This is a genomic window from Streptomyces sp. IMTB 2501 (genome assembly GCF_001953885.1).
Lineage (GTDB): Bacteria > Actinomycetota > Actinomycetes > Streptomycetales > Streptomycetaceae > Streptomyces.
The window spans coordinates 166,053-394,664 of the sequence record NZ_MQUS01000002.1 but is presented as its reverse complement, the minus strand read 5'-3'; the positions used below and the strand labels follow the sequence as shown (position 1 = coordinate 394,664).

The 228,612-nt window shown below is 71.3% G+C and carries 191 protein-coding genes and 8 pseudogenes (1 of these 199 cut by a window edge); 74 read left to right on the top strand and 125 right to left on the bottom strand.

The annotated features are described in order from the left end of the window. From AV521_RS05970 to AV521_RS05935, 8 genes are all read right to left on the bottom strand, one after another. Positions 1–785, bottom strand: the 5' portion of a protein-coding gene (locus tag AV521_RS05970) for an aldo/keto reductase (RefSeq protein WP_076084440.1). 121 nt of this gene lie to the left of the window's left edge; 785 of the gene's 906 nt are visible here — the first part of the coding sequence; the start codon lies at positions 783–785; its stop codon lies beyond the left edge, outside the window. A 110-nt stretch (positions 786–895) separates the two neighbouring features. After that, entirely contained in the window at positions 896–2,173 is a 1,278-nt protein-coding gene (locus tag AV521_RS05965; RefSeq protein WP_076084438.1) for a hypothetical protein, read from the bottom strand. Continuing rightward, a complete protein-coding gene (locus AV521_RS05960) occupies positions 2,170–7,251 on the bottom strand; it encodes a hypothetical protein (RefSeq protein ID WP_076084436.1) in 5,082 nt (1,693 codons plus the stop codon). The genes AV521_RS05965 and AV521_RS05960 overlap by 4 nt, the downstream gene beginning before the upstream one ends. Continuing rightward, the gene (locus tag AV521_RS05955) at positions 7,248–9,323 is read right to left on the bottom strand and encodes a CHAT domain-containing protein (RefSeq protein ID WP_076084434.1); all 2,076 of its coding nucleotides are present in this window, start codon (positions 9,321–9,323) and stop codon (positions 7,248–7,250) included. The genes AV521_RS05960 and AV521_RS05955 overlap by 4 nt, the downstream gene beginning before the upstream one ends. Before the next feature lie 16 nt (positions 9,324–9,339). After that, positions 9,340–10,158 carry a hypothetical protein gene (locus AV521_RS05950; protein WP_076084432.1) on the bottom strand — a complete coding sequence of 273 codons (819 nt, stop codon included), beginning with the start codon at positions 10,156–10,158 and terminating at the stop codon, positions 9,340–9,342. Between the two features lie 126 nt (positions 10,159–10,284). Next, positions 10,285–11,607 carry an aldehyde dehydrogenase family protein gene (locus AV521_RS05945; protein ID WP_076084430.1) on the bottom strand — a complete coding sequence of 441 codons (1,323 nt, stop codon included), beginning with the start codon at positions 11,605–11,607 and terminating at the stop codon, positions 10,285–10,287. 176 nt (positions 11,608–11,783) lie between these two features. Then, positions 11,784–13,016 (bottom strand): RNA polymerase sigma factor, encoded by a 1,233-nt coding sequence (locus AV521_RS05940; RefSeq protein ID WP_076084428.1) that lies wholly within the window; start codon positions 13,014–13,016, stop codon positions 11,784–11,786. Between the two features lie 3 nt (positions 13,017–13,019). Further along, positions 13,020–13,370, bottom strand: coding sequence for a YciI family protein (locus AV521_RS05935; RefSeq protein WP_076084425.1), 351 nt, complete (start codon positions 13,368–13,370; stop codon positions 13,020–13,022). A gap of 112 nt (positions 13,371–13,482) precedes the next feature. Between AV521_RS05935 and AV521_RS05930 the strand changes: the two genes are divergently transcribed. Further along, positions 13,483–14,523, top strand: a complete 1,041-nt coding sequence (locus AV521_RS05930) for an acyl-CoA dehydrogenase family protein (RefSeq protein WP_076084421.1) — start codon at positions 13,483–13,485, stop codon at positions 14,521–14,523. A 70-nt stretch (positions 14,524–14,593) separates the two neighbouring features. On the opposite strand, the gene AV521_RS05925 is transcribed toward AV521_RS05930, so the two are convergent. The 5 genes and pseudogenes from AV521_RS05925 to AV521_RS52580 all read right to left on the bottom strand — a co-directional run bounded on the left by AV521_RS05925 (position 14,594) and on the right by AV521_RS52580 (position 18,173). Beyond that, positions 14,594–15,130, bottom strand: a complete 537-nt coding sequence (locus AV521_RS05925; protein WP_076084418.1) for an HXXEE domain-containing protein — start codon at positions 15,128–15,130, stop codon at positions 14,594–14,596. Positions 15,131–15,158: 28 nt separating this feature from the next. Then, positions 15,159–16,301 (bottom strand): LLM class flavin-dependent oxidoreductase, encoded by a 1,143-nt coding sequence (locus AV521_RS05920; RefSeq protein WP_076084415.1) that lies wholly within the window; start codon positions 16,299–16,301, stop codon positions 15,159–15,161. 28 nt (positions 16,302–16,329) lie between these two features. Then, a pseudogene (locus AV521_RS05915) lies at positions 16,330–17,511 on the bottom strand (SfnB family sulfur acquisition oxidoreductase); the annotation flags it as partial. A gap of 5 nt (positions 17,512–17,516) precedes the next feature. After that, positions 17,517–17,858, bottom strand: a pseudogene (locus AV521_RS05910) (NAD(P)H-dependent oxidoreductase); the annotation flags it as partial. A gap of 237 nt (positions 17,859–18,095) precedes the next feature. Then, a complete protein-coding gene (locus AV521_RS52580; protein ID WP_356777075.1) occupies positions 18,096–18,173 on the bottom strand; it encodes a putative leader peptide in 78 nt (25 codons plus the stop codon). A gap of 143 nt (positions 18,174–18,316) precedes the next feature. Here AV521_RS52580 and AV521_RS05905 point away from each other — a divergent pair. Continuing rightward, a pseudogene (locus AV521_RS05905) lies at positions 18,317–19,244 on the top strand (LysR family transcriptional regulator). Positions 19,245–19,275: 31 nt separating this feature from the next. Here the strand turns inward: AV521_RS05905 and AV521_RS49105 are convergent. After that, the gene (locus tag AV521_RS49105; protein WP_179022862.1) at positions 19,276–19,452 is read right to left on the bottom strand and encodes a hypothetical protein; all 177 of its coding nucleotides are present in this window, start codon (positions 19,450–19,452) and stop codon (positions 19,276–19,278) included. A 234-nt stretch (positions 19,453–19,686) separates the two neighbouring features. Between AV521_RS49105 and AV521_RS05900 the strand changes: the two genes are divergently transcribed. Beyond that, positions 19,687–20,124: an SPW repeat protein gene (locus AV521_RS05900; RefSeq protein WP_076084412.1), complete on the top strand. Its 438-nt coding sequence runs from the start codon at positions 19,687–19,689 to the stop codon at positions 20,122–20,124. Positions 20,125–20,214: 90 nt separating this feature from the next. On the opposite strand, the gene AV521_RS05895 is transcribed toward AV521_RS05900, so the two are convergent. Then, a complete protein-coding gene (locus AV521_RS05895; RefSeq protein ID WP_076084409.1) occupies positions 20,215–20,982 on the bottom strand; it encodes a metalloregulator ArsR/SmtB family transcription factor in 768 nt (255 codons plus the stop codon). Between the two features lie 239 nt (positions 20,983–21,221). Between AV521_RS05895 and AV521_RS05890 the strand changes: the two genes are divergently transcribed. After that, a complete protein-coding gene (locus tag AV521_RS05890; RefSeq protein WP_076084406.1) occupies positions 21,222–22,004 on the top strand; it encodes a hypothetical protein in 783 nt (260 codons plus the stop codon). 11 nt (positions 22,005–22,015) lie between these two features. Here the strand turns inward: AV521_RS05890 and AV521_RS05885 are convergent, their stop codons facing one another. Then, the gene (locus AV521_RS05885; RefSeq protein WP_076084403.1) at positions 22,016–22,528 is read right to left on the bottom strand and encodes a GNAT family N-acetyltransferase; all 513 of its coding nucleotides are present in this window, start codon (positions 22,526–22,528) and stop codon (positions 22,016–22,018) included. 93 nt (positions 22,529–22,621) lie between these two features. Continuing rightward, positions 22,622–24,055, bottom strand: a complete 1,434-nt coding sequence (locus AV521_RS05880) for an APC family permease (protein ID WP_076084400.1) — start codon at positions 24,053–24,055, stop codon at positions 22,622–22,624. A 68-nt stretch (positions 24,056–24,123) separates the two neighbouring features. On the opposite strand from AV521_RS05880, the gene AV521_RS05875 reads away from it, so the two are divergent. Beyond that, entirely contained in the window at positions 24,124–25,308 is a 1,185-nt protein-coding gene (locus AV521_RS05875) for an ROK family transcriptional regulator (RefSeq protein WP_076084746.1), read from the top strand. Positions 25,309–25,415: 107 nt separating this feature from the next. Next, positions 25,416–28,130 carry an exo-beta-D-glucosaminidase gene (locus AV521_RS05870; protein ID WP_076084397.1) on the top strand — a complete coding sequence of 905 codons (2,715 nt, stop codon included), beginning with the start codon at positions 25,416–25,418 and terminating at the stop codon, positions 28,128–28,130. A 43-nt stretch (positions 28,131–28,173) separates the two neighbouring features. On the opposite strand, the gene AV521_RS05865 is transcribed toward AV521_RS05870, so the two are convergent. The 3 genes from AV521_RS05865 to AV521_RS05855 all read right to left on the bottom strand — a co-directional run bounded on the left by AV521_RS05865 (position 28,174) and on the right by AV521_RS05855 (position 31,020). Continuing rightward, the gene (locus AV521_RS05865; protein WP_076084394.1) at positions 28,174–29,625 is read right to left on the bottom strand and encodes an immune inhibitor A domain-containing protein; all 1,452 of its coding nucleotides are present in this window, start codon (positions 29,623–29,625) and stop codon (positions 28,174–28,176) included. A 205-nt stretch (positions 29,626–29,830) separates the two neighbouring features. Continuing rightward, the gene (locus tag AV521_RS05860; RefSeq protein ID WP_076084391.1) at positions 29,831–30,607 is read right to left on the bottom strand and encodes a GNAT family N-acetyltransferase; all 777 of its coding nucleotides are present in this window, start codon (positions 30,605–30,607) and stop codon (positions 29,831–29,833) included. A gap of 41 nt (positions 30,608–30,648) precedes the next feature. Further along, complete coding sequence (locus AV521_RS05855; RefSeq protein ID WP_076084387.1) at positions 30,649–31,020, bottom strand: MerR family transcriptional regulator; 372 nt, start codon at positions 31,018–31,020, stop codon at positions 30,649–30,651. Positions 31,021–31,080: 60 nt separating this feature from the next. Between AV521_RS05855 and AV521_RS05850 the strand changes: the two genes are divergently transcribed. After that, positions 31,081–32,325, top strand: a complete 1,245-nt coding sequence (locus AV521_RS05850) for an MFS transporter (protein WP_076084385.1) — start codon at positions 31,081–31,083, stop codon at positions 32,323–32,325. 155 nt (positions 32,326–32,480) lie between these two features. On the opposite strand, the gene AV521_RS05845 is transcribed toward AV521_RS05850, so the two are convergent. The 3 genes from AV521_RS05845 to AV521_RS52230 all read right to left on the bottom strand — a co-directional run bounded on the left by AV521_RS05845 (position 32,481) and on the right by AV521_RS52230 (position 34,621). Continuing rightward, positions 32,481–33,335: a GNAT family N-acetyltransferase gene (locus tag AV521_RS05845; RefSeq protein WP_076084381.1), complete on the bottom strand. Its 855-nt coding sequence runs from the start codon at positions 33,333–33,335 to the stop codon at positions 32,481–32,483. After that, positions 33,332–33,790: a hypothetical protein gene (locus tag AV521_RS05840; RefSeq protein ID WP_256725446.1), complete on the bottom strand. Its 459-nt coding sequence runs from the start codon at positions 33,788–33,790 to the stop codon at positions 33,332–33,334. Before AV521_RS05840 ends, AV521_RS05845 begins: the two co-directional genes overlap by 4 nt. A 180-nt stretch (positions 33,791–33,970) precedes the next feature. Further along, on the bottom strand, positions 33,971–34,621 hold the full coding sequence (locus AV521_RS52230) for a chaplin (protein ID WP_179022860.1): 651 nt from the start codon (positions 34,619–34,621) through the stop codon (positions 33,971–33,973). A 284-nt stretch (positions 34,622–34,905) separates the two neighbouring features. Between AV521_RS52230 and AV521_RS05830 the strand changes: the two genes are divergently transcribed. Beyond that, complete coding sequence (locus AV521_RS05830) at positions 34,906–36,510, top strand: alpha/beta hydrolase (protein ID WP_076084372.1); 1,605 nt, start codon at positions 34,906–34,908, stop codon at positions 36,508–36,510. Positions 36,511–36,639: 129 nt separating this feature from the next. After that, positions 36,640–37,164 (top strand): DUF4232 domain-containing protein, encoded by a 525-nt coding sequence (locus tag AV521_RS05825; protein WP_076084369.1) that lies wholly within the window; start codon positions 36,640–36,642, stop codon positions 37,162–37,164. Here AV521_RS05825 and asnB (AV521_RS05820) read toward each other — a convergent pair. Beyond that, on the bottom strand, positions 37,157–38,998 hold the full coding sequence (gene asnB / locus AV521_RS05820; RefSeq protein ID WP_076084366.1) for an asparagine synthase (glutamine-hydrolyzing): 1,842 nt from the start codon (positions 38,996–38,998) through the stop codon (positions 37,157–37,159). The genes AV521_RS05825 and asnB (AV521_RS05820) overlap by 8 nt on opposite strands. Before the next feature lie 280 nt (positions 38,999–39,278). After that, positions 39,279–40,058, bottom strand: a complete 780-nt coding sequence (locus tag AV521_RS05815) for an alpha/beta fold hydrolase (protein ID WP_076084363.1) — start codon at positions 40,056–40,058, stop codon at positions 39,279–39,281. 157 nt (positions 40,059–40,215) lie between these two features. Between AV521_RS05815 and AV521_RS05810 the strand changes: the two genes are divergently transcribed. Together AV521_RS05810 and AV521_RS05805 are read left to right on the top strand one after the other, a co-directional pair. Continuing rightward, a complete protein-coding gene (locus AV521_RS05810) occupies positions 40,216–41,310 on the top strand; it encodes a chemotaxis protein (RefSeq protein ID WP_076084360.1) in 1,095 nt (364 codons plus the stop codon). 82 nt (positions 41,311–41,392) lie between these two features. Further along, positions 41,393–42,418: a Gfo/Idh/MocA family protein gene (locus tag AV521_RS05805; protein WP_076084357.1), complete on the top strand. Its 1,026-nt coding sequence runs from the start codon at positions 41,393–41,395 to the stop codon at positions 42,416–42,418. Here the strand turns inward: AV521_RS05805 and AV521_RS05800 are convergent. Beyond that, positions 42,408–44,432, bottom strand: a complete 2,025-nt coding sequence (locus tag AV521_RS05800; RefSeq protein ID WP_076084354.1) for a phosphocholine-specific phospholipase C — start codon at positions 44,430–44,432, stop codon at positions 42,408–42,410. The two genes, AV521_RS05805 and AV521_RS05800, sit on opposite strands and share 11 nt — an antisense overlap. A 130-nt stretch (positions 44,433–44,562) precedes the next feature. Further along, on the bottom strand, positions 44,563–44,979 hold the full coding sequence (locus AV521_RS05795; RefSeq protein WP_076084351.1) for an SsgA family sporulation/cell division regulator: 417 nt from the start codon (positions 44,977–44,979) through the stop codon (positions 44,563–44,565). Between the two features lie 345 nt (positions 44,980–45,324). Here AV521_RS05795 and AV521_RS05790 point away from each other — a divergent pair, with 345 nt between their 5' ends. Further along, positions 45,325–46,764 (top strand): PP2C family protein-serine/threonine phosphatase, encoded by a 1,440-nt coding sequence (locus AV521_RS05790; RefSeq protein WP_076084348.1) that lies wholly within the window; start codon positions 45,325–45,327, stop codon positions 46,762–46,764. A 99-nt stretch (positions 46,765–46,863) separates the two neighbouring features. Here AV521_RS05790 and AV521_RS05785 read toward each other — a convergent pair whose 3' ends face one another. After that, positions 46,864–48,357 (bottom strand): hypothetical protein, encoded by a 1,494-nt coding sequence (locus AV521_RS05785; protein ID WP_076084345.1) that lies wholly within the window; start codon positions 48,355–48,357, stop codon positions 46,864–46,866. A 326-nt stretch (positions 48,358–48,683) separates the two neighbouring features. Here AV521_RS05785 and AV521_RS05780 point away from each other — a divergent pair, with 326 nt between their 5' ends. Together AV521_RS05780 and AV521_RS05775 are read left to right on the top strand one after the other, a co-directional pair. Continuing rightward, positions 48,684–49,829 carry an aminoglycoside phosphotransferase family protein gene (locus AV521_RS05780; RefSeq protein ID WP_076084342.1) on the top strand — a complete coding sequence of 382 codons (1,146 nt, stop codon included), beginning with the start codon at positions 48,684–48,686 and terminating at the stop codon, positions 49,827–49,829. Between the two features lie 330 nt (positions 49,830–50,159). Next, positions 50,160–52,130 (top strand): N-acetylmuramoyl-L-alanine amidase, encoded by a 1,971-nt coding sequence (locus AV521_RS05775; protein WP_076084339.1) that lies wholly within the window; start codon positions 50,160–50,162, stop codon positions 52,128–52,130. A gap of 16 nt (positions 52,131–52,146) precedes the next feature. Here the strand turns inward: AV521_RS05775 and AV521_RS05770 are convergent, their stop codons facing one another. From AV521_RS05770 to AV521_RS05730, 9 genes are all read right to left on the bottom strand, one after another. Beyond that, positions 52,147–52,644, bottom strand: a complete 498-nt coding sequence (locus AV521_RS05770) for a hypothetical protein (protein ID WP_076084337.1) — start codon at positions 52,642–52,644, stop codon at positions 52,147–52,149. Positions 52,645–52,713: 69 nt separating this feature from the next. Continuing rightward, positions 52,714–54,129, bottom strand: coding sequence for a 3-hydroxybutyrate oligomer hydrolase family protein (locus AV521_RS05765; RefSeq protein WP_076084335.1), 1,416 nt, complete (start codon positions 54,127–54,129; stop codon positions 52,714–52,716). Between the two features lie 138 nt (positions 54,130–54,267). Next, positions 54,268–55,533, bottom strand: a complete 1,266-nt coding sequence (locus AV521_RS05760) for a PHB depolymerase family esterase (RefSeq protein WP_076084333.1) — start codon at positions 55,531–55,533, stop codon at positions 54,268–54,270. A gap of 200 nt (positions 55,534–55,733) precedes the next feature. Further along, positions 55,734–56,636, bottom strand: coding sequence for a universal stress protein (locus AV521_RS05755; protein WP_076084331.1), 903 nt, complete (start codon positions 56,634–56,636; stop codon positions 55,734–55,736). A gap of 161 nt (positions 56,637–56,797) precedes the next feature. After that, positions 56,798–57,040 carry a DUF397 domain-containing protein gene (locus AV521_RS05750; RefSeq protein ID WP_076084329.1) on the bottom strand — a complete coding sequence of 81 codons (243 nt, stop codon included), beginning with the start codon at positions 57,038–57,040 and terminating at the stop codon, positions 56,798–56,800. An 82-nt stretch (positions 57,041–57,122) separates the two neighbouring features. Further along, positions 57,123–58,289, bottom strand: a complete 1,167-nt coding sequence (locus AV521_RS05745; protein WP_076084327.1) for a thiolase domain-containing protein — start codon at positions 58,287–58,289, stop codon at positions 57,123–57,125. Continuing rightward, positions 58,286–59,356: a thiolase domain-containing protein gene (locus AV521_RS05740; protein WP_076084325.1), complete on the bottom strand. Its 1,071-nt coding sequence runs from the start codon at positions 59,354–59,356 to the stop codon at positions 58,286–58,288. The genes AV521_RS05745 and AV521_RS05740 overlap by 4 nt, the downstream gene beginning before the upstream one ends. Continuing rightward, positions 59,353–60,294, bottom strand: coding sequence for a Zn-ribbon domain-containing OB-fold protein (locus AV521_RS05735; protein ID WP_076084323.1), 942 nt, complete (start codon positions 60,292–60,294; stop codon positions 59,353–59,355). Before AV521_RS05735 ends, AV521_RS05740 begins: the two co-directional genes overlap by 4 nt. A gap of 21 nt (positions 60,295–60,315) precedes the next feature. Next, a complete protein-coding gene (locus AV521_RS05730) occupies positions 60,316–61,116 on the bottom strand; it encodes a crotonase/enoyl-CoA hydratase family protein (RefSeq protein ID WP_076084321.1) in 801 nt (266 codons plus the stop codon). Between the two features lie 189 nt (positions 61,117–61,305). Here AV521_RS05730 and AV521_RS05725 point away from each other — a divergent pair, with 189 nt between their 5' ends. Both AV521_RS05725 and AV521_RS05720 read left to right on the top strand, forming a co-directional pair. Then, on the top strand, positions 61,306–62,922 hold the full coding sequence (locus tag AV521_RS05725; RefSeq protein WP_076084318.1) for an acyl-CoA synthetase: 1,617 nt from the start codon (positions 61,306–61,308) through the stop codon (positions 62,920–62,922). Positions 62,923–63,335: 413 nt separating this feature from the next. Further along, positions 63,336–64,934, top strand: a complete 1,599-nt coding sequence (locus AV521_RS05720) for a sulfatase (protein ID WP_076084315.1) — start codon at positions 63,336–63,338, stop codon at positions 64,932–64,934. Positions 64,935–64,968: 34 nt separating this feature from the next. Here AV521_RS05720 and AV521_RS05715 read toward each other — a convergent pair whose 3' ends face one another. Together AV521_RS05715 and AV521_RS05710 are read right to left on the bottom strand one after the other, a co-directional pair. After that, on the bottom strand, positions 64,969–65,673 hold the full coding sequence (locus tag AV521_RS05715) for an alpha/beta fold hydrolase (RefSeq protein WP_076084312.1): 705 nt from the start codon (positions 65,671–65,673) through the stop codon (positions 64,969–64,971). A gap of 38 nt (positions 65,674–65,711) precedes the next feature. Further along, positions 65,712–66,578 (bottom strand): alpha/beta fold hydrolase, encoded by an 867-nt coding sequence (locus AV521_RS05710; RefSeq protein ID WP_179022858.1) that lies wholly within the window; start codon positions 66,576–66,578, stop codon positions 65,712–65,714. A 207-nt stretch (positions 66,579–66,785) separates the two neighbouring features. On the opposite strand from AV521_RS05710, the gene paaK reads away from it, so the two are divergent. The 3 genes from paaK to AV521_RS05695 all read left to right on the top strand — a co-directional run bounded on the left by paaK (position 66,786) and on the right by AV521_RS05695 (position 69,706). After that, on the top strand, positions 66,786–68,090 hold the full coding sequence (paaK, locus tag AV521_RS05705; protein WP_076084309.1) for a phenylacetate--CoA ligase PaaK: 1,305 nt from the start codon (positions 66,786–66,788) through the stop codon (positions 68,088–68,090). A 294-nt stretch (positions 68,091–68,384) separates the two neighbouring features. Next, positions 68,385–68,717 carry a helix-turn-helix transcriptional regulator gene (locus AV521_RS05700; protein WP_076084306.1) on the top strand — a complete coding sequence of 111 codons (333 nt, stop codon included), beginning with the start codon at positions 68,385–68,387 and terminating at the stop codon, positions 68,715–68,717. A gap of 104 nt (positions 68,718–68,821) precedes the next feature. Beyond that, the gene (locus tag AV521_RS05695; RefSeq protein ID WP_076084303.1) at positions 68,822–69,706 is read left to right on the top strand and encodes a TIGR03620 family F420-dependent LLM class oxidoreductase; all 885 of its coding nucleotides are present in this window, start codon (positions 68,822–68,824) and stop codon (positions 69,704–69,706) included. On the opposite strand, the gene AV521_RS05690 is transcribed toward AV521_RS05695, so the two are convergent. Then, positions 69,703–71,199, bottom strand: coding sequence for an acyl-CoA synthetase (locus AV521_RS05690; protein ID WP_076084300.1), 1,497 nt, complete (start codon positions 71,197–71,199; stop codon positions 69,703–69,705). The genes AV521_RS05695 and AV521_RS05690 overlap by 4 nt on opposite strands. Positions 71,200–71,452: 253 nt before the next feature. Here AV521_RS05690 and AV521_RS05685 point away from each other — a divergent pair, with 253 nt between their 5' ends. The 3 genes from AV521_RS05685 (at position 71,453) to AV521_RS05675 (ending at position 77,034) form a co-directional block, all read left to right on the top strand. Beyond that, positions 71,453–72,946: a cytochrome P450 gene (locus AV521_RS05685; protein WP_305965143.1), complete on the top strand. Its 1,494-nt coding sequence runs from the start codon at positions 71,453–71,455 to the stop codon at positions 72,944–72,946. Between the two features lie 73 nt (positions 72,947–73,019). Next, on the top strand, positions 73,020–73,937 hold the full coding sequence (locus AV521_RS05680) for a (-)-alpha-amorphene synthase (protein WP_305965142.1): 918 nt from the start codon (positions 73,020–73,022) through the stop codon (positions 73,935–73,937). Positions 73,938–74,124: 187 nt separating this feature from the next. After that, positions 74,125–77,034, top strand: coding sequence for an AAA family ATPase (locus AV521_RS05675; protein WP_076084291.1), 2,910 nt, complete (start codon positions 74,125–74,127; stop codon positions 77,032–77,034). 32 nt (positions 77,035–77,066) lie between these two features. On the opposite strand, the gene AV521_RS05670 is transcribed toward AV521_RS05675, so the two are convergent. The 6 genes from AV521_RS05670 to AV521_RS05645 form a co-directional block, all read right to left on the bottom strand. Beyond that, positions 77,067–78,617 carry an acyl-CoA synthetase gene (locus AV521_RS05670; protein WP_076084288.1) on the bottom strand — a complete coding sequence of 517 codons (1,551 nt, stop codon included), beginning with the start codon at positions 78,615–78,617 and terminating at the stop codon, positions 77,067–77,069. Beyond that, positions 78,614–79,726: a nitronate monooxygenase gene (locus tag AV521_RS05665; RefSeq protein WP_076084285.1), complete on the bottom strand. Its 1,113-nt coding sequence runs from the start codon at positions 79,724–79,726 to the stop codon at positions 78,614–78,616. Before AV521_RS05665 ends, AV521_RS05670 begins: the two co-directional genes overlap by 4 nt. Before the next feature lie 78 nt (positions 79,727–79,804). After that, on the bottom strand, positions 79,805–81,370 hold the full coding sequence (locus AV521_RS05660) for an NAD(P)/FAD-dependent oxidoreductase (RefSeq protein ID WP_076084282.1): 1,566 nt from the start codon (positions 81,368–81,370) through the stop codon (positions 79,805–79,807). 130 nt (positions 81,371–81,500) lie between these two features. Then, positions 81,501–83,699: a serine/threonine-protein kinase gene (locus tag AV521_RS05655; protein WP_076084279.1), complete on the bottom strand. Its 2,199-nt coding sequence runs from the start codon at positions 83,697–83,699 to the stop codon at positions 81,501–81,503. A 100-nt stretch (positions 83,700–83,799) separates the two neighbouring features. Next, a complete protein-coding gene (locus tag AV521_RS05650) occupies positions 83,800–84,642 on the bottom strand; it encodes an oxygenase MpaB family protein (protein WP_076084276.1) in 843 nt (280 codons plus the stop codon). 9 nt (positions 84,643–84,651) lie between these two features. Then, the gene (locus AV521_RS05645) at positions 84,652–85,830 is read right to left on the bottom strand and encodes an acyl-CoA dehydrogenase family protein (protein ID WP_076084273.1); all 1,179 of its coding nucleotides are present in this window, start codon (positions 85,828–85,830) and stop codon (positions 84,652–84,654) included. Between the two features lie 163 nt (positions 85,831–85,993). Here AV521_RS05645 and AV521_RS05640 point away from each other — a divergent pair, with 163 nt between their 5' ends. Then, the gene (locus AV521_RS05640; RefSeq protein WP_076084270.1) at positions 85,994–86,359 is read left to right on the top strand and encodes a DUF6479 family protein; all 366 of its coding nucleotides are present in this window, start codon (positions 85,994–85,996) and stop codon (positions 86,357–86,359) included. A gap of 63 nt (positions 86,360–86,422) precedes the next feature. Here the strand turns inward: AV521_RS05640 and AV521_RS05635 are convergent, their stop codons facing one another. From AV521_RS05635 to AV521_RS52575, 5 genes and pseudogenes are all read right to left on the bottom strand, one after another. After that, positions 86,423–86,878, bottom strand: a complete 456-nt coding sequence (locus AV521_RS05635; protein ID WP_076084267.1) for an RpiB/LacA/LacB family sugar-phosphate isomerase — start codon at positions 86,876–86,878, stop codon at positions 86,423–86,425. Between the two features lie 153 nt (positions 86,879–87,031). Further along, positions 87,032–88,279: an ANTAR domain-containing protein gene (locus tag AV521_RS05630; RefSeq protein ID WP_076084264.1), complete on the bottom strand. Its 1,248-nt coding sequence runs from the start codon at positions 88,277–88,279 to the stop codon at positions 87,032–87,034. A gap of 124 nt (positions 88,280–88,403) precedes the next feature. Beyond that, the gene (locus tag AV521_RS05625) at positions 88,404–88,874 is read right to left on the bottom strand and encodes an STAS domain-containing protein (RefSeq protein WP_256725444.1); all 471 of its coding nucleotides are present in this window, start codon (positions 88,872–88,874) and stop codon (positions 88,404–88,406) included. Positions 88,875–89,396: 522 nt separating this feature from the next. Further along, positions 89,397–89,592 (bottom strand): annotated as a pseudogene (locus AV521_RS05620) (LLM class flavin-dependent oxidoreductase); the annotation flags it as partial. Between the two features lie 12 nt (positions 89,593–89,604). Further along, positions 89,605–89,730 carry a hypothetical protein gene (locus tag AV521_RS52575; protein ID WP_371917001.1) on the bottom strand — a complete coding sequence of 42 codons (126 nt, stop codon included), beginning with the start codon at positions 89,728–89,730 and terminating at the stop codon, positions 89,605–89,607. 110 nt (positions 89,731–89,840) lie between these two features. On the opposite strand from AV521_RS52575, the gene AV521_RS05615 reads away from it, so the two are divergent. Then, a complete protein-coding gene (locus tag AV521_RS05615) occupies positions 89,841–90,815 on the top strand; it encodes a hypothetical protein (RefSeq protein ID WP_076084261.1) in 975 nt (324 codons plus the stop codon). A gap of 292 nt (positions 90,816–91,107) precedes the next feature. Here AV521_RS05615 and AV521_RS05610 read toward each other — a convergent pair whose 3' ends face one another. Both AV521_RS05610 and AV521_RS05605 read right to left on the bottom strand, forming a co-directional pair. Then, the gene (locus tag AV521_RS05610; RefSeq protein ID WP_076084258.1) at positions 91,108–91,383 is read right to left on the bottom strand and encodes a uracil-DNA glycosylase family protein; all 276 of its coding nucleotides are present in this window, start codon (positions 91,381–91,383) and stop codon (positions 91,108–91,110) included. A gap of 252 nt (positions 91,384–91,635) precedes the next feature. After that, positions 91,636–92,181 (bottom strand): type 1 glutamine amidotransferase domain-containing protein, encoded by a 546-nt coding sequence (locus tag AV521_RS05605; protein ID WP_076084255.1) that lies wholly within the window; start codon positions 92,179–92,181, stop codon positions 91,636–91,638. A 148-nt stretch (positions 92,182–92,329) separates the two neighbouring features. On the opposite strand from AV521_RS05605, the gene AV521_RS05600 reads away from it, so the two are divergent. The 3 genes from AV521_RS05600 to AV521_RS05590 all read left to right on the top strand — a co-directional run bounded on the left by AV521_RS05600 (position 92,330) and on the right by AV521_RS05590 (position 96,781). Then, positions 92,330–94,348, top strand: coding sequence for a CHAT domain-containing protein (locus tag AV521_RS05600; RefSeq protein WP_076084252.1), 2,019 nt, complete (start codon positions 92,330–92,332; stop codon positions 94,346–94,348). Positions 94,349–94,477: 129 nt separating this feature from the next. Beyond that, positions 94,478–96,016, top strand: a complete 1,539-nt coding sequence (locus tag AV521_RS05595) for a protease pro-enzyme activation domain-containing protein (protein WP_076084248.1) — start codon at positions 94,478–94,480, stop codon at positions 96,014–96,016. Between the two features lie 150 nt (positions 96,017–96,166). Then, positions 96,167–96,781: a DUF998 domain-containing protein gene (locus AV521_RS05590; protein WP_076084245.1), complete on the top strand. Its 615-nt coding sequence runs from the start codon at positions 96,167–96,169 to the stop codon at positions 96,779–96,781. Between the two features lie 862 nt (positions 96,782–97,643). Here AV521_RS05590 and sbnA read toward each other — a convergent pair. From sbnA to AV521_RS05565, 5 genes are read right to left on the bottom strand one after another with little or no spacing between them, the layout of a single operon-like run. Then, positions 97,644–98,648 carry a 2,3-diaminopropionate biosynthesis protein SbnA gene (gene sbnA, locus AV521_RS05585; RefSeq protein ID WP_076084242.1) on the bottom strand — a complete coding sequence of 335 codons (1,005 nt, stop codon included), beginning with the start codon at positions 98,646–98,648 and terminating at the stop codon, positions 97,644–97,646. 36 nt (positions 98,649–98,684) lie between these two features. After that, positions 98,685–99,755: a 2,3-diaminopropionate biosynthesis protein SbnB gene (sbnB, locus tag AV521_RS05580; protein ID WP_076084239.1), complete on the bottom strand. Its 1,071-nt coding sequence runs from the start codon at positions 99,753–99,755 to the stop codon at positions 98,685–98,687. After that, entirely contained in the window at positions 99,752–100,756 is a 1,005-nt protein-coding gene (locus AV521_RS05575) for a TauD/TfdA family dioxygenase (RefSeq protein ID WP_076084236.1), read from the bottom strand. The genes sbnB and AV521_RS05575 overlap by 4 nt, the downstream gene beginning before the upstream one ends. Before the next feature lie 41 nt (positions 100,757–100,797). Next, positions 100,798–104,049: an amino acid adenylation domain-containing protein gene (locus AV521_RS05570; protein WP_076084232.1), complete on the bottom strand. Its 3,252-nt coding sequence runs from the start codon at positions 104,047–104,049 to the stop codon at positions 100,798–100,800. 13 nt (positions 104,050–104,062) lie between these two features. Beyond that, entirely contained in the window at positions 104,063–106,642 is a 2,580-nt protein-coding gene (locus tag AV521_RS05565; RefSeq protein WP_076084229.1) for a Pls/PosA family non-ribosomal peptide synthetase, read from the bottom strand. A gap of 432 nt (positions 106,643–107,074) precedes the next feature. Between AV521_RS05565 and AV521_RS49100 the strand changes: the two genes are divergently transcribed. The 4 genes from AV521_RS49100 to AV521_RS05545 all read left to right on the top strand — a co-directional run bounded on the left by AV521_RS49100 (position 107,075) and on the right by AV521_RS05545 (position 109,816). Continuing rightward, positions 107,075–107,254, top strand: a complete 180-nt coding sequence (locus AV521_RS49100; RefSeq protein ID WP_076084225.1) for a hypothetical protein — start codon at positions 107,075–107,077, stop codon at positions 107,252–107,254. A 493-nt stretch (positions 107,255–107,747) separates the two neighbouring features. Then, positions 107,748–108,740 (top strand): dihydroxyacetone kinase subunit DhaK, encoded by a 993-nt coding sequence (gene dhaK, locus AV521_RS05555; protein ID WP_076084222.1) that lies wholly within the window; start codon positions 107,748–107,750, stop codon positions 108,738–108,740. A gap of 63 nt (positions 108,741–108,803) precedes the next feature. Next, positions 108,804–109,403, top strand: coding sequence for a dihydroxyacetone kinase subunit DhaL (gene dhaL / locus AV521_RS05550; protein WP_076084219.1), 600 nt, complete (start codon positions 108,804–108,806; stop codon positions 109,401–109,403). A 2-nt stretch (positions 109,404–109,405) separates the two neighbouring features. Further along, positions 109,406–109,816 (top strand): PTS-dependent dihydroxyacetone kinase phosphotransferase subunit DhaM, encoded by a 411-nt coding sequence (locus tag AV521_RS05545; protein ID WP_076084216.1) that lies wholly within the window; start codon positions 109,406–109,408, stop codon positions 109,814–109,816. Positions 109,817–109,838: 22 nt separating this feature from the next. Here the strand turns inward: AV521_RS05545 and AV521_RS05540 are convergent, their stop codons facing one another. Then, positions 109,839–110,540 (bottom strand): glycoside hydrolase family 75 protein, encoded by a 702-nt coding sequence (locus AV521_RS05540; RefSeq protein ID WP_076084740.1) that lies wholly within the window; start codon positions 110,538–110,540, stop codon positions 109,839–109,841. Between the two features lie 513 nt (positions 110,541–111,053). Between AV521_RS05540 and AV521_RS05535 the strand changes: the two genes are divergently transcribed. Next, complete coding sequence (locus AV521_RS05535; protein WP_076084214.1) at positions 111,054–112,025, top strand: fibronectin type III domain-containing protein; 972 nt, start codon at positions 111,054–111,056, stop codon at positions 112,023–112,025. Between the two features lie 181 nt (positions 112,026–112,206). Continuing rightward, positions 112,207–112,773, top strand: a complete 567-nt coding sequence (locus tag AV521_RS05530) for a hypothetical protein (RefSeq protein WP_076084738.1) — start codon at positions 112,207–112,209, stop codon at positions 112,771–112,773. Positions 112,774–112,816: 43 nt separating this feature from the next. On the opposite strand, the gene AV521_RS05525 is transcribed toward AV521_RS05530, so the two are convergent. Both AV521_RS05525 and AV521_RS05520 read right to left on the bottom strand, forming a co-directional pair. After that, the gene (locus AV521_RS05525) at positions 112,817–113,362 is read right to left on the bottom strand and encodes a PadR family transcriptional regulator (RefSeq protein WP_076084212.1); all 546 of its coding nucleotides are present in this window, start codon (positions 113,360–113,362) and stop codon (positions 112,817–112,819) included. Positions 113,363–113,384: 22 nt separating this feature from the next. Continuing rightward, positions 113,385–115,400, bottom strand: a complete 2,016-nt coding sequence (locus tag AV521_RS05520; protein WP_076084210.1) for an NADPH-dependent 2,4-dienoyl-CoA reductase — start codon at positions 115,398–115,400, stop codon at positions 113,385–113,387. Between the two features lie 159 nt (positions 115,401–115,559). On the opposite strand from AV521_RS05520, the gene AV521_RS05515 reads away from it, so the two are divergent. Next, on the top strand, positions 115,560–115,973 hold the full coding sequence (locus AV521_RS05515; protein WP_076084208.1) for a tautomerase family protein: 414 nt from the start codon (positions 115,560–115,562) through the stop codon (positions 115,971–115,973). A 12-nt stretch (positions 115,974–115,985) separates the two neighbouring features. On the opposite strand, the gene AV521_RS05510 is transcribed toward AV521_RS05515, so the two are convergent. Next, the gene (locus tag AV521_RS05510; protein WP_076084206.1) at positions 115,986–116,357 is read right to left on the bottom strand and encodes a hypothetical protein; all 372 of its coding nucleotides are present in this window, start codon (positions 116,355–116,357) and stop codon (positions 115,986–115,988) included. A gap of 95 nt (positions 116,358–116,452) precedes the next feature. Beyond that, the gene (locus AV521_RS05505) at positions 116,453–117,334 is read right to left on the bottom strand and encodes a hypothetical protein (RefSeq protein ID WP_076084204.1); all 882 of its coding nucleotides are present in this window, start codon (positions 117,332–117,334) and stop codon (positions 116,453–116,455) included. 326 nt (positions 117,335–117,660) lie between these two features. On the opposite strand from AV521_RS05505, the gene AV521_RS05500 reads away from it, so the two are divergent. Continuing rightward, on the top strand, positions 117,661–119,742 hold the full coding sequence (locus AV521_RS05500; protein WP_107480818.1) for a SpoIIE family protein phosphatase: 2,082 nt from the start codon (positions 117,661–117,663) through the stop codon (positions 119,740–119,742). Here the strand turns inward: AV521_RS05500 and AV521_RS05495 are convergent, their stop codons facing one another. Next, the gene (locus tag AV521_RS05495; protein ID WP_076084202.1) at positions 119,743–120,525 is read right to left on the bottom strand and encodes a putative protein N(5)-glutamine methyltransferase; all 783 of its coding nucleotides are present in this window, start codon (positions 120,523–120,525) and stop codon (positions 119,743–119,745) included. It abuts the gene before it with no gap. A 707-nt stretch (positions 120,526–121,232) separates the two neighbouring features. Here AV521_RS05495 and AV521_RS05490 point away from each other — a divergent pair. Then, positions 121,233–121,514 (top strand): annotated as a pseudogene (locus AV521_RS05490) (VWA-like domain-containing protein); the annotation flags it as partial. A 166-nt stretch (positions 121,515–121,680) separates the two neighbouring features. Here the strand turns inward: AV521_RS05490 and AV521_RS05485 are convergent. Further along, positions 121,681–122,778: a hypothetical protein gene (locus tag AV521_RS05485; protein WP_076084200.1), complete on the bottom strand. Its 1,098-nt coding sequence runs from the start codon at positions 122,776–122,778 to the stop codon at positions 121,681–121,683. Positions 122,779–122,861: 83 nt separating this feature from the next. Here AV521_RS05485 and AV521_RS05480 point away from each other — a divergent pair, with 83 nt between their 5' ends. Continuing rightward, positions 122,862–123,302: a MarR family winged helix-turn-helix transcriptional regulator gene (locus AV521_RS05480; RefSeq protein ID WP_076084197.1), complete on the top strand. Its 441-nt coding sequence runs from the start codon at positions 122,862–122,864 to the stop codon at positions 123,300–123,302. Positions 123,303–123,374: 72 nt separating this feature from the next. Here the strand turns inward: AV521_RS05480 and AV521_RS05475 are convergent, their stop codons facing one another. Together AV521_RS05475 and AV521_RS05470 are read right to left on the bottom strand one after the other, a co-directional pair. Further along, positions 123,375–124,136: a GNAT family N-acetyltransferase gene (locus tag AV521_RS05475; protein WP_076084194.1), complete on the bottom strand. Its 762-nt coding sequence runs from the start codon at positions 124,134–124,136 to the stop codon at positions 123,375–123,377. Further along, positions 124,133–125,056 carry an NADP-dependent oxidoreductase gene (locus tag AV521_RS05470; RefSeq protein WP_076084191.1) on the bottom strand — a complete coding sequence of 308 codons (924 nt, stop codon included), beginning with the start codon at positions 125,054–125,056 and terminating at the stop codon, positions 124,133–124,135. Before AV521_RS05470 ends, AV521_RS05475 begins: the two co-directional genes overlap by 4 nt. Positions 125,057–125,247: 191 nt before the next feature. Here AV521_RS05470 and AV521_RS05465 point away from each other — a divergent pair, with 191 nt between their 5' ends. The 5 genes from AV521_RS05465 to AV521_RS05445 all read left to right on the top strand — a co-directional run bounded on the left by AV521_RS05465 (position 125,248) and on the right by AV521_RS05445 (position 129,400). Further along, positions 125,248–125,853, top strand: a complete 606-nt coding sequence (locus AV521_RS05465; protein ID WP_076084188.1) for a sulfite oxidase-like oxidoreductase — start codon at positions 125,248–125,250, stop codon at positions 125,851–125,853. After that, positions 125,846–126,595 (top strand): ferredoxin reductase, encoded by a 750-nt coding sequence (locus AV521_RS05460; protein ID WP_076084185.1) that lies wholly within the window; start codon positions 125,846–125,848, stop codon positions 126,593–126,595. Before AV521_RS05465 ends, AV521_RS05460 begins: the two co-directional genes overlap by 8 nt. Positions 126,596–126,811: 216 nt before the next feature. Continuing rightward, positions 126,812–127,396 (top strand): DUF3592 domain-containing protein, encoded by a 585-nt coding sequence (locus tag AV521_RS05455; RefSeq protein WP_076084182.1) that lies wholly within the window; start codon positions 126,812–126,814, stop codon positions 127,394–127,396. A 102-nt stretch (positions 127,397–127,498) separates the two neighbouring features. After that, entirely contained in the window at positions 127,499–128,467 is a 969-nt protein-coding gene (locus tag AV521_RS05450; RefSeq protein ID WP_076084179.1) for an acetylxylan esterase, read from the top strand. 192 nt (positions 128,468–128,659) lie between these two features. Further along, entirely contained in the window at positions 128,660–129,400 is a 741-nt protein-coding gene (locus AV521_RS05445; protein WP_076084175.1) for a GntR family transcriptional regulator, read from the top strand. On the opposite strand, the gene AV521_RS05440 is transcribed toward AV521_RS05445, so the two are convergent. Further along, entirely contained in the window at positions 129,370–130,122 is a 753-nt protein-coding gene (locus tag AV521_RS05440) for a class I SAM-dependent methyltransferase (protein ID WP_076084172.1), read from the bottom strand. The two genes, AV521_RS05445 and AV521_RS05440, sit on opposite strands and share 31 nt — an antisense overlap. Positions 130,123–130,126: 4 nt before the next feature. Continuing rightward, positions 130,127–130,690: a PadR family transcriptional regulator gene (locus AV521_RS05435; protein WP_076084169.1), complete on the bottom strand. Its 564-nt coding sequence runs from the start codon at positions 130,688–130,690 to the stop codon at positions 130,127–130,129. Between the two features lie 72 nt (positions 130,691–130,762). Between AV521_RS05435 and AV521_RS05430 the strand changes: the two genes are divergently transcribed. Beyond that, a complete protein-coding gene (locus AV521_RS05430) occupies positions 130,763–131,161 on the top strand; it encodes a nuclear transport factor 2 family protein (RefSeq protein WP_076084166.1) in 399 nt (132 codons plus the stop codon). A gap of 22 nt (positions 131,162–131,183) precedes the next feature. Here the strand turns inward: AV521_RS05430 and AV521_RS05425 are convergent, their stop codons facing one another. Both AV521_RS05425 and AV521_RS05420 read right to left on the bottom strand, forming a co-directional pair. Then, the gene (locus AV521_RS05425; protein ID WP_256725443.1) at positions 131,184–132,422 is read right to left on the bottom strand and encodes a hypothetical protein; all 1,239 of its coding nucleotides are present in this window, start codon (positions 132,420–132,422) and stop codon (positions 131,184–131,186) included. Between the two features lie 91 nt (positions 132,423–132,513). Beyond that, positions 132,514–132,965, bottom strand: a pseudogene (locus tag AV521_RS05420) (cytochrome P450); the annotation flags it as partial. A 326-nt stretch (positions 132,966–133,291) separates the two neighbouring features. On the opposite strand from AV521_RS05420, the gene rho reads away from it, so the two are divergent. Together rho and AV521_RS05410 are read left to right on the top strand one after the other, a co-directional pair. Continuing rightward, positions 133,292–134,440 (top strand): transcription termination factor Rho, encoded by a 1,149-nt coding sequence (gene rho / locus AV521_RS05415; RefSeq protein ID WP_076084162.1) that lies wholly within the window; start codon positions 133,292–133,294, stop codon positions 134,438–134,440. Positions 134,441–134,541: 101 nt separating this feature from the next. Next, a complete protein-coding gene (locus AV521_RS05410) occupies positions 134,542–135,717 on the top strand; it encodes a D-alanyl-D-alanine carboxypeptidase family protein (RefSeq protein ID WP_076084159.1) in 1,176 nt (391 codons plus the stop codon). Here AV521_RS05410 and AV521_RS05405 read toward each other — a convergent pair. The 15 genes and pseudogenes from AV521_RS05405 to AV521_RS05335 form a co-directional block, all read right to left on the bottom strand. Further along, a complete protein-coding gene (locus tag AV521_RS05405) occupies positions 135,609–136,826 on the bottom strand; it encodes a glycosyltransferase 87 family protein (protein ID WP_256725442.1) in 1,218 nt (405 codons plus the stop codon). The genes AV521_RS05410 and AV521_RS05405 overlap by 109 nt on opposite strands. Continuing rightward, positions 136,823–138,226: a polyprenol phosphomannose-dependent alpha 1,6 mannosyltransferase MptB gene (mptB, locus tag AV521_RS05400; protein ID WP_076084156.1), complete on the bottom strand. Its 1,404-nt coding sequence runs from the start codon at positions 138,224–138,226 to the stop codon at positions 136,823–136,825. The genes AV521_RS05405 and mptB overlap by 4 nt, the downstream gene beginning before the upstream one ends. Positions 138,227–138,382: 156 nt before the next feature. Next, a complete protein-coding gene (locus AV521_RS05395; RefSeq protein ID WP_076084731.1) occupies positions 138,383–139,312 on the bottom strand; it encodes a glutaminase in 930 nt (309 codons plus the stop codon). A gap of 59 nt (positions 139,313–139,371) precedes the next feature. Next, positions 139,372–140,784: an aspartate ammonia-lyase gene (gene aspA / locus AV521_RS05390; RefSeq protein ID WP_076084153.1), complete on the bottom strand. Its 1,413-nt coding sequence runs from the start codon at positions 140,782–140,784 to the stop codon at positions 139,372–139,374. Positions 140,785–140,844: 60 nt separating this feature from the next. After that, on the bottom strand, positions 140,845–141,861 hold the full coding sequence (locus AV521_RS05385) for an asparaginase (RefSeq protein ID WP_076084150.1): 1,017 nt from the start codon (positions 141,859–141,861) through the stop codon (positions 140,845–140,847). A gap of 40 nt (positions 141,862–141,901) precedes the next feature. Next, entirely contained in the window at positions 141,902–143,341 is a 1,440-nt protein-coding gene (locus AV521_RS05380; RefSeq protein ID WP_076084147.1) for an amino acid permease, read from the bottom strand. Continuing rightward, positions 143,338–144,018: a FadR/GntR family transcriptional regulator gene (locus AV521_RS05375; RefSeq protein WP_076084144.1), complete on the bottom strand. Its 681-nt coding sequence runs from the start codon at positions 144,016–144,018 to the stop codon at positions 143,338–143,340. The genes AV521_RS05380 and AV521_RS05375 overlap by 4 nt, the downstream gene beginning before the upstream one ends. 171 nt (positions 144,019–144,189) lie before the next feature. Continuing rightward, entirely contained in the window at positions 144,190–145,026 is an 837-nt protein-coding gene (locus tag AV521_RS05370) for an undecaprenyl-diphosphate phosphatase (RefSeq protein ID WP_076084141.1), read from the bottom strand. 85 nt (positions 145,027–145,111) lie between these two features. After that, positions 145,112–145,486 (bottom strand): fluoride efflux transporter CrcB, encoded by a 375-nt coding sequence (gene crcB / locus AV521_RS05365; protein WP_076084138.1) that lies wholly within the window; start codon positions 145,484–145,486, stop codon positions 145,112–145,114. Next, positions 145,483–145,863 carry a DUF190 domain-containing protein gene (locus AV521_RS05360; protein WP_076084135.1) on the bottom strand — a complete coding sequence of 127 codons (381 nt, stop codon included), beginning with the start codon at positions 145,861–145,863 and terminating at the stop codon, positions 145,483–145,485. Before AV521_RS05360 ends, crcB begins: the two co-directional genes overlap by 4 nt. Beyond that, positions 145,860–146,321: a CrcB family protein gene (locus AV521_RS05355; protein ID WP_076084132.1), complete on the bottom strand. Its 462-nt coding sequence runs from the start codon at positions 146,319–146,321 to the stop codon at positions 145,860–145,862. The genes AV521_RS05360 and AV521_RS05355 overlap by 4 nt, the downstream gene beginning before the upstream one ends. Before the next feature lie 89 nt (positions 146,322–146,410). Next, positions 146,411–147,382, bottom strand: coding sequence for an SMP-30/gluconolactonase/LRE family protein (locus AV521_RS05350; protein ID WP_076084129.1), 972 nt, complete (start codon positions 147,380–147,382; stop codon positions 146,411–146,413). Between the two features lie 123 nt (positions 147,383–147,505). Then, positions 147,506–147,793, bottom strand: a complete 288-nt coding sequence (locus AV521_RS05345; protein WP_076084126.1) for an ArsR family transcriptional regulator — start codon at positions 147,791–147,793, stop codon at positions 147,506–147,508. Positions 147,794–147,982: 189 nt separating this feature from the next. Further along, positions 147,983–149,546, bottom strand: a pseudogene (locus AV521_RS05340) (glycosyl hydrolase 53 family protein). Between the two features lie 109 nt (positions 149,547–149,655). After that, positions 149,656–151,680, bottom strand: coding sequence for a beta-galactosidase (locus tag AV521_RS05335; protein ID WP_079249138.1), 2,025 nt, complete (start codon positions 151,678–151,680; stop codon positions 149,656–149,658). Between AV521_RS05335 and AV521_RS05330 the strand changes: the two genes are divergently transcribed. From AV521_RS05330 to AV521_RS05310, 4 genes are all read left to right on the top strand, one after another. Beyond that, a complete protein-coding gene (locus tag AV521_RS05330) occupies positions 151,591–152,406 on the top strand; it encodes a carbohydrate ABC transporter permease (protein WP_076084727.1) in 816 nt (271 codons plus the stop codon). The genes AV521_RS05335 and AV521_RS05330 overlap by 90 nt on opposite strands. Further along, positions 152,403–153,434, top strand: a complete 1,032-nt coding sequence (locus AV521_RS05325) for a LacI family DNA-binding transcriptional regulator (protein ID WP_076084120.1) — start codon at positions 152,403–152,405, stop codon at positions 153,432–153,434. The genes AV521_RS05330 and AV521_RS05325 overlap by 4 nt, the downstream gene beginning before the upstream one ends. A 494-nt stretch (positions 153,435–153,928) precedes the next feature. Further along, positions 153,929–154,279 carry a VOC family protein gene (locus tag AV521_RS05315; RefSeq protein WP_076084117.1) on the top strand — a complete coding sequence of 117 codons (351 nt, stop codon included), beginning with the start codon at positions 153,929–153,931 and terminating at the stop codon, positions 154,277–154,279. A gap of 94 nt (positions 154,280–154,373) precedes the next feature. Then, entirely contained in the window at positions 154,374–154,772 is a 399-nt protein-coding gene (locus tag AV521_RS05310) for a MarR family winged helix-turn-helix transcriptional regulator (protein ID WP_076084114.1), read from the top strand. Positions 154,773–154,807: 35 nt separating this feature from the next. Here the strand turns inward: AV521_RS05310 and pqqB are convergent, their stop codons facing one another. The 9 genes from pqqB to AV521_RS05265 form a co-directional block, all read right to left on the bottom strand. Next, positions 154,808–155,704: a pyrroloquinoline quinone biosynthesis protein PqqB gene (pqqB, locus tag AV521_RS05305; protein ID WP_256725441.1), complete on the bottom strand. Its 897-nt coding sequence runs from the start codon at positions 155,702–155,704 to the stop codon at positions 154,808–154,810. An 84-nt stretch (positions 155,705–155,788) separates the two neighbouring features. Further along, entirely contained in the window at positions 155,789–156,901 is a 1,113-nt protein-coding gene (locus AV521_RS05300; RefSeq protein WP_076084111.1) for a hypothetical protein, read from the bottom strand. Between the two features lie 120 nt (positions 156,902–157,021). Further along, the gene (locus AV521_RS05295; protein WP_076084108.1) at positions 157,022–157,420 is read right to left on the bottom strand and encodes an SseB family protein; all 399 of its coding nucleotides are present in this window, start codon (positions 157,418–157,420) and stop codon (positions 157,022–157,024) included. Positions 157,421–157,669: 249 nt separating this feature from the next. Beyond that, entirely contained in the window at positions 157,670–158,101 is a 432-nt protein-coding gene (locus AV521_RS05290) for a hypothetical protein (protein WP_076084105.1), read from the bottom strand. Between the two features lie 193 nt (positions 158,102–158,294). Next, a complete protein-coding gene (locus AV521_RS05285) occupies positions 158,295–159,002 on the bottom strand; it encodes a GntR family transcriptional regulator (RefSeq protein WP_076084102.1) in 708 nt (235 codons plus the stop codon). Continuing rightward, positions 158,999–159,550, bottom strand: coding sequence for a cysteine hydrolase family protein (locus AV521_RS05280; protein WP_076084099.1), 552 nt, complete (start codon positions 159,548–159,550; stop codon positions 158,999–159,001). The genes AV521_RS05285 and AV521_RS05280 overlap by 4 nt, the downstream gene beginning before the upstream one ends. Beyond that, entirely contained in the window at positions 159,547–161,061 is a 1,515-nt protein-coding gene (locus AV521_RS05275) for a cytosine permease (protein ID WP_076084096.1), read from the bottom strand. Before AV521_RS05275 ends, AV521_RS05280 begins: the two co-directional genes overlap by 4 nt. 53 nt (positions 161,062–161,114) lie before the next feature. Next, the gene (locus AV521_RS05270; protein WP_076084093.1) at positions 161,115–162,818 is read right to left on the bottom strand and encodes a cytosine permease; all 1,704 of its coding nucleotides are present in this window, start codon (positions 162,816–162,818) and stop codon (positions 161,115–161,117) included. 265 nt (positions 162,819–163,083) lie between these two features. Further along, a complete protein-coding gene (locus AV521_RS05265; protein ID WP_076084091.1) occupies positions 163,084–164,241 on the bottom strand; it encodes an MFS transporter in 1,158 nt (385 codons plus the stop codon). A gap of 54 nt (positions 164,242–164,295) precedes the next feature. On the opposite strand from AV521_RS05265, the gene AV521_RS05260 reads away from it, so the two are divergent. Both AV521_RS05260 and AV521_RS05255 read left to right on the top strand, forming a co-directional pair. Further along, positions 164,296–165,057, top strand: coding sequence for a helix-turn-helix transcriptional regulator (locus AV521_RS05260; protein ID WP_076084089.1), 762 nt, complete (start codon positions 164,296–164,298; stop codon positions 165,055–165,057). A 296-nt stretch (positions 165,058–165,353) separates the two neighbouring features. Then, entirely contained in the window at positions 165,354–166,427 is a 1,074-nt protein-coding gene (locus AV521_RS05255; protein ID WP_076084087.1) for an NAD(+)/NADH kinase, read from the top strand. Positions 166,428–166,487: 60 nt separating this feature from the next. Here the strand turns inward: AV521_RS05255 and AV521_RS05250 are convergent, their stop codons facing one another. Then, positions 166,488–167,480: a hypothetical protein gene (locus tag AV521_RS05250; RefSeq protein WP_256725440.1), complete on the bottom strand. Its 993-nt coding sequence runs from the start codon at positions 167,478–167,480 to the stop codon at positions 166,488–166,490. Between the two features lie 132 nt (positions 167,481–167,612). Further along, complete coding sequence (msrA, locus tag AV521_RS05245) at positions 167,613–168,134, bottom strand: peptide-methionine (S)-S-oxide reductase MsrA (RefSeq protein ID WP_076084085.1); 522 nt, start codon at positions 168,132–168,134, stop codon at positions 167,613–167,615. A 359-nt stretch (positions 168,135–168,493) separates the two neighbouring features. Here msrA and AV521_RS05240 point away from each other — a divergent pair, with 359 nt between their 5' ends. Then, positions 168,494–170,200: a carbohydrate binding domain-containing protein gene (locus tag AV521_RS05240; protein ID WP_076084083.1), complete on the top strand. Its 1,707-nt coding sequence runs from the start codon at positions 168,494–168,496 to the stop codon at positions 170,198–170,200. A 198-nt stretch (positions 170,201–170,398) separates the two neighbouring features. On the opposite strand, the gene AV521_RS05235 is transcribed toward AV521_RS05240, so the two are convergent. The 4 genes and pseudogenes from AV521_RS05235 to AV521_RS05220 form a co-directional block, all read right to left on the bottom strand. Then, positions 170,399–171,199, bottom strand: coding sequence for a GNAT family N-acetyltransferase (locus AV521_RS05235; RefSeq protein WP_076084081.1), 801 nt, complete (start codon positions 171,197–171,199; stop codon positions 170,399–170,401). 863 nt (positions 171,200–172,062) lie between these two features. Next, positions 172,063–173,079 carry a hydroxyacid dehydrogenase gene (locus AV521_RS05230; RefSeq protein WP_076084079.1) on the bottom strand — a complete coding sequence of 339 codons (1,017 nt, stop codon included), beginning with the start codon at positions 173,077–173,079 and terminating at the stop codon, positions 172,063–172,065. A gap of 218 nt (positions 173,080–173,297) precedes the next feature. Beyond that, positions 173,298–174,007, bottom strand: a pseudogene (locus AV521_RS05225) (gfo/Idh/MocA family oxidoreductase); the annotation flags it as partial. Between the two features lie 155 nt (positions 174,008–174,162). Then, the gene (locus AV521_RS05220; protein WP_076084077.1) at positions 174,163–175,722 is read right to left on the bottom strand and encodes a long-chain fatty acid--CoA ligase; all 1,560 of its coding nucleotides are present in this window, start codon (positions 175,720–175,722) and stop codon (positions 174,163–174,165) included. Positions 175,723–175,860: 138 nt separating this feature from the next. Between AV521_RS05220 and hemA the strand changes: the two genes are divergently transcribed. The 4 genes from hemA to AV521_RS05200 all read left to right on the top strand — a co-directional run bounded on the left by hemA (position 175,861) and on the right by AV521_RS05200 (position 178,675). Then, a complete protein-coding gene (hemA, locus tag AV521_RS05215; protein ID WP_076084074.1) occupies positions 175,861–177,057 on the top strand; it encodes a 5-aminolevulinate synthase in 1,197 nt (398 codons plus the stop codon). A 52-nt stretch (positions 177,058–177,109) separates the two neighbouring features. After that, positions 177,110–177,496, top strand: a complete 387-nt coding sequence (locus tag AV521_RS52225) for a hypothetical protein (RefSeq protein WP_179022850.1) — start codon at positions 177,110–177,112, stop codon at positions 177,494–177,496. 309 nt (positions 177,497–177,805) lie between these two features. Then, complete coding sequence (locus tag AV521_RS05205; RefSeq protein ID WP_076084071.1) at positions 177,806–178,018, top strand: hypothetical protein; 213 nt, start codon at positions 177,806–177,808, stop codon at positions 178,016–178,018. 363 nt (positions 178,019–178,381) lie between these two features. Then, complete coding sequence (locus AV521_RS05200) at positions 178,382–178,675, top strand: hypothetical protein (protein ID WP_143658573.1); 294 nt, start codon at positions 178,382–178,384, stop codon at positions 178,673–178,675. Between the two features lie 441 nt (positions 178,676–179,116). Here the strand turns inward: AV521_RS05200 and AV521_RS05195 are convergent, their stop codons facing one another. Together AV521_RS05195 and AV521_RS05190 are read right to left on the bottom strand one after the other, a co-directional pair. Further along, positions 179,117–180,979 carry an ABC transporter ATP-binding protein gene (locus AV521_RS05195; protein WP_076084065.1) on the bottom strand — a complete coding sequence of 621 codons (1,863 nt, stop codon included), beginning with the start codon at positions 180,977–180,979 and terminating at the stop codon, positions 179,117–179,119. Between the two features lie 10 nt (positions 180,980–180,989). Further along, a complete protein-coding gene (locus tag AV521_RS05190; RefSeq protein ID WP_076084062.1) occupies positions 180,990–182,738 on the bottom strand; it encodes an ABC transporter ATP-binding protein in 1,749 nt (582 codons plus the stop codon). 256 nt (positions 182,739–182,994) lie between these two features. Between AV521_RS05190 and AV521_RS05185 the strand changes: the two genes are divergently transcribed. The 7 genes from AV521_RS05185 to AV521_RS05155 are packed head-to-tail and all read left to right on the top strand — an operon-like array spanning position 182,995 to position 193,169. After that, positions 182,995–184,050 carry an NAD-dependent epimerase/dehydratase family protein gene (locus tag AV521_RS05185; protein WP_079249136.1) on the top strand — a complete coding sequence of 352 codons (1,056 nt, stop codon included), beginning with the start codon at positions 182,995–182,997 and terminating at the stop codon, positions 184,048–184,050. A 16-nt stretch (positions 184,051–184,066) separates the two neighbouring features. Then, positions 184,067–186,061: an asparagine synthase (glutamine-hydrolyzing) gene (gene asnB, locus AV521_RS05180; protein WP_256725439.1), complete on the top strand. Its 1,995-nt coding sequence runs from the start codon at positions 184,067–184,069 to the stop codon at positions 186,059–186,061. Continuing rightward, positions 186,051–187,259, top strand: coding sequence for a Moenomycin biosynthesis protein MoeGT1 (locus AV521_RS05175; protein WP_076084051.1), 1,209 nt, complete (start codon positions 186,051–186,053; stop codon positions 187,257–187,259). The genes asnB (AV521_RS05180) and AV521_RS05175 overlap by 11 nt, the downstream gene beginning before the upstream one ends. Continuing rightward, positions 187,256–188,776, top strand: coding sequence for an asparagine synthetase B family protein (locus AV521_RS05170; RefSeq protein ID WP_076084048.1), 1,521 nt, complete (start codon positions 187,256–187,258; stop codon positions 188,774–188,776). The genes AV521_RS05175 and AV521_RS05170 overlap by 4 nt, the downstream gene beginning before the upstream one ends. A gap of 46 nt (positions 188,777–188,822) precedes the next feature. Next, a complete protein-coding gene (locus AV521_RS05165; RefSeq protein WP_076084045.1) occupies positions 188,823–190,331 on the top strand; it encodes a B12-binding domain-containing radical SAM protein in 1,509 nt (502 codons plus the stop codon). Then, entirely contained in the window at positions 190,321–191,568 is a 1,248-nt protein-coding gene (locus AV521_RS05160; RefSeq protein ID WP_076084041.1) for a hypothetical protein, read from the top strand. The genes AV521_RS05165 and AV521_RS05160 overlap by 11 nt, the downstream gene beginning before the upstream one ends. A gap of 8 nt (positions 191,569–191,576) precedes the next feature. Next, on the top strand, positions 191,577–193,169 hold the full coding sequence (locus AV521_RS05155; RefSeq protein WP_076084038.1) for a carbamoyltransferase C-terminal domain-containing protein: 1,593 nt from the start codon (positions 191,577–191,579) through the stop codon (positions 193,167–193,169). A gap of 36 nt (positions 193,170–193,205) precedes the next feature. On the opposite strand, the gene AV521_RS05150 is transcribed toward AV521_RS05155, so the two are convergent. The 5 genes from AV521_RS05150 to AV521_RS05130 all read right to left on the bottom strand — a co-directional run bounded on the left by AV521_RS05150 (position 193,206) and on the right by AV521_RS05130 (position 197,524). After that, positions 193,206–194,024, bottom strand: a complete 819-nt coding sequence (locus tag AV521_RS05150) for a Moenomycin biosynthesis protein MoeN5 (protein ID WP_256725438.1) — start codon at positions 194,022–194,024, stop codon at positions 193,206–193,208. Further along, on the bottom strand, positions 194,021–194,839 hold the full coding sequence (locus AV521_RS05145; protein WP_079249135.1) for a geranylgeranylglyceryl/heptaprenylglyceryl phosphate synthase: 819 nt from the start codon (positions 194,837–194,839) through the stop codon (positions 194,021–194,023). Before AV521_RS05145 ends, AV521_RS05150 begins: the two co-directional genes overlap by 4 nt. A gap of 86 nt (positions 194,840–194,925) precedes the next feature. Further along, complete coding sequence (locus AV521_RS05140; protein WP_076084035.1) at positions 194,926–195,969, bottom strand: hypothetical protein; 1,044 nt, start codon at positions 195,967–195,969, stop codon at positions 194,926–194,928. Positions 195,970–196,175: 206 nt separating this feature from the next. Then, positions 196,176–196,856, bottom strand: a complete 681-nt coding sequence (locus AV521_RS05135) for a hypothetical protein (protein WP_076084032.1) — start codon at positions 196,854–196,856, stop codon at positions 196,176–196,178. Further along, positions 196,853–197,524 carry an ABC transporter ATP-binding protein gene (locus AV521_RS05130; protein ID WP_076084029.1) on the bottom strand — a complete coding sequence of 224 codons (672 nt, stop codon included), beginning with the start codon at positions 197,522–197,524 and terminating at the stop codon, positions 196,853–196,855. Before AV521_RS05130 ends, AV521_RS05135 begins: the two co-directional genes overlap by 4 nt. A gap of 475 nt (positions 197,525–197,999) precedes the next feature. Here AV521_RS05130 and AV521_RS05125 point away from each other — a divergent pair, with 475 nt between their 5' ends. The 5 genes from AV521_RS05125 to AV521_RS05105 all read left to right on the top strand — a co-directional run bounded on the left by AV521_RS05125 (position 198,000) and on the right by AV521_RS05105 (position 204,332). Next, positions 198,000–199,157: a hypothetical protein gene (locus AV521_RS05125; RefSeq protein WP_076084026.1), complete on the top strand. Its 1,158-nt coding sequence runs from the start codon at positions 198,000–198,002 to the stop codon at positions 199,155–199,157. Between the two features lie 96 nt (positions 199,158–199,253). Then, positions 199,254–200,072 (top strand): glycosyltransferase family 2 protein, encoded by an 819-nt coding sequence (locus AV521_RS05120; RefSeq protein WP_371917000.1) that lies wholly within the window; start codon positions 199,254–199,256, stop codon positions 200,070–200,072. A gap of 809 nt (positions 200,073–200,881) precedes the next feature. Next, positions 200,882–202,351 carry a glycosyltransferase family 2 protein gene (locus AV521_RS46405; RefSeq protein WP_079249134.1) on the top strand — a complete coding sequence of 490 codons (1,470 nt, stop codon included), beginning with the start codon at positions 200,882–200,884 and terminating at the stop codon, positions 202,349–202,351. A 90-nt stretch (positions 202,352–202,441) separates the two neighbouring features. Beyond that, the gene (locus AV521_RS05110) at positions 202,442–203,899 is read left to right on the top strand and encodes an MFS transporter (protein ID WP_076084020.1); all 1,458 of its coding nucleotides are present in this window, start codon (positions 202,442–202,444) and stop codon (positions 203,897–203,899) included. Positions 203,900–204,038: 139 nt separating this feature from the next. After that, positions 204,039–204,332, top strand: coding sequence for a hypothetical protein (locus AV521_RS05105; RefSeq protein WP_256725437.1), 294 nt, complete (start codon positions 204,039–204,041; stop codon positions 204,330–204,332). Positions 204,333–204,425: 93 nt separating this feature from the next. Here the strand turns inward: AV521_RS05105 and AV521_RS05100 are convergent, their stop codons facing one another. Continuing rightward, positions 204,426–205,007 carry a rhodanese-like domain-containing protein gene (locus tag AV521_RS05100; RefSeq protein ID WP_076084017.1) on the bottom strand — a complete coding sequence of 194 codons (582 nt, stop codon included), beginning with the start codon at positions 205,005–205,007 and terminating at the stop codon, positions 204,426–204,428. Positions 205,008–205,088: 81 nt separating this feature from the next. Between AV521_RS05100 and AV521_RS05095 the strand changes: the two genes are divergently transcribed. Beyond that, positions 205,089–205,376 carry a metal-sensitive transcriptional regulator gene (locus AV521_RS05095; RefSeq protein ID WP_076084014.1) on the top strand — a complete coding sequence of 96 codons (288 nt, stop codon included), beginning with the start codon at positions 205,089–205,091 and terminating at the stop codon, positions 205,374–205,376. A 21-nt stretch (positions 205,377–205,397) separates the two neighbouring features. Here the strand turns inward: AV521_RS05095 and AV521_RS05090 are convergent, their stop codons facing one another. From AV521_RS05090 to AV521_RS05080, 3 genes are all read right to left on the bottom strand, one after another. Beyond that, on the bottom strand, positions 205,398–206,144 hold the full coding sequence (locus AV521_RS05090) for a sulfite exporter TauE/SafE family protein (RefSeq protein WP_076084011.1): 747 nt from the start codon (positions 206,142–206,144) through the stop codon (positions 205,398–205,400). Next, a complete protein-coding gene (locus AV521_RS05085; RefSeq protein ID WP_076084008.1) occupies positions 206,141–206,512 on the bottom strand; it encodes a rhodanese-like domain-containing protein in 372 nt (123 codons plus the stop codon). Before AV521_RS05085 ends, AV521_RS05090 begins: the two co-directional genes overlap by 4 nt. A 64-nt stretch (positions 206,513–206,576) precedes the next feature. After that, positions 206,577–207,941, bottom strand: coding sequence for an MBL fold metallo-hydrolase (locus AV521_RS05080; protein WP_076084005.1), 1,365 nt, complete (start codon positions 207,939–207,941; stop codon positions 206,577–206,579). A 211-nt stretch (positions 207,942–208,152) separates the two neighbouring features. Between AV521_RS05080 and AV521_RS05075 the strand changes: the two genes are divergently transcribed. Further along, positions 208,153–208,659: a MarR family winged helix-turn-helix transcriptional regulator gene (locus AV521_RS05075; protein WP_076084002.1), complete on the top strand. Its 507-nt coding sequence runs from the start codon at positions 208,153–208,155 to the stop codon at positions 208,657–208,659. Between the two features lie 12 nt (positions 208,660–208,671). On the opposite strand, the gene AV521_RS05070 is transcribed toward AV521_RS05075, so the two are convergent. Beyond that, positions 208,672–209,484, bottom strand: a complete 813-nt coding sequence (locus tag AV521_RS05070; protein ID WP_076083999.1) for a TetR/AcrR family transcriptional regulator — start codon at positions 209,482–209,484, stop codon at positions 208,672–208,674. A 303-nt stretch (positions 209,485–209,787) separates the two neighbouring features. Here AV521_RS05070 and AV521_RS05065 point away from each other — a divergent pair, with 303 nt between their 5' ends. Beyond that, entirely contained in the window at positions 209,788–211,503 is a 1,716-nt protein-coding gene (locus AV521_RS05065; protein ID WP_076083996.1) for an MFS transporter, read from the top strand. A 155-nt stretch (positions 211,504–211,658) separates the two neighbouring features. Here AV521_RS05065 and AV521_RS05060 read toward each other — a convergent pair whose 3' ends face one another. Both AV521_RS05060 and AV521_RS05055 read right to left on the bottom strand, forming a co-directional pair. Continuing rightward, a complete protein-coding gene (locus AV521_RS05060; RefSeq protein WP_076083992.1) occupies positions 211,659–212,702 on the bottom strand; it encodes a 2-hydroxyacid dehydrogenase in 1,044 nt (347 codons plus the stop codon). A gap of 25 nt (positions 212,703–212,727) precedes the next feature. Further along, on the bottom strand, positions 212,728–213,078 hold the full coding sequence (locus AV521_RS05055; protein ID WP_079249133.1) for a histidine phosphatase family protein: 351 nt from the start codon (positions 213,076–213,078) through the stop codon (positions 212,728–212,730). Between AV521_RS05055 and AV521_RS05050 the strand changes: the two genes are divergently transcribed. Together AV521_RS05050 and AV521_RS05045 are read left to right on the top strand one after the other, a co-directional pair. Further along, positions 213,056–213,250: a hypothetical protein gene (locus AV521_RS05050; protein ID WP_076083989.1), complete on the top strand. Its 195-nt coding sequence runs from the start codon at positions 213,056–213,058 to the stop codon at positions 213,248–213,250. The genes AV521_RS05055 and AV521_RS05050 overlap by 23 nt on opposite strands. Positions 213,251–213,356: 106 nt before the next feature. Next, positions 213,357–213,683 carry a hypothetical protein gene (locus AV521_RS05045; RefSeq protein WP_076083986.1) on the top strand — a complete coding sequence of 109 codons (327 nt, stop codon included), beginning with the start codon at positions 213,357–213,359 and terminating at the stop codon, positions 213,681–213,683. Positions 213,684–213,702: 19 nt separating this feature from the next. Here AV521_RS05045 and AV521_RS05040 read toward each other — a convergent pair whose 3' ends face one another. From AV521_RS05040 to AV521_RS05020, 6 genes are all read right to left on the bottom strand, one after another. After that, entirely contained in the window at positions 213,703–215,298 is a 1,596-nt protein-coding gene (locus AV521_RS05040; RefSeq protein ID WP_076083983.1) for a class I adenylate-forming enzyme family protein, read from the bottom strand. A 348-nt stretch (positions 215,299–215,646) separates the two neighbouring features. Beyond that, positions 215,647–216,450, bottom strand: coding sequence for an IclR family transcriptional regulator C-terminal domain-containing protein (locus tag AV521_RS05035; RefSeq protein WP_076083980.1), 804 nt, complete (start codon positions 216,448–216,450; stop codon positions 215,647–215,649). Between the two features lie 91 nt (positions 216,451–216,541). Continuing rightward, positions 216,542–217,477: a zinc-binding dehydrogenase gene (locus AV521_RS05030; RefSeq protein ID WP_218639337.1), complete on the bottom strand. Its 936-nt coding sequence runs from the start codon at positions 217,475–217,477 to the stop codon at positions 216,542–216,544. A 437-nt stretch (positions 217,478–217,914) separates the two neighbouring features. Beyond that, entirely contained in the window at positions 217,915–218,055 is a 141-nt protein-coding gene (locus AV521_RS49090; protein ID WP_179022848.1) for a hypothetical protein, read from the bottom strand. Positions 218,056–218,150: 95 nt separating this feature from the next. Further along, on the bottom strand, positions 218,151–219,770 hold the full coding sequence (locus tag AV521_RS05025; protein WP_076083974.1) for a hypothetical protein: 1,620 nt from the start codon (positions 219,768–219,770) through the stop codon (positions 218,151–218,153). A 5-nt stretch (positions 219,771–219,775) separates the two neighbouring features. Then, positions 219,776–221,944, bottom strand: a complete 2,169-nt coding sequence (locus tag AV521_RS05020; protein ID WP_076083971.1) for a hypothetical protein — start codon at positions 221,942–221,944, stop codon at positions 219,776–219,778. 276 nt (positions 221,945–222,220) lie between these two features. On the opposite strand from AV521_RS05020, the gene AV521_RS05015 reads away from it, so the two are divergent. Continuing rightward, entirely contained in the window at positions 222,221–222,952 is a 732-nt protein-coding gene (locus tag AV521_RS05015; RefSeq protein ID WP_076083967.1) for a hypothetical protein, read from the top strand. A 473-nt stretch (positions 222,953–223,425) separates the two neighbouring features. On the opposite strand, the gene AV521_RS05010 is transcribed toward AV521_RS05015, so the two are convergent. The 4 genes from AV521_RS05010 to AV521_RS04995 form a co-directional block, all read right to left on the bottom strand. After that, positions 223,426–224,781 (bottom strand): cysteine desulfurase, encoded by a 1,356-nt coding sequence (locus AV521_RS05010; RefSeq protein ID WP_076083965.1) that lies wholly within the window; start codon positions 224,779–224,781, stop codon positions 223,426–223,428. Beyond that, on the bottom strand, positions 224,768–226,147 hold the full coding sequence (locus tag AV521_RS05005; RefSeq protein ID WP_076083963.1) for a family 2B encapsulin nanocompartment shell protein: 1,380 nt from the start codon (positions 226,145–226,147) through the stop codon (positions 224,768–224,770). The genes AV521_RS05010 and AV521_RS05005 overlap by 14 nt, the downstream gene beginning before the upstream one ends. Before the next feature lie 383 nt (positions 226,148–226,530). Continuing rightward, positions 226,531–227,070, bottom strand: a complete 540-nt coding sequence (locus AV521_RS05000) for a GNAT family N-acetyltransferase (protein ID WP_076083961.1) — start codon at positions 227,068–227,070, stop codon at positions 226,531–226,533. Positions 227,071–227,197: 127 nt separating this feature from the next. Beyond that, positions 227,198–228,355: a hypothetical protein gene (locus tag AV521_RS04995; protein ID WP_079249132.1), complete on the bottom strand. Its 1,158-nt coding sequence runs from the start codon at positions 228,353–228,355 to the stop codon at positions 227,198–227,200. Positions 228,356–228,612: the final 257 nt, after the last annotated feature.

Sequence of the window (228,612 nt, the reverse complement as noted above, 5' to 3'; positions counted from 1 at the left end):
ACGTGCGGGCCCTGGTGCAGAGTCCAGGCGATACGGATCTGCGCGGGGCTCACGCCGTGGGCGCGGGCGATGTCGCGCACGGTGTCGTCGTGGGTATCGGTCGCCGCATGGGCCCCGGCCTCTCCGGCGACGGCGAAGAACGGCACGAAGGCGATGCCGTGTCCGCCGCAGAGGCGCAGCACCTCGTCGGCCACGGGATCGGGGCGGTCCAGCGCGTACCGGTTCTCCACGGACACCACGGGGGCGATCTCCAGCGCCTCGGCGAGGTGGCGCGGTTCGACGTCGGAGACCCCCAGGTGCCGGATCAGTCCGGCCTCACGCAGTTCGGCGAGCGCCCCGAAGTGTTCGGCGACGGAGTCCTGCCCCATCCGGCGCAGATAGACGACGTCGAGGTGGTCACGGCCGAGCTGGCGCAGGTTCTCCTCGACGTGACCGCGCAGCTGGTCGGGCCGGGCCGCGGTGCCCCACTCCCCGTAGTAGTCGCGGAACGGGCCCACCTTGGTGGCGATGACCAGGCCGTCGGGATACGGGGCGAGGGCGGTGTTGATCAGTTCGTTGGCGGAGCGGGTGGCGGAGAAGTAGAAGGCGGCGGTGTCGATGTGGTTCACGCCGAGTTCCACGACCCGGCGCAGCACGGCGATCGAGCGTGCGCGGTCGCTGGGTGTACCGAGGTGGAAGGCGGCGCTGCCCGTCAGCCGCATGGCTCCGAAGCCGATGCGGTGGACGGGCAGGTCGCCGAGTTTCCAGGTGCCGGAGGCATCCGCGGTGATCGTTTCAGCGGTCATCGGCGGAGTCTCGCACAAGCCCTGGAGCGCGTGCCGGTGAATCCGGTAAATCCGGTGAATATCGCATGAGTTCGGGGCCCACCGGCGGGTGCCCCGCAGCCGGTGGTGGGTCAGTGTGCGGCGCGCAACAGGTCGAACAGGTCGTGGCCGGCGGCACTGTCGCGGGCGGCGCGTTGCGGGCCGGTCGCCGTGGCGGCACGCGGGCCCCGGGGTACGAGGGCGAGCACTTCGAGCAGGGCGCGCTCTCCCACGTTCTGACGGTCGTACCGGGCGGGGTCGGCGACGAAGGCGAGGGTCGCCGCGGCCAGCACGCCTGGCACGTCGCTCCGTTTGGAACGGAGCCCGGCGGCGAGCCGCGCGCTCGCCCCGGGGAGTTCGGCCGGGCGCCGCAGACCCACCAGGGACCTCAGGCGGGCTCCGCCGAGTTCTTCGAAACCCTCGCCGATCAGTGCCTGCACCACGGCGTGCGCCTCCGCGTCGGCACAGCCGGGCAGGGCGGCCGGGCCGGCGTCGAGCGCGGCCCGGCACACCCGCACCCGGACGGCCCGCGGCGGATAGTGGGCGCCACCGTCCGAGGCCGCGGGGTGGGCGGCGAGGGCGTCGTCCAGGGCCAGGACATACGCCTCGCCGCACGCCAGAGTCGCGCACAGGTCCGCGAACACCTCACCCATCCAGCCCTGCCACTGTGCCAGCCGCCCGGCGGGCAGTCCCGCCCGCTGTCGCAGCCGGGTACCGAGCACGGCGGTGAGACCGAAGTCGTCCTCGATGTGGTGACCCGTCTCATGGGCGACGGCGAGCACCGAGGGCAGATGATGGCTCGCCGGCCAGGGGATTCCGATCACCGGGAACGGCAGGTGTGCTGCCGCCCGGCGTCCGGCGAGGGTGCGCTGTGCCCCCGAGGGCAGCAGTTCCTCGAAGGCGCTGCCCCGAGCGGCGGCGAACGGCACCGGGTGGCGGTCGAGGAAGGTGAGCGGCGGTTCCCTGAGCGCCAGGTGGGCGGCGGCCGACCGGCGCACCGGGTCGTAGACGGCCCAGGCCAGTTCGTCGGCCACCGACAGGAAGCGCCGTTGGTGCGGAATGTGCCGGACCAGCAGCTTGGTGCGGAAGAAGTCCCACAGGTGATGGAGGTCGAGAACCAGCTCGGGAGCCCTTTCCCGCCGCTCGGCGGCGGGAAGTCCGGTCAGCCGCTCCAGGGCCCCCGAGACGACCCGTACGGCGCTCTCGATCTGCGACTGGTGCTTCTCCAGGGCGCCCCCGTCCGCGCCTGCCCGCGACCAGTCGGCCAGCTCCGCATGCAGTCCGGCGACCAGATGCCGTGCCTCGGCGTCGCGGCGCGCCCGGTGTCCGGCGTCGGCGGCCAGGGCGTGGTCCGTCGCGGCGCCGCTCATGCGCTCGTCGTCTCCCGTCCGTGGTCGGGCTCCGACAGGTACAGCGCGGCCGGGCTGGCGAACAGCGAGACGCAGTGGCGCTCCAGTTCGTCCTCCCCCCAGCCGGCGAGGCCCGAGAAGGGGTCGCGGCCGCACAGTTCCTCGTACAGCCGCAGCAGTGGAGTCTCCGCTCGGACGGCCTGGGCCACCAGGTTCGTCTGGGCGTTCCGGCCGGCCGCCAGCAGGCCCACGCCGAGCACGGCGGGAGCGTGTCCGGAGGAGAACAGCGACGCGGCGAAGAGATTGCGCAGGGCCAGTTGCAGGGGGATGTCCGCCGGCGAGGCCGGCCGGGGCGGATCGAGCACGACGAGCGGCTGGGTGCCCGGCTCGAACTGCCGCAGCCATTCGACCAGTCTGCCCGGATCGAGGTCGGCTCCCGTGGCCGTCCGGCTGAGCCGTTCCCTGGGGCTCAGCTCGCCGAAGGACAGGTCGAAACAGGGGGTGGCACCGCCGCGCAGGCGCAGAGGCGCCGTCACATGGAGGACCGCCGGCGGTTCCTTGAGCCTGGGCAGGCTGCCGGGCGAACGGACGTCGCGGGCGAGGACGTCGCGGGTGGTGTAGGCGTGCAGCACGGAGCGCGCGTAGGCGTACCCGGACGTCGCGAAGGAGCTGTTGTCGGCGGGTGGGTCGCAGGCGACGACCACCGCCCTCGGGCCGGTGCCTTCCCGGACCCGCCGGCGGGCGGCCTGGACGAGTTGCAGGGCCGCCCAGGCCCCCTCCACGGACAGGACGCCCAGCGGCGAGACCCCGGCGGCGACGCCGAGGGCCATCTGTGTGAAGGCACCCCAGACGCCGTCGGTCACCACCTTGGTGTCCGAGCGGCTGTTGAGTGCCGACTGCACGGCCCTGACATCCGCGATCTCCGCTGCCTGGGGCAGCGTGCGGTACAGGGCCGTGCGCTTGTACGGGAAGAGGAGTTCCCAGGGGAAGGCGAGCAGCCAGGGCTCGTCGGCCCGCACCTGCAGGGCGCGTACGGGCTCGGTGCCCGGCGTCGTGTGGTGCAGCAGGGCGACATGGGCGGCCACGGCTTCCTGCCAGTTGACGGCCAGGGACTGGGCCATGGGCATCAGGGCCAGGGCCCCCGGCCGCCCGGGATCCACGCGGTACACGTCGTCGTGGGCCGACGAGAGGACGACGGACGAGGACACAGGCCGCGGTCCCGGCTCCCGTGCCGGGTAACCGAGCGCCTCGGCCATCACGGCCGCGCCCTGTTCGAGCAGCTTGTCCTCGTTCACCGAGGCGGTGGACCGCAGGATCCGGCACGCCCAGAACGACGGCCGTTGCACCTGGCTGAGCGGCTCGGCGGCGGCGCGCAGCAGGGTTCGCCTGGCCTCCGTGTCCGGCTCGGTCGTGGCGACGAGCCAGTGGGCGGTCGCACGGAGCAGGGGTGGCGCGTCGTCGGCCCGGTGGTACAGCGACCAGCCGGGCTCGCGCTCCGGTGCGCCGCCGCAGCGGATCTGGGCCTGGGCCCACATCCACTTCGGCAACGGGTCGCCGCCGGCCGTGTCGTCCAGCGCCGAGCAGGCCCGGGCCACCAGCAGTGCCGCCGCCTCCGGCCGCCCGCAGACCCGCTCGAACTCCGCGAACAGGGCCAGCCGCACCTGGTGGTCCAGGTCGTCGGCCTCTTGCTCGATCAGCGCGGCAAAGGCCGGCCGGAGCAGGTCGAGTTCGGGCACCGGGTGCTCCGGGGTGGGGCACAGGCTCAGCCCGGCCAGCACGGTCAGCCGGTGTCCCGGTGACCGCACCTCCGCGAGCGCCTCGGCCAGTTCGGCGGCGCGGGAGGGATCGGCGAGCACCGCCGCGACGCCGCCGTCGAGCAGGTCCTTGCGGGAACGCAGCGGTACGTCGAGCACGTCGGCGTCCGGTGTCTCGTGGCCCAGGCCGGCGAGCACGTTCCAGAGCAGGGCCGCCTCGACGGCGTGCTCCCCGCCGGTGTCCACGGTCCGCAGCCGCTGCAGGGCGTGCGCCGCCCGGCGCAGGTCGCCCACGTCACGGGCGAGGAACCGGGCCTGCTCCAGCAGGCAGCGAGGGTGGCCGTCCGGGTAGCCGAGGTCGCTCCAGAGCGCGGCGGCCCGGGCGAAGGAGCGCTCGGCGCTGTCCACGGCCAGCAGCCGGCCCTGGAGCATCCCGCGTTGCAGGGCGATCTCGGCCAGACACCCGTATCGGGTGGAGTCGTCGATGCCCTGGGCGACGCTCTCGGCCCGGTCCAGCGCCTCGAAGGCGGGCCGGGACCTGCCCAGCAGCTGGTGGGCGCGCGCCGTGTGCAGGCATGCGTCGACCCCCTCCGCGGGTGTCAGCGCATCGAGATCGATACTCTCCAGCCGGTGCAGCGCCGAGGCCGGTGCGACACCCCGGAGTTCCGCGCCGACCAGGGCCAGCAGCGCCCGGTTCCACAGTGCCTCGGGCGACCCGGTGGTCTCCCCGCGCTCCCTGACCAGCTCCAGCAGCAGGGCGACCGCCTCGTCGGCCCGGCCGTGTTCCTCCAGGACCCGGGCCAGCACCGTGGAGGCATCGGTCAGCCGCCCGATGTCCTCCGTGTGCCGTGCCGTCGACACCCAGGTCCGGTAGGTGTCCATGGCCCCGGGGGCGTTCAGCTGGAGCCGGGCGACCGTCAGGAGCAGTTCCAGTGACCGTCGCGCCGTACCGCCGATCGAGGTCTCGGGCACGGAGGGAATGAGCCGTGCCGCCTCGTCGAGGTCTCCTCTGCCGATCAGGAGCAGCGCCCGCAACCAGACGTCGGCACCGGCCAGTTCGATCGGCTCGTCGGACTCCCGGACCAGCCGGTCGACGACCGCCAGATGACGCTCCACCTCGCTCCAGGCCGGGTCCGAGGGACTGGCGAAGGCGCGCAGGGCGGTGCCGTGGCTGCTCAACACCCCCATGGCGACGCCCAGATGGGCATGGACGACCGCCGCCAGGTCGATCAGGGGCCGCCCGTCCGACCGCAGCCGGGGCTGCCCGCCCTCCAGGTACTCCTCGCCCAGCACCTCCTCACAGAGTTCCCGGACGAGTTCCAGGTCCTGCCGCTCGCTCGCCGCCAGGATCTGGTCGCGCCACCACCGCACCGCCCCGGGGTCCCCCGCCTGGAAACGGTGATAGGTGGCCTCCCGCAGACAGGCGCCGTACTGCTCGGAGTCGGCCTCGGCCAGGGCGTCGAAGTGGGCGGCGAACGCCCGGTGCAGTTCGGCGAAGACCGGATGGTCGGAGACCAGTAGCCGCATGGGCGCCAGGACGTTCGTGTGGAAGACCACCGTGTCGTCGTCGCCGGAGTGCCTGGAGACCCAGGAGGACTTGGCCGCGTAGGCGAGGAGCCGCTGCCAGGCCCGCTCCAGCTCCAGGTCCGTCGGCTCGGCAGCGACGAAGGGGAAGACGTCGTCCCGGCCCCGCAGATGGTGGTCGTCCCGGCGCGGGTCGTCCACGTCGGACCGGTCGGTGATGCCCTTGGCCAGCCAGGACCGCATCACCGTGAACACGTCCTTCTTGTGCAGGCGCCGGGGGATCACGCCGTACCGCAGCAGCCAGCGCACGGCTCGGTCGTCGATGCGCTGCACCACCCGCTCGATGAGGTAGCGCACGAGCGGCCCGTCGCAACCGGCCAGTTCCTCGGGGGTGATGTCCGGGTCCTGCTCGACGACGTCGGCCAGCAGGGCGAGGTGGAAGGGCAGTCCCCGGGCCTTGTCCGTGGCGACGCCCACCAGGCCCGGGTCGGTGATGCCGCGCACCCGGGTCAGATACGCCCGGGACCGCGCCTTGGTGAAGGGCCGCACCAGGATGTGCTCGACCTTGTCCCCGGGGAACGCGCTGAGGGCCTTGGGGATGCTCGCCTGCAGGTTGTAGCGGCCGGCCAGGATCAGCCTGAGTCCCGGGCAGCACTCCAGCAGGGACGCGAGCATGCCCAGCATGCGTTCCGCTTCGGGGTGGCCGTGCAGCAGCAGCTCCTCGGTGGTGTCGACGACCAGGAGGGCCGGTTTGCCGGCCAGCGCCGGATTGAGGCGGCCGGCGAAGGCCGCGAGGAGTTCGGCCTCGACAGCCGCGGTGTCCAGGTGGTCGGCGGCGCCTGCCACGTCGTGCGCCGGCGCGGAGGGCCGGCGGTCCAGGAGGATCCGGTAGACGTCGTACCCGGAGAGCGACTCGAAGACCCCGCCGGGCAGCCGGCGGCCGAACTGTTCGGCGATCTCCAGGAGCAGCAGCCAGGGGTGGCGGCCCACCGTGTGCGGATTGACGACGTCGAAGTCGATGCGGGCGCAGGGAACATCGCGGGGGGCCGGCACGCAGTACCTGGCCACGAGCCAGCGCAGCAGCATCGTCTTGCCGCGGCCTCCGGGGGCGTACACATGCCACACCCTGCGCCGTCCGCAGAGCAGTTCCTCGGCGTCGTAGGTCAGTCGCTGGGGCTGGAGGAACTGGGCGGAGCGGGCGTAGTCGGCGGCCCAGTGGTCACGTGCCCGCACGTAACCGGCGCGGTCGATGCCCAGATCGGTGATGCCGGGCACGGCGTGGGGCAGCCGGTCGGCGTCTCCGAGCACCTCCACGAGGTCCTGGCAGGCGGCGAAGTCACGGCGTTCGTCGGCTTCCGCGAACCGCTCCTCGAACAGGGCCAGGGCAGCCTCGGGGTCCGGCAGCAGGAGGTGCCGTACGGCTTCGGCGTGGTCGCCGGACGCCTGGTGGTGGGCGGCGATGCGCCGTTCCAGGTCCAGCAGTTCGGGCGAGAGCGGATCGTCCTCGGCACCGGGCCGGATCCAGTCCAGGAAGTAGGCGGCGCGGTCGTCGTCCGGCAGGCCGTACGTGCCCGGTGCACCACCCACGGGGTGCACGGCGCCCTCGTGGATCAGTTCGTCCAGCGCGGGCGGCCGGCCGGGCCCGTGTCCGGTGGCGGCAGGCCTCAGGACGGCCCGGTACAGGGTGGGGTCGAAGGTGCGGGCGACGGCGCAGACCCGCAGCACGGCGGCCCACTGCGGCGGGCGCAGGGAGCGGGTGATGGCTTCCAGGCTCTCGCCGGCGGCGAGCCGCCGGGTGATGTCCGCGAGGGCGTCCGTCATCGGATGGCTCCCTGTGCTCCGGCCGCACGCCACTCGGGGATCAGCCGCGTGAGGGTTTCGAAGGTGTCGACCCCGAAGTGCGAGCCCATGACGGCGCGGCAGGACTCCAGCAGGGCCACGGTCGGCTCGTCCGCGGGAACGCCCAGCCGCCGTGCGTAGGCCCGGGCCAGCCGCAGGAACTGTTCGCTGCGGAAGTCGCCGACGCTGACGCGGCCCAGCATGTGCGAGTCGGCCTCGGGCAGCACCTCGTTCAGCCAGGCGTCCCGGGCGACCAGGATGAGGCGCAGCGGGGCGGCGCGGCCGTAGGCGATCGGTTCGACGAGCCCGCGGTACAGGACGTCGACGAACGCGCCGCGCATGATGGTGTCGGCGTGGTCGAGCGCGACGACCATGGGCCGTCCGGCGGCCGCGGTCTGCAGCGCGTCGAGGAACGCCGCCATGATGCGGTCCTTCCGCTTGTCGTTCGGATCACCCTTGTCGTCGTCGAACGGCTGCCACCGGTCCTCCTCGGGTTCCGGTTCGTCGGGCAGGACGCCCGATCCGGCACAGCGGTTGAGTACGGCGTTGAAGGTGCCGAAGGCGGTCTCGGGAAGCCGGCACAACTGGCGGGGTGAGGTGGCCTCCTGGCGTATCAGCCGAAGCGCCGACAGCCAGTCCTTGTGCCGGGTGGGCCGCCCGGCCGCCTGGTGGTCCAGGGGTGGTTCGAGTGGTTGTCTCAGGTCGACCGAGACGATGTGGTGCCCGCGCAGGAACCAGGTGACCAGGCACCAGTTGGTGAGCCAGGTCTTGCCGGTGCGTTCGCCGTCGGTCTGGGACTTCCCGCCGATGACCAGCACCGGCCGGTCGGTTCCGCGCGGGGCGAGCGCCGGGTCGTCCAGCGCCCACCAGGCGCGGCGGCGCTCCTCGGGGCGTCCCACGAAGCGGCCCAGTTCGACGTACTGCTTGCGGGTGCCGAGGTCCTCGGCACAGGTGCCCGGCGGGACCCGGCGTTCGATGGGCACGACCTGGTCCGGAGCGGTGCGGGTGAGGAGCACCGGCAGGGCCCAGGAACCCTGTCCGGGCGCGCGCTTGGCGAGGGCGGCGCGTGCGGCGGCCACCGCCTCGTCCACGCCGGGAACGCGGCACAGTTCGGTGTAGAACATCTCGGAGAACACGACCGCGGCGTCGGACTCGATGTCGTCCTGCATCGACACGACGGCTCTGGTGCCGGCGTCCAGGAAGGCCTGGGCCATGCCGCCGATCCAGTCGGCGGGGTCCGCCTTGCCCAGGTGGCAGGCGTTGAGCACCACCAGCGGGGGCTTCCATGCGGTCAGGTCGGCGACGTCGCCCGGTTCGAGCTCCCACTCGCCCGTGCCCTCGCGGGCCTGCGTGGTGAAGGCGATGACGGGGCTGCCGGTCCCGGGGCGGGGCATGCCGTGGCCGATCATGTGCAGCACGTGGGGGCGTAACTCGTCGACGCGGTGGGACAGTTCGGCCGCGTCGCCGGGGTTGTCGAGCACTTCCAGATGGGCGCGGCCCGGGACCGCTTCCAGGGCGCCGGAGATGGCGGCGATCTCGTGTTCGGCGAGCAGCCGGTCGTCCTGGGCCCCGTGACACACGACGACGAGCACCCGCAGTGGCCCGAGTTCGCACGGTTCCGTGGGGGCCTCGGCGTCTTCGGCGTCCTCAGCGCCGCGCCTCCATCTCAGTTCCGGCCGGCGCCACAGCCACCGACCGCGGTGCCGCAACAGCTCCCAGGGCAGGCAGCGCAGTGCGAGCGACTCGATGTCCAGCCGGACGCGCAGCGGCGGGCGTCCGCCGCAGCCGGTGCGCAACTCGGCCCATGCCCTGGCGAGTTCACCGCCGAGCAGGGCGGTGTACAGCCGCTCGCCGACCTGTTCGCGATCGTGCTCGCCGACTCCGCGGTCGAAGACCGTCAGGAGGTCCTCGGTGCGCCCCAGGTCGCCCAGTGCGGCGGATGCCACCGGACGCCCGTCCACCGCGAGTTGTACGATGGCGGGCTCCGCGCCGTCGGCCTCGCCGACCAGCCGCAGCACCGCTTCCACCGGCGTCTTCACCGTGCCGTGTGCCATGGTGCCCCCGCGGACGTCAGCGCGCGGCTTCGCCGGGCAGCGGTTGTTCGTCCGGCGGCACCTGCTCCAGTACGGCCGCCGGATCGTCCTGGGCCTCCTCCAGCAGCACCGGCGGGACGGGTACGTCCGCGGCGCCCCGGCCAGGCCGGCGGGGGCCGTAGTCCTTCTTCACCCTGCCGAACCAGCCCTTGCGGAGCCGGACCACCCGGTAGAAGGGGGTGACGTCGGTGGCGAGCCACTCCAGGCCGATGTGCCGGCGCCAGGCGACGGCCGTCGCCGCCGAGAGGTCCGCGAGCGCGGGCTGTGCGGACAACGCGCCCGCCTGAAAGCGCAGTTCGGCCTCGCTCGCGCCGTCCGCAGCGGTGAGCACGAGGCCCGAGCGGGCCCCGACGACGTCGGTGACGGCGAGCAGGTTCTCGTCCCAGTCGGCCCAGCCGCGGCGCACGAGGGCCGCGGTGAGTGCCCGGGTGTCCTCCACTCCGGTCTCGGTCAGACCGCGGTAGACGACGAGTGCGCAGTCGCCCCTCTCGAAGCCGACCCGGGCGCCGACGTCGCCGGTCGCGAGGGAGGTGAAGCCGTCGGCGGCGGTGCCGGCCGCCTTGAACGTGACGGAGGCGGAGCCCTGGGTGTCATAGGTGTAGTCGTTGTGCGGGGTGCCGGGACGCGAGGCGAAGGGAACGGCCCGGCCCGCGAGGGAGCCGGCCGTGCGCAGCTGGCCGTCGGCGCTCTCCAGGACCTGCCCCGGCTCGACCCGCCGGGAGAGGGGCCAGGACACCCACCAGGTCCGCCACACATCACGCACGGCATGCCGGTACAGCTCGTAGGAGTCCTTCATTCCGCCCCCCGTGGAACCCGCCCCTGTGTTGCCCCGGCAGCGTACTGCGCCACGCGCCGACAAGTGACCCTTCGTGTCAACTCCGTTACGCGGTAACGTTTCCGCTGCCGGGCGGGCCGACCGGACTCAGCCGAGCGGCTTCTCCAGCACCGCCTTGCGGTGGCTGAACGTCTCGATGGAGTAGCGGCCGTGGTAGCTGCCCATGCCACTCTCGCCCACACCGCCGAACGGCAGGTCGGAGACGGTGAGATGGGCGAGGGGCAGGCCGTAGCCGAGGCCGCCGGAGGAGGTCTCGGCGGCGATGCGCGCACGGGTCGCGTCGGACTCGGTGAAGACGTACAGCGCGAGCGGCTTGTCGCGGTCGTTGATGAAGCCGATCGCCTCGTCCAGGCCGGGCACGGTGACGACGGGCAGGATCGGGCCGAAGATCTCCTCCTGCATGACGGGCGACTTCGGATCAACGTCCACGAGGACGGTCGGCGCGATGTACTTGGCCGTACGGTCGCTGTCGCCGCCCACCGCCACCCGGCCGGAGCCGAGCAGGGCGCAGAGCCGGTCGAAGTGCCGCTCGTTGACGATCCGGCCGTACTCCGGCGCCTTGGCCGGGTCGGCGCCGAAGAGTGCCTGGACCGCGCGGACCAGTGCGGGTTCCAGGGCGGCGGCGGTCTCCGGGTCGGTCAGGACGTAGTCGGGGGCGACGCAGGTCTGGCCGGCGTTGAGGAACTTGCCGCGGGCGAGCCGGTCCGCGACCACGTCGAGGTCGACGCGCCGGTCCACGAACACCGGGGACTTGCCGCCGAGTTCGAGGGTGACCGGGGTCAGGTGCTCGGCGGCGGCGCGCATCACGATGCGGCCGACGGTGCCGTTGCCGGTGTAGAAGATGTGGTCGAAGCGCTCGGCCAGCAGGGCCGTGGTCTCCGGGACGCCGCCCTCGACCACGGCGACCGCGTCGGTGTCCAGGTAGGCCGGGATCAGCTCGGCCAGGACGGCCGAGGTGGCCGGGGCCAGCTCGCTCGGCTTGGCGACGACCGCGTTGCCGGAGGCCAGGGCGCCGGCCAGCGGGGCGAGCAGCAGCTGCGCGGGGTAGTTCCAGGGGGCGATGACGAGGACGACACCGAGGGGGTCGTACTGCGTCCAGGCGCCGGCGTCGGCGCCGAGGTGAGCGGGGACCGGTGCGGGCTCGGGGCGCAGCCACTCCTCGATGTGGTCGAGGGTGTGGTCGATCTCGCGGATGGCGAAGTCGATCTCGGTGCGGTAGGCCTCGGTGCTGCTCTTGCCGAGGTCGGCGTGGAGGGCGGCGGCGAGGTCGGCGCCGCGCTCGGTGAGCATCGCGCGCAGCCGGCGCAGCTGGCCGGTACGCCACTCGACGGGCTTGGTGCGGCCGGTGGCGAAGGTGGCGCGCAGCCGGGCCACGGTCTCGGCGGGCTGCTCTATGGCGGGGTGGTTCACGGATGCCTCGCTGATGGTGCACGGGCTGGTTCGGCCCGAGCCTAGGTCTCAGTGGATGCATATGCCAACCTTTCAGGTTCTCAAGTTCATTCCGGGGCTCATGGTGACGCGGGTCACGTGGCCGTGGGGCAGTCCCGGCCCCGGTCACCCGGTCCTGAGGACGCACTCGATGCCGGTCACATCGCCGTCGGATCGATCTCTCTCCGTCGTCGCTCCAGGTAGGCCCGCTCGGCCTCGCTTGCCGTCAGGTCGGCGGCCCGGGCGTACTCCGTCGCCGCCTCGGCGGGGCGGTCCAGACGGCGCAGCAGGTCGGCACGGACGGCGTGCAGGACGTGGTAGCGGTCGAGGTCCAGGGTGTCGAGCACGTCGAGTGCGGTGGCCGGGCTCTCGGTCTCGGCGACGGCGACCGCACGGTTCAGGGCGACGACCGGGGTCGGCGCCATCGCCATGAGCTGGTCGTACAGGCGCAGGATCTGCCGCCAGTCGGTGGCTGCGGCGGTGGGTGCGTCGCTGTGCACGGCGTTGACGGCGGCCTGGATCTGGTACGGCCCGGGGCGGCCGCGGCGCAGACAGCGCCGGACCAGGTCCTGGCCCTCGGCGATCAGCGCCCGGTCCCAGCGGGAGCGGTCCTGCTCGGGCAGCGGGACGAGGACGCCGTCCGCACCCTGCCGGGCCGGCCGCCGGGACTCGGTCAGCAGCATCAGCGCGAGCAGGCCTGTGACCTCGGGTTCGTCCGGCATCAGCGCGGCGAGCAGCCGGCCGAGGCGGAGCGCCTCCGCGCACAGGGCGGGATCGCCGGTGTAGCCCTCGTTGAAGATCAGGTAGATGACGGCGAGGACGCCGCCGAGCCGCTCGGGCAGGTCGGCGTCGCGGGGCACCCGGTACGGGATGCGCGCATCGCGGATCTTGGCCTTGGCCCGCACAAGACGCTGGGCGAGGGTGGGCTCGGGGACGAGGAACGCGCGGGCGATCTGGGCGGTGCTCAGGCCGCCGAGCAGACGCAGGGTGAGGGCGACGCGGGCCTGCGGGGCGAGCGCGGGGTGGCAGCAGGTGAAGATCAGACGAAGCCGGTCGTCGCGCACAGGGCCCTCCTCGGCCGGTGCGTCGGGCGCATGCGCGTCGGGTGTGCACAGGTGTGGCGCGTACAGCCGGGCGGCCTCGGCGTGCCGGGCGTCCCGGGTCGACTCGCGGCGCAGCCGGTCGATCGCACGGTTGCGGGCGGTGGTGATGATCCAGCCGGCCGGGCTCGGCGGCACACCGGTCTCCGGCCAGGTGCGGACGGCGGTGGTGAAGGCGTCCTGCACCGCTTCCTCGGCGAGCTCGATGTCGCCGAGGAAGCGTACGAGGACGGAGACCGCGCGTCCGTACTCGGCACGGAAGACGGTCTCGATGCCTGCGGTGCCGTCCATCGGTCAATGCTCGTCGACGAACGGCCGTACCTCGATGGGCAGCGTGGTCGCCAGGGCTGCCTTGCGGCCCCACTCCAGCGCCTCGTCGAGGTCGGCGGCCCGGATCAGGCAGATTACGCCCAGGTACTCCTTCCCCTCGGCGTAGGGGCCGTCGGTGATGAGCACGTCGCCGCCCTGGGGGCGGAGCATGGTGGCGGTCTCCGGGCCGTGCAGGCCCCCGGCGAACACCCAGGCTCCGGCGGCGCGCAGCTCGTCGTTGAATGCCTTGACATCGCGCATGATCGCGGCGAGCGCGTCGGGCGCGGGCGGGGTGCCGCCGGCCGGCTGGACCACGCTGAGCAGGTAGTGCTTCATGATGTCCTCCTTGGTGATTTCAGGGTCTTACGGCTTCGCGTCACCTCCTACACGAACGGCCTGCCCCCGGATCGACACGGCGCCGGGCGGAATCTTCGAAAGAATCTTCCGTATGACAGCCACCCCCGCACACCCGCTGCTCGACCGCGCCCACCGGCTCGCCACGGACCTGCTGATTCCCGAGGCCGAGCGGGTCGATCTGGAGGGCGTGCCCATGAGCCACATCGAGGCGGTGAAGCGGTCGGGGCTGCTCGGGGCGGGCGCCCCGGTCGCGTACGGCGGCTCGGGGGCGCCGCCGAACGTGGTCCGCCGGATCGCGGAGATCCTGTCCGGGGCGTGCTGTTCGACGTGGTTCGTGCAGACCCAGCACCACACGCCGGTGCAGACTCTGGCGCAGAGCGAACTCCCGGTCCGGGAGCGGCTGTTGGGCCCGCTGGCGCGGGGTGAGCTGCTGTCCGGGGTGGCGTACGCGCATCTGCGGTCGTATCCGCATCGCGTCCCGGTGCGCGTGCGCCGGGAGGGCGGGGGCTGGCGGTTCGACGGGACCGTGCCCTGGTACACCGGGTGGGGCCTGAACGACGTGATGCTGCTCGCCGGGGCGACCGATGCGGGCGAGGTGCTGTTCGCGTTCGCCGAGGCACGCGAGCAGCCGGGGCTGCGCGCTTCGGCGCCGATGCGCCTCGCCGCGCTCACCGCCGCGCGCACGGTCTCGCTGGAGCTGACCGGACTGTGGCTGCCCGAGGAGGCGGTGGCCCTGCAGACGCCGTACGAGCGATGGGCGCCCGGGGACCGCGCCAGGACCCTGAATGCCGGTCCGGCGGTCTTCGGCGTCGCGGCGGCCGCCCTGTCACTGCTGGACACGGAGACGGCCGCCCCGTTCACGGCCCGGCTCACCGACGTCCGCCGCCGCGCCTACGCCCTGGCCGACCATCCGGCACCGCTGGAGCGGGTCACGGAGCGGCTGGCGGTGCGCGCGGAGGCGTACGAGGTGCTGCGTACGGCCACCACGGCGGCGGTGGTGGCCGGCGGCGGCCGCTCGATGGCCCTGACCAGCCGCGCCCAGCGCCTCGCCCGGGAGGCGCTGTTCCTGCTGGTGCAGGGGCAGACGGCGGAAACCCGGGCGGCACAGCTGCGGGCGCTGGGAGGCGCCTGAGCCGACGCCCCGGCCGTCGCCGTGGACACGGGTGCGGGCACTCGAAGGCGCCTGAGCCAAGCCCCTGCCGTCACCGCCGGCGCAGTGCTCCCTGCGCGAGCGCATGGGTGGCGACCGCGGCCGCCGCGGCGAAGCCGAGGCCCTGGGCCAGGTCCCGCGGCCGCGTGGGGCGCAGCACGCCGGACCTGCGCAGCCGGCCGCGGGCCCACACGGTGAAGGGCAGGACGACCAGGGGCGTGGTCGCGGAGCCCGGGGTGTAGCCGCGCAGGGCCGCCGCCTGGGCCAGATGGACCAGGCCGTGCAGGCCGAAGGCGTTGAGCGCGGTCTGGTACACGGCCGACCGGCCCCCGGTCCGGTGGCCGTCGGCGGCCGCGGCGGCCACCACCACCGCCATCGCGGCGACCGCGGTGGCGAACTCCCGCGCGTCCGCGGACTCCAGCCGCCGCCAGACCGCCTCCGGCACCCGCGGGAACCGTTTGCGCAGCTCCGGCACCCGGGTGCGCACCCAGCGCGGCACCATGACCACTTCCTCGGTGTCGTGCAGGGCCCACGCGGCCAGCAGACCCCAGGTGACGGCCGCGCCCGGGTCGTTCGGTTCTCGTTCCATGAACCCGCAGTCTGCCAGGGCGGGTTGGTCAGCTGGCGAACGGCACCTGGGCCGACGCAGCGGACACCGTTCCGCCGGGATGCGTCCACAGTCCCTGTGCGGCGAGCCGGGGCAGCACACCCTCGCCGAACCAGTACGCCTCTTCCAGGTGCGGATAGCCGGAGAGGACGAACTCGTCGATGCCCAGGGCGTGGTACTCCTTGATCCGCTCGGCGACCTCGTCGTGGCTGCCGACCAGCGCGGTGCCCGCGCCGCCGCGCACCAGGCCGATGCCGGCCCAGAGGTTGGGGTGGATCTCCAGGCTCTCCCGGCTGCCGCCGTGCAGGGCGAGCATGCGCTGCTGGCCCGCGGACTCGCTGCGGGCGAGGCCCGCCTGGACGGCCCGTACGGTCTCCGGGTCGAAGCCGTCGAGCAGCCGGTCCGCCTCGGCCCAGGCCTGCGCGGCGGTGTCGCGGGTGACGACGTGCAGCCGGATGCCGAAGCGGAGGCTGCGCCCGTGCCCGGCGGCCAGCTCACGGATCCAGGCGATCTTCTCCGCGACCTGGGCGGGCGGCTCGCCCCAGGTGAGGTACACGTCGGCGTACCGGGCCGCGACCTCGCCGGCGGCGGGCGAGGAGCCGCCGAAGTACACCTCGGGCACCGGGTCGGGCACCCGGCTGAGCTTCGCCTCCGCGACCTGGAGATGTTCCCCGTGCAGATCGACGCTCTTGCCGTCCCACAGGTCCCGCACGATGTGCAGGAACTCGCTGGTACGACGGTACCGGGCGTCCTTGTCGAGGAAGTCGCCGTAGGCCCGCTGCTCGTGGCTCTCGCCGCCGGTGACCACGTTGAGCAGCAGCCGTCCGCCGGTCTGCCGCTGGAAGGTGGACGCCATCTGCGCGGCGAGTGTCGGCGAGACGAAGCCGGGCCGGAAGGCGACGAGGAACTTCAGCCGCTCGGAGTTCTGGCTGACCATGGCGGTGGTCAGCCACGCGTCCTCGCACCAGGCACCGGTCGGCGTGAGCGCGCCCACGAAGCCGAGGTCCTCGGCGGCCCGGGCGATCTGGCTCAGATAGGCGACCGTCGGGGGCCGGTCCCGGCCGGAGACGGTGGCCGGGGTGCCGTGGCCGCCGCCGACGACATGGCGGCTGTCGCCGTTGGTGGGCAGGAACCAGTGGAAGGTGAGGGACACCTGGGTCTCCGATCGCGAGTGTCCGTTGGAGCAGACCGTGCCGGGGCGGCCGGGTTCCGGTCAGCACGTACCGGCCGATGTGCTGGACCTTCCAGCGGGCCGGATCGTGCAGGGTGTGGGTGCGGGCGTCGCGCCCATGCCGGTGCAGATTCGGGGAGTCGAGCGCCGAACGGGTGCCGGCCACCTCGAACAGGGCGCTCGGCACGTCCACCGCGGCCTCGGCCGCCCGCACCTTGGCGGCGGCCACCGCGATGGACGCCTCGGCCGCCGAGTCGTCGATGAGGTGGCCGCGGGCGGCGGCGACCGTGCGACCGGCCTCCTTCAACACGACCTCGGCCGCCCGTACTTGCAGGGCGAGTTCGCCGAAACGCTGGACGAGGAGCGGGTCGTGCACGGCGCTGTCGGCTCCGCTCTCGGACCAGGGCCTGTTCCTGGTGCGGACGAACTCCGCCGCCTCGGCGAGCACTCCCCCGGCGATACCGGTGTCGATGGCAGCGTGCAGCAACTGGGCGACCGCGCCGTGGAGTTGTGGTCCCCGGAAGGTGAGGTGGTGCGGCAGGACGCGGTCGGCGGGCACGGGGACGTCGTCCAGGCGGACGCTGCCGCTCGCCGTCGTCCGCTGCCCCATGCCGTCCCAGTCGTCCACAACCGTCACTCCGGGGGCGTCCCGGGGGACGTACGCGACACGCAGGTTGTCGTCGGTGGCGCGGGCCGGCACGGGGATCCAGCCGGCGAACAGCGCACCGGTGCAGTAGTGCTTGACGCCGCTCAGCAGATACGACCCGTCGGGCCTCGGGCGCAGGCGGGTCAGGGTGTCCTGCACGTGCCGGGTGCCGGCCTTGGACTGCGCGTTGCCGAACCGGCGACCCGCCGGCAATTCGGTGTGGAAGAACCTCTGCTGCTCCTCGGTGCCTTGACGTTGGATCACATTGACGTAGACGAAGTGGCTCTGCGGGATCTGGGCGAGGCTGGGGTCGGCCGAGCCGAGCAGCCGGAAGATCCCGGCCAGGGTCCCGGCGCCGACGTCGGCGCCGACGCGCTCGGCGGGCACGGTGACGGCGAGCAGTCCCGAGGCGGAGAGCCGGTCCAACTCCGCGCGCGAGAGCCGCCGTTCGGCGTCGCGCTCGGCGGCTCCGGCGCGGAACTCGGCGGCCAGAGCCTCGGCGACGGCGAGTGCCTCGGCGTCGTCGGCGATGACATGTGCGGTCATGGCGGTCAGCTCGCCGCCGCCAGTACCGGGGTGCGGTCCAGGGCGGCGGAGAACTGGTCCACCACCTGGCCGAGCGCTTCGGCGGTGGCCGGGGCGAGGGTCAGCGAGCCGTCCTCGCGTACGGTGATGTCCTTGTCGAGGGTGAACCAGCCCTGGACCACGTGAGCGGCGCCCATGGAGTGCAGCACGGGGCGCAGCGCGTAGTCGACGGCGAGGACGTGCGCGGTGGAGCCGCCGGTGGCGAGCGGCAGCACGGTCTTGCCGGTGAGCGCGTACTGCGGGAGCAGGTCCAGGAGCGCCTTGAGGACGCCAGAGTACGACGCCTTGTAGATGGGTGTGCCGATCAGGTCGTATCCCCAGTCGGTGCGCTGTTCGATCGTGCTGGTGACGAGTCCTCCGCCGACGTTGGGGACCCAGTAGGCGAATTTCAGTGGCGTCGCGGGCATGCGGAACTCCTGGTGCGGAATTGCTCGGCGATTTTCCGGGCATGCCGAATTCCAGGCACGGGCGCACGGGAATGCGTGGGGAATTCGGGCGGTGCCGAGCGGAACGGAGAGCGGCGGATCGGCGGAGGAGCCGGACGATCAGGCCGCGACGCAACAGGAGGCGCTGGAGACGCGTGCGAGGTCGACATGGCGTCGCCGCGTGAGGTCCAGTCGCATCGTCATGCCGTCGATCGTCGCAGCCGCCGATGAGGGCCGTCAAGGAAAACCCGACCGGTCTTGCATCCCGGACCATTGAATTTCACGAGGGTGTGACAGGGAAACCCTTGAACCTGGCCCGCTCGGCCGCGCATTCTGCGCCGGTGCGGACCGAACAGCTGGAATACACAGCGGCGGTGACCCGACTCGGCTCACTTCGCCGGGCGGCCGACGAACTGCGCCTGTCGCAGCCCGCGTTGAGCGAGATTCGTGCGCAATCCGGAACGGGAGCTGGGTGTCGACCCGCTGGAGCGGAAACGGTCGGGGGCCACGATGAGCGAGGCGGGCCGGGAGCTGCTGCCGCACATCGTGAGCGTGCTGGAGGCGGTGGACCGGCTGCGGGCCGCGGCCGGAGAGCAGCACCGCATCAGCCGCATGGTGCGCGGCGGCACGGTCAACGCGGCGACCGTGCCGCTGCTGATTCCCGTACTGCGCGAGTTCCGGGCCGCACATCCGGTCACCCGGGTCGAGGTGGTGGGCGCGCAGCAGACGGAGATCCGGCGCGGCCTCACCGAGGGCGGCTTCGACCTGGGGCTGGTCAACCACCTGGACGGCGACGACGTGCCCGCGGGCTGGAGGGTACGGAACTCCTCCGCGGCCGGCCGGTGGTGTGCCTGCGCCCGGACAGTCCGCTCGCCGCGCTGCCCGCGGTCGGCGCCGAGGATCTGCTCGGCGTGCCGCTGATCGCGATGCGCGCCGGGTATGTGATGCACCGGTATGTGCACCGGCTGCTGTCGGGCCGGGTCCCGGCGTTCTCGTACTCGACCGACGGTGCGGAGATGGGCAAGCTGATGGTCGCCGAGGGGCTCGGGGCGACCGTGCTGCCGGACTTCAGCGTCGCCGGGGATCCGCTGGAGCGGGCCGGCAGGTTCAGGTACCGGCGCCGGCACGATCACGTACCGGCCGATCGCCGACGACACCACCCGGGTGCTGCTGATGCTCCAGCGCCGGCGCGTGGAGTCGGTACCGCGCGCGGCCCGGGACCTGTACACGGCCTTCGTACGCCGGGCACACGAACTGACGGCGGCCTGAGGAGCGGCCGTCATCCTCACCGGTCACCGCCTCAGCAACGGCCGTCCTCGTCCCCCGCCTCGGCCACGACGAGGAAAGCGTCGGACTTCAGATCCATCACCACGGTCACCCGCTCGCCCTCGGCACGGCGCGCGGCCGCGTACTCCTCCGCGGGCCACGATCCTCGCGGGGCCCCGGCGGGGAACCGCTCCAGCACTCTCCCACCCATGACGGTCGGTCACCTCCACGGTCGGCGGCCGGACACACCGTACGTCCGGTACTGCTCCGCCTGCCCGGATTCGGTGCGGACATGTCACCCAGTGCCGTACCCGGCCCGCACGACCGGCACAGCCCGCACAGGCCTACACATAAAGACTAAATAAGAGCAAACTGGGAACACGCGGTACGAAACCGAACACCGCACCAGACGCGGTCTGGCCTGCAAAGTCAAAGGAGACGAGTCATGTCAGACGTCTCGCACAGGGGTGATCTGTCGACCCACCCCGATGTCTCCGAAATGCGGGAACGCTACGCCCGCATGCTCGGCGGTCGTGATGTGGCGCTCGTGGACGGGCCGGTCTTCCTGCTCGGGCTCTACTGCGCGGCATCTCCCTGGATAGTGCACTACACGACGAGCCAGCCCGCGCTCATGAGCCACAACCTGATCATGGGTATAGCGATAGGCCTGCTGGCACTGGGATTCACCCGGGCCCCCGAGCGGATGTACGGCCTCAGCTGGGCCATGTGCGCGATGGGCATCTGGCTGATCATCGCTCCCTGGATCGTGGGCAGCGGCCCCGACAGGGGCGTGGTCATCAACAACATCGTCATCGGCGCGCTGGCGCTCGTACTCGGACTGGTCTGTGCCGGTACGGCAGCGCGGAGCAACTCCAGGCCGTGACCGGAGACACGCGGAGAGGAAGAACGGAGGACGAGGAACGGGGGTACGCAAGGCCGGTCCGCCCGGGCGGACCGGCCTCCTCGCACCCGCTCAGTGCCCCGGCACCAGCCAGGGCTCCTGTGGCAGGGTCCGGCCGGTCTCCAGCAGCGACTTGAGGTTGGACAGCACGGCCGGCCAGCCCCCCGCCACGTCCGAGCGCTCACCCTCGTCGTTGAGGTCCTCGTGGATGACGGTCAGCCGGACGATGTCCTCGTACGGCCGGATCTCGTAGGTGACCCGGGAGTGCCGGTCCTCGCGGCCCTCGTCACCGGGCGCGGCCCAGGTGGTGACCAGCCGGGTCGGCGGCTCGCTCGCCACCACCCTGCCGACCACGTCTGCGATGCCGGAGCCGTCGGTGCGCACATGCGCCCAGCGGGAGCCGGGCCGCCAGTCGGACTCGTTGCGGTGACCCCAGTAGGCGGCCGTGAGGTCGGCGTCGGTGAGCGCCTCCCAGACCTTCTCGGGCGTGCTCGCGATGTAGGTGACGTACACGAAGCTGGGTTTGTCGGTCATGGCTTCCTCGGCTCGTCGCTTCAGGGCGCCGAGCGCGCTCAGGCGCGGGCGCTCGAACTTGTCGATCCACCGCTCCTGGATCTCATGGAGCGGTACGGGGTTGAGGTAGTGCAGCTTTTCCCGCCCCCGCCGCACCGAGCTGATCAGGTTGGCCGCCTCCAGGACGGCCAGATGCTGGGTGACCGACTGGCGCGTCATGGCGATGCGCTCGCACAGCTCGCCCAGGGTCTGGCCGTTGTTCTCGTGGAGCCGGTCCAGCAGACGCCTGCGCGTGTCGTCGGCCAGCGCCTTGAAGACCTTGTCCATCCCGGTGTCACCCTCTGACTGCACACTCAACGTTATGCAGGCAATCACTTGCACGTCAAGGATAGCCAGGCCTACATGCGGTTTTTCCTGCGGATTCAATGATTGAGCAGTGGATTATGTACCAATTTGAGGAGAACGCTACGAACACCTGTTACATGACGTATGGATGGCCTTGATGGACGGTTCGTAGCGTCGAAGACACACCGACGAACGAAAACCGATCGAAGGACAGTTCACCGATGCGTGCTCTTCGCACCCTGCGCACCACCCTCGTCGCCGCCGGCGCCACCGCCGTCCTGGCCGCCTCGGCCGGCGGCGCGTTCGCGGCCGCCGCCCCCGAGTCGGCGCCCGCCACCCACGCCCCGGCCCACTGCAAGGACAAACGTGTCCTCGTCAAGACGGTGCGACTCGCGGACAAGGTCTCCGTCGCCAAGGTCTACAAGACCGGCAAGCACCGCTTCGAGGCGGAGATCTGGGCGAAGGGCAAGAAGTACGGGACCCTCGCCACCAAGGGCAGGGGCAAGCCCGCGCACGGCGGGCACAACGGACTGCATGTCACGCTGCACCCGAACGGCAAGGTGACGTCCTGGGTCGAGCGGGCCAAGCCGAAGCCCAAGCCGCAGCCCGTCGCCAAGCGCATCCTCGTCTCCGTGGCGACGCTGGCCGACGACGTCTCGACCGGCAAGGTCTACAAGCTCGGCGCCAACCACTACGAGGCCGACATCTACGCCCACGGCACCAAGCTCGACACCCTCGTCGCCAAGGGCCGAGCCGCCTACGGCGAGAACAACGGCCTGCACGTGGCCCTCAAGCCGGACGGCCGGCTGACCTCCTGGGTCGACGACGCGCCGCGGCCCGAGCCGAAGAGGAACACCTCCGGCACCAAGCCGACCCCGCTGCCGGACCACGGCAACGCCACCGACGACAAGGCCGGCACGAGCGACAAGGCCGCCACTCCGGCGCCCGTGATCCCGGCCACGCCGGACGCCCAGGTCACGACGGAGACCGCGCAGGCGCAGTGACGCGGCTGCGTTCAGCCGGTCACGGCGAACGAGATCCACACATCCGGGGGCAGCTCCGGCCGGTCGGGTACCGGCCGGAGCTCACGCGTCCAGGCATTGCCGGCCAGATCCCGGGCGACGTACGTCCAGAACCGTACGGCGGCCGGATTGTCGTCCTGGAACGCGATCTCCCAGGCCCCGGGGTGCCGGCGGAGCACGTCCCGCACGGCCCGCGTCCCGATCCCGCGCCGCCGGGCACCGCGTACGACGAAGAAGCTGTTCAGCACCCGCACCGGCCGGTCCAGCGCGCGCACGAACGCGAAACCGGCCGGGCGCCCGTCGCACAGGAAGAGGTACGGCGCCCAGTCCGGCCGGGTGAGGGCGTACTCGACGCGTTCGTTGCGGAAGGTGCCGTCCGGGCCGGGCAGGACGCCCCGGAACTCGGACAGGTCGTGGTGGAACATCAGCCACAGCCGTTCGACGGCGGGCCGGTCCTGGAGGGTCGCGGGTCGGACGGTCAGGTTCGCGAAGGGGGTTTCGGTCATGAAACACAGCCTCCCCGGCGGACAAGGCGTCCGGTCCGGGGAGGCGCGCGAAGACTTCCGTAACTCTAGCTCATCTCAAGGACCTTGTACTCCTCAGCTCATCTCAACGACCTTGTACTCCTCGGTGATCTCCTTCCGGCCGAACGGCCAGACCTTCTCCAGCCGTGCCCACACGACGAAGGCGACGCAGCCGAGGGCCAGCCAGGCCAGGGACCACTCGATGGGGTGGCGGCCCGGGGAGTTCTTGTCGGCGTAGCCGTAGATCACGCACCAGCCGGCGAACGCGAGGATGCCCGGCAGCGGGTACAGCCACATCCGGTACGGGCGGCGCAGCTCCGGCTGCCGCTTGCGCAGAACGCTCAGGGCGACGATCTGGGCGAGCGCCTGGACGATCACCATGACCGTGGTGAGCAACTGGATCAGAGTCGCAAGGTCGGTGTGCCGGCCGATCAGAAAGCCGACGGCGGTGATCACGCCCATGGTCGCGAGGCCCAGCATCGGGAAGCGGTGCCTGGGGTGCAGCTTCTCGTACGGCCGGAAGAAGACGCGGTCGCGGGCGGCGTCGTAGGGGACGCGGGAGCCGCCCAGCAGTCCGGTGAACACCGAGGCGAACGCGGTGACGAGGATGAGCACGGTCACCACGTCGGCGGCGCCCTTGCCCCAGGTCTTCTCCAGCACCGCCGAGGCGACCGAGGTCGAGGCGATGTCGTGCGGGTCGGTCATCCGGTGCCAGTCGACGACGCCCAGGGTGCCGATCTGCAGCAGCAGGTAGATCGCCATGATGCCGAGGATGGAGAGGAGGATCGAGCGCGGCAGCGTACGGCCCGGGTCCTTGATCTCGGCACCCATGTACGCGGTGGTGTTGTAGCCGAGGTAGTCGTAGATGCCGATGGTCAGACCCGCGGCGAAACCGAGCCAGAAGTGGTTGCTCGTCAGGTCGAAGGCGCCGGCCGGGTAGGTGAAGGCCAGATGGGGGCTGAAGTCACTGGCCGCGGCGGCGATCACCAGGAACACCGAGGCGATCATCACGGCCCACATCACGGCGGTGATCCGCGCGATGTGCTCGATGCCGCGCCAGAGCAGGAGCACGACCAGGGCGATGACGCCGAGGCCGATCAGATCGCCCCCCGTCGGGCCGAGATCCGGGGCCAGATAGCCCAGGTACTGAACGAAGCCGACCACGCCGGTCGACATGATCAGCGGGATGAAGAGCATCGCCGTCCACACGAACAGGAACGGCATCAGCCGGCCCGTGCGGTACTGGAAGGCCTGGCGCAGATAGACGTAACTGCCGCCGGAGCCGGGCATCGAGGCGCCCAGCTCGGCCCAGACCAGTCCGTCGCAGAGCGCGAGGACGGCGCCCGCGACAAAGCCGATGACCGCCTGCGGACCGCCGAACGCGGCGACCATCAGCGGGATCGTGACGAACGGGCCGATGCCGCACATCTGGCTCATGTTGATGGCCGTGGCCTGGAACAGGCCGACACGGCGGACGAAACCACCCGCGGGCGGAGGACTACCGGACATGGCCGATAAAGTTAAGGAGCCTTACTTGCGGCGTCAAGTGTGCGCGGCGAATGCGTGAGAATGGTGCGATGGCCGCCAGCGATGTCATGGAGCAGCAGGAACAGCCCTGGAGCCGCCGGAGGCTGCGCAGCACCAATGAGCGGCTGCTGCTGGACCGGCTGCGCGCCCTCGGCGCCGCCTCGCGCGCCCAACTGGCCCGGGAGACCGGCCTGTCGAAGCCGACTGTCTCCAGTGCCCTGACCTCCCTGGAGACGGCCGGTCTGGTGCACGAGGTCGGCACCCACGCCCCGGAGCGCGGGCGCACCGCCGTGCTGTACGCCCCCGACCCGGCCGCCGGGTACGCGCTCGGCGTGGACATCGGGCGCGGCTGGCTGCGGGTGGCGGTGGCCGATCTGGACGGCACGGTCGTCGCCCGGGCCGACGTACGCAACCGCGCCCGCGCCTCCGCCGCCCTCGCCGACCTGGTCGTGGGCACCGCCCGCCAGGTGATCGCCAACTCGGACGTGGACCCGGCCGAGGTGGTGCACGGGGTGGTCGGCACGCCCGGTGTGTACGACGCGAAGCAGCGGCGGGTGCGATACGCGATGCATCTGCCGGGCTGGGGGCGCGCGGGGCTCGTCGACCGGATGCGCGAGGAGCTGGGCGTACCGCTGGAGGTGCACAACGACGCCAATCTCGCCGCGCTCGGCGAGTACACCTACGGCGTCGGCACGGGCAGTCGGCTGTTCGCGTACATCCTGATCGGCACGGGACTCGGCATGGGCGTCGTCAGCGAGGGCCGGCTGTTCACCGGGGCACACGGGCTGGCCGGCGAGATCGGCTTCCTGCCCTGGCCGGGGCGGCAGAAGCCGGAGCGGCTGGAGGACGCGGTGTCCGGGGTGGCCGTGGTGGAGGCCGCCCGGGAGTTCGGAATGAGCGGGCAGCTCACGGCGAAAGCGGTCTTCGACGCGGCCCGGCAGGGCCATCCTGCCGCCCTGCGGGCGGTGGAGCTGGAGGGCGAGCGGATCGCGCACACCGTAGCGGCGGCCGCCGCCGTACTCGACCCGGATCTGGTGGTGCTCGGCGGCGGTGTCGGCCACAGCGTCGACCTTCTGCTGCGTCCGGTCCAGGAGCAGGTGCGCGCTCTCACCCCGCTGCGGCCCCGGATCGCGCCGAGCCGGCTCGGTGAGGACGCGGTCCTGCTCGGTGCGGTGGCCACGGCGCTGGACACGGCCCGGGACCTGGTGTTCGAGCGCAGGGCGGCCGGAACCTGACCGGCCCAAGGGCCCGGCCGCCCACGGTCATTGACACGACCGGTACGGCGCCCTAGCGTGAGCCACTTTAGTAAAGTTTCCTAACTTTACAAGGCCGGAGCTCCGCCATGCCTCCTCGCCCCGTCCTCGGCCGCCGGTACGCCGTCACCGCGCTGGTCATCGGCCTGCTCGCCGCCCTGACCAGCGGCGCCTGGGCCGGCGCCCGGCACCGGACGTCACCGGCCGCTGTCACACGCGTTTCCTCCGCCGCCGGCACCGCCACCCCGCTCACCGGCTACGCCATCCAGTCCTCGGCGAAGGTGACCGACTCCGCCGCCACGCTCTCCTCCCCCGGCTATCCGGCGCAGGGCTGGTATCCGGCGGGCCCCCGCTCCACGGTGCTGGCCGCGCTGCTCGCCAACGGGGTCTACGCCGACCCGTTCTTCTCCACCAACCAGCAGAAGATCCCGAGGGCCGACTTCCAGGTCCCCTGGTGGTACCGCTCCGACTTCACCGTCCAGGACACCACGCGGCGCACCTTCATCGACTTCAGCGGGGTGATCTCGGCGGCCGACGTCTATGTGGACGGCCACCAGGTGGCGGCGGCCAAGGATGTCAGTGGCGCCTACACCCACCACGAGCTGGACATCACCTCACTGGTCAGGTCCGGCACCAACACGGTCGCCTTCCGTATCCAGCCCGACGACCCGGACAAGGACCTCACCATGGGCTGGATCGACTGGCTCCAGCCGCCGCCCGACCGGAACATGGGCATCGTCCGGGACGTCCTGGTGCGCAGGGGCGGCCCGGTGGCACTGCGGGACGCGCACGTGCTCACCAAGCTGGCCGTGCCGTCGCTCGCCTCCGCCGACCTGACGGTGAAGGCCCAGGCCCGCAATGACACCGGCGCGCCGGTCACGGCCGAGATCACCGGCACCCTTGGCGCGACGCGCTTCACCCGACAGGTCCCGCTCGCCGCCCACGAGACGAAGACCGTCACCTTCTCCCCCGCCGACACCCCGGACCTGCACCTCACCTCACCGAAGGTCTGGTGGCCGGCCGGGATGGGCGGACAGCCGCTGTACGACCTCGATCTCACCGCGTCCGTCGCCGGTAAGACGTCCGACACCGCGCACGAGAGCTTCGGCATCCGTGACGTCCAGGCGCCGCTGAACACGGACGGAGCACGCCAGTACCGGATCAACGGCCGCAAGCTGCTGATCAAGGGCGGCGGCTGGTCCCCGGACGAGTTCCTGCGCTGGGACAGCCGTTATGTCGAGGACCGGCTGAAGTACGCCGTCGATCTGGGGCTGAACGCCATCCGGCTGGAAGGGCATCTGGAGCCGGACGAGTTCTTCGACCTGGCCGACCGCTACGGCGTGCTCACGCTGCCGGGCTGGGAGTGCTGCGACAAGTGGGAGGGCAACGTCAACGGTGCCGACGAGCCCGGGGAACCGTGGACCGACGCCGACTATCCGGTGGCGAAGGCGTCCATGGCCGCCGAGGCCGCCCGGCTGCGCGACCACCCGAGTGTGATCTCCTTCCTGATCGGCAGCGACTTCGCACCCGACGCGAAGATCGAGAAGACCTATCTGGACGCCCTGAAGGCCGCCGACTGGCCCGACCCGCTGGTCTCCGCCGCCTCCGACAAGTCCTCACCTCAGCTCGGCAGTTCGGGCCTGAAGATGACCGGGCCGTACGACTGGGTGCCGCCCGGTTACTGGTACGCCAAGCGCGAGGGCGGGGCCACCGGCTTCAACTCCGAGACCAGCGCGGGCCCGAGCATCCCGACCCTCGACACCCTGCGCCGTGTGCTGACCCCGGCCGAGCTGGACACCCTCTGGAAGGACCCGGCGGCGCAGCAGTACCACCGCTCGCCGTCCCCGGTCTTCGGCTCGCTCAAGATCTACGACGCCGCCCTCACCGGCCGCTACGGCGCCCCCACGAGCCTCGCCGACTATGTGCGCAAGGCCCAGCTGGCCCAGTACGAGAACGTGCGCGCCCAGTTCGAGGCGTACGAGCGCAACGCCACGGACACGTCGAAACCCTCGACCGGCGTGATCCACTGGATGTTCAACAGCGGCTGGACCTCCCTGCACTGGCAGCTGACGGACCGTTATCTCGACCAGGGCGGCGCCTACTTCGGCGCCAAGAAGGCGAACGAGCAGCTGCACGTCCAGTACGGGTACGACGACCGCTCGGTGGTCGTCCTCAATCATCTGCACACCGCCGCGACCGGACTCACCGCACGGGCCACGCTGTTCAACCCCGACGGTACGCAGAAGTACGACAAGACCGTCACCGGGCTGACGGTGGGCGGTGACGGCGCGCACGGCACCGCCCTCACCCTGCCGTCCTCGGTGAGCGGACTGTCGCCGACGTATCTGCTCCGCCTGGTCCTGACGGACGCGACCGGCAAGGAGGTGAGCCGGAACGTGTACTGGCTCTCCACCCGGCCCGACACCCTCGACTGGCCGGGCACCACCTGGTACTACACGCCGACGACGAGCTACGCCGATCTCAAGGGGCTGTCCTCGATGGCCCAGGTGCCGGTGTCGGCGACGGCGGCCACACGGTCCTCGGACGGTACGTCGACCACGACGGTCACCCTGCGGAACAGCGGGAGCGGGCAGACCCCGGCGCTGCTGACGGACGTCCACCTCGTGGACGCGCAGGGGAAACCGGTGCTGCCCGTGCGCTGGTCGGACAACGAGGTGAGCCTGTGGCCGGGCGAGTCGGTGACGCTGACCGCCGCCTACCGCACCGCCGATCTGCACGGCTCGGCGCCGGGTGTGCGGGTCTCCGGCTGGAACACCCCGGAGCGGACGGTACCGGCGGCGTGACACGGGCGGGGGTGGGCCGGCGACCCACCTCCGCCCGTTCGGCTCAGGCGACGTTGAGCGCGGTGTCGTCCACCACGAACGACGTCTGGTACTTGGAGCCCTCGGTACCGGTGAACTTCAGCGTGACGGTCTGCCCGGCGTAAGCGCTGAGGTCGAAGCTGCGCTGGGTGTAGCCGGAGGCCGCGTTGAGGTTCGAGTACGTGGCCAGGGTGCCCAGGACCGTGCCGGAGCTGCCCAGGACCTGGACCTTGAGGGTGTCGTAGGCCGTGCTGGTGGTGGTCTCGGCCGTGTCGATGTGCAGATAGAAGTTGAGCGTGGCCGAGCAGCCGGACGGGATGGTCACCGACTGGGACAGGGTGTCGGTGGTGGCGGTGCCGTTGCCGTCGAGCCAGGCGTAGTACGAGCCAGAACGGGGCGACTCACCACTGGAGTTGGTGATGACGCCGCTGGTGGCGTTCCAGGTGCTGTTGCCGGACTCGAAGCCGTTGTTGCCGAGGAGCTGGGCGGCGGTGCAGGTGCCGGTGCCGCCACCGCCTCCGCCGCCACTGCTGGTGCCCGCACCGGCCAGCCAGGCGGTGGCGTTGAGGGCGAGGGCGGCGTTGGTGGCGCTGGAGTCGTTCCAGCCGTCGTAGAGGGTGTTGCCGGGCTGGCCGGTGCCGTCGTCGATCGGGGAGCTGTCGCCCCAGTAGGCGATCCGACCGCTGCCGTAGGCGCTGGTGAGGAAGAAGGCGCCGGTATTGCCGGAGTAACCGGTGCGGTAGAGCAGGCCCTTGACGGAGGAGTTGTCGGCGGGCTTGAGGGTGGCGGTGGTGCCGTTGGCGATGAGGCTCTTGGTGACGGTGCCGAAGGAGCCGTGCAGCACCGGGTCGGTGCTGTCGCTGATCGCCGCCGGGTGGTCGGAGCTGATGTTCAGCGAGTCGATCGAGAAGCCGAACGGGTCGCTGGAGTCGACGCTGTTGTTGGTCATCAGATCGTTGAGGATCTGGACCGAGTCGTAGCCGTCGTTGTTGCGGTCCGAGCCGGTGTGGTCGGAGATCATGAACAGACCGCCGCCGTTCTTCACGAAGTTCATGATCGCCGTTTTCTCGGCGCTCGTGAACAGTGTGTTCGGCTCCGGCAGGACCAGCGTGTCGAAGTTCGACAGGTCGAGCGAGGACGAGCCGCCGTAGCTGAGGCTGGAGCCGGACGGCAGCGTCTTCAGGCTGTAGTCGCCGGTCTTCTGCAGCGCCACGCCCCAGGAGGACAGGGCGCCGGTCCAGTCGGTCTCGGCGGACGGGGAGGCGTTCTCGCCGAGCGGGTCGGGCTGGCTGGTGGAGATGATCCAGTCGGCGTTTCCGGCGGTCTCCGCATGGGCGTTGTCGAACAGGATGCGGTGCGTGGTCGCCGCGTGTGCGGCGGTGCCGCTGCCGACCTGGACGGCGGCTCCGGCGAGGAGCAGACCGAATCCGGCCAGGGCGGTGGTGAATCTGCGGCGGGATCTCCGGGATCCAAGCATCCGACGAACCTCCATGAGGGGTGGGGAGAGGCGGTGCGGCGCCAATTCTGCGCGCGTAGAGCCGGGTTGGAGGGTTCTACACGCGTCACTTTGTTGAAAGGTACATGGCATGAAGCTCCGGTGAACAGAAAGTCCCGGCAATAACCGGAACGGACTGCCTCCGCTCACAGCATGTCGGCAGTCCCGGATCGACGCTGACGTAGGGTCAACTCCCGTACAGACAGGGGGTCGTGGTGCTCAGTGCGTGGAAGCCGAGGCGCTGCAGGACGGGGCGGCTCATGGGTGAGGCGTCGACCTGGAGATAGCGGTAACCGTGCGCGGCGGCGACGCGGGCGCGGTGGGCGACCAGGGCGCGGTAGATGCCCCGGCCGCGCCAGCCCTCGACGGTGCCGCCGCCCCACAGTCCGGCGAACGCGGTGCCGGGCACCAGTTCCATCCGGGCGGCGCTGACGGGTTCGTCCCCGGCGAGCGCCACCACGGCGACGACCGTGCCGGGGTCGGCGGCCAGCCGGGCGAGCAGCCGGTGCCGCAGCCGGGTGCCGTCGGTGCCGAAGGCCTTCTCGTGCACCGCCACGACCAGGTCGACGCCGGCCGGGTCGGTGGCCCGGACGAGGCGGATGCCGGCGGGCGGTTCGGCGTCCAGGGAGAGCCGTTCGGTCTCGCCGATCAGCAGCGTCTCCTCGGGCTCGGCCCGGAATCCGGCGGCGGTGAGCCGGGCGCCGAGGTCCGCCGGGCGGTCGTGGCCGTAGAGCTTCCATTCGAAGGCGTGGCCGAGGCCGGTGAAGCGGTCGATCTGGTCGTGGATCGCCCGGTCCGCGCCCCCCGGGTCCAGAGCGGACCAGAGCACGCCGTTCCAGCCCTGCGCGTCCGCGACCTGACGCACCACCGCGCCGGCCCGTTCGATCCGGGCGCCGGGGCCGTCGGGAGCCGCGTTCTCGCGCATGTCACGGTCGTAGAGGGCGAGCACCGCCGTGTGATCCATGCACCCAGCTCAACAGGAACGTTCCGGTCCGGGCAACGGGATTACCACGGCCGCGGCCGTACGGCGGCCAGATAGGCGCTGAGCCGGTCCCGGTTGCGGGCCAGGCAGTCGATGCGGGACTGGATGCGCTCTATGTGCCCCTGGAGCAGGGCGGCGGTCTCGGGCGTGACGCACTCGGCGGGCGGGTGGAGTTCGCCGGGGCCGGACAGGTACGGCAGGATCACCCGGATCATCTCGGTGGTCAGGCCGGAGTCCAGCAGGCCGCGGATCTGCTGGACGTCGGCGACCGTGGACTCCGGGTAGCTGCGGTAGCCGTTGCCGGTGCGTTCGGGGTGGAGCAGGTCCTGCTCCTCGTAGTAGCGCAGCAGACGGGCGGGCACACCCGTGCGGCGCGACAGCTCACCGATCCGCATGCCCGCCTCCCGGCGCCGCGCTTGACCTTCACACTGATGTCAGACTCCGACCATGGTCGCATGACCGTGTCCTCCATGTCCTCCCAGGTCAAGGGCGGTTCGCTGCCGTGGTCGGGGCTGCTGGCCCTGTCCTGCGCCGCGTTCACCGCCGTCATGACGGAACTTCTGCCGGCCGGCCTGCTGCCCGCGATGGCTCCCCCGCTCGGGGTCGCCGAGTCCCGCATCGGTTTCCTGGTCACCGCCTATGCGGCGGCCTCCTTCCTGGCCGCGGTCCCCGTCACCGCGGCCCTGCGTGGGCTGCCACGGCGCCCGGTGCTGTGCGGCGCTCTGCTGGGCTTCGCGGTCAGTGACGCGCTGGTCGCGGTGTCGTCGTCGTACCCACTCACTTTCGCGGCGCGGCTGCTGGCCGGCGCGATGGGCGGCACGCTGTGGGCGATGCTGGTCGGCTACGCGGCCCGGCTGGTGCCGGCCGAGCGGCGCGGGCGGGCCATCGCGATCGTGCTCGCCGGGATCACCCTGGCCCTGTCGCTCGGGGTGCCCGCCGGTACGGCGCTCGCCGGTGCGGTGGGCTGGCGGGCGGCCTTCGCGGCGCTGGCCGCGCTCGCGATGCTGCTCGTGGGCTGGATACGGCTGCGCGTGCCCGGCTTCCCGGGCGAACCGGCGCACGCGCGCGTGCCGCTCACCCGGGTGGCGCGCCGCCCTGGAATCCGCCCGGTGCTGTCGGTGACCCTGTTCGTGCTGCTCGGGCACCAGGTGATGTACACCTACGTCGCCCCGTTCGCCGCGCACGTCGGATACGCCCGTACGGGCCTGCTGCTCGCGGTGTTCGGGACGGCCACGGTGGCCGGGATCTGGGTCACCGGGGTGCTGATCGACCGGCTTCTGCGCAGCACGCTGCTGGCGGCGCTCGCGCTGTTCGCCGGGGTGCTGTGCGCGTTGGGCCTGGGCGCGCGGGCGCACCCGCTGCTCGTCGGCGCGGTGGCCCTGTGGGGTGTGGCCTTCGGCGGAGCGCCGACGCTCATCCAGACCGCACTGGTGGACGCCTCGGGTCAGGCCGAGGCCGATGTGGCGACGTCGCTGCAGACCACGGTGTACAACGCGGGCATCGCCGCCGGTTCGCTCACCGGCGGTGTGGCGCTGGACGGGCTGGGCGCCGGGGCCCTGCCGTGGACCGCGCTGGGGCCTGCCGTGCTGGCACTGGCGACGGTCGCGGCGGGGCACCGGTACGCCTTCCCCGCACTGCGGCACCCCGGTGCCCCGGAGGCGAACGCGCAGGCCGAGGCGGTGCTGGAGGCGCAGGCATGAAAGCTGTACCGGCGCCGCCTGCGGTCTTCGGGCCTGTCCGGCGGATCAGGTCGCAGGACGTCTGCGGTACCTGACAGGTGCGGGTGAGCCGGGGCGATGGAGGTGCCCGTACGCTGCGACAGGATCAGCCGGGCAGGACCTGACTTCCCTGCCTCTCAGCCGAGTTCGAGGGTGGTCACGCCGAACACGCGGTGCTGCGCATACGCGCGTACCGGCCCCGTGTACATACGCGCGGTCTCGAACGACGCCTGGAATCCGGCCTCTTCGGCGAGGGCGACGCCCGCCGCGTGCGGCTCGGGCACGTCGATGGCCACCTCGCGTCCGGCGGCCTCGGTCGTGAGGGCGGCGAACAGGGCGCGGGCATCGTCGGCGGTGTCCGCGAAGAGGGGGCCGATGCGCAGGGTGTCGCGGCCGGGGCGGAGGACGCCGTAACCGGTGAGGCGGGCGCCGTCGTGGCGGACGAAGGCCCGGTGGCCGGGGCTGGTGAGCCACTCGGCGAGGAAGCGCGGACGGTCGGCCGGGTAGCAGGCGCTGTCGTACGCGGTGATCGCGGCGAGGTCGGCGGGACCGGCCGGACGGACGCCCGCGGGTACCTCGGCCTGCGGGGCGGTACCGGTGAACCGGATGGTGCGGTAGGCGAGTTCGAAGCCGGACTGACGGTAGTTGTCCTGCTGGGCGACGACGCCGTCCAGGCCGACGGTGCGGTCACCGGCGTGTGCGAGGGCGGTCTTCCAGGTGGTGAGACCGTGGCCGTGGCCGCGCAGGTCGGGGCGGACGAGATAGCAGCCCAGGAAGGCGTAGTCCGAGCCGTAGTTCACCACGGAGATCGCCGACACGGGCTCCCCGTCGATGCGGCCGAGGAAGAACCCGTCGGGATCCTGAGCGAAGAACGCGGGACCGTCGGACAGTCCGGGATTCCAGCCCTCCGCCGCCGCCCATCCGGCGATCACCGGCCAGTCGGCGAGGGTGGCCTGGGTGACGACGAGGTCGTGGGGGGCCGCAGGGGTCATCGATGCGCTCCATTTCCGTCGGGACCGGACTGTCGCCCCGCATCCTTCCGGATCAACGGGGGCCGCGCCACGGGGAGATCGGCCGTTGCGCACCGCGCGTCCCGGCCGTTCAGGGCGTGGAGCAGCGGACGCAGCATCGCGAGGACGAACACCCCGAAGAGTGTGATGGGCAGCAGCCCGACCGGGCGCAGCAGAGCCGCCGGATCCTCTTTGATCCAGGGCCAGTTGACGTACCAGTTGGCGAGGACGTCCAGCGTCATCACGACGCCGGCCGCCCGGATGCCCGAGGGCCGCGTCCGCAGCGTCAGGACGACGACCAGCGGGTCGAGGACGACCAGGGCGACGAAGAACACCCGCAACGGGGCCGGGGCGAAGGCGGCGTAGGCGTGGAGCCCGCCGCGCACCAGGTCGAGGACGTGGGAGCAGGTCCCCTCCAGGAATCCGCCGGCGTACACCACGAGAGTCCAGCGCGCCCGAGCCGGTAGTACCCGCCATCGCCCGCGTATGCCGTCCATCACCGGATCAACCTACTGCACCCGGTGAACCGCCTGACTGCAGGCGGGCGGACACCGTCCGGCGGCCGACGAACCGGACCCCACCGGGCCGGCGTCCGGTGGGGCCTTCGGGGCGGTGCGTCAGCTGGTGCGGCCGGAACGGAAGCGGCGGTAGAGGGCCGTGCCCGTGAGGAGCAGCGTGGCGCTTCCGGCGACGGCGGGGAAGGTGGTGTCCGTACCGGTGTGGGCCAGCGCATATGTCGTCGACTGCGTGGCCGGGCGCGGGGCGCGGTGGTGCCGCGGCGGGGCCTTCGGGGCCGGGTGGCGGGGGGCGCGGGGCAGGCCGCCGTTGACGGACCGGTTGCCCTCGGCCGGGTTGCCCAGGCCGATCACGTTGACGCTGTTGCCGCTGACGTTCACCGGCGCCTCGACGGGGAGCTGGATGCCGTTGCCGGAGAGCACGCCGGGCGAGTCCTGCGCCGTGCCCTGCGCGGACGCACCCCCGGACCTCGAAGACCGGCCCTTCGCGGTCCCGGTGTCACCGTTCGCGCACGCGTTGCCGACGGCCGGGTTGAGCAGCCCCACCACGTTCACGGTGTTGCCGCACACGTTGACCGGCACGTGTACCGGGAGCTGGATGCCGTTTCCGGAGATCAGCCCTGGCGAGCCGGCCGCGGAGCCGTCGGCTGCCGCGCCGTCGGCCGCGAAGGCGGCGGACACCGGCAGCACCACGGCCAGCGCCCCGGTGGCTGCGGCGACGGCGATCACGCCGTTACGGGTAGCCCGTCTCATAGGTTCCCTGCCTTCCAGACATCGTCGCGGGCACTCGCCCGCACCCCGTAAAACGCCCGCGAACCATCGGAGTTATGGCTAATCGGTCTTTCACCCCGTCGAGCGACACTGTTATCGAACTGCATGTAAAGCAACTGAATGATCGCTTAACAGGTATATAGCGGGCGCAGGGTATGGCACCCGGTGCCGTGGCGCTCGTCCAGAGGCGGCCCGTCCGGGCCCCGCTTATGGTGATCCGAAGGGCGCCGTCCCCGGTCCGCGACAGGCGTCCCGGGAGGCGAACGATGCTGGCCAAGCTGTCCACACGGCCCGCCGTGCGGCGCTCCGCGGGTACCGGAGCCCTTGCCCTGGCGCTGCTCGGAGCCGGGCTGCCCGCCGCCTCGGCCGACCCGCCACAGCCCGGCCTGACCCGCTTCTACCAGCAGAAGGTGACCTGGACGGCCTGCAAGGGCTCCGACGCCCCGAAGGACCTCCAGTGCGCGAAGGTCACCGTCCCGCTCGACTACGCCCGGCCCCGCGCCGGCACCCTCGACGTGGCGCTGGCCCGCTATCAGGCCACCGGGAAGAAGCAGGGCTCGGTGCTGCTGAACTTCGGCGGGCCCGGCGGTGCGGGCATCCCCGAACTGGCCGCCGACGGCAGGGAGTTCATGGACCTGACCAACGGCTACGACGTGGTCACCTTCGACCCGCGCGGCGTCGGCCGCTCCTCGCCCGTCAGCTGCGGCGAGGGCAGTGACGAGGCCTCGCAGGCGACGGACGACGAGGCCGACCTCAGTCATCCCCGGACGCTGCTCGCGCGGTTGCGCAAGGCCGCAGACGAGTGCGCCCGGCACTCCGGCCCCGTACTGCCGCACATAGGCACCGTGAACGCCTCCCGCGACCTGGACGTCATCCGCCAGGCCCTCGGCGACAAGAAGCTCAACTACCTCGGCTTCTCCTACGGCACACGGCTCGGCGCGGTGTACGCGGCGCAGTTCCCGCACAAGGTCGGGCGGCTCGCCCTCGACGGCGTGGACACCCTGACCGAGCCGCTGTCCGAGCAGGGGGTGGCCGGCGCCGAGGGGCAGCAGACCGCGCTGGACGATTTCCTGGACTGGTGTACGACGGACGTCGCCTGTCCGTTCGGCCAGGACCGGCGGGCGGCCGAGGACCAGGTGATCCGGCTGGTGCGGTCCCTCGACGCGAACCCGGTCCCGACGGACTCCGGCGGCTCGTTCTCCGGACAGGACCTGGTGGGCGCCGTCGGGCAGGCCCTCTACAGCAAGCAGCTGTGGCCCCCGCTGGAGCGCGCCCTGGCCTCACTGGTCCAGGACGGAGACACACGGGGCGTTCTGAACTTCGCCGCCGGGGGTGCCGACCCGTCCGGCGCGACGCGAAGCGGGAACGGCGCTCTGGTCGATCCGCAGGACGTGCCGCCGGACAACCTGCCGGCCGCACTGATGGCGATCAACTGCGCCGACGACCCCGACCGGCCCGACGCGGCACAGATCACCAAGGACCTGAAGAACCTCCAGGCCACGTACGAGCAGGCCTCACCGGTCTTCGGCCGCTACCGGCTGACCCAGCTGCTCATGTGCTACGGCCGCCCCAAGGGCACCGACTTCATCCGCGACGAGGTGAAGGACGTCCACTCGGCGAACATGCTGCTCGTGGGCACGCGTGGCGATCCGGCGACGCCGTACCGGTGGACCGTGGAGACGGCCGCGCGGCTCGGCCCGTCGGCCGTGGTGCTCGACAACAGGGGTGACGGCCACACCGGATACACCTCCTCCAAGTGTGTGCACCGGAAGGTCGACGACTTCCTGCTGTACGGTTCCCTGCCGCCGAGCGGCAGCTCCTGCCCGGCTGACGGCACCGAGGGGGGCGGCATCACCAACTCCGCCGACTGAAGACCGTGCGGGCGCAACCGGGTCACGAGCACGAATCCGGCACAACCTCACGCCTCTCCCGGCCGTCACACCAGGCAGGCGCCCTTCGGCCGCCGCACTCCGTACATGCCCGTGACAGGGGAAACCACCATGCGCATCCGTGCCGCCCTCGCCGTTCCCGCCGCCTCGGCCGCCACGGCGGTCCTGCTGCTGGCCGCGCCGCAGAGCCAGGCCGCCACGGGCCAGGGCGGGCCCGTCCGCTGTTCCGAGAAGGCCCTGACGATGCGGGCGAAGGCCGTGGCCGGCGATTCGACCGTGCTGCGCGTCAGCGTCACCAACGGCGGCGCCCGCACCTGCCTGGTCGACCGGGTGCCCACGGTGACCTTCGGGAACCTGGACGGCGCCGCGCTGCCGGCCCCGGCGGGCGGCACCGGCGGTCAGCGGCTCGCGCCGGGCCGGGCTGCCTACGCCGACGTCCGGACCATCGGCGACCCGGCGGACCCCGAGGCCCGCCGGGTGCACACCGTGACCGTGGCCGCCTCGGCCGCGCACCGGGGCCGCTCCTTCACCGCCGACCGGCTCGGCACCGGGAAGCAGGTCCTGGTGTGGGAGCCGGTGACGACGTGGTGGCAGCCCACGCCGGCGGCCGCGGACCGGGCCATCGGCCTCAGCTGAGGTTCACCTCGGGCGAGTAGGCGTCGAGCCACTGCGCGAGGTCCAGGGCGCGCTCCAGCCCGCGCCGCTCCGCCTGGCTGCTGATCGGCGCCTCGCGTTCGGCGGCCGTGCGGAGCCGGTCGCGGTCGACGAGGTCGAAGACCCGGTGGGAGGGCCGCGAGAGCAGGTCCTTGACCTGGCCCTGGAGGGCGCGGGCGTACTGCGGGTCCTGGGTGGACGGGTACGGGCTCTTGACCCGGTCGTACACCGAGCGGGGCAGGACGTCCGCGGCCGCCTCGCGCAGCAGGCTCTTCTCCCGGCCGTCGAAGGACTTCAGCGCCCACGGGGCGTTGTAGACGTACTCGACGAGCCGGTGGTCGCAGAACGGAACCCGGACCTCCAGGCCGACGGCCATGCTCATCCGGTCCTTGCGGTCGAGCAGGATGCGGACGAACCGGGTCAGGTGCAGATGGCTGATCTGCCGCATCCGGTACTCGAAGTCGCTCTCGCCGTCGAGCCGGTCGATGCCGGCGACGGCGGTGCGGTAGCCGTCGGCGATGTAGCCCTCCAGGTCCAGGGACTTGGTGACGTCGGAGCGCAGCACGTCGGAGTCGTCGCCGAAGTCGCGGCCGAAGCGGACCAGCCAGGGGAAGGTGTCGGCGCGGCGCGCCTCCTCGTCGAAGAACTGCAGATAGCCGCCGAAGACCTCGTCGGCCGACTCGCCGGACAGGGCCACCGTGGACTTCTCCCGGATGGCACGGAAGAGCAGCAGCAGCGAGGCGTCCATGTCGCCGAAGCCGACCGGCAGGTCGCGGGCGCGGATCACCCGCTCGCGCACGGCGGGGTCGGCGAGGGACTCCGGGTCGAGCACGATGTCCTGGTGGTCGGTGTCGGCGAGCTTGGCCACGTCGTGCACGAAGGGCGTGTCGGGGGTGCCGCGCAGTTCGTCGGCTATGAAGTTGTCGGTCTGGCCGACGAAGTCGACGGCGAAGCTGCGTACCCGCTCGCCCTGCGCGGCGAGTTGCCGGGCGGCGATAGCGGTCATCGCGGAGGAGTCGAGGCCGCCCGAGAGCAGGGTGCAGCGCGGGACGTCGGCGACCAGTTGGCGGCGCACGATGTCGTCGAGCAGCGAGCGCACGGTGGTGATGGTGGTGTCGCGGTCATCGGTGTGCGCACGGGTCTCGAGGCGCCAGTAGACGCGCGTCGACAGGCCCGAGCGGTCGACGGTGACGACCGTGCCGGGTTCGACCTCGCGCATGCCGTCCCAGATCCCGTGTCCGGGCGTCTTGATCATGACGAGCAGTTCCCGCAGCCCGTCCAGCGTGACCCGGCGGCGGGCCAGCGGGTTGGCGAGGATCGCCTTGGGCTCGGAGCCGAACAGGACGCCGTCGGCAGTGGGGTAGTAGTAGAAGGGCTTGATGCCCATGCGGTCGCGGATCATCACGAGCTTGTCGCGGCGGCCGTCCCACACGGCGAACGCGTACATCCCGTTGAGCCGTTCGGCGACCGCGTCCCCCCATTCGAGATAGCCGTGCAGCACGACCTCGGTGTCGGAGTCGGTCGTGAACCGGTGGCCGCGCCCTTCGAGTTCGCGGCGCAGTTCGGTGAAGTTGTACGCCTCCCCGGAGTACACCATCGCCAAGGTTCCCTCAGGGGTGTCGAGGGACATCGGCTGACGGCCGCCGGGGAGGTCGATGATCGCGAGTCGGCGGTGGCCCAGGGCGGCCGGGCCCTGGGTCCAGGTGCCGCGGTCGTCCGGACCGCGGCAGGCCATCGTCTCGGTCATCGCATGCAATGTCGTGGCCTCGGTCGTCAGGTCACGGTCGAAGGAGACCCATCCGGTGATGCCGCACATGCGTTGCCTCCTGCCTCCGGCTGGCGGCCGGCTCCGGCGCTCACCTGGGCTTTCACGGGTGAACCGCGGTCCGGCCGGCAAACCAGTTGTAACTAGCACCTATATGACCAGCGTCCGTCGGTTGCCCCAGGCAGTCAACTCGGCCGTAACACGGGGGACGCAACCACCCCCATGGTTTCGGCCGAGTTTTGCTTACGCGAAATCCTGTGAAGCCCGCACCACCGGGCCTGCGCCGTCACGAACCGGCCAGATGCAAAAACTTCACCAAGCGTTGCATGGTTCAGACCTTTTCGCTCACAAACCGGTCCAGCACGGCCGTCAGCTCGGCCGGCTTCTCCAGCGGCAGCTCATGGCCCGCGTCGAGGATGCGCACGACCGCGTCCGGATAGGCCCTGGCCATCCGCAGCATCTGCCGCACGGGCAGCTGGACGTCGTGGTAGCCGTGCACCATCAGCGTGGGCGTGCGGATCTCACCGGCCCGGTCGAGGACGTCGAAGGCACGCATCGCGCCGTACAGCGTCATCACGACCTCGCGCGGGGTCGCGGCGGAAGCCCGGATGTGCGCACGGATCTCCTCGCGCGGGTAGCCGGGCGCGAAGGCGCGCTGGATGTTGGCGGCCACGAACAGCCGGTACGGCACCAGGGTGGAGACGGCCATGAGCAGGCCCCGGCCACGGCTGTACGTCATCCGGGCGATGGAGCCCACCAGCACCATCCGCTCCACCCGCTCGGGGTGGGCCAGCGCGATGGTCTGCGCGATCATCCCGCCCATCGAGTGACCGACCAGCACGAACCGTTCGACCTCCAGATGGTCGAGCAGGGCGAGCACGTCCCGGGCCAGCTCCGCGACCGTGCGCACCCCCGCACCGGTGCTCTCGCCGTGCCCGCGCAGGTCCAGCCGGATCACCCGGCGTCTTTCGGCGAAGTGCGCGATCTGGTGGTCCCAGCGGTGCCGGTTCGCGGTCCAGCCGTGGACGAAGACCAGGGGCACCTCAGGTGCGTCACGGGGACCTTCGTCGTCGTACGTCAGCGCCGCTCCGTCGACTTCGAGCTGCGGCATGGGGGCCTCCCTGGGTGCGTTGCGGTGCGGTTACTGACGGGTACGGTAACCGGCCGCACGGCGCCGCGTCACCGCCTCCGACCGGGGAATTCAGACGGCGGGCGGGGTCCGGGACACCCCGAATGCCGTACGCGTGAATCCGCCCTATCGTGCTGTCATGGAGCACGCACTGAGTCCCGCGACCCTGGCCGAACTACGGCGCCCGCGGCCCTACCCGGCGGTGTCCGTGCTGACCCCGACGCACCGCCGCGAACCGGAGAACGGGCAGGACCCCGTCCGGCTGCGCAATGTCGTCACCGAGGCACGCAAACGCCTGGAGGCCGATCCCGGCGTCACCCGTGAACGGCGCGCCGAGATCGAGAAACAGCTGGACCGCGCGCTGGCGGAAGTGGATCTGGCGCACGCCGAGGACGGCCTGGTGATCTTCGCCGCCCCCGGTGAACACCAGGTCTGGTCGCTGGCCCGCACCGTCCCCGAGCGGGTGGTCTTCTCCGACACCTTCCTCACCCGCAACCTGGTCTCCGCGCAGGCCGCCGAACGGCCCTTCTGGGTGCTGTCGGTCTCCGCCGACCGGGCCACCCTGTGGAGCGGTGGCCCCGACCGGGTCGTCGAGGAGCACTTCGGCGGCTTCCCGCTGGTCCGCGGCCAGGAGAACTTCGACGCCGAGCGGCAGATGCAGATCGGCGACCAGCCGAGCACCTTCAGCGACGAGGCCACACGCCGGTTCCTGCGCGAGGCGGACACCGCGCTGGGCGCGGTCCTGCGCGAGCAGCCCCGCCCGCTCTACATCACCGGCGAGCAGGCCGCCCTGTCCCTGCTGGACGAGGCCGGCAGTGTCGCCAGGTCCGCCGTCCACGTCCCGCGCGGGGGCCTGGCCCACGCCGACCCCAACGCCGTGTGGCAGGCCCTGCGCCCCGTGCTGGAGGACGAGGCCCGCAAGGACACCACCTCCGTCATCGACGAACTGACCTCGGCACGCGGACACAAGGCCTTCGCGGCCGGGGTGGACGAGCTGTGGCAGAACGCCCGGGAAGGACGGGTCCGGCTGCTCGCGGTCGAGGAGAACTACCGCACGACCGTCCGCGACGACGGCGACCACCTCGTGCCGGCCGCACCCGGCGACCTGGACGCCCGCGACGACATCGTGGACGAGATCGTCGAGCAGTGCCTCGAGACCGGCGCCGAAGTCCGCTTCGTTCCCGACGGCTCGCTGGGCGACGCGAACGGGATCGCGGGGGTTCTGCGGTACTGAGGCGCCCCCGGCGGCGATCCCCAGGCAGCGCTCCCTGCGCCGCGTACGCTACGGCGTGATCGTCGGCGTAGGGAGCGCACACATGGGTGACCTGCTGGGAGTGGCGGTACTGGGTGCCGGACACATGGGGGCCGACCACATACGACGTCTCGATCAAGTGGTCAGCGGAGCCAAGGTCGTGGCGGTGGCCGACCCCGATGTCGAGCGGGCGAAGGAAGCCGCGGCCGGCATCGAATCCGTCACCGTGCATCAGAACCCCGTCGCCGCACTCGACGCGCCCGGTGTCGCGGCCGTGCTGATCGCCTCCCCCGGCCCGGCCCATGAGGACGCGCTGCTCGCCGCCTTCGCCCGCGGGCTGCCGGTGCTGTGCGAGAAGCCCATGGTGCCGGACTCCACCGGTGCGCTGCGGGTCGTGGAGGCCGAGGCACGGCTGGGCCGCCGGCTGGCCCAGATCGGCTTCATGCGCCGCTACGACGCCGAGTACCGCCGGCTGAAGTCGCTGCTGGACGGCGGCAGTCTGGGCCGGCCGCTGATGCTGCACTGCACCCACCGCAATGTCTCCTCGCCCGGCGACTTCACCAGCGCGATGCTGATCAACAGCTCGGTCTCGCACGAGATCGACGCGGCCCGCTGGCTGCTGGGGCAGGAGCTGACGGCGGTGACCGTGCTGCGTCCCACGCCGTCCACGGACGCCCCCGAGGGCCTGCTCGATCCGCAGTTCGTGCTGTTCGAGACCGAAGCGGGCGCCCTCGTCGACGTCGAGGTCTTCGTGAACTGCGGCTTCGGCTACCAGGTGCGCTGCGAGGCCGTGTGCGAGAGGGGCAGCGCCCGGATCGGCGCCGAGCACGCCATGGTGGTCACCACGGCCGGCGGCGCCCGCGAGGAGGTGGCACAGGACTACCTCGTCCGCTTCGACGACGCCTACGACCGCGAGGTGCAGGCCTGGGCCGACGCCGCCCGGCGGGGCGAGGTCACCGGTCCGAGCGTCTGGGACGGGTACGCGGCGTCCGCCGTGGCCGAGGCGGGCGTCCGGGCGCTGGAGAGCGGCGGCCGGGTGACCGTCGGCCTGGCTCCGCGCCCGGACCTGTACGCCGGCCTCAGCCGCTGACGCCGGCGGCGCCCGTCTCCAGGCGCCCGGTGAACCGGCGCGACCAGGTCGCGTCGGAGTCGACGGTCACCGTGAAGTCGTACCAGCCGTTCTGGTAGGCGACGGCGTTGAAGAAGTCCTCCGTCGAGCCACCCGCGGCCACGGGGTAGGTCCAGGGACCGTCACCGCGGTAGTGGTTGGAGGTGATGGTGAACTTCACCGGCGACGAGCCCGAGTTGGTCATCTTGAAGTAGATCGCGAGCTTGCCGGTGCCCGGCTCGACCGCGTACCGGGTGCTCACCTCCGCCGACTTGCCCGCCTTGGTCGCGTCGCCCTGGAAACGGCGCAGGAAGCGGTTGGGGCCGACCATGGTCAGGTCGTACTTGCCGCCGCCGAAGCCCGTGCCGATGTTGAAGAAGTCGGACGCGCTGCCGCCCGCGTCGACCGTGTACTGGAACGGCGTGGTGTCACGGTAGGCGTTCGGGTGGATGGAGAAGTGGGCCGCCCGGGAAGCCGGCGCGCCCTGGTTGGTCATGGTGAACCAGGCGAGGATCTTGCCGGCCGCGCCGAACTCCAGGTGGTCCAGGTAGCCGCCCGGCTGGTACGGCAACGCGCGGGACGGGCGGGTGCCGGGCTCCTGGGCGGGCAGGGCGTTGTCCGTCGGCACCGGGTTGGGCAGCGGGCCGCAGGTGTCGATGCCGATGACGCTGGTCGCGGGCAGGGAGACCGGACCGTAGACCGGGTTGGCGAAGTCGAAGACCCCGGTGAGGTCGCCACTCACCTTGCGCCGCCAGTCGCTGATGTTGGCGCACCCGGCGGGCTTGCCGAGGGCTGCGGTCCAGGTCTCCAGGAAACGCAGTACCGAGGTGTGCTCGAAGACCTCCGAGGAGACCCAGCCACCGCGCGTCCAGGGCGAGATGACGAGCATCGGGACCCGGAAGCCGAAGCCGTACGGTACCCCGTTGAGGAACTCCCCGGCCGTATCGGCGGGCGGCGCCGGCGGGGGCACATGGTCGAAGTAGCCGTCGTTCTCGTCGTAGTTGAGGAACAGGACGGTCGAGTCGAAGACGTCCTGGTCGGCGGCGAGGGCCTGGTAGACGAGGTTGACGAAGTGGGCGCCGTCGCCGGGAGGGGCGTACGGGTGCTCGGAGAAGGCCTGGTTGGGGACCACCCAGGAGACCTGCGGGAGGGTGCCCGCGAGCACGTCGGCCTTGATGGCGGCGGCGATGTCGTCGGGGGTCGAGCCGGTCACCTTCGGCACCGAGGACATACCGCGGTCGTACAGTGGGTCGCCCGCCTTGGCGTTCGCGAAGTTCTTGAAGTACGCGCAGCCGTTGTCACCGTAGTTGTCGGCCGCGTTCTGGTAGACCTTCCAGGTCACCCCGGCGGCCTGCAGCGCCTCGGCGTAGGTCTGCCAGGTCAGGCCGGACTCGTCGCCGCCGTCGTAGCTGGAGGAGTCGACCTTGCCGCTCCACAGGTAGGTGCGGTTGGGGCCGGTCGCGCTGAGCGTGGAGCAGAAGTAGGCGTCGCAGATGGTGTAGTTGTCGGCGAGAGCGTAGTGGAAGGGTATGTCGGAGCGGTCCAGGTAGCCGAGCGAGCGGACGTTGCCGACGCCGGAGACCCAGTTGTCCATCCGGCCCTTGTTCCAGGCGGAGTGCTGTGAGGACCACGAGTGCGGCAGGTCGCCGTTGCACTGGGCGAGGGTCTCGCCGTCCTTCCCGCCCGCGTCCGGGGTCGCGCTGAGCTTCCAGGGGTACTGTCGGCCCAGCCCGTTCGGCTGATTGAAGACCGGGAAGCCGCCGCTCAGGGTGATGCCGCTGCGGTCGTCGAAGCCGCGCACGCCCTTCAGCCGGCCGAAGTAGTGGTCGAAGCTGCGGTTCTCCTGCATGAGGATCACCACGTGCTGCACGTCCTTGATCGTGCCGGTCGCCGTGGTGGCCGCGGCCGCGTCGGTGCGGGTGCCGGCGCCCAGCGCCACACCCGCCGCCACGGATGCGCCGAGTCCCACGAAGCCTCTTCGGCTGATCGGTGTCATTGGCCCCGTCCTCGTCACCGGAGTGCCCCTGCGGCACACCGCGCGCCAGGGTGCCCGCGGTGATGGTCAGGGTCCAGACCGATGCGGTGAGGCGAAGGTGAACAAGAGTCAAAGTCGTCCGGGAGTTCCCTCACACCCCGCCGAACAGGGCGCTCAGCCCGCGCTCCACCACCCCGGACAGATCCTCCTGCCCGGCCGGCACCATCGCGTAGGTGCGCAGCAGGAAGCGGCGCAGCGCGGACGCGGGGAACTGGAGCAGGGCCAGTCCGTGCGGCGAGTGGAACTCCAGCACCGTGCGCGTACGGCCGTACGGCCAGATCTGCACGTCCCCGTGGCCGGCCGGGGCCCGCAGCCCCTGGTCGAGCAGGGAGCGCGCGAAGACCCAGCTGACCTCCTCGCCCTCCAGCGCGGCCTCGGCCGGGAAGTCCACGAAGACGGCCAGCGGATCGTCCGTGGAGTAGCGCAGCGTGGCCGACACGGGAATCTCCTGGTCCTCCGCGGTGATCAGCCGGGCCTGGGCGGACTGTGCGACAGTGATGGCATCCATGCCTTTATGGACTCCGCGAAGGCACTTCACATGCCGCCAAATCCGGTCAGAGTTCGACAGGTACAAGACGGTCAGGGCGCACGGGAACACAGGAGCGACGAACATACGGATGAATGCCCTGCACACGCGACCCGCTTGAGGCAACTCCCGTAGGGCCTCTACGACTTGGCACCCGAAACGCGTACGCCATGCGCGTACGGGGATCACTCCGGGGAGACTCTGGCATATGCCGGAAGCACCACCGTATCGTGTGTTGCCAAATCCCTTACGGGGCGTCGCGGGCTGTGCAACAGTCGTAACCGGTCCCTCGTCCCCCCTGCCGTATCGTCCCCTCCGGAGTGCGTCATGCCGTCCCCTGTCTCCGCGGACCGCTCTGCCACCCAGCCACCCGGACGCGGCTCGGTCGAGGCGCTGATCACGCAGACGCGGCGACTCAAGGGCGACGTGGACGCCGTACGGCGGGACGCCCAGAGCGACGGTTCGGACCCGGAGGAACGCTGGCAGCGCGCCCTGTACGACCTCGCGCTGCACCAACTGGACGACCTGGACGCCCACTTGGCCCAGCTCCGGGACGGCCCGCACCCCGAGCCGGCCGATCCTGCCGAACCCGCCGGGCTGCTCGCCGTCCGGCCCGCGCCGGCCCCCGCCCCCAGCGACTCGCTGCTCAGCCGCGTCGGCAGCGCGGAGTGGGACCTGCTGACGGACGCGGCGACCTGGTCCGGGGAGCTGTACCAGATCCTCGGCCTCGACCCGGACGCCCCCGCCCTCACCCTGGACGAACTGCCCTCGCTGGTCCTGGACGAGGACCGGCCGAAACTGACCGCGATGGTGACGGACTGCCTGGTCGACGGCAAACCCATCGACGGCGAGTTCCGTGTCGTACGGCCCGAGGGCACCGTCCGGGCCGTGCACATGATGGGCGAACCCGTGCTCGGAGCCGACGGCGGCACCGCCTCGATGTGGGCCGTGCTGCGGGACGTCAGCGAACTGCGCCGCTGCCGGCGGACGGTGCACGAGACCCGTGACTCGCTGCAGCGTCAGCGCCGGCAGGAGCAGGCCGAGCACCGGATCGCGACCGAGCTGCAGGAAGCCGTGCTACCGCCATGGCGCGGCTCCCTGCGGCTCCCGCACCGGGGCCCACGCACCCTCGACCTCGCCGCCCACCGCCTCCCCGCGGCCACGGACACGCTGATCGGCGGCGACTGGTACGACGCGCTGGAACTCTCCGACGGTGAGACCCTGCTCAGCGTCGGCGATCTCACCGGGCACGGGGTGTCCGTCGCCTCCGGTATGGCGATGCTGCTCGGCGCCGTGCGCGGCATGGCGCTGGCCGGCACCCGGCCCGGTGAACTGCTCGGCATGCTCAACCAGTTACTGGACGCCACCGTGCAGCCCGCCCTCGGCAGCGCCGTCTGCTGCCGCTACCGGCCCGCGACGCACACCCTGGTCTGGGCGCAGGCAGGACACCCCGCCCCGCTGCTGTACCGCGACGGGACGGGGCGCCTGCTGAACGCACCCGACGGCGTCCTGCTCGGCGCCACCTCGGGCGCCGTCTATGGACAGGCCGAGGTGACCCTCGAACCCGGTGACCTGCTCCTGCTGTACACCGACGGACTGGTGCCGGGGCACAGCCCGACCGCGGCCGTCGACCGCCTGCTCGACCTCGCCCCACGGTTCCGAGCCGCGCGCACGGCGCAGGACAGCGTACGGACGCTGGTCGAGGAGTTCGGCGGCGCCGGACGCGAGGACGACGCGTGCGTGCTCGTCGCCAAGGTCACCGCGTGAGCCGGACCATGAGTTGTCGAGGCAGTGGGAGCTGTTGAAGTTGTCCAGGCAGTAAGGGCTGTTGAAGTCAGCCGCTGCACAGGCCCCGTGCCTGTGCGCTTACGCCTGTGCGGTGCCCGCGCCCTTGGCCCTCGGCTTGGGCAGGGCGAGCCGGATCTCCTCCCGCAGTTCATGGATCTTCGGATAGCCGGCGTACTCCGCGGTCAGCCGGTACATCTGCCGCAGCCGGTCCCAGGTGCGACGGGAGGAGTTCGAGCCCATCGACATCAGGGCCAGCCGGGCATAGCGGTCGGCCTGTTCGGGGTCGTCGGCGAGGAAGCAGGCCGACGCCATGGACAGATGGTCGAAGATCTTCGATCGCTCCCGCCCGTCGACGCGCAGGGCGAGCGCCTTCTCCGCGTAGTACTGGGCGTGCGCGGCCTCGCTCGGGTCGTACTCCGCCAGCGTGCGGTAGGCGAGGGCCTGCATGCCGTACAGGTCCTCGTCCTTGAAGGTCTGCATCCAGTCCAGTGGTTCCGCCTCGCCCCGGCAGGCGACGAACATGTCCTCCGCCTGCCCGAGGGTACGGCGCATGGCCTGCCCCTTGCCCATCGACGCCTGCGCCCAGGCCTCGATGGTGTGGAACATCGCCTTGGTGCGCGGCTGCAGACCGTCGCCGGCGCCGGACTGGGCGAGCTTCATCAGGTTCAGTGCGTCGTCGGGCCGGCCGAGGTGCACCATCTGCCGGGCCGCCCGGGACAGGGCCTCACCGGCGCGCGGCCGGTCGCCGCCCTCACGGGCGGCATGAGCGGCGATGACGAAGTACTTCTGGGCCGTGGGCTCCAGGCCGACGTCGTGCGACATCCAGCCCGCGAGGACGGCGAGGTTGGCGGCGACGCCCCACAGGCGGCGCTGGAGATGGGGTGGATGGTGGTAGGCGAGCATGCCGCCCACCTCGTTGAGCTGGCCCACGACCGCCTTGCGCTGAAGCCCGCCGCCACGGGCCGCGTCCCAGGCGCGGAACACCTCGACCGAGCGCTCCAGTTCCTCGATCTCCTGCGACCCGATGGGGGCGGCCTCATAGCGGTCGAACCCAGCGGGGTCGGCGTGCAGGGGGTCGTCGAGGACGGGGGCGTCGGCCTTCAGGGCCGGGTCGGTGTGCAACCAGTCGTACATGGCGCTGCTGAGTGCTGATCCCGCGGCGAGCGCGGCACCCGCGCCCACCAAGCCGCGTCGGTTGAGCATGAGGTCCATTCCCGTGAATTCGGTGAGGACCGCGGCGGTACGTTCGGGCGCCCACGGCACGCCGTCGGGATGTTCCTCGATCCCGTCGCCCTGCCGTCTTCCCGCACGCCCGTGCCGCACCAGACCGAGGTCCTCGATGGTCACGACACGGCCGAGACGCTCGGTGAACAGGGCCGCCAGCACCCGCGGCACCGGATCGCGCGGGATCTCTCCCATGTCGATCCACCGCCGCACCCGGGAGGTGTCGGTCGACAACTGGGGGTGGCCCATGGCCGCCGCCTGCTTGTTGACCAGCCTCGCGAGTTCACCCTTGGACCAGCCGGCCAGGCCGAACAGGTCCGCCAGGCGGGTGTTGGGTTGTCCGCTCACGTCAAGCCCCCAGGTTCTCGGCTGAGTTGACAGTAGCCCGGTAGAAGTTGCCGGGCGACTATTCGCCAGGGTTCGCCAGGGTCCGCCAGATGGTGTGCCACGGGGCATCGGGTGTCGAGTAGGAACGCGCCACCCCGACCCGGTCGCCAACTCAGTACGACAGGTGCATTCCCCAGGGTGCACCCCGGCGGCCGGGCCGGGCAGGCGCGCGCTCGCAGTGCATGCGAACGGAGTACGGACTCCCCCGAGCACCGGTCTCACGCATGCGCGCCGAGCACGGAACCACAGGCAGGCACCGCAGGCACACGAAGGGATCTGTATCTCCCATGTACGCAGCATCGTCCTCCGTGTCCGCCCCGCCCCGGCCGCTGCGTCCCCGCCCCACCGGCGGCGGGCCGTACCTCGACCCGGTGGCGCGTCCGGGCGGACCGGTACCGGTCGCGGGCCGGCCGCGGCGGGTCCCGGGGCAGCCCGGTACCCAACCGCTCAGCGGGAGACTCGACTTGTCCGGTCCCCAGGGCGCGCAGTTGCGCACCGCCATCGCCTCGGTGCACCGGATCTGTCCGGAGTTCTCTCCAGTGCAGGTGCTGCGGCGCAGCGGACGGTCCGTCCTTCTGGTCGGGACGACAGGGCGGAGCACGGCCGTCGCCAAGTGTCTGCTGGACCACTCGCCCGCCTGGGCCGAGCGGAGCCGGCACGAAATAGCCGCATACCGCTCGTTCGTCCGGCACCGGCCTCCGGTCCGCGTGCCCCGGCTGATCGCGGCGGACCCGGACAACTGCACCCTGGTGATCGAGCGGGCGCCGGGCCGTGTGGCGGCGCTGCAGCGGCATCCGGTGGAGGCGCCACCGCGCGCGGACATCCGGGCCGCGCTCGGCGCACTGTGCCGGCTGAACTCCTGGCGGCCCCCGGCAGGCACCTTCGAGATGCCCCTGGACTACGGCGCCCGGATCTCCCGGTACCACGAGCTGGGTCTGCTCACCGACCGGGACCTCGGCGACCTGCAGAAACTGCTGCACGGCATCGCCCACGAGGTCGGCCGCCAGGGCATGCTGCAGTTCTGCCACGGCGACGCCCTGCTGTCGAACATCCTTCTGTCACCGGCCGGTCCAGTGCTGGTGGACTGGGAGCACGCGGGCTGGTATCTGCCGGGGTACGACCTGGCGACCTTGTGGCTGGTCCTGGGGGACGCGCCGGTGGCCCGGCGGCAGATCAGCCAGATCGCCCAGTCGGCGGGCCCGGCCTCCCGGGACGCCTTCCTGGTCAATCTGATGCTGCTGCTGACCCGGGAGATCCGCAGGTACGAGACGGCCGTGCAGCGTTCGATGCACGATACGGCCCCGGCGGCACCGGGCCTGGCCCACCCGGGTGCTGCGCCGTCCGGCGAGGAACAGCGGCTGCTGCTCAGGCGGCTGCACGACGACTGCCAGATGGCCCGCAAGGCCGTCCGCGCGGCGGTCGGCACTCGCTGACGGGGACGAAGGTCCGCGGTGCGCCAGAGCGGCGGCGCACCGCGGACCTTCGTATGCCCGGTCGCGTTCGCGCGCGCCCGCTGTGCAGACGCGGTGCGCACGTCCGCTGTCCGTGCGCGTTGCGCACACGCGCGCGAAGTGGCCACTGGTGTACGCCAGTGACGCCGCGCAGGCCCACGCACCGCCGTCGCGAAACTCGCCGAAAACCCCTCCGTGACGTGGGAAATCACCGTCCTGAAGGCATCATTGACGGATCGTCGGCCAGCCGGTACCACTGACCCAGCTCGGCGCCGCACGCCCCGCCACGCCCGCCCGTCTCAGGAGGCCGCTTTGCGAGGTTCCGCCACGCACTCCCCGTCCATCCACGGCCACAGACAACTGCGGCGGGCCGCCGGCCCGTTGGCGTCCGCGGCCCTGCTGCTGCCGCTGCTCGGCGCCGCCCCCGCCCAGGGTGCCCCCGACTCCTCCGCGCACCGGCTGCAGCAGGCGTTCGCCTCCGCCGCGGCCGAGTACCACGTGCCGCAGAGCGTTCTGCTGGCCGTCTCCTACCTGCAGTCCCGCTGGGACTGGCACGCGGGCGCGCCGAGCGTGAGCGGCGGCTACGGCCCGATGCACCTCACGGACGCCCGGACCGCGATCGCCGCCACGGAGCATCTCGCCGAGGGCGCGGAGGACGCCCGCGGTGACGGCTCCCGCGCCGCCCTGCACCCGGACGTCAGGGTGCCGGCCGAGTCCGCGCTCCCCGCCCGGCTCAAGACGCTGGCGAAGGCCGCGCGGCTGACCGGCCGGCCGGCCTCGGACCTGCGCACCGACCCGGCGGCGAACGTGGCCGGCGGCGCCGCCCTGCTCGCCGCCGCGCAGAAGCAACTGGGCGAGCCACTGAGCGCAGACCCGGACGACTGGTACGCGGCGGTGGCCCGCTTCTCCGGCGCCGACGACACGGCGACCGCGGCGGCGTACGCCAACGACGTGTACGACATCCTGCGCACGGGCGAGGAGCGCACCACGGACGACGGCCAGCTGGTCGCGCTCGCGGCCCAGCCGCGGCTGACCGCCGACACCGCCCAGTTGCGGCGAGCGGGCCTGGGCACACTGCCGACGGACGGCATCGAGTGCCCGGGCTCGGTGTCGTGCGAGGCGGTGTGGGCGCCGTACGCCCAGTTCGGGAACAACGACTACGGCAACCACGACCTCGGCGACCGCCCTGTGTCGCAGCCCATCAAGTACATCGTCATCCATGACACGGAGGGCACCTGGGACGGGGTGCTGAACCTGATCCAGGACCCGACCTATGTGTCGTGGAACTACACCGTGCGCTCCACTGATGGTCTGATCGCCCAGCACGTCAAGGCGAAGGACGTGGCCTGGCACGCGGGCAACTGGGACATCAACGCCCGGTCCATCGGCATCGAGCACGAGGGCTTCCTCGCCAACCCGGACGCCTGGTACACGGAGGCGATGTACCGGTCCTCGGCCCGGCTGGTGAAGTACCTGAGCCGGAAGTACGACATCCCGCTGGACCGGCAGCACATCCTCGGCCACGAGAACGTGCCCGGTCCGACCGCGTCAACGATCCCCGGCATGCACACGGACCCTGGCCCGTACTGGGACTGGCGGCACTACTTCCAGCTGCTGGGCCACCCGTTCAGGCGGACCGCCGGCAAGCGGTCGGGGCTGGTGACGATCCTGCCGGACTACACCTCGAACCAGCCGGCGTACACGGGCTGCACCACCAAGGGCGAGCTCTGCCCGGCGCACGGTTCCGGTGAGGTGCGGCTCTACTCGGACCACGACGTGAACGCGCCGCTGATCAAGGACATCGGCATGAAGGCGGACCCGACCATCGACGTGAACGACCTGTCCTCCCGGGTCTCCACCGGTCAGCAGTACGCGGTCGCGGACCGCTGGGGCGACTGGACCGCGATCTGGTACCTGGGCCAGAAGGCCTGGTTCCAGAACCCGCGCCAGGCTCCGACGGCGGTGCCCGCCAAGGGGCTGGTGATCACGCCGAAGGAGGGCCTGGCGAGCGTCCCGGTGTACGGCAGGGCCTACCCGGAGAAGGAGGCCTACCCGGAGGGCGTCCCCGTGCAGTCGGTCGTGCCGCTGCCGTACACGATCCCGGCCGGGCAGACGTACGTGGTCGGTGACGAGGTGCCGGGCGAGTACGACTACTCGGCCACCTTCACCACCGACTCGCACCGGGTCGTGATGGGCAAGGACCTGTACTACGAGATCCAGTACGGCCACCGGGTCGGCTTCGTCCGCGCCGCGGACGTGACCCTCGAAGGCGCGGCCCACTAGCCGCGCGCGAAGGGCCTCAGCCCTGCTGGAAAAGCTCCGCCGGGAGCGGCTTCAGCAGGGCGTACAGGTCGTCGGTGATGGGGCGGTCCCAGGCGGCGATGGTGACGAGGACGCCGTCGCTGCGGTCGAACTGGACGCAGGAGACCCGGGACTCGGACAGCTTCAGCCGCCGCACGATGAGGAGGTTGTCGCCCTGGAGGACCGGGGTGTCCTCGACGCCGACGACGGTGACCTCCTCGTCGTTCTCCAGCGCCAGCAGCAGCTGGCCCACCTCGAAGGGGATCTCGTCCTCGGCGACCTCCCGGGCCGGGGAGCCCTCCGGGAGGTTGCCGATGATCATGGCGGGGCCGCGGCCGCCGAAGAGGTCGTAGCGCAGGAAGACACCCTGGCAGGTGCCGTCGGGCGCGGGCAGCAGGCCCGCGCCGAGGTTGCCCGGCCAGTCGCCCGGGTCCATGGCCAGCACGTCGAAGTCGGGTCCGGCGGGGGTGGCGCTGCGGCGGCGGAGGAACGACATGCGGCCATGGTACGTGCCCGCGCTGCCGTGGGTGGCGTGCGGGCGCCCGGGCGATCCGCCAGGCAGGGCCTAGTCCAGAGGGCAGCTGGTGAGCAGGGTGGCCGGGGTGGCGCCGGCCGGGCGTGGGACGGTGTGGTCGGCGGGCGGGAGGGCGGTGCCGGACAGCCAGCGTTCCAGTGCCGTGAAGGCCGAATGGTGGCAGGGCACCATCGGGCGCAGCCGGTCGGGGAAGGCGTCGACCAGGGAGTCGGTGTGCGTGCCGTCCTGGATGCGGTAGTAGCGCAGCAGGTTTCCGCGTCCGGCCGTGCGGACCATGCGCGCGTAGACGTCGGAGTCCTCACTGATCGGCAGCAGGACGTCGAGGGTGCCCTGGAGGGTGATCAGCGGTTTGCCGATGCGTCCGGTGAGGGCGATCCGGTCGACCGCGCGGTGGACGGCCGCCGGGCGGGCCGCGTAGTCGTAGTCGGCGTCGCAGCCGGGTGTGCCGGAGCGGCAGAACGGGGTGCCGGCCTCGGTGGTGCCGTCGTAGCCGGGGTCGAGTTCCTCGCGGTAGACGCGCTGGGTGAGGTCCCAGTAGACCCGGTAGTGGTACGGCCACAGGAACTCCGAGCCGGCTGGGAAACCGGCGCGGTGCAGGGCGGCCTGGGCCCGGGCGGCTCCTGGTCCGCCGGCGGCATAGGTGGGGTAGTCGCGCAGCGTGATCGGCAGAAAGGTGAGCGGGTGGGGGCCGGGGGTGCGCCAGAGGGTGCCTTCCCAGTCGACTCCGCCGTCGTACAGCTCGGGGTGGTGCTCCAGTTGCCAGCGGACGAGGTAGCCGCCGTTGGACAGACCGGTGGCGATGGTGCGGGCCGGGGGCCGGTGGTAGCGCTGGGCGACCACGGCGCGGGCCGCGCGGGTGAGCTGGGTGAGGCGGGTGTTCCATTCGGCGATGGCGTCGCCGGGCCGCCGGCCGTCGCGGTAGAACGCGGTGCCGGTGTTGCCCTTGTCGGTGGCGGCGTAGGCGTAGCCGCGGGCGAGCACCCAGTCGGCGATGGCCCGGTCGTTGGCGTACTGCTTCCGGTTGCCGGGGGTTCCGGCGACGACCAGGCCGCCGTTCCAGTGGTCGGGCAGCCGGATGACGAACTGGGCGTCGTGGTGCCAGCCGTGGTCGGTGTTGGTGGTGGAGGTGTCCGGGAAGCAGCCGTCGATCTGGATGCCGGGGACGCCGCTGGGCGTGGGCAGGTCCTTGGGGGTGAGACCGGCGTAGTCGGCCGGGTCGGTGTGGCCGGAGGCCACGGTGCCGGCGGTGGTCAGCTCGTCCAGGCAGTCGGACTGTTGACGGGCGGCGCCGGGCACCCGGAGCTGGGTGCGGCCTGCGCAGTGCTCGTCCGGTGTGCCGGTGGGGGCCGCCGTCGCCGGGGTGGTCAGGAGCAGACAGGCGGCGGTGAGCGACAGTGCGTGGAGAACGGCTCGGCGTGAGGGACGTCCGGGCGGTGTGGTGGGCATACGGGTTCCTCCGGCGGTGGGTGGACGCGCTGGAGGCTAGGGGTGTTGTAGGTGTGCGGAACATGTGTGGGGCCGCCAGGACGGCGGCCCCCGCAACGGTGTCGGACAACACCATGCCCGGGTGTGGCTGACCTTCTGTCAGGGGCAGCCGTTGTCGGCGATGGTGTAGAAACCCGTGGGTGACTCCTTCAGTGTGTGGGTGACGAACGTGTTGTACAGGCCCATGTTCTGCTGGGACCCCTTGGCGTAGGTGGAGCCGCCGCTGGTGGTGGCCCGTCCGGCCTGTACCTGGGCGTAGTTGCTCGCCGTCCAGCAGGCGGCGCCGCTGCCACCCCCGGTGCCGCCGCTGCCTCCGCCGCCGCCCGGATCGGAGGTGTCCAGGCCGAAGAACCGGGCGATCCAGTAGCTGGAGCAGATCGAGGCCGGGAAGTAGGGGGCGCCGGTGCTGCCGCACTGCTGGGTGCCGGTGCCCGGGTCCACCGGGGTGCCGTGGCCGATGCCGGGGACCCGGTCGACCTCGACGGCGACCGTGCCGTCGGGGGCCAGGTACTGGTCCTGCCGGGTGGCGTCGGGGCCGATGTTCGTGGTCCGGGTCGGGGTCTGGGCAAGGCCGTGCAGGGCCGTCCACTGGTCGCGCAGCTCCGTGGCGTTGCGCGGGACGACGGTGGTGTCCTGGTCGCCGTACCAGACGGCCGCGCGCGGCCATGGCCCGGTGTACGACGGATCGGCGTCCCGCACCCGCTGGGCCCATGCGTCGGGACTGAGGTCGACGCCCGGGTTCATGCAGGTGTAGGGGCTGTTGTCCCGGGTGCAGTCGTAGGGCAGGCCCGCGACGACGGCTCCGGCGGCGAAGACGTCGGGGTAGGTGGCGAGCATGACGGCGGTCATGGCTCCGCCCGCGGACAGACCGGTGACGTAGACCCGCCGGGGGTCGGCACCGTAGGCGCTCACGGCCTGGCCCGCCATCTGCCGGATGGAGAGCGCCTCGCCCTGTCCGCGCCGGTTGTCCGTGGTCTGGAACCAGTTGAAGCACTGGCTCGGGTTGTTGGCGGTCGTGGTCTGCGCGAACACGAGCAGAAAGCCGTCCCGGTCGGCGAGTTGGGGCAGGCCGGAGTTGTCGGCGTAGACCTGTGCGCTCTGGGTGCAGCCGTGCAGGGCGACCACGACCGGCGGATGAGCGGGCAGCGACGCGGGCCGGTACACGTACATGGTGAGGGCGCCCGGGTTGGATCCGAAGTCGCTCACCTCGGTGAGCCCCACGGACGCCCGGGCGGCGGGCAGCGGGCCGGCGAGCGCGGTGCCGAGGACGACGGCGACGACGGTGAGGAGACGGGGCAGCAGGCGGGGCAGCAGGCGGGCACGGGGCGGCGCTCCGGGCGGCTTTCTGAACATGCGCAGGGGCATGAGCGGCTCCTTTGGCGGACACGTGTCCCGGCCGCTCGTGCGCGGGCGGCGCCTGGAGCGCCGGGCGTGGCGGAACCGTACGAACCCCTATGGCCCGGCACCATGGTGCGGGACACCACAGCCGCGTCCGTGCGGCTCGGCACCGGACGCATTGCGGGGCGCCGTACGGTCTGCTAGGCGGCCGCGGCCCCCTGCCCGCCTCACTCCTGCGGCGGTTCCGGCGGCACCACCGCGATCGGGCAGGCCGCGTGCAGCAGGACGGCCTGGGTGACCGAGCCCATCATGCGGGCCGGGGCGAGCAGGCGTCGCCGGTGCCGGCCGACCACGACCAGCTCGGCGTCCTTGGAGGCGGCGACGAGCCGGCCGGCCGCGTCGCCGGGCAGCGCCTCGGCGTCGGCGCGGACCTGGGGGTGCTGCTTGCGGTGCGGGGCGAGGTGGCCCTCGGCGAGGACGCGGGTCTCGTCGGCGAGGATGTCCTGGTCGACCTGGGGCGGCAGGATCTGGCCGGGTGCGGACCAGGTCTGCGCCGGCCACGGGTAGGCGGCGATCACCTGGACCCGGGCCTCACGCACAGCGGCCTCGGCGAAGGCGAGGGCCAGGGCGCCGTCGTCGGGGCTGTCGACGTGCAGACCCACGACCACCCGCGGCCCGGGCTCGGCCGGCCCGTCCCCGTGCACCTGCCGGTCGGGCCGGGGTACGACGACCACCGGGCACTCGGCGTCCCGGGCGGCGGCGAGGCCGTTGGAGCCGAGCAGCAGGCTGGCGAAGCCGCCGCGGCCGCGGGAACCGAGGACCAACAGCTGGGCGTCCGTGCCGAGTTCGGGCAGGACGGCGCCCGGGACGCCCTCCAGGGCGACGTACTCCACGCAGGGCTCCGCGCCGCGGTCCGCGAGCCGGGCGTGCACGTCGTCCAGCACCGGATCGCCATCCGCCTCCGGCGGCCCGGCGACCAGCACGTCGGCCTGGCCCCAGGCGGCGTACTGCCGTACGTGCACCACCCGCAGCGGTGCGGCGCGACGGCGGGCGGCGTCGTAGGCCCACTCCAGTGCGCGCAGGCTGTCGTCCGAACCGTCGACCGCGGCGATGACGGGTGCAGTGCTCATCGTTCCTCACCTTTCGGAACACGACCTTCCCCTTGCTGGAACCAGCCTGACGCAGGCGTCGGTCCCGGCGGGGTCCTGCTGGTCGCGTGTCCGGAAATCGGCGTGGAACACCCCCGGTTCGGCTGTCGTAGGCCGTGCGGCGCCGGGCGCTCGGGGAAGGATCAGGTGAGGTCGAACTCCCCTTCCCGGGCTCCGGAGACGAAGGCGCCCCATTCCGCAGGTGTGAAGATCAGGGATGGGCTCTCCGGACGGCCGCTGTTGCGCATCGCGATGAAGCCCTCGACAAACGCGATCTGGACATCGCCCAGCCCCCGGCTGCTGGACTGCCATTCGGCGTTGCTGAGGTCGAGGTCCGGCTTGTCCCAGCCCACGAGCGGCTGCTGCTGGATGGTGCTCTCGGCCACGTCCGTGCTCCTCCCGGTTCGTCGTCCGCGGGCCAGCCTAGCGACCGCTCACGATGCTCAACAGGCCACGTGGGAAGGACTTTCAGGAGTCCGGGGGCCGCGCTCCCACGAGCCACATGGAGAAGAACTGGGAGCCGCCGCCGTAGGCGTGTCCGAGCACCTTGCGGGCGCCGTCCACCTGGTGTTCCCCGGCCTGGCCGCGGACCTGGAGGGCGGCCTCGGCGAAGCGGATCATCCCGGAGGCGCCGATGGGGTTGGTGGAGAGCACACCGCCCGACATGTTGACGGGCAGGTCCCCGTCGAGTTCGGTGACGCCGGACTCGGTGAGCTTCCAGCCCTCGCCCTCGGCGGCGAAGCCCAGGTTCTCCAGCCACATGGGCTCGTACCAGGAGAACGGCACGTACATCTCGACGGCGTCGATGTCCCGGCGCGGGTCGGCGATGCCAGCCTGGCGGTAGACGTCGGCTGCGCAGTCCTTGCCGGCCTGCGGGGAGACGAAGTCCTTGCCGGCGAACAGGGTCGGTTCGCTGCGCATGGCGCCGCCCAGCATCCAGGCCGGCGGGCGGGGCGCGCGGGCGGCTCCGGCGCGGTCGGTGAGGATCATGGCGCAGGCGCCGTCGGAGGACGGGCAGGTCTCGGAGTAGCGGATGGGGTCCCACAACATGGGTGAGGCCTGGACCTTCTCCAGTGTGATGTCGTGCTCGTGGAGGTGGGCGCAGGGGTTCTTCAGGGCGTTGCGCCGGTCCTTGTAGGCGACGAGGGAGCCGATGGTGTCGGGGGCGCCGCTGCGCCGCATGTAGGCGCGCACATGGGGGGCGAAGAAGCCGCCGGCGCCGGCGAGGAGGGGCTGCTGGAAGGGGATCGGCAGGGAGAGACCCCACATGGCGTTCGACTCGGACTGCTTCTCGAAGGCGAGGGTGAGGACCGTGCCGTGGACCCGGGCGGCGACGAGGTTCGCGGCCACCAGCGCGGTGGACCCGCCCACCGAGCCGGCGGTGTGCACCCGCAGCATGGGCTTGCCCACGGCGCCGAGCGCGTCGGCGAGGTACAGCTCGGGCATCATCACGCCCTCGAAGAAGTCGGGCGCCTTTCCGATGACGACGGCGTCGATGTCGGCCCAGCTCAACTCGGCGTCCGTGAGCGCGCGTTGGGCGGCCTCCCGGACGAGTCCGGCGATCGACACGTCCCGGCGGGCGGCCACGTGTTTGGTCTGGCCGACGCCTACGACGGCCACGGGCTCCTTGCTCATCGTGGATCCCCTTCGAGTACGGCGGCCAGGTTCTGTTGCAGGCAGGGACCGGAGGTGGCGTGGGCGAGGGCGCGGTCGGAGTCGCCGCGATGGATACGGGCGGCGGCCTCGCCGATGCGGACGAGTCCGGCGGCCATGACGGGGTTCGCGGCAAGCGCCCCGCCGGAGGGGTTCACGCGTACGTCGTCGCCGAGGCGGAGCGCCCTGCGCAGGATGACCTCCTGGGCGGTGAACGGCGCGTGCAACTCGGCTGTGTCCACCGGCCGTTCGAAGGCGCCGGCCTTCTCGGCGGCCAGCCGGGCGGACGGTGAGTCGGTGAGGTCGCGGACGCCGAGGCCGTGTGCCTCGATGCGGTGGTCGATGCCGCGGATCCAGGCGGGCCGTGCGCACAGTTCACGTGCCCGCTCCCCCGCAGCGAGGATCACGGCGGCGGCTCCGTCGCCGACGGGCGGGCAGTCGCCGGTGCGCAGCGGTCGTACGACGTAGTCGCCGTGCGGGAGTTGGCCCTTGAGCTGGGCGTGCGGGTTGGCGGTGGCGTCGGCACGGCTGCGGGCGCCGACGGACGCCAGCGCGGGCTCGTCGGTGTGGCCGGCATCTATGAGGGCCTGTGCCTGGAGGGCGGCCAGGGCTATGGAGTCGGGCCACAGGGGGGCCACGTAGTACGGGTCGAGCTGGCGGGTCAGCACGTCCCGTACCGAGCCCGGTGAGCTCTTGCCGTAGGAGTAGACGAGCGCGGTGTCGGCGTCGCCGGTGAGCAGCTTGGTCCAGGCCTCGTACAGCGCCCAGGCGCCGTCCATCTCGACGTGCGACTCGGAGATCGGCGGCCAGGCGCCCACGCCGTCGAGGGCGACGGTGAAGGAGAAGGCGCGGCCGGCGAGGTAGTCGCTGGAGCCGGAGCAGGTGAAGCCGATGTCGGCGGTCTTCAGGCCGGTCTGCGCGAGGACCTGGTGCAGGACCGGCATGAGCATCTCGACCTCGGAGGACTCCTCGGTGGAGCGCCGGTGGTCGGTCTGGGCGAAGGCGACGACGGCGATGTCCCGGACGGCGGGGGCTTCTTCGCTGGTCACAGCAGCTCCTTGTACGTCTCGTAGTCCGCGTCGGGCTCGCCGGTGGGCCGGTAGTGGCCGGGGTGGCGGGCACCCTCGGTCCACACGGGCTCGACGCGCAGGCCCATGCGCACCTGGTCGTAGGGGATGCCGCCGATCCGAGCGTGCAGGGCGAGGTCCGCGCCGTCGAGGGCGATGTGCGCGTAGACGTAGGGCACCTCGATGTCGAGGTTCCTCGCCTTGATGTTGACGATGCAGAAGGTGGTCACTGTGCCGCGAGGACCCACTTCGACCTGCTCCGCTGTGGCCACGCCACATGTGGGGCACGCACCTCTCGGCGGGACGTACACCTTGCGGCAGGAGGGGCAGCGTTCGCCGACGGTCCGCTGCTCGGAGAGGGCGTGGATGTAGGCGGACTGGGCGCGGCCGGGTGAGTAGGTGTAGTCGAGGCGGGCCGGGGCGACGATCCCGGTGAGCGGGTCCTCGAACTCGCCCGTGTGGCGGCCGGGTTGTCCGGGTTCTCCGTCGTACGGCTCGAAGCAGGCGATGTCGGTGATGGTGCCGGTGGGCTCCTCGGCCCAGCGGATGCGCACCCGCATGCCGGTGCGGACGGCGTCGGGGCCGGGGGCGTCGAGGGCGTGCAGCAGGGCGGTGTCGGCGCCGTCGAGCCGGACCAGGACCCAGGCGAAGGGGGTGTCGAGGGGCTGGCCGCGGCGCGGTTCGTGGTTCCACGCCCAGGTGGTGACCGTGCCCGTGGGCGCGACCTCCACCAGGTCGCGGATCTCCTCGGCGGTGGCGGGGTCGTACTCGACGGGCGGCACGAGGGTGCGTCCGTCGCCGGTCTGCACACCGAGCACGACGCGTTCGCGCAGGCCGGTGAGGAAGGCGCTCTGGACAGGACCGAGAGAGCGGGTGAAGGGGAATTCGACGACGAGGGGGGCCTGGAGGACTTCGGGCATCTGGCGGACTCCTTCGGCGGGTCAGGCGCGCTTGTAGTCGGGGGGCCGTTTCTCCGCGAAGGCGCGGGCGCCTTCCTTGGCGTCGGCGGTGTCGAAGATCGGCCAGCCACGCGCGAGTTCGGCCGCGAGTCCTTCGGACTCCGCCATCTCGGCGGTCTCGTACACCGACGCCTTGACGGCCTCGACGGCGAGCGGGCCGCAGGCGTTGATCTGCTCGGCGATCTCCAGTGCCTTGCCGAGCGCGGTGCCGTCGGGGACGACATGGCCGATCAGGCCGATGTCCGCGGCTTCCCGGGCGCTGTACGGCCGTCCCGTGAGCAGCATCTCCAGGGCATGGGTGCGCGGGATCTGCCGTTGCAGCCGTACGGTGGAGCCGCCGATCGGGAACAGGCCGCGCCTGACCTCGAACAGGCCGAAGGTCGCGGACTCGCCCGCGACCCGGATGTCGGTGCCCTGGAGGATCTCGGTGCCGCCCGCGACGCAGTACCCCTCGACGGCGGCGATCACCGGTTTGCGGGGGCGGTGGTGGCGCAGCATCGCCTTCCAGTGCAGGTCGGGATCGGCCTTGAGCCGGTCGCGGTGGTGCTCGCCCTGCATGCCGTTCCCGGCCAGCGCCTTCAGATCCATTCCGGCGCAGAAGGAGCCGCCTGCGCCGGTGAGCACGATCGAGCGGATCCCGTCGTCCTCGTCGGCCTTGAGCCAGCCGTCGTACAGGCCGACGAGCATCGGCAGCGACAGCGCGTTCCTGGCGTCGGGCCTGTTGAGTGTGAGCACCAGTGTGGCGCCCTCGCGCCGCACGGTGAGGTGTTCCGTCCCGCCCATGGGCTTGCCTCCCCTCGGTGAGAACGAGAACAGGTTGCAGTAGGCGGGGAGGCACTTCAAGGGTTTTCTGACAGGTAGTCAGATTTATTGGTGCGGGGCCTTCACAGTTGCGGCGCCGTTTGCTCTGATGACCGGCGAAGCGATGGTTCTCACCTTTCTTCGTCAGGGCTGCCGGGGTCAGGAGGAGCGGTGGAGTACAACCTTGCCGACCTGTTCGAGTCGGTCGTCGACGTGGTCCCGGACCGCGAGGCACTCGTGTACGTCGACCATCCCGGTACCGGTGCGGAGCGCCGGCTGACGTACGCGGAGCTGGACGCGGCCGCCAACCGCGTCGCCCACCACCTCCTCGACAGCGGGATACACCCCGGGGAGCACTTGGGCCTCCATCTCTACAACGGCGTCGAGTACCTGCAGACGGTACTGGCCTGCCTGAAGGCGCGGATCGTTCCGGTCAACGTCAACTACCGCTATGTCGAAGAGGAGTTGGTGTATCTCTACCGGGACGCCGACCTCGTCGCGCTGGTCTTCGACTCCGAGTTCGCGGACCGGGTGGCGGGCGCGCTGCCGCGGGCACCGAAGCTGCGGCATCTGCTGCGGGTGGGCCCGGGGGCGGCCGCGGTGCCCGGGGCGGTGGCGTTCGCGGACGCGGAGTCCGCCGGTTCGCCCGGGCGGGGCTTTCCGGCCCGCTCCGGGGACGACCAGTTCATCATCTACACCGGCGGCACGACCGGGATGCCGAAGGGCGTGATGTGGCGCCAGGAGGACCTCTTCTTCGCCGGGCTGGGCGGCGGGGCGCCCACCGGAGAGCCGGTGAAGACGCCGGAGGAGCTGGCCGAGCGGGTCGCCGCCGGCGGCTTCGGCATCACCTTCTTCCCCACTCCCCCGTTGATGCACGGCACGTCCACGCTGACCGCGTTCATCGGCTTCAACTTCGGCCAACGCGTCGTCGTGCACCGCAAGTTCGTACCGGAGGAAGTGCTGCGCACCGTCGAGAAGGAGAAGGTCACCAGCATGTCGCTGGTCGGCGACGCCATGCTGCGGCCGCTGATCGACGCGCTGAGCGGGCCGCTCAAGGGTACGGACTGCTCGGCCCTGTTCAGCGTGTCCTCGTCGGGCGCGATCATGTCGGAGACGGTGCGCCGGCAGTTCCGGGAGCTGGTCCCGAACGCCATGCTGCTCAACAACTTCGGCTCCTCCGAGTCCGGCTTCAACGGTACGGCGACGGAGGACTCGGGCCCCGAGCGCGGCTTCCGCCTCAGGGTCAACTCCCGTACCCGCGTGGTGGATCCGGCGACGCACGCGCCGGTCGCCACGGGCGAGACCGGCCGGGTCGCCCAGTGCGGTCATGTCCCACTCGGCTACTACAACGACCCGCGGAAAACCGCCGAGACGTTCTTCGAGAAGGACGGCCAGCGCTGGGTCCTGCTCGGCGACATGGCGACGGTCGACGAGGACGGCGTGGTCACCGTGCTCGGCCGGGGTTCGCAGTGCATCAACAGCGGAGGCGAGAAGGTCTACCCGGAAGAGGTCGAGCAGGCACTCAAGGCGCATCCGGACGTGTACGACGCGCTGGTCGCCGGGGTGCCGGACGCCACCTGGGGCAACCATGTGGCGGCCGTCGTGCAGCTGCGCCAGGGAGCGGCGCGCCCCTCGCTCGCCGACATCCAGGGCCACTGCCGTACCCGGCTGGCCGGTTACAAGATTCCCCGCCAGCTGGTGATCACGGACTCCATCCAGCGGTCCCCGAGCGGCAAGGCCGACTACCGGTGGGCACGGGAGGTGGCGGTGGCGGCCGACCAGCGGTGACGCCCGGGGTGCCGCACCGCCCCCACCACCCGGTAGCACTACTGTGTGCGCACGATCGACGCCGTTCAACTACGTTGGGTGACTGTCGGTCGGTCGAGTTGTGCCGGTCCCGGCCTTCCGCACCGGCACCGGGCCACGCACGGAAGGATCTCCGGGTGTCTCATCACACGCCTAGTCACCTGCCGGGAAACGCAGACGAGACGGACAGCGGCCCGGCGGGAGCCGGGGATCCCACGACGGCCGGGGAAGCGGAGCCGGCCCCAGCCTCCGGCCGGCCCGGCAGGCGCACGCGTGTCGTACGGAGCCTCGCCGCACGGGCCGGGCTGCTCAGCGGGCGGAGTCGCATCGCGCGGGGCCTGGCGGTACTGGCCGGGCCGCCCGGCAGACGCGCCCGCATCGCGCGGTGCGCTGCCGTGGGCTCGGCCGTCCTCGCCGTCGCCCTCCTGCTCGCCGCGCTCCTGCTGCCGAACCAGCCGGACCGGCTCACCCCGGCCGCGTTCGCGCGTCTGCCGGCCGAGGGCATCCTGCTCGCCGCCGTGCTGCTCGTGCTGCCGCCCCGGGCGCGGCGGGCCGGGGCCGCGGCCATCGGCGTACTGCTCGGCCTGCTCACGCTCCTCAAGTGCCTGGACATCGGCTTCCATTCGGTGCTCTACCGCCCCTTCGACCTGGTTCTGGACTGGGGCCTGCTGGGCAACGCGGCGGACTATCTCCGGGACACCTCCGGCCGCACCGGCGAGCTGGGCGCCATCGCGGGTGCCCTGCTCCTCGCGGTCACCGTGCTCGTCCTGACCGCGGGCGCCACGGTCCGGCTGAGCACGGTGATGGCCCGGCACCGCGCCCGGTCCGTCCGTGTCGTCCTGGTGCTGTGCACCGTCTGGACCACCTGCGTCGTGTTCGGCCTGCAGTCGGGCGGCAGACCCGTCGCCTCGACGCTCGACGCCGGCCTCCTCCACGAGCGCGCCCAGCAGGTCCGCGTCTCCCTCGCCGACGCCCGGCTCTTCCGGCGCCAGGCCGCCCGCGACGCCTTCGCCCACATGCCGCCCGGCCGGCTGCTGACCGGCCTGCGCGGCAAGGACGTGCTGTTCACGTTCATCGAGAGCTACGGCCGTTCGGCGATCGAGGACCCGACGATGGGTCCGCCGATCGACACCGTCCTCAAGCAGAGCACCGCCTCGCTCGGGGCCGCCGGATTCCGGGCCCGCAGCGGCTGGCTGAGCTCGCCGGTGACCGGTGGCGGCAGCTGGCTGGCCCACTCGACGTTCCTGTCCGGACTGTGGATCAACAACCAGCAGCGGTTCCGCAGTCTCACCTCCAGCGACCGGGCGACCCTCACCGGCTCCTTCCGCAGGACCGGCGCCTGGCGCACGGTGGGGGTCGTGCCCGGGGTGCTGGTGGCCTGGCCGGAGGGCCGGTTCTTCGGCCTGGACCACGTCTACGACGGCCATCACCTGGACTACCACGGCCCGGACTTCGGCTGGTCGCAGGTGCCGGACCAGTACGCCCTGGAGACGTTTCAGCGGCGGGAGTTCGGCAAGCGGGGCCGGGGTCCGCTGATGGCGGAGATCATCCTCACCTCCAGCCACTATCCGTGGGCGCCCGTGCCCCGCATGGTCGACTGGGCGTCGCTGGGCGACGGCTCGGTCTTCCAGCAGATCAGACGGGTCGGCAAGACCGAGAAGGAGGTCTGGGGCAACCCGGAGAGCGTACGCGCCGAGTACCGCACCTCCATCGAGTACTCGCTGAACAGCCTCGTCGGGTTCCTGCGGCGTTACGGCAACCCGAACACGGTCCTCGTCTTCCTGGGCGACCACCAGCCCGTGCCGACCGTCACCGCGAACAGCCCCCACAAGGACGTGCCGGTCACGATCGTCGCCCACGACCCCAAGGTGCTGGACCGGATCTCCGGCTGGGGCTGGACGGAAGGCCTGAAGCCCGCCGCCAACGCTCCCATCTGGGGGATGGACAACTTCCGCGACCGGTTCCTGAGGGCGTTCGGGCCGCAGGGGCACTGAGTTTCAGGGGCACTGAATCCGCCGGTGATGCAGGTCATCGGTCGAGGAACTCCCGCACCAGGCCGAGGAACTCCGCCGGGCGGGACTCGTGCACCAGGTGCCCCGCATCGAGGGTCACGAGCGCGGCGCCCGGGATCAGGGCGGCGAGCTGCGCGACCTGGTCCTGTGGGATGAGGCTGGTGGGGCCGCCCCCGATGACCAGCGTCGGCATGGTGATCCGGTCCATGTGGTCCCACCACACAGGATCGGGCGCGTTGCGCTGTGAGTCGGTGCCCCGGACCATCGCCCAGTCGAACGGCAGCTCTCCGGCGGGCCGTTCGGCGGGCGGCCGGGGCGGGTCGAGCGGCACGGGCGCGCACACGTCCTCCAGCACCAGACGTCGTACGACCCCTGGATGCCGCTGCGCCAGCAGGTAGGCGACGATGCCGCCCAGCGAATGGCCCACGACATCGGTGCTGTCGTGGCCGAGGGTGGCCAGCAGGGCATGGATGTCGTCGCTCATCGCCTCGGCCCGGTAGTCCCCCGGCCAGTCGCTGTGTCCGTGGCCGCGCAGGTCGGGGGCGTACACCCGGTGGGGCCGCGGGGGTGCCGCGAGCCGCTCGGCGATCGCTGTCCAGTCCGCGCCGTCGGCGCCGCGGCAGTGCAGCAGCAGGACCGGCGGGGCGTCCACCGGGCCCCAGGTCCGGCAGGCCAGCCTGATGCCGTTCGCGTTGATGGTGTGCACAGCCGTGGTGTCCATACCGGGCAAGCTAGCCGGGTTGCCTCGTCCATGACCCTCTACTCTGCCGAGGGCAGAACGGCGTCCGCCGGCCCGTCGAGGAAGGCGAGGACCCGCTTCCGGAACCACTCCGGGTCGTCGAGCCAGGGGTAGTGACCGGCGCCGGGCTGGACGGTGAACTCGGCCTTCGGGAAGACCGCGGCGGTGCGGCGGGCGAGGTCGGGGCAGGGGCCGCCGTCGATTCCCCCGGCGTGCACGAGGACCGGCGCGGTGAGCGCGGCGAGGGCCGTCCGGGTGGCGTCCGGCGTGAAGGCGCCGTCGGCGAAGTAGCGCTCCCCCGCCTCCTCGTTGGTCTGCTCCGGTTCGGCGTCCGTGTGCGCCCGGGCGACCTCGTCCCAGCGGCCGTGGAAGAACGGCAGGAACACGTCGTCGAAGTCCGCCTCGCCCGCCAGCCAGGCCCGGAAGGCGGGGTACGCCTCCGCGAACCACGGCTCGTCCGCGCGCAGCCGGGCCGCGGCCAGCCGGTCCTCGGGGGTCACCCGCATACCCAGGGCGGACGGGTTGGGCGTGATCAGCAGCAACCGCCGGACCCGCTGCGGGTGGCGGGCCGTATAGAGCATGGCCAGAGCGGCGCCCGCCGAGTGGGCGAGCAGATCCATGTGCTCCAGACCCATGTGTGCGCGCCATACCTCCACGTCTTCGACCATCCGGTCGCAGCGGTATGTCGCCGGGTCCGCCGGCACCGCGGAGTCGCCGGTGCCCCGCAGGTCCAGCAGGGCCAGACGGCGGTGCGCGGTCAGCCCGCCGAGGTCGCCGAGGTAGGCGGAGGCGCGCATCGGGCCGCCGGGCAGGACGACGAGGGGCTCACCGGCACCCCGAAGGTGGTAGGCGAGCCGGGTGCCATCGGGCGCGTTGAAGGCGGGCATGGTTGTGATCATGTCGGCCCGCAGCCCGGCGGCGCAACGCATTACCGGCCGAGGCGGGAGCGCCGCGCCGCACGGGGCGACGGACCGGGGCAGAAAAACCACGCAGCCCCCTTGCCTGGAGCCGCATCGCCTGAATTACTGACGACGAACGGAACGACCGAATGATCGGTCGTCCGGAATGTGAGGACGGCGAGGGAGACGAACGCGATGGCGGATGCGACGGACCTGCTCGACGCGGGCGAGCGGCTCGGACCCGAGGAGCTGCGGGAACTCCAGCTGGAGCGGCTGCGCACGTCGCTGCGGCATGCCTATGACCACGTGCCGTTCTACCGGGAGTCCTTCGACAAGGCCGGTGTCCGCCCCGAGGACTGCCGTTCCCTCGCCGATCTGGCCCGTTTCCCCTTCACGACCAAGGCCGACCTCAGGGAGAACTACCCGTACGGCATGTTCGCCGTGCCGCGCGAGCGGATCCGCCGGCTGCACGCCTCCAGCGGCACCACCGGGCGCCCCACAGTGGTCGGCTATACGGACAACGACCTTTCCATGTGGGCCGACATGGTGGCGCGGTCGATCCGGGCGGCCGGCGGGCGGCCCGGCGATATCGTGCATGTGGCGTACGGCTATGGGCTGTTCACCGGCGGTCTGGGCGCCCACTATGGTGCCGAGCGCCTGGGCTGTACGGTCATCCCGGCCTCCGGCGGTATGACGGGCCGGCAGGTGCAGCTGATCCGTGACCTGGGACCGGCCGTCATCATGGTGACCCCGTCCTACATGCTCACACTGCTGGACGAGTTCGAGCGGCAGGGCGTGGACCCGCGCGGCACCTCGCTGCGCGTGGGCGTCTTCGGGGCCGAGCCCTGGACCCAGCAGATGCGGCACGAGATCGAGGAGCGGTTCGCGATCGACGCCGTCGACATATACGGGCTGAGCGAGGTGATCGGCCCGGGTGTGGCCCAGGAGTGCGTGGAGACCAAGGACGGGCTGACGATCTGGGAGGACCACTTCTATCCGGAGGTGGTCGATCCGATCACGGGTGAGGTACTGCCGGAGGGGGAGCCGGGCGAGCTGGTGTTCACCTCGCTGACCAAGGAGGCCATGCCGATCGTCCGGTACCGCACCCGGGACCTGACCAGGCTGCTGCCTGGTACGGCGCGGGTGTTCCGGCGGATGGAGAAGATCACCGGGCGCACTGACGACATGGTGATCCTGCGCGGGGTCAATCTGTTCCCGACCCAGATCGAGGAGATCGTGCTCCGCACGTCCGGTGTGGCGCCCCACTTCCAGCTCCGGCTGACCCGGGAGGGCCGGCTGGACCGGCTGACCGTCCGGGCCGAGGCCCGCCCGGACGCGGGCCCGGAGACGCGGGACGCGGCGGCCCGGTCGATCGTCGCGGCCGTGAAGGACGGCATCGGGGTGTCCGTGGACGTGGAGATCGTGGAGCCGGAGTCGCTGGAACGGTCGGTCGGCAAGATCCGCCGGATCGTGGACCTGCGGCAGCGCGACGCCGGGTAGGGCCACCAGCACCCCGGCTCGCCCTCGCCCGCCCGGGACGCACTGGAGCACGCCACTTCCCCGACCCTGGACCGGATAGACGACTACGCCGGAGCCTCGCGCCGTCCCCTCTTCCTGGACATCCCACACCCAGGCACCCGACGCCGGTGCCCGATGGACACCTGCCACAACCGCACCAAGAAGGAGGCGCCGCGCCGCAAGACGGACGGTTGACTGAGCGTCGCGGGACCGACGGTTGACCGGGGTCGTATCGACGTACCTCGAAACGTCGCCGCGGTCCTATACTCCGAATCCATGAAGGACACCGCCCCCATCCCGGACCCGGACCTGGTCAACGCGCTGCGGGCGCTGTCCAATCCGATGCGGCTGCAGATGCTGCGCTGGCTGCGCGAGCCCGAGCGGCACTTCCCGATGGAGGCGGCCATCGCCGATCCTGCCGAGGTGGGTGTGTGCGTGAGCCACATCCAGGCCAAGGCGGGCCTGGCCCAGTCGACCGTGTCGGCCTATATGGCGGAACTCCAGCGCGCGGGCCTCGTCCGGGCCACCCGCGTGGGCAAGTGGACCCACTACAAGCGGGACGAGCAGCGCATCGCCGACCTGGTCGCGGAGCTGGGGCAGACACTCTAGAACCCCACCTCACCATTCCCCTCGGACTCACCCTTGCGGTTCATATCGAGATTCTGCGATATTTCGATTGAGTGATTCGATCGACCTTGCGAGGGAGTACGCCGATGGACCTCGGCACGTTCGGGATCTACACCTTCGACTTCGAACACCAACCGGCCGCGCGGATCCGGGAGTCGGTCCAGGAGCTGGAGGAGCTGGGCTGGCGGGCCGTCTGGATCCCGGAGCTGCTCGGGCGGGACGCGTTCACGCACGCCGGCCTGCTGCTCGCCGCCACGCGGCGGCTGAGCGTCGTGAACGGCATCGCGCGGATCTGGTCCCGGGAGGCCCGCTGGACGCACGGCGCCGCCCTGCTGCTCGCGGACGCGTATCCAGAGCGGCATGTGCTCGGCCTGGGCTTCGGCGGGCAGCCACGCCCGGGGGTCAAGCCGCTCGCCGCGATGGCCACGTACCTCGACGAGCTGGACGCCCTGGAGACTCCGAACCCCCGCCCGGCACAGGCCGTCCGGCGGCTGCTGGCGGCGTACGGCCCGAAGATGCTGGAACTGGCCCGCGACCGCGCGGACGGGGCGCAGACCTACCACGTGAACACGGCCCACACCGCGCAGGCGCGGGAGATCCTCGGTCCGGACGCCTTCCTGGCCGTCGAGCACACGGTGCTCTTCGAGACCGACCCGGGCCGGGCCCGCGCCCTCGCGCGCGAGCACCTGCACGGCTATCTCCAAACCCCGTACAACCTCGCCAAGTTCCGTCGGCTCGGCTACACCGACGACGATCTCTCCGGCGGCGGCAGCGACCGGTTCGTGGACGACCTGGTGTTCTGGGGCGACCCGGACACGGTCGTACGGAAGCTGCACGGGCAGGTGGCGGCGGGTGCCGATCATGTCGCCGTCCAGGTGATCGGCGTGGCGCCGGGCGAATCGGCGCTGCCACAGTGGCGGTTGCTGGCCGACGCGCTGCTGCCGTCGAAGACGGCTGGCGGCCTCGGCTAGCCGCTGAAGCGGTCGCGCAGTTCGCGCTTGAGGATCTTTCCGCTGGCGTTGCGCGGCAACTCGGCCACGAACAGCACCCGCTTGGGCGCCTTGAACGGCGTGAGCGTGTCCTTCACATGCGCGATGAGCTGATCCTCCGTCACCTCGCCGCGCGGGACGACGACCGCGGTGACCGACTCGATCCACCGCTCGTCGGGCAGGCCGATCACGGCGGCCTCGGCGACGGACTCGTGGGTGTACAGGGCGTCCTCGACCTGGCGCGAAGCCACCAGGACGCCACCGGAGTTGATGACGTCCTTCACCCGGTCCACGATCGTGAAGTAGCCGTCGGCGTCGCGCACCGCGAGGTCGCCGGAGTGGAACCAGCCGTCCCGGAAGGCCTCGGCGCTCTCCTCGGGCTTGTCCCAGTAGCCCTCGCACAACTGCGGTGAACGGTAGACGATTTCACCGGGCGTGCCATCGGGTACGTCCTTGCCGTTGTCGTCCACGACCCGTGCGTCCACGAACAGCACGGTCCGGCCGCAGGAGTCCAGTCGGCCCTCGTGTTCGTCGGGCCCGAGCACCGTGGCCAGCGGGCCGATCTCGCTCTGCCCGAAGCAGTTGTAGAAGGAGAGCCGCGGCAGGCGTGCGCGCAGCCGCTCCAGGACCGGGACGGGCATGATCGACGCACCGTAGTAGGCCTTGCGCAGGCCGTCCAGGTCCCGGGTGGCGAAGTCGGACCGGCCGGCCAGGCCGATCCACACCGTGGGCGGCGCGAACAGGCTGTCCACGCGGCCCGCCTCGACGAGGTCGAACAGCCGGTCCCCGTCGGGCGCGTCCAGGATGATGTTGGTCGCGCCGACGGCGAGGTACGGCAGCAGGAACACGTGCATCTGGGCCGAGTGGTACAGCGGCAGCGCGTGGGCCGGCCGGTCGCCGGCGCTCAGGTCGAGGGCGGTGATGGCGCTCAGGTACTCGTGCACGAGGGCGCGGTGGGTCATCATCGCGCCCTTGGGCAGGGCGGTCGTACCGGAGGTGTACAGCAGTTGCACCAGGTCGTCGGTGCGGGGTTCGGGCCCGTCGTACGGCGGCGCGTCCGCGAGCCGGGCGAGGAGCGAGCCCTCGGCGTCCCGGAGCGGCAACACCCGTACGCCGTCAGGGAGTCGGCCGGTGAGGGCCGGGTCGGCGAGGACCAGGGTGCTGCCGGACTGGCCGACCAGGTACGCCAGGTCGTCCCCGGTCAGGTTCTGGTTGACCGGCACATGGACCAGGCTCGCCCGTGCGCAGGCGAGGAAGGCGATGAGGTAGGCGTCGGAGTTGTGGCCGTAGGCGCCGACCCGGTCGCCGGGGGTGAGGCCCTGGGCGAGCAGCACCGAGGCCGCGCGGGAGACCGCGTCGTCGAGTTCCTCGTACGTCCAGCGGCGCTCGCCGTACTCCACCGCGAGGCGGGCCGGGGTGCGCCGGGCACTGCGCCGCAGCACCCCGTCGACCGTGCTGCCGTGTCCCTGGGTCATGACTCATGATCCTCGGTCCGGCACGGAGACAGGTCAAGCACCCGGGAGGCGCGTACCCGCACCACCCGGAAGAACATCCCGTCGCCGCCCATGTTTTCGATGCATTGAGCATCAACGGTCGTTCGCCGAAGGCAACTTCTGCCTCCGCGTGCTTCTGTGCGCCCCTTTGGAGAAAGGTTTTTGGAAACCGAGCACCGTTCAACTTGGGCAGGAAATGTTGCGGGCACCAAGTCCGTAGCAGTTCGTGCATTTCATGTGTCACGTTGGGCAGGAGGTATCCATGAGCCGTGCTGTGCCTGAACACAAACGAACGTGGACGACAGGTACTGCTCCCGGCATATTCCCACTCCTCGGCCACGGTATCGCCTTCTACCGCCGGCCGCTGGCGTTTCTGAATTCTTTGCCCGCGCACGGGGATCTGGTCGAAATACGGTTGGGCCCCCAGCGCGCCTGGATGGTGTGTCACCCGGAGCTGACCCACGAGGTGCTCATGGATCCGCACACCTTCGACAAGGGGGGCCCGCTGTACGACAGGCTCGGGAAGCTGATGGGCGACGGTCTCGTCACCTGCCGCCAGCCGACCCACCGGGACAAGCGCAGGCTGCTGCAACCCGGCTTCCGCCCCTCCCACGTCGCCGCATACACGGACCTCGTCACCGAAGAGGCCGCGTCGGTGTCGGACACATGGCCGGTCGGCCGGACCGTTCCCGTCACCGAGGCGATGATGACCCTGACGACCCGCGTGATCAGCCGGGTCCTTCTCTCCGACGCGCTGGACGACGCGACGACCGCCGAGGTGCGGGACTGTCTCACCGAGGTCGTCCGTGGCCTCTTCGTCCGCACGGTCGTACCGATCGACGCCCTGTTCCGCCTCCCCACACCCGCCAACCGCCGCTACCGGCGCGCGCTCTCCCGCCTGCACGCCATCATCGACACCGCGATCGCGGAGCGCCGCGGGGGCGCCGACCGCGACGATGTGCTCGGTACGCTGCTGGCGGCCGCGCGCGGCGACGGCGGCGGGGCGGCGATCACCGACCAGGAGGTCCACGACCACCTGATCACGCTGCTGCTCACCGGCGTCGAGGCCCCGGCACTGTGCCTGGCCGACGCCTTCAGCCTGCTCGCCCGCCATCCGGAGGCGGAGCACCGCCTGCATGCCGAGCTGGACGCCGTCCTCCCGGGCGGCCGACGGCCCGGCCCCGACGATCTGCCGCACCTCGTCCAGACCCGGTGCGTCGTCTCCGAGACGCTGCGCCACTCGTCGCCCGGCTGGCTGTTCACCCGGGTCGCCACGAGGGAGACGGAACTCGCCGGGTGCCGGCTGCCCGCGGGAGCCACGGTTCTGTACAGCCCTTACCTTCTGCACCACGATCCCTCGTCGTTCCCCGACCCCGAGCGTTTCGACCCCGACCGCTGGTTGCCCGGGCGGCCCACGGCCGCACAGCGCCGCGCGCTGATTCCGTTCTCGGCGGGCAACCGGAAATGCCTCGGCGACGAGTTCGCCATGGTGGAGGCCACGCTGGCGCTCGCGACGCTCGCGGGGCGCCGACGGCTGCGGCATCTGCCCGGGTACGTCGAGGAGATACCTCGCCCCGGGATCACGATGGGACCGCGTGCACTGGTCATGGCCTGCGAAGCCCGTTCGGCCGCCCCGTCCTCCGCCACCTCACTCACGCCTCGAACGGTGGCCGCCCCTGGCGCATCGGATTCCCGAACGGCAGGTGACCACGTTGTCGACAACACATGAGGAAATCACTCTCGGTGTACGCGAAGCAGCGCCGGTCCCCACCCTCAGGGACCTGATCGACACCAACCTCCACATGCCCTTTCCTTTCCAGTGGAACCCGTGTGAATCCGAGGCCGCGGCCGGCGTCGAGGCCTGGCTGAGCAGGTGGGGACTGACGCGCGAACCAGGTGTGGCGGCGATGATCGCCCGCACTCGCCCCGCCGAACTCGCATCCCGCACCAGCCCCACGGTGGATCCCGGCCTCCTCCAGATCGTGGCCAATCAGATCGCCTATCAATTCGTCTTCGACGACCGGGCGGAGGACCTCGGTCGGCACTCCCCCGGCCGGCTGCTGCCCATGCTGTGCGAGAGCATCGCGATTCTGCGGGACGGTCTACCGCCCAGCACTGCCCTCGGAGCGGCTCTTGCCGATCTCCACCGGCAGGTCCGGGCACGGTGCACACCCGCGCAGGCCGCGCGGTGGGCTTGGAAGAGCCGCGAGTACGTACACGGCCTCCTGTACGAAGCGGTGGCCCAGGCCCAGCCCTTCCTGTTGCGGACCGGAGAGTGCACCTCCATACGGTCGCTGACCGCCGGCGTCGAGCCTTTCTACCCGCTGTACGAGGCCGCCCAGCCATGGGAACTCGGCGCTGCCGAACTCCACAGCCCCGTCGTACGGCGGCTGAGCCGGCTGTCGGCCGACGCGGCGGTGTGGACAGCCGACCTGTTCTCCGCGGCGAAGGAACAGCGCGCGGGCGAAATGATCAACCTGGCCCTGGCCCACCAGCGCGAACACCGATGCTCTCTGCAGGCCGCCGTCCTCCTGGCCGTCCAGCAGATCAACGGCACGATCAAGGAGTTCCAGAAGCTCTACTTGGAAATCGAACCGGAGTTGAGCCCCGCGGGCGTCGGCTACGTGGGGGGCATGATCGGCTGGATCAGAGGATGCTACGACTGGTCCCGCACTGTGCCGCGCTACGCGGATGCGGCGTCAGTGCCCGCCGTGCCGTAAAGGCTCCAGGCGCGCTCCGGCGGCAGCGCCACCGCGAGGTGCCCATTCGGATCTCGTACCCGGCGGAGCGGGCATTCTCCCACTCTCGATTCATGATTCATCCTATGGTGCTCAATCCGGCCTGCCGCTCCTCAACGAGGCGTACGCTCGGCTCCCCCTGGCCGAACGACAAAAGGCGGTATCGCACATGGCGATGGAGCCGCGGCAACCGATCATGGAGCAAGGGACGCTGATCGAGCGCCGACGGGAACTTCAGGTCCTCGACGCCGCCTTCCGCGAGCTACGACGCACCACGGACGGCGCGCCGCGAACAAGGCACAGGGGGCTGCTCGCCTTCAGCGGTTCGGCCGGACTGGGCAAGACGGCGCTGATCACGGAGGCACGTGACCGGGCTGCCGCGTACGGATTGACCGTGCTGTCGGGCAGGGGTGGAGAGACGGAGCAGGGGTCGGCGTTCCGCGTGGTACGCCAACTGGTGCAGCCCTCGTTGGCGAGGATGGACGGAGCAGAACTCCGCGCCTTCCTGGGTACCTGGTACGACATCATGGCCGCCGTTCTCGGCCTCGAAGCGAGGGGCCCCGCCCCCGCACCGGACCCGACCGGGGTCCGCGAAGGGCTCGACTGGGTCATGACGCGGCTCACGGTGAAGAAGGCACCCGCCGTGCTGCTCCTGGACGACCTGCACTGGGCAGACGCCGAGTCCCTGAGCTGGCTCGCTTCCTTCGCGTCACGGGTCGATGACCTTCCCCTGCTCATCGTGGTCGCCTACCGGCCCGAGGAACTGCCGTCCGAAACGGGCGAGCTGCGCACGCTCCTCGGAGGGGACCGCCCCCACGATCTGGCGCACCTTACCGCCGACGGCGTGGCGCAGATCGTCCGGAATGAGATCGGGGAGGAAGCTGACGACCGGTTCTGCAAGGAATGCTGGTCGGCCACCGGTGGCAGCCCCTTCGAAGCGGTGGAGCTGGCCATCGGACTCGCCGAGCGGAAACTGCGCGGCACCGAGCACGACCTGCCCACGATGCGTGAGCTCGCTGCGGCGATCAAAGGCCCGGGACTCATCGAGCGGCTGGAACGGCTCGACACGGCGACCATCCGCTTTGCACAGACCGCCGCCGTACTGGGTTCGCCCTTCTCACCTCAGCTCGCCGCAACCATCGCGGTGCTGGGCGACGAGGCCGTCGCCGAGGCGACCCAGGCGTTGCGCGCGGCCCGGATCCTGGCCGACCGCCACGGCCCCGAGGGCGAGCTGGAGTTCCTTCACCCACTGATCGCCACGACGATCTACCGTTCCATCCGCACGGGTTTCCGGGTCGGTCTGCACAACACCGCCGCGCAGACCGTGCTGGCCGCGGGATACGGCCCCACCGCCGCCGCCCGGCATCTGCTGGAGGTCCCGTGCGAGGGCAGTCCCGAGACGGTCGCCTGTCTGCGTGAGGCGGCTCGCGAGTACCTTCGCGCCGGGGCGACCGAGGCCGCCGGGCGTCTGCTGACCCGCGCGCTGCAGGAGCCGCCCCTGCCCGAGGACCGTGCCGCGCTCCTTCACGAACTCGGGTGCGCCACCTTCCTGATCGAGCCCACGGCCACGGTGAGGCATCTCCGCCAGGCTCTGGAGGAGCCCGACGTCGACCCCGATCTCCGCGCCTCCATCGTCTATCGGCTGACGACGGCGCTGGCCCACACCGATCAGCTGGCCGAGGCGGTGGCCGTGGCCGCCGAGGAGGCGAAGCAGGCCCCGAACCCGCGCGTCAAACTGCGCCTGCAGGCCGATCAGTTCGTATGGAGCATGGTCCGCACCGACGACCCCGACTCACCCGCCCGCTCCCGGACACTGGCACGTCTGGCCGAGCAGTTGCCCGGTCGCAGCCTGGAGGAGCGCTACATCCTGGGACTGCGGGCCTGGGATGCCGCAAAGCGCGGCGAACCGCGGCAGACCGCCCTCGCGTATGCCGAGAAGGCCTTGCGCGGCGGCATGAGCTGGACCGACGAGAACCGGGGCTTCGAGGTTCCACTTTCGGTCGCCTTGGTGTTCATGTACGGCGACCAGCCGCGACGGGCCGAGGAGTTGTTCGAGAAGGGGATCGCCGAGTGCGCAGGCAAAGGATGGCACGGCTCCCACTTGGCCTTCGGCCAGACCATCGCCGGCTACGTCCGCTACCGCCGGGGCTGTCTTGCCGAAGCCGAAGACCTGGTGCGGGAAGGTCTGCGCATCGCCGACAAGGTGGAAGGGGTCGTTGCCGCCCAGTTGTTCGGTGTCAGCATCCTCATCCAGACCCTGCTCGCCCGAGGGCGCGTCACCGAAGCCCGCGCTCTCGCCGACGAGCACCACTTCGGTGACATGATCCCGAACGCCGTCATCTATCCCGACCCACGCACCGTGTACGCGGAACTGCTCCTGGCGGAGGGACGCCACGCCGAAGCAGCATCGCTGCTGTCCTCGGTCGGAGACTGGCTGGACAAACGGGCCTGGCGGAACCCGGCCTGGTGCCCATGGCAGCTGCATCTCGCCTCCGCGCTGGTCCGCTCCGCTCCGGACGAGGCAGTCGGCCAGGCCCGGGACGCCGTGAAGCGCGCCCGGGACTTCGGCGCCGCCTCCACCATCGGCCAGGCTCTGCACACTCTCGCCGAGGTGACCGGCGGGCCGGCGGCGCTCGGCCTGTACGCGGAGGCCGTGGACCACCTGGAGCAGTCGCCCGCCGCGTACGAGCTCGCCCGCGCCCAGATCGGCCACGGCGCGGCCCTGTCCCGCGACGGGCGGCTGCAGGAGGCCGCCGATCGGCTCTACCAGGGACTGGAAGGAGCTGTCCACTGCGGGGCCGAGGCACTCGCAGCCCGGGCCAGGGCGGAACTCTCGGCGGCCGGAATGCGTCCGCTGCCCCTGCGGTATGCGCAGGCGGACACGCTGTCCACTCAGGAACGCCGTACCGCCGAACTGACCGTACAAGGACAGTCCGTGGAAGTGATCGCCAAGGAGCTGCACCTCACCGAGCAGGGCGTGCGGCAGTTGCTTTCCAGCGTCTACCGCAAGATAGGTACCGACGCCGCCGGTCTCGCCAGGTCCCTGGAGAGTCTTCCTCACCGGCACTATGGCCATTGAGGCTCGGATCGCGGACCCTGTGCGGGGCCGGGTCACACCGCCCGCGTACGCCCCACCCAATACGGCTCCCGCAACCGCCGCTTGTACAGCTTGCCGTTCGGATCGCGGGGCATCTCGGTGATGAAGTCGACGCTCTTGGGCCGCTTGTAGCCGGCGAGTCGGCTCGCGCAGTGGTCGAGCAGGGTGGCGGCGAGGGCCGGGCCGGGGTCGTTGCCGGGCGCGGGTTCGACCACGGCCTTGACCTCCTCACCCCAGTCGTCGTGCGGGATACCGAAGGCGGCCGCGTCGGCGACGGCCGGGTGGGAGAGCAGCACGGACTCGATCTCGGCCGGGTAGATGTTGACCCCGCCGGAGATGATCATGTCGATCTTGCGGTCGCGGAGGAAGAGATAGCCGTCCTCGTCAAGGTAGCCGAGGTCGCCGACGGTGAAGAAGTCGCCGATGCGGTTCTTGCGGGTCTTGCCTTCGTCCTTGTGGTACGAGAAGCCGCCGGTGCTCATCTTCATGTAGACAGTGCCGAGTTCGCCGGGCGGGAGCCGGTTGCCGTCGTCGTCGAAGACCGCGAGTTCGCTGATGGGCCAGGCCTTGCCGACCGTGCCGGGCTTCTTCAGCCAGTCCTCGGCGGTGGCGAAGGCGCCGCCGCCCTCGCTGGCCGCGTAGTACTCCTCCACGCAGTGCCCCCACCAGTCGATCATGGCGCGTTTGACGTGGTCCGGGCAGGGGGCGGCGCCGTGGATGGCGTGCCGCATGGACGAGACGTCGTAGCGGGCCTTCACCTCGTCCGGGAGGGCCAGCAGACGGTGGAACTGGGTGGGAACCATATGGGTGTGGGTGCACCGGTGGGTGTCGATGCGGTGGAGCATCTCCTCGGGGGTCCACTTGTCCATCAGCACCAGCCGGTGGCCGATGTGCAGGGACGCGCCCGCGAACTGCAGGACGGCCGTGTGGTAGAGCGGCGAGCAGACCAGGTGGACGTTGTCGTCGAACGGCTTGATGCCGAAGATGCCGAGGAAGCCGCCCAGGTACGCCTCCTCGGGCGCCTTGCCGGGCAGCGGGCGGCGGATGCCGCGCGGGCGTCCCGTCGTACCGGAGGTGTAGTTCATGACCCAGCCGAGTTCGCGGCCGGCGGGCGGCGACTCCGGTTGTCCGTCGAGGAGCCCGGCGTACGGCCGGAAGCCGTCGGCCTCGCCGACCGCGTAACGGTGAGTGGCGGGCAGGCCCGCCTCGTCGGCGGCGGCGCGGGCGGCGTCGGTGAACCGCTCATGGGCGATGAGCACCTTGGCGCCGGAGTCGGCGACGATCCACGCGATCTCGGGGCCGACCAGGTGGTGGTTGACCGGAACCAGATAGAGGCCGGCCTGGCTGGCGGCCAGATAGGCGGTGACGAACTCGACGCCGTTGGGCAGGACGACGGCGAAGACGTCGCCGCGCTCCAAACCGGCCGCGCGCAGCCCGTGGACGAGCCGGTTGGCGGCGCCGTGCAGTCGTCCGGCAGTCCACTCCTCGCCGTCGGGGGCGACGAGGACCGTGCGGGCGGGGTGCTGGGCGGCCTGGGCCCAGAATCCGGCGGGGGGTGTGCTCACGACTGGCCGCTCCTTCCGGCGATGCGGTTGACGCGGTCCACGGCTCGTTCGAAGCTGCGGGTGAGGTCGTCGAGGACGGCCTGGACGCTGCGTTCGCTGTTCATCCGGCCGACGATCTGGCCGACCGGGGTACCGAGCAGGGGTTCGACCTCGTACTTCTGGATCCGGGAGACCGCCTCGGCCACCAGCAGGCCCTGCAGCGGCATGGGCAGGGTGCCGGGTCCGGCCGGGTCGTCCCAGGCGTCGGTCCACTCGGTACGGAGCTGGCGTGCGGGTTTGCCGGTGAGGGCACGGGAGCGGACCGTGTCACCGGAACCGGCGGCGAGAAGTTTGCGGGTCAGGGCGGGCGCATGCAGATCGGCCTCTGTGGTGGTGAGCCATATAGAGCCGAGCCACACACCCTGCGCGCCAAGTGTGAGGGCGGCCGCCACCTGCTGGCCGCTGCCGATGCCTCCGGCCGCCAGCACGGGCAGGGGGTCGACCGCCTCCACGACCTCGGGGGTGAGCACCATGGTGGCGATCTCACCCGTGTGGCCGCCGGCTTCGTAACCCTGGGCGACCACGATGTCGATGCCCGCCTCCTGGTGTTTGCGGGCGTGCCGGGCGCTGCCCGCGAGGGCCGCGACCAGCACCCCCCGATCGTGCGCACGGGCGACAATGTCGGCGGGCGGGGAGCCGAGGGCGTTGGCGAGGAGCCGGATGGGATGGTCGAAGGCGACGTCGAGCTGGGTGCGGGCGACCTGCTCCATCCAGCCGGTGATACGCCACCCGGACGCCTCGCCCTCGGCCAGCTCGGGGACGCCGTGCCTGGCGAGGGTCTCGCGCACGAACTGCCGGTGTCCCTCCGGGATCATCGCCTCCACGTCGGCCTCGGTGACACCTTCCACCTTCTTCGCGGGCATCACCACGTCCAGCCCGTAGGCCCGGTCGCCGACATGGGCGTCGATCCAGTCGAGGTCACGTTTGAGGTCGTCGGGGGCGGTGTAGCGGACCGCGCCGAGCACTCCGAAGCCGCCGGCCCGGCTGATGGCCGCGGCGACGGCGGGGAACGGCGTGAAGCCGAAGACGGCGTGCTCGACTCCCAGTGTCCTGCTCAGCTCCGTCTGCATGGGCGCAGGATGCCGCAGCCGGCGTGACGACGGAAGAGCTTTCTGACGTTCCGTCAGATTCTTTTGCCGGTGGCGGTGTTACGCGCCGGCCTCCAGCACCGCCATCGCCGCGTTGTGCCCCGGCACCCCGCTCACCCCTCCCCCGCGCACCGCGCCCGCGCCGCACAGCAGGACGTTCGGGTGCCGGGTCTCCACTCCCCAACGGCCCGTGTCCTGCTGGGCGTAGGGCCAGGACAGGGCGCGGTGGAAGATGTTGCCGCCGGGCAGCCGCAGGTCCCGTTCCAGGTCGAGCGGGGTCTTCGCCTCGATGCAGGGGCGGCCGTCGGCGTCGGTGGCCAGGCAGTCGGCGAGAGGCTCGGCGAGGTGGGCGTCGAGTTGGGCGAGGGTGGCCTTCAACAGTTCCTCGCGTACGGCGTCGTTGTCCCGGTCGAAGAGCCGGGCCGGGGCGTGCAGGCCGAACAGGGTGAGCGTCTGGTAGCCGCGCGCGGCGAGGTCGGGGCCGAGGATGGTCGGGTCGGTCAGGGAGTGGCAGTAGATCTCCGAGGGCGGCGCGGTGGGGAGTTCACCGGCGGCCGCCTGGGCGTGGGCGGTGGCGAGCTGCCGGTAGCCCTCGGCGATGTGGAAGGTGCCGGCGAAGGCCTCCCGCGGGTCGACGGCCGGGTCGCGCAGCTTCGGCAGCCGGGTGAGCAGCATGTTGACCTTGAGCTGGGCGCCCTCGGCGGGCTCGGGTGACGGATCCCCCGTCAGGACGGCCAGTTCCTGCGGGGAGGCGTTCACGAGGACGTGCCGGGCGGCGGCGACGCCCTCGCCGTCGGCCGTGCGATAGGTGACCTCGGCGGTGTCTCCGTCGGTGGCGATGCGGACCGCCTCGTGCCCGGTCTCGATGACCGCACCCGCCGAACGGGCCGCGGCGGCCAGCGCGTCGGTGAGGGCGCCCATGCCGCCGACGGGAACGTCCCAGGCGCCGGTGCCACCGCCGATGACGTGGTAGAGGAAGCAGCGGTTCTGGACGAGCGAGGGGTCGTGGGCGTCGGCGAAGGTGCCGATGAGGGCGTCGGTGAGGACCACGCCCCGGACCAGGTCGTCGGCGAAGTTCTCCTCCACGGCGACGCCGATCGGTTCCTCGAACAGGGCCCGCCAGGCGGTCTCGTCGTCGATGCGGCGGCGCAGTTCGTCGCGGCTCGGCAAGGGCTCGGTGAGGGTCGGGAAGACGCGCTCGGCGACGCGCGCCGTCCTGCCGTAGAAGCGCTGCCAGGCCGCGTACTCGCGCTCGCCACCCGTCAGCCGGGCGAAGGCGTCCCGGGTGCGCTGCTCGCCACCGCCGACGAGGAGTCCGGTGGGCCGGCCGTCCCGCTCGGCCGGGGTGTACGACGAGACGGTGCGGGCGCGGACCCGGAAGTCCAGCGCGAGGTCGCGGACGATCTTCTGCGGCAGCAGGCTGACCAGGTAGGAGTAGCGCGACAGCCGGGCGTCGACACCGGCGAACGGACGGGTGGAGACGGCGGCGCCGCCGGTGTGGTCCAGCCGTTCCAGCACCAGCACCGAGCGGCCCGCCCGGGCCAGGTAGGCGGCGGCGACCAGGCCGTTGTGTCCGCCGCCGACGATGACGGCGTCGTAGGTGCGGGTGTGCGCGTTGGCAGGCATGGTTCTTCGTAACACGTGATGATCCACGGCGGCCAGAGGTGGGCCTCGACGGCGGTCACGCGCCGCCGCCCCGGCCGTGGTCGGGCGCATCCGCCCCGGCCGTGGTCAGGCGACTTCGCCCCGGCCATGGTCAGGCGCCGTCGGACGCTGCGCGCCGGCGGACCACCGCGACCCTGCGGTACAGCTCGCCGGCCTCGGCGCCCCGGCCGAGCCGCTCCAGGCAGTGGGCCTCGTCGCTGCGGCCGGCGAGCGTGTCCGGGTGGTCCGGGCCGAGGATCTGCTCGCGGGTGGCGGTGACCCGCCGGTACTCGACGAGGGCCTCCGCCCAGCGGCCCAGCCAGCCCAGGGCGACCGCGACCTCGCGGCGGCTGACGAGCGTGTCCGGGTGGGCGGGCCCCAGGGTCTGCTCGCGGAGCAGGCAGACGTCCCGCGCCTCGGCCAGGGCATGCTCCCACCGGCCCAGCCGTCCGAGGTTGACCCCGAGGCCGTGCCGGGCCCGGAGCGTGTCGGGGTGGGTGGGGCCCTGTACGCGGGTGCGGTCCACGATCAGCTCCCGGTACAGGCGCAGGGCGTCCGCGCTGCGGCCGAGCCGGCCGAGGCTGAGGGCGGTCTCGTAGCGGGCGGCGAGGGTGTCGGGATGGTCGGCGCCGAGGACACGCGCCCGGGACCCGGCGACCTCGCGGTAGATGCCCAGCGCCTCCTCCCAGCGGCCCGACTGGCCCTGGACATAGGCGACTTCACAGCGCGAGACCAGGGTGTCGGGGTGGTCGGGACCGAGCACCCGGGCCCGGGCGGCGGCCGCCTCCTGGGCCACGCGGCAGGCGTCCTCCAGACGGCCGAGCCTGCCGAGGGTGCAGGCGAGGTTGTGGCGGCAGCGCAGGGTGTCGGGGTGGTCGGGGCCCATGGCGCGCACCCGGGCGGCCAGCACCTCCGCGTACACCTGGTGGGCCTCGAAGTGCCGGCCCAGCCGCCCCAGCGCATAGGCCGTCTCCTGGCGGGCGGCGAGGGTGTCGGGATGGTCGGCGCCGAGCACGCGCGCTCTGGCCTCGGCGAGGTCCGTGTAGGCGGCCAGAGCCTCGGCGACGCGGCCGACGCGGACCAGGGCGAAGGCGGTCTCGTAGCGGCTCGCCAGGGTCTCGGGATGGTCGGGGCCGAGCAGCGTGGCCCGCTCGGCGGCCACGGCCCGGTGTGCCTCGCCCGCCGCGGCCCACCGGCCGAGCCCGGCCAGTCGGACACCTTCGCGGTGCCGGACGGCGAGAGCGGCGAGGGCTTCCAGGGGCGCGGCGGGGAGCACGGTCACCGCGGCGCCGGCGGCCGGGGCGTCCCACCGGCCGGTCAGGGCCGCCCCGGGATCCGTGGGCAGCGCGCCGGGCCCGGGACCGAGCGCCTTGTGGCCGGTGGCCATGCCCCGGGTCCAGGACGGCAGCCGCACTCCGGCGTCGGGGAGCGCGGGCCGTAGGGCCTTGACGGAGGAGGTCGTTGCGCGCCCGTCTCGAATGCGGCGGACCAGCTCCCCCGCGTCGTACGGCCGTTCCTCGGGATCTTTGGCCAGCAGGCCGAGGATGATCTCGTCGAGACGGCCGGGCAGCTCCGGGCGTCGTTCACGTGGGGGCCGGGGCGGGGTGTCGCGGTGGCCGATGAGGACCGCCCAGGCGTCCTCCAGGTCGAACGGCGGTGCCCCGGTGGCGATTTCGTACAGCACGCAGCCCAGTGAGTACAGGTCGCTGCGCCGGTCGACCTCGCCGCCGACGATCTGTTCCGGGGACATGTAGTGCGGGGTTCCGAGGGCCACTCCGGTGCCGGTCAGCCGGGTGGTGAAGCCGATGTCGTGGCCGAGGCGGGCTATGCCGAAGTCGCAGATCTTCACGGTGCCGTCGGTCGTCCGCAGGATGTTGGCCGGTTTCAAGTCGCGGTGGACCACGCCCTGTTGATGGGTGTAAGCGAGGGCGGCGGCGATCTGGGCGGCGATGTCCAGCACATCGTCGACGGGCAGCGGGTGCCCCTTGTTGTCCTCCAGCAGCCGGCTCAGGTCACGACCCTCCAGCAGCTCCATCACCAGGAAGAGGACCCCGTCGGACTCGCCGAAGTCGTGCACGACGGTCACACCGCGGTGCGAGAGTGCGGCGGCCACCCGGGCTTCGCGGCGGAACCGCTCCCGCAGGACGCGGGTGAGGGACGGATCGCGGTACGGACCGAGCGGCTTGAGGCACTTCACCGCGACGTGCCGGCCCAGGGACTCGTCCCGGGCCCGCCACACCTCGCCCATGCCGCCCCGCCCGATCAGGTCGAGCAGCCGGTACCGGCCCTGAACCAGGCTGTTCTCCCCCATAGCGATCCGCCGCCCCCGTCGCCGTCCCCCCGCCGCCGGGAGGCCGCCGCGGGCCCCCCGGCCGCACCGCGCCCCACCCCTGCTCGCCCAGTATGGCGGCCTATCGTCCGACTTTGTACGGTGCCGGACGCGCCTGTGGGCCGAGCCTCGCCATGGCCCGCAGGATGTGTTTGGGCGGCAGCTGCCAGCGCACACGTGCGGGAACGCGGCGCAGAAGGGCGCCCGTGGCCCGCAGCCGGCGGGTGACGACGGCGGGTGCGGGGGCCGGTCTGCCGTACAGCTCATGGGCGTACGGAGGCAGAGCGGCGTACGCCAACTGCGCCACGCGCCGCCACAGCACCTCGCGCGCCGGTATGAGGAGCAGGTGCGTCGGCGGACGGAGCAGGAAGTCGTCGACGACGCGTGCCTCGGGTCCCGCGGTCAGCTCCGGCCGAACCTTCTCGAAATACGCGGCGAGTTGGGCCCGGCTCGCCGGTACGGACTCCGGGTCGAGTCCCACCAGGCGTGCGCTGACCCGGTGTTCGGCGATGTACCGGTCGGCCTGGGCGTCGGTGAGCGGAAAGCCGGAGCGGCGCAGCACATGCAGATAGGAGTCGATCTCCGCGCAGTGCACCCACAGCAGCAGCCCGGGTTCACCGACACCGTACCGCTCGCCCGTGTCCGGGTCGGTCGCCGTCAGCATGCTGTGGATCTTGCGCACGCGGGTACCGGCCCGCTCGGCGGCCTCGCTGGTGCCGTACGTCGTCGTACCGACGAAGTTGGCCGTCCGCATGAGCCGGCCCCAGGCGTCGCGGCGGAAGTCGGAGTTCTGCAGGACACCGCGGACCGCCCGCGGGTGCAGGGCCTGGAGATAGAGCGCGCGGACACCGGCGACCCACATCATGGGGTCGCCGTGCATCTGCCAGGTCACGGAGTTCGGCGTGAAGAGCCCGGGGTCACCCATGCCCGCAGGCTAGCGCCGTACCCTCGGCATCCCCAGGCCGATCCAGGAGATGATCTCGCGCTGGATCTCGTTGTTGCCGCCGCCGAAGGTGAAGATGACGGCCGAGCGGTAGCCGCGTTCCAGTTCGCCGTGCAGGACGGCGCCCGCCGAACCCTCCTTCAGCGAGCCCGCGGCCGCGACGATCTCCATGAGCCAGGCGTAGGCGTCGCGGCGGGCCTCGGAGCCGTAGACCTTCACGGCGGAGGCGTCCTGCGGGGTGAGCGTGCCGTCCTGGACGGCCGTGACCATCTGCCAGTTCATGAGTTTCATCGCGTCGAGCCGGGTGTGGGCGCGGGCCAGCAGCCGGCGCACCCAGGGCAGGTCGGCGACCCGGCGGCCGTCGGCGAGCTTGGTCTCCCGCGTCCAGCGCTGCACGTCGTGCAGGGCGCGGACGGCCATCGTCCCGTGTGCGGCGAGGGTGACGCGTTCGTGGTTGAGCTGGTTGGTGATCAGCCGCCAGCCCTGGTTCTCCTCGCCGACGCGCCGGGCGACGGGGACGCGGATGTTCTCGTAGTAGCTCGCGGTGGTGTCGTGCGAGGCGAGAGTGTTGATCATCGTGCAGGAGTAGCCGGGGTCGGCGGTCGGCACCAGCAGCATGGTGATGCCCTTGTGCGGTGGGGCGGCGGGGTCGGTGCGGGCGGCCAGCCACACCCAGTCCGCGGTGTCGCCGTTGGTGGTCCAGATCTTCTGCCCGTTGACCACATAGTGGTCGCCGTCGCGTACGGCCCTGGTCTTCAGGGCGGCCAGATCGGTGCCGGCGTCGGGCTCGCTGTAGCCGATGGCGAAGTCGATCTCGCCGGAGAGGATGCGCGGCAGGAAGTACGCCTTCTGCTCGTCGGTGCCGTACCGCATGAGCGTCGGGCCGACCGTGTTCAGCGCCATCAGCGGCAGCGGTACGCCGGCCTGCGCGGCCTCGTCGAAGAAGATGAACTGCTCCATCGCCGTCATGCCGCGCCCGCCGTACTCCTCGGGCCAGCCGACGCCGAGCCAGCCGTCCGTGCCGAGCCGGCGGATGGTGTCGCGGTAGAACCGCTTCTGCGCGGCCGGGTCGGCGTACCGGGCGTAGGCGTTGTCCGGGACCAGCTGTGCGAAGTAGGCGCGCAGTTCGGCGCGCAGTCGCTGCTGCTCGGGCGTGTGGTCGAGATGCACGGCGCCTCCAGGCTCCCCAAGGGCGGTCCTGACGGCGCACACCGTAGAACGTGTTTCAGAAATAGGGAATGACACGCCCGGGACGAATTCCGTCGCCGCCTGTGCGTCGCCGGTCACGCATTGTGTCTGGTTCGCCCGGGTTTGAGTGGGGTATTCCTGTCCTATGAGTACCGCATCGACGCAGCTGGCCGCAGCTAGCGGCCTGATGAGCCTCGTCCTGTTCGTCGTGGCCGTGGGTGTACTCGCGTTTCTCGCCGGCGGCTTCTGGATGACCTCCCGGGTCAAGTACCGCGAATCCCCGCGGCCGAGCCCCGAGGAGCAGCCCAAGCTGCCGCCGGAGGGACCGGTGCGCGAAGTGCGGGAGAACAGGGAGTCCCAGGAGGTCCCCGTGATCCCCAAGGGCGGCCGTCCACTCACCCCGTACGAGCTGAGCAACCAGGACACCAAGCCGAGCGCGTCGAAGGAGCGGCCGCGCTGGAGCCGGGGTTCCAGCGGCTCGTTCGGTGGCGGCGGACTCGGCGCCCACTGATCCCCCGGCCGATCCGACCCCGTCATCCGACAGCCCCGGCCCGCGCCGGGCCGCCGTACGCCTCTAGGAGTTCTCCCGGACGGCGTCCAGGCGGCCGACGCGGGCCACGTTCTGCCGGTCCTCGGGGTCCCGGCTTGGCTCGCCGGCGAACCAGGCGTCGAGGATCTCCTTCAGCAGCGGTTCGGAGGTCAGGCGCAGGCTCAGCGCGAGGACGTTCGCGTCGTTCCAGCGGCGCGCGCCGTCCGCCGTCACGGCGTCCGCGCACAGCGCCGCGCGTACGCCGGGCACCTTGTTGGCGGCGATGGAGGCGCCGGTGCCGGTCCAGCAGCACACCACGGCCTGGTCGGCGGCGCCGTCGGCCACGTCCCGGGCGGCCGCCTCCGAGCAGACCGCCCACTGAGCGTCCGCGCCGGGGCGCAGAGCGCCGTGCGTCCGTACCTCGTGGCCACGGCGCCGTAGCTCGGCGAGGAGGACACGGGCCACGGGTTCGTCCATGTCGGAGGAGACGGAGATCCGCATACCGGCGAGCGTAGTGCCTGCGGCGCCTTGACCGGGTGCGGAATCTGGCCGGGGGCACTTTGTCGTGTGCGGGTGCGGGGTTTCTGTGACCGGGCGCGCCGCGCGGCGGAGCCGCATGCCGTCACAGCCACGCGCCCCTGCGGGCACGGCCCGCTACGCCGAGCCGGTCACCGTCCGGTGGACGTGTTCGAGGGCGTCGAGGAGCACCGAGCGGTGGTACCAGCTCAGCCAGGCCGCCGTCTCGGCGGCCAGCGCGTCGAGGGTCTCGGCCTGGGCGGCGGTCGGCCGGTGCCCGGCGTCGGGCCAGTGCAGGGTGATCACGCCGGTGCAGGAGCCGGCCGCGGACAGCACAGGGGTGCTCTGCAGGGCGGCCGTTCCCGTGGTCAGCAGGACGCGCCGGGACTCCTCGCAGAGGCGCGCGTCGGCAACCACGTCGGGCACGCACACCCGCCGCCCGCTCAGCCGGGCGACGGCGTCGGCCGTGCCCTCGTCGCGGCCGCGCACGAGGTGGTCGAGGAACGAGTCGGCGCAGCCGTGGTGGGTCTCCAGCATCAGTGCGTGCACGGCGGGGTCGACGAACCGCACGTACCCGCCCGGGGCCCGCCCGACGGCCAGCGCCTCGTGCAGTACGGCGTCGATCATCCGGCGCCGGTAGCGGAGGTCCCGGCCGTCGCGGGCCAGGATGCGCAGCTGCGGCACGGGCAGCGGGCGCCGGCCCGGGAACCAGACCTCGCCGGCCGGGGGCCGGGCCACCACCACGGCGGAGACGAGCACACGCAACGGCACGTTGAACCGCTGCGAGGCATCACGCAGCGCCCGGAAGGCGGTGCCGGAGTCCGGCAGGCCGTAGCGGACCATGAGCACGCCCTGGGCCATACCGATGACCGGGGCGGTGCGCACCCGGGCGCGCAGTGCGCGGACCTCCTTGCGGAGATCCTCGTAACTGGGCCGCAGCGGATCCGCCATCTGCGAGCGCCAGTCAGGCAGGTCCTCCACGCGGGCAGCGGCGCGGGCCAGTTCCCGCAGTGCCTCGTCGAGGGTGGCGTAGAGCCGGACGCCGTCCAGCCGGGCGAGGTGCACCGCCTCGCGCACGCCGGGCCGGGCGCGGACGATGATCAGGTCCGGGCGGCCGGTGCGCGAGCGGGCCGTCTCGCTGAGCGTGTGCAGCACCGCGGCGCCGCCGAGCTGTACATGCGCCATGTCGAGGACGGGCCGCAGGCCCGCGCGGTCCGCCTGTTCGAGGTGGCCGCGCAACTCCGCCGACCAGGCCTGGGCTCCCGCGGCGTCGAGACTGCCGGAGATGCGCAGCAGCAGGGCAGCCTCGGCGGGCAGTCCGTCGACGACGGACGACTCGATGACGAGCGGGGCCGGGGCGGCGGACGGGGCGGAAGAGGGTTTCATGGCATCACCCGGACATGACGTCGCGCGGAACTCGACGGGCCTCTTCCCGACCCATGTGCACGGTAGGTGCCCGCCCCCCGGCCGCGCCATCCACCGCGCCGGGCGGGGTCCGGGCCCGTCAGGCTCACCAACTGGGGCCGCCGGGCCGTGGGCCCGCACATCCTCGGGCCTGCGGGGCATACAGGGATTTCAGGGCGGCCAGGACGGACGCCATCGTGGCGTAGACCCGGATGCCCGGCAGTCCCGCGGTGCGCAGCGTCTCCCGCACATGCGGCCTGGGCTGTACGACGGGCAGGACACGGCCGGAGAAGGCGAGGACCGCGGTCGCCCGGTCCACGGCCCGCACCGCGGCCGCGCAGGCGAGGTACGCCTCGGTCATGTCCAGCACGGGGAGTTCGCCGGCCCGGTCGGCATGGGCGATGTGCTCGGCGACCGCCTCGGAGAACGCAATGGCGTTGGAGGCGTCGACCGTGCCCCGGGCCTTCAGGACGCTGACCGCGCCGGTCTCGGGCCGGTGCGCGTGCACGGTCTGCGTGAGCAGCGGGGTGGGGCGGCCGGGGCGGGTCCGGGCACGCGACAGCTGGCCGTTTTCCATGGGGATCGGACTTCCTGGGTGGGGAAGGATCAGCCAGCCGCGTCTTGACCGGGGCTTCACTGTGCATCCGCCCCGCCCCTGACGCAACGATTCGCCTCGGGCGTGTCGCAGGCCGGGCTATTCAGCCGGGATACCGCCGTGTGGGTGAGATGCACGGACGATGCAGGAATGACGCCCGGCGGCCCGGGTCACATCCCCGTGTCATCTCCGGAGCGGGCCCGGGGCCGGGCTCAAGTCGCCCGGCGACAGCCGTACCTCGTCGCGTCTCTCCCCCACCTCCCTTGCCTCCCCGTCGCCCACGGCAACGGCACCTCATGCGCCCAGAGCTCGCGCAGCGCGGGCAGCAGTGTCTTCTCCGCCCGGTCGAGGTGAGGTGGGGCAACCGCGCAGTGCCGCCGAACTGGACGAGGGCGCTCTCGGTGAAGCCGGCCTCGACGCAGGGGGCCGCCGCCGAACCGGCGGAACAGCTCGTGCGCCCGCCGCAGGGCTTCCGCACCGCCGCTCTCGTCGACGGCGGTGGCCGGCTTCGGCGAGCATCTCCTCGTGTACGTCGGCGCAGGGCCAACCACCGCCCACGGGCTGCTCGTTGAGGTTCTCTCCGGAGCCCGGCCCCAGCCTGAACCGGCCGGAGGACAGCAGCTGCATAAGTCGCGGCCTTCTGTGCGACGACCGCCGGGTGGTAACGCATCTTCGGGCAGGACACATACGTCATCGCAGGACACGTACGTCATCAGAGGGATGTGCGGTCGAACGTCACCGAGAAGTCGGAGCCGGCCTCCTCCAGCCGGGCGCGCACGAGACGCGCGCTGTTCCGGGCGCGCATGGGTACGCGCGGAATCTGTCGGCACGGCTCCATCGGCGCTCCGCAAGATGCGGGGGCGCGCGTTTCGGGACACCGTAGGGAGGCCGGGCCGGCCGTCTGCCGGTCCGTTCGTTGCGAGCATCGCACCAGCCGAAGGAAACGTGATGACCGTGGCCACAGACATGCTTGTTCAGGCACTGCGTGAGGTCCGTGAGGCCGAAGCGGCGCTCGCCGACCGTTTCAGAGCCCATATCGCCGTGACCCCCGCCGGGGAGTACCGGGAGATCCTGGAGCGCCGTATGGGGGACGCCCGGGGCCATGTGTACCTCCTCGACGAACGGCTGAACTTTCTGAACCCCCGAGGGCTCGTACAGACGCTTGCCGGAAATGTTCTGCACTTCACCGAACAGGCGGCGCGGCTGTCCCTGGAAACGGCCCGGGCCGTCCCGAACGCCCTGGTGTGGGGCCGGGGAACGGCGACGGAGCAGCAGATGCTCAGCAACGCCCAGGACGAGTACGCGGTCACCGCCCTCGGGGTGGCGATCTGCCGGGCGGCCGAACGGATCGCCGAAAAGGCCCAGGACGGCATCAGCTCAGTACTGCTGCGCTCGATTCGCCACGACGGCGAGGAGACGCTGCACGAGATCGGCAACAGCCTGGAGCAGCATGCCGAAGCGGCGGTCATGGCCGCCGAGAGCCCGGCCGTCGGCGGCGCCGCCCGGGCGGTGCGCGAATGGAGCCGCTGGCTACGGGAAACGGCCGAGCGCATGCCGGGATCGGATCGGCTCCGGGGTACGCCGGACGGAGCCCTCATGTCGGAAGCGGAGCTGCCGATTTCCGACTACCGACGGCTCAGCGCCGGGATGGTCCTCGACCGGCTGCCGCAGCTGTCCCAGACGGATCTCGCCACGGTCGGCGCCTACGAGCGTTCTCACGCGGCACGTCCCGCGATCCTCGGAAGGATCACGGACCTGCTCGGGCCCGAACCGTGGCCCGGTTACGACGGCATGCACGAGGACGAGATCCGCAAGCGCCTCGGTGAGGCCTCCGAGCGTGTCGCCCGGCGGGTACTGAACTACGAGCGCCGGCATCAGGCACGCTCCACGATCCTCATGGCCTGCGAAGGAGTACCCGCCTGACCCTGGCCGGACCAGGACCGACACCGCGTGGAGCCTTGCGGCACCGCCGACGACGGCGAGCCCGGGTCCCTACTCGTCCGTACGCCCGAGTACTCCGGCAGGTCGCTGTTGCCTCCGCTGCGCCGGGGTACCGGGCTGGTCGCGGCTCTGCGCCGGGAGACCGACGCCGAGGCCCGCTCCGCTCCGGGATCCAGGGGCGCCTGCAGGTGCCCGGCAGGTGCCGATCGGCGTCGTGGTTCCGCGCTGCGTCGAGGCCGGCGCCCTTGCGATTACTGCCACGCCGTCGTGTCCGTCACCCCGAGCCGCGCCCTGGGCCGTCAACTCGCGTGCAGGGCTGGAGCCTTGTGGATACGGCGTGTGCGGCCTTCGGCGATCCTGAACTCGAACGGCTTGACCACGTGGGTGACGTAGACCCGTGTCGGATCGATGCCCGCGTTCGCGAGGCTCGCCTCAGCACCTTGCCCGCGGCGCCGGCGAACGGTCTGCCCGGGCGGTCCTCCTGGTTCCCGGGCTGCTCACCGAGGAGCAGGACGCCCGCGTCCGGGTCGCCGCCCGGTACACCGCGCATCCCTGAGACCTCGCGGCCGCCTTCCGCAGCTCGGGCAGGCCCGCGCGCGGGCCCAGGAATGTCGTCGCGTCATGCCCCCCGGAGCCGTCGCGTCATTCCCACGGAGCCAGTTGAGCGGCGGCGCCGGATCAGCGGCGCGCCGGGCCTCGGCCCCAGTGACGGTATGCCACTACGGCGGCCATGAACTCTCGCGTGAACTCCGCGCTCGCGGTGTCCTGCGTCCTGTGTCCTTGGAGCAGGGAGCCTTGCTCGTCAGCGTGCCGTCTCCTTCTCGAACACGTCCAGGTATGCCTCGCAGAACGCCTTCAGATCGTCCGGTTTGCGGCTGGTGACCAGCGTGTTGGGGCCGTGGTCGCAGATCGTCACCTGCTCGTCGACCCAGGTGCCGCCCGCGTTGCGGATGTCGGTCCGCAGGCTCGGCCACGAGGTCAGAGTCCGGCCCCGGACCACATCGGCCTCGACCAGCGTCCAGGGTGCGTGACAGATCGCGGCGACCGGCCGTCCCGAGTCGAAGAACCCCTTTACGAACGCGACAGCCTTGTCATTCATCCGTAGGAAGTCCGGGTTGGCGACCCCGCCCGGCAGCACCAGGCCGCCGAAGGAGTCCGCGGACACGTCGCCGACGACCTGGTCCACCGTGAACGTGTCCGCCTTGTCGAGGTGATGGAAGGCCTGCACCTGCCCGGACTTGGTCGACACCAGCATCGGATCGTGTCCGGCCGCGAGGGCCGCCTGCCAGGGCTCGGTGAGCTCCACCTGTTCGACGCCTTGGGGCGCTGTCAGAAACGCGATACGCATGATCGGCCGGCTCTCCTTCTTGATTGCCCTCCCTGGTTGTCCTCGGTTCCCCTTGTTCTCGCGCGCCAGGGGGTCGTCGGGGTCGCTCCCGCCCATTCCGGGTCGTGCCCCGCGTCCGGTGCCGTCGCGGAGGCCCGGGGCCGGAGCCATGCTGTACGACGCCGTGTTCCAGAGCGCGATCAAGGCGCTCTACCTGTCCAGCAGGCAGAAGGCGCAGGAGCGCGGGCAGCGGCTGCGCATGGTGCTGCGGGTCCGCGCCCCGGACCTCGCCGCACTGCCCTGGGAACTGCTGCACGACGCGAAGCTCGGCGGCTATCTGTGTCTGCACCACCCGATCATCCGCTACGTCGAGATCCTGGAGCCCGTGTCGCCGCTCCGCGTGGCGCCGCCGCTGCGCATCCTGGGCATGGTGTCCCTTCCCGGCTCGCTGGGGGCACTCGACGCGGACGCGGAGAAGGAGAGCCTGAGCACCGCGCTCGAGCCGCTCATCAACGAAGGGATGGTGCGGCTCGACTGGGTGCCCGGGCACACCAAACGGGACCTGTTCGACGCTCTGCTCCGGGGCTGTCACATCTTCCACTTCACCGGTCACGGACAGTTCGACGACGTCCGGCACCAGGGAATGATCCTCTTCGCCGACGAACAGGGCCGGCCGGATCCGCTGCACGCCGATGCGCTCGGCTCGCTCATCAGCGTCGCCAACCCCGCCCCCCGCCTCGTCGTACTCAACAGCTGCGAGACCGGGACCTCCCGGTCACAGGATCTGTTCTCCAGCACGGCGGCGGAGCTGGAGTACACGGTGCCGGCCGTGGTGGCCATGCAGTTCGCGGTGACCGACAAGGCGGCCGTCCTCTTCGCCCGGGCCTTCTACCAGGCCCTCGCCGCCAACCGGCCGGTCGACGAGGCCGTGCGCACGGGGCGTATCGCGCTGCGCGCCGACAAGGACGACAGCCTCGAGTGCTTCACCCCCGTCCTGTACCAGCGCAGCGGCGACGCCCGGCTCTTCGACCTCACCTCCCCACGGCCGTCCACTCCCCCGCGCACCGTGGTCCAGGAGATCAACCAGCTGCAGTGGGACGCGGGCGGCGCGAGGCGCTCCGAAGAGCGATCCATCCCCCGGCCCCCGTCCGCAACTCCGCCCCCGGCTTCCCAGCAGGAGCCGCCTTCCCAGACTTCCCAGCAGAAGCCGCCTTCCGAGCCTTCCCAGCAGAAGCCGCCTTCCGAGCCTTCCCAGCAGAAGCCGCCTTCCGAGCAGATGCCGCCTCGCCCCAGGGCGTCCTCCCCCGGCATCACACCACGGCCGGAGATCGACACGGGGCAGTGGGTGGTCAGTCTGGCCGTCCATCCCCAGGGGCGGCTGCTCGCCACGGGCGCCCGGAAGCTGATACGGGTCTGGAACGTGGTAACCGGAGAGCCAACGTGGGAGCGGCGGCTCGGCGGGTGGAGCACCATGGTGAACGCGATCGCCTTCAGTCCCGACGGGGGAAAGCTGGCGATCGGCAGCACGGACAACCTCGCCCGCGTCTGGGACATGGCCTCCGGTGCCCTGGTCGCCGAACTGGCCCACCATCATTTCGTCAACACGGTGGACTTCGATCCCAGCGGTCGCTGCCTGGCCACGGGGAGCGCGGACGCGATGGCCGGCGTCTGGGATCTGAGCACCGGGAGCCGCATCCTGTCCATACGCCATGCCCGCGCGGTGAAGGACGTGAAGTTCAGCCCGGACGGGAAACTGCTGCTCACGGCGTCCGAGGACAAGAAGGCGTATGTCTGGGACACGGACACCGGCTGGCAGAGGGCGCAGATACCGCACAAGCATTTCGTCCTCGGCGTCGCTTTCTCCCCGGACGGGCGGAAGGTCGCCACGTGCAGCGAGGACCACAGCGCCCAGATCAGGGAGACCGGGACCTGGGCGCCGCTCTTCCACGTCGAGCACAGGAGTGGTCAGAGGTCGGTGGCCTTCAGTCCCGACGGCAGCATGTTCGCCACTGGCAGCGCGGACGGCACCGTATGCGTGTGGCGGGCCGACACAGGGCTGGCCCTGCTCACGCTCAAGCACCACCGCTCCGTGAACGCCCTGGCGTTCTATCCGGACGGCCGGTACCTCGCCAGCGCGGGTGAGGACAAGGTGGTACGCAGCACCCTGCTCCCTGAGGTCGACCGATGACGACTCCTTCTTCCCTCTGGGCGACTGTGCACGTCCGGTCGCTTGATCGAGGCGCGGTCAGGTTACAGACGAGAGGTCGGGCCTGGCCCCAGGTCCGATGTCAGCGGATCAGGTGAAGGGAACCGATCAGTGGTCGAACAGCATATTCTCCTTGCCGGCAGCGCACGCCCCGTCAAGCACGGGGTTCGGCGGGTACGGGATGCCGAAGCCCAGGACGACGTCAGCGTGACTGTCTCGCTGCGCGGAGCAGGCATCGACAGGAACCCGGAGCAACGACGTGCGGACGCCGAAAAGACGAAGACCGTACTCGGAAGGTTCGGGCTCAGAACCACCGACGAAAGCAAGCTCCCCCAGGGCAGCCTCGGCATGAGCGGCACGGTCGAGGCCATGAACAAGGCTTTCCAGACCGATCTGGGGATCTACCACAGCGACCAGCAGGGCGACTACCGCGGACGCGAGGGAGAGCTGAAGATTCCGGCCGAGCTCAAGGACGTCGTGACCGGCGTCTTCGGCCTCGACCAGCGCCGGATGGCCCGCCGCGCCGCCTTCGCCGGGACGGGATCGTTCGGCTCGCTCACCCCTGCCGACCTCGAGAAGCAGTACAACTTCCCCGACAGTGACGGGAAGGGCCGGCACGTCGGCATCGCCGAGTTCGGCGGCGGCTACCTCGACAGCGACACGGAGATGTTCAGCACCAGGCAGAAACTGCCGAAGGCACAGGTCCGGATCGTGGAGCTCGGTTACCGCCCGCCGCGGTCCTGGCAGGACATCCAGCTGCTGCCGCCTCAGGAGCGACAGGCGGTCAAGGACGTCCTCCCGGAAGTGATGATGGACGTCCAGATCGTCGCCGGTCTCGCTCCGGCGGCGCAGATCTCCGTCTACTTCACCACGTGGGACCAGAAGGGCTGGATCGACTTGCTCGACCAGACCCTCCAGGACAAGCCGGTGGCACTTTCCATCAGTTACGGGGCGTCCGAGGACGACCCCGACTGGGCGGACGTCGGAATCGCAGAGCTCGAAAAGCGGCTGGCTGCCGCGGCTGAACTGGGCATCACCGTCTGTGTCTCGTCCGGCGACGACGGTTCGGGCGCCCAGATGAACGACAGGAGCTGCCACGTCAACTACCCGGCCACCAGTCCCTCCGTGCTCAGCGTGGGCGGCACGATGATCAACGGCACCGATGAGGAGGTCTGGTGGATCGCTCCCGGTGAACGCGCCGGAGGCGGCGGCGCGACCGGCGGCGGCGTCAGTGTCCTCTTCGACCGTCCCGACTGGCAGCGGAGCGTCCGGGTGGATTCCCTGAACCAGGGCGCGAAGGCAGGACGGGTGGTGCCCGATGTCGCCGCCCTGGCCGGCCCACCGTGGTACGACCTGGTTCTCCACGGCCGTCCGAAGCCCAGCGGCGGCACGAGTGCCTCCACCCCGCTGTGGGCCGCCCTGATCACGCGGATCGACGCACTGCTACCGGCGGACAAGCAGCAGCGTTTCCTCACACCGCTGCTCTATCAGAACGGCGGGAACGGCGCCCTCAGCGACATCAGCACCGGCCACGACAACGCCTCTTTCCCGCTTCCCGGAGTGGGTTACCCGGTCCAGAAGGGGTACGACGCCTGCACCGGTCGGGGCGTGCCCGACGGAGCCGCATTGCTCACGGCGCTTCAGGGATAATGTCCACAAAGTGGACCAATTCATAACTCCTTCAAGGCGTACGGTAGCGATCGCGCGTCTTCGGATGGCAGCGGCACCGGCGCGAGTTCAACGGAATAGGTTGCTTTGACGAGATGTCTGGCGTGGGGCGCGGCTTCGACGGCCGCGTCGGTGCTGCTGTGCGTCGCGGCCGTCCTCTACAACGACTGGCTGCTGCAGTTCTTCGTGACCACTGGCCTCCCACAGGCCAACTCCTACGTCAGCGAGACCTTCGCCACGGACCAGCCGCACCAGCTGCTGTTCGGCGCGGTCGAGCTCGCCTGCGCCCTGGTGCTGATTGCTGGGGCGGTGCTGGCCGCGCGCTGCGCGCCGTGCGGCCTGGCCCTCGCGGGCTGGAGCGCCGTCGCCACATTCGGCGGATGCTCCATCCTGGACGTGTTGCTGCCGATGGAATGCGCGCCCTCGGTGGAGCGCGCCTGCCCGCCCGACAACATTCAACACACCGTCACCAGCGGCCTGGTGGAGTTCACACTGTTCACATCCATGGCACTGTTCGGTCTTGCGGCGCGCCGCTCCGGCCTCGACCGCTCCAGATCGGCCGCAGGAAGGTTCGTGCCTTACCTGATACCGGTGTCCATGGCATCAGCGATCGCGACCGTCGGCCCCTATCTGGGTCACCCCGGCGGCCAGGGCATCGCCCAGCGCGTCCATCTCGTCACCGTCGCCGCATGGTTCACCCTTCTCGCCGTCGAGGCGCGTCGTGCAGGCCCGCTTCCGCATCGCTGATTTCCAGAAGAGCCCGTCACTCGTCCGTCGGCCGTCGGCCGTCGGTCGGGGGCCGTAGACGGTGTGCCGGGCGATGGCGCCGTGCGGTTCGGTTGTGCGGGTCATGGTCCGCTTCGGGTCGGGTCGGCCCCGTCGCGTTGGCTGGAGCCGGGGCGATGATGGGTGGTCAGAGCACGCGAAGGGCAGCTGCGTCTTCGGCTGCCTCCGCAGCTGCCGTGGTGCGGAAGACGTCCAGGAAGCGGTCCACTGGGACGTCCCGGTTGAGCCCTTCGTGGAGCTGCTGGGCGAACAGGTGGTCGCTGTCGAGGGTCGTGGCCTCAACGCCGGGCGAGGCGCGCGCTGGTGGGGTCGCCCTGTCGCCAGGCGACTCAGGCGACGCAGGCGACCGTCGCCACGAACATATCCGTCCGCACCTCGACCAGGGGGAACGACGCGACGGCCCAGGCCCACATCGCAGTCCTCGGCGAAGCCCTCGACGCCCTGTCTGTCCTCGCTCCCAATGAGATCCGCCCGCGCCCTGCGCGGCGCCATCCGAGCCACGCGCAATCGGCTCGGCCAACACCTGGGTACGAAGCGCGAAGCCGCAGTTCAGGATCAGCGATGTGCAGGCCTGAGTTTCAGCAGCAGAGGCTCGGATGAGGTCTGTCCCACGCTCGGGTCCTGGCCGCCGACGCAGCCAGGACCCGATGTCGTGTCAGGCAGCGAGCGAGCGCCATGTCCAACACCCGGGCTGCCTTTCCGATCGATCCGGGCAGGACATGCCGCTTGATCTCGAACGTGACGTCTACGCTCTTGTGCCCCACACCGGCATAAGCAGCCGAACACCAGCCAGTCGCGCCACGAACCTCTCCGAACAACACACCTAGGCCTCCCGGGACAGGGTGTCCGCGTGTGCGGTGTCCACGGTGTCCGCGGTGTCGAGTATCTGGTCGCCGTACAGATCCTGCAGCCAGTTGGTCTGGTAGACGGTGTCGAGGTAGCGCTCGCCGAGGTCCGGCGCGATGGCCACCGCGGTGACGGCACGCACGTCATGTCGCGCGAGCCAGTCCGTCGCCGCGCTGACCACCGTTCCGGTGGAGCCACCGAACAGGAAGCCGCGTCTGGCCATGCGCCGACACATACGGATGGTGTCCGTCTCCTCCACCCGGATCACCTCGTCCACATAGGACTCGTCGAGCAGCGGCGGGCGCATGCTCATACCGAGGCCCGGGATCATCCGGCGGCCCGGCTCGCCGCCGAACGCCACGGAACCCACGCTGTCCACGGCGACGATCCGCACGGGCCGGTGCCACTGCCGGAAGTAGCGCGCGCAGCCCATCAGGGTCCCGGTGGTGCCCGCCCCGACGAAGAGGACGTCCAGTTCCGGGAACTGGCGGGCGATCTCCGGGCCCGTGGTGCGGTAGTGCGCCCACCAGTTGCCCTCATTGGTGTACTGACTGAGCCAGACGTACCGGGCGTCAGAGGCACACAGCGTACGGACGTACTCGATTCGCGTGCCCAGGAAGCCGCCGTTGGAGTCCTGGTCGGCAACGATGTGCACCTCGCTGCCGACCGCCTCCATCAGCAGTCTGGTCGAGAGGTTGCACCGGGAGTCCGTCACACACAGGAACCGGTAGCCCTTGCTCGCGGCGATCATGCTGAGCGCGACCCCCAGATTCCCGGAGGACGACTCGACGAGGACGGAATCCGGTGCCAGGATTCCGTCACGTTCGGCGCTCTCCACCATCTCCTTCGCGGCCTTGAGCTTGATGGAGCCGGCGAAGTTGAACGCCTCGCACTTCAGATGGAGCGGGTATCCGCAGATCGACTCCAGATCGACGAAGAGATCGCCCTGGTTGAAGTCGTACGGAGCCGAGACGACAGGCACGATGGACCTCCTGGTGCCGGGCCGAGGACGAGAGCCTCAGCCGTAGCGGCGAAGTTCGTGGAAGAAGTCATCGATGACACAGAGGTTCCCCTCCCGGGACACCTCGTCGTAGACATACTTGCCGACGGCCAGATCGAGGACGCCGAGCCCGAACGGCGAGAAGACCACCGGCTGGTCGGCCGGCGGTGCGGCGCGCGCGGCCATGACGTCACTGAGCGTTCCGTTCAGGAAGTCGCGGTTGCCGGTGAGCTGTTCCACCAGATGAGGCGATGTCTCGGCCTTCAGGCAGTGCTCGACGTCATCGACGAAGTTGGCCGAGCCGAGCAGGACCTCGGGGGCGAGGTCGCGCAGGGACACATGCAGGACCAGGGGGTTGTGGCTGAACCAGGCCGGGTCGGTGACGTGTGGCCGCCCGGCGATGGTGGCGAACACCACGAGGTCGCTGGCGCGGACCAGGTCTTCGGCGCTGTCATGGATGGTGATCGGTGCGGCGGTGCCGGCCTGCCGCAGACAGCCGCGGAAGCCGGTGGCACTGTCGGCGGACACATCGTGCACGCCGACCGCCTCGAAGGCCCAGCCGGTGCCGCTGAGGAAGGTGTGGATGTAACGGGCGATCAGTCCTGTGCCGAAGAATCCGACACGGGTGGGGCGGGGACGGCCACGGCTGAGCCAGTCGGCCGCCAGTGCCGCGGACGCCGCGGTCCTGGTGGCGCTGATGATCGAGCTCTCCAGGCAGGCGAACGGGTAGCCCGTGTCGTGGTCGTTCAGGATGAGCACCGCAGAGGCGCGCGGCAGCCCCGCACTCACGTTCTGCGGAAAACTGGAGATCCACTTCAGACCGTCCACCTGGACCGACCCCCCGATGGAGGCCGGCAGCGCGATGATCCGCGCCGTGGGACGGTCGGGGAAGCGCAGGAAGTACGACGGCGGGTTGACCGTGTCTCCGGCGTCGTGCAGCCGGTAGGCGGCCTCGACCAGTTCCACGAGCTGCTTCTCACGCCCGCTCAGTGCTCGCTGCACCTGTTCACCGCTGATCACCGCGAACGTCGGCACAAAAGCCCCTTCGGGCGTGGCCGGTTGGGTGGCGGTCGGCAGTACGTCGGTCATCGCTCGCTCGCCTCCGAAGCCGGGCAGTCGTCGGCCGGCCGGAGGGGCTCGGCCATGCCGACCAGCACCTGACGCTCTCCGATGAAGGCGTCTCTGCTGTGCGCGGTGCGGATGTTGTCCACGAGCAGCAGGTCACCGGCCTGCCAGGGTTCGCGCCGGGTGTGCTCCTCGTAGGTGGAGTTGATCAGCTGGACGACGTCCTCACCGATCAGGCCGCCGTCGCCGTAGCGGGTGTTGAACGGCAGTCCGTCCTCGCCGTAGACATCCACCAGGTACTCGCGCACCTCCGGGGCCAGCGTCCACTCGTTGAGGAAGGCGATCTGGTTGAACCAGCAGCGTCGGCCGGTGAGCGGGTGCCGGACGACGGCGCTGCGGCGCTGCTCGGTGCGCAGTGTCCCGTCGGACTGCCAGGTGAAGTCGATGGCGTTGGCCCGGCAGTAGCGCTCGATCTCGGCGCGGTCGCCGGTGCCGAACGACTCCACCAGGCTCGCCCCGATCTCGTCATTGTAGGTACGGGTCAGCACCCAGCCCTCGCGCTCGAACCGTTCGGTGAGCCCGGTGGGCAGTGCCCGCAGCACCGCTTCGGCATCGGCCACCGCCGTCGCCCCGCCCTGCTCGGACGCGGTCAAACAGGCGAACAGCATCAGGCCGGGCACCTCAAGCGGGTAACTCAGCTCGTGGTGCATGCACATCGGCTGGTTGGCGGGCCAGGTCGTGGACGCGTACAGGCCGAGGCCGTGGGCCCGACGGGGGGCGAAGGCCTCCCTCTCCGTCATCAGACCGTCGGCCAGACGCGCGAAGACGGCGCCGACCTGGTCGGTGTCCCGCAGCCCGAGCCCACGGACGACCAGCGCCCCGTGCTCGGTGACCTGCGCGCGCAGCGCCTCGCGGTGCTCGGCCGCCCAGCTGGCGGCGTCGTCGAGGGGATCGACGTGCAGCAGCGCCGGTCTGTCCGGTCGCAGCTCCACATCGAGCGCTGATGCCAGGGATGAGAACGGCAATTCGAATTCCTTTCGGTCGACCGCCCGGGATGCGACGGGTCTCAGGAGGAGGCAAGTGGTACGACGGTGCTCAGGACGGCCTGTGCCGCCTCGGCCGGGCGGGTACGGGGGAAGTAGTGGCCGCCGTCGGCGAGCTCGTGCAGATCGACATGTTCGGCCAGGAGCAGCCAGTCCCTGTGGTGGTCGGCGTAGCCGGCGGTGTGCGGGTCGTCGGCGGCGACGACGACCGTGACCGGCACGGAGAGCCTCACCCGCGGCGGCGCTTCGAGGGCCTCGCGGAAGTAGCGGTGTGCGCCGAGACAGTCGTGCCGGTAGGCCGCACCGATGTGTTCGGCGTGCCGCTCGTTCAGCTCCGCCAGTTCCGTGTAGCCGGTGTCCGCGGTCAGCCGCGCCGCGATCTCGGCGTCGCTGCGGCTGTCGAGTTCGCCGATGGCCGTGTGCCGGTCGGTGGCCGTACCGAGCAGGTGCGCACCGAGGAACACCCGCGTCACGCGCACGCCTCGCTGCAGGAGTCTCCGGGCTGTCTCCATGGCAGGCGCGGCGCCCGAGGAATGGCCCCACAGCATGACCCGGGTCAGGCCGCGCGCCGTGATCTCGGCGGCGACCTGCTCGGCCACCTGCTCGATCGACGCGAACGGCTCGGGGGGTGCGGCCAGGTTGTGACCGGGGAGGTCCACGGCGAGGACCGCCACTCCGGGGCCCGCCAACACGCTCGCCATCGGCTGGTAGTTGACCGCGTTGCCGCCTGCGTAGGGGAAGCACACCAACGCGCACTCCGGCACACCGCCGCCGTCCGACAGGGGTAGCAGCAGCCCTGGGCGCTGCCGGGCCGTGCCGTCGATGAGGGCGGCCAGGTCGGCGAGCACCGGGTGCCGGGTGATGTCCCTCAGGGACACCACGCGGTCGAGCGCGAGGGTGAGTCTGACCGCGGTCAGGGAAGTACCACCGGAATCGAAGAAGTGGTCCGAGCGGCAAATCTGCTGCTCGGGCAACCCCAGCAGCTCGGCCCAGGCCGCGGCCAGCCTCCGCTCGGTCGGGCTGAGCGGGCCGGCCTCGTTCCCCGCCTCCCTTTCCGGCGCCGACGCTTCGGCAAGTCCGGTCAGGGCCTTTCGGTCGATCTTGCCGTTGGCGGTCAGCGGAAGGCTGTCCTGCCAGTGGAAGGCCGACGGGACCATGTAGGCGGGCAGCGCCGTGCCGAGGGCCTCGCGCAGTGCCTCCGGCTGCCGCCGGCTGCCGGAGTAGAAGGCGATCAGCTGCTTGCCGCCGCCGGACCGCTCGGCGACGACCACCGCGCCGTCCCGCACTCCGTCCACCCGCAGCAGGCAGTTCTCGATCTCGCCGATCTCGATCCGGAAGCCGCGGATCTTGACCTGACTGTCCCGGCGGCCGAGGAACTCCAGCTTGCCCCCGGGGTGCCAGCGCCCCCAGTCCCCGCCCATGTAGAGCCGTTCACCTGGCCGGTACGGGTCCGTCCGGTACGCCTCCCGGGTCCGCTCGGGATCATTGACGTACCCCCGGCCCACGCAGACACCGGAGAACGCGATCAGCCCTGGGGCGCCGAGCGGTACCAACGACAGATGCTCATCCACGACGTACACGCGCACGTTGTTGACCGGCCGCCCGAGCAGGACCCGGTCGGGCACTCCGTGCAGGATCTCGTGGTTGGTGTCGTCCGACGTCTCCGTCAGCCCGTAGGCGTTGAGCAGCCCGATGCCCGGCTGTACCGCGAACCAGCGCTGGGCCAGTTCCCGTTTCAGCGCCTCGCCGGTCACCGACACACATCGCAGGTCCGGCAACGTACGCGGATGCTGCTCCAGATACGAGACGACGACCTCCAGATAGGACGGCACGACCTGCGCCACGCCGGCCCGGCCGCGCTCCAGTGTGTCGACGAACCGCTCCACGTCCGTGATCACGTCCTGCTCGACCAGCAGGGTCCGCCCGCCGACCAGCAGCGCGGCCAGGAGCTGCCACAGGGAGATGTCGAAGCACTGCGGGGCCGTCTGCGCCACCACGCACCCCTCATCGATCGCCAGGTCGTCGATCTTGGCGTGGAGATGGTTGAGCATCCCCGCGTGCTCGCACATCGCCCCCTTCGGCTCGCCGGTGGAGCCGGACGTGAAGTAGACGTAGGCGAGTTGACCGGGGTCGACCTGAACGCCGAGGCCGTCGTCGGCGTGCGGTTCGGCGTACGCCGTGTCGACCAGCAGCTTCTCGACTCCCGGCAGGGTGGCCAGCGCCTGGTCGAGGGTGTGGGTGCTGCCGGATTCGGTGAGGACCAGTCGGCACCCCGCTCGCGACAGCGTCGCCGCGATCCGGCCCGCCGGGAAGTGCGGCTCGATCGGCAGGTACGCGCCGCCCGCCTTGAACACCGCCAGCACCGCTGCCGGCCAGTCGAGGTTGCGCTCGGTGACGACGGCGACCACGTCTTCCCGGCCCAGGCCCCTCGCCAGCAGCGCTCGCGCCAGCGTGTTCGCGCGCCGGTCGAGCTCGCCGTACGTCCACTGGTGCTCGCCGTGTACGACCGCCACGGCCTGTGGATGCGCCCGCACCCGCTGCTCGAACAGTTCGTGTGCCCGCGCGTCGGGCAGCGGCCGGCGGGGCCCTGCCAGACCTTCCAGTTGCTCCTGCACCTCGTCGGCCGACAGCAGGCTCTGCCGCGTGTGGTCGGCGTCCGGATCCGCCGTCACGAGCCGCAGCGCCGTCAGGTGGTAGCCGCCGATACGTGCCACCGCCGCGGCGTCCAGCACGTCCGTGCGGTACCGCAGGCGCAGCGTCAGATGTCCGCCCCGGTCGGACCAGCGCACGTGCAGGACGCCGTCGTCGGCGTGGGTCTCGTCTGCTCCGATGGGACCGAACACGACCTCGTACGGCGGCTCCGTCAGTCCGAGTTCCCGCCGTAGCTTCTCCACCGGGAACTCCCGGTGCTCCAGAGCCTCCGCCTCGGCGTGCTGGGCTGCCGTCAGCAGGGCCTGCCAGGATCCCGCGGGGACGGCCGCCCGGCACGGCAGGGGCTCGCCGCGCACACCGGTGGTGTACCCCGTGACCACCTCCGGCTCGCCGGACAGCACGGCCATCACCTTGAGGTGTGCGGCCAGCATCAGCGCGCTGACCGGCGCTCCGCGGTGCCGGACCAGTTCACGCACCGCCTCCGTCACGTCGTCCGGCACCGGCATCTCGTGGTCGGCTGCTCCGGGAACCGGCTCCCGAACCCACCGTGGCACCGTGGTGACACCGCCGGCCGTCAGTACCCGGCTCCAGAACTCCCGGTCCGGATCCACTCGCGTTCCCATCGAATTGCCTTCCTCAACTCACGGTCGCCGCAGTGGCGTTGGCTGATGACGTTGCCCGGCCGGTTCCGATGGACCGGCCCCCGCTCTCCGGCATGTCCACCGCGGGATTGCCGCCCCACTGTGCGTTCCGGGGGACTTCCTCTCCCTTCATGAGGAAGGAATCGGGTGCCAGCACCGAGCCGTCGCCCATGGTCACGCCGTAGTGCACATGGGCGCCGACGCCCAGCGTGCAGCCGGCGCCGAGTGTGGTGCCGTCGGACTTGAAGGTGCCGTCCTCCTGCGAGTGGCACTGGATCTTGCTGCCGGCGTTGAGGGTGCACTCGTCGCCGATGGTGGCGAGCGTCCGCTCGGTCAGATAGCAGCCGTCGTCGAAGACCCTGCTGCCGATGCGCACGCCCAGCAGCCGCCAGACCAGGCTCTTGAAAGGGGTTCCGTTGAAGACGTTGAGGAAGTGGTCCGGCACCTTCCACAGCCGCTCGTGCCACCAGAAGTACGGGTCGTAGATGGAGCACAACCGGGGACGCAGCGCACGGAACGACGTGATGCAACGCTCCAGCAGGATGAAGTACGCGGTGGAGAAGGCGAGCGTGATCGCCAGGTATCCGGCGATCACCACGTGTCCGACCACGCCGTACAGGTCCACGGAGGCGAGAGCGAACAGGGTGAGCGCGAAGGTGTGCAGCCAGCGCACGAACAGCATGAGCAGCATGGAGCGAAGGTTGTAGCGGTTCTTCGCGGCTAGCCGGCGGCGGAGGGTGTCACCCGTCCTGAGATGGTCGAACCGTGCGTCACGGTCCACCGACCGGGGGATCTCGAAGCACGGTGAGCCGAGGAGCCCCACACCTTCACGGACCTCGCCGTCGAGGGGGATCATCACCTTCGTCGCGAGCAGGCAGTCGTCCCCCGTCCTGCCGCCTGCCGGATAGGCGATGTTGTTGCCCAGGAAGTTGTGCGGCCCGATCGACACCCGGGACAGCCGGAAGGACGTACTGGAGAAGTCGGCGTTCATGATCGAGAGTCCGTCGGCGACCATCGTTCCGGTACCGACGGAGACCAGAAGCGGCGTCTCGTGCTGCACTTCGGTGCCGAAGTTCGACCCGGTCTGCTCGACCCGTGACAAGTCGTACCCGAGTCCGCGGAGGTAGTGCACGATGTAGGAGCTGTCACCGAAGAGCCAGGCGAAGAACCTGATGTTCGTCATGCGAGCCGTGGCCCGTTGCAGCGCGTAGTGGAATCCGTAGAGCGGATAGACCTTGTCGGGCCTGACGGCCAGACCCAGCAGACGCGGAACGGTGTACAGGGCCACCAGCCCCAGGGCGAAGCATCCGAAGAACAGCACGAGGGAGAGCTCCAGCGCGTCGGAGAGCAGTTCCGACCGGGACAGTGCGGCCGTCTGCGGGTCGAGTCGCTTGCCGATCGCCGGTACCTCGGTGAACAGCATGTACGCCCCGCCGACGACCAGCGGGATGTACAGCAGGAACAGCTGCACCAGGGTGCCGAGGCCGAACCAGGCCCGGCGCGCGGTGCCGCATCGGGCCGGAGCGACCCTGACGTAGTCGGTCTGTGTGGGCTCGGCCGGAGATCCGTGCCAGTGCTCACCGTCGGGGACCGCCTGGCCGCGGTGCAGCGCGGACGCGTGGCCGAGCTGGGCACCGTGACCCATCGACGTGTCGATGTCCAGGACGGTCTTCTCGCCGACGAAGACATCGCGGCCGAACGTGATCCGGCCGGTCTGGATGTGTCCCGCATGGGCCCGGTAGCCGAGGAAGAACGAGTCCTTGCGGATGACCGTGCCCGCGCCGATGGTCAGCAGGTCGGTGCAGACCGGGACGGAGGGGGACAGGATCGTGACTCCCTTGCCGATCCGCGCGCCGAGGGCCCGCAGATACAGCACGTACAGCGGCGTCCCGGTGAGGAAGACCATCGGATTGGCGTGAAGCAGCGCCTTGACGACCCAGAAGCGCAGATACGTCAGGCCCCAGACGGGGAACTCACCGGGTCGCCAACGGCCGATGAGAAGCCATTTCGCGACGACCGGGAACGCGCACAGCGCGACGAACCCGATGCCTCCGAACAGGAGCGACCGCAGGTAGACGTCGGCCAGGCCCGAACCGGTGGCGATCCACTCGTAACCCGCGGCGGTGACGAACCCGGAGACCAGGGAGTAGCCCAGGAAGACCAGCAACTGGAACGTTCCGCAGAGAAGATGGTTCCACCGTGTCCCGCGCCTCTCCGAGGCCGACGACGGCATAGGCGCCGGCGAAGCGAACGCCGGATCGACAGAAGCGGGAGCGGCCTCCCCGAGGGCCGCCGCCAGGCTTTGGATCGTGGGGTACTGGTAGATGTCCCTCATGGACGGGGACGGCAGATCCGCTGTCTTCCGCGTCCGCGCGCAGAACTGGGCCATGACCAGGGAGTTGGCGCCGAGGTCGGTGAAGAAGTGGCTGTCGACCGAAACGCGCTCGGCGCCCAGGAGGTCGGCCAGTGTCTGCGCGAGCCTCCGCTCGGTCTCCGCCCTGCTGGGGCCGGTGCCGCTCAGGGCGACGGCAGGTTCGTCCGGCTCCGAAACGGCCTCGAAGGACTGCTCCACCATGCGATCTCCTGAAGGACGTGGATGTTCCTGATCAAGAACCGGCGGAATCAGTTTGTCCGGAGAGATGACAATGTGCCACTTACCTCATTGATTCAACCCTACGAGGAGAATCGGCGATTGGCCCCTATTCCCTTGGTTCCCCGCGATGACGGAGCGGGCGAGTCACCCGCTTGACGGTCCCCCAGGTGCCCCGCAAGAGTCCGGTGAGCCCTGCGACCGGCTGGGGCGGCTGTACTGATCGAGCCAGCTGCGACCGATGCTGACGGTTCACTGACCGGAAGCCGTGCCGAGCACCACTGACCTGCGGAAACAGCGACGGAGTTTCGCTGGGGGCGCGCCCCGCCCGGTGGAGGCACCCGAAGGCGCCTTGTGTGCCGTCGCCGCTTCCTTCCGTGACGCCTCGTGATGACTGCGGCGTCCAGGTACACGTCAATGCCGGCCGAGGAAGTGAATGTAATCCCGGACAAGGCCCGGCAGGCCAGGAATCCGCCGGGCCGCAAGACGGACGTCCTGGACGCGGCCTGGATGGCCCGGCTCGGCGCCCAAGGCCTGGTCCGCCCCCCTCCTTCGTGCCGCCGCAGACCGTCCACTCTCCTCCCGATCGAGGACTGAGGCTGACACCCAGAACCCGGACACCCGGCGACCACTACGGCCGACGGGCACCCAGATCTACCCGCCACCGTCCTGACCTGCACCTATTTACGCGTCAGAGGCCCCATGCCGCCGTCATGACGCCAGTCCTTCATTCCGCTGCGAAGCCGGACCAGCGAGCATCATGTCCGCGTCAAGATCGCCGGTAGCACCGACACCGACCTGTGGCCGGCCAACGGCACCAGGAGGCATCCGCAGGCATCTACTCCACTCCACGTGACCTTCACTGCCGCAAGGTCGATACTGCCGACAGCAGGGTTCCGACCGTAGCGCCACCGACCACCAGGGGATACCTGATGTCCTGTCAGGAAAGTCAGCATTGAGTCAGCATCAGGACCGCCGGAACCCGCTTCCGCCCGCCATGGACCGCCAAGATCGAGAACTGACCTTACCCAGCCTGACCAGCTAAGACACTTGTCCGAGGCCCATCTGTCGGCCTCACCCGGAGGTACCCATGAAGATGCTGATCAACGTGCCCGAGACCGTCGTGGCGGACGCGCTGCGTGGGATGGCGGCCGCGTATCCCGACCTGACCGTGGACGTGGAGAACCGGGTGATCGTCCGCCGGGACGCTCCGGTGGCCGGGCAGGTCGCGCTGGTGTCCGGCGGCGGGTCGGGACACGAGCCGCTGCACGGCGGGTTCGTCGGCCCGGGGATGCTCTCGGCCGCGTGTCCCGGCGAGGTGTTCACCTCACCGGTGCCGGACCAGATGGCACGTGCCGCGGCCGCCGTGGACAGCGGCGCCGGGGTGCTGTTCGTCGTGAAGAACTACACCGGTGACGTACTGAACTTCGACATGGCGGCCGAACTGGCCGAGGACGAGGGAATCCAGGTCGCCAAGGTGCTGGTGAACGACGACGTGGCGGTCACCGACAGCCTCTACACGGCCGGCCGGCGCGGCACCGGTGCGACCCTGTTCGTGGAGAAGATCGCGGGCGCCGCGGCCGCCGAGGGGCAGCCGCTGGAGCGGGTCGAGGCCATCGGCCGCCAGGTGAACGAGAACTCGCGCAGCTTCGGCGTGGCCCTCAGCGCCTGTACGACGCCGGCGAAGGGCACCCCGACCTTCGATCTGCCGGACGGCGAGCTGGAGTTGGGTATCGGCATCCACGGCGAGCCGGGCCGCGAGCGGCGGGCGATGATGACCTCCGGGGAGATCGCCGACTTCGCGGTGAACACGATCCTGGAGGACCTGCCGCCGCGCAATCCCGTGCTGGTGCTGGTCAACGGCATGGGCGCCACTCCGCTGCTGGAGCTGTTCGGCTTCAACGCCGAGGTGCAGCGGGTGCTCAGCGAGCGTGGGGTGGCCGTGGCTCGCACGCTCGTCGGCAACTACGTCACCTCGCTGGACATGGCGGGCGCCTCGGTGACGCTCTGCCAGGTCGACGAGGAGCTGCTGCGGCTGTGGGACGCGCCGGTGAAGACCCCGGCGCTGCGCTGGGGGATGTGATAGGGCGAACGAGGCGACACGCGCACCACGCCGGTCAACACCCCTGTCACGCAAGGAGATCCAGTGCTCGACGCCGACTTCTTCCGCCGCTGGATGGCGGCGACCGCCGCGTCCGTCGACCGTGAGGCGGAGCACCTGACCGCCCTCGACTCGCCCATCGGGGACGCCGATCACGGCAGCAATCTGCAGCGCGGTTTCAGGGCCGTGACGGCCGCCCTGGAGAAGGAGGCGCCGGGCACCCCCGGCGCCGTGCTGACCCTGGCCGGCCGGCAGCTCATCTCGACGGTCGGCGGCGCGTCCGGGCCGCTGTACGGCACGCTGCTGCGCCGGACCGGCAAGGCGCTCGGCGATGCTCCAGAGGTCGGTGCCGAGCAGTTGGCCGCGGCGCTGCGCGAGGGCGTGGACGGGGTGATGGCGCTCGGCGGGGCGGCCCCCGGCGACAAGACCATGATCGACGCCCTGGCGCCCGCCGTGGACGCGCTCGCCGACGGTTTCGCCGCCGCGCGGACCGCCGCCGAGGAGGGCGCGGTGGCCACCACCCCGCTGCAGGCCCGCAAGGGCCGGGCGAGTTATCTCGGCGAGCGCAGCATCGGGCACCAGGACCCGGGCGCCACCTCGTCGGCGCTGCTGATCGCCGCGCTCGAAGAAGCGGCGGAGGGCTGACGGTGAGCGACGGGAAGCTGGTCGGGATCGTACTGGTGTCGCACAGCGCGGAGGTGGCCGCCTCGGTCGCCGAGCTGGCGAAGCGGCTGGCGGGCGGGGCTCCGGCGGTGCCCGTGGCTCCGGCCGGCGGCACCGCGGGCGGCGGGCTCGGCACCAGCGCCGAACTGATCTCCGCGGCGGCGGCCGCGGTGGACCGGGGTGTCGGCGTCGCGGTGCTCACCGACCTCGGCAGTGCCGTGCTCACCGTGAAGGCGCTGCTCGCCGAGGGCGACGAACTGCCGGACGGCACACGGCTGGTGGACGCGCCGTTCCTGGAGGGCGCGGTGGCCGCGGTGGTCACCGCCGCCACCGGTGCCGACCTGGACGCGGTCGAGGCAGCGGCGACGGAGGCGTACGGCTACCGCAAGGTGTGACCCGGCCGCGGGGTCCGGCTGGTCATTTCCGCGCGATGAACATCCTGGCCAGCCGCTCTCCTTCGGCCACTGCCGCCGGGTGGTCCTCGATGGGGTCCACGCGGGAGTTCTTGAAGACGATGTAGGTGACATCGGAGGGCGCTCCGCCACCGTTCGGGTCGGGCCGCAGGCCGAGGCCCTGGGCGGTGGCGTAGGAGGCCTCGCCGATGACGTCGCCGGGGCCGGTGTCGCCGACCACGGCGTACTGCACCTGGTCCCGGTAGACGACGGCGGCCACGGATCCGCCCCGCACGCCGTCCAGTTCGGGGTTCCAGATGGGGCTCGGGGCCGGGACGACGATGTAGGGCAGGGTCTCGGCGTTCAGATAGCGGCCGTCGGACTGCTGGTAGGCGGTCGTCGAGGCGAACTGCGGGTCAGTACCGCGGTTGCAGCGGGCGCCGGGCTGTCCGTCGCAGTCGATGTCCATGTCGGCCTTCCAGAAGACGGCGTCCTGAGTGCCGCAGACGGGTACGTTCGCGGGGCTGCCCTCGTCGGTGCTGTACCGGCCGTGGGAGATCTCCTGGCACTCGCCCAGCCGGGCCAGCAGGTCGGCGGCGGCGACACCGCCTTCACTGCGGGCCGCGGGCCGGTCCCGGGGATGAGCGGCGGCGGCCGGGACGGGCAGCGCGGCCGGGGCGAGCAGGGTGGCACCGGCCGCGGCCAGCGTCAGGGCTGGGGCACGCACGATAAGGGGCCTCTCGTCGGGGACAGGACGGATGTCCGGCCCCTGCGGGACGGACATCCCGCCCACTCTCATGCGCATCGGCACAGTTGGCCGTCCTGGCGATACCGAAGAGGCCGGATGGAGCACGCTTCTGACACCCCGTGAGGGACAACAGGACTAATTGGATTAGCAGATGAAGTGTGAGCGGTGGCAGCAGAGCGACAACAGGGGCCGGGGATCCGGGCCGAAGCCGCTCCGGATCCCCCGGCCACCCGCGTCGGCGCGGGATCGGCGACGACAGCGTGTCCGCGCCACAGGCATGAACTGCCCTGCCTTCTCGGCCAGTTCAGCCGTAGGGAGCCTCAGCATACGTAACTTCCGGAGATGGTCACCACCGTGGGCCCCCGCACCTGCCGACGACGAGGACCGCACGCCGCTGGCCACGCGGCCCTCTTGCCGTGTCGCGCCCACCGCGCCATATTGGTCCGGACTTTTACATGATGCCCATACCACCGTCCCCGGGGAGGCGGAGCCGTGCGACGCGTTGCCTGGCCGCTTCTACCAGTCTGCGGGGCCCTGTTGCTGGTCACGTCCTGCGGCTGGGGCCAGGCCGACGGCGACGAAGGCCGGGCGCCCGGCGCGCCGACCGGGGTCACCGCACAGGCGGGCAGTGCCACGAGCGTGCATGTGATGTGGAACGAGGTGCCGGACACCCAGGGTGTCCGTCTCTATGAGGTATATCGCGGCACCACGAAGGTTGAGGAAGTGCCGGGTTCGCAGCACATGGTGGACGTCACCAGGCTCAGGCCGTCGACCATGTATGCCTTCACCGTGCGGGCCCGGGACACCGAGGGCCGGCTCGGCCCGCCCAGCCGGGCGGTGCGGGCGCGGACACCGGCCATGGTGGCGGCGGACCGCTCGGCACCGACCCGGCCGTCGACACCCGCCGGGCGGGCCGTGGGCAGCCGGGAGGTCCAGCTGTCGTGGGGCGCGTCCCGGGACGACCGGGGTGTGGTGTCGTACGACGTGTACCAGGGCGGAGCGAAGATCCACAGCGTCGGCGGGAACCAGACCGCGGCCGTGGTCACCGGGCTGCGCCCGGGCACCGGCTACGTCTTCACGGTGCGGGCCCGCGACGCCGCCGACAACCTCTCCCCCACGAGCGCCCCGGTCCGCCTCACCACCCCGGGCACCGACGACGGCCGCAGCACCGCACCCACGGGGTTCACTGTGCGGACCCACCGGGCCGACGGGGCGTACTACATCGACCTGTCCTGGGACCCGCCGCCGGTGGACGGGTTGATCACCGAGTACGGGATCCAGCTGGACGGCACTTCGGCCACCTCACTGGTGTGGGGCGGTACACCTCCGCCCGGCCGGGCGGACTACAGCTTCTACGTCGGCCGGAGCTCGGGCGAGGAACACCGGGTGCGGCTGCGGGCCCGGCTGCCCGACGGCACCTGGGGCGGCTGGTCGGCGGAGCGGAAGGTGACCACGGGCGGCTGACGGGCGCATCCCAACGGCGTTGCGCCCTGCGCCGGTCGGAGGACTTCGTCACCTGGCCGGGCGTCTCCCGGGTGCGGGCCCACCCCTGGCCACGTTGGCTGCTGCCCAGGCGGCACGGACGTTTCCCGACCCCCGGCGGCGCATGGGACGTACCGCCGACCGTGCCACCGGAGGCCGGCCCATGCACACCTCGCGACTCCTCGTCCGCTCCGGTCTGGCCCTGGTGACCGCCGCGGCGCTGCCGGCCTCCCTCGCCGGCTCGTCCGCCGCGGCCTCGGGCATCTCCGTCAGCGCCTCCGGGTCCACCGTCTCGGTGGTCACGAGCGCGTGCACCCGGATCAACGGCGGCTGGGGCAACGCGGCGCTGCTCACCGGCCGGCAGGCGAACTTCGCGCAGGGCCGGCAGTCGGCTCTGGCGGGCACGCCCGTCAGCCAGTCCGCGGCCTGGACGGGGGTGAGCCCGGGGACGTACGCCGTGGTGGTGATCTGCTCCAGCGGCAGCACAGCGGGCGCCCAGGCGGTGATCGTTACGCCCTCGGGGCAGACGTCCTCGGGCCGGCCCTCCTCGGCACCCACGGCCTCGTCGACGTCCTCCGCGGCACCCTCCCGTGGCGTGCTGGGCGGCCTGGGCGGCGCCGTGCGCGAACACAGGCCGCTGACGCTGGGCATCGGCGCCGTGCTGATGAGCATTGGAGTGATCGCCACGGGCTGGTATCTGCACCGCCGTTCGAAGCCGTACCGGCTCTGAGCGGCCGTAACCGACTCTGAACCACCGGCTGCGAGCGCGGGGCTCAGTCGGTGTCGGGCAGTGTGGAGAACTCCGTCAGGGCGTGGGTGAGCCACTGGGTCCAGAAGGTCTCCAGGTCGATGCCGGCCCGCAGCACGAGGTGGCGCAGCCGGTCCTCGGGGGCGTCCCGGTCCGGCGGGAAGTCACGCTTCTCGATCTCCTGGTACTCGGCCAACTGCCGCTGGTGCAGCTCCAGATGGCGGCGCAGATCCGCTTCCAGGCCCGCCGTGCCGACCACCGCCGAGGCCCGCAGCCGCAGCAGGAGCACGTCCCGCTGGGGCTTCGGGTCCTGTGCGGCGGCGGTCCAGCGGGCCAGTTCGGCGCGGCCCGCGGGCAGGACCTCGTAGCTCTTCTTCTGCCCGCGGGCCGGCTGCTCGGACGGCAGCGTGCGGATGAGCCCCTCGGCCTCCAGTCTCCCCAGCTCGCGATAGATCTGCTGGTGCGTCGCGGACCAGAAGTAGCCGATCGACTTGTCGAACCGGCGGGTCAGTTCCAGTCCCGACGACGGCCTTTCCAGCAGGGCGGTGAGGATCGCGTGCGGGAGTGACATGGATTCATCCTAGGGACGGCGCCTAGAGGGCGGCAGCGACCTCGGTACCCTGCTTGATGGCCCGCTTGGCGTCCAGTTCGGCCGCCACGTCCGCACCGCCGATCAGATGGACGCTGCGCCCGGCGGCGGCCAGCTCGTCGTACAGGCCGCGGCGCGGCTCCTGGCCGGTGCACAGGACCACCGTGTCGACCTCCAGGACCGTGCTCTCCTCGCCGACGGTGATGTGCAGGCCGGCGTCGTCGATCCGGTCGTAGCGGACGCCCGGGACCATGGTCACGCCGCGGTGCTTCAGCTCGGTGCGGTGGATCCAGCCGGTGGTCTTGCCGAGGCCCGCGCCGACCTTGGTGGTCTTGCGCTGGAGCAGATGGACCTGGCGCGGCGGGGCGGGCCGCTGGGGTGCGGCGAGGCCGCCCGGCTCCTGGTAGTCCATGTCGACGCCCCAGGCGCGGAAGTACGTCCGCGGGTCCTGGCTCGCCTTGTCGCCGCCGTCGGTGAGGTACTCGGCGACGTCGAAGCCGATGCCGCCGGCGCCGAGGATGGCGACCCGGTCGCCGACGGGGGCACCGCCCTGCAGCACGTCGAGGTAGCCGAGGACGCGGGGGTGGTCGACGCCTGGGATGTCCGGGGTGCGCGGGGTGACGCCGGTGGCGACGACGACCTCGTCGTAGCCGGCGACCGTCTCGGCGGTGGCCCAGGTGCCGAGGCGTACGTCGACGCCGTGGGCATCGAGCTGGTGGCGGAAGTAGCGCAGCGTCTCGTCGAACTCCTGCTTGCCGGGAACCTTGCGAGCCACGTTGAGCTGGCCGCCGACCTCGCTCGCGGCGTCGAAGAGCGTGACCTCGTGGCCGCGTTCGGCGGCGCTCACCGCGCAGGCGAGGCCGGCCGGGCCGGCGCCGACGACGGCGACGCGCTTCTTCAGCCGGGTCGGCGAGAGCACCAGCTCGGTCTCGTGGCAGGCGCGCGGGTTGACCAGGCAGGAGGTGATCTTGCCGCTGAAGGTGTGGTCGAGGCAGGCCTGGTTGCAGCCGATGCAGGTGTTGATGGCCTGCGGCGTCCCGGCCGCGGCCTTGGCGACGAAGTCGGGATCGGCGAGCATCGGCCGGGCCATCGACACCATGTCGGCACAGCCCTCGGCGAGCAACTCCTCCGCCAGCTCGGGGGTGTTGATGCGGTTGGTGGTCACCAGCGGCACGGACACCTCGCCCATGAGCTTCTTGGTGACCCAGGTGTAGGCGCCGCGCGGCACCGAGGTGGCGATGGTGGGGATACGGGCCTCGTGCCAGCCGATGCCGGTGTTGATGATCGTCGCCCCGGCTGCCTCGACCGCCTTGCCGAGGGTGATCACCTCCTGGAGCGAGGAGCCGCCCGGGACCAGATCCAGCATGGAGAGGCGGTAGATGACGATGAAGTCCTCACCGACCGCCTCGCGCACCCGCTTGACGATCTCGACCGGGAAGCGCGTCCGGTTCTCGTAGGAGCCGCCCCAGCGGTCGGTGCGCCGGTTGGTCTGCCGGGCGATGAACTCGTTGATGAGATAGCCCTCGGAGCCCATGATCTCCACGCCGTCGTAGCCGGCCTGCCGGGCCAGGCGGGCGGCGCGGGCGTAGTCGTCGATGGTCCGCTCGATGTCCGCGTCGCTCAGCTCACGCGGCACGAAGGGGCTGATCGGCGCCTGCAGCGGGCTGGGCGCGACGAGGTCCTGATGGTAGGCGTACCGCCCGAAGTGCAGGATCTGCATCGCGATCCGGCCGCCTTCGCGGTGCACGGCCTCGGTGACGGCCTTGTGCTGCTCGGCCTCCGCCTCGGTGGTGAGCCGGGCGCCACCCGGGTACGGCCGGCCCTCGTCGTTGGGCGCGATGCCGCCGGTGACGATGAGACCCACCCCGCCGCGTGCGCGGGCCGCGTAGAAGGCCGCCATCCGCTCGAAGCCGCGCTCGGCCTCCTCCAGGCCGACGTGCATGGAGCCCATGAGGACGCGGTTGGGCAGGGTGGTGAAGCCCAGGTCGAGCGGGCTCATCAGGTGCGGGTAACGGCTCATCGGGCCCTCCGTGCGCGGTGTCATCGCCTCTTGTTGTAGAGGAAGCCCTCCGTTTATGCAACTAGTTGCACAAGCACTGGAGGGTGACACCAGCCACTCTGTACCTACTAGTATGTACACGAGAACCGGTCCACACCCGCTCCGAAAGGACCCCTCGCCATGCCCTTCGTCCGGATAGACGCGCTCGGTACCGACCCCGCCCGGCTCGACGCGCTCGGCCGGGCCGTCCAGGACGCCCTGGTGGAGACGCTCGGCGTGCCGCCCGACGACCGTTTCCAGGTACTGACCGGCCACGACAGCGTCACCAGCACCCTGCGCCACGACGACTACCTGGGCCTGCGCAAGGACGACTCGGTGGTGCTCGTGGCCGTCACGATGCGCTCCGGGCGCTCCCCGGAGCAGAAGCGCGCGCTGTACCGGCGGATCGCCGAGCTGGTGCACGAGCGCACCGGCACCGAGCCGCACAATGTCGTCGTCACCGTCACCGAGAACACGTCCGTCGACTGGTCCTTCGGCGACGGCGAGGCGCAGTACGCCCCGGCCGACACAGAGCCGGCCGGGGCGCTGCCATAGGACGGAAGGGGGTCAGCGGCTCTGCAGCAGCAGATGCAGGTCCCGCTCCTGGTCGCCCGAGGCCGTGCAGGTCTCCTCCACGGTGAACAGCGAGTCCAGGGTGTGCCGGAACCGGTCCACGGCCCAGTAGCCACCCTGGACGTCCGCCTGGACGGACGCGCCGAGATGGACCGGCGGGCAGTGCGGTCCGTGCTCCTCGGCGATGTCGTACGTGCCGAGCCATACCATCGGCCGGATCTCGTGGAGCTGCTGCGGGATCTCGTCCGGGCTCCGGTCGGACGCGAAGCAGGTGCTCAGCGCGTCGAAGACGAGACGGGCGTCCTCCTTGGAACCGCTGATCTCCACCGTGACGGTTTCCGGATGCGACCGTGCCGTGTGTTCCATTGATCGCTCCTTTCGTGGCCGCGCCGCGGTGGAACGGGGTACCCCGCCGAACCGCGTCCATCCCCAGGAAAGCACCACCGGCCGGCCGGCACACCTCAGCCGCGGGAGAACTTGTACGTCTTGCTGTCGGTCAGGATGCAGAAGCCGGGCGACATCACGATCACGCGCAGGATGCCGGTACGGCGGTCGTAGTCGATGCCCTCCACCTCGAAGGTGCCGGAGCAGGAACTGCGCAGCGGCAGCTGGCGCAGGGCCGTGACATGGCCGGTGACGTCGCCGGAGCCGTTCGGCGGGGTCGACAGGTCGATCTGGAGCAGCGGCTTGGTCATGCCGAAGAGGCTGCCGTCCGGGTCGTCGGAGGAGCACAGCAGCGTGGTGGGGCCGGAGAAGTCGCAGCCCTGGACGTCACGGACGGCGTGGTCCAGGTTGACCTGCGAGACCTGCGGGAGGTTCGCCGAGGGCGAGGTGCCCGGGTTGACGCCGGGGGTCGGGAAGACCAGCAGGCGGTTCATCGTGCCCCACTCGCCGGAGAGCATCCACTGGCCGTCGGGCGAGATCGCGTCCCAGGAGTTGTTCAGGGCCTCGCCGGGGCTCAGCGTGTGGACGTACTCCGACCAGGTGCCGTCGGGCGCCTGCACCCGGTACATCTTCGAGTTGCCGGAATCCTGCTGGTAGGGCTCGATGTAGTAGCCGTTGTACGAGGCGTCGGGGTCGCCGACGTGGTTCCAGCCGCGGCTTGAGACGCTGAGGGGGATGGTGCCGATACCGGTGTAGCGGTTGGGGCTGTTCGCCGGGACCTCGACGGAGGCCAGCCCCTGGCTCTCGGTGAGCGGGTCGGCGCGGTCGGAGCCGGTCTCGGTCCAGGTGTCGGCCGCGGAGGCGGGCACCGGTTGGGCGAGGGACACGACGGCGGCGGTGGCGAGGGTGACGAGTCCGGCGAGAACTGCGTGACAACGTTGCCGGGCGAACGCGGGCATGGCCGACTCCTCGGACGGGCGGTGGGGACACAGGGCGGTTGGGCGGTGGCACTCGGTCGGCGGACAGTCTGGCGTGGCGTGTTAGTCATGTACAGACCAATCCGGCAACATGAGCGTGAACTCTCCCGGTCCGCCGAACGGGCGTGCAGGATGTCCGGGAAGGAGTCCGGCCCCGGCGAGCCGGCTTCGACGGACGTGCACGGCTGTGGTGAGAGATGGTGGAGGTAACCGGCGAGGCGTCGGGGAGTCGGGATTGAGCGCGTTGGATCAAGGGGAGTCGGCACAGGGGCCGACGTGTGGTGCGAACGGGCGAAGGCGGTGCAGGCATGAGTGCAGCCGAGGCTCCGGTGCCGGAGCGCGGTGAGCCCGTGCTCGGACCGGTGCGGCCCGGGGGTCTGCTCGACGTGCTGGGCGTCGCGTCGGTGGTGCTGGACACCACCGGCCGGATCGTGCTGTGGAGCCCGCAGGCGGAGGAGCTGTTCGGCTACAGCGCAGGGGAGGCCCTCGGCCGGTTCGCCGCCCGGCTCATGGTCCAGGAGCAGCACTGGGAGCTGGTCGGCAAGCTCTTCGCCGATGTGATGCGCACCGGGCAGAGCTGGGCGGGCGGCTTCCCGGTCCGGCACAAGGACGGCAGCACCCGTCTGGTGGAGTTCCGCAACATGCGGCTGCTGGACGACCGCGGTGAGGTGTACGCGCTGGGGCTCGCCGCCGACCAGTCGACCGTACGACGCCTGGAGCAGGACGTGGCGCTGTCCGAGCGGATGGTGAAGCAGTCACCGATCGGATACGCCGTCCTGGACACCGGGCTGCGGTACGTCTCGGTCAACCCGGCCCTGGAGAAGATCAACGGGGTGCCGGCCGCCGATCACGTGGGACGGACCCTGCGCGAGGTCCTCCCCCTGCTGAACTCCGAGCCCATGCTGGCCGACGCCCGGCGGGTGCTGGACACCGGTGTGCCGGTGATCGACAACACGCTGGTCGGCCGTACCCCCGCCGATCCGGACGAGGACCACACCTGGGCGCACTCGCTGTACCGGCTTGAGGACGCCATGGGCAATGTGCTCGGTGTCGCGGTCACGGTGGTCGACATCACCGAGCAGCACCGGGCCGCCCTGCAGGCGGAGGCCGCCCGGAACCGGCTCGCGGTCATCGCCGACGCCTCCACCCGGATCGGTACGACACTCGAACTGGACCGCACCGCCTGCGAGTTGGCCGAGGTAGCGGTACCGGAACTCGCCGACGTGGCCGCGGTGGACCTGCTGGACTCGGTGGTGGAGGGCCGGCCCAGCACGCTCGGCCCGTCGGAGGCGGCGGTGATCCGGGCCCTCGCGGTGCGGCCGCAGGACGGCTCCGACGCCGTACGGGCCGCCGACCCGCCCGGCCTGATCGCCCGCTATGCCCCCGACCGCCTGGTCACCGAGTGCGTGCGCTCGGGCGAGGCGGTGCTGGTGCCGCAGGTGAAGGACGCGGACCTGCCGCTCATCGCCCGCTCCGCCGAGGCGGCCGACCTGCTCGGCCGGGCGGGACTGCACTCGTATCTCGCGGTACCGCTGATCGCCCGCGGTGAGGTGCTCGGCGCCCTGGACCTCAAACGGACCCGCAATCCGGAGCCGTTCGGCGAGGACGACGTGGTGCTCGCCCGGGAGCTGGCCGCCCGCGCGGCCGTCCAGATCGACAACGCGCGCTGGTACCAGAACGCCCGTAACACCGCCCTCACGCTGCAGCGCAGCCTGCTGCCCAGCAGCCCGCCGGTCACGACGGCTCTGGAGGTGGCCTCCCGCTATCAGCCCGCCGGTGCCACGAGCGAGGTCGGTGGTGACTGGTTCGACGTCATCCCGCTGGAGGGCGGAAAGACCGCGCTCGTGGTGGGCGATGTGATGGGCAGCGGGATAAACGCGGCCGCGACCATGGGTCGGCTGCGCACGGCGACGACCACGCTGGCCGCCCTCGACCTCGACCCGGCCCGGCTGCTGGAGCACCTGGACAAGACGACCTCGGACCTGGACCACTCGATCGCGACCTGTGTGTACGCCGTCCACGATCCGCATCTGCGGCAGTGCCGGATCGCCAACGCCGGCCATTTGCCGCCGGCCCGGGTCCGCCAGGGCCGGCCGCCGGAACTGCTCGACCTGCCCACCGGAGTGCCGCTGGGCGTGGGCGGGGTGCAGTTCTCCACCGTCACCGTCGACTTCGAGCCCGGCGACGAGCTTGTCTTCTACACCGACGGACTGGTGGAGACCCGCTGCCACTCCCTGGACGAACGCCTGGACTTCCTGCTGTCCCTGCTCGACGACCCGGCCCGCCCCCTGGAGGAGACCTGCGACCTCCTGCTGCGCACCCTGCACCACCCCGACAACCACGACGACGTCGCCCTGCTCATCGCCCGGGCGCAGCACCTGCCTCAGTGATCATGGCCGTACGCCGATCACCACGTGCGCGGACAGTTCCTCCGACACCTCCAGACAGGTCGTCAGACCCGCGTCGGTGACGGCCCGTACGGCGGCCGATGCCTGGCGTTCGCTCGTCTCGGTCAGCAGACAGCCGCCCGGCGCGAGCCACTCGGCGGCCCCGGCGGCCACCCGGCGCAGCACGTCCAGGCCGTCCGCGCCGCCGTCCAGGGCGACGCGGGGTTCGTGGTCGCGGGCCTCCGCCGGCAGCAGGGGCAGGTCGACGGTGGGGACGTAGGGCACGTTGGCGGTGAGGATGCCGACACGGCCGCGCAGGGCGGCGGGCAGCGCGTCGTAGAGGTCGCCCTCGTGAGCCAGGCCACCGTACGGGGCGAGATTGCGCCCGGCGCAGCGTACGGCAGCGGGATCGATGTCGGCGGCGTGCACCTCGGCGCCGTGCAGAGCGGCGGCGAGGGCCGCGCCGAGGGCGCCGGAGCCGCAGCACAGGTCGACGACCACGGTCGCCCGCGGCGCCTGGGCCAGCGCCCGGTCGATCAGGAACTCGGTACGGCGGCGGGGGACGAACACCCCGGGTTCCACCACCACGCGCAGTCCGTGGAACCGGGCCCAGCCGAGGACCTGTTCGAGCGGGAGCCCGGCGACGCGCCGGTCCACCATCGAGGTCACTTCCTCGGCGGTGCGGGCGGTGGCGAGGATCAACTCCGCCTCGTCCTCGGCGAAGACGCACCCGGCGGCGCGCAGCGCGGAGACGACGGCGGAAGGGGAAGCAGAAGGTGAGGGCATGGAGGCCGAGAGCCTTTCGGGAGCGCGAGACCTTGCGGGCGCTCCCGCGGTCACCGCTGCCGGTGCACCGCGCCGTTCTGAGGGGAGAGCACCCCGGCTGACACTGCGGTGATGGGTCCCACCTCCTCGGCGATCAGGGCCGCGTCCGTCCGCGACCGGACGGCCACCCTACCCCAACGGCCGTGCACTCGGCGCCGGACACGATTGCCCGCCGGCTGCGTGGAATTGCGGAGAAGCGGAGTCGCGAAAAGACGGATGACGGCTCGCACGGCGCGCGGCTACGCTCCCCGCGATGACGACTCACGCCTCTCAGCGATTGGGGGTCCCGTCCGCGCAGGGTGAGCGCTGATGCTCCCTTCCACCGCGTACGGGGATTCTCGGCTGCCGAGTCTGCGCCGCCGGCTGCCTCGGGTGCGCGTGGTCGTCGGCACGTCGGGGTCGGTCAATGACGCCGAACTGGGCAGCGCGCTGCTGGAGGTTGCCGCGATCTACCGGGCCGTTGGGGGGCGGCGGGACCTAGTGCCCCAACAGGCAACGTTCGCCCCGTCGCGACGCCCTCGCACGCCCTCTCGCCGCACCGGCCGAAAGCCCAAGTACGTCCAGTACGAAGCCTTCCGTCCGGCACTCCCCCAGCCTTCGGCCGGGGAGACCCCCAGAGCACGCACCAGCCGCCGCTCCTTGACGGGCAAACGTTGCCTGCCGGGGCACTGGTCTCCGTGCTGTCCTGCGATGCCGCGGCCCGGACCGTGCAGCCGCTGTGCCGGACGGAGGGCATTGAGCTGGTGGGAGGCGGCGGGACGGATCTGCGCACCGGGTTCCCCCGGGCGCTGCCGACGCGCCCCGACGGGGTGGTGGTCCTGACCGACGGGCAGACGCGGTGGCCCGAGGCGCGGCCGGCCTGCCGGACGGTGGTGGGGCTGTTTCCGCGCACCGGTGGGTCGTACGACGAGACAGATCCCGGATACCGGCCGGACGTGCCCCCGGCGTAGGCGCGGGTGGTGACGATCGGGTCGGCCGCGGGATGAGGGGATGACGCGCCGGCAGGGAGCGCGCCCGTCGTCGCCGGGCGCGCTCCCTGTCCCCTGGCCGGCATCGGATCAGACGCTCTCCCTGTCCCTGGCCTGCGTCTGATCCCTGTCTCTGGCCGGCGTCGGATCAGACGCCGACCGTCTCCTCGACCTCTTCTTCGATCTCTTCGGCGGCCTCTTCCCGGGCCGCCTCCGCGGCAGACCGGTCCGGGGCGGGAACGGTGGCCGTCTGCGCGGCGGGCTCGCCGTGGCCGGCCGCGTGCCGGGCCTTCCGGGGCCGCTCGTACAGGGCCGCGATGCCGGTCACCAGCAGGCCCACCAGCAGCCAGCCCACGAGGGTCCACACGTTGCGGGCGAGGCCGTCGTCGCCGAAGTACAGCAGGCTGCGGATACCCTCGACGAAGCCGGCACCGTTCCAGAAGGCGTGCAGGGTGCCGAAGAAGCCGTTCTGCAGCTCGGGGCGGAACAACCCGCCGGAGCTGGTGAAGTTGAGCATCACGAACAGCACCATCATGGTGAGCGTCGTCCACCGCTTGAGGAAGGTGTGCAGGCCGACGCCGATGAAGAGGATGCCGGCCGAGTACAGCCAGGCCATGCCCCACACACCCGCGAGATCGTGGTGCGCGAGGTGGAAGACCGGTCCGGCGAGCAGCGCGCCGATGCCGCTGACCACGGCGGAGACGCCGAGCACCAGCAGCGCCCGCACCCGCATGGCGAGCCCGGCGCCCGCGGCACCGAGGGCGGCGACCGAGGCGTAGGAGCCGATGCTGAGGGCGATCAGCAGGAAGAACAGGCCCTGGCCGGTGGGGTCGTCGCCGACCGGCGCGGCCACGTCGGTGACCTTCAGCGGCACACCCTCCTTGGCGGCGACCGGCATGAAGACCTTCTCGACGGCCGTCGCGCCCATGTCGGAGGCGGCGCTCGCCACCAGCAGCTCGGGCGTGTGTGCGCTCGGCACATAGGCGCCGGTCACATCGCGGGACCTGAGCAGGCCGACGGCGTCGGCGCGGTTGGCGACCGTGCGGACGTCGAGCTTGTCCCCGGCGGTGTCCTTGACGGTCTGGGCGAAGACCTTCGCCTGCGGGGCGGTGCCCACGACGGCGACCGGCAGGTGGTGCGGCTCGGGGGTGACGAAGGCACCCATGTATGCGAGCCCCATGCCTATGCACATCAGCAGCGGGGTGATCAGGTGCGTGAGCACATGGCGCAGTGCCGGTGACCTCATCGCGGGCGACCTCCAAAGGTTGGCTTATACAACTTCCACTCAAAGTTGTACTATACAACTAGAACGCCGGAGGAGGTATTCCCGTGACCGCAGCGGAGTCGGCCGTCGAGACGATCCAGCACGAGATGACCATCTTCGCCCGCCGGGCCCGTGCCTCGGCGGGCCGTATGCACCCCGAACTGTCACTGGTGTCGTACACCCTGCTCAGCCACCTGGAGGAGCGCGACGGCTGCCGGGCGACGGACCTGGCGGCGCACTACGCGCTCGACAAGTCCACGGTCAGCCGCCAGGTGTCCGCGCTGGAGCGGTCCGGGCTGATCGAGCGACGCCTGGACCCGGAGGACCACCGGGTCCAGGTGCTGCATCTGACAGAGGCCGGCCGGGAGATCCTCGCCCAGGTCACCCGCAGCCGCCGGGCCGCGTTCCGGGCAAGGCTGGCGGACTGGCCTGAGGAGGACCTGGTGCGCTTCGCGGCCTATCTGGAGCGGTGCAACACGGGTCCGGGCGAGACCGGGTCCGACTGACCCACGCGCCCCGCCGGTCCCGGCGCCCGTCCCGCGGTCACCTGGGCAGGGGCGCCCTCGCGCGCGGGCCGGTCACGCCACCGGCACCGCGGCCCGGTCGTCCGCCAGCCGTTCCGGGGCGCGGGCCGCGAGGAAGGCCGTACGGCGGCGCAGCCGGAAGCCGAGGGACTCGTACAGCCGGATCGCGTGGGTGTTGTGGGCGCCGGTGTGCAGGAACGGTGTCTCCCCGCGCTCCCGGATGCCGTGCGCGACCGCGAGGATGAGCCGGGTGGCGAGGCCCTCGCCGCGGAAGGCCGGGTCGGTGCAGACCGCGCTGATCTCGGTCCAGCCCGGCGGGTGCAGCCGCTCCCCCGCCATGGCGATCAGCGCGCCGTCACGGCGGATCCCGAGGTAGGTGCCGAGTTCGATGGTGCGCGGCTCGAAGGGGCCGGGCTGGGTGCGGGCCACGAGGTCGAGCATCTCGGGGACGTCCGCCGGGCCGAGGGCGACCGCCTCCGCGTCCGGTGCGGCGGCCAGGCCGTCGTCCACGAACTGCACGCCCTCGACCCGGAAGGTGATCTCCCAGCCGTCCGGCAGCTCGCCCCGGTAGCCCGGCAGCGAGATCTCCGCGCCGGGACCGGCCAGCGCTGCCAGGTCCGCCCAGTCCCGCGCGTCCGGTGCGTCGGGCAGCGCCAGCCAGGGCGACACGTCGACGGGGTAGCGCAGCACCCGGCCGCGCCGCTCGGCGAAGTGGGCGTGCGGGCCGGTGAGCGAGGTCAGGGCGGGGTTGTCGAGGACGTGCGGGGCATCGGCGGGGGTCTGCCCGCCGACGCCCGTGCCGGCTATGACGCTCACGTGCCCACCTCGATCACGATCTTGCCGAGGGTATGCCCGTCCTCGACGGCGCGCAGCGCCGCGCCGGCCTCCTGGAGCGCGAAGGCGCGGGTGACCTGCGGATTCAGCGCGCCGCGCACGGCGAGGTCGGCCACCGCCTCCAGGACGGCGGCGGTGCGGGCGCGCTGGACGCGGTCGCCGCCGAGCGCGGCGACGGTCTCCTGCGGGGAGCCGGCGGTGACCAGCTTGCTGCGGTCCTTCAGCAGCTCGGCGGCCTCGGTGAGCACCGGGCCGCCCACCAGGTCGTACACCCCGTCGACGCCGTCACGGGCGACGGCCCGTACCCGCTCGGCCAGTTCGGGCCCGGAGGACACGTGCACCGCGCCGAGGGACTCCACGAAGTCCTTCTTGCCCTCGCTCGCCACGCCCACGACGCGCAGTCCGAAGGCGCGGGCGATCTGCACGACCGCGCTGCCGACCCCACCGCCCGCACCCGTGACCAGCAGGGTCGCGCCTCCGGGCAGGTCGAGCTGGCGGAGACCGTCGTAGGCGGTGGCGGCGGCGACCGGGAGGGTGGCGGCGTCGCGGAAGGACAGCGCGGCGGGCTTGTGAGCGGTCACGTCGGCGGCCAGCAGGGCGTACTCGGCGTACCCGCCCCGGGTGGTGCTGCCGAACACCTCGTCACCGGCGGCGAATCCGGACGCCCCCGCGCCGGCCTCCGCCACGACACCGGCCGCCTCGCTGCCGAAGACCGTGGGAAAGGCAGGCTCGCCCGCGCCGGAGCGGCGGAAACCCTGACGCAGCTTCCAGTCGACGGGATTGACGCCTGCCGCCCGGACCGCGATCAGGATCTCGCCGGGGCCGGGACTCGGGCGCTCCAGGTCGATCAGCGCCTCGGTCTCCGGCCCTCCGTGCCGCGTGTAGACATACGCCTTGGGCATGCTCGTTCCTCGCTCTCTCGCGCTGTCACCGGTGTACCGGTGCCGGCATCGAGGGCAAAGGAGAAGCGCCGCAGAGCTATTCCGCTGGGCCGAAAGAGTTCATACGGGCGCAATCATCGGGCGGCGACCAGGCCATCACCGGTGCCATGACCAGGAACGGAGCATCGGGTACGACGGCGTACGGTTGAAGAATGAACGTTACGCGAGGCTTCACGGGCCGCCCGCGCGTGCACAACCCGGGACTGCCGCCCGGGCAGTACGACGCGGGCGAGGACTGGCCCGTCCTGTCCGCCGAGGTCACCCCCGACCTCGCGGCGGCCGACTGGTCCTTCCGCATCGACGGTCTGGTCGAACGGCCGCGCACCTGGGACTGGGACGCCGCGCACGCCTTGCCGGCGTCGGCGTACGACGGTGACATCCACTGTGTCACCGGCTGGTCCAAGTTCGGTGTGCGTTTCGGTGGCGTCTCGCTGGACGCGTTTCTTCATGTGGTGCGGCCCCATGTGTCCGCCACCCATGTGCTCGCCGCCTCCCACACGGGCTACACCACCAGCCTGCCGCTCACCGACCTCACCGGCGGGCGCGCCTGGATCGTCTGGGAGTACGACGGGAAGCCGCTGCCGTCCGAGCACGGCGGCCCCGCGCGGCTGCTGGTGCCCCACCTGTACTTCTGGAAGAGCGCCAAGTGGATCGCGGGCCTCACGCTGCTCGACCACGACGAGGCGGGCTTCTGGGAACGCAACGGCTACCACGAGCGCGGCAACCCCTGGGAGGAGCAGCGGTATTCCGGTGACTGACACGGTGACGACGCGGTTCGCGGTGCCCGGGCGTATCGCGGTGAGCGAGCGGACGGCGGCGGTGTGGCAGACCGCCACTCTGACGGAGATCCGGCGCGAGACGCCGCACGCGGCCACCTTCCGGCTGGCGGTGCCGGACTGGGCGGGGCATCTGCCCGGCCAGCACCTGATGCTGCGGCTGACCGCGCCGGACGGCTATGTGGCGCAGCGCCACTACTCGATCGCGTCGGCGCCGGACGGCTCCGGGCACATCGAGCTGACCCTGGACCATGTGCCGGACGGCGAGGTCTCCGGCTGGTTCCACACCGTGGCCCGCCCCGGTGACACGGTCGAGGTGCGCGGACCGCTCAGTGGTTTCTTCGCCTGGCCGGGCGACCGGCCCGCGCTGCTGCTCGGCGCCGGCTCCGGGATCGTCCCGCTGATGTCGATGGTGCGGCACCACCGCGGGCGCGGCCTCACCGTCCCCCTGCGCATGCTGGTGTCCGCGCGCAGTCCCGAGGAGCTGATCTACGCCGCCGAGTTGGGCGCGGAGACGACGCCCGTCTTCACCCGCAGCGCCCCGCAGGGGGTGGCGGTGGGACGTCTGGCGGCCGTACATGTGGCGCCGCTCCTGGCCGAGCAGCCTTCCGGTGGGTGGGAGGCCTATGTGTGCGGATCCAACGGTTTCGCCGAACACGCGTCCCGGCTGCTGGTCGCCGCGGGCCAGCCGGTGGACCGGATCCGTATCGAGCGCTTCGGCTGACCCGGGGTCGCGCGCCGGGGCCGGTCACGTGATCGTGGGGCGCGTGGCGCGATTCCGCGCTCCAGGTGGGCTTGAACTCGCGGTTCGTCGTGTGGGCGAGGTGCTCCGTACGGGGTACGAGACGTGTGTGGACGCTCGTGTGCGTGAGCGGTGGGGGGTGGCGGTCCGGGCGGACCGGCTCGTCGGCTCTCCGGCTCCGACGGCGAGGAGGTGGGCATGCGTACCCGGATGCGCGGCTGGCGCTGGCAGGGCAATCCGCTGCGGCGCCGCTCGGATGTCATCGAGGCGTGGACGGTGCTGATCGTCGCCGTCCTGCTGTTCGTCGTCACACCTCTGGTCGGCGTGGCCGCGGGGCTGCACGCCCTCGGCCAGGCCCGGAGCGTCGCGGCCGCGCAGCGGGCCGAACGCCACCAGGTGCGGGCGCTGGTGATCGGCGACCGGGCCGAGCCGTTGTCCGCCGTGCAGAGCGACCGCGAGCATCCGTACCGCGCCGAGGTCCGCTGGACCGAGCCCGGCAAGGGGACCCGTACGGCGTGGGCCCGGGTGCCGGCGGGGACCCGGACCGGAGACACGGTCTCGGTGTGGTTCGACGCCCGCGGCCACGGTGTCGCGCCGCCACCGGACCGGGCGACGGTCCTGCAGCACGCGGTGACCGTCGGGGTGTGCGCGGCGGGCGGTGCGGCGGCCCTCGTACTCCTCGGACACGCCGTCGAGCGGCGGATCGCGCTCCGGCACCGGCTCGCGGAGTGGGAGCGGGCATGGGAGCGCACGGGACCGAGGTGGAACCAGCCACAGGCGTGAGGGCGACCCGGGCGCCGAAGGGCAGCAAACGCTTGCTGGCCAGTTCTCCGAACCTCCACGTACGGTGAGCCGACGCTGTTTCCTTCACAAAGGCGGTTGTTGATGGCCCTGTTCGACCTTCCCCTCGACGAGCTCCGCACCCACCGCAGCGAGTCCGTCGAGCCCGAGGACTTCGACGCCTTCTGGGACAAGACCCTGGCGGAGGCACGCGAGCACGCGCTGGACGCCCGCTTCGAGCCGGTGGACACCGGGCTGTCCACGGTCGAGGTGTACGACGTGACGTTCGCCGGGTTCGGCGGCCACCCGGTCAAGGGCTGGCTGCGGCTGCCGGCCGGCGCGACCGAACCCCTGCCGCTGGTCGTGGAGTTCATCGGCTACGGCGGCGGGCGCGGTCTGCCGCACGAGAACCTGCTCTGGGCGTCGACGGGCCGGGCGCACTTCGTGATGGACACCCGTGGCCAGGGCAGCGCCTGGGGCGGTGGCGGCGGCACGGCGGACCCGGTGGGCGCGGCACCGGCGTACCCCGGCTTCATGACGCGCGGCATCGACGCACCCGAGAACTACTACTACCGCCGGGTGTTCACCGACGCCGTGCGCGCCGTGGAGGCGGCCCGCGCGCACCCGCTGACCGACGCGGCGCGGACCGTGGCGCTCGGCGCGAGCCAGGGCGGCGGCATCACCCTGGCCGTCGGCGCGCTGGTGCCCGATCTGGTCGCGGTGGCGCCGGATGTGCCGTTCCTGTGCGACTTCCCGCGTGCGACGACCCTGACGGACCGCCATCCGTACCGGGAGATCGGCCTGTTCCTCAAGACGCACCGCGGCCGCTCGGCGGAGGTACGGCGCACGCTGTCGTACTTCGACGGGGTGCACTTCGCGGCGCGGGGCCGGGCGCCGGCGCTGTTCTCGGCGGCGCTGGAGGACCAGACCTGCCCGCCGTCGACGGTGTTCGCCGCGTTCAACGCCTGGGCGCACGAGGACAAGGCGATCGAGGTCTACGACTTCAACGACCACGAGGGCGGCGGCCCCTTCCACGAGGCGGAGAAGGTGCGCTGGCTGCGGTCGTACGCCTGAGGCGACGGGCGCGGGCACGGACAGGGCCTGTCGTCCGCGCACGGGAGGCCGGGTTCGCCGAAGCCGAGGCAGGTGTGGGTGGGTTTCGGCCGAACCCGCAGGGCGCTCTTCCCTCGTGGTTTAGACCAATGCTAATTGTGGTCGCGCAATGAGCCCGCACGGCTACGTCTTGTCACAACAGGAGGGCGCGGCATGGCCCGCACCACCCCGCACGAACCCGCACCGAGCGACGACCGTCCCCTGTACGGACGGATCGCGGCGCTGCTGCTCGACGAACTGCGCGACGGCACCATTCCGCCGGGTGAACGGCTGCCGGGCGAACGGCACTTGGCCGCGCACTTCCAGGTCAGCCGGGAGACCGTCCGGCAGGCGCTGGAGCTGCTGCGGCGCAGCGGCCTGGTCGCCACCGACCGGCGGGGCAGCCATGCCACGCTGCCCGGCCTGCCGGTCGAGGCCCAGGGGACACCGGTCTTCCCACTGGGCGCCCGCTCGGCGGACCCGGCCGCGGTCGACCTGGCCACGGTGACCTGGGAGGCGCCACCGCCGGAGCACGCGCAGGCGCTGGGCCTGGCGCCGCTCCGGCCGACGCTGGTGCACCGCTACCGGTCGGCCACGCCGGACGGCCGGTCGCTGCGGACGGCGGTGACGTCGTTCTCGGCGGTGGCTCTGGCCGAGGTCGCGGAGCTGGCCCGGTACCGGGGCCGGGCCGACGGCGCCACCCCGGCGCAGCTGCGGCGGGCCTACGACTGGATGCGCAAGGCCGGTCTGTGCCTGCACCACCGCGACTCCATCAGCCAGGCCGACGCCTCCTCGGTGCGGGTGACCCGGCGCGTCCACGACCAGTACGCCCGGCCGCTGGAGATCACGGATCTGGTGGTGGACGCCGGACGGGACGCCCTGGTCTACGAGTTCACGCTGCCCGCGGCCGGCTGAGCCCGCCGGGCCACCACCAGCCGGGCCCGTGGGCTGCCGTCGTCGCGCCGCCCGAACTCGGGCAGGGCGTACAGGTCGACCGTGAACCCCGACCGCTCCAACTCGCCGAGCACGGCGCCGAGCCGGAAGGCCCGGTAGTACATGACGAATGGGGGCCGCCACAGCGCGTTGCGCACCCGCATCACCGTGTCGAAGCCGAGCAGCATCCAGAAACCCGCTCGCGTCGGACGGGGCGGTGCGAGCACCGGGAAGGCGAACCGGCCGCCGGGCCGCAGGACGGAGTGGACCTGGGCGAACAGCCCCGGCAGTTCCCGCGGCAGGAAGTGACCGAACGCGCCGAAGGACACCACGAGATCGAAGGCGGAGCCGAACGGCAGGGCACGGGCGTCGCCGCGCACCCAGGCGACCCCGGGCCCGCCGACGGGCCGCACCCGCTGCCGGGCGACGTCGAGCATGCCCGCGCTGAAGTCGACCCCGGTGACGCTGCGGCGGCACAGCCCGGCCAGCACCTCGGCGCCCGCGCCCGTGCCGCAGCACAGGTCGAGCCCGTCCTCGAAGGATCCGAGCGGGGCGAGCGCCTTCGCCACGGACTCAAGCACCTCGTCGGGCGTCCGGAACGGCGTGTGATCGAACTTCGGGGCGAGCAGGTCGTAGCCGCGCTCGACGGACGACAGCGCCTGCACGGCGAGTTCACGCAGGCTGGGGCCTTCGGGACCGAACATCTCCTCAGCCTAGGGCCACCCGCTGCCGCAGCACCGTGAGGACCCGTTCGCACCAGCGCAGGTTCTCCTCCTCGAAGGCGATCCCCGCCATGAGCGTGAGATACGGGCCGACGCGGTCGGCCTCGCGGAGGTACTCGTCCTCGGTGCGGCCGTCGAGGAGGCGGTCCCGCACCCGGCGGTAGCGGTCGAGCTTGCCCTGGGCCCAGCCCCTGCGCTCCTCGATCAGCGCGCGGGTGACCTCGGGGTCGCCGCCGTCCATCGCCTGGATCTTGATGAGCAGTTCGTCGCGGATGGCCGTGGGCCGTTTCGGGGGCTCGGCGGCGAACGCGCCGAGCTCTGCCCAGCCGGCCTCGGTGAGCGTGAACATCCGCTTGTTCGGCCGCCGCTCCTGCTGCACGGTGCGGGCCTGGACCAACCCGTCCTGGGCGAGGCGCTCCAGCTCACGGTAGAGCTGCTGCGGGGTGGCGGGCCAGAAGTTCGCGAGTGAGACGTCGAACGCCTTCGACAGCTCGTAGCCCGAGGCCTCGCCCTCCAGCAGGGCGGCCAGGACGGCGTACTTGAGCGACATATGGACAGGCTAGCAGCCGTTGATTAATCTCATCCGCACCTATTCAATTAGTTGACTATGCGAGGTGGTCCGATGCACGCGTTCCGCACGGCGGTCGAGGCCGGGGACATCGATGCTGTCGAGGCACTGCTGGCCGAGGACGTCGTCTTCACCAGCCCGGTCGTCTTCAAGCCGTATCCGGGCAAGGCGATCACCGCGGCGATCCTGCGCGCGGTCTCCCAGGTGTTCGAGGACTTCCGGTACGACCGGGAGATCGGCGACCCGGCCGGCCCCGACCACGCGCTGGTCTTCACGGCCCGGGTGGGCGACCGCGAGCTGACCGGCTGCGACTTCATCCATGTGAACGAGGACGGCCTGATCGACGACCTCATGGTCATGGTCCGGCCGCTGTCCGGCGCACACGCCCTCGCCGAGGCGATGGGCGCGCGGTTCGACGCCATCGTGAAGGAGGCGGAGGCGCGGTCGGCGTGAGCGCGCCTCCGGCCCGTGGCCCTCAGCCGACCGTGAGCGTGATGGCTCCGGTGTAGGTCTTGCCGGGCGTGATGGCGGTCGCGGAGCCGTCGACCGTCACCGTCAGGGACTTCCCGAGCGGGGCCCGCAGGGCCGTGCCGGTGTCGAGGGCGAGCCGGGTCAGGTACGAGGTGCCGGTGACCGTCCACGTCGACCCGCCGGTCAGCCGCACGATGGCACCGTTGTTGACGGCCGCCTGCGCGGTGTTGGTGACAATGGCCAGCTCATAGAAGGTGGAGGCGTCGATGGACGACACCCGGTGCCTGGCCTTCGTCGACGAGATGACGCCCTCGACGGTGGAACCCTCGAAGGCGAGGACCATGTTCCTGCCCTTGCGCATGCCGTTGTAGAAGTCGCCCCGGAACGCGATGGAGGTGAAGGTGGCGGCCCCGCCGGTGTCATGGCCGGCGCCGACGTCGAAGCTCGTGTCCTTCTCCGGGTCGCCGGCGGGCTCGGTGCAGACGCCGATGTTCATCATCTTGCCGTTGACATTGACGGGGCCCGGGTCGTTCAGCTCGATCATCTGCAGGATGATCCCGTCGGCCGGGTCGAGCCGGGCGCCCTGGGAGCCGTCGACGGTGATGGCGGTCTGCTGGCCCTTGTTGAGGAAGGTGGCCCGCTTCGAGGTGACGACCGTGCCGCCGTCCACGGTGAGGGTGCCGGCGCCGAAGAACATGTAGCCGAAGTGCCCGGAGTTCACCACCGTGCCGCGCACCGGTACGGCAGCCAACTCGGCGCCGGACAGGCCCAGTTCCAGCTCGGCGTTGAGGACGGCGACGGCCTCGCGGGTGCTGTCGCCGTAGTGCGCGACGGCGGCCGGTCCGGCGATGATGGTCGCGTAGGAGCCGACGTCGAGCCGGGAGCCAAGGACCCGGACGGTGGCGTCACCGATGGCGTAGGTGCCGTAGCCGTACTCCCCGGTGTTCCCGAAGTGGCTGTTGATCGCGGTCAGCTTGAGCCCGCTGCCGCCCTCGACGGACAACGCGCCCCAGGTCTCGGAGAAGACGGTCGAGTTGAGGTAGGTGGCCCGGCTGTCCTTGCCGATGAGGTCGGTGGCGCGGACGTTGCCGTCCAGGCCCAGCGTCCAGGGCACCGACTCCATGTACGGCGTCTCGACGGTGGCCTGGTAGTCGGCGGGCAGGACGCCGTTGCGGGCGCGCAGGAAGGAGTCCTTGACGAGGACGTCGGCGCCGCCGTTCGCGATGACGGTGGTGCGGACCACCCCTTGGTGCTGATGCGGGCGCCGTCCAGGACCAGTTTGGTGGACGAGCCGTCGCCGACCACGGCGGCGCCGTATCCGGCGAAGTCGCACCGGCGAAGTGCCGCCGCGGATCGGCGATGCCCTCCCCCGCGTCTGCGGCGCGCGCGAGATCGTCGAGCAGTGAGGTGGTCAACTCCGCGATGCGGGGCAGCAGTTCCTCCACCCGGCGCGGTGTGAAGGCCCGGCCGGCCAGGGAGCGCAACCGCCGGTGGTCGTCGCCGTCGGCGGTGGTCATACCCAGCACGGTGGCGAAGGTCAGCAATGGCCAGCCGGGAGCGATTGCCCCTCCTGCAAGGCCCTGAAGTGCCGTGCTTTCTTGGCGACTTCGGGATGCTGGAGGAACTCCTCCAGCACCTCGTGCCCGAGTACGGCCGTCCCCTCGATCCCGCCGGGCAGTTCGACCGGCGCCAACGCGTCCTCGGCCAGCAGGCGCGCGTCGACGGCGTGCGGGCAGCCACCGGCGGGGTCCAGAAGGTACGGGGGCCGGGCGGGGGAGGTCTCCACAGGTGCTTCTCCTGACGGTCGGGAAAGGCCGGGCGGGAATAGGCGCGGACGGCTTCATGTTGACCGAGACAGCCGCACGGGTATAGTGCGATCAGCGCGTGTGCGTGTCCCGTCGTACGGACACCGGTGCCGCTTCTTCTCCATCAGCCCCTCGGCCGAGGCTTCCGACCGGCCCGGGCTTCTTCTCTGCACCACCTCGTGACCAGGGCGTTCCCGCCGTACCCGAGGTGCCGTTCCCGCCGCCCGGAGGCAGCTGTCACCGCCTCCCGCTCGCGGCCTCTCCCCCTTCCCATTCTCTCCCGACGTCCGTGAAAGGACTTCCCACCATGACCACCACACTCGAACACCCTCCCGTGGTCCAGCAGGCCCCGGCCGCCCGGCTCGTCACCGGTGTCCTCGACATCGACGCGCACGGGAAGGGGCAGCTGCGGGCCGCGGGCCTTGTGCCCTCGCCCGCCGATCCGCAGGTCCCGCCGGCGCTGATCCGGCGCCACGGTCTGCGCAAGGGCGACCTCGTCGAGGGCGTCCGGGGCGCCCAGCGCGCCCTGACCGAGGTCACGCGCGTCGACGGACGCGACCCGGCGGACCTCCGGAGCCGGCGCCACTTCCGCGACCTCACCCCACTCCACCCGCACGACCGCATCCGACTCGAACACCCCGCGTCCGGACTTGCCGGGCGCGTCACCGATCTCTTCGCCCCGGTCGGCAAGGGCCAGCGCGGACTCATCGTGGCCCCGCCGAAGAGCGGCAAGACGGTGCTGCTCCAGCAGCTCGCCGCCGCCGTGGCCGGCAACCACCCCGAGTGCCGGCTGATGGTCCTGCTGCTGGACGAACGCCCCGAGGAGGTCACCGAGATGCGCCGCTCGGTGCGCGGCGAGGTGTACGCCTCCACCTTCGACCGGACGCCCAAGGAGCACATCGCGCTCGCCGAGCTCGTCGTCGAGCGGGCCAAGCGCCTGGTGGAGGCCGGCGAGGACGTCGTGATCCTGCTGGACTCGCTGACCCGGCTGTGCCGGGCGCACAACAACGCCTCCGCCGCCGGCGGCCGCACCCTGAGCGGCGGTGTCGACGCGGGTGCGCTGCTCGGCCCCAAGCGGTTCTTCGGCGCCGCCCGCCAGGCCGAGGAGGGCGGCTCGCTGACCATCCTCGCCACCGTGCTGGTGGACACCGGATCCCGCGCCGACGGCTACTACTTCGAGGAGCTGAAGAGCACCGGCAACCTGGAGCTGCGGCTCGACCGGGAAGCCGCCGCCCGGCGTCTCTTCCCCGCCATGGACCTCGACGCCACCGGCACCCGCCGCGAGGAGCTGCTCCTCACCCCGGGCGAGTTGACGGCCGTCCACGGTCTGCGCCGGGTTCTGCGCCCCCGAGAGGGCGGACCGTCCGGTCTGGAGACGCTGCTGGAGCGGCTGCGTTCCACCGCCGACAACGCCGCGTTCCTGCGGCAGATCCGGCCCACCCTGCCCACCGGCTGACCCCGCTCCCAGCAGGGCGGCGCGGGCATTCGGGTTGCTCGGGTGGGCCGAACGGCCCCGTACAGCGCGAGGGATACCGGACCCGTTCGTACGTTGAGCATATGATCACCGGATTCTCTCATCGGGCGGCCGCGTCGGCCTGTTCCCTGTGCGTGGCGGGCGTGCTGGCGCTCGTGCCGGCCACCTCCACCGCCGGGCCCCGGGCCGGGGAACCCGCCCCACCCGCTCCCCGGGCGGCGATGCCCGGCCCGTCCCTGCTCTACGACTCCGGCACCCAGGTCCGGCTGCGCCGGGACGCGCCCGAGGTGCCCGAGGTGTCGGCGCTGTCCTGGGTGGTGGCCGACGCCGGCAGCGGCGAGGTGCTGGCCGCGAACGACGCGCACCGCAGGCTGCCGCCCGCGAGCACCCTGAAGACCCTGTTCGCCCTGACCGTGCTGCCGACTTTGCCCGCCGGAATGAAGCACACCGTGCGGAACGAGGAGCTGGCGGACATCGGCGCGGGCAGCAGCCTGGTCGGCATCCAGGAGGGACGCGCCTACCAGGTGGCCGACCTGTGGCGCGGTGTCTTCCTCAGCTCCGGGAACGACGCCGTGCATGTACTGGCCGCGCTGAACGGCGGCTGGGCGGCCACGGCCAAGCAGATGCAGGCCAAGGCACGTTCGCTCGGCGCCCTGGACACCCATGTGGTCTCCCCCGACGGCTACGACGAGGACGGCCAGGTGTCCTCCGCCTTCGACCTGGCCGTCTTCGGCCGGGAAGGGCTGCGCAACCGCGACTTCGCCCGTTACTGCTCCACCGCCCAGGCCATGTTCCCCGCTGACGGATGGTCGTTCGGAATCCAGAACACCAACAAGCTGCTGACCGGCGCGGGCGGTGTGGAGCGGTACCCGGGGCTGATCGGCATCAAGAACGGCTACACCACCAACGCGGGCAACACCCTGGTCGCCGCGGCCCGCCGGGACGGGCGCACGCTGCTGGTGACCGTGATGAACCCTCAGAGGGGCGGGTCCACCGTGTACGACGAGGCCCGCGAGCTGCTCGACTGGGGCTTCGACGCGGCCGGGCGCGTGGATCCGGTCGGCTCGCTGGACGGGCTGCGCGCCAAACCGCGGCGGACGTCGCCGGCCGCGCCGGTGGCCGCCGCGGCCACATCGCGGCCGGCGGACGACTACTCGGACTGGACGGTCCCCGCCGTCGTCGCGGGGCTGTCCGGGCTCGGTGCCGTGACCGTCGTACTGAGACTGCGCGGCAAGGGCAGGCGCACCACGCGTGACTGACCCGCCGGCAGACCGAGCAGCAGACCCAGCGTGATCCAGGTGTAGGTGTTGCTGCCGAGGAACCCGCCGATGCCGGAGGCGTCGTCGAACCACAGCCAGACCACGCTCGTGCACAGCACCGCGTACAGGGCGCCCGCGACCCGCGGGTGCCCTCTGCGCAGCAGCACGGCGAAGGAAGGCAGCAGCCACACCAGGTGGTGCACCCAGGTGATGGGGCTGACCAGACAGGCCGCCGCCCCGGTGAGCGCGAAGGCCGCCGTCCAGTCGCCGGACTGCACCGCCCCTCGGGTCCGCCACGCCCAGACGCACAGCGTCAGCAGGACCGCCGTCGCCCACAGCGGACGGCCGGTCTCGCCGAGGCGGGCCAGCACACCCTGCAGCGACTGGTTCGACACATAGGCGAGCCGGCCCACCCGGCTGGTGTCCCACAGCGCGTCGGTCCAGTAGAAGCGGGACGCCCGGGGGTCCGCCCAGGCGGCCAGCGCGGTCGCGGCGGCGGCGACGGCCGTCGCGACACCGGCCGACCGGCGGCGCCCGGCGAGCAGCAGCAGGCCGATGAACAGGGCGGGCGTCAGCTTCACCGCGGCGGCGAGCCCGATCCCGGCGCCCGCCCAGCGCCCCCGGCCGGTCGCCAGCAGCCAGCGGTCGCCGAGGACGAGCGCGAGCAGCACCAGGTTCACCTGGCCGAAGCTGAAGGTGTCCCGCAGCGGCTCGAACAGCGCGAGCAGACACAGGCACAGCGACCAGCGGAACCAGCCGTGCCGACGCCAGTCCGCCCCGGCCAGGATCCGCAGGACCACCCCCAGCGCGGCCAGGTTGACCAGCAGAGACGCCACGACCGCCGCCGGCCGGCCCAGCAGGGCCAGCGGCAGCATGGCGACCGCCGCGAACGGCGGATAGGTGAAGCCGTAGGTGGTGCCCGGCACGCGGTAGTCGTAGATCCGGCCGCCGTGGTGCACCCAGGTGTGCACGGCGCCGTAATAGACACGCAGGTCGAAGAAGCCGCGCAGCAGCGGCACGGTGGCGGTGAAGACCGTCACGGCCGCGACGAGGACGAGGACGAGCAGCGCCCGGCCGCGGTCCGTACGGAGGCGCAGCAGCCCGCTCACGCGGTACGTCCCGGCACCGGGGCCTGGGCCGCCTGGTGGGCCTGCCACAGGACGACCACGCCGAGCACCCCGCCGGAGACGGCGAGCACCAGCTGCCCGAGGTCGGCGGGGCCGCCGCTCGGCAGGACGGCGAGGGCGAGGACCCCCGCCAGGGCCGCGACCCGGTGCCGTACCGAGGTGTTCGGTGCGGCGGCGGCGATGAGGAACAGCCCCCACAGCACGTACCAGGGGCGGATCGCGGGACCGAACACGGCGACCGTCAGCAGGCTCAGCCCAAGTGCGTACACGGGTCTGAGACGTAGCCGGCGCCATATCAGCGCCACGGCGACGGCGGTGGCGGCGAGGCCGAGCACATGCCAGGCCGGGACGGCCAACGGGGCCAGGCTGCTGCCGAGATGTTCCAGCAGGGCGCCCGTGGCGCGGCCGAGCAGGCTGGTCAGGGCCCAGTTGTGCGGGGAGACCGGGGTGCCCAGGGCGTCGATCCAGCCGTACCCGGTGCCCGCGACGGCCGTCGCGACGACCGTGGTCACGGCGGAGGCCGCCGCCGTGGTCGCGACAGCCGGCAGCGGGCGCCGGCCGCAGCGGACCTGGAGGGCCACGACCGCCAGCAGCCCGAGCGCGGCCGGCGCCTTGACCAGGGCGGCCAGGGTGACGAGGACCGCTCCGACGACGCCGCCGGCCGGCCGGTCCCCGCGTGCGGCGACCAGGCCGAGCCCCAGCAGACCGAGCATCAGGGCGTCGTTGTGGGCACCCGCGACCAGGTGCAGCAGGACGAGCGGGTTGAGGGCGCCGAGCCAGAGGGCGGCGGCCGGGTCGGCGCCGCTGTGCCGGGCGAGGCGCGGCAGCGCCAGCGCCATCAGGGCCACGCCGAGCAGGGCGACCAGGCGCATGCCGAGCAGTCCGGCGGGCAGTTCGCCGCGGGTCAGTCCGGTCAGCGCGGAGGCCAGCCCGAGGAAGGCGGGGCCGTAGGGGGCGCCGGTGTGCTGCCACATCGGGGCGACCTCGTCGGCGAGCGGGCCGCCGAGCTGGGCGGGGCCATGGGCGTAGACGTTCATGTGGGCATGGGCCATGGCGCCCTGCGCCAGGTAGCTGTAGACGTCCCGGCTGAACAACGGCGGCGCGAGCAGCAGCGGTGCCGCCCACACGGCCAGTACGAGCAGCAGGGCGCGCGGGGTGGGCGGCTGCGGTCCGCGCACCAGTCGGCCGAGCAGCACCCAGGCCGCTATCAGCAGGACGACTCCGAAGTAGACCCCCACCAGCCCGAGCGCCGCCTGAGCCGAGGCGGGCGCCAGCAGGTCCTGCACGGGCAGGGCACCGGCGGTCTCACCGCCCAGCGCGAGGAAGGCGGTACCGGCCAGCCCGAGCAGCTGACATCGGCGGAGATCGACGGGGAATGCCATGGCCAACACTGGCTCAGCGTGTCAACGCCGGGTGGCCGGAAAGCGACGCGCAGCCCTCCGGGCGGGGGCCGAGATGTGACCGCAGGGGGCGTGGGTCATGATGCGTCGCCGGCTGCGGGTGCGGCTGGTTGCCCCGCCGTGTGCTGGAAAGTGCCCTCAGAAGACCGACAAGCCCGTCAGTGTCGTGAAGCGGTCCAGCGCCGCCACCCCCGCCACCGAGTTGCCGCGTTCGTCCAGGCCCGGGCTCCACACGCACAGCGTGCACCGGCCCGGTACGACCGCGATGATCCCGCCGCCGACCCCGCTCTTGCCGGGCAGTCCCACGCGGTAGGCGAAGTCCCCGGCCGCGTCGTACGTCCCGCAGGTCAGCATCACCGCGTTGACCTGCTTGGCCTGGCTGCGGGTGAGCAGCCGGCCGCCGTCGGCGCGGATGCCGTGCCGGGCGAGGAAGCCGGTGGCGAGGGCCAGGTCGGCGCAGGACGCGGTGACGGAGCACTGCCGGAAGTACTGGTCGAGCAGGGCCGGCACGTCGTTGTCGATGTTGCCGTAGGACGCCATGAAATGGGCGAGGGCGGCGTTGCGGTCTCCGTGCGCGGTCTCGGAGGCGGCGACGTCCAGGTCGAAGTCCAGGGCGGCGTTGCCGCTCTCGGCGCGCAGGAAGTCCAGCAGCTCGCCGGCGGCGTCTCCGGTACGGGTCTGGAGACGGTCGGTGACGACGAGGGCACCCGCGTTGATGAAGGGATTCCGCGGGATGCCGTTCTCGTACTCCAGCTGGACCAGGGAGTTGAAGGGGTTGCCGGATGGCTCGCGGCCCACGTGCTCCCAGAGTTCGTCGCCCTCGCGAGCCAGATCCAGGGCGAGTGTGAAGACCTTGGTGATGGACTGCGCGGAGAACGGCTCGCGCCAGTCCCCCACCCCGTACACCGTGCCGTCCAGCTCGGCCACGGCCATGCCGAACCGGCGGGGGTCGCGGGCGGCGAGGGCCGGGATGTAGTCGGCGGCCCGGCCGCGGCCGGGTGTGCGCTCCATCTCCTCGGCGATGCGCTCCAGGACCGGCAGAAAGGTGAGGGACGACGTCGTTGTCATGATCACTATTGTGCCTCCCGGCCGGTCCAGGAACGTAATCGGGTGTGCGTCACCGCAGGTCAGGCGGCCGGTGCCGCACTGCCCGCGAGGACCTCGGGGCGCAGCAGCTCGGCGAGTCGCTCGGCGGGCAGCAGGCCCTTCTCCAGCACCAGTTCGGCCACTCCGCGGCCCGTGACGAGGGCCTCCTTGGCGATGTCGGTCGCGGCCGTGTAGCCGATGTGCGGGTTGAGGGCGGTGACCAGGCCGATGGAGTTCTCCACGGTGGCGCGCAGCCGCTCGGTGTTGGCGGTGATGCCGTCGACGCACCGCTCGGCCAGCGTGAGGCAGGCGCTCCGCAGGTGCGTGATGCTCTCCGACAGGGAGTGCAGGATGATCGGCTCGAAGGCGTTGAGCTGGAGCTGTCCGGCCTCGGCGGCCATGGTGATGGCCACGTCGTTGCCGATCACCTCGAAGGCGACCTGGTTGACCACCTCGGGGATCACCGGGTTGACCTTGCCCGGCATGATGGACGAACCGGCCTGCACCGGCGGCAGGTTGATCTCGCCGAGGCCCGCGCGCGGACCGGAGGACAGCAGCCTGAGGTCGTTGCAGCTCTTGGAGAGCTTGACCGCGATCCGCTTGAGCACACCCGACATCTGGACGAAGGCACCGCAGTCCTGGGTGGCCTCGACCAGGTTGGCGGCGGTGACCAGCGGCAGCCCGGTGATCGCGGACAGGTGCCGGCGAGCGGCCTCGGCGTATCCGGCGGGGGCATTGAGCCCCGTACCGATCGCCGTGGCACCCAGGTTGATCTCATGGATCAGCTCGACGGCCTCGGCGAGACGGCTGCGGTCCTCCTCGATCATGACGGCATAGGCGGAGAACTCCTGGCCCAGCGTCATCGGGACGGCGTCCTGCAGCTGGGTACGGCCCATCTTGAGCACGTCACGGAACTCGACGGCCTTACGGGCGAACGAGTCCTGCAGTACAGCCATCGCCTTGAGCAGTCCACGCACCGCGAAGACCGTCGCGATCTTGACGGCGGTCGGGTAGACGTCGTTGGTCGACTGGCCCAGATTGACGTCCTCGTTGGGGTGCAGATACGTGTACTGCCCCTTCTCGTGACCGAGGAGTTCCAGCGCGCGGTTGGCCACGACCTCGTTGGCGTTCATGTTGGTGGACGTGCCGGCGCCGCCCTGGATGACGTCGACGACGAACTGGTCGTGCAGCTTGCCGGTGCGTATCTCGCGGCAGGCGGCCACGATCGCGTCCGCCTTCTCGGAGGCCAGCAGCCCGAGTTCCGCGTTGGCGAGCGCGGCGGCCTCCTTGACGGCGGCCAGGGCGTCGATCAGATGCGGGTACGTGGAGATCGGCGTGCCGGTGATGGGAAAGTTCTCCGTCGCGCGCAGGGTGTGCACACCCCAGTAGGCGTCGGCGGGTATGTCACGGTCACCGAGCAGGTCGTGTTCGCTGCGGGTGGTGGCGACGGTCATGAGGGTACGGTCCACTTTCTGAGGGGGTTGAGAGTAAAAGGGGCGCGGAACTCGGCGCTTCTACGCGCAGGCAGTGAACGGAACCGGATCCAGCGCACGCACTGCCCGTACGCACCCCACCGGCTCCCCACCGCCCAACAGCGGCTCTCCCGCGAACTCGGTGAGCAGCTCCGGGTCGACGCCCGCGCGAGCGAGCGCGGCCGCCGCCACCGGGACACGGGCGCGGTTCGCCCCGTCGGCTATCTTCACGGCGATGGCTCGGCCATCAGGCAGCGCGGCGACCTGAACGCCCTCGAACCCGTCCTTGGCGAGCAGCCCCGGCACGGCCCGCATCAGTGCGGCGACATCCCGCCCCGTGCCGGAGGCCATGTCGGCGTGCTCGCGCATCGCGTCGGCGACCTGGGCCTCGGGGGTGCCGGGGGCGGCCGAGGTGACCCGGGACAGGGCGCGGGCCAGGCCGTGCAGGGAGATGGAGAACAGCGGCGCGCCGCAGCCGTCTACGGTGACGCGGGCGACCCGCTGGCCGGTCAGGTCCTCGACGATCTCCTGGATCGCCTGCTGCAGCGGGTGCTCGGGGTCGAGGTAGTCGGTGAGGGACCAGCCGTTGAGCTGGGCGGTCCACAGCATGGCCGCGTGCTTGCCGGAACAGTTCTGGGCGAGCCGGGAGGGCAGGCGGCCCTCGCGCACCCAGGCGTCCCGGACGACCGGGTCGAACGGCATGTCGGGGACGTTGCGCAGATCGTCCTCGGTGAGCCCGGCGAGTTCGAGGATGCGCCGGGTGCCGGCGAGGTGGCGTTCCTCGCCGGAGTGGCTCGCGGCGGCCAGCGACAGCAGCGCGCCGTCGAGCGGCAGCCCGGCCCGCAGCATGGCCACGGCCTGGAGGGGCTTGACGGCCGAGCGCGGGTAGAAGGCGGCCTCGATGTCGCCGAGCTGGAACTCCACCCGGCCGTCGGCGCCGAGGACGACGACGGAGCCGTAGTGGATGCCCTCGACGACCCCGCCGCGGACGAGGTGGGCGACGGGGGCGTGGAGGGGTTCGCGGACGACGGGGGCGTCGGCGGGGAAACTGCTGTACATCACTGCCTGAATCGTGAGTCGGGGTCGGCCGGTACGCGGGTCACGCGTCGGCGCCGGTGGACGTGCGGGATATGCGGGCGCGGATGGCGTACCAGCCCGCGACCAGCGCTGCGACGATCAGCGGCAGACAGAGCACGGTGGTGCGTCCGGCGCCGCCGTCGGCGTACATGAGGACCAGGACGGAGGCGAGGAACGCCAGCGTCACGAGTTCGGTCCAGGGGGAGCCCGGCAACCGGTAGGCCGGCCGGGTCAGTTCGCTCCGCTGGGTCTTCCGCCAGAAGAGCAGGTGACAGATCATGATCATGCCCCAGGTCGCGAGGATGCCGATCGCCGCGAAGTTGAGGACGATCTCGAACGCGTCGGCGGGGACGACGTAGTTGAGGCCCACGCCGAGGACACAGATACCGCTGGTGAGCAGGATTCCGCCGTACGGGACCTGGCTGCGGCTCATCCGCGCGGTGAACTTGGGCGCCGAGCCGCTCATGGCCATGGAGCGCAGGATGCGGCCGGTGGAGTACAGGCCGGAGTTGAGCGAGGACATGGCGGCGGTGAGCACGACCAGGTTCATCACGCCGCCGGCCGCCGGGACACCGATGTGCGACAGGACGGTCACGAAGGGGCTCTCACCGGCCCGGTACTGGTTCCAGGGCAGCAGCATCGAGAGCAGGACGACGGAGCCGACGTAGAACAGGCCCACGCGCCACATGATCGAGTTGATCGCCTTCGGCATGATCTTCTCGGGGTTCTCGGTCTCACCGGCGGCGACGCCGACGAGTTCGACGGAGGCGTAGGCGAAGACGACACCCTGGATGATCAGCAGCATCGGCAGCAGGCCGTTGGGGAAGACGCCGCCGTTGTCGGTGATCAGGGACGGGCCGGGGTGGTGGCCGTCGACCGGGTGCTGGGTGACCAGCAGGAAGATGCCGATGCACATGAAGACCACGAGCGCGCTGACCTTGACGATCGCGAACCAGAACTCCAGTTCGCCGAAGATCTTGACCGAGATCAGGTTCACGGTCAGGACGACGGCCAGGGCGATGAGCGCGATCACCCACTGCGGGATGTCGGAGAACATGCCCCAGTAGTGGGTGTAGGTGGCGACCGCGGTGATGTCGGCGATACCGGTGGTCGCCCAGTTCAGGAAGTACATCCAGCCCGCGGTGTAGGCGCCCTTCTCCCCCAGGAACTCCCGCGCGTAGGACACGAAGGCGCCGGAGGAGGGGCGGTACAGGACGAGCTCGCCGAGGGCGCGCACGACCAGGAACGCGAAGACGCCGCAGACGGCGTACGCGATGAACAGGGAGGGCCCGGCGTCGGCGAGCCGGCCGCCCGCGCCGAGGAACAGGCCGGTGCCGATGGCTCCGCCGATGGCGATCATGTTGACGTGCCGGTGCTTCAGGCCTTTGCTGTAGCCGGCGTCTCCGGCGTCGACATGGCCGGCCGAGGGGCGCGTCTCGTCTTTGAGGTGCTGTTCGCTCACGCCTCGGGTCCGCCTTCCGTGGGGAGGTCGTCCGTCCGCTGGGGACGCACGATGTCGGTGAGGGTCGTCTCGACGCGGTCCAGGTGGTGGCTCATGGCCTCCACCGCGTCGTGTTCGGAACCGTCGACCAGCGCCTCGACGATCGCCCGGTGCTCGCGGTTGGACTGCTCGCGGCGCCCGCCCAGCTCGTTGAGGAAGGCCGACTGACGCGCCAGTGCGTCGCGGATCTCCTCGATGACCCGGCGGAAGACCGGGTTCTGGGCGGCTTCGGCGATCGCGAGGTGGAACAGGGTGTCCATCGCGACCCAGGCCGTGGTGTCCGTCTCCCGCTCCATGCGGTCGAGCAGATGGGCCAGGTGGTCCAGGTTCTCCGGGGTGCGGCGCGCGGCCGCGTACCCGGCGACCGGGACCTCGATGTGCCGGCGCACCTCAAGCAGGTCGCTGGCCGCGTAGTCGCCGAAGGTGGGGTCCTCGACGGCGTTCGCGACGACGAAGGTGCCTTTGCCGGTCCGGGAGACCGTGAGGCCCATCGTCTGCAGCGCGCGCAGCGCCTCGCGCAGCATGGGCCGGGACACCTCAAGGGTGCGGCACAGCTCGGCCTCGGAGGGGAGCTTGTCGCCTATGGCGTACTCGCCGCGTTCGATGGCGCCGCGAAGGTGGCCGAGGACCGCTTCCATGGCGCTCACACGCCGGGGGCCCTGACCACCTGTCTGGCTGTCTGACAGGTTCACGGGAGCGATCCTGCGGGTTGCGTCAAGGAACTGTCAAGACACCCCGTAAGGAAACATTCACGGGGTGCGGCGCCTGAATGCAGGCATCCGCACCCCGTGGGTGATCAGGAGGGTCGGTCAGGCGCTGAGCACGCCGGTGGCAAGCAGGCCGAGCAGGCCCACGCCGATGATGACGCGGTAGATCACGAAGGCGTTGAAGGAGTGCTTGGCGACGAACTTCAGCAGCCAGGCGATGGAGGCGTAGGCGACCACGAAGGAGACGATGGTGCCGACGGCCAGCGGGGCGGCGCCCACGCCCGCGCCGAGGGCGTCCTTCAGCTCGTAGATGCCCGCGCCGGTCAGGGCCGGGATGCCGAGGAAGAACGACAGGCGGGTGGCGGCGACACGGTCCAGGTCCCGGATGAGGGCGGTGGACATGGTGGCGCCCGAGCGGGAGAAGCCGGGGAAGAGCAGGGCGAGGATCTGGGAGCAGCCGACCCACATCGCGTCCTGGAACGAGGTGTCGTCCTCGCCGCGCTTGTGCCGGCCCATCTGGTCGGCCGCCCACATCACACCGGAGCCGACGATCAGCGAGCCGGCCACCACCCACAGGGAGCCGAGCGCGCCGTCGATCAGCGGCTTGGCGGCCAGACCCACGATGACGATCGGGATGGTGGCGGCGATCACCCACCAGGCGAACTTGTAGTCGTGGTGGTAGCGCTCCTCGCGATTGACCAGACCGCGGAACCAGGCGGAGACGATCCGCTTGATGTCCTTGAAGAAGTACACGAGCACGGCGGCGATGGCACCGACCTGGATGACGGCAGAGAAGCCGACGACGGACCTGTCGTCGACCGGGATGTTCATGAGTCCCTCGGTGATCTTCAGGTGACCGGTGGACGACACCGGAAGGAACTCGGTCACCCCCTCGACGACTCCGAGGACGACGGCCTGACCGACGGAGATGGCGCTCATGGGATCCAGTTCTGGGGGGTATGGGTCGACAGTGTTGTGGACAGTACTTGCTGTGCCCTTGCTTTGCCGTGCTATGGAGCCCGCGCTAGGCCCACAGGACTCCGGCGAGCGAGACGCCGGCAAAGGCCGCGGCGAGCCCTGCCAGCACGCTCGCGACGACGTTCACGGCAGCGTAGAGGCCCGAGCCGGCCTCGGTGAGCCGCAGCGTCTCGTAGGAAAAAGTCGAATACGTCGTCAGCGCGCCGCACAGCCCCGTGCCGATGAGGAGCTGCAGATGGGGTCCGGCGGCCCCGGCGGATACCGCGCCCGTGAGCAGCCCGAGGACCAGGCAGCCGGAGACGTTCACCACGAAGGTGCCCCAGGGGAAGACCGAGTCATGACGGGCCTGCACGGCACGGTCGGTGAGATAGCGCAGGGGTGCGCCGACCACGGCTCCCGCGATCACCAGCAGCCAGTTCACAACGACTTCTTACCCTTCGGTTGGGTGTCCCCCGGGCCGCCCGCGCGTCCCACGTACCGGACGACCTCGCACTCCTCCAGCGTCACGAGCCCTTCGTCGACGAGTTCGTCGAGCTGCGGCAGGAATGCCCGCACGCGCTCCTCGGTGTCCACGACGACGACGGCCACGGGCAGGTCCTCGCTCAGGGACAGCAGGCGGGAGGTGTGGATGCGGGAGGAGGCGCCGAAGCCCTCGATGCCCCGGAAGACGCTCGCCCCGGCGAGTCCGGCCGCGTGTGCGCGGTGCACGATCTCGGAGTAGAGGGGCTTGTGGTGCCAGGTGTCGTCCTCGCCGATGTAGACGGTCAGCCTGAGGGCACGGCCGGTGAGTGACGTCATCGTTGCCTCCTGATCAGCACCCTGCGGGCGGCGACCGAGGCGAGCCACACCGCGGCGAGGGCCGCGCACAGCGTCGCGGCGAGATAGCCGAGCCCGAGGCCGGGGCGGCCGGCGTCGACCAGCCTGCGGATGTCGACGGCGTAGGTGGAGAACGTAGTGAAGCCGCCGAGGACGCCCGTCCCGAAGAAGGGCCGTATGAGCCGGTGGGCGGCCCACACCTCGGTGATCAGCACCATGAAGACCCCGATCACCGCGCAGCCGCCGACGTTGGTCCAGAAGGTCACCCAGGGGAAGGCACCGGGCGGCGTGGGCCAGGCGAGGGTGAGGCCGTAGCGGGTGCAGGCGCCCAAGGCGCCGCCGAGGGCGACCACCGCGACGACCGGTGCCTGGGTACGCCACTCGGACCGCCGCGGTGGCGTGGGGCGGACTCGGAGGCTCTCGGCTTCCGGAGCTGTCATGCGCTTGCGTCTCCTGTTCGGCCGGGCCCAAGGGGGTGCTCGGCCTGCCCCGCCGGGTGATCACGGCCGGGCACCAGCCTACCGCCGGGTCAGCGGGCGCTGGGCCGCCCGCAGACCGCGACGCCGGGCTCCCGGAGGCTGCCGAGCACGAGGTGGTCGCCGCTCGCGCAGACGGCGGTGACCATGCGGAAGCCGGAGCGGCGGCGGACGAGGTGCCCGAGGGTACGGCCGGCGTCGTCGAGGGCCATCACCCCGATCGAACCGCTCGGGCGGTACGGCGCGTGGACGGCGGCCCGGGCGGCGGCGCCGCGCACGGCGGGCGGAGTGCGGTGCAGGAGGTCCAGCGGCGGCACCCGCGGACTGGCGAGCGCGACCCAGATCGGCCCGTCGGCGCCCTCGCGCCAGAGGTTGTCCGGCATACCGGGCAGCGTGGCGAAGAGGTCGGTGTGGCCCGCGTGCGGGCCGGTGAGGTGGAAGCGGGTGAGACGGCAGGCGCCGGTCTCGGCGATCACCAGGAAGGAGCCGTCGCCGCCGGCCGCCAGCCCGTTGGCGAACTGCAGCCCGTCCAGCAGGACTTCGGGTTCACCGCCCCCGGACGGAAGGCGCAGAAGCCGTCCGGTGCCGCTGTGTTCGACGATGTCGCCGATCCACCGATCCAGCGGGTAGCGGCGGCTGGAGACCGTGAAGTACACGGTGCCGTCCGGCAGGGCTACGACGTTGCTGCAGAAGCGGAGCCGCTCCCCCGCCGCCGAGTCCGCGAGGACGCGGACGGCGTCGCCGCCGTGGCCGAGACCGGGGTCGACGCGCAGCAGGCCGCGTTCCGCGTCGCACACCAGCAGACCGCCGTCCGGCAGCGGTTCGAGTCCGAGGGGACGGCCGCCGGTCTCCGCCAGCACCTCCACGCGGGCCGTCCGCGGGTCGCCGAGGCCGTGGAGGCGCAGGATCCGGCCGTCCTGCACTCCGGTCAGGACACGCCCGTGTGCGTCGGCCACCACGTCCTCGGGGCCGCGGGCGCCGAGGGAGACGTAGTGGAGCGGGACGAGTGCCGTGGGTCGGTCCATGCGCGGTGCCCTTCGCCGTCGGTCGGCCTCTCCCGCCCGCCGGCCGGGTGTTGGCCGAGCCCTCTCCCTCCCTTCATCCTGCCCCGCTCCGCCCGGTCCGACCCCGGCTCACCAGCGCTTTCCTCACCACCCCTTCTCGAACACGCGCGCCACCTCGGCGATGCGGATCTCGTCGCGCCGGTAGTAGGTACGGCAGCGCAGGCGGTGGGTGCGCAGCACGCCGAGCCGGGCGAGGAAGTCCAGGTGGGCGCGGGCGGTCCGGTGGCGCACGCCCAGCTTGGCGGCCACGGCACGCGCGGTGACTCCGGTCTCGGCGGGATCGCGGCGACCGGGTGCCGGGAAGTGGTCCGCGGGGTCCTTGAGCCATTCCAGAATCGTCTGCCGCATCCGGCCCGAGGGGGTTCCCATCATCCGTCCGCCTCCGTCCCTGACCTCCTCGTACGCAGTGTTCCCACTCTGGCCCGGGCGACGCCGTCACGTCCGGCACTCGGTGACCGTTGTCCGGTACCGAACGGCCGTGCGACCAACGGGTGTGCATATGACCCCGGAAAATCGGCGAAGGCCCGGCCGCCCCTCGCGGCCGGGCCCGTCACCGGTGGTTCAGCGGTGGCTGAACCACGTCATGGAGGAGAGCGCCTTGTCGTCGTAGCCGAACAGGGCCTGGTTCTCCCAGCCGTTGCCGGAGGTGGCGTCGGTGGGATCCCAGCCGTTGCCGGTGACGGCGGTCCAGGTCGCCTCCCAGTAGAAGACACCGAGGCCGCGGCCGTTCGGAACGGCCTCGACGATGCTCGCCACGTCGTTCATCCACTTGGTCTGGCCGGCCACGGTCGCCGGGTAGCCGGAGACCAGTTCGGCGGTGGTGTCGATCTGGTTCTCCAGCGAGTCGTTGTTGGCCAGGGTGAAGGGATAGGCCGTCTCGGCGACGAACACCGGCTTGCCGTAGCGGGAGGCCGCGTCGTCGATCGTGGTCTGGAAGCCGGACAGCGGACCGTGCCAGTAGCCGTAGTACGACAGGCCGATCGCGTCGAACTTCACGCCGTTGGACACCGCGGTGTCCAACCAGGACTTGGTGCCGGCGTCGTCACCGCCCTTGGCCAGGTGCAGCGCCACCACGGTGGAGGAGGAGACCGCCTTGGCCGCGTCGTAGCCGGAGTTGAGGAGCCCGGCGAGCTGGCTCCAGTTGGACGTCGAACCCTCGGACCACAGGATGCCGGCATTGATCTCATTGCCGATCTGGACCATGTCGGCGGTGGTGCCTTGAGCCTTCAAGGCGTTCAACACGTCGTACGTGTGGTTGTACACGTCTGTCTTGAGTTGACTGTATGTATGGCCCACCCATGCGGCCCGGTTTGGTCTGGGCCCCGGGGTCGGCCCAGGTGTCCGAGTAGTGGAAGTCGACCAGGAGCTTCATGCCCTGTGCCTTGACGCGCTTGGCCATCGCGAGGACGTGCGCCTTGTCGTTGAAGCCGTCGGCGGGGTTCACCCAGACCTTCAGGCGGGCGTAGTTCATGCCATACGACTTCAGGATGGCGAGCGCGTCGCCGGTGGTGCCCGAACTCGCCTTGTAGACACCGCCCTTGGCCTCGCTCTTGGCGAGGGAGGAGATGTCGGCGCCGTGGATGGACGTACCGGTGGTACCGGACGTGAAGGTCACATCGTCAACATTGATCCAATTGCCGGCGTTCGCGTCACTGTTGATGCTGATGGTGCACTGGTTGTTCGTCACCTTGATCGGCGTGACGATACGGATCCACCCACTGGACGATATGGGCAGATCGGTGCGCTGCTCCGCACTCCCGCAATTCTTGAGCGCCATGTAGGCGGCGTTCTGCCCGCCACTGGAGCGGACCCACGCGGTCAACGTGTAGTTGCCGTTGGTCAGGCCCGACAGGTACTGGTACGTCTCGACCTTGTAGGCGGACGCCGAGTACTGGGTGAGACGTTAACCCCCGCTGCGGCCACCGGACTCGGTGTACGAGGCGCCGGTGTCGCCGTACTCGGACCAGCCGCTGGGGGTGGCGGTGCCGGTGCCGTCGGACTCGAAGCCGCCGTTGGTGACGGTGCTCGCGGCGGAGGCGGTCTGGGCGGGCAGGGCGGTGAGGGCGAGCCCGGCGGCGAGCGGCAGCAGCAGGACCCTGATGGTGCGTCTGGGATGGAACTTCATCGTCCGTCGTCCCTTCGACGTGAACGGGGAGGGGTGTCCTCCAGTGGGGCTGGAGGAGAACCCCTCCGCCCGCGGCTCTCGTGGCACACGCGGACGGAGGGGAGCCGGCTCAGCCGTCGAGTCGTACGACCCGGACGGCTCCCGCGGGGACCGGAAGGCGGCCCGCGGCGCGTTCGCCCGTCAGCAGCTCGGTGCCGGGCGTGTCCAGCGGCACCTTGGTGTCGCCGGCGGTGTGGTTGATCGCGAAGAGGTAGGTCCCGGACTCGCCGCTGCGGCGCACCACTTCGACATCACGGGGCAGGTCGGCGCGCGGGGCGATCCCGGCGTCGTCGGCCGCCCAGCCGATCAGCGCGTCGAGGCCCTGGGCGTCGAGGCGGGTGGAGACGTACCAGGCGGTGCCCCGGCCGCGCCGGTGCCGGGTGACGGCCGGACGGCCCGCGGTGAGCCCGTCGGCGTACGTCCACACGGTGTCGGCGTCGCGCGGCACCACGAACTCGGTCCACACGTGACCGGTCAGCTCGGAGCCGTCGGGCCCGGCCAGCCGCACCCGCTCACCCTTCAGCAGTGGCGAGAACTCCTCCACGGTCAGCCCGAGGACGTCGCGCAGCGCACCCGGGTAGGCGCCCTCGTGCACGGCGTCGTGCTCGTCGACGATGCCGGAGAAGTACGACACCACGAGCGTGCCGCCGCTCTCGACGTACTCCCGGAGGTTGTTCCCGGCTGCCTCCGTCATCAGGTACAGCGCTGGTACGACGACAAGGGGATAGGCCGACAAGTCGGCTTCCGGGTGGGCGAAGTCGACCGTGAGGTGGCGGTCGTACAAGGCCTCGTAGAAGGCGTCGGCGCGCTCGCGCGGGTCGTGGTCCTCGCTGGGGCGCCAGGCGAGGTTCTGCGCCCACCAGGACTGCCAGTCCCACAGCATGGCCACGTCGGCCTCGGTGCGGGTGCCGCGGATGCTGCTCAACGAGTCGACGGACGCGCCTAGTTCGACCACGTCGCGCCACACGCGCGTGTCGGTGCCGCCGTGCGGCAGCATCGCCGAGTGGAACTTCTCGGCGCCGTGCCGGGACTGACGCCACTGGAAGAACATCGCGCCCTCGGAGCCGCGCGCCACATGCGCCAGGGAGTTGCGGGCCATCTGGCCTGGCGCCTTGGCGGGATTGCGGGGCTGCCAGTTGACGCCCGAGGTGGAGTGCTCCAGCAGCAGCCAGGGGGCGCCGCCCGCGACCGAGCGCGTGAGGTCGGCGGCCATCGCGAGGTTGACGTGGGTACGGCGGCCGTCGGTGATCAGGTAGTGGTCGTTGGTGACGACGTCGACCTCGCGGCCCCAGGCCCAGTAGTCCATGGAGTCGCACTGGCTGAGCGCGGTCATGAAGTTGGTGGTCACCGGGACGCCCGGGGAGAGGCGGTGCAGGATGTCGCGTTCGGCGCGGAAGTTGTCGCGGATGGTGGCATCGGTGAACCGCCGGTAGTCCAGGGTCTGGCCCGGGTTGCCGACGGTCGGGGTGGCCCGGGGCGGGTTGATCTGGTCCAGGCTCGTGTAGTGCTGGCCCCAGAAGGCCGTGCCCCAGGCCTCGTTGACCGCGTCGACGGTGCCGTAGGTCTCGGCGAGCCAGCGGCGGAAGTGGGCGGCGCAGGAGTCGCAGTAACAGGCCGAGACCGGGACGCCGTACTCGTTGTGCACGTGCCACAGGGCGAGCGCGGGGTGGGCGCCGTAGCGCTCGGCGAGCTGGGTGGTGATGGCCGTGGCGGCAGCGCGGTAGGCGGTGTTGCTGTGGCAGATCGCGCCGCGCGAGCCGAACTCATAGCGCAAGCCCCCGGCGGTCACCGGCAGTGCGTCGGGGTGCGCGCGGTAGAACCAGGCGGGCGGCGCCACGGTGGGGGTGCCGAGGTCGACGCGGATGCGGTTCTCGTGCAGCAGGGCGATGACCCGGTCCAGCCAGCCGAAGTCGTACTTCCCCGGCGCCCGTTCCAGCAGCGCCCAGGAGAAGATCCCGATGCTCACCATCGTGACGCCGGCCTCGCGCATCAGCCGGACGTCCTCCTGCCAGACGCTTTCCGGCCACTGCTCGGCGCGGTCTACACGCTGCTGCCGGTCGCCTGGGTGGTGATCGCGTCCACCAAGTCCGGCCACGAGCTGTTCTCCACCTTCACCTTCCTGCCGGGCACCGGGTTCACCGACAACATCAGTCAGTTGACCGCCTACCGGGGCGGCATCTACTGGAAGTGGATGGGCAACTCCGCCCTGTACTCCGGTCTCGGCGCGCTGCTGTCCACGGCCGTCTCGGCGTTCAGCGGCTACGCGCTCGCGACCTACCGCTTCAAGGGCCGCGAGACGATGTTCAACGTCCTGCTCGCGGGCGTGCTGATGCCGCCGGTGATCCTCGCCATCCCGCAGTACCTGCTGCTGGCGAAGGCGGACATGACGGACTCCTACCTGTCCGTGCTGCTGCCGCAGATCCTGTCCCCGTACGGCGTCTATCTGTCCCGGATCTACGCGGCCGCCGCCGTCCCCGCCGATGTGGTGGAGGCCGGGCGGATGGACGGGGCGAGCGAGTGGCGGATCTTCACCCGGATCGCGCTGCCGATGATGATCCCCGGCATGGTCACGGTGTTCCTGTTCCAGTTCGTTGCCGTGTGGAACAACTTCCTGCTGCCGTACATCATGCTCAGCGACGACGAGAAGTTCCCGCTCACGCTCGGTCTGTACACGCTGCTGGAGCAGGGATCCAACACCCCGGCGCTGTACACGCTGGTGATCACGGGCGCGTTCCTCGCGGTCCTCCCGCTGATCGCGCTGTTCCTGATCATCCAGCGCTTCTGGAGCCTCGATCTCCTCTCCGGGGCCGTAAAGTCATGACCATGAGCAATTCGGGGGGCCGGCGCAGACCGCCGACGATCCACGACGTGGCGCGCGAGGCAGGCGTCTCGCGCGGCACCGTCTCACGTGTGCTCAACGGCGGGCACTACGTCAGTCCCGCCGCGCAGGAGGCGGTCAACGCCGCCATCCGCAAGACCGGGTACGTCGTCAACCGGCACGCCCGCTCACTGATCACCGGACGCTCGGACTCGGTCGGCTTCCTGCTGACAGAGCCGCAGGAGCGGTTCTTCGAGGACCCCAACTTCAATGTGCTGCTGCGCGGTTGCACCCAGGCGCTGGCCGCGCACGACATCCCGCTGTTGCTGATGCTGGCGGGCACCGAGGACGAACGGCGGCGTATCACCCGGTACATCACCGCCGGGCACGTCGACGGGGTGCTGCTGGTCTCCAGCCACTCCGGCGATCCGGTCGCCGAGGAGCTGCGGGATGCGGGGGTGCCGCTCGTCGCCTGCGGCAAGCCCATCGGGCTCGGCTCGAAGGTGAATTACGTGGCCGCCGACGACCGGGACGGCGCCCGGGACATGGTCCGCCATCTGCTGTCACTGGGCCGGCGCCGCATCGGTGTGGTCACCGGTCCGCCGGACACCCCTGGTGGTGTGGAGCGGCTCGCCGGGTACAGGGAGGTGCTGGCCGAGGCCGGCATCGGGGTCGACGAGAGCCTGATCGTCTCCGGCGACTACAGCCGGGCCAGTGGTGAGGCGGGTGCGGAGCGGCTGCTGGCGCAGGCCCCGGACATGGACGCGGTGTTCGTCGCCTCCGACCTGATGGCGCAGGGCGTGCTGGCGGCGCTGCACCGGGCCGGGAAGGGGGTGCCGGATGACATCGCTGTCGGCGGTTTCGACGACTCCCCTGCGGCCACGGCCGTGACCCCGGAGCTGACCACGATCCGGCAGCCTTGGGACCGGATCAGCAACGAGATGGTGCGGGTGCTGCTCGCGCAGATCGGCGGCGAGGAACCGGCTGCGGTGATCTTGCCTACGGAGTTGGTGCGGCGCGATTCGGCGTGAGCCGCCGGAGCGCGCCCGGGTGTGCCGGGAAAGGCCGTCAGGCGTCTGCGGCGGCTGCGTGGCTGATCGCGCAGTTCCCCGCGCCCCTACGGGGTGCGACCAGACCCGTCTCATACGCCGGCACCACCGCCTGGGCGCCGTCGCGTAGGCCCGGTTTCCCGGCCCGGCGAGATGGTCCTCAACCGCCAGTCCGACTGGACCGGCGACGACATGGGCAAGAAGCTCCGTCTGCCGTCCGGTCGACGACCGGCGCCGCGACCTCGGCATGCTGAAGTCGATCGGTATGACCCCGCGCAACGTGACGGTGATGACGGTGTCGTACATGACAGACGTCTGGCACGCGCCGGACCGTCGCGGAGGTGCTGCACAACGAGTAGGAGCGCGGGAGCCCGCAACCGGTCAGGATCGAAGAAGCCGGAGCGGCCTCCCCGGACCTAGCGTGAAGTGCACCGACGGAAGACCCATCGGGCCACGCACCACGAGGAGTGAGTTTCATGAGCGCAGGCGTGCAGACGATCATCTACCCCGTCAAGGACAAGGACCGTGCCAAGGCTCTGTTCACCGCCCTGCTCGGCGTCGAGCCGTACGCCGACCAGCCCTACTACGTCGGCTTCAAGGCCGAGGGACAGGACGTCGGCCTCGACCCGAACGGGCATGCCCAGGGCCTGACCGGGCCGGTGCCGTTCTGGCACGTCACTGATCTCCGGGAGCGGCTCGCGGCCCTGCTGCAGGCGGGCGCCGAGATCGTCCAGGACGTGCGGGACGTCGGCAACGGCCGGCTGATCGCCTCGGTGAAGGACCCCGACGGCAACCTGATCGGCCTGCTCCAGGACCCGGTCGCCTGAACGCCGGCCCCTTGTCTGCGCCCTCTTGTCATCCGCTTGCATCTGCACTAGTTGCACACTCAACGATTGGCCGGATCAGTGCTACGGTGCGGGTATGGCAGTCAAGACGGCCGACGCCCGGCTCGAGGAACGATGGCGGGACATCCTCGCCGTGCACGCGCACACGATGTGCGAGATCGACCGGGCCCTGCACCCGTACGGGCTGGGCGCCAGCGACTTCGAGGTGCTGGACATCCTGGCCACCGAGTCGCCTGCGGAGGGCGACCAGTGCCGGGTGCAGAATCTGGTCGGCCGGGTCCATCTCAGCCAGAGCGCACTGTCCCGGCTGATCGGCCGGCTGGAGAAGGACGGTCTGGTGGAGCGCTCGGTGTGCGCCGAGGACCGGCGCGGGGTGTGGGTGGCCCTCACTCCCAGGGGCCGCGCGCTGCACGCCGAGGTGCAGCCGCTGCAGCGCGCCGTGCTGGAGCGCATGCTCACCGGACAGGAACGTTAGAGACCGGGCAGGAACCGCACAGGCCCGGCAGGACGTCAGAGCAGCAGCCCGGCCCCGTCGGGGAGGACCTCGATGCCCTCCTCGGCGATACGCGCGCGTGCCGGTGACTCCGGGTCGAGCAGCGGGTTCGTGTTGTTGAGGTGGGTGTAGATGCGGCGTGCGCCCGGGTGGCGGGCCAGGGCCGCGAGGGTGCCGTCCGGGCCCGTGACCGGCACATGCCCCATGGCGGCCTGTCCGGCGCCGGACCGCACCGTCGTACCCATCTCGTCGGCCGCGAAGAAGGTGCCGTCCAGCAGCACGCAGTCGGCCTCGGCGCACAGCTCGTCCAGCGCCGGGCTCCAGGCGCCCACGCAGGGCGCGTACACCAGCGCTCCCCCGCTGGCCAGGTCCTCCACGCGGTACGCCGTCACCCACGGGCCGGCGGGCCCGGGCACTTGCGTCGGCACGTACTTGGGGATCTTCACGCCCACCGGATGGGCCGTGACCACCAGTCCCCCGGCCAGCACGAATCCGCCGTGGGCCAGGCTGTCCACCCACTCCCAGGGGGCGTAGCGGTCCAGGGCGGCGCGGGCCGGGCCCAGGACGGCGCGGACGGGCGGGGCGGCGTAGACCTTCAGGCCCGCCGCTCCGCGCAGCTCGGCCAGGCCGGTGACGTGGTCCGCCTCGGCGTCGGTGAGCAGGACACCGCGCAGCGGGGTGTCCCGGGGTCCGGGGCCCGGCCACAGCGCCGGGGTGGCGGCGAGCTGGGTGCGCAGATCGGGCGAGGCGTTCAGCAGCCACCAGTCGCGGCCGTTGCCGGTGACGGCGGCGCACTCCTGCGTGCGGGATGGCAGCTTGCCGTCCCGGGCGGCCGTGCACAGCGAGCAGGCGCAGTTCCACTGCGGGAAGCCGCCCCCGGCGGCGGTACCCAGCAGGACGACCCTCACGACCATCGGCTCCTTCGCACGCGTCCGGACCTGTCTTGGACCAGTGGTGGACCTGTCCTTCGCTGGGATCTTCCCGCCAGGGGCCGGGGACTACCCGGCGGCGGGGGGCAGTTCCGGCCGTCCTTGGCCGGGCCGCCGGTCCGCCGGGCGCGCGGGCGGGATCGGGCCGCCGGGGAAGTCGCGGGGGCCGGTCCACAGCGCGGGTACGGCGTCGCAGCGGCGGCACAGCTCGTAGGCGATCGCTTCGTAGTTGACCCGCCAGCCCTGGAAGTGCGGCCAGGCCTCCTTCGGCGACCGCTCGGCGTGGAACCCGGCCGACTCCAGCATGTCCGCAGCCGCGTCGAACTCGGCGAAGGACAGCCGGATCGTCGCGTCCGGCGACGGGTCCGCCTCGAAGGGGATGCGCAGCGCGCGGGCGATGTCGCGCAGGGCGGTGAAGCCGGCCCGCAGCACCAGCCGGGCCTCCGGCGGGGCGAGCCTCGGGTCCAGGGCCAGCTGCATCGCCGCCGCGTCCATCACCGCGACCAGCCCGACCAGCCAGCTGCGGTGCGGGCGCGGGGAGCGGAAGGTCAGCAGGACGGGGTACGTCGAGTGGCTCTCGCCCATGTCCGAGGCGAGCCGCTCCCAGGCCCGGTACAGCGCCGGCAGCGCGGTCTCGGTGTCGACCAGCCACTGCCGGGCGAGGATCTCCGGTCCCCATGCGGGCTCGCCGGCCCGCGCCTGGAGCAGGGTGACCTCCAGTTCGCGGCGGTTGTAGGCGGCGTACAGCGTGGGCAGGTAGGCGATCTGCAGGGCGATCAGGACCGGGCCGGTGGCCGCGGCGACGAAGTCGAGCACCGACAGTTTCAGCCGGGCTCCGCTGGCGAAACCGAGTGTGAACAGGCTGGACCCCGCCTCCCGGAACGCGATGGTCCAGGACAGCGGGGACAGCGAGTACAGCAGGAGCCCGAAGCCGAGCAGGGCACCGGCGAGCCAGCTGGCGAGCATGCCGACGAGCATCAGCGGGGCGAGCCAGGTCTGGGCGCGGTCCATCGCGTCGTAGCCGCCGCGGAGGGCTGTGAGGCGCAGGAGTCTGCGCAGGGTCCACCACAGGCGGAACACCAGCGCGGAGTAGAGGCCTCTGGGTACCACGAGCGTGCGGAGGATGCTGCTGAGGACCAGGATGAGGACCAGGGCCCCGGCTGCGCCGGAGATGTATTCCATGGCCCTATTTTTGCGCCCGCGGGGGTCGGTGATCAGATGTGTGCGCGGGTGCGTTGGGGCCGTTCCCGCCCACGCGGCGGAGCCGCACCGGTACAGCCCCGCGCGCCTTTGGGGTGCGCGTCACCGCGCCAGCAGAGTACGCACCCCCTGTGACGTGAGCGTCAAAGCGTGGGTGGAGTTGCCGTCGATGGCCAGGGAGAGGTCCTCGTCGGGCCATTGGGAGGCGAGGGCGCCCAGGGGTATCAGGCGGTAGCGGGAGATGAACGGCAGCAACTCGACCATCTCGCCCTCCGTGGTGAACACGGGGACGACCGGCTCGCCGCCGGGCTGTTCGAGGACGGGCAGGGCCACGGACGTGGCGTCGGAGCCCTCCCCGTCGACCGCGTCGTCCGGCACGGGGACGAGCACGTCACTGTGGGCGAGGACGTCCAGCGCGGCCTGGTCCTCGGCGTTCACGGCCAGCGCGTCCAGCGCCTGCTGGGCCGGCGTCGGCAGGTCGTCGTGTGCGGATGTCTCCATGGCAGATCCCCAGGTAGCGGCGGTCGTACGGGCCACCCGGGGGCGGATCCGCGCCCCGGGCGTGCTCCCGGCTCGCGTACCCGGTGGGCCGCGGGACATGCGTGCGGACCTGCGGGAGATCCGGTGGTGGTCCGGCCCGTGTGACGGCCGGGAACGGTGAAAATCGGCCACGGGCCCGTGCGGGCGGGCCCTGGTGCGGCCCCGCACCCTCGAACCAGGTGCGGGGCCATATGTGTGCCGTCGTTCAGGTCAGGTGGTGACGTCGTACTCCTCGGAGCACACCGGCGTGGAGCCCACCGCCACCAGACACATCTGAAGTGTGAACTTCTGCCCCTTGTTCATGTCTCCGCCCTGGCAGCGAGTGCTGGGGGAGGTGAGCCCGCTGGTGTCGACGGTCCGGACGAAGGAGGCATACCCCCTCACATACCGTCCGTCCGGCCACGCGTCCAATGCGCACAGCGTGTCCTCCGCATGCGTGGCGTCGCCGTCGGCGTACCAGGTGACATCGCCGAGGTAGTTGCCGTCCTCCTGCGCGTAGATCCGGCCGCCGCCGTCGGGATAGGGATTGAAGCCGAACGTCACCCCTGCCGCCGAGGCCGGAGTCGATCCGACGCCGACGAGGGCGCCGGCGAGGAGGGCCCCCGATCCGATCAGTCCGGCAAGCCGGGTTCGCAGTGCCACTTGTTTCCCTTCTCTTGACAATTGCACTTCACGCCTCTCCCGTCGAGGCCTGATTGCGTCTATCGCCCGTGTGGGCGCCGCAATCGAAGCGTGAGTCCAGTCTCCTCGGCGAGAGGAGCGAGGCCGTTAGCACAGGGTGCACAAATCAGTTGGCAGTCAGTGCAGTTGAAGGGGAATGCGTCCATTCGGCGGGTCAGCCGAAGGTGAGGGTCAGTTCGAAGTGGGCCGGGTCGAGGAGGGCGACGGTGTGCTCGACGAAGGAGTCGTCGGCCGCCCGGGTGGTCCGGTGCGTCTGCAGGAACCAGTCGCCCGGCGCGCGCCGCAGCAGCTCCGCCTCGTGGGCGTCTACCGGATGCCCGGAGACTCGCTGGTCACCGTGGTCGGGCCGGAGCCCGGCGCTCCGCAGCAGTTCGGTGAGCGAGTCCTGGCCGAGGCCGTGCGCGGGCAGTTCGCGGATGCCGGGCACCGGTGGCAGAAGGCTGCGTTCGTAGGCCACCACCGTGCCGTCCGCGACCAGCTCGCGGGTCTGCTCCACGCACACGAACACGTCTTTTTCCAGACCGAGTTCGGCAGCCAGGGCGCCGTCCCGGGCCTCGCGTACGGCGAGGGTCCGTACGGTGGTGCCCGCGCCGTGCGCGACCCGGGGGCGGGCCCAGCCGAGCCGGTCGTCCGGGGGGCGGCCGTCGAAGCGGATGTAGGAGCCCTTGCCGGTGCGGGTGGTGATCAGGCCCTCCTCGGTGAGTTCGGCGAGGGCCGCGCGGATGGTCGTACGGCTGACGCAGAACCGCTGGGCCAAGGCGTGTTCGCCGGGCAGCCGCCCGTCGGCCGGGTAGTGGCCGGCGCGGATCTCCCGGGCGAGGATCCGGCTGATCCGCTGGTGCTTGAGCGGGACGCCGGTCATGGTCCGGGCTCCGCGAGCAGGTCGTCGACTGTGGTCACGCGGACGAGCGGGCGGTACAGCTCCATGATCTGCAGGGCCTTGAGATGGGAGTCGTCGTCCACACCCGCGCAGGCGTCCGCGACCACCAGCACCTCGGTGCCGGCGTCGGCGGCGGCCAGGGCGGTGGAGAGCACACAGCAGTCGGTGCTGACCCCGGCCAGGACCAGACGGCCGTCCGGGGCGACGCGTTCGGCGAGTTCCGGGGTCCACTTGCCGAAGGTGGTGGCGGCCACGATGTGCACGGCGTGATCGGCGAACTCGTCGGAGAGGTACCAGAGTTCGGCGTCCGGGGGCTGCAGGGCGAAGGGCCAGCGGTCGTAGTAGGCGCGCCAGGCTCCGGTCGGGTTCCCGGGGGCGAGGAAGCGGGTGAAGGTGACACGGTCGGCGAAGGCCGGCAGCAGGCTGTGTACGCCGGCCGCCGCCTCGGCGTACCGGGGGGTGGCCCAGGGGCTCGCCGGGTCGGCGAAGACGCGCTGCATGTCGATGACGGTGAGGTGTCCGGCGGTCATGGGTTCAGCACCTCCTCGTCGGCCACCGGGCTCGGTTCCCGCGCCTCCTGCGCGCGGACCCGGCCGCGGCCCGTCAGCAGGGTGCCGAGGAAGGCGAGGGCCAGCGCGACCAGGACGCCGAGGTTGGCGTAGGCCCAGGCGCCGGTCTTGCCGCCGAGGCCGAGCGGGCCGAGGAGGTAGCCCTGCCAGGTGAGCCAGCCGGCGGCGGTGTTGGTGACCAGGCCCCAGCCGACGGCCGTGGCGGCGAGGGTGAGGAGCAGCGGCGGCAGCGGGATGTCGCCGTAGCGGCCCTGCGGGCGGTAGAGGTCGCCCTCGTCGTAGTCGCGGCGGCGCAGGGCGACGTCGGCGAGCATGATGCCGCACCAGGCGCCGATGGGGACGCCGAGCGTGGTGAGGAAGCCCATGAACTGGGCGAGGAAGTCGCCGGCGAAGAACACGATGTAGACCGAGCCGGCGATCATCAGGACGCCGTCGACGAGGGCGGCCAGATAGCGCGGGACCGGCAGGCCGGCCGAGAGCAGGGCCAGGCCGGAGGAGTAGATGTCGAGGACGGCGCCGCCGACCAGGCCGAGGACGGCGACCACGGCGAACGGCACCAGGAACCAGGTGGGCAGGATGGTGGTGAGCGCGCCGATCGGGTCGGCCGCGATGGCCTTGCTCAGCGTCCCCGAGGAACCGGCCAGCAGCAGGCCGAAGACCAGCAGGAGCAGCGGGGCCGCACAGGCGCCGAAGGTGGTCCAGCCGATCACGCCCCGGCTGGACGAACTCCGGGGCAGATAGCGGGAGTAGTCGGCGGCGGCGTTGACCCAGCCGAGGCCGAAGCCGGTCATCATGAACACCAGGGCGCCGATGAACTCCTGCGCGGATCCGGCCGGGAGGGCGCTGACGGTGGCCCAGTGGATGTGGTCGGCGACGAGGGCGACGTAGACGGCGGTGAGGACGCCCGTGATCACGGTGATGGCCGTCTGCAGCCGCATGATGAGGTCGAATCCCATGACGCCGCCGACGACGGTCAGCGCGGCCACGACCATCAGGGCGACCACCTTGGTCCCGGTGCCGCCGCCCCAGCCGAGGCGGCCGAAGACGGTGGCGGTGGCCATCGTGGCGAGCGCGGTGAGGACGGTCTCCCAGCCGACGGTGAGCATCCAGGAGATCACGGACGGCAGCCGGTTGCCGCGCACCCCGTACGCCGCCCGGCTCAGCACCATCGTAGGTGCCGAGCCGCGCTTGCCGGCGACCGCGATGAACCCGCAGAGCAGGAACGACACGACGATGCCGAGCACGCCGGCGGCGAGGGCCTGCCAGAAGGAGATGCCGAAGCCGAACGCGAAGGCTCCGTAACTCAGGCCGAGGACGGAGACGTTGGCCCCGAACCAGGGCCAGAACAGCGTGCGCGGCGAGCCCTTGCGCTCCGCGTCCCCGATCACATCGAGTCCGTGCGTCTCCACCTGCATCGGGCGGCCGGTGGATCTGCCGTCGGTACCGCCGGCGGGATCCTGCGGTTGCCTCATCGCCGAGCCACCTGCCTTACCTGTCTAGACGTGTCTACGCACGCTGGTTCACGCTAGGCCGGGCCACTGGGGGCGTCAAGGAGAACCACCGCTTCCCCCGTCTTGCACATGTCGTGGCAGTTCTTCTCCAGGCTGCAGCACAGCGAGCAGATCGCGCCCCGGTGGAAGGGGCAGCCCGCCATGTCGGGCCGCTCGAAGTCGGTCGCGCACACGGAGCAGGTCAGGACGGCCGCCGAGGGCAGACCGTCGGTCCCGAGCAGCGGCTCGTCCAGACCGTCGGCGCGGGCGATGTAGTACTTGCCCTTGGTCAGCAACGCGCACAGCGGCGAGAGCGCCATGGCCAGGAACAGCGCGATGAACGGCGAGAACGCCTTGCCGTAGGCGCCGAAGGCATCGAAGTACGCGGCGATGGAGACTGCCGACGCGATCAGCATGGACCCGAATCCGACGGGGTTGAAGTGGTACAGATGGGCCCGCTTGAACTCGATGTACGACGGGCTCAGCTTCAGCGGCTTGTTGATGACGAGGTCGGCGACGACCGCGCCGATCCAGGCGATCGCCACGTTGGAGTAGAAGCCGAGGACGGTGTTGAGGAAGCCGAAGACACCGCCCTCCATCAGGGCGAGCGCGATACCCACGTTGAGGAAGATGTAGACCACTCGGCCCGGGTGACGGTGGGTCAGGCGGGAGAAGAAGTTCGACCAGGACAGCGAACCGGAGTACGCGTTCGTCGAGTTGATCTTTATCTGGGAGAGGATGACGAAGAACGTGGCCAGCCCGAGGGCGACGGGCGCGGCGAACGTCCCGAACCCGTGGACGTACTGCTGGATCGGCTCGTTGGCCTTGGCCAGGCCGACACTTCCGGCGATGGTGAAGGCGAGGAAGGCACCGCCGATCTGCTTCAGCGCGCCCAGCACCACCCAGCCGGGGCCGGCGCCGAGCACCGCCGTCCACCACTGCCTGCCGTTCTCGGCCGTCTTGTCGGGCATGAAGCGCAGATAGTCGACCTGCTCCCCGATCTGCGCGATCAGCGACAGTGCGACACCCGCGCCCGCCCCGACCCCGAGCACGCTGATGCTGGCCCCGGTCGGCGAGTCACCGGCGAAGTGCGTGAACTGAGCAAACTTTCCCGGGTCTTGGATCGCGATGGACACAAACGGCGCGACCATCAGCACCAGCCAGACCGGCTGGGTCCACACCTGCATCTTCGACAGCGCGGTCATGCCGTAGACGACGAGCGGCAGGATGATCAGCGAGCAGACGAGATAGCCGACGGGGAGCGGGATGTGCAGGCCCAGTTCGAGGGCCTGCGCCATGATGGAGCCTTCGAGGGCGAAGAAGATGAAGGTGAAGCTCGCGTAGATCACCGAGGTCAACGTGGAGCCCAGATAGCCGAATCCGGCGCCCCGGGTCAGCAGGTCCATGTCGATGGAGTACCTGGCCGAGTAGTACGCGATCGGGATGCCGGTGAGGAAGATGACCAGGGCCGCGGTCAGGATCGCCACCATGGCGCTGGAGAAGCCGTGGGAGACGGCGATCGAGCCGCCGATGGCGAAGTCCGCGAGATAGGCGATGCCGCCCAGGGCCGTGGTGGCCACGACGTACGGAGTCCAGCGCCGGAAGGACTTGGGCGCGTAGCGCAGCGAGTAGTCCTCCAGCGTGTCGTTCCGGGTCCACCCGTTGTACGTCCGGCCGCCCGGCGTGGACGGCGGGGCGGGCGGCGCCTCCTGCGCCTGCTGGTCGACGGTGTCCGTCACGGCTGCTCCCCTTCCTGCGGTCCGCCCCGGTGGGTGCCGAGGCGTTGCAGGGAAGGTTCGCGCCGCGCCATTACTGCGCCGTTTCACCGTCTTTACGGTGGCGAACACGATGCGCCGGAGCCCCTGCCGGGAGCGCTTCGGCTCACTTCGGTTCGCTCTGCGGGCAGCCCGGCCGGGGCCCTGCCGTCAACTCCCGTCGTCTGCCTGGAGAGTCGTTCGAGCGGGGGTGAGCGTGCAGCTGCGAGGCGGAGGTGTGGGGGGAGTCTCACGACAGGGCCTGGGGCCGCGGGGCGGCCGGCTCGGGCAGGGTGCGCAGCAGTAGCCAGCACAGCACCGGCATCAGGACGAGCGGGGCGAGCGCGGTCCGCAGGGACGTGGCGTCGGCGAGCCGGCCGATGAGCGGGCTCGCCAGACCACCGACGCTGACGGCCAGACCGAGGGTGATGCCGCCCGCCGTGCCGACCCGGGACGGCAGATAGTCCTGGCCGAGCGTGACCTGGAGCGAGAACGGCACATACAAACCGGCGGAGGTCAGCGCTATGCACCCGTACAGCGCCGGGCCGGGGACGCACACCACGCCCGCGACCGCCACGGCCGAGACCAGATAGGACCAGCGGCACACCGTGACCCGGTCCCAGCGCTCCGCCAGCGCGCCGCCCAGCACGGAACCGACCGCGCCGCCGAGATAGAGCAGGAACAGCGCGGCGGTGCCGGCGGCCGCGCCCCCGCCCAGCCGCTGCTCGGCATACAGGGAGAGGAAGGAGCTCAGCCCGATGAACACGATCGAGCGGCACGTCACGGCCAGCGACAGCTTCACGAACGACGCCTTGTCGTCGCCCTGGCCGGCCGGCACCGTACCGGCCCGCGCGGCCGGCCGTCGTTCCGGTGTGCGCAGTACGACCAGGCACAACGCGGTGCCGACGAGGGCCGGCAGCACCAGCAGCGGCGTCCGGCGCAGCCCGCCCGTGCCCACGACCGCGGCGACCAGCAGCGGGGCCAGGGCGAAACCCACGTTGCCGCCCAGCGAGAACCAGCCCATGCCGCTGTGCGCACCCCTGGCAGCCTGCCGGGCGACCCGGGCGGACTCGGGGTGGTAGGCGGCCACGCCGATCCCGGACAGCGCCACGCATAGCAGGGTGAGGCCGTAGGTGCCGCCGAGTCCGCTCAGCGCGATGCCTGTGCCGGCCAGGAGCGTACTGGCCGGCAGCAGCCAGGGCACGGCCCGGCGGTCGGTGAGGGCACCGAGGAACGGCTGCGCCACGGACGACAGCAGGGAGGCGGCCAGTACGACGCCCGAGGCGGCGGCATAGCCGTAGCCGCGCTGGGCGACGAGAAAGGGGATCAAGGACGCCACGGCGCCTTGGTAGACGTCGACGCAGGCGTGCCCGACGGACAGCAGGGTGATCGATGTGTTCCTTCGCACGCCGTCATGCTCCGGCCCCGCCGGGCTGTCGCACTTCCGATAAACTGCCAGCGGATGACGGAAATCCGCCATATGCCGACGGCTCCGACGCACACCCGGCGGCTGGCGCCCCGTGCGGCGATCGAGGCCCACCGGCACGACGACCACCAGATCGTCTACGCGGGCCGCGGGGTCGTGGCCGTCACCACCGGCGCCGGTTCCTGGGTCGCCCCCGCCACCCGCGCCATCTGGGTACCGGCCGGCACGGTCCACGCCCACCAGGCGCACGGCGAGCTGGAACTGCATCTGATGGGGCTGCCGGCGACGGAGAACCCGCTGGCCCTGGACACGCCGACGGTACTGGCCGTGGGCCCGTTGCTGCGCGAGCTGATCATCGCCCACACCGCTGCGCCGGACGACGGCAGCCCCGAACGGGCCCGGCTGCGTGCGGTGTTGCTCGACCAGCTGCGGGCCTCGCCGCAGCAGCCGCTGCATCTGCCCACGCCCCACTCCCCCGTGCTGCGCGCGCTGTGCGACATCCTGCGCGCCGATCCGGCCGACGGCCGCACCCTGGCCGAGCTGGGCCGGCAGGTCGGGGCGAGTGACCGTACCCTGTCGCGGCTGTTCCGCCAGGACCTCGGGATGACCTACCCGCAGTGGCGCACCCAGTTGCGGCTGCACCACGCGCTGGTCCTGCTGGCCGAACGGACGCCGGTGACCACGGTGGCTCACCGGTGTGGCTGGTCCTCGGCCAGCGCCTTCATCGACGTGTTCCGCCGCGCCTTCGGCCACACGCCGGGCACTCGCCTGCCGAGCGACGACGGGCCGTTCGGCTGACCCGGGTCCCGGGTGCGCCGCCGGCCGAGTCCCGGTGGCCCCTCGGCGCAGTGTCACGGGGGCGCCCCCGGTCCGATGACTACTCCGCAGGACGCCCCAGACACGGCGCCGGTCCAGTGGCTCCTGCGCGCGGTGCCCCAGATACGGCACCGCTTCGGTGGCCCCTCCGCGCAGCGCCCCAGATGCGTCGCCGGTCCGGTGGCACCTCAGCGGAGTGCCATGCGGCGTGGCGCGTGTCGTGCCCGAGGGGTGCGCGGCGAGGATGGCGGGCGGGAGCAGCCGGCTGGGAGGCGGATATGACGGTGAACCGTGTCGGCCTGGTGGTGCACGGCGGCCGCACCGAGGCCGTGGCCGCCGCGCACGCGGTGCGCGCGTGGTGCGCGGAGCACGCCGTGGGATGCGCCGACATCGACGTGTGGCAGGAGGGGGCACGTCGCAGCGCCCGGGAGGAGCTGGACGCCGCGGGCGATCCGGATCTCATCGTCACCCTCGGCGGCGACGGCACCTTTCTGCGCGGCGCCCGGCTGGCGGCCGAGAACGACGCCCTGGTGCTCGGCGTCGACCTCGGCCGGGTCGGCTTCCTCACCGAGGTCCCGGCACCGGCGGTGCGCGCGGCGCTGGACGCGGTCCGGTCCGAGCGGATCACCGTAGAGAGCCGGATGCTGCTCACCATGCGGGCGTCGTGCCGCCTGGAGGTGCCCGCGCAGATGGAGACGCTGCTGCAGTACGGCCGCGGGCCGATGCTGCCTCCGCCCCGGGTGCGGGCGGAGTGCGAGACGGGGGAAGACTGGGGCGTCGCGCTAAACGTCACCGCGCTGAACGACGTCGTCGTGGAGAAGCTCGCCCGGGACCGGCAGGTGTCGGTCGGTGTGTATCTGTCCGGCCGGCTCCTGGCCTGCTACTCGGCCGACGCGCTGCTGGTGGCCACGCCCACGGGCTCCACCGCGTACAGCTTCGCCGCGGGCGGCCCGGTCGTCTCGCCGCGCGCGGAGGGCCTGGTCTTCACGCCGGTCGCCCCGCACATGGTGTTCAACCGCTCGGTCGTGGCCGCCCCCGACGAGCCCATCGCGCTGCGGGTCCTGGAACGGTCGGGGCAGGCCGCCGTCAGCATCGACGGCCAGCTGCGCGGTGTGCTGAGCCCCGGGGACTGGATCGGCGTGTACGCCGCACCGCGCCGGCTGAAGGCGGTCCGGCTGGGCCCGATGGACTTCTACGGCCGGCTGCGCGAACGCATGAACCTCACCGACGCTCCGGCCGCCCTCGCCGACGGCGAGGCCGCGCCCCTGTGGCCGGTGACCTCACCCCCACCGGGCGACCTGGCCCACCTCGCGCTGCCTCCGGCGCCTGAGGACGGGCCACGGCCGTCCTGACATCCTCAGCCGAGGGCGGCCGGGCCTGCCGCGGGGGCCTGGTACGCGGCTCTGCCCGTTCTACGACAGACGGCTGCCGGTGTCGTCCACGGCCTCGGGTGCGGCGACGGATCCGCGGGTGCGGACGAGCGCCGGGAGCATGACCGCGCCCGCGGCGACGGCGACGACATGGAGCACGGTCGCGACGGTGAGGTTCTCCGGCAGGGCCGTACCGGTGGGGTGGGCCAGCGCCACGTACAGGACGAACGGCAGCCGCCAGCCGCTCCACGCGCACAGCGACCCCGTCCCCAGCCAGCCGAGCGTCAGGGGGATCCAGCGGGGCAGCCGGGCGGGCCGGCCGCGGCCGATGGTCCAGGTGGCGGCCGCGGCCGTGAGCGCCCACAGCCCCCACAGGCCGGTCAACAGCCGCTCGTCGGTGCCCCGTTGTGCCGGATGCGCGACACCGGCCGTACCGCCGAGCGCCCAGTAGACCCAGACAGCCCCGATCACCGCACCGGCGCCCGCCGCCCACCACACGGGGCGGGCGAGGCCGTGGCCCGCGTCGCCGACCCGGCCGGCGAACACCTCCGGCCGGCGTCGTCGTAGGTGCGCGGGCAGGGCGATCGCGAGACCGAGTCCCATCCCCGTGAAGCTGGTCTGGATCAGCACGGCTTCCCAGCCCGGCATGGCCGGGCCGCCGTCGTGCCGGTGCCGTGGCGCGCCGTCCGGCAGTCCCAGCAGCGAGTCGAGTACGGCGTACGGCAGCAGGGGGACCAGGAAGCCCGTACCCACCCAGGCGACACCCGCGACCAACCGCACCGGCAGGCGCAGGCCCCAGGGCCGCACCAGGGCGAGCGCCACGGCGATGCCGAGGCCGGCCATGCCGACGGTCGCGGTGTTGAGCGCGACCCAGCCGGCCAGGCCGAAGCCGTCACCGATGGGCAGTACCCCCGCGATCGCCCCGACCACCCATGAGACCTTGATCAACGTGTACGGCGTCATCACCGCCGCCGCCCCGTACGCCGCCGGCCGGCCCAGCCGGTCGAAGCTGTCCCCTGAGCCCAACCGGTCCACCGAGTCCCCCGTCTCTCCGCAGGCACCGCGCTCGTGCGGCTGCCTCCGGAGATCCAGACTCGTCACCGGGTGGGGCGGTCACATCCCTCGCGGGTCGGATCGCGCTCCCCCGTGCGGCGGAGACACGGGGGTTCAGTTCGTCGTCGCCGACCCTCGCCGCGGCAACTTCCAGTTCGGGCGCGGGAAGTGGCAGGTATAGCCGTTGGGGTAACGCTCCAGGTAGTCCTGGTGCTCGGGTTCAGCCTCCCAGAAGTCACCCACGGGCTCCACCTCCGTGACCACCTTCCCCGGCCACAGTCCGCTCGCCTCGACGTCGGCGATCGTGTCCAGGGCGACGCGGTGCTGTTCCTCGTCGCCGTAGAAGATCGCGGACCGGTAGCTGCGCCCGATGTCGTTGCCCTGGCGGTCCCGCGTGGTCGGATCGTGGATCTGGAAGAAGAACTCCAGGACGTCGCGGTAGCTCGTGGCCGTGGGGTCGAAGAGGATCTCGATGGCCTCGGCGTGGTCGCCGTGATCGCGGTACGTCGCATTCGGCGTGTCGCCACCGCTGTAGCCGACCCGCGTGGACACCACGCCCGGCTGCTTGCGGATCAGATCCTGCATGCCCCAGAAGCAACCGCCCGCCAGTACGGCCCGCTCGGTTCCCACTGCCATCGGTCACTCCCTGACGCTCGCGTCCGGCGTGGTCGTCGACGTGCCGGTTCCACCGGTCCCCCAGCCTAATACCGCCCGCGAGCAACCAGCCAACGGCCACCGCGGTACGCCACGACCGGCCAGTCGCCAGGCGCCGCCCGCTGCCGTCGGTGCGGGCACGGCCCGGCCAACTCGCCCACGCTGCTACCTGGTTCCGACCGCGTGACGGCGGGACAGGCATCGCAAATCCGGATGGTTGCAGTTGGTCTAGTCCTCTTGACGGAGCCTCGCGCGGGCGGTTTGGTATGTACCAACGTCGGCCCGGCACGGCACCACCCCACCACTCCACGCCCTTGGGGCACCCCGAGAGGGGCACTGTCATGCACCTGGCAAGAATGGGCGCTTCCGTCTGCGCGCTCGCGCTCGCGGCCACCGGCGTCGTCGTCGCTCTGGCACCCGCCGGCAGCGCCGCGACGAGCAGCGTCTACTCCGTGGCTCCGTATGTCGACATGTCGAACGGTCAGGAGGGCATGCTCGACACCGCCGTCACCGGACACCACCTCAAGGCCTACACCGCGGCCTTCGTACTCGGCGAAGGCTGCAACCAGATCTGGGGCGACACGCTCCCCATCGGCAACGACTCCTACACCGACCCCGAGATCGCCAAGGCGAAGTCCGAGGGAGCCTCCGTCGTCATCTCATCCGGCGGCGCGAGCGGTGAGCCGCTCGCCTGGACGTGTTCCACCCAGAGCAGCATCGACGCCGGATACCAGGCCATCATCAACGACTACGGCGTCACCCAGCTCGACTTCGACGTCGAGGGCGCGGCCGTCGCGGACACCGCGGCCGCGGCCCGCCAGATGCAGGCGATGAAGGACCTCAAGGCCTCCAACCCGGGCCTGCAGTTCTCCATGACCCTGCCGGTGCTGACGAGCGGTCTGACAGGCGACGGCGTCAACATCCTCAAGGCCGCCGAGAACACGGGCATCAAGATCGACGTGGTCAACATCATGGCCATGGACTACTACGCGGGCACCGGCACCGAGATGGGCCAGGGCGCGGTCGACGCCGCCAAGGCAACGCTCGCCCAGATGCAGTCCGTCAACTCCTCGTACACCTACGCCAACCTCGGGATCACCCCGATGATCGGCAAGAACGATGACGGTTCCACCTTCACCCTGGCCGATGCGCAGACGGTGGAGAATTTCGCCGCGCAGAACGGTGTCGGGCGGCTGGCGTTCTGGTCCGTCAACCGGGACCAGCCGTGCAGCGGAAGCGCCAACTCCCTGCCCACCTGTAGCGAGATCAGCCAGAACAGCCTCGCGTTCACGGACGCGTTCGTGCCCTATGAGGGCACGGGCGGCGGGGGCGGAGGCACGACCAGTGACTTCTCCCTGTCCGTGGCGCCTGGCTCCGCCTCGGTCGCTCAGGGCGGCTCCGCGACCGCGACGGTCTCCTCGGCCGTCACCTCCGGCAACGCCGAATCCGTCAGCCTCTCCGCCTCGGGCGCGCCCTCCGGCGTCAGCGTCTCCTTCAGCCCCGCCTCGATCACGTCCGGCGGCAGTTCGACGCTGACGGCGACGGTCGGGGCGTCCGTGGCCGCGGGCACCTATCCGATCACCGTCACCGGCACGGCCGCCGGCGGCGGCAGCCACAGCGCGACCTACACGCTCAGCGTCACTTCCAGTGGGGGTGGAGGCGGCGGGGGCTCGCTGACCAACGCCGGGTTCGAGACCGGCAGTCCGAGCCCCTGGACCTGCACGGGCGCCAGCACGGTGGTCTCGACCCCGGTCCACACCGGCAGCCACGCCCTCCAGGTCACGCCCAGCTCCAGCGGCACCGGTGAGTGCGACCAGACCGTGACGCTGTCCCCCAACCACAGCTACACGCTCACCGGTTGGGTCCAGGGCCCCTACGCCTACATCGGGGTCAGCGGCGGCGCCACCGCCAGCACCTGGTCGAACAACACGAGTTGGAACCAGCTGACCGTCAACTTCACCACCGGCAGCAGCGGAACCGTCACCGTCTACGTCCACGGCTGGTACGGCCAGTCCGACGTCCACGCCGACGACTTCGCCGTCAGCTAGTGCCCCGGCAGGCAACGTTTGCCCGTCAAGGAGCGGCGCCCTGTGCGTGCTCTCGGTGTGCCGGCCGGAGGCCGTACCCGATGGGCTCGGCGTCCGTGGGCTTCCGGCCGGTGCGGCGAGAGGGCGTGCCGGGCGCCGCGACGGGGCGAACGTCGCCTGTTGGGGCACTGGAGCCCCACGGCACGCGCGACCGGGAGGTCAGCGCTTCAGGGCGTAGAACTGCATCGGCGAGTTCGGCCGGAAGCCGATGCGGGGATAGACGGGCGCACCGGCCGCGGTCGCGTGCAGGGTCGCGCGGGTCAGGCCGGTGGCCCGGGCACCCTCGAAGAGGGCCTTGCGCGTGACCGCCTCCGCATAGCCACGGCGCTGCCACTCCGGGACCGTGGCGACGAGCACGACGAAGAGACGGCCGTCGGTTTCCACGGCCGCGGCGCACGTCACCGGGATGCCGTCCCGTACCCCCAGGTAGGCATGCACCTCGTTCTTCCACAGTGTGGAGCCGAGGAGCCCGTCGCGGCCGGCCCCCAGTGGGAATCCGTAAGCGCGGGAGTTCAAGTCGGCGTACGCCTGCAGCTGTTCGTCGGTGGTCACGCGCACGAATGTCAGATCGGGGTGGGACGGCTCGGGCAGCGGGAGGACGTCTCCGGCCATACCGGTGCCGGGGAAGGCGTACTCGAGACCCGCCTTCTCGGCGGCCGTCCGCACCACCGCACGGGCCTCGGCGCCGAGAAGGTCCTCGAAGAGCCACAGGAATCCGGGACGGTGCTTCGCGCGCATGATGTCCGCGGCCTCGCCCAGACGTTGCTCGAAGAGCGCCGCGTCGGCGTCGGCCTCGGTCAGGGTGACGCAGTTCCAGAAGGGGAACCGGCAGTCGGCCCAGCGGACGGCGATGCCCGGCAGGTCCCGGACATCGGCCTCCGTGTCCCGGTCGAGCACCAGAGCCCGCCACCCCACGGCGAGCTGCTCCATCGACTCGATCGACTCCGTACGACCGGGCATCGGACCTCCTGAGTGGTGAAGTGGGAGACAGTCCCTCCACTAATAGCCACTTCGCCGTGTCCTCGCTCGCACACCGACGGCAAGGTCCGGATCTCGGCCTGGGCCGGGGAAACCATCTCGGTCCGGGCCGGGGAACGTACTCGGTCCAGGTCAGGGGATCGTCGTGGATTCAGCCCAGGAGCAACGACCGCGGCTGGGCGGGCGGGGCTCGGTCGAGGCCGAGCGAGGCGCCGTTCCCCATGGACTACGACCTTCTGATCCGCAGCCGGCTGAACGCTGACGGGCGTGACGCCGGTGCTGCTCTCGTGCAGGTCGGCTCAGCGACGGTGGCTCGATCACCTCAGCTTCCCAAGCTGAGAGCGCGAGTTCGATTCTCGTCACCCCCTCCATGAGGAAGGCCCAGGTCAGAGACCTGGGCCTTGTTGTTGTGTCTGCTGATCGACCGTCGCGAAGTTCACAGTCGACGCGTCGGCGGCGCGATGGCGGGCCGGAGTGCGGGCTCGCCGGCCTCGTCCCGCATCCCGTGGCGGCCTTCGGCTCGCCGACCTCTCGGGCTACGAGCGCGCGCATGGATTGCGGCATGAGTGACCTTTCGTCTCTCAGCACCCGACGAACTCGGCGGACTTTCCGCACTCCTCCCAGCCATGTCATAAGCGGCCTTGCCCCCTGACGCGAGGCTCGCGACGTCATAGGAGCTGCACCAAGCGCCGGGTTTTCATGAGGGGTGACGGGCGCCCTCCGCGCGGGGCGGCCATCCCATCGTTGGTCCGACGTCGATGGTTCCGACTGGTGAGTCATCGCGACCAGTTGAGCCCTGCGGGACGGCGCCGGCGCCGTCGTTCGGATGGCACGCGCGGCGTCGCTCAGGCCAGGTGTGACAGGGCCTCGCGGGTGACCGCGCCGAGCAGTGGCTCGCCCGTCAGCCACCGATCGACCTCCGCCACCGCATACCGTCCGAGCCGCTGCACCTCGCTGCCCTGTGCACCGGCGATGTGCGGGGTGACCAACACGTTGGGCAGGGAGAGCAACGGGTGTCCGGGCGGCAGCGGTTCGGGGTCCGTCACATCCAGGTACGCCTCCAGCCGCCCGGACGCGCACTCACGGGTCAGCGCCTGCGTGTCGACGATGGCGCCCCGGGCCGTATTGATGAGCACACCGCCGTCCGGGATGAACCCCAGCATCGCGGCGTCCAGCAGACCGGTGGTCTCCGGCAGCAGCGGCGCGTGGACGCTCACCACCGCCGAAAGACGGCACAGCTCGGCCAGTTCGACCCGCTCCGCGCCGAGCCGGTGTGCCTCGTCGTCCGTCACATACGGATCGGTCAGCAGCAGCCGGTGGCCCGCGTCGGACCGCCGTAGAGCGGCCAGCACGCCGCGGCCGATGCGTGAGGCGCCCACGATGCCCACCGTGCTGCCGTCGGCACCGGAACGGTGTCCGGAAGCCGGCCAGCCGTCTTCGTAGCGGGCCGCCATGGTCAGGGTGCGCCGGGTGGCGAGGGTGATGAGGGCCAGCGTGTAAGCGATGACGGGGCCGGCGTTGGCGGCGGCCGCCGACGACACGACGATGCCCCGTTCCCATACCGCGTCGCTCACCAGCGACTTGACGGTGCCGGCGGCGTGCATCACCGCGCGCAGCCGGGGCGCCCCGGCCAGGACGTCGGGCGTGAGCCGGGGGCAGCCCCAGCCGCTGATGAGGATCTCCGCCTCGGCGAACTCGGCGGGGAACATCGCGCGTGGAGCCGAGCGCTCCTGGCCGGGGGCGAGCAGGACGCGGGCGGAGAGGTGTTTGCGCAGCTCTGCGGGGAGCACCTGGTCGGCGATGGCGGGGTCCATGACGCAGACGGCCACGGGCAGGTCGGGGCGGGCGGGGCGGGCAGTCATGTGGTGTGGTCCTCTTTCGAATCGGACTTCTGCAGCATTTCGCGGGCTCTTGGTCATCGAGGCGCCGTGGAGTCATCGTGTCGTGGAGACAGAGGACCGGGGCGCAAGGTCACCATCTGGGACCGCCGCAGCACGAGTACGACACACTCATCCACCGTGTCGAGCGGTTCCGCGTCGGGCAGCGGGCGCCGTTCGTCTCGTAGGGGCGCACCACCAGCTCACCGTTGCGGTCGGCGGCGAGCTTCACCGCGCTCGGCGGGCGGGCCGGTCACCGGGGCGGGGCACTCGCAGGTGCTGGTCACCGGCAGCGCGCAGCCCTGGCCGGCCGCGTCCAGGAGCGTGAGCATGATGTCCAGGACGTGTGCGGCGAGTTCGGCAGAGGCGCGGTGCGGGCGCCCGGCCGACAGGGCCTCGGCCGGATCGGCGAGGCCCACGCCGCGCCCCGGTGGCCGGCGGACACCGGCAGTGTTTCCCAGGCGTCACCGCGGTGGATCTCGACGGGGCCGTCGAAGCCGTTGGGGTCGGGCACGGGCAGCGAGGCGTCGGTGCCGTGCGCCTCGATGCGCGGCAGCCGGGCGGCGTGGATGTCGAAGCTCATGACCAGGGTGGACAGGGCTCCGCCGGCGTGCTCCAGGACGCCCGTGACGTGGGTGTCCACCTCCACCGGGAAGGCGTGTCCGGCGCGGGGTCCGCTGCCGATGGTGCGTACTGGGCACGGTCGGGAGGAGGCGCCGGTCGCCCGGACCACCGGGCCCAGCAGGTGGACCAGGGCCGAGAGGCAGTACGGACCCATGTCGAGCAGCGAGCCGCCGCCCGGCTGGTCGTAGAACTCCGGGTCCGGGTGCCATTTCTCGTGGCCCGCGCTGGTCATGAAGGCGGTGGCCGCGACCGGCCGGCCGATCAGTCCGTCGCCAACTGCGCCGCGTGCGGGGCGCTCGGCGGTCGGGGTGGAACGGTGTCGGCCAACAGGTCAGGCTGCTCAAGGGAATTACCGCTGCCCGGGCGGTGTCGCGCAAGGTGTCATGTGAACTCATGAACCTGCATCACCACGGCACACCACCGGTGCCCTCGGCCTTCGCCGCCTCAGCGGCCGGGGCCACCGGTGAAACGGGCGACCAGTTCGCGCTTGAGGACCTTTCCGCTCGGGCCCAGCGGGAGGCTGTCGACGAACTCGACGCGACGGGGGTACTTGTAGGCGGCGATGCGCTGCTTCGTCCAGCGCACGATGTCCTCCGCGAGGGCGGCTTCCTGCTGTAAAGACCGGTGACGGGGGACGATGACCGCGCAGATCTCCTGGCCGTGGACGGCGTCCGGGAGACCGATCACCGCGGCGTGGGCCACGGCGGGGTGGTGGGCGAGCGCCTCCTCCACCTCGCGCGGGGAGACGTTGTAACCACTGCGGATGATCATGTCCTTCTTGCGGTCGACGACGGACAGATAGCCGTCCGCGTCCTTCACACCCATGTCGCCCGAGCGGAACCAGCCGTCCACGATCGCGGCGGCGGTGGCCTCGGGGTCGTCGAGATAGCCGGCCATGACGTTGTGCCCGCGGACCACGATCTCGCCCACCTCGCCCGGCGGCAGCAGTTCGATCCGGTGCTCGGTGTCGGCACGCGCGATCTCCACCCGCACGCCCCTGATCGGCTTGCCCACCGTGCCCGGCCGGCGCGGCCACGCCTGCTGGTTGTACGCGACGCAGGGGGAGGTCTCGGTCAGGCCGTAGCCCTCGTAGACCGGGCAGCCGAACATCGCCTCGAACTCCTCCAGGACCCGGACGGGCAGTGCCGAGCCGCCGGAGTAGGCGCGGTCCAGGCGCGGCCGGTGCCGCGTCCGGGCGGCCGCCGCCAGCAGTGCGACGTACATCGTCGGGACGCCCATCAGGACCGTGCAGCCCTCGGTCCGCATCAGTTCGAGCGCGCCGTCGGCCGTGAAGCGCCGGGTGAGGACCAGGGTCGCGCCGGCGCGGAAGCACGTGCCCATGCCGCAGATCTGGCCGAAGGTGTGGAACAGGGGGAGACAGCCCAGGAGCACGTCGTCGGGGCGCATGGCGAAGGGCGAGACCATCGTCGTGTCGATGTTCATGACCAGATTGAAGTGGGTGATCATGACGCCTTTGGGGCGGCCCGTGGTGCCGGACGTGTAGAGCACGACCGCCGTGTCGCCCGGCGCGCGCGGCACCGGGGCGGCGTCGGCCACGGGAGGCGCGTTCGCCGTGAGCGCGCTGTCGACCGTGAGCAGTTCGACCCCGGACGCTCGCGCGGCAGGCTCTCCTTCGGTGAGCAGGGACCGGGCGCACAGCAGGATCCTGGATCCCGAGTGCCGCAGCACGTAGGCGATCTCCTCGGCCTTCAGCAGCGCGTTCACCGGCACGACCGTGGCCCCGAGGGCGAGCCCGCCGTAGTAAGCCACCGGGAAGTCCGGGGTGTTGTCCAGCAGCAGGGCCACCCGGTCGGCGGTGCCGATGCCACGGGAGCGGAGCACCGCGGCGCAGCGCAGAGCGCGGTGCCACAGGACGGCGTAGGTGAAACGCTCGGGTCCGGCGATCAGCGCCGTGCGGTCCGGGCAGCGTATGGCGGAATCCGCCAGCACGGATGCCGCGGAGAGGGTGGCACCGGCTTTCAAGGAAATATCACATTCGGTCATCGGCACTCCGCTTCTGAAGGTCCAGCAAGAGGTCGAGCACCTGTGCACCGGTCAAGAAAATGCGCCCTGTGCAGGGCGCACCGGCCATCCTACGATTGGCCGCGCAGGATGAGAAGCCACGAGAGCGAGGGGGCCGGCATGTCCGAGTACATGGATTTCTTCGCACGTCTGGCACAGGAAACTTCCGAGCGGAAAAGGGAGTTCCTGCAGCTCGGCCGTATCGCGGGCCGTTTCCCCGTGGCCAGCACGTCGGAGGATGGCGAGATCTCGGTCTGGTGCAGCAACGACTATCTGGGTATGGGTCAGCATCCTGCCGTTCTCGCGGCGATGAAGCGCGCCGTGGACGAATACGGTGCCGGGTCCGGCGGTTCACGCAACATCGGCGGGACGAATCACTATCACGTCGCCCTGGAGAAGGAACTGGCCGCGCTGCACGGAAAGGCGGACGCGGTGCTGTTCACCTCGGGTTATTCCGCCAATGAGGGCGCGCTTTCGGTGCTCGCCGGACGCATCGACGACTGCGCTGTCTTCTCCGACCGGTTGAACCACGCCTCGATCATCGACGGCCTGCGGCACAGCGGCGCCGAGAAGTTCATCTACCGGCACAACGACTGTGCACACCTTGAGGAGTTGCTGTCCGGCGTGGATCCCGACCGGCCGAAACTCATCGTCACGGAGTCCGTGCACTCGATGCGGGGCGACATCGCGCCCCTCGCGCAGATCGCCGACATCGCCAAGCGGTACGGGGCGGTGACGTTCCTGGACGAGGTGCACGCGGTCGGCATGTACGGCCCCGAGGGCGCCGGGATCGCCGCGCGGGAAGGCCTCGCCGCCGAGTTCACCGTGGTCATGGGCACACTCGCCAAGGGCTTCGGGACGACCGGCGGTTACGTCGCCGGGCCCACGGTGCTGATGGACGCCGTCCGGGCCTTCGCCCGCTCCTTCATCTTCACCACGGCGCTGCCGCCCTCGGTGGCCGCCGGAGCCCTTGCGGCCGTACGCCACCTGCGCGGTTCGGCGACGGAGCGCGAGCGGCTCGCGGCCAACGCCCGGCTGACGCACGGGCTGTTACGCGAGCGGCGCATACCGTTCCTGTCGGACCAGACCCATATCGTCTCGGCTGTGGTGGGCGAGGACCGGCTGTGCAAGGCCATGTCCGCTCTGCTTCTCGAACGCCACGGGGCCTACGTCCAGGCGGTCGACGCACCCAGTGTGCCGAAGGGGGAGGAAATCCTGCGCATCGCCCCCTCCGCCGTGCACGACAGCGCCGGCATCCGCCGGTTCGTCGACGCCCTGGAGGCCGTCTGGACCGACCTTGGCGGCCCGCGCGGCTAGCCTTGCCGGGGGCCTCACCCCACATGCCCACGAGCGAACTCCGTGGCGCGCCTTGCCCGCTGGGGTCGAGCAGCCGGCCGCCCTGCAGACCACGGTCGACCTCGGACCCTGCTGCTACCCGCCGGAGCAGGTGGCCGAGGTACTCGGCAAGACCCGGAACCGGGTCGTCGAGGACATCCAGGCCCGCCGGTTCCCCTTCACCTGCGTCGGCAAGTCGCCGCGCCTCACCGCGGCCCGCATCCGGCAGATCCAGGCGAACGGCGAAGTCCTGCCGAGCGAGTACGCCACCCGCGCCGACGGGATTGCGCGCAACCGCGCCTACGACGCCAGACCACGCAATCTGCCGCATCGTGTGCGGAGTTCAGGGCACGGACGAGATCCTCGTCCAGGGCGACCGCGAGACCGCCCCTGGAGCACCTGGTGCAACTGCGGGACGTGAAGCCGTCCGAGACGTTCGTCCGCGTCCCGCGCTGCCTGCTCACCCGCCACGCGCCGAGGACCCCGGCGCCCGCCCTTCAGCCGTTCGCCTCGATCTCCCCCTGTTCCGCGAGTTCCGGCACACGCCATGGCGGCTGGAGACCCGCCGCGACTACGCCTCCGACCGGCGCAGCCCGAAGAACGTCGCCACACCGCCCGAGCAGGACACGGCACCAGGGGGCACGGGCGGGGCGTGACCCCGGGGGCAACCGGCCGCCACCGACAGCCGTCTCACGAATGCGCCTCACCCGCGGCGGGGTGATGCTGAGGTATGGCTGAGCGTCACGTGATCGTTTTCCCGCCCGGCGAGGGTGGGGGCCGACGCGTCCAGATCGGCAGCGAGACGCTGGGCACCGCGTACGGTCTGCACGATCTGGCGGTGTTCCTGGAGCGGGCCGGCCTGGAGGGAGTGGACGACGTGGACGTGGCGGACTCTCCGCTGATCGAGTGGCATGGCGGCGGCCCGGAGACGTGGGAGCACTGAGCGCCCCGCCGTGGCGCTCGCGACAGCCGTCACCCGTTCGACCGAACGAGGACCGGGACCAGGGCCAGGTCAAGGACGAACGTGAGCGGGCGGTGCCAGAAATGACGAATCACGGGGCAACGGCGCTTGGCTCTTCTCCCTCTGACAGGTTGCGGTCGGAGAACTGATATGGCGGCTTCGGACCGGGGGACAGTCTTGGGTACTCCGCTTTTTCGCTGTTGCCACGGCCGAGACCCAAAAGGGGGAATAATGGACTTTCTCAACCGACGTGCTGCACGTGCAGCCGTCGTCACGGCAGCCGGTATAGCGGCACTGGGGCTGAGCACGGTGACAGCTTCCGCGAAGATCAGTTACGACTTCAAGGTGAGCCCGCACACCGTGAAGGCCGGCGCGCGCGTCCACGTGAAGGGGGACGCCTCGAACGACGCGGACGTCTTTCAGAAGTTCTGTGTGCAGCAGCGGCAGGACAAAGGGCCCTGGCGTACGGTGAAGTGCGCGCACGGAGGTATCGGCCTTGGTGGCACGGTCGATACCTGGGTACAGGCGAAGCGCCGAGGCACGCTGCAGTTCCGCGGCGCGCTCTACGAGGCGGGCTGGACCTCGCACAGGCTCCACCTGCAGACGGTCACGCCCACCGAGACAGTCAGGGTTCGCTGACCGCGGAGCCACGCGAAAGGATGCCGGGACCTGTCCGAGGCCCCGCGCGTCCCGGGCACCGGTGGCGGGACGGCAGCGGCGTAGAGCGTCCGTGCCCGTGCGCCGTAGCACTCGTCCGCCAGTTGGCCGGCGGCACTGCTGAAGGCTGCGCTCGAAGGCATCGAAAACGCCTCGGCGCGCGGGTAGGGTCCGGATGGGGGAAAGGCCACCGCGGGGCACCGCGGGCCGGCCGAGAAGGCTGAGCCGCACATCGCCGCCGCTCTCGGCATCGACGCCTTCGGTGACGCCGCCGCGGCGTGCGCCGCATCGCCGCCAACGATGCGGCGGGCGTTCACGCGCTCCTCTCTGGCACCGATGCGCCCCGCCACGTCGCCCATGCCCTCGCCGGCATCGTCGTGACCGTCTGCCCGCGCGCCCCGCCCCACCCTTCCGCCTGTGCCCTCACCGCTGCTCCTTCGTCCACAGCCGGCGCATCTGTGCGGACTCGGCCAGCACGTCCTCCAGCGTCCCCTCGGCGTCCACCCGCCCGTCCCTGAGCACCAGCACACGCTCGGCCGCCCGCAGCAGCGTCGGCCGGTGCGACACCGCGAGGACGGTGGCGGTGCCGTCCAGCAGCCGCGCCCACAGCAGTTGCTCGGTGTCCGGGTCCAGGGCGCTGGAGACGTCGTCCAGGATCAGCAGTTCGGGGCGCCTGGCGAGCATCCGGGCGATGGCCGCGCGTTGCAGCTGGCCGCCGGACAGCCTCAGACCGCGTGGTCCTACGACGGTCTCCGGGCCGTCCTGCATGGCGGCCAGGTCGGGACCGAGGACCGCGGTGTGCGCGGCCCGGGTGAAGAGACGGCCGTCGTCGTCGCGCTCGCCCAGCAGCACGTTGTCCCGCAGCGAGCCGCTGAACAGGCGGGGGGCCTGGGGCGTGTAGCCGCAGCGCGGGGCCACCAGGAACGCCGAGGGGTCGGTGACCGGTTCCCCGTTCCACCGCACGGTGCCGCGCTGGCGGGGCAGCAGTCCCAGGAGCGACCGTAGGAGTGTGGTCTTGCCGGCGCCGACAGCGCCGGTGATCACCGTGACGGAGCCGCGCACGACCGTCAGGTCCACGTCCTCTATGCCGCGTTCCGCCCCCGGGTAGCGCGCGGTCAGCCCTCGCACGGTCAGCTCCCGCAGCGCGGACCTGGCAGGGATCTTCGCGGCGGGGGCCCCGGCCCGGTCGGCGCACGCCATGGACGAACGCTGCCCGTCGGCGACCTGCCGCTCCGCCGAGTCCTCGTCCTCCGCATCACCGTCCACGCAGGCCCTGCCGGCGGGCTCCCCGCCCACCACACGCGCCTCATCGGCGGCTTCCGGCTTCCGCCCGCCCAAGAACTCCGTGATCCGGCCGAGTGCCACCGACACCCGCTGCAAGCGCACCGAGAGCATCCCGATCGAGGCGAGTGCCTCGGCGAGGATCTGCAGGTAGAAGGTGAAGAGCGCCAGGTCCCCAACGCTGAAGGCGCCTCGGTGGGCGAGCGTGGAGGTCAGCAGCAGCACCACACCGATGCCGACGGGCGCCGCGTTCGCGATCACCGTGTTCTGCACCCCGGCGAACAGTTCCTCGCGCACCGCGGCCCGCCCCCGCGCCTCGTTCAGCCGCCCGATGTGCGCGGCGACGTGGTCCTCGGCCCCGGCGGCCTGGACGGCCTTCACGGCGTCGATCGCCTCGCGGAGGGCACCCGCGACCTGGGCGGAGGCGGTGCGGGTGGCGCGCCGGTAGCCGAGGAAGCGCCCGTGGACCGTGCCCGTCACGGCCGTGACCAGGACGAGCAGCACCAGCAGTGCGGTGGTGACGAGTGCGTCGATGCGCATCATCACGGTGACGGAGGCGACGACGAACAGCCAGTGCGCGAGGTTGGTCGGCGACCAGGCGACGAAGAAGCCGGTCTCGTCGACGTCCTCGCCCACCGCCCGCAGCGCCTCCCCCGGAGCCGTGCGCGCCGTGGCGCCCGGGCGGCGCAGGGCCTCGCGCAGCAACGCCCGCCGCAGCCGGGCGGTCGTGCCGTACTGGACCCGTGGTTCCAGCCGGTTGATCATCACCCCGAACTGCAGGCAGAGCCGGGCCGCTTCGACGGCCGCCACCCAGGCGATCAGCAGCCAGACACCGCGGTCGCCGATCCGGTCGAACAGGTGCTGGAAGAGCAGCCCCACGGCCAGGGTTCCGGCCCGTAGCAGTACCCACAGGCCGGTCAGCGTCCCGTACGCGCCGAGCGAGCCGCGCAGCGCGGCACCGAGCCGTGCCACGGTGGCGCGCGCCCCGATGCCGGTCGCCGTCATCGCCTCTCCTTCACCGTGCGGGGTCAGCGGAGTGCAGCAGTCCGTGGAAGTGCGAGGCGGGATCCGCGGCGAGCACGCCGCGGTCGCCGTGTTCGACCACTGCTCCCCCGTCGAGCACGAGGACGCGGTCCACGGTGGCCAGGGTGTGCGGCCGGTGCTGCACCACGACGGCGGTGCGGCCGTGCAGCAGCCGTTCCACGGCGGGCTGCAGCAGCCGTTCGGTGTGCGGGTCGAGGCGGGCGGTGGGCTCGTCGAGCAGGACCACGGCCGGATCCCGCAGGAACACCCGGGCCAGCGCGAGGAGTTGCTCCTCGCCCGCGGACATGCCCCGCGCCCCGGAGCCGAGCAGTGTGTCCAGCCCGTCGGGCAGTTCGTGCCACCAGTCGGTGAGCCCGGCCTCGTCGAGCGCGGCGTGCAGCCGGCCGTCGTCGAGGGACGGGTCGAAGAACGTGAGGTTGTCGCGGAGCGTGGCGTGGAAGATCTGCACCTCCTGGGTGACCAGCGCGACCCGGCTGCGCAGTGCCCGGGTCTCCAGGCCGCGGACCTCCTGGCCGCCGACCGTGGCCGAGCCGCGCTCCGGGTGGTGCAGTCCGAACAACAGCCGTACGACGGTGGACTTGCCGCTTCCGGTGCGGCCGACGATGCCGAGCCGCTGGCCCGGACACAGCTCGAAGGAGATGTCGCGCAGCACCGGTTCACCGGGTTCGTACGAGAAGCACACCTTGTCGAAGCGGACGTCCAGCGGGCCGGACGGCAGCCGTAGGGTGCCCGGGGGTGGCGCGTCGTCGTCCCGCAGCAGTTCGGTGAGCCGCTGTACGGCGACCGTCGCTTCCTCCAGGTCCTGGAAGCGTGTGGTGATCGCCAGCAGCGGGCGGCGCAGCAGCATGGCGTACGACAGGGAGGCGAAGGCCGTGCCGGTGGAGAGCTGTCCGCGGGTGTGCAGCCAGACGCTGACGGCCAGGGCGAGCACGACGCTGAGGGAGGACAGGCCCTGGACGGTGGCGGGCCAGCGCACCGACATCCGGGCCGCCAGGCGCGCCCGCCGGTACAGCGTGGTCTGCCGGCTCTCCAGGGCGTCCAGGGTGTGTGCGGCCGCGCCGTTGACCCGGAGGTCCTCGGCGCCGGCGAGGCGTTCCTCCAGGAAGCCGAGGAGTTCGGCGGAGGCCTCCTGGCGTGCGGCGACATAGGGCATGGCGCGGCCCACCAGGCCCCGCAGCAGGACCAGGGTGGCGGCGGCGAACGGCGCGAAGACCAGCGCCAGTCGCCAGTCGAGCAGGAAGAGGGCGACGAGGATGCCGACGACCAGCAGGATCTGCGCCAGCACCTCCAGGACGAGGGCGGACATGACGGCGGCGAGCCGGGTGACGTCGCCGTCGATGCGGGCGACGAGTTCGCCCGGCGGGTGCCGCTGGTAGAAGCGGGAGGGTCGGCGCAGGCAGTGGGCGACCAGGTCGGCGCGCAGCCGGTTGGTACTGCGCCAGGAGAGCCGCGCGGCCGCGGTGTCGTTGCCGATGGTCACCGCGAGCAGTCCGAGGGCGGCCGCCAGGTACCAGGCGGCGACCCCGAGCAGCACTGCGGACGGGCTCCCGGAGAGGGTGTCGTCGATGAAGCGGCGGAGCATCTGGGGCGCGACCAGCTGCAGCGCGATGCCGAGCGGGACGAGCAGGGCGAGCAGCAGCACGGCCGGCCGTTCGCCGCGCAGATAGCGGACCAGCGGGGTGAGCTGCCGTAGCGGACTGCGTAACGGGCTGCCTGCCAACGCGTCCCTCCCCGTTCGCCGGACGGCGGATTCCTCAGCATAAAGTCCGGCGCCCACAGGGGGAATGACGCGCAAAACGCGTCCACATACGGAACGATAACCGCCACTTGGGTCGGGAGTTCAGTGACCGCCCAAGGGCCGTTGCCGCCGATTCACCTCACTGTTAGACTCCTCGGGTCTTCTGGGCCATTTGCCTTCGTGCGCCCATCGAGCGCACCGCACGATCTCGGCCACATTTCACAGAGCACCGCCTTGAATGACCGGGTACCACGTACCAACAAGGGGGATTCTCATGTCGGATGACGCACGCGACGGGGCCGACACGGGCGCGAACGTCGTGGTCACCGGTGCGGCGGGTTTCATCGGATCCCATCTCGTCGAGGCGTTGCGGCGGACCGGAAGAAACGTGGTGGGGATTGATCGGAAAGCCGGTTGGCCGGAGGACGAGATTCCAGCGTCGGACGGAGTGGGATACCTCCGTACGATCCGCGGAGATCTTGTCTCCGCGGATCTCGATGCCTGCCTGAAAGACACCTCCGCGGTTTTCCACTTAGCCGCGTTACCGGGTGTCCGGCCGTCCTGGACGCAGTTTCCCGAGTATCTGCACTGCAATGTGCTGGCCACGCAGCGCCTGCTGGACGCCTGTGTCCGCGTGGGCGTCTCGCGCGTGGTCGTGGCCTCCTCCTCCAGTGTCTACGGCGGTGTCGCGGACGGCGCGATGAGCGAGGACGACATCCCGCACCCGCTGTCCCCCTACGGGGTCACCAAGCTGGCCGCCGAGCGGCTCGCCCTCGCCTTCGCCGCGCGCCTGGACGCCACACTCTCGGTGAGCGCTCTGCGTTTCTTCACGGTCTACGGCCCCGGCCAGCGCCCGGACATGTTCATCTCCCGGGTCGTCCGCGCCACCCTCAGCGGCGAGCCCATCGACATCTACGGCGACGGCGCGCAGATCCGCGACTTCGTCCATGTCTCCGATGTGGTGCGCGCGCTGCTGCTGGCCGCGAAGGCCCCCGCGTGCGGCGTCCTGAACATCGGCACGGGCCGCGCCGTCTCGGTCAACGAAGTCCTCGCCCTCACCGGGGAGTTGACCGGTCAGGTGCCGGAGGCCCGGTACGGCCCGGCGCGCCTCGGCGATGTGCGGGCGACCACGGCCGACGTCGGCCGGGCCCGGCTCCGCCTCGGTTTCCGCGCCCGCACCGAACTGCGGGCGGGGCTGGCCACACAGATCGAGTGGACCCGGCGGTCGCTCGCCGGGGCACCGCCACGGCAGGCCGCCTCGTCCGTCGGGATGGCGCCCACCCGCCGGTCGTAGCCGTATGTGCGGTTTCGTGGGATTCACCGACGCCGGTGGCGGCGTCGAGGCTGCCCGCGCCACGGCCGAGCGGATGCTGGCCGCCGTCGCGCACCGCGGCCCTGACGGCTCCGACTGGCGCCGCCACCGAGGTGTGACCTTCGCGCACTGCGCGCTGACCTTCACCGACCCGCTGCGCGGCCGCCAGCCGTTCGTCTCCGCGAGCGGCGCCACGGCCCTCGTCCTCAACGGCGAGATCTACAACCACGCCGAGCTGCGTCGTGCGCTGCGCGCGACCGGTACGGCGCTGCGCACGGACAGCGACACCGAAGTCCTCGTGGAACTGTACGAGCGGCACGGCCTGGACATGCTGCACCGGGTGCGGGGCATGTTCGCCTTCGCCCTGCACGACGCGCGGGCCGGAACCCTCGTGCTGGCCCGCGACCCGATGGGCAAGAAGCCGCTCTATTACGCGCGCGTGCCCGGCGGACTCGCCTTCGCCTCGGAACTCACCGCGCTGTTGCGCCATCCCGGCGTCTCCCGTACCCCGGACGTCGGCGCCCTGGCCGGCTATCTGACGCTGCAGGCGTTCTGCGCTCCCGGCTCCGCCGTGACCGGCGTGCACAAGGTGCGCCCCGGCAGCCATGTCACCTTCGCGGCCGGCGCCCTGCGCGAAGGGGAGTACTGGCGGCCCGCGCTGGGCCCGGCGCCGGCCGCACCGAGCACCCGCGAGGCGGCAGCGCGGTTCGAGAAGCTGTTCCGGGCCGCCGTCGCCCGCCGTGTCAGCAGTACGGAGCGCCGGCTCGGGGTGCTGCTGAGCGGCGGGCTCGACTCCAGCGCGGTGGCCGCCGTGGCGCAGCAGCTGTCCCCGCACCGCCCGGTGCCCACCTTCAGCGCCGCGTTCGAGGAGCGGGACTTCGACGAGAGCGAGCACGCCCGCACGGTCGCCCGGCATCTCGGCACCGAGCACCACGTGGTCCGTATCGGCGGCCGCGACCTCGCCCACGTGGTGGAGTCCGAGTACGCCGGCGCCGACGAGCCGCTCGCCGACCCCTCCCTGCTGCCGACCCGGATCGTGTGCCGGGCCGCGCGGGAACACGTCCGCGGGGTGCTCACCGGCGACGGGGCGGACGAACTGCTGCTCGGCTACCGCTACTTCCAGGCCGAGCGGGCGATCGAGGTCCTGCTGCGGGTGCTGCCGGCCGCCCGGCTGGAGGCGCTGGCGCGGTCGCTCGCCCGCACACTGCCCGCCCGCACCGGCAATCTGCCCGTCGGCACGGCCCTCGGCCTGCTCGCCCGGGGGCTGCGCGCGGCGCCCGAGCACCGCTTCTACCTCTCCACGGCCCCGTTCGGCCCCGGCGAACTGGCCGGGCTGCTGCGCCCGGACGTACGGACGGAACTGGCCGGACACGACCCGTTCGCAGAGATCTCCCGGCTGCTGGACGGACAGCCGGGGCTGAGCGGGGTGCAGCGCAGCCAGCTGGCCGTCGTCGCCCACTTCCTGCGCGATGTGATCCTCACCAAGGCTGACCGCGGCGGGATGCGCAGCGCCCTCGAACTGCGCTCTCCCTTCCTCGACCTGGACCTGGTCGAGTACGTCAACTCCCTTCCCGTGGCGCTCAAACTGCGCCGTCTGACCGGCAAGCACCTGCTGCGCCGGGTGGCCGCGAACTGGCTGCCGCGGGAGATCGTGCAGCGCACCAAGCTGGGCTTCCGGGCCCCGGTCGCCGCCCTGCTGCGCGGTGAACTGCGCCCGCTGCTGCTGGACACGCTCTCGGCGCCCGCCCTCGACCGTGGCGGCCTGTTCGACGCCCGTGCGGTGGGCCGGCTCGCCGACGACCATCTCGGCGGGCGGCGCGACACCTCGCGCAAGCTGTGGGCACTGCTGACGTACCAACTGTGGTTCCAAACCCTGACGTCCGCGTCCTCCGCGTCGCTCCCCACATCCCTCCCGTCCCTCTGCGAAGCCACTCCTTCCTCCCCCTCCTCCGCCAACACCGTCGTCACCGAGGAGATCCGCCGTGCGCAGTGACCGTCCGCAGATCCAGGTGCTGTCGCCCCGGACGTGGGGTGAGTTCGGGAACTATCTCGCCGCCACCCGGTTCTCGCGGGTGCTGCGCGGCGAAGTCGACGCGGACGTGACCCTGCTGGAGGCGGAGCCGATCCTGCCCTGGCTGGGTGAGGCCGGGGCGGAGATCCGGGCCATCTCGCTGACCAGTCCGGACGCGGCGACCCGCACCCGGCGCTACATGGCGCTCATGGCCCGCCTCCAGGAACGGTTCCCCTCCGGTTTCGAAGCCGATCCCACACCTGCCCAGATCGCCGAAATCGCCCCGCTGACCGACCACTTGAGCGCTGCGGCGCCCGATGTGGTCGTCGGGACCAAGGGGTTCGTGGCCCGGCTGAGCGTGGCCGCCGTACGGCTCGCGGGGCTCAGGACCCGGGTGGTCAGCCACGTCACCAACCCCGGTCTGCTGCGACTGCCGCTGCACCGCAGCCCGTATCCCGATCTGACCCTGGTGGGCTTCGACCGGGCCAAGGAGCACCTGCTCGCCGAGACCGGTGCCGAGCCGGACCGGGTGCATGTGGTGGGCCCACTCGTCGCCCAGCACGATCTACGCGACTTCATGACCGACCCGTCCGCCGCGCCGGCGCCCGGCCCATGGGGCGACGGCGACCGCGAGCGGCCCCGCCTGATCGTCTTCTGCAACCGCGGCGGGGACACCTACCTGGAGCTGCTGCAGCGCATCGCCGCCCACCACCCGGACACCGACCTGGTGTTCGTGGGCTACGACGATCCCGATCTGGCCCGCCGCGCCGCCGCCGGGGCCGCGCGACTCGCGCACTGGCGGTTCCACAGCCGGCTCACCCAGGCCGAGTACTTCGACTACATCGACCGCGCGGCCCGCTCGCCGTACGGGCTGCTCGTGTCGAAGGCCGGCCCCAACACCACACTGGAAGCCGCCTACTTCGGTATCCCGGTGCTCATGCTGGAGTCGGGGCTGCCGATGGAGCAGTGGGTGCCGGGGCTGATCCACGAGCACGACCTCGGCCGGGCGTGTGCCACCCCCGAGGAACTGTTCCGCACCGTCGACGACTGGCTCACCCGGCCATCGGCGATCGAGGCGCACAAGAAGGCCGCGATCGGCTTCGCCGAGTCCGTGCTGGACCAGGAGGCCGTGGCCCGCCGGATCGCGGCGGCCGTACGCCCCCTGCTGGAGCAGCCGTGACACCCGGTCTGCGGCTCGTCGCCGGAGCCGACGGGGTGCGGGCCGAGGGCGACAAGGAGGCCCGGCTCGGCCATGCGCTCGGCGGCCACCGCCTGGACGACGGCCCGCCCCAGGAGGGCGTCTTCGCGGCGTGGGAGTGGGACGGCGAGCGCCTCCTCGTCCGCAACGACCGGTACGGCATGTACCCGCTCTACTACCGCGCCGACACCGGCTCCCTGGCGCTCTCCCCCGACCCGCTGTCCCTGTTGCCGGCCGGTGAGCCGGCCGCACTCGACCACGACGCGCTGGCCGTCTTCCTGCGCCTGGGGTTCTTCCTCGGCGAGGACACCCCGTTCGCGGCCGTCCGGGCCCTGCCGCCGGCCGCGACACTGACCTGGACCCGCGACGGGCTGCGGGTGACGTCGGCGGCGCCGCCGGTGCCCGGCCCGGCCCGGATGACCGCCGCCGAGGCCGTCGACGGCTTCGTCGAGCTGTTCCGCGCCGCCGTCGCACGCCGGCTGCCGGCCGAGCCCTACGTCATACCGCTGAGCGGCGGCCGGGACTCCCGGCACATCCTGCTGGAGCTGTGCCGCCAGGGCGCCCCGCCCCGGCTGTGCGTCAGCGGGGCCAAGTTCCCGCCCGACCCGGGGGCCGACGCGCGCGTCGCGGCGGACCTGGCCGCACGGCTGGACCTGCCCCATCTGACCCTCGCCCGGCCGCGCTCGCAGTTCCGGGCCGAGCTGTTCGCGAACCCGGCCCAGGGCATGGGCACCCTGGACGGCGCCTGGATGCTTCCGTTGCTGGCGTATCTGCGCCGGCACACGGGCGTGTCGTACGACGGGCTCGGTGGCGGCGAACTCGCGCAGAACCCCAGCATCCAGTTGATCCGCGACAACCCCTACGACCCGTCCGACCTGCCCGGACTCGCCGACCGACTGCTCGCGGCCGGGCGCACCGGACGGCATGTCGAGCATCTGCTCGGTCCCCGCACCGGCCGTCTGTGGTCCCTGGAGCGGGCCCGCGCGCGCCTGGTGCCGGAGCTGGCCCGGCACGCCGGGGCCGCTTTCCCGCTGGGCTCGTTCTTCTTCTGGAACCGCACCCGGCGTTCCATCGCGCTCGCCCCGTTCGCGCTGGGCGGGGACCGCATCGTGATCCACACCCCGTATCTCGATCACGCCCTGGTCGACCATCTCGCCTCGGTGCCGCACCGTTTCCTCATCGACGGCACCCTGCACGACCAGGCCCTGCACCGGGCCTACCCGGAGCATGCCGGGCTCGGCTTCGCCGCGGCCGTGCCACAGCGCCACGGTCCCCACCTGTTCGCGCACCGGCTGGCGTATCTGGTGCGGTTGCTCACGCACGGGCTGTCCGCCGAGCCCGCCTGGTGGCGCAGCCCCGAACCCGTCCTGCCCCGGCTGCTGGCGGCCGGCCGCGGCCCGGGAGCCGCGCCGCGCGTCAGCCGGCTCCAGCCGCTCGCCCTGTATCTGCTCCAACTGGAGTCCCTGGCGGCCGGGGGCACCGGCCGCCGCTCGCCCTGACGTCACCGCACCGACGCCCGCACGACCCCCACAAGGAGGGGACACCATGCGGAAGACCCTGCCCGTGATCAGTACCAGCCCCTCCACCGGGTCGGGCGGCTGCTCGACCCTCGCCGAGGCGCCGGCCCGCCCCGGACTGCCGCGCTGGCGCCGGCGGAAGCTGCGCATCGCGCTGGTGCGCCACCACGACCTGTGCCTCAACACCCGTCAGATCACCCAGATCCAGCGGCGGGCGGGCGTCCTGCCGCACCTCGGGCTCGGCTACATCCACACCGCCCTGAAGTCGGCGGGCTTCCACGACGTCATCCAGGTCGACACCCCCGCCCTGGGTCTCGACAGCGAGGGACTGCGCAAACTGCTCGCCGACTTTGGGCCCGACCTGGTCGGCGTGAGCACCACCACGCCCGGCCTGCCCGGCGCCGTAGAGGCGTGCCAGGCGGCCAAGAGCACCGGCGCGAAGGTCATCCTCGGAGGCCCGCACACCGAGGTCTACGCCCACGAGAACCTCTTCCACGAGTGCATCGACTACGTCGGGGTCGGCGAGGGCATCACGATCATGCCGGAGCTGGCCGAGGCGCTGGAGCAGGGCGAGAAGCCCGAGGGCATCCGCGGTCTGGTGACCCGCGAACACGACGGCGGCGCCGCCCCGATGGTCAATCTGGAGGAGGTCGGCTGGCCCACCCGGGACGGGCTGCCCATGAACAGCTATTACTCGATCATGGCTCCCCGGCCGTTCGCGACGATGATCTCCAGCCGCGGCTGCCCCTTCAAGTGCAGCTTCTGCTTCAAGCAGGCCGTCGACAAGAAGTCCATGTACCGCAGCCCGGAGGACGTCGTCGGCGAGATGACGGAGCTGCGGGACCGGTGGGGGGTGAAGGAGATCATGTTCTACGACGACGTGTTCACCCTGCACCGCGGCCGGGTCCGGGAGATCTGCGCCATGATCCGCGACCAAGGGCTCAAGGTCCGCTGGGAAGCGCCCACCCGCGTGGACCTGGTTCCCGAGCCGCTGCTGGAGGCGATGGCCGGGGCGGGCTGTGTACGGCTGCGGTTCGGCATCGAGCACGGCGACCCGGAGATCCTGCAACGGATGCGCAAGGAGAGCGACATCGACAAGATCGAACGGGCCGTCACCTCGGCGCACAAGGCCGGTATCAAGGGCTTCGGCTACTTCATCGTGGGCTGGCTCGACGAGACCCGGGAGCAGTTCCGACGCACCGTGGACCTGGCCTGCCGCATTCCGCTGGACTACGCGAGCTTCTACACCGCGACGCCCCTGCCGGGCACCCCGCTGCACACCGAGTCGGTGGCCGCCGGGCGGATCCCGGCCGACTACTGGGACCGGTTCGTACAGGGCGAGTTCGACGCCCGGATCGGCTATCTGGTGCCGGACGCCCAGCGCCGGGCCCAGGCCGCCTACCGGGCGTTCTTCCTGCGCCGCGAGATGGTCAAACCACTCGTGTCCCACATGGCGGCGACCGGGCAGTGGCGCAACACCCTGGACGGGTTGCGCAGCCTGGCCCGGTCGACCTCCAACACCGACCGTGACTTCTGAGACGGTGGGCCCGGCCGGGTCGCTGCGGCAGGGCCCGCCCGTCCGCCTCAACGAGCCACTGCCGGTCCGCGGCCGCCGACGCTCTGGCGAATCGTTTCTGACGCACCATGTGCGCAAGACGATGGCCCGCGGTTTCCGTCCCCCGCCGTCCTGGTCGGTACCGGTGCGGTATGTGCTGCCGGACGGCACTACGGTCGCATCCGGGGCGCGGGCCGCCGCGCACGCCCTGCGCAACCGCGCCACACCGGCCCTGGCGCTGGTCGCCCCGACCGTGGTGTCCCGGGGCACGCTCACCGAGCAGGAGGAGCGGCTGGACGCGCTGCTGGACCGCGTCGCCGAGACGGGCGAGACCCATCCGCACGCTCCCCTGGTGCTGTTCGTCGGCATGCAGTGGTCGTCGGCGCCGGAGGAGGCCGAGTCCGTACGACGGCTGGGGGCGCTGCTGCGCCGGGCGGCGGACCGGCTGCCCGCGCTGGGGGTCTGCGGTCTTTCCCTGCCCGGCCCTGGCAAGCCCCGCACGCTGAACGCGGCGATCGAAGTGGCCGAACTGCTCGGCTGCGCCGGTGTGGGCTGGGTCGACGACGACGTCAGCCTGGATCCGGGCTGTCTGGCACGACTCGTCGGGGACTTCCTGACGGCCGGCTGCCGGGGGGCCTCGGGGGCCACCAAGATCCCGCACACCAAGGAGTTCGCGACCTCGCGGCTGCTGGCCCGCGCCAAGGCGATCGCCGCACCGGCCACGAACTACCCGCACGGCTGCTGCATCCTGGTGGCCACCGATGTGCTGTCCGGCGGTATGCCCGGCCGGTATGTCTCCGACGACGGCTACATCTGCTTCCGGCTGCTCGACCCCGCGCTGCCCGACCCGCTCGCCCGGCTGCGGCTGGTGCCGGACGCGCACTGCCACTACTACGTCGCCGGTCCCGCGGGAGAGACCCGGCGCCGGATCCGCCGGCTGCTGCTCAACCATCTCGTCGACCTGGCCGACTGGCCCCTGCCCGCCGCCCGGTACTACTTCCGCGAGGTCCTGTTCGCCGGGATGTGGCCGCTGACCGGCTTCGACAGTTCCCAGGGTCGGCGCCGCGGCGCGCAAAAGGCGGCCATCAAGTGGCTGTACTTCCTCTGGTTCGCGGGCGTGGGCGGCGAGTTGTATCTGCGCGGGCTGACCGGCCGGCCGCTGCGCGGTATCGAGTGGGCCCCGTACTCGGTCGTCCGCACCGTCACCCCCGCTGACTAGGAGCGCTGATGAAGGTACTGTCCCTCCACTCCGCCGGCCATGACACGGGCGTCGGCTACTTCGAGGACGGGCGCCTGGTGTTCGCCGTGGAGACCGAGCGGCTCACCCGGGTCAAGCACGACCACCGCAGTGACGTCGCCCTGCGGCATGTGCTCGCCCAGGAGTGCGTGGACGCCGACGGGATCGACCTGGTGGCGGTCAGCACCCCGGTGCGCAGCGCGCTGCTGCGCATCCCCGACCTCGACGTGGCGCTGCGGCGGATCAACGCCGGCGCGCCCCACCACCGGACGGTGTGCGACCTGCTGGGCCGGCGCGTGGAGTGCCTCGTCGTCACGCACGAGGTGTCGCACGCTGCGCTCGCCGCGCACTACGCGGGTCACGCGGACGGCACCGTGGTCCTGGTCAACGAGGGCCGGGGGCAGCTCACCCGCAGCTCGCTCTTCCGCGTCGACGCCGGCCGCCTGGACTGGATCGCCAAGGATCCGCTGCCCTGGTACGGCAACGGCTTCGGCTGGACCGCGATCGGCCATCTGCTGGGGTTCGGCAGGAGCCCGAGCGTGGCCGGCAAGGTGATGGCCCTCGGCGGCTACGGCCAGTCCGATCCCCGGATACGCGAGCAGCTGGAGGCGGTCGACCCCGACGTCATGCACGACCTGGAGCTGGCCGAGCGGGTACGCGCCGAACTCGCCCAACGGCCCGAGTTCAGCCCGGAGTTCGAGTCCGCCGCCCATGTGGTCGCCACCTTCCAGGAGCTGTTCACCGAGACCGTGCACGCAGTCCTCGACCGGTACGTCTCCCGCACCGCCGAGGGGGTGGGCCCGCTCGCTCTGGGCGGTGGCTGCGCCCTGAACATCGTCGCCAACTCCGCGCTGCGGCAGTCCTTCGGCCGGGACATCGCTATCCCGCCCGCCTGCGGTGACGCCGGGCACCTGGTGGGGGCCGGGATCTACGCCCTCACCTATGTGCTGGGCGAACGCGCCGAGCCCGTCGGTGTGTACGGCAACGGCATCGGCGAACCGGCCCCGGCCGCGTACGAGACCCTGCGCGCGGCGGGGCTGCGGCCCGTCGCGTACGACGGTGCTGCGGTCGCCCGGCTGCTGGCGGACGGCGGGGTGGTGGCCGCGGTCGAGGGCGCGGCCGAACTGGGGCCGCGTGCCCTCGGGCACCGCTCGCTGCTGGGCAGCCCGGCCGTGCCCGGTATGCGCAAGCGGATGAGTGAGGAGCTGAAGCAGCGCGAGTGGTACCGCCCGCTCGGCGCGGTGATGCGTCAGGAGCGGTTCGCCGAGCTGAATCCCGGTGCGCATCCCTCGCCGTACATGCTGTTCGAGTACCCGCTCCCGGAGGGCACGGCCCCCGAGGCCCGGCATGTCAACGGTACCTGCCGGATCCAGACGCTGGGCGCCGACCAGCCGCGGCTGCACGGGCTGCTCGCCGACTTCGAGGCGCTCACCGGTGTCCCGGCCCTGATCAACACCTCGCTGAACGGCCCCGGTCGGGCCATCGCGCACACCGCCCGGGACGTCCTGGACGACTTCGGGGAGAGCGACATCGACCTGTTCGTCTTCGACGACGTGATGGCGTACCCGGGCTCCCGGAGCTGAGGAGCGCGCCGGCCCGCATGCTCTGCGGGCCGGCGGTCAGCTCATCGCGTGTGGGGGCAGCAGCCGGTCCCGTACGTCGTCCGTGTACAGACCGACGACGGGTACGAGCCCCAGCGCGGACGGCTGTTCGCGCACCGCGTCGAGCGCCTGGCCGCGCAGGCGCTCCAGCAGCGCCGAGACGTCCCGTACGGGCACGGCGCCCGTGCGCATCAGATGGCCGAGGTTGCCGGCCCGCTCGCCGTGCCGGTCGTAGTCGGTCAGGTCGTCGGCGATCGTGATGATCGTGCCGAACGCCTCGGCGAACCGCCTTGCGGGGCCCACGGATTCGGTGGCCCGGCCGCACAGGGCGGCGAGCGCGCCGTAGCAGCCGAGGAAGCAGGCGCCGTAGGTGCTGGCGTGGGCGCACCACTCGTCCAGGTTCTCCGCGCGCCGGCTCTTGGTGCGGATCTGGCCCGTGCAGACCGTGCTGAAATCGCGTTCCAGCACGTCCGTGACGGTGCGTGCCTCCTCGGCCAGGGCGCACATCTCGTGCACGGCCGTCAGGTGCAGATGCAGGCACAGACAGGCGAGTTCGACGCGGTCGAGTCCGGTGTCGTCGTCCATGAGGTCGTCCAGCAGCTTCATCGCCACGATGTCCAGTGCCAGCGCACGGGCCACCTGGGCCCGCAGGCCGGGTTCGGTGACCCACTCGGTGAGGAAGTGCGGGACACGCAGATAGAGCCGCAACGCGGCGGTGTGGGCGACGAGTTCGGGAGATCCGCCGTTGCGGGCGACGAAGCCGGTGACGTGGTCGCGGTTGGCCGACTCGGTGCCGAGCATCGACGCGGTGTAGGCCTCGGGCAGCACCGCGGTCACGACGGCTCCCCGCCCGACAGCTCGGCGAGCGTGGTCCGCCAGTCGGGGTGTTCCAGCGCCCCGGCGAAGCCCACGAAGTCGGCGCCCGCCTCCAGGTACCGGGTGACATGGGCGCGGCGGCGGACATTGCCGCTGACGAACAGGATCTGCCCGTCGTCGAGCCCTTTGCGGAAATAGCGGACCACGTCGGCGGGGACCTGCGCGTTGCGCGAGTACAGGTACACCATGTGGAAGCCGAAGCTGCGGGCGACGGCTGTGTAGCGGTCGATCTGCTCCGTCGTCGAGGTGACCACCGGCTCGGTGCCCAGCAGGTCGCCGGTGCGGCGGTCCTCGCCGAAGGTGAGGGCGACGGTGAGCAGCAGTTCCGGCCAGTCCGCGTGGTCGACCCGGCCGGGCAGGGTGAGCAGGGTTTCAAGGTAGCTCTTCCACACGTAGTAGTCGTCGCGTGAGCCGAGCAGCGCGGGCAGCAGAACGGCGTCGGCGCCACGGGCCAGCGGGAAGCCGACGCCCTTGCGCGGCGGGAAGTGCAGCAGTACCGGCAGCGAGGTGACCTCCTTGACCGCCGCCACATAGGGATCCATACGGGACTCGAAGGACTCGTAGTCGGTGCTCGCCAGGATGAGGGCGGGGTAGCCGAGTTCCTCCAGCGCCTTCGCCTTCTGCACGGCCTCGTCCAAGGGGACCTTGAACGGGTCGATGATGTGGACCGGACCGGGCGAACTGTCGCGCAGTCGCGCGAGAACATCGGCCCGGCTCAGCAGGGGTGGTGTGGTCGGGACCTGGATACGCTGAGCCAGCTGTGGTGACGTCTTCACCCGGAGTTCCCCCTTGTTGTGGTCTGTTCATGGCGTGCCGCGCCGACGCGTGTGATCCGCGCGGCGCGGCACGGCTGCCGCCGGCCTCAGCGCTGTGCTACTGCCCTGGTCAGCGCGGCGACGGCGGAAGCGGTGGTGTAGAGCGCTCTGGTGTCCAGGACCACGGAGCCCAGCGCGGCCTTGCCGCGCCGCCCGCGCTCCCAGTGCTCGCGCGCGTCCGGGTCCCGTTCCATGGGGCCGGGGACGCGACACCACGCGGATGCCCGCCAACTGCCGTCTTTTTTCTGGGAGTCGAGGAGATGACCGACGGCCCGGTGGACGGCCTCGATGCCCTCGCCGACCGGGCCGGCCAGGACGGCGCGCAGGGCGAAAGCGGTGGCGAAGGCGGAGCCGTCCGGCTCCAAGTCGGTGCGTACGGCGCCGTCGGCGCCGATTCTGGCGGCGGCCCAGCGCGCGGCGGCGCGCGCCTCGGGGCAGTCGGCGTCCGGGCGGCCTGCGGTGAGGGCCTCGGCGGCCAGCGCCGTGGGGTACTCGCGGTCCGGCCACCAGTAGGCGGGCCACGATCCGTCCGGCCGCTGGATCTCTCTCAGCCGGGCCAACAGACGCTCTTGGACCGGGAGTTGGCCGAGGCCGGCAGCGGCCGCCGTCACGCAGGGGTGACTGGCGTACCACGCGTCCCAGCGGGGTGCCACCCGCTCCAGGAAGGGTGCGGCGACCTGCGGGAGGTAGCTGGAGATCCCGCCGTCCGGCTGCAGATGCGCGGCGACGAAACGGTAGCCCTCGGCGGCGCGGACGTCCTTCTCATCGCCCAGCGCCTCGGCCAGGCGCAGCGCCCAGGAGGTGATGTCGGCGTCGCCGGGCACCTGGGGGCAATAGCCCCAGCCGTCGGAAGGGCCGCGGGTGTGCTTCAGCAGTTCCCATGACTCGGTCGCGGCCGTGTGTCCCGGACCGTCGGGCAAATCCGCGAGAGAGGCGCCGACAAAGGCCGTTGCCCAGAACTGACCGGGGCCGCGTACCTCGTAGTCGTTCCACCAGCCGTCCGTGTCACGTGCGGAGCGAAGGAATTCCGTGGCCTGGGACAGGGCTTGTACGATGGATTCGTCGGCGGCTAATCGCTGTGCACCGTTCACGTGCTCTCCTTTCGAGGGAGAGGTGACGAGCAGGCACCATGCCGGGCGCGCGGATGCGCCGACGGCAGGGCGAGTCCCCAACCCTACACGTGTTCCTTTCTACGAGGTAGGGGTGATTCGGTATGCGATGCATGGGAACACGGCGAAATACGGGCGAGGGCCGGGAGTGTCCCGGCCCTCGCGAAGAAGCTGAACTCACAGCGGGTTCACACGAATTGCATGTGGGCGCGGCGCCGCAATCGCACGGACACGATGGCGCCGCTCGCCACGGCGAGCAGCGCGCACACCACCACTGCATGTGTCGCTCCGGAGCCGAGCGAACCACTGCCGGCGCCGTCGACGGCATAGGTGATGATCTCCCGGGTCGACCAGAAGGGCAGCGCCTTGGCGGACTGCTTGGCCGGGTCGATCACCATCTGGGCACCGATCACGGAGATCAGCAGCAGACTGCCCTCCAGGTCCCGGGGAACGGCCAGACCGAGCAGCAGCCCCAGCGGTACCGCCACGATCGTCGTCAGGCCCATCTCCAGTGCGATCGCGGCCGGATGGGCCACGTCCTGGTCGACGATCACGACCAGGGCATACAGCGCCGCGATCAGCAGCCCGGCGGCCAGGAGCGCGAGCGTACGGCCCAGGTACAGGTGCCGGGGGCGGAAGCCGGACAGGGCAAGGCGGGGCTCGACCTCGCGGCCGCCGACGGCCGAGAAGAGGGCCGCGGTGCTGACCGCGAAGCCGACGCCGAGGCTGGCGAACCGGATGGCCTGGCCGGCCTGGTCGTGCCGGCCGAGGTAGAACACGAGCGGCACGAGCAGCAGCAGGCCGAGCACACCGCGGCGGCGCAGCAGTTCGCGAAGCGTCATCTCGGCCATGCGCAGGGTGCGGGTCATCGGCCGGCCTCCTGCCTGCCGGGGGTGAGGTCGAGGACGTGGTCCACCTGGTCGAGCTGGTTGAGCATGTGGGTGACCACGACGATCGCCTTGCCCGCGTCGCGCCAGTGCCAGACGTTCTGCCAGAAGTCGACATAGGATCCGCGGTCGAAGCCCTGATAGGGCTCGTCGAGGAGCAGCACCTCGGGATCGCCGAGGGCGGACAGGACGACGTTCAGCTTCTGCCGGGTGCCGCCCGAGAGGTCCTTGGCCAGGGTGGTCCGGTCGACGGACCAGTCGAGGCCGGCGGCGAGTTCACGGCCGCGGCGGTCGGCCTCCCGGCGGCTCATGCCGCGGCCGCTGCCGAAGAGCGTGAAGTGCTCACGCGGCTTGAGGAAGCCCATGACACCGGCGTTCTGCGGGCAGTAGCCGAGGCGCCCGCTGATGGTCACCCGGCCCTCGTCCGGGGAGAGCAGCCCGGCGCAGATCTTCAGCATGCTGGACTTGCCGGCGCCGTTGCTGCCGACGATCGCGGCGACCTCCCCGGCGCGCACCACCAGGTCGACGCCGTTCAGGACGCGGCGGCGGCCGTAGCTCTTGACGATTCCGTGCGCCTCCAGCAGGACGTCACGTCCCGCGGCTTCGGACGCCCCCGCTAACCGCTGTTCCGCGTTCGCGGAATACCTCATGTCTGTCACCTTCCTGCAGTTGGCCGCACCGCATGGCACGGAATGTCGGCCGGTCTGGTTCCGGGCTTTCCGGTCCGCAGAGTCGGGTCGCCGCTTCCCGTGGCCATTAGCGTGCCACAGCCGGTCCCGTCGCCTTGTGCCTCGTGGCCGACGCGGCATGTTCGACGGCACGCACGGACGTTTTCCGGTCGTCTTCCGGAGTCTCCTGTCGGCCCGTGACAGCGAGCGCCATCGGAATTCGGCCACGATCATTTGACCGGCACGGTGGACTGCGCGGGGAATTCACCGAATCGGCGCAAGCGGAACATCGGTATTTCGGCCAGTCGCGAGCGAGAACCCCGGTGTCCTTGTGATCAGTTGACGGCACGCGTTAACCTGCGCCCGTTCGAAATCGGCTGCATTCCGCGCATTGCGCGACATTCACGCGAAGCGTGAAGGGGAGACCGTACGCGGACAGTCCGGCGAAGGGACACGGATGCGCGGGGGCACCGGGGACGGCCGTATCTGGTGGCAGCGTGCCGTGGCCCGCGGCTTCGACCCGGTGGCCGTGCCGTACGACCCGGTGGCCTTGGTGCGGTCCGGCGCGCAGGGCGAAGAGGCCGCTGACGACGTCATGTCCGAGCTTCCTCGGGGCGGGCTCGGGGTGCTTCTGCCGAGCTACGTCGCCCGGTGCGACGCGCAGGCGCACGCGACCGCGTTCCGCCAACTGCTCGACGGGCTCGACGAGGTGCGGGAGACCCACCCCGGTCTGCCTCTGACCGTGTGGCTGGGCATGCAGTACGGTCCCGGCGAGCTCCCGGAGGCGCTCGACCGGTTGCGCCGGCTGACCGCGCTCGACCCCGCCGGCACCGTCGGCTTCGCGCTGCCGGGACCGGGCAAGCTGCGCACCGTCAACGCGGCGCTGCACCTGTCCCGGCGGCTCGGCTACGCCGGCTGGCTGTGGACCGACGACGACATACGGCTGGGCCCCGGGTGCCTGGCCCGGCTGGTCGCCCGTTTCCAGGAGCGCGGCTGCACCGGAGCCGTCGGCGCGCACCTGGTCGCCCTGCCCCGTACGTCGGCCGCGTCACGGACGATGGCCCGGATCTCCGGTGTCACCGTGCCGCCGGGCGCGTATCCGGCGGCGGCCTGCATGCTGGTCGCGGCGGACGTGGTCGCGGACGGCATCCCGGCCCGCCGCCTCGCCGACGACGGACATGTGCTGTTCGAACTCCTCGACCCCGGTGCGGCCGACCCCCTGCACGACCTGGAGGTGCTGCCGGACGCACAAGGCAGCTTCTACCGGGTCAGCCGGGCCCACGACACGCTTCGCCGGTTGCGCCGCTCGCTCTACAGCCATGTGACCTCGACGGCCGACTACCCGTGGGCGACCGCGCGGACGTATCTCACCCGCGTCCTCTTCCACGGCCTGTGGCCACTGGCCTCCTGGCACGGCAGCGGCGGGACGGTGCGCGGGCTGAAGCGGTGGACGGTCAAGGCGGTACACCTGACCTGGTTCTGTTCGGTGGCGGCGGGGCTGGCGGCGCGCGGGCTGGCGGGCCGCCCGCTGCGGCAGGTGGCCTGGGGGGACGAGGGCGACTTCCGCAGCCCGGCGGCCGAGGCGAGCCGGGACCTGGTGGCGCGGGGACGCTGACGGTGTGCCGGCACGGGAGGGCTGACGACGTGGTGGCACAGGAACGCTGACACGGACGGCCGTGCAGACGGCGGCCGGCGGAAGGGAGCGATGCGGGTGCGGGCTGCAACAGGCACCGAGGCGGCAGTCACCGTCGTCCTGCCCCACTACGACTGCGCGGAGTACCTCGGCACGGCCGTGGCGTCGGTCCTCGCCCAGGACCGGCCCGACCTGCGGCTGTTCGTGGTCGATGACCACTCGCCGGACGAGGCGTGGACGGAGGCGCTGCGCCCGCACGCGGGCGACCGGCGCCTGACCGTGCTGCGCACCTCCGTGAACGTCGGCCATCTGCGGATCAAGAACAAGGTGCTGGAGCTGGTCGACACGCCCTACGTCGCCTTCCAGGACGCCGACGACATCAGCCTGCCCGGCCGACTGCGCCACCAGCTGGCCCTGCTGGAGCGGGACGGGGCCGATCTGGTGGGCTGCGCCTACGAGTTCATCGACCCGGTCGGCCACACCACAGGGCGGCGCCGGATGCCGCGCAACGGCAACCTCTGGATGCGGCTGGGCCGTTCGACGGTCCTGCTTCATCCGTCGACGGTCGTGCGCAGTGAGGTGCTGCGGCGGCTCGGCGGCTTCGACGGCACGGCTCGCCTCGGCGCCGACACCGACTTCCATCTCCGGGCGGCCCGCCTGTACCGGCTGCGCAGCGTGCGCCCCGTGCTGTACCGCTACCGCATCTGGCCGGGTTCGCTGACCCAGGCGCCCGCCACCGGGTTCGGCTCCGCCGAGCGCCTCGCCTACACCCGGACCATGGTCGCCCAGGAACGGCGCCGGCACACGGCCCGCAGCCGCGAGGAGCTGCTGTCCCTGCTGGTCGCCCCACCCAACGACATCGACTTCACACTGGAGTCGGTCACGGTGGGCGGGTGAGGCCCGTGTCCGCGAAACCGGGGCCGGAGGCCCCCGTGGCGCCACCTCCGCCGGAATACGTGGCCGAGCCGGCGGCGACGGACGTAGCCGCACCACCAGCGCCAGAGGACGAGGGCGCACCAGCAGCGCCGGAGAACGTAGTCGCGCCACCTGCACCGGAGGACATGGCCGCGCCACCAGCCCCGGAAGACGTAGCGGCACCACCGCGACCAGGGTACGCAGCAGCGCCACCAGCACCGAAGGACATGGCCACACCACATGTCCCAGAGGACGAGAGCACGCCACCAGCCCCGAAAGACGTACCCGCACCACCGCGACCGCAGGACGCGGCAGCGCCACCAGCACCAAAGGACATATTCGCGCTACCGGCGCCAGGGGACTTTGGCGCGCCACCAGCGCCGGAGGACGTGGGCGCGCCATCCGCGCCAGAGGACGTAGCCGCAACACCGCGGCCAGAGGACGCGGCAGCGCCAACAGCACCGAAGGACACGGCCGCACCACATGTGCCAGAGGACGAGGGCACGCCACCAGCCCCGAAAGACGTACCCGCACCGCGACCGCAGGACGCAGCAGCGCCACCAGCACCAAAGGACATATTCGCGCTACCGGCGCCAGGGGACTTTGGCGCGCCACCAGCGCCGGAGGACGTGGGCGCGCCATCTACGCCAGAGGACGTAGCCGCAACACCGCGACCGCAGGACGCGGCAGCGCCACCAGCGCCGAAGGACATGGCCACACCACCGGCGCCAGGAGACCTGGGCGCACCACCGGCACCGGAGAACGTAGTCGCGCCACCGGCGCAGGAGGACATGGCCGCGCTACCCGCGCCGGAGGTCGTGGTCGCGGCGCCGGAGGGCGACTGGGAACCGGCCGTGGACAGCCTTCTGCGCCAGACACTGCCGCCCGCCGGGATCACCGTGGTCGGCCCGGCGGAGGCGGCACACGCGCGGGTGCGTTTCCTGCACCGCGCCCCGCAGGCCGTCGCGGCGGCCTGCGTCGAGGCGGCGCGCGCCGCGCGGACCCCGCACGTCGCCTTCTTGCACGGCCGGGACGAGGCACTGCCCGACTGGCTGCGCCAGCTGGCCCTGGCGGCGGCGGACGGCGCGGGACTGGTGGAGTGCGGTCTGCTCCGGCTCCGCCCCGACGGCCTGGTGGACGGCATAGCCCTGCCACCCGCCCCATACACAGGCGACACCGGGGGCTACGCCGTACGCCGTGACCTGCTGACGACCAGCGGTGGCGGCGCGGCCCGCCTGGCCCTTGCCGGGCTGCTGGTACGGCGCCGGGCCGACGGCACCGACGCCACGAGGTCCGCCGCTCCGGACGCACCTGTCACTTCCGCCGCTCAGGCCGAGGTGATGCGCCGCGCCCGGCTGACCGGCCCCACCATGTGTGCCCCCGCCACCGCAGGGCCCCACCGCCGCAGCTCCCCTCGGCTCGTGTCCGTCGTGATCCCGGTCCGCAACGGCGCCCTCACCCTCCCCGCCCAGCTGCGCGCGCTGGCGGCTCAGACGTACACAGGGGCGTGGGAAGTCCTGATCGTCGACAACGGCTCCATCGACACCACCCGCGCCGTCGCGGAGAGCGCCCGCCGCGAACTGCCCGGACTGCGTCTGATCGACGCGGGCGACCGGCGGGGCGAGAGTCATGCCCGCAACCGTGGAGTGGCGGCCGCCCACGGCGACTTCATCGCCTTCTGCGACGCCGACGACGAGGCCGACCCGGGCTGGCTCGGGGCCCTCGCCAGGGCGGCATGCCAGGCCGACGTGCTCGGCGGCAGCCTGGACAGCAGCGTGCTGTCCCCCGCCCACCTCGACGAGCAGCCGCTGCCGATGACCCAGCAGCCGGACTTCCTGCCCTTCGCCCGCGGCGCCAACTGCGCCGCCTGGAAAGACGTGTTGACCACGATCGGCGGCTGGGACGAGCACTATCGCGCGGGCGGCGAGGACATGGACCTGTCCTGGCGAGCCCATCTGTGCGGCTACCGGGTCCGCTACGCACCCGACGCCCGCATGCACTACCGGTTGCGCGCCGAGCTGACCGCCCTGGCCCGCCAGAAGTGGAACTACGGCAGGTCGGGCGCCCGGCTGTACGCCGCCTACCGCAATGCCGGCTTCGAGCGCCGCGCCGGCCGAGTCGTCCTCGCCAACTGGTCCTGGCTCCTCCTCCACACGCCCGACCTGCTTCACTCCCCCGCCCGCCGCCGCTGGATCCGCTACGCCGCCCGCCTGGCGGGCTTTCTCGCGGGCAGCATCCAGCAGGGCGTCAGATACCTGTGAGAACCGCCCGGCAATACCGCGCCTGAGGCTCCCCGAGCCCGAGATAGGACGCTGGCCGAATATTTCGGTGCCCGATGTAACCTTGCAGGTATGGCCACCGACATGAGTCCCCACCCGTCCAGGAGGCGCTGGCCTGCCGTACTCACCGCGGAGCGCCCCCGCCCGGCGGGGATAAGGGAGCGGCCGAACGGCTGGTGGCTGGCCGTGGGCGCGGTGTGCTTCGGCGCGTTCATGGGGCAGTTGGACGCCAGCATCGTGACGCTCACCTACGGCAGCCTGCGCACCGGGTTCCACGCCTCGCTGGCGGCGGTGGAATGGGTGTCGCTGGCCTATCTGCTGACCCTTGTGGCGTTGCTGGTGCCCGCCGGCCGACTGGCGGACGCGCACGGTCGCAAGCTGCTGTACCTGTACGGGTTCGCGGTCTTCACGCTGGTCTCCGCCGCCTGCGGCTTCGCGCCCTCACTGTGGGCCCTCGTGGCGTTCCGCGTGGTCCAGGCGGCCGGGGCGGCCATGATGCAGGCCAACAGTGTGGCGCTGGTGACCACCAGCGCGCCGCGCGAGCGGATGCGCAGCGCCCTGGGCGTACAGGCCGCCGCCCAGGCGCTGGGACTGGCGCTGGGACCGACGGTGGGCGGGGCACTGGTGTCGACGCTGGGCTGGCGGTGGGTGTTCTGGGTGAACGTCCCCGTCGGTGTGGTCGCGCTGGTCGGCGGGCACTATCTGCTGCCCCGCACCCGGGCCCGGACGCGTGTCGCCCGCTTCGACCGGCCCGGCCTCGCCCTGCTGGCCTCGGCGACCACCAGCGCCCTGCTGGGTGTGTCCGCGGCATCCGGGTTGCCGGTGCCCGGCTGGGGCGTGGCCGCGCTGTTCGCGGTGGCCGCCTGGGCGGGCTGGGCCTTCGTCCGGCGACAGCGGCGGACGACCGCACCCCTGCTGGACCTGGCCATGCTGCGGGTGCGGGCGGTGGCATTCGGGCTGGTGGGGGCGCTGAGCGGCTACCTGGTGCTGTTCGGGCCGCTGGTGCTGGTGCCGGTCGTCCTCACCGCGCGGGGTTCTTCGGACCTGACCGCCGGACTGGTGCTCACCGCCCTGCCGGCGGGGTTCGCGCTGGCCGCGACCGGCGGTGACCGGCTGCTGCCGCACAGCCTCCCGGACCGCGCGCGCTGCCTCGCCGGGGCCGGGCTCTTCACCCTGGCCGTGGCCGGGCTACTGGCGGTCCCGCTGACGCCCGGCTGGCTGGTGCCGGTGCTGGCACTGGCCGGGCTGGGGCTCGGGGTGTTCACTCCGGCCAACAACGCCATGGTCATGGGCGCGATACCCGCTCGCTCCTCCGGTACGGGCGGTGGCCTGGTGAACATGACACGAGGGCTCGGCACCGCGCTGGGCGTCGCTCTGGTGACCCTCGCCCTGCACCTGGCGGGCAGCGGCGACATCCAGACCGGCAGCCGCTGCGCCGCGGTCGTCCTGGTGGCGGCCTCGGCCGTGGCCGTCGTAGCGGCATGGCTGAGCCCGCGCACGGCTCCGGAACCGTCGCGGGCGGCCTTGTGACCGGGGCAGCGGCTGGGCCGGTGAAGCCGGAGCGGGAACAACTCCTGCGCACGGAGCGCTGACGCTGATACCCCGCCGGGTATGGGCCCCGGGGTGGCGACCGCGGGACGGAACCGACCGGCGGAGGAGCGTGAGAGCGATGACGACGACAGGAAGCGACCGGCTCCACAGGATCGAAGTGAGCCGCGCCGAAGAGATCCCTCTGGTGACCAAGTGCGGGCGCAGGATCCAGGTCCGGTGCCTTCGGTTCGGACATCCGGACCGGCCCGTCAGCCGGATCGCCCTGAACGTGGGAGAGGACCAGGGAGGCGAGCCGGGAGTCTGGGCGGCGCTCACCCCGGACGAGGCACGCGGCCTGGCCCGCCTGCTCCTTGAGCAGGCGGGCGCGACCGAACAGGCCATCGCTGCCCGGCCACGGGACGGCGGTTCCTGATTGCCGCAGCAGGCGGTGGAATGCCGGAGCAGGCGGTGGAATGCCGGACGGCCGTGCGCCCCGGCATCCGTGACGGGTCCGTACTGACGGTCGTCAGCCGCGGCGCAGTGTGGCGAGCGTCGTGGCGAGGTCGGCCGGACGCGGCCGGTTGTGGGGCAGCTTGCCCAGCAGGACCGCCATGCCGCAGGTGTCGGTGAGCGCGGAGAAGACGAGGCCGCCCGCGATGCCGGCCGAGAGGAATTGGAAGGCCGGGTGCACGAGCAGGCCGAGAAGCAGGCCCAGGAGTACGGCCGTGCCGGCGGTGAAACGGACCTGTCGCTCCATGCTCCAGCCGGCCCGGGTCTCACACGCGGCGGGACGCTGCAGGTCGTGTCCCGCGCCGGCCCACGCGGCGGTTCCGCCGACGAGGGTGGCGGCCGGGATGCCGTGCTCCGCAAGGAGCTCGCAGGTGTTCTCCGAGCGGGCGCCGGAGGCGCACACCACGAGGACCTGGCCCCGTGCGGCGGCGTGCCGGATCTCGGGCAGCGCGCGACGGATCCGGTCCAGGGGGATGTTGAGGGCTCCGGGCACGTGACCGGAGGCGTACTCGCCGGGGGTGCGCACGTCGATGACGGTGAGTTCGGGCAGCCGGGCGCGGGCCTGGTCGGTGTCGAGGGCAAGGGGGGTGGTGGTCATGGCAGATGTGATCCTTGATGGTCGCCGCCGTCCCGAACCGGGACGTACAGTACCCCTAGGGGTATTTCTTGAGGAGTGATCGTGGAACTGGAGCTTGAGGGCGCGTCTCTGCGGGCCGTGCTGAACCGGTTGCGGCGGGCGCAGGGCCAGATCTCCGGCGTGATCCGGATGATCGAGGAAGGGCGGGACTGCGAGGACGTCGTCACACAACTGGCCGCCGCCTCGCGGGCACTCGACCGAGCCGGTTTCGCGATCATCGCCACCGGCCTGCAGCAGTGCGTGGCCGACATCGAATCGGGCCGCAAGAACGGCGAGGACACGGAGGCGATGCGCGCACGCCTGGAGAAGCTGTTCCTGTCGCTGGCGTAGGAATGGCTGGTCGGGCCACCATCACACCACCGCGTCCATCAGCATGGCGCCGGCGACCGTGAGCAGGACGAGGGCGAAGACCCGTTGGAGTACGTGCCCGGGCAGCCTCGCCGACAGCCGCTTGCCGTCCCAGGCGCCCAGGACCGCCGCCCCGGCGAACGGCCCGATGACGCCCCAGTCCAGGCCGCCGGCCGTACCGGCACGCATCACCAGCGCGGCCAGCGAGTTGACCGTGATGACGAGCAGGCTGGTGCCCACGGCCGCCCGCATCCGCATCCCGAGGATGTTGACCAGAGCGGGCACGGCGAGGAAGCCGCCGCCCACACCGAGGACGCCGGTGACAGCGCCGAGTCCGGCACCTGCGGCCGCCGCCCGGCCCGGCCGTACCTGGACGGTGTTCTGGGCGGAGGAGCGCGGCCTGAGCATGCGTACGGCGGCGGCAGCCGCGACCACGGCGAAGGCCACGGTCAGTGCGGCCCCCGGCAGGTGTCCGGCGAGTGCGCCGCCCAGCATGGCGGGCCCGATCCCCGCAGCCGCGAAGAGCAGCCCCGTGCGCCAGCGGACCTGCCCGTCGCGGGCGTGCGCCGACAGGGCGGTCGCGGAGGTCACGGTCACGATGACGAGGCTGGCCGTGGTGGCCGCGACCGGAGTGAAACCGAGCAGGTAGATCAGGGCCGGAACGGCCAGGACACTGCCGCCGCCCCCGAGGGCTCCCAGCGCCAGGCCGATGACCGCGCCGGCGCTCAACGCGAGTACCACTACGCTCACGCGACGGTCCCGTTCCCGCCGCGCGCGTCCACGACCGGCAGTCCCTCTTCCACCCAGGCCCGCATGCCGCCCACCACGTCGACGGCCTTGACGCCCCGGGCGCACAGCAGTTCGGCGGCCTGCCGGGATCGGTTGCCCGAACGGCAGATCACGACGACGGGCCGTGCCTGCGCCGCATGGGGCAGCGCGGCACCGGAGGCCAGCGCGGCGAGGGGCAGATGGACGGCGCCGGGGGCGTGCCCGGCGTACCACTCGTCGGCTTCGCGCACATCGAGCAGCACGGAGGTTCCGGTGTGCCCGGTGCCGGCGGCGGCCTCCGACGCGCTCACCCGGGCCGGGGCGCCCCGGCCGCGTCCGTAGAGACTCATGGTGGTTCTCGCTCCTTGTCGTCTTCTCGGTCGTCTTCTCGGCGATGATCTGCGGCGGCCGTCGTCAGCGCATACGGACGGCGAACCCGGCCTTCTCGGCCGCGTCGAACGAGTCGTCCACGGCCACGACCCCCCGGCCGGCCGCGTCGAGCAGGGAGGCGGCGATGGCGGCACGCATGCCGCCGGCGCAGTGGACCCACACCTGCCCCTCGGGCACCTCGTGGAGGCGGCGGTGCAGGGCGTGGACGGGGATGTGCACCGAGCCGTCGATGAATCCGGCCGCCCGCTCGGCGTCCCGGCGGACGTCCAGTACGACCACGCCGTCCTCGGCGTGCTCCGCGAGGTCGGCGAACGAGGCCCGCGGGAAGGAGGCGAGGGCCTCGCCCCGGCCTACCCAGCCCGACGGCTCTCCGGTGGCCGCGGCGGCCGGGCGGTCGATGCCGACCCGGACCAACTCGCGCTGTGCGGCGGCGAGTTGCTCGGCGGAGGCGGCGAGCAGGGTCACCGGCCTACCCCACGGGATCAGCCAGGCCAGGTACGTGGCGAGCTGTCCCCCGGCCTCGAAGTTGACCGAACCCGCCACATGGCCTTCGGCGAAGGCGACCCGGTGGCGCAGGTCGACCACCCACTCCCCGGCGGCGAGCCGGGCGGCGATCTCGTCCGCGTCGGCGACGGCGGGCGGCGTCAGATCCACGGGCGCGGGTCCGGCGGTGTTGGCCGGGCCCATGTGGGCGTAGTACGCGGGTACGTCGTCCAGACCGGCCAGCAGGTCGGCGACAAAGCCGTCCACGTCACGCGTCAACGCCTCGTTGGACTCCTTCTCCTCACCGATCGTGCTGGACTCGCCCGTCGTCCGGCCGGCGGAGCAGAAGCTGCCGAAGCCGTGCGTGGGCAGCACCGCCGTGGCGTCCGGCAGTTCGGCGGCCAGCCGGTGCGCGGAGGCGTGCTGAGCGCGGGCGAGCCGCTCCGTCAGCCGCGGTTCGACCAGATCCGGCCGGCCCACGGTGCCGATCAGCAGGGAGCCGCCGGTGAACGCGGCAACGGCCGTTCCGTTCTCCTCCAGCGCGTAGGAGGTGTGGTGCGGGGTGTGGCCGGGAGTCGCCAGTGCACGCAGGACCAGGCCCGCGGCGGCGTCGATCCCGTGGCGGTCGCCGTCGCGCACGGATACGTGTGCGTACGAGACTCCGGCCCCGGCGGGGACGAGGTAGAAGGCGCCCGTGACGTGGGCCAGCTCCAGGCCGCCGGTGACGTAGTCGTTGTGGACGTGCGTCTCGACGACGTGGGATATCCGCACCCCGCGCCGTACGGCCGCCGCGATCACTCGGTCGATGTCACGCGGCGGGTCGACCACCACGGCCGTCCGCTCGCCGCCTGCCAGGTAGCCGCGGTTGCCGAGCCCGGCCGTCTCGATCGTGTCGACGAAGAACACGAGGAACTCCCTTCCAGCCCTTTGAGTGGAATTTACCCCCGGGGGTATATATCGACGGTAGCACGAGTACCCCCGGGGGTATTTTCGAGAGCAGGGAGAGCCCTTCGAAACAGGCACGGAACGAGGAAGAGGCACCCAAGGACGATCGGAGGGCGTCCGAGCCGCGGATGGTCAGGCCCGTGCCTTTGCACGGTCCGGCTACCCTTGCCGCATGTCCGCGCAGCCCCGCTCCGACGTCTCCGCGCCCGGCTCCGCCCCGCAGGAGCCCGAGGCCCGTCTGCTCACCGAGGCCGTCACCCGGCTGCGCCGAGCGCTGCGCTCCTCGATCCGCACCGACTACCCGTGGGAGACCCTGCCCATGGCACAGGTCGAGCTGCTCCAGGTCCTCGGCGAGCACTCCCCCGCACGGATCAGCGACCTCGCCGCCCGCCGCCGCCTGGCTCCGAGCACGGTCAGCGGACTGATCGGCCAGATGATCACCTCGGGGCTGGTGGCGCGCGACGTGGACTCGGCCGATCGCCGGGCCTCCGTCGTCACTCTCACCGACGCCGGGCGCGAGAAGCTCGCCGCCTGGACCACCGCCCACGAACGCCGTATCGACGACGCGTTGGCCGCGCTCGACAACCGCGCCCGGGCGGCCATCACCAACGCACTGCCGGCTCTGTTCCAGCTCGCCGAGAACCTTGGTGAGCCGGCCGACGGCACGACGGCGGACTGACCGGAGCGGGGATCAGCCGGCGTCCGGAGCCCCGCCGACGTCCGGGCTCGCAGAGGCCGACGAGTCCGGCAGGTAGCTCGCCAGGCCGCGCAGGATGATCTCCAGACCGATGTCGAAGCGCTCCTCGGAGGAGTCCGACACGATCAGCCCGGCCAGGGCGCGCAGATGGGGAAAGTCCGTCGCGGGCAGAGACGCGAAGTACTCCCGCATCTCGTCGGCCATCTCGCGCCAGTCGGGGCGGGCCAGTGACGAACCGTCACCGCCGCCTCCGGCGGCACGGTCCTGCCACATGCCCTCCTCCAGGACGAACCCGTCGATGTAGGTGGAGATGAGGTCACCGGCCTCCGCCGCGATGCGGTCGGGCAGCCCGGCGGTCCGGAAGACGGCGAGCAACGCCTCGACGTGGGGCAGCAGTTCGGCGCTGAAGGGGACGTGGGCCATGGAGATCCGGGCCATGTCCCGGTGGGACTGCAGGCGCCGCCGTCCGGAGCGGGCGTAGTCCCGCACCTGCTCCTGCCATCGTTCCGGGTCGGGTTCGGGCAGCTCGAAGCCGTCGAAGAGCCGGGTGTACATCAACTCCAGGAGGTCGCCCTTGGAGCGGACATAGGCATAGAGGGCGGAGACCGCGACCCCCAGCTCGGCGGCCACCTGACGCATCGACAGCCCGTCGAGGCCCTGGCGGTCCAGCACGGTGAAGGCGGCCTCGACGACCCGTTCACGCGACAGCGGTGTGCGCGCGGAGGTGACGTGGGCACGAGCGGGACGTCCGCGTTCCCAGGGGGACGGCGGAGGAGGTGTCGGGGTGCCGGGGGCCGCGTCGCTCATGGCCACAGTCTAGGCGTCGGGAGAACAGTGTTCTCCCGCGGCGAGCGGCGTCCACAAGGGCAGCAAGAAAGCGAAGACGCGATATATCTTGTCTGGTGACGGAGATTGCGCTATATCTTAATGAACACCGTTCTCCTGGTGAGCACTGTTCTGTTAGTCTGAACAGTGTTCTCCAGGGCGCTCGGTCGCCCGTTTCCCGGCCCGTACCGGCCGGCCGGGCGGTCACATCCACCGGCAGCCACAAGTCATCAGTCCCACCGCGCCCGCGGCCCACCGCTGCGCGCCCTTTCGCGAGGAGTTCCGATGTCCACCACCGGTGTCGCGTCCGCCGAGGCGCCGCCCACCGACTCGCCAGCGCCCTACCGGTGGCGCTGGGCTGCGCTCTTCGTGATCCTGGCGGCCGAGGTGATGGACCTCCTCGACGCCGTCGTCACGAACATCGCCGGCCCCTCCATGCGGGCCGACCTCGGCGGCGGTGCCTCCACTCTCCAGTGGCTCGCCGCGGCCTACACCCTCTCGATGGCCGTCGGGCTCGTCACCGGAGGGCGGCTCGGGGACATTCACGGGCGCCGCCGGATGTTCCTGGTGGGTGCCGCCGGTTTCACCCTGGGTTCGCTGCTGTGCGCACTGTCCGTGTCACCCGAGATGCTGATCGCCGCACGGGTCGTCCAGGGACTGTTCGGCGCGGTGATGCTGCCGCAGGGCCTCGGCATGATCAAGGAGATGTTCCCGCCCAAGGAGTCACAGAAGGCCTTCGGCATGTTCGGCCCGGTGATGGGGCTGTCGGCCGTGTGCGGGCCGATCCTGGCGGGCTGGCTCGTGGACGCCGACTACTTCGGCACCGGCTGGCGGATGATCTTCCTGATCAACCTTCCGCTGGGTGCCGCGGCCTTCCTCGGTGCCCTGCGCTATCTGCCGAGGGGCAGGTCCGCCGGCAGGCCTCGCCTGGACATCCCCGGCATGCTCCTGGTCTCGCTGGGCGCACTGCTCATCATCTTCCCGCTGGTCCAGGGCCGTGAGTACGACTGGCCCCTGTGGACGTTCCTGATGATGGGCGCCTCGGCGGTCGTCTTCGCCGCCTTCGGCACATACGAGTCGCGCCGCAGCAGGGCGGGCCGGGACCCGCTGGTCGTGCCGAGCCTCTTCCGCAAGCGTGGGTTCAGCGGCGGTATGGCCCTCGGGCTGGTCTTCTTCTCGACCATGCAGGGCTTCATGCTGGTCTTCAACCTCTACACCCAGATCGGCCTCGGCTATTCGCCGCTCAAGGCGGGCCTGGTGATGGTGCCCTGGTCGGGCGGCATGATCGTCGGCTTCGGCGTCGCCCAGGGGCTCACCCGGTTCGGGCGGGCCGTGCTGCAGGCGGGCGCGCTCGTCATGGCGGTCGGCGTGTTCGGCGTGTGGCTGACCCTCGACCTGGTGGGGAGCGCTGTCGGCCCCTGGCAGCTCGTGCCGTCCCTGCTCGTCACCGGCATCGGCATGGGCCTGCTCATGGCTCCGTTCTTCGACATCGTGCTCGCCAGTGTCGAGCCGCACGAGACGGGCTCGGCATCCGGCACGATGACCGCGGTGCAGCAGCTCGGCGGCGCCTTCGGCGTGGCGCTCCTCGGTACGGTGTTCTTCGGTCTGCTGGGCGGCGGGATCGCCACCGCCGTCGACCATCACGCGGACGGCCTGCGCAGGCAGTTGACCGCCGCGCACGTCACGCCCACCGCCAGGGAACGCATCGTGGCGGACCTGCGCCGTTGCGCCGCGGACCGCGCCGTCGCCAAGGACCCCGCCGCGACCCCGGCCTCCTGTGCCCGCCTGGAGAAGGACACCCGGTCCGCCGTGACCTCGCCTCAGGCCGGCGCGCAGATACCCGCCGCGCTGCAGGCCACCGCGTCATCGGCCTTCCGGAGCGGTTTCGGCACCGTCATGCAGACCGTCCTGTGGATCGTCGACGGCATGCTCGTGCTGACCTTCCTGCTCGCCTTCCTCCTGCCGCGCCATGCACGCCCCGAGGAAGCCGCCGGGCACTGAGCCCCGACCGCATCGGCGTAGGGCTCGGCGAACGGGACGGACGGGCACCTCTGAGAAGTGGCTGCCCGGCCGTCCCGGGAGGACGGGCGACGACCCGGCAGCAGCGTTCTCCACAAGGGCTCGCCCACATCAACTGCGCTGCGGAAGGCGCCCTTTCATCCTCCCGTGGCCTCGGGGTTGGCGCAGTGGGTCAGCGGCTCGCCACGGAGGAAGCGGCCGGCCTCGGCGGCGACGATCCGGGCGGCCTTGTGGGCGACCTCGCGGCTCGCGCCGGCGATGTGCGGGGTGAGGACGACACCCGGGGTCGACAGCAGACGCGAGCCGGCCGGTACCGGTTCGACGGGGAACACGTCGAAGCCGGCGGCAGCCAGCTGCCCCGAGTCCAGCGCGTCGTACACCGCGTCGTAGTCGACCAGGGCGCCGCGGGCGCAGTTCACGAGGACGGAACCCTGCGGCATGGCCGCGATCCGAGCCTGCCCGATCATGCCGCGGGTCTCGCCCGTCACCCGCGCGTGCAGGGAGACGATCCGGGAGCGGCTCAACAACTCGTCCAGGGACACGAGTTGTGCGACGCCCTGCACCACCTCCGGCCGTACGTACGGGTCGTGGACGAGGACCGTGGCCCCCATGGCGTTCAGGACGCGGGCGACGCGCGAACCGATGGCACCGAAGCCGACCAGACCGACCACCGAGCCGTCGATCTCGACCCGGCAGCGGTCGTAGTCGTAGTAGTCGCCGCGCCATGTGCCCTGCTTGAGGTCGGTGTGGACGTCGCCGATCCCGCGCGCGGCGGCGAGGATGAGGGCGAGAGTGTGCTCGGCCGTGGCCACGGCGTTGCGGCCGGGGGCGTAGCAGACGGCGACACCGTGCCGCGTCGCGGCCTCCAGGTCGGCGTTGACCGGCCCGCCCCGACTGACGCAGAACAGCTCCAGATCGGGACAGGCGGCCAGCACACGTTCGGTGAGAGGGGCCATCTGGGTGACGCAGATCCGCACGCCCCGCAGCGCCTCGATCATCCCCTCCTCCGTGCCGGACGCCTCGTCGACCTCGGCGACCTTGCCGAACGGGGTGTGCAACCAAGGGAGTTGGAGCTGCCGGATGTCCAGGTCGGTACCGGCGGGCGTCGCGGCACGCAGTTCCTGTTCGAGCAGCCGTGGCAGGACGAAGTGGTCGCCGGCGGCCAGGACGGTGGTGGGCACGGTGGATCTCCCGGAGAGCGAAGGATCAGCGAACGGGTGCGTTGAGGCGGAGCAGGGACGCCTGGCCGTCACGCAGCCGCAGTTCGGTCAGCGCGCCGTTGTGCAGGGCGGGGAAGACCTGGCGGTAGCGCGCGAGGGGAATGCCGAGGAGCTTGCACAGCACGAGGCGCAGCAGGGTGGAGTGGGCCACGACGAGGGCGCGCCCGTCGGGGAGTTTGCGCGCGATCTCCTCCAGGCATTCGATCGCGCGGTCCGCGGCCGCCGCGGGATCTTCTCCGCCGGGCAGATGGTGGGCGACCGGGTCGGCGAGAAAGGCGGCGAGCGCCTCGGGGAACTCCTGCTTCGGGTTTTCCGTGTCTCCGGGCTCCCTCCTCAGTCATGTCGACTACCGCACGAGCCGACTCCTCGACATGGCCGCGATCACCGAGGCGGTGCAGCGGCACGGTGCCCAGGTCGTCTGGGACCTCTGTCGCAGCGCCGGAGTCCTTCCCATCCAACTGGGCTTCTGTCAGGCCGACTTCGACGTGGCTGCGCCTACAAGTACCTGAACAACGGGCCCGGTTCGCCCGCCTCTCTCTGCACGGCAGAGCGGCATCGCCCCCCGATTACCGTCCGGCGGACGGAATCAGCCGGTTCCGGTGCGGCACTCCCCCAGTGCTCTCCTACGCGCCGCTGGAGGCCGGCCTCGACATCTGGGAGCGCGTCGGCCTCGACCGGCTTGAGATCGCCTCTCCGCATGCTGCGCAGGCCCGCGACAGCCAGGTCACCGTCCGGCATGTCGATGGATACTCCGTGATACCGGCGCTCATCGACCGAGGTGTCATCGGCGGCTTCCGCGCCCCGGACCTGATGCGCTTCGGTTTCGCCCAGCTGTACGCGCGTCACCGCGACGTAGGGCGTGCGGTGCAGATCCTCCGGGATCCCCTGATCACAGAGGCCTGGCGCTCCGCACGCTACGCCGTACGCGCCCAGGTCACCTAGGGGTAGCCCATGATCGCCGTCAATTCCGGGGTCCGGCCGGCCGGCTCGTTTTCCGCTCCTCGGCCAATAGGTGGGCCAGTTCCCGGCGTTTGACCTTCCCGGTGCCGGTCAGCGGAATCCGTTGCGTAGGCAGGTGCACGGGCTGGGCCATGGGCGGGAGACCACCGGACGCGGCTTTCCACGCTCCGGTGTCGAGGGGAAGGTCGTCCACCGTGCACACGACCGGAACGGGCAGCTCATGGTGGGCACGGAGAATGACGACCTGGGTGAGCTGGGCCATGGCGCTGAGGAGTTGGTCCTCGGCCCCGAGCGTGCTGCCGAACCCGTCGATCACGTCCACTTCCCGGTTGAGCAGGTGAAGGCATCCCCACTTGGTCCGGTATCCCACATCCCCCATGCGCCACCAACCGTCGGCGGTGATGTTCTGTTCGAAACGTTCGTCCTCGCCGACATAGGTGCGGGCACGACCGTCGCTGCGGACCTCGATATGGCCGGGATCGGTCGCGGAGGGCGGCCTGCCGTTCCGGCTCACCACGCGCACCTGGGTGACTCCCGGGAAAGCCAGTCCTACGCAGCGCCCCTCCTCATGCACGTCCCGGCGGCGAGTGAACGCCCGGGAGACGACGGGACCGATTTCGGACTGCCCGTATGCGGTCACGAAGATGGGCGCGCGCCTGAGGGAAGCCCCCAGAAGCCGCTTGACCGTCCGCGGACGCAGCGCGTCGAAGGCGCAGCCGAAGAGCCTCACACTGGCGAAAGGAGCACTGGGGTCCTCAGCCAGGGATTCCCACTCCGTGAAGGAGTGCGGATGAGCCTCCACGACGCCCGGGCGGAAGCGGGCGAATACTTCGGCCGCATGGTCGGGGGCACCCTTCGCGAGCAGGACGACCGGAAACCCACGGAGCAGCGGAAAGGCCAGTGCGGTGACGATACGCGAATGCGCGAACGCGATATGGAAGGCAAATGTCTCACGCCGCGGCACCACCGCTGCCATGGCCCAGAGAAGAGGCCGTAGACACGCCTCGAAGCTCGCACCCGTGTGCAACACGAGTTTGGGGGTTCCCGTGGCACCTGACGTATGGGTGATCATGGTCGGGTGATGGGGGTCTCTCGGCACGGCCGGCACGCGTTCGGCTCCGGCCAGAGAATCCCAGGCAACGGCAGCACAGTGGCTGCCCGTTGCCAGCACGACCCGCGCGACCGCATCCACAACGGAATGGGGCTGCAGAGTTTCGAACCCGGCCTGGTCAGTGACAAGGAAGGGACGCCCGGCCCTGCGGAGCAGCAGCACAGTTGTGCCCGCGTCGAGGGCGGACGACAACGGAATGGGGACCGCACCGATACGGGCAGCGGCGAAAGCAAGGAGCGTGACGTCCAGATTGTTCGACTTGTAGACAGCCACCCGGCTGCCCGGACGGACACCGACCGACCACAGCCGTGAAGAGATGTCTCTGATCAGGTCCGCCACTTCGGCAACCGTGAAACGCGATCCGAGGTGCGGGTAGATATCGAGAACGTGGTCGAGATAAAGCATCGTTTCAGGGTTTCGTGCCGCGGCCCTCTCGAACAGCGTACCCATCCGAATGCCGCGGTTTGCCACGCGTTGCAGGAACACAGTCAGAACCCCCTTGTGCGGTCAGCGGGGTTCGACTTTAGGGTCGTGCCGGAGCGGCGGAACACCTTGGATGCTTCTGTCACCTGGACGGATGAAAGGTCGCTCTATCGGCCCTGGTTGTGGGTAGCCTTGCGACACCTGCCCGGGCTCGGAATTTTCCTCTCTGATTCTTCCTTTCCAAGGGGACTACACCTGTGACAGGACCAGGTTCCCGTCAGCCCGCTCAGCGGCCAGGTCATGGAACTGCCTTTCCGCATGCACCGCCCTGGAGCGCTCCGCCCGCGAGGTCTTTGAATACTTCGCGCGGATGCGCGAGTAAGCGAGTAAGCGAGAACAGGTGGCGGGTGCTCAGTCGGCCGGCCAGGCTCCGCCGAGCCGGCTGAGTCCGGCGGCCGCCGTGATGGTGGCGTAGATGTAGTGCAGCGGAGCCTGGGGCATGACGTCCATGGGCTTGAGCAGCAGGACCGCGCCCCAGATCGAGCCGTCCCAGAGGACGGGGGCGGCGACGGAGTTCCACTTCGCCATGCATTCCTGGTACCCCAGGGCGTACCCCTGGTCACGGATGTCGACGAGCGAGGCGAGCAGTTCGTCGCCGTCCCGGATGACGCCGGGACCGGCTTCCTCCGGGACCGGATCGGCGGCCACCCGCTGCTGGATCTGTTCGGGCAGGAAGGCGAGGATCGTCCGGCCCGAGGCGCCGGTGCGCAGCGACCGGGTGACCGAGAGGACGTCACGCGGCGTCATACCGAGCTCGACGAGATCGGAATCCCCCACCGCCATGTCCAGGCACTGTCTGCCCGCGATGCCGAACGGGGCTCTCATGTACAGGAAGACCAAGCCGTTGTCGGTCGCCCTGCGCAGGCTCTGCAGGACCTCGGTGGCCTCGCTGCCGGAGATGTTGTCCTCGGCGAGTGCGTGGAGCCCGAGGTCGCCGACCGTACTGCCGAGCTGGTACAGGCCTCGGTCGATGCGGACGAAGGTGTTGTTGTAGGTCCCGGCGGTGAGCATGCGGCCGGTGGTGGAGTCGTCGAGATCGGCGGTCTTGGCGATCTCGGACAGCCGGTGGGCACCGGGGCCCAGCGTGATGAACGCCTGCTGCACCCGCATGAAGCGGTCGGCGTAGCTGGTCCCGGTTCCACGCTGTCCACTCATCAGCCGTACCCCTTCGATGCGCCCGTGCCCGTCCTCCTGGGCTTCGGTGGCACACGGCGCCGGTGCCACCTCACACGGGGGTACAAGACTATTACGTGGTGGGGTCGAGACTGAACTTGCCCGTTCCCGTACGACTGTTGAGCACCTCATGCACCTTTGCCGCGTCGGCGAGCGGGTGGATCCCACCTGTCACGATCTTGAGCGTGCCGTTGGCGACGGCGTCGAAGAGCTGCCTCATGGACGCGGCCAGAGGGAGCGTCCGGTCGGAGTACAGGTGCGGGAGCCAGAAGCCGGCGACAGTGATGGACTTCTGCAGCAGCGTGTGCACGGGGACGTCGGCGAGCTGCCCGCCGGCGAAGCCGTACACGACGAGCCTGCCGCGCGGGCCGACCGCGTCGAGGGTCTGCCGCAGCGTGGTACCGCCGGTCATCTCCAACGCGGCGTGTACCGGCCCGCCCGCCGCATCCAGGATCCGCTCGGTCAGACCGTCCTCCTCGGAGGAGTCGACGGCAGCCGTCGCCCCGAGTTCCAGGGCCAGCCGGCGCTTCTCGTCCGTGCCGGCGAGGGCGACGACCCGGGCGCCCGCCCGGTGCGCCAGCTGAACGGCCAGCGTGCCGACGCCGCCTGCCGCGGCGGGGATGACGACGGTCTGACCCTTGGTGATCTGGGCGACCGTGAAGAGGAGGTGGTACGCGCTGTTTCCCTGCAGCGCCAGCGGCACCGCCTGTTCGTCGGTGACCTCGTCGGGAACCTCCCATTGCAGCCTGCGGTGGACGGCCACCTTCTGCGCGTAGCCGCCGCCCCGGGTCAGCGCCACGACGCGCTTGCCGTCCGCCGTGGTGCCGACGACCTCGTTGCCGGGGATGTAGGGCAGCTCGACCGGTGCCAGGTAGGTGTTTCCCCGGACGTGGACATCTGCGTAGTTGACACCCGCCAGCCGCACGTCCAGCAGGTTTTCTCCGCGTGCGGGCTCGGGGTCGGGGACGTCCTCCAGCCGCAAGACCTCGGGTCCACCGAATTCCCTCATGACAATGGCGCGCACAGCACTCCTATCGACGCAGGCCGGACCTGTTCCCACGACAGGCTAGGACATCCGTCCCGCGCCCCTGACCTGGGTACCTTGCCTTATGCATCTTTCTCACGAGGTGAGAAAGGGCGGCCCATTTCTCACTCGGCGAGAAGGTTGGACCTTGAACTTTCTCGCGAGGTGAGAAGCGAAATAAGCGGGTTGCAATCGACCCTTTCAGAGATACATAGTGATCCCGCCTCGCTTGCCAGGCACTTTTCCCACTGCCGGCCGTCACGGGGGTGCGGCCGGCAGTGCGGGAGAGACGGACAGCCGTGCACGGTGCAACGCACTGTGTCCCGGCTCCGTGGGAAGCCGGGGCACGCGGTGGGCCGCACCAGGGGTGATCCTGTGATGCGAGGCGCTGGTCAGGACCGCCACGCCGTCGGAGGAGACGGTCAGGGCCAGGTCCACAGGGTGCAGGCCGCCAGAAGGGCGAAGAGCGCCGGCTGGACCGCCCCGATGGCCCCGCGCCCGAGCCGCAACAGCACGGCTCCCGTCACACCCACCACCAGCGCCAGAGCCCCGAAGCCCAGCACCGGCGGCCACGTCCGCCACCGGCACGAGCGGCAGGAGGCACCCGGCGTTGCCGGCGTCCGCCCGGCCGGAGGGTCGCTGGTCGAGGTGGGGGATGTCAGGGGGTGCGGCTGGGGATGACGCAGTTCTTCGGTTGTTCCTGGCCGGTGGGCCAACCGAGGCCGACGAACTGCAGCTTGCCCGGGCCCTGCCGGCCCGGATCCAGCTCGACGACCGCGACCGGCTTGTCGTACGGATTCCCGCCGCTGGTCAGGCAGATCAAGCCGCTCGTGCCCCGCACCCGGTGCCTGGACTGGAGTTGTGGCCACTCCCCGCTCACATCCTCCAGGCTGGGCACCTTCGTGGCGTCGCCGCTCTGTGCCTGGTGCAGGGCCGTGCCGATGGTGACCAGACCGTCGTACACGAGCATCGTCCGGGAGTCCTCCAGGGTCGGGGTGGAGCCGAGTTTCGTCCCCTGATGGAGCGTGTTCTGGATCAGCTTGTTCAGGTTGTCCAGGGCCGCCTTGGGCTCGGTGAGGTACTGGGGCAGTTCGTCGGCGGTGGGCTTGCGGTGGTGACTCGCTTCGAACTTCGTGTCCCAGGCGGCCAGTTCGGCACTCCAGGCGTCCGGGTGCGCGGGGGCGGCGTACTGGACGGTCACCTTCGCCTTGCCGTCTGCGCCGCGCAGCTGCGCCCAGTCCTGCTCCGACATGGTCTGTCGCAGCGAGGCACCGTCGGCACCGCTGATGATGGTGAAGTGCCGGTTCTCGCAGCCCAGCTGAGCGAGCTTGAGGGCGAAGAGCCGCAGGTGCAGCGCGCGTCCCGCGAAGTAGACGGTGTCGGCTTCGGTGTCGCAGATGTTGTTGGCTATCTGAGTGAACTGGTTGCCGGTCGAACCGGCCTCGTCGATCGCCGGGGAGGTGAAGGACATCGCGGCGGGACCGGGCGGCCCCGTCTCCTTGATCCCGTTGAACGCCTTCGCCAGCGAGTCGACGTAGCCGTCCGGACGTGTGTCGTGGACCAGCACCGTCCTGCGGTCCTCCCGGCCCTGTTCACCGTTGAAGTTGGCCAGCGCCTGGGCCGCGTCGTGGTTGGTGGGGATGATCCGGGCCAGGCCGGGGAACTGCGGGTTCGCCATCCCGTCCGCGGCTTCCGCGTTCGAGATCTGGTCTCCGGTGATGCGGGAGGCGAGCACCGGAATCCTGCGTTCCGTCAGCCGCCTGACGGCCTGCCGTGTGGCATCCAGGCTGAGGTTGAAGCCGGTGACGGCGCGCAGCTGGTCCTTGGGAGAGTCGGCCATGCGCAGCAAGGTGTCCACGACCGTCGACTGGTGCTGGTAGTCCTGCCCGGGGTTGGCCAGCACCAGCCGGATCTTCGGCGGTTCCCCCTCCCCCTCGTTCGCCTCCAGCTGCCCCAGATACGCCCCCTGGAGGTCGCTGCGCATCTGCCGCCGCAGTCCCGCCATGTCCGACTGGAGCGGCAGCATCATCGCCACTGTCACATGGGGCTGGCCTTCGATCTTCTCGTTCTCCTGGGCGATGGCCCGGGCCACGTCAGCGATCTCCGGTGTGCCGAAGTCGTAGCCCGCGCCGTTGACGCCGACGCACTCGCCGTCGATCCGCTCGACCCCCTCGGCGCAGGTGTCCGGCCTGCTCAGGACGGACCAACCGAACAGGCTCCCTGCCACGACCGCCGCCGTGACCAGCAGCGTGTAGAGGATCTTCTGCCACCTGGGCATCCCCGTTACCTCCTTCGCCCGAGCTGTTCGGTGCAGGCGCAACGCAGCAACGGCTGCTCGTTCTCCGCCAGGGCGCTCCAGTCGGTGGCCGTCCTGCCGAGCTGCCCGGCGCCGTCGAACTCCATGATCGAGAGCAGGTCCAGGAGTTTGGCCAGCGTGCGGGCGGTCTCCCTTCCGGTCGGCCTGGTCCGCTCCTCGCACAGCCACACCGCGTGCAGCAGTTGGTCGACCGTGCGGCGCAGCGCCGGTCCGTCCACCGCCACAAGGCCCTGGGCGCGCTCGTGACGGGTGTCCGCGCCGCCCGGATACGGCGCCTGCGCGATCTCCAGCAGCTCAGCGCACCACTCCTGCGGACGACCGGGCAGGGTGGCGGCCAGGTGGCGGACCACGTCGTCCACACCGCCGGACACCAGGTGGTGGTTCATCCGGTGGGCCATGACCGAACGGAACGCCCCGCCGCTCGCCGCCCCCTCCTCCGCCGCGCGTCCGGTGTAGTGGTCCCGCAGCAGATGGTGGTCGGCGTACCAGGCGGCGCCGTCGGGGCGCAGCCCGTACAGCCGGTGCACCAGCAGCTGACGCAGCCCGAAGTCCCCAATGAAGTGCCGTTCGCAGATGGGCCAGCCGGTGTCGGTCAGCAGCTGCGCCACGTGATGTGCCGTCAAGCGGTGGACCCGGGCCGACTGATGATGTCGGAGCAGGATGTCCGCGCACTCCGTGTCGTGGGCCACCGACAGATGGGTGAGCAGGTCGAGCCACTGGTCGTGGTGCTCGGGAGGCAGCCGTACCGGCAGTTGCTCCAGGATCAGCTCCTGCAGAAGCACGTCCGCCACAGCCCGCTCGGAGTCGCCGCTGCCCGGGAGTCGCAGCGGGGCGTCCAGGATGTCCCGGTCATTGGCGTCCGCCGGCATCCGGAAGGCGGCGGCAGCGGCGGCCAGCCGGATCACCGTGTGCGGCCGTCCGCCGCTCAGCCCTGCCACGGCGGCGTCGATACGACGGCGGTTCGTGCCGCCCTCCGGCTCCGCACGCCGCTGTCTGCGCTCGGTCTCCAGGCGGAGCTGGTCGCCGGTGAGCAGCGGCATACGCAGCAGGAGCACCCCGTCGGCCAGCGGCGCCCGTTCCGCTGCCGAGTCCGTGCGCCGGGACCAGGAGAGCGGCACGCCGTCGGTGGGCCGGAACTCCGCCGGGGACGGCACCTCCCCCGACGGCAGTCCCCCGTACAGGAAGGTGCCGCCGTCCGCCCGGCGTGCCGTGCCCACGATCACCACGCGGTCGCGCTGCCCGCCGCGGCGGTCGCTGAGCACGGCGCGCAACAGCTGCTCCCCCAGCGGTGACTCGGCGCGGTCCAGCAGCACCGCCGGGCGGCCGACCCGGCGCAGCCAGCCCAGCGCGCCCGTGTACGCGGCCTCCAGGTCCTCACGCAGCGCCCGGAAGAGGAAGCTCTCCGCCAACTCCCGTTCCTCGCCGCCGGCCTGGAAGTCAGCGGCGAGATCACGCAGCCCGTGCTCGGGCTGACCGGCCGCGCCGGGGTACGCGCCGTAGATCCGCGCGAGTTCCGTCCGGCCCCGGGGCGCCAGGCTCGCGAAGAGTCCGTCCAGCAACGCGTTGGCCACCGAGGCCGAGTACGGGTCGAGCGTCTGCCCGGACAGGGTCGTCAGCAGGTTCCGGATGGCTCCGCGCAGCGCACCCCGCCAGAAGTCACCCGTGCCCAGGCCGGGGAGGCGCTGCTTCTGCGGTAATTCCCCGTACCGTTCGACCTCTGCGGCCACCGCGTCGGGGGTGGCCTCCGTGACACCGGTCGCGATCATCGCGAGGCCCGCGAAGAGCCGTGGAAAGGCGAACGAGCCGCCCGTCCCCTGCCAGGTGCCCAGCCGCCGGGCGGCCTCGGTCAGAGCCTCGGTCGCGGCCGAGCGGGCGCCCGGCTCCGGTGCCGCCCGGTCCGCGTACACCGGCGAACCGCAGTCCACGTAGATCACCGGCACCTTGGTGGCGAAGCGATCCCGTACCGCGCGCAGTAGCCGCCCCTTGCCCATGCCCGGGCCGCCGGTGAGCAGCACCACGGGCAGGTCGGGGCCGTACAGCGGTTCCCGGCCGCCGCCCGAGGGTGACCGCCCGAGCAGGCGCGCGAAGAAACCTTCCTCACCGAGGAGTCTTTCGAACCCCAGATCCTCACACACGGATCCCCCATGGATGCTCTCCCGCCCAGGAGCAGGTGATCGTTGTGGTGAAAGGAGATTAGTGGAACATAGGGCCTTCTGTTCGGACAATGGTGGCTACAGGAAACGTAGTTGGCGATGATGGGCCCAGTGGTCCGGGAGGGGTCCCGAAAGAGCGGGGTGGGCGGCGCGCGGCACCTCTGGGGGCTGCGGCACCTCCGGGTGCGGGGCGATAAAGAATGTGCGGGTGTTCGAGCCGGTGGGGTACGTTTCTGCCTGTTCGAAGGGGGACCCGAAGTGGCGAAACTGAACCAGATCATCGCTGTGGAGAAGGGTGTCAAGAGCAAGTCGCTCCAGGACATCACCGCCGCACACCACAAGGTGCAGAAGCCGGCCCTGCTGGCGGGTATCTCGCGTTCGTACCAGCCGAAGGACGAGGAGGGCGAGCAACTGCCGCCCGAGTCCACGCGGGTACAGGTGCAGGCCGAGGACGTGCTGCGGGAGATGTCCGCGTCGCTCACCCGGCTCTTCGATGTGACCGCCACGAAGGACTGGGCGAACTGCACGGCTCGCGCGGACATCACGGTCGACGGCCGGACGCTCGTCACCGACGTCCCGGTCAGCTATCTCCTCTTCCTGGAGAAGCAGCTCACCGACCTGCACACGTTCGTCAGGAAGCTCCCCACCCTCGACGCCGCCGAATCCTGGTCGCACGACCCTTCCACGGACTGGTGGAAGACGGACCCGGTGCGCACGATCCGCACCAAGAAGGTCCCCCGCAACCACGTCAAGGCGGAGGCGACCGACAAGCACCCGGCGCAGGTCGAGGTGTACTACGAGGACGTGCCCATCGGGTACTGGACGACCGTGAAGTTCTCCGGAGCACTTCCGGCGCGGCGGGTGAACGAGCTGGTGGACCGGGTCGAGAAGCTCCAGCAGGCGGTGAAGTTCGCCCGCGAGGAGGCCAACGCCGCCGAGGTCACCGACCAGCGGGTCGGCGACGCGGTGTTCGGCTACCTGCTCGGCTGACACCGGCCACGGGTAGCATCCACGATCGCCCCCGCGTGCGAGCGCGGGGGTGCGCAACAGGCGCGGGCCGGATTGAGGACCGGTTCGCGCGATGAGCGCAAGCTGACACTGAAGTTCAGCCTGAAGACACGGTGACAGTGAAGGTTCGAGTCCTTCCCCCGGCACAGCACCATCCACGGGCCGGGGTAGCCCAACTTGGCAGAGGCAGCCGCGATCAATCTCAGACTCTCGCTCCAGTCTCAGCATCGCCGCCGATCGCCGGATCGACCGAGGCCGGACGAACGCCGTCGGATGCGAGTTCGACTCTCGCCTGCACCTCTCCCCTGGTGCGGTAGTTCAAAGGAAGAACACGACGGCATGATGACTGATCCGACCTCTTAAACGCCGCCGGCGTGCGCAATTGGGTGGCATCCCCAGGGGCCCGGGAGCTGGATACGACTCCCGGGCCCCGCCACGTCCACCGAGCGGTCGGCCTAGGCGGCCCGCAGCTCCAGCAGCGACGCCACCAGCCGGTCCACCTCCTCCCGTGTGTTGTACAGCGCCAGCGACGCGCGGGCCGCCGATTCCAGGCCGTAGTGGGCCAGGGCCGGCTGGGCGCAGTGGTGGCCGGCCCGGACGGCGATGCCGTCCCCGTCCAGCCAGTCGGCGATCTCGGTCGGGGTGTGGCCGGGCAGGGTGAAGGTCAGCACGCCGATCCGCTCGGCCGCCGGGCCCAGCAGTTCGAGGCCCGGTACCTTGGCCAGGGCTTCCTGCGCGTAGGCCGTCAGCTGCGTCTCGTAGCCCGCCACCGCCTCTCGGTCGAAGGCCGTCAGCCAGTTGAGGGCGGACAGCAGGCCGGCCACGCCGGAGATGTGGCCGGTACCGGCTTCGAAGCGGTGCGGGACCGGGGCGTATGTCGTACGGTCGAAGCTCACCGACTCGATCATGTTGCCGCCCGACTGCCACGGCGCCATGGTCCGGAGGATCTCCGGCTTGGCGTACAGGGCGCCGATACCCGTCGGGGCGTAGATCTTGTGGCCGGAGAAGGTGTAGAAGTCGGCGTCCAGGTCCGTCACGTCGACGGGAAAGTGCGCCACCGCCTGTGCCCCGTCCACCAGCACCTTCGCCTGGTAGCGGTGCGCCAGCGCTGTCATCTCCCGCACCGGTGGCACGGTGCCGAGGACGTTCGAGGCGTGGCTGAGCACCACGAGCCGGGTCCGCATGGAGAGCAGATCGGCGTACGCGTCCTGGTCGATGCTGCCGTCCGGCAGCAGGGGTACGGGCACGACGCGCGCCCGTGTCTCCTTGGCGACCCGTTGCCAGGGCACGATGTTCGCGTGGTGCTCCAGGACCGGCACCAGGATGTCGTCTCCGGGGCCGAGGCCCGCGCGCCCCCAGCTCTGGGCGACCAGGTTGATCGCCTCGGTCGTTCCCCGGACGAACACGATGCTCTCGGGCGAGGGCGCGCCCAGAAACTCCGCGACCGCCGCCCGGCCCGCCTCGTACAACTCCGTCGCCTCGCGCGCCATGGTGTGCGCGCCCCGGTGGATGTTGGAGTTGGCGGAGGCGTAGAACGCCGCCAGCGTCTCGATCACCTGCCGGGGCTTCTGTGTGGTGGCGCCGTTGTCCAGCCAGATCAGCGGGTGCCCGTTGACGGTCCGGTGGAGGATCGGAACGTCCCGGCGGGCCAGTTCGGGCGAGAAGCCCTGACAGGCGCCGGACGGCTGGGGAGCGGCAGGAGCCATGGCCTGGCCGGTGAGCACGGGAGACCCGAGCCCGGTCAGGCCCGGAGCGGTCGGCGTCGTCGGCGCCGTCAGGCCGGTGAACCCGGCAACGTCAGGAGTAGTCATGGTACTTGGACACCTCGACGTTCTGGAGCACGGCGAGCGCGTCCTCCACCAGCACCGCCGCGTTGAAGTACGCCGTCATCAGGTAGGACGTGATGCCCTTCTGGTCCACGCCCATGTTCTTCATCGCCAGGCCCGGCTCGACCTCGTCGGCGACGTTCGACGGCCGCAGACCCACCACGCCCTGCTCGGCCTCGCCCAGCCGCATCAGCAGGATCTCGGTCGTACCCACACCCAGGCCTCCGGAGAAGCGCACCTTGTCCGACGGCAGCAGCGGCACTCCGCGCCAGGTCAGCAGCGGGCTGCCGAAGCGGGTCTCGATCACCGGGGGCACGCCCCGGCGCGTACATTCGCGGCCGAACGCCGCGATCGCCTTCGGATGGGCGAGGAAGTACGCGGGCTGCTTCCACACTCGCGTCAGCAGTTCGTCCAGATCGTCGGGGGTCGGCGCGCCGGTGCGCGTCTGTACGCGCTGCCCCGGGGCGACATTGTTGAAGAGCCCGAACTCCGGGTGGTACAGCATCGAGGCCTCCTGCCGCTCGCGCAGTGCGTGCACGGTGAGGTTGGCCTGGGCCCGCGTCTGGTCGATCGGCCCGTTGTAGAGGTCGGATACGCGTGTGTGCACGCGCAACACCGTCTGCGCGAGCGTCATGTGGTACTCGCGGGGCGCGTCCTCGTAGTCGACGAACGTCCCCGGCAGGTCCGGCTCACCGTCGTGCCCTGCGGTGAGGTCGACGGGGACCTCGGCACCGGCCATGACGTCGGCGCCGGCGACGTACGCGTCCAGCGCACCCCGTAAGGTCTCGTCCCGCTCGCTGAGCCGGGCGAGTTCCGCGCGCTCCAGGCAGAGCGCTGTGCCGGCGGTCAGTGCCTGCACCCGGTACGGCATGGCCTCGGCGCGAGTCCACGCGCCGAGGTCGAAGAACTGGCCGTCGCCGATGACATCGAGGAGTGCGTCCGTGCCGTACTGCCCGGCCGCGCGCTTCTCCGCGCGCCCGTGAACGATCACCCACAGCCGGTCGGCAGGGGTGCCCTCCTGGGCCAGGACCTGGCCCGGCTCGAAGGACATCTGCGTGAACGCGCCGGCCAGTTCCTCCAGCAGGGTGTCGTCCGCCTCGCGCAGGTACGGCAGTTCGCGGAGGTCACCTGCGATGACGCGCGGCGTGTCGTCGTCGGTCGTGCTGATGCGGTCGTCGCCGAGGACGTACGTACGGCGCCGGTTGACCCGGTACACACCGGACTCGACGTCCACCCAGGGCAGCGCGCGCAGCAGATAGCGCGGGGTGATGCCGCGCATCTGCGGTGTCGTCTTCGTGGTGTTGGCGAGTTGCCGTGCGGCATCCGGGCCGAGGCTCAACCGCTCGCTCATGAAGAACTCCTCGCAGCTAGAGGGTGGGAACGAGGAGGGATCGTCTACCTGTCGCGAGTCGACCACAAGAGGGGATTTATCTACTGATGGCGGGATTCCTCCGCTATGCGGAACTTGCCGGAATCTCCCGCACGCCAGCCCGACGCTGGTAGGCACAGGTCGCGGCAAGCGGAAGCGGCAGGACAAGTCCTATCGGAGCCGAGGCAGCGATAGCCCCGAATCGTCCATAGAAGGCCGAACTTCATCTCATATGAATGCTTTGTGAATCCCAAAGAGGCGGTTATCCCCGTCCTGGCCGAGCCAGTGAATCGATCCCGCCCCATGCCGGTTCAGCGGCCGCACCCTGCGCATCGCCGCGAGCAGGTCGATCACACAGGCCCGCCCTACCCTGCCTTTCTCAGCACCTTCTCCAGCAGCGTGAAGGACTTGGGCGTTCCGCTCGGCTGCGGCTTGCCCTCCTTGTGACCTACGACGCGGTAACCGGCGTGCTGGTAATAGGCGTTGAGCTGTGCATTACCGGCCAAGCAGTCCAGGCGCACACAAGTCCGTCCCACCGCAGCCACTCGGCGCTCCGCGGCCCTCAGCAGCAGCCGCCCCGTCCCTGGCGCGGCGACCTCCCGGTCCACCATGAGCCGGTGCACATATCCGGCCACAGCCGGCTGCGGGCCCCAGACGGCCTCGTCCTCCCACCACAGCTCCCAGGCGCCGGCGATGCGCCCGCCGACCTCTGCGAGCCAGACCTCGCCGTGCGCCATGACCCGGCGGAAGTGGTGCTCGTCCAACTCTCCGGGCAGCCACTGCCCGTAGATACCGCGGGCGAGCATCCAGCGTGCCGCGTCGTCACGGAGGCGCACGAGCGCAGCCAAGTCGGCCTCGGTGGCACAGCGGACACGTAGATCATTCACCCAGGGATCCTCGCACATCCGCCCGACGACGACTTGCGCCAGTTCTGCCGCAACTCACAACCATGTGTCCAGTTGCTGGAGGAGGGAGGACCAGCTCACCGCGCAAGCCCTGGTGGCCATGGGGGTGGGACTCCAGGTGTCGTGCTCACGAGTTGGTCGCGCCTTTGTGGGAGGCTGCCGCGACGTCGTCGCCGAAACGAACGAACGGTGCGTAACGCGCGGCACGTTTGTGGCGCATCAACCGGAGCATGGCGACCGCGTTCTCGCCGCTCCGGGGCGCTTGGATCAGCGACCGTGCTCCGGCCACGGCGGATTCGGCCAGACATACGTGGCGTTCGGCCTCTATCAGGTCGGCTTCGAGCAGTTCCTCCCTGACGAAGGCGAGTTCGGGTTCGCGCCGGGCCAACTCGTCCACCGACTCCGGGAGCACGAGCAGCAGTTCTTCCAGCGATTCGCGAAAGGTCTGGAAGCCCGTATGCATACGGCCGCTCAAGGGCAGTGACACGATCGGTGGCGTCATGGTGGGACGCACGATGTGGCGGTAGAAGTCGGCGGGCATCGCAGCGGCATGTGCCCGGGACGCAGGCACCCCCCGCACATAGACCACCGCACGTCGTAGCCGGTCCACCGCTTCGCGTACCGTTCCGGCACGCAGATGGGACAGGGCATCCTTGAGGGCACTTGTCGCACAGACGTTGAACAGTGCGTGAATGTGGTGACCGATGATCCACCGCGCCAGCCACATCTCCTGCGGCGCACTCGTCGGACTGGCATGCTGTGACTGCGCGTCACCATGCACCAATTCCTCGGCGGATGCACTCGTGCAACCGACCAGATCCACCAGTGCCTGCCTCATCGCGGCCAGCTCGCAGTCCAGATCGCTGCCGGCCAACGGCGCGGTGCGCAGGTCGATCAAACCGCGGTGAATGACAAGTACCGCCTGCAACGCGGCCTGGGGTGCCGACAAGACGGCCGTGCGCGTACGGAAGTACTCCTCCACGGGCGACGCCGCCGCCAATCGGTCCCCGTCGGGTGCACCGACAGTCGCGGAAAGGCGCCGCGCCAGCGAACCCGCGGCGCCCACGGCCTCCCCCAGACCTTCATCGCGCGCGACCGTACCGTGGTAGACCGCGACCTCGACGAGTGCCGACGCCAGGCGTGCGGACATCGCGCGCACCTCGACGCCGAACTCCGGAATGCCGGGTGCTGGATCGGCTTCCCAGAACACCGCGACCGGGGGCAGGCGAAACAGCCGCGCCCCGCTCCCCGGCAACTGCTCGCCGGCCTTCGACTCTTCCGGCATCAGAACCCACCCCCGGCACGTCAGCCCCACACTGCGAACGCAACATGGCCAGCCACCAGCGTGCGCGTCACCCGGCACAGGTCACCAGGGCACAAACTGGCCCCGTCTCCCGGCACTTTCCGAACAGGTCAGGCGACTGGACCGGCGCGTGCCAAGCCGGCATCCCGGGCCCACCTCGCTCTTTGGGGGGATCGTTCCTCTGTTCTCGGTGTCCGTGGCGACCCGCTGTCACAAACTCGCCGTCCGCTACGAGGCGA

What these genes read in the sequence shown, in the direction of transcription:
- AV521_RS05965 (WP_076084438.1), bottom strand. Translation starts at nt 2,173, where the DNA reads ATGAGCGGCGCCGCGACGGACCACGCCCTGGCCGCCGACGCCGGACAC.
- AV521_RS05960 (WP_076084436.1), bottom strand. Translation starts at nt 7,251, where the DNA reads ATGACGGACGCCCTCGCGGACATCACCCGGCGGCTCGCCGCCGGCGAG.
- AV521_RS05955 (WP_076084434.1), bottom strand. Translation starts at nt 9,323, where the DNA reads ATGGCACACGGCACGGTGAAGACGCCGGTGGAAGCGGTGCTGCGGCTG.
- AV521_RS05950 (WP_076084432.1), bottom strand. Translation starts at nt 10,158, where the DNA reads ATGAAGGACTCCTACGAGCTGTACCGGCATGCCGTGCGTGATGTGTGG.
- AV521_RS05940 (WP_076084428.1), bottom strand. Translation starts at nt 13,016, where the DNA reads ATGGACGGCACCGCAGGCATCGAGACCGTCTTCCGTGCCGAGTACGGA.
- AV521_RS05935 (WP_076084425.1), bottom strand. Translation starts at nt 13,370, where the DNA reads ATGAAGCACTACCTGCTCAGCGTGGTCCAGCCGGCCGGCGGCACCCCG.
- AV521_RS05930 (WP_076084421.1), top strand. Translation starts at nt 13,483, where the DNA reads ATGACAGCCACCCCCGCACACCCGCTGCTCGACCGCGCCCACCGGCTC.
- AV521_RS05925 (WP_076084418.1), bottom strand. Translation starts at nt 15,130, where the DNA reads ATGGAACGAGAACCGAACGACCCGGGCGCGGCCGTCACCTGGGGTCTG.
- AV521_RS52580 (WP_356777075.1), bottom strand. Translation starts at nt 18,173, where the DNA reads ATGCGACTGGACCTCACGCGGCGACGCCATGTCGACCTCGCACGCGTC.
- AV521_RS49105 (WP_179022862.1), bottom strand. Translation starts at nt 19,452, where the DNA reads ATGGGTGGGAGAGTGCTGGAGCGGTTCCCCGCCGGGGCCCCGCGAGGA.
- AV521_RS05900 (WP_076084412.1), top strand. Translation starts at nt 19,687, where the DNA reads ATGTCAGACGTCTCGCACAGGGGTGATCTGTCGACCCACCCCGATGTC.
- AV521_RS05895 (WP_076084409.1), bottom strand. Translation starts at nt 20,982, where the DNA reads ATGGACAAGGTCTTCAAGGCGCTGGCCGACGACACGCGCAGGCGTCTG.
- AV521_RS05890 (WP_076084406.1), top strand. Translation starts at nt 21,222, where the DNA reads ATGCGTGCTCTTCGCACCCTGCGCACCACCCTCGTCGCCGCCGGCGCC.
- AV521_RS05885 (WP_076084403.1), bottom strand. Translation starts at nt 22,528, where the DNA reads ATGACCGAAACCCCCTTCGCGAACCTGACCGTCCGACCCGCGACCCTC.
- AV521_RS05880 (WP_076084400.1), bottom strand. Translation starts at nt 24,055, where the DNA reads ATGTCCGGTAGTCCTCCGCCCGCGGGTGGTTTCGTCCGCCGTGTCGGC.
- AV521_RS05875 (WP_076084746.1), top strand. Translation starts at nt 24,124, where the DNA reads ATGGCCGCCAGCGATGTCATGGAGCAGCAGGAACAGCCCTGGAGCCGC.
- AV521_RS05870 (WP_076084397.1), top strand. Translation starts at nt 25,416, where the DNA reads ATGCCTCCTCGCCCCGTCCTCGGCCGCCGGTACGCCGTCACCGCGCTG.
- AV521_RS05865 (WP_076084394.1), bottom strand. Translation starts at nt 29,625, where the DNA reads ATGCTTGGATCCCGGAGATCCCGCCGCAGATTCACCACCGCCCTGGCC.
- AV521_RS05860 (WP_076084391.1), bottom strand. Translation starts at nt 30,607, where the DNA reads ATGGATCACACGGCGGTGCTCGCCCTCTACGACCGTGACATGCGCGAG.
- AV521_RS05855 (WP_076084387.1), bottom strand. Translation starts at nt 31,020, where the DNA reads ATGCGGATCGGTGAGCTGTCGCGCCGCACGGGTGTGCCCGCCCGTCTG.
- AV521_RS05850 (WP_076084385.1), top strand. Translation starts at nt 31,081, where the DNA reads ATGACCGTGTCCTCCATGTCCTCCCAGGTCAAGGGCGGTTCGCTGCCG.
- AV521_RS05845 (WP_076084381.1), bottom strand. Translation starts at nt 33,335, where the DNA reads ATGACCCCTGCGGCCCCCCACGACCTCGTCGTCACCCAGGCCACCCTC.
- AV521_RS52230 (WP_179022860.1), bottom strand. Translation starts at nt 34,621, where the DNA reads ATGAGACGGGCTACCCGTAACGGCGTGATCGCCGTCGCCGCAGCCACC.
- AV521_RS05830 (WP_076084372.1), top strand. Translation starts at nt 34,906, where the DNA reads ATGCTGGCCAAGCTGTCCACACGGCCCGCCGTGCGGCGCTCCGCGGGT.
- AV521_RS05825 (WP_076084369.1), top strand. Translation starts at nt 36,640, where the DNA reads ATGCGCATCCGTGCCGCCCTCGCCGTTCCCGCCGCCTCGGCCGCCACG.
- asnB (WP_076084366.1), bottom strand. Translation starts at nt 38,998, where the DNA reads ATGTGCGGCATCACCGGATGGGTCTCCTTCGACCGTGACCTGACGACC.
- AV521_RS05815 (WP_076084363.1), bottom strand. Translation starts at nt 40,058, where the DNA reads ATGCCGCAGCTCGAAGTCGACGGAGCGGCGCTGACGTACGACGACGAA.
- AV521_RS05810 (WP_076084360.1), top strand. Translation starts at nt 40,216, where the DNA reads ATGGAGCACGCACTGAGTCCCGCGACCCTGGCCGAACTACGGCGCCCG.
- AV521_RS05805 (WP_076084357.1), top strand. Translation starts at nt 41,393, where the DNA reads ATGGGTGACCTGCTGGGAGTGGCGGTACTGGGTGCCGGACACATGGGG.
- AV521_RS05800 (WP_076084354.1), bottom strand. Translation starts at nt 44,432, where the DNA reads ATGACACCGATCAGCCGAAGAGGCTTCGTGGGACTCGGCGCATCCGTG.
- AV521_RS05795 (WP_076084351.1), bottom strand. Translation starts at nt 44,979, where the DNA reads ATGGATGCCATCACTGTCGCACAGTCCGCCCAGGCCCGGCTGATCACC.
- AV521_RS05790 (WP_076084348.1), top strand. Translation starts at nt 45,325, where the DNA reads ATGCCGTCCCCTGTCTCCGCGGACCGCTCTGCCACCCAGCCACCCGGA.
- AV521_RS05780 (WP_076084342.1), top strand. Translation starts at nt 48,684, where the DNA reads ATGTACGCAGCATCGTCCTCCGTGTCCGCCCCGCCCCGGCCGCTGCGT.
- AV521_RS05770 (WP_076084337.1), bottom strand. Translation starts at nt 52,644, where the DNA reads ATGTCGTTCCTCCGCCGCCGCAGCGCCACCCCCGCCGGACCCGACTTC.
- AV521_RS05765 (WP_076084335.1), bottom strand. Translation starts at nt 54,129, where the DNA reads ATGCCCACCACACCGCCCGGACGTCCCTCACGCCGAGCCGTTCTCCAC.
- AV521_RS05760 (WP_076084333.1), bottom strand. Translation starts at nt 55,533, where the DNA reads ATGCCCCTGCGCATGTTCAGAAAGCCGCCCGGAGCGCCGCCCCGTGCC.
- AV521_RS05755 (WP_076084331.1), bottom strand. Translation starts at nt 56,636, where the DNA reads ATGAGCACTGCACCCGTCATCGCCGCGGTCGACGGTTCGGACGACAGC.
- AV521_RS05745 (WP_076084327.1), bottom strand. Translation starts at nt 58,289, where the DNA reads ATGAGCAAGGAGCCCGTGGCCGTCGTAGGCGTCGGCCAGACCAAACAC.
- AV521_RS05735 (WP_076084323.1), bottom strand. Translation starts at nt 60,294, where the DNA reads ATGCCCGAAGTCCTCCAGGCCCCCCTCGTCGTCGAATTCCCCTTCACC.
- AV521_RS05730 (WP_076084321.1), bottom strand. Translation starts at nt 61,116, where the DNA reads ATGGGCGGGACGGAACACCTCACCGTGCGGCGCGAGGGCGCCACACTG.
- AV521_RS05715 (WP_076084312.1), bottom strand. Translation starts at nt 65,673, where the DNA reads ATGGACACCACGGCTGTGCACACCATCAACGCGAACGGCATCAGGCTG.
- AV521_RS05710 (WP_179022858.1), bottom strand. Translation starts at nt 66,578, where the DNA reads ATGCCCGCCTTCAACGCGCCCGATGGCACCCGGCTCGCCTACCACCTT.
- paaK (WP_076084309.1), top strand. Translation starts at nt 66,786, where the DNA reads ATGGCGGATGCGACGGACCTGCTCGACGCGGGCGAGCGGCTCGGACCC.
- AV521_RS05700 (WP_076084306.1), top strand. Translation starts at nt 68,385, where the DNA reads ATGAAGGACACCGCCCCCATCCCGGACCCGGACCTGGTCAACGCGCTG.
- AV521_RS05695 (WP_076084303.1), top strand. Translation starts at nt 68,822, where the DNA reads ATGGACCTCGGCACGTTCGGGATCTACACCTTCGACTTCGAACACCAA.
- AV521_RS05690 (WP_076084300.1), bottom strand. Translation starts at nt 71,199, where the DNA reads ATGACCCAGGGACACGGCAGCACGGTCGACGGGGTGCTGCGGCGCAGT.
- AV521_RS05685 (WP_305965143.1), top strand. Translation starts at nt 71,453, where the DNA reads ATGTGTCACGTTGGGCAGGAGGTATCCATGAGCCGTGCTGTGCCTGAA.
- AV521_RS05680 (WP_305965142.1), top strand. Translation starts at nt 73,020, where the DNA reads ATGCCCTTTCCTTTCCAGTGGAACCCGTGTGAATCCGAGGCCGCGGCC.
- AV521_RS05675 (WP_076084291.1), top strand. Translation starts at nt 74,125, where the DNA reads ATGGCGATGGAGCCGCGGCAACCGATCATGGAGCAAGGGACGCTGATC.
- AV521_RS05665 (WP_076084285.1), bottom strand. Translation starts at nt 79,726, where the DNA reads ATGCAGACGGAGCTGAGCAGGACACTGGGAGTCGAGCACGCCGTCTTC.
- AV521_RS05660 (WP_076084282.1), bottom strand. Translation starts at nt 81,370, where the DNA reads ATGCCTGCCAACGCGCACACCCGCACCTACGACGCCGTCATCGTCGGC.
- AV521_RS05655 (WP_076084279.1), bottom strand. Translation starts at nt 83,699, where the DNA reads ATGGGGGAGAACAGCCTGGTTCAGGGCCGGTACCGGCTGCTCGACCTG.
- AV521_RS05650 (WP_076084276.1), bottom strand. Translation starts at nt 84,642, where the DNA reads ATGGGTGACCCCGGGCTCTTCACGCCGAACTCCGTGACCTGGCAGATG.
- AV521_RS05640 (WP_076084270.1), top strand. Translation starts at nt 85,994, where the DNA reads ATGAGTACCGCATCGACGCAGCTGGCCGCAGCTAGCGGCCTGATGAGC.
- AV521_RS05635 (WP_076084267.1), bottom strand. Translation starts at nt 86,878, where the DNA reads ATGCGGATCTCCGTCTCCTCCGACATGGACGAACCCGTGGCCCGTGTC.
- AV521_RS05630 (WP_076084264.1), bottom strand. Translation starts at nt 88,279, where the DNA reads ATGAAACCCTCTTCCGCCCCGTCCGCCGCCCCGGCCCCGCTCGTCATC.
- AV521_RS05625 (WP_256725444.1), bottom strand. Translation starts at nt 88,874, where the DNA reads ATGGAAAACGGCCAGCTGTCGCGTGCCCGGACCCGCCCCGGCCGCCCC.
- AV521_RS52575 (WP_371917001.1), bottom strand. Translation starts at nt 89,730, where the DNA reads ATGGAGCCGTGCCGACAGATTCCGCGCGTACCCATGCGCGCCCGGAAC.
- AV521_RS05615 (WP_076084261.1), top strand. Translation starts at nt 89,841, where the DNA reads ATGACCGTGGCCACAGACATGCTTGTTCAGGCACTGCGTGAGGTCCGT.
- AV521_RS05610 (WP_076084258.1), bottom strand. Translation starts at nt 91,383, where the DNA reads ATGCGCGGTGTACCGGGCGGCGACCCGGACGCGGGCGTCCTGCTCCTC.
- AV521_RS05605 (WP_076084255.1), bottom strand. Translation starts at nt 92,181, where the DNA reads ATGCGTATCGCGTTTCTGACAGCGCCCCAAGGCGTCGAACAGGTGGAG.
- AV521_RS05600 (WP_076084252.1), top strand. Translation starts at nt 92,330, where the DNA reads ATGCTGTACGACGCCGTGTTCCAGAGCGCGATCAAGGCGCTCTACCTG.
- sbnB (WP_076084239.1), bottom strand. Translation starts at nt 99,755, where the DNA reads ATGACCGACGTACTGCCGACCGCCACCCAACCGGCCACGCCCGAAGGG.
- AV521_RS05570 (WP_076084232.1), bottom strand. Translation starts at nt 104,049, where the DNA reads ATGGGAACGCGAGTGGATCCGGACCGGGAGTTCTGGAGCCGGGTACTG.
- AV521_RS05565 (WP_076084229.1), bottom strand. Translation starts at nt 106,642, where the DNA reads ATGGTGGAGCAGTCCTTCGAGGCCGTTTCGGAGCCGGACGAACCTGCC.
- AV521_RS49100 (WP_076084225.1), top strand. Translation starts at nt 107,075, where the DNA reads ATGCCGGCCGAGGAAGTGAATGTAATCCCGGACAAGGCCCGGCAGGCC.
- dhaK (WP_076084222.1), top strand. Translation starts at nt 107,748, where the DNA reads ATGAAGATGCTGATCAACGTGCCCGAGACCGTCGTGGCGGACGCGCTG.
- AV521_RS05530 (WP_076084738.1), top strand. Translation starts at nt 112,207, where the DNA reads ATGCACACCTCGCGACTCCTCGTCCGCTCCGGTCTGGCCCTGGTGACC.
- AV521_RS05525 (WP_076084212.1), bottom strand. Translation starts at nt 113,362, where the DNA reads ATGTCACTCCCGCACGCGATCCTCACCGCCCTGCTGGAAAGGCCGTCG.
- AV521_RS05520 (WP_076084210.1), bottom strand. Translation starts at nt 115,400, where the DNA reads ATGAGCCGTTACCCGCACCTGATGAGCCCGCTCGACCTGGGCTTCACC.
- AV521_RS05515 (WP_076084208.1), top strand. Translation starts at nt 115,560, where the DNA reads ATGCCCTTCGTCCGGATAGACGCGCTCGGTACCGACCCCGCCCGGCTC.
- AV521_RS05510 (WP_076084206.1), bottom strand. Translation starts at nt 116,357, where the DNA reads ATGGAACACACGGCACGGTCGCATCCGGAAACCGTCACGGTGGAGATC.
- AV521_RS05505 (WP_076084204.1), bottom strand. Translation starts at nt 117,334, where the DNA reads ATGCCCGCGTTCGCCCGGCAACGTTGTCACGCAGTTCTCGCCGGACTC.
- AV521_RS05500 (WP_107480818.1), top strand. Translation starts at nt 117,661, where the DNA reads ATGAGTGCAGCCGAGGCTCCGGTGCCGGAGCGCGGTGAGCCCGTGCTC.
- AV521_RS05495 (WP_076084202.1), bottom strand. Translation starts at nt 120,525, where the DNA reads ATGCCCTCACCTTCTGCTTCCCCTTCCGCCGTCGTCTCCGCGCTGCGC.
- AV521_RS05485 (WP_076084200.1), bottom strand. Translation starts at nt 122,778, where the DNA reads ATGAGGTCACCGGCACTGCGCCATGTGCTCACGCACCTGATCACCCCG.
- AV521_RS05470 (WP_076084191.1), bottom strand. Translation starts at nt 125,056, where the DNA reads ATGCCCAAGGCGTATGTCTACACGCGGCACGGAGGGCCGGAGACCGAG.
- AV521_RS05465 (WP_076084188.1), top strand. Translation starts at nt 125,248, where the DNA reads ATGAACGTTACGCGAGGCTTCACGGGCCGCCCGCGCGTGCACAACCCG.
- AV521_RS05455 (WP_076084182.1), top strand. Translation starts at nt 126,812, where the DNA reads ATGCGTACCCGGATGCGCGGCTGGCGCTGGCAGGGCAATCCGCTGCGG.
- AV521_RS05450 (WP_076084179.1), top strand. Translation starts at nt 127,499, where the DNA reads ATGGCCCTGTTCGACCTTCCCCTCGACGAGCTCCGCACCCACCGCAGC.
- AV521_RS05445 (WP_076084175.1), top strand. Translation starts at nt 128,660, where the DNA reads ATGGCCCGCACCACCCCGCACGAACCCGCACCGAGCGACGACCGTCCC.
- AV521_RS05440 (WP_076084172.1), bottom strand. Translation starts at nt 130,122, where the DNA reads ATGTTCGGTCCCGAAGGCCCCAGCCTGCGTGAACTCGCCGTGCAGGCG.
- AV521_RS05435 (WP_076084169.1), bottom strand. Translation starts at nt 130,690, where the DNA reads ATGTCGCTCAAGTACGCCGTCCTGGCCGCCCTGCTGGAGGGCGAGGCC.
- AV521_RS05430 (WP_076084166.1), top strand. Translation starts at nt 130,763, where the DNA reads ATGCACGCGTTCCGCACGGCGGTCGAGGCCGGGGACATCGATGCTGTC.
- rho (WP_076084162.1), top strand. Translation starts at nt 133,292, where the DNA reads ATGACCACCACACTCGAACACCCTCCCGTGGTCCAGCAGGCCCCGGCC.
- AV521_RS05410 (WP_076084159.1), top strand. Translation starts at nt 134,542, where the DNA reads ATGATCACCGGATTCTCTCATCGGGCGGCCGCGTCGGCCTGTTCCCTG.
- mptB (WP_076084156.1), bottom strand. Translation starts at nt 138,226, where the DNA reads ATGGCATTCCCCGTCGATCTCCGCCGATGTCAGCTGCTCGGGCTGGCC.
- AV521_RS05395 (WP_076084731.1), bottom strand. Translation starts at nt 139,312, where the DNA reads ATGACAACGACGTCGTCCCTCACCTTTCTGCCGGTCCTGGAGCGCATC.
- aspA (WP_076084153.1), bottom strand. Translation starts at nt 140,784, where the DNA reads ATGACCGTCGCCACCACCCGCAGCGAACACGACCTGCTCGGTGACCGT.
- AV521_RS05385 (WP_076084150.1), bottom strand. Translation starts at nt 141,861, where the DNA reads ATGTACAGCAGTTTCCCCGCCGACGCCCCCGTCGTCCGCGAACCCCTC.
- AV521_RS05375 (WP_076084144.1), bottom strand. Translation starts at nt 144,018, where the DNA reads ATGGAAGCGGTCCTCGGCCACCTTCGCGGCGCCATCGAACGCGGCGAG.
- AV521_RS05370 (WP_076084141.1), bottom strand. Translation starts at nt 145,026, where the DNA reads ATGAGCGCCATCTCCGTCGGTCAGGCCGTCGTCCTCGGAGTCGTCGAG.
- AV521_RS05360 (WP_076084135.1), bottom strand. Translation starts at nt 145,863, where the DNA reads ATGACGTCACTCACCGGCCGTGCCCTCAGGCTGACCGTCTACATCGGC.
- AV521_RS05355 (WP_076084132.1), bottom strand. Translation starts at nt 146,321, where the DNA reads ATGACAGCTCCGGAAGCCGAGAGCCTCCGAGTCCGCCCCACGCCACCG.
- AV521_RS05350 (WP_076084129.1), bottom strand. Translation starts at nt 147,382, where the DNA reads ATGGACCGACCCACGGCACTCGTCCCGCTCCACTACGTCTCCCTCGGC.
- AV521_RS05345 (WP_076084126.1), bottom strand. Translation starts at nt 147,793, where the DNA reads ATGATGGGAACCCCCTCGGGCCGGATGCGGCAGACGATTCTGGAATGG.
- AV521_RS05325 (WP_076084120.1), top strand. Translation starts at nt 152,403, where the DNA reads ATGACCATGAGCAATTCGGGGGGCCGGCGCAGACCGCCGACGATCCAC.
- AV521_RS05315 (WP_076084117.1), top strand. Translation starts at nt 153,929, where the DNA reads ATGAGCGCAGGCGTGCAGACGATCATCTACCCCGTCAAGGACAAGGAC.
- AV521_RS05310 (WP_076084114.1), top strand. Translation starts at nt 154,374, where the DNA reads ATGGCAGTCAAGACGGCCGACGCCCGGCTCGAGGAACGATGGCGGGAC.
- pqqB (WP_256725441.1), bottom strand. Translation starts at nt 155,704, where the DNA reads ATGGTCGTGAGGGTCGTCCTGCTGGGTACCGCCGCCGGGGGCGGCTTC.
- AV521_RS05300 (WP_076084111.1), bottom strand. Translation starts at nt 156,901, where the DNA reads ATGGAATACATCTCCGGCGCAGCCGGGGCCCTGGTCCTCATCCTGGTC.
- AV521_RS05295 (WP_076084108.1), bottom strand. Translation starts at nt 157,420, where the DNA reads ATGGAGACATCCGCACACGACGACCTGCCGACGCCGGCCCAGCAGGCG.
- AV521_RS05285 (WP_076084102.1), bottom strand. Translation starts at nt 159,002, where the DNA reads ATGACCGGCGTCCCGCTCAAGCACCAGCGGATCAGCCGGATCCTCGCC.
- AV521_RS05280 (WP_076084099.1), bottom strand. Translation starts at nt 159,550, where the DNA reads ATGACCGCCGGACACCTCACCGTCATCGACATGCAGCGCGTCTTCGCC.
- AV521_RS05275 (WP_076084096.1), bottom strand. Translation starts at nt 161,061, where the DNA reads ATGAGGCAACCGCAGGATCCCGCCGGCGGTACCGACGGCAGATCCACC.
- AV521_RS05260 (WP_076084089.1), top strand. Translation starts at nt 164,296, where the DNA reads ATGACGGAAATCCGCCATATGCCGACGGCTCCGACGCACACCCGGCGG.
- AV521_RS05255 (WP_076084087.1), top strand. Translation starts at nt 165,354, where the DNA reads ATGACGGTGAACCGTGTCGGCCTGGTGGTGCACGGCGGCCGCACCGAG.
- msrA (WP_076084085.1), bottom strand. Translation starts at nt 168,134, where the DNA reads ATGGCAGTGGGAACCGAGCGGGCCGTACTGGCGGGCGGTTGCTTCTGG.
- AV521_RS05240 (WP_076084083.1), top strand. Translation starts at nt 168,494, where the DNA reads ATGCACCTGGCAAGAATGGGCGCTTCCGTCTGCGCGCTCGCGCTCGCG.
- AV521_RS05235 (WP_076084081.1), bottom strand. Translation starts at nt 171,199, where the DNA reads ATGCCCGGTCGTACGGAGTCGATCGAGTCGATGGAGCAGCTCGCCGTG.
- AV521_RS05230 (WP_076084079.1), bottom strand. Translation starts at nt 173,079, where the DNA reads ATGACTGCCCGCCCCGCCCGCCCCGACCTGCCCGTGGCCGTCTGCGTC.
- AV521_RS05220 (WP_076084077.1), bottom strand. Translation starts at nt 175,722, where the DNA reads ATGACCGAATGTGATATTTCCTTGAAAGCCGGTGCCACCCTCTCCGCG.
- hemA (WP_076084074.1), top strand. Translation starts at nt 175,861, where the DNA reads ATGTCCGAGTACATGGATTTCTTCGCACGTCTGGCACAGGAAACTTCC.
- AV521_RS05205 (WP_076084071.1), top strand. Translation starts at nt 177,806, where the DNA reads ATGGCTGAGCGTCACGTGATCGTTTTCCCGCCCGGCGAGGGTGGGGGC.
- AV521_RS05195 (WP_076084065.1), bottom strand. Translation starts at nt 180,979, where the DNA reads ATGACGGCGACCGGCATCGGGGCGCGCGCCACCGTGGCACGGCTCGGT.
- AV521_RS05185 (WP_079249136.1), top strand. Translation starts at nt 182,995, where the DNA reads ATGACCGGGTACCACGTACCAACAAGGGGGATTCTCATGTCGGATGAC.
- AV521_RS05165 (WP_076084045.1), top strand. Translation starts at nt 188,823, where the DNA reads ATGCGGAAGACCCTGCCCGTGATCAGTACCAGCCCCTCCACCGGGTCG.
- AV521_RS05155 (WP_076084038.1), top strand. Translation starts at nt 191,577, where the DNA reads ATGAAGGTACTGTCCCTCCACTCCGCCGGCCATGACACGGGCGTCGGC.
- AV521_RS05135 (WP_076084032.1), bottom strand. Translation starts at nt 196,856, where the DNA reads ATGACCCGCACCCTGCGCATGGCCGAGATGACGCTTCGCGAACTGCTG.
- AV521_RS05130 (WP_076084029.1), bottom strand. Translation starts at nt 197,524, where the DNA reads ATGAGGTATTCCGCGAACGCGGAACAGCGGTTAGCGGGGGCGTCCGAA.
- AV521_RS05125 (WP_076084026.1), top strand. Translation starts at nt 198,000, where the DNA reads ATGCGCGGGGGCACCGGGGACGGCCGTATCTGGTGGCAGCGTGCCGTG.
- AV521_RS46405 (WP_079249134.1), top strand. Translation starts at nt 200,882, where the DNA reads ATGGCCGCGCTACCCGCGCCGGAGGTCGTGGTCGCGGCGCCGGAGGGC.
- AV521_RS05110 (WP_076084020.1), top strand. Translation starts at nt 202,442, where the DNA reads ATGGCCACCGACATGAGTCCCCACCCGTCCAGGAGGCGCTGGCCTGCC.
- AV521_RS05105 (WP_256725437.1), top strand. Translation starts at nt 204,039, where the DNA reads ATGACGACGACAGGAAGCGACCGGCTCCACAGGATCGAAGTGAGCCGC.
- AV521_RS05100 (WP_076084017.1), bottom strand. Translation starts at nt 205,007, where the DNA reads ATGACCACCACCCCCCTTGCCCTCGACACCGACCAGGCCCGCGCCCGG.
- AV521_RS05085 (WP_076084008.1), bottom strand. Translation starts at nt 206,512, where the DNA reads ATGAGTCTCTACGGACGCGGCCGGGGCGCCCCGGCCCGGGTGAGCGCG.
- AV521_RS05075 (WP_076084002.1), top strand. Translation starts at nt 208,153, where the DNA reads ATGTCCGCGCAGCCCCGCTCCGACGTCTCCGCGCCCGGCTCCGCCCCG.
- AV521_RS05070 (WP_076083999.1), bottom strand. Translation starts at nt 209,484, where the DNA reads ATGAGCGACGCGGCCCCCGGCACCCCGACACCTCCTCCGCCGTCCCCC.
- AV521_RS05065 (WP_076083996.1), top strand. Translation starts at nt 209,788, where the DNA reads ATGTCCACCACCGGTGTCGCGTCCGCCGAGGCGCCGCCCACCGACTCG.
- AV521_RS05035 (WP_076083980.1), bottom strand. Translation starts at nt 216,450, where the DNA reads ATGAGTGGACAGCGTGGAACCGGGACCAGCTACGCCGACCGCTTCATG.
- AV521_RS05030 (WP_218639337.1), bottom strand. Translation starts at nt 217,477, where the DNA reads ATGAGGGAATTCGGTGGACCCGAGGTCTTGCGGCTGGAGGACGTCCCC.
- AV521_RS05025 (WP_076083974.1), bottom strand. Translation starts at nt 219,770, where the DNA reads ATGCCCAGGTGGCAGAAGATCCTCTACACGCTGCTGGTCACGGCGGCG.
- AV521_RS05010 (WP_076083965.1), bottom strand. Translation starts at nt 224,781, where the DNA reads ATGACTACTCCTGACGTTGCCGGGTTCACCGGCCTGACGGCGCCGACG.
- AV521_RS05005 (WP_076083963.1), bottom strand. Translation starts at nt 226,147, where the DNA reads ATGAGCGAGCGGTTGAGCCTCGGCCCGGATGCCGCACGGCAACTCGCC.
- AV521_RS05000 (WP_076083961.1), bottom strand. Translation starts at nt 227,070, where the DNA reads ATGTGCGAGGATCCCTGGGTGAATGATCTACGTGTCCGCTGTGCCACC.
- AV521_RS04995 (WP_079249132.1), bottom strand. Translation starts at nt 228,355, where the DNA reads ATGCCGGAAGAGTCGAAGGCCGGCGAGCAGTTGCCGGGGAGCGGGGCG.